This is a genomic window from Streptomyces sp. A0592, from assembly GCF_004795115.1.
Taxonomy (GTDB): domain Bacteria; phylum Actinomycetota; class Actinomycetes; order Streptomycetales; family Streptomycetaceae; genus Streptomyces; species Streptomyces erythrochromogenes.
This window is the reverse complement of the sequence record NZ_SSBM01000014.1, coordinates 1-188,492: the sequence shown is the minus strand read 5'-3', so window position 1 is coordinate 188,492 and position 188,492 is coordinate 1. Positions and strand designations below refer to the sequence as shown.

Annotated in this window: 133 protein-coding genes, 2 tRNA genes and 1 pseudogene; 82 read left to right on the top strand and 54 right to left on the bottom strand. The window is 74.1% G+C overall.

Translation table 11 applies throughout. The features are described from left to right. A pseudogene (locus E6U81_RS21520) lies at nucleotides 1-106 on the top strand (IS5/IS1182 family transposase); the annotation flags it as partial. A 17-nt stretch (nucleotides 107-123) separates the two neighbouring features. Here the strand turns inward: E6U81_RS21520 and E6U81_RS21515 are convergent. Further along, complete coding sequence (locus tag E6U81_RS21515; protein WP_136231720.1) at nucleotides 124-927, bottom strand: helix-turn-helix domain-containing protein; 804 nt, start codon at nucleotides 925-927, stop codon at nucleotides 124-126. Nucleotides 928-1,326: 399 nt separating this feature from the next. On the opposite strand from E6U81_RS21515, the gene E6U81_RS21510 reads away from it, so the two are divergent. Continuing rightward, a complete protein-coding gene (locus E6U81_RS21510; protein WP_136231719.1) occupies nucleotides 1,327-2,739 on the top strand; it encodes an AMP-binding protein in 1,413 nt (470 codons plus the stop codon). Then, the gene (locus E6U81_RS21505) at nucleotides 2,736-3,647 is read left to right on the top strand and encodes a hypothetical protein (protein WP_136231718.1); all 912 of its coding nucleotides are present in this window, start codon (nucleotides 2,736-2,738) and stop codon (nucleotides 3,645-3,647) included. Before E6U81_RS21510 ends, E6U81_RS21505 begins: the two co-directional genes overlap by 4 nt. A 30-nt stretch (nucleotides 3,648-3,677) precedes the next feature. Here the strand turns inward: E6U81_RS21505 and E6U81_RS21500 are convergent, their stop codons facing one another. The 5 genes from E6U81_RS21500 to E6U81_RS21480 all read right to left on the bottom strand — a co-directional run bounded on the left by E6U81_RS21500 (nucleotide 3,678) and on the right by E6U81_RS21480 (nucleotide 11,477). Further along, on the bottom strand, nucleotides 3,678-4,814 hold the full coding sequence (locus E6U81_RS21500) for a substrate-binding domain-containing protein (RefSeq protein ID WP_136231717.1): 1,137 nt from the start codon (nucleotides 4,812-4,814) through the stop codon (nucleotides 3,678-3,680). A gap of 35 nt (nucleotides 4,815-4,849) precedes the next feature. Beyond that, a complete protein-coding gene (locus E6U81_RS21495; protein WP_136231716.1) occupies nucleotides 4,850-5,872 on the bottom strand; it encodes an ABC transporter permease in 1,023 nt (340 codons plus the stop codon). Further along, entirely contained in the window at nucleotides 5,869-7,434 is a 1,566-nt protein-coding gene (locus E6U81_RS21490; RefSeq protein WP_136231743.1) for a sugar ABC transporter ATP-binding protein, read from the bottom strand. Before E6U81_RS21490 ends, E6U81_RS21495 begins: the two co-directional genes overlap by 4 nt. 118 nt (nucleotides 7,435-7,552) lie before the next feature. Then, on the bottom strand, nucleotides 7,553-10,396 hold the full coding sequence (locus tag E6U81_RS21485; protein ID WP_136231715.1) for a SpoIIE family protein phosphatase: 2,844 nt from the start codon (nucleotides 10,394-10,396) through the stop codon (nucleotides 7,553-7,555). Between the two features lie 109 nt (nucleotides 10,397-10,505). Beyond that, the gene (locus E6U81_RS21480) at nucleotides 10,506-11,477 is read right to left on the bottom strand and encodes a cyclase family protein (RefSeq protein ID WP_136231714.1); all 972 of its coding nucleotides are present in this window, start codon (nucleotides 11,475-11,477) and stop codon (nucleotides 10,506-10,508) included. Nucleotides 11,478-11,694: 217 nt separating this feature from the next. Between E6U81_RS21480 and E6U81_RS21475 the strand changes: the two genes are divergently transcribed. The 3 genes from E6U81_RS21475 to E6U81_RS21465 all read left to right on the top strand — a co-directional run bounded on the left by E6U81_RS21475 (nucleotide 11,695) and on the right by E6U81_RS21465 (nucleotide 16,107). Continuing rightward, on the top strand, nucleotides 11,695-12,840 hold the full coding sequence (locus tag E6U81_RS21475) for a PP2C family protein-serine/threonine phosphatase (protein ID WP_136231713.1): 1,146 nt from the start codon (nucleotides 11,695-11,697) through the stop codon (nucleotides 12,838-12,840). Beyond that, nucleotides 12,837-14,534 carry a phospholipase D-like domain-containing protein gene (locus E6U81_RS21470; RefSeq protein WP_136231712.1) on the top strand — a complete coding sequence of 566 codons (1,698 nt, stop codon included), beginning with the start codon at nucleotides 12,837-12,839 and terminating at the stop codon, nucleotides 14,532-14,534. Before E6U81_RS21475 ends, E6U81_RS21470 begins: the two co-directional genes overlap by 4 nt. Nucleotides 14,535-14,661: 127 nt before the next feature. After that, nucleotides 14,662-16,107 (top strand): glyceraldehyde-3-phosphate dehydrogenase, encoded by a 1,446-nt coding sequence (locus tag E6U81_RS21465; protein ID WP_136231711.1) that lies wholly within the window; start codon nucleotides 14,662-14,664, stop codon nucleotides 16,105-16,107. Between the two features lie 115 nt (nucleotides 16,108-16,222). Here the strand turns inward: E6U81_RS21465 and E6U81_RS21460 are convergent, their stop codons facing one another. The 3 genes from E6U81_RS21460 to E6U81_RS21450 all read right to left on the bottom strand — a co-directional run bounded on the left by E6U81_RS21460 (nucleotide 16,223) and on the right by E6U81_RS21450 (nucleotide 19,244). Further along, entirely contained in the window at nucleotides 16,223-17,413 is a 1,191-nt protein-coding gene (locus E6U81_RS21460) for an MFS transporter (protein ID WP_136231710.1), read from the bottom strand. 41 nt (nucleotides 17,414-17,454) lie between these two features. Next, nucleotides 17,455-18,468: an NUDIX hydrolase gene (locus E6U81_RS41955; RefSeq protein WP_136231709.1), complete on the bottom strand. Its 1,014-nt coding sequence runs from the start codon at nucleotides 18,466-18,468 to the stop codon at nucleotides 17,455-17,457. Between the two features lie 152 nt (nucleotides 18,469-18,620). After that, nucleotides 18,621-19,244 (bottom strand): LysE/ArgO family amino acid transporter, encoded by a 624-nt coding sequence (locus E6U81_RS21450; protein WP_136231708.1) that lies wholly within the window; start codon nucleotides 19,242-19,244, stop codon nucleotides 18,621-18,623. A gap of 69 nt (nucleotides 19,245-19,313) precedes the next feature. Between E6U81_RS21450 and E6U81_RS21445 the strand changes: the two genes are divergently transcribed. The 9 genes from E6U81_RS21445 (at nucleotide 19,314) to E6U81_RS21410 (ending at nucleotide 27,394) form a co-directional block, all read left to right on the top strand. Further along, nucleotides 19,314-20,222, top strand: a complete 909-nt coding sequence (locus E6U81_RS21445; protein ID WP_136231707.1) for a LysR family transcriptional regulator ArgP — start codon at nucleotides 19,314-19,316, stop codon at nucleotides 20,220-20,222. 31 nt (nucleotides 20,223-20,253) lie between these two features. After that, nucleotides 20,254-20,646 carry a TOBE domain-containing protein gene (locus E6U81_RS21440; protein WP_031157723.1) on the top strand — a complete coding sequence of 131 codons (393 nt, stop codon included), beginning with the start codon at nucleotides 20,254-20,256 and terminating at the stop codon, nucleotides 20,644-20,646. Between the two features lie 127 nt (nucleotides 20,647-20,773). Continuing rightward, on the top strand, nucleotides 20,774-21,856 hold the full coding sequence (corA, locus tag E6U81_RS21435; protein WP_136231706.1) for a magnesium/cobalt transporter CorA: 1,083 nt from the start codon (nucleotides 20,774-20,776) through the stop codon (nucleotides 21,854-21,856). Between the two features lies 1 nt (nucleotide 21,857). Next, nucleotides 21,858-22,445: a hypothetical protein gene (locus tag E6U81_RS21430; protein WP_136231705.1), complete on the top strand. Its 588-nt coding sequence runs from the start codon at nucleotides 21,858-21,860 to the stop codon at nucleotides 22,443-22,445. 58 nt (nucleotides 22,446-22,503) lie between these two features. Then, nucleotides 22,504-22,671 (top strand): hypothetical protein, encoded by a 168-nt coding sequence (locus tag E6U81_RS39945; RefSeq protein ID WP_168714699.1) that lies wholly within the window; start codon nucleotides 22,504-22,506, stop codon nucleotides 22,669-22,671. Nucleotides 22,672-22,800: 129 nt separating this feature from the next. Next, on the top strand, nucleotides 22,801-23,625 hold the full coding sequence (locus E6U81_RS21425; RefSeq protein ID WP_136231742.1) for a chitosanase: 825 nt from the start codon (nucleotides 22,801-22,803) through the stop codon (nucleotides 23,623-23,625). 312 nt (nucleotides 23,626-23,937) lie between these two features. Continuing rightward, complete coding sequence (locus E6U81_RS21420; RefSeq protein WP_136231704.1) at nucleotides 23,938-24,291, top strand: DUF805 domain-containing protein; 354 nt, start codon at nucleotides 23,938-23,940, stop codon at nucleotides 24,289-24,291. Nucleotides 24,292-24,513: 222 nt separating this feature from the next. Beyond that, a complete protein-coding gene (locus E6U81_RS21415) occupies nucleotides 24,514-26,733 on the top strand; it encodes an NADP-dependent isocitrate dehydrogenase (protein WP_136231703.1) in 2,220 nt (739 codons plus the stop codon). A gap of 124 nt (nucleotides 26,734-26,857) precedes the next feature. Further along, the gene (locus E6U81_RS21410) at nucleotides 26,858-27,394 is read left to right on the top strand and encodes a GNAT family protein (RefSeq protein ID WP_136231702.1); all 537 of its coding nucleotides are present in this window, start codon (nucleotides 26,858-26,860) and stop codon (nucleotides 27,392-27,394) included. Between the two features lie 26 nt (nucleotides 27,395-27,420). On the opposite strand, the gene E6U81_RS21405 is transcribed toward E6U81_RS21410, so the two are convergent. Beyond that, the gene (locus E6U81_RS21405) at nucleotides 27,421-27,837 is read right to left on the bottom strand and encodes a hypothetical protein (protein ID WP_206309987.1); all 417 of its coding nucleotides are present in this window, start codon (nucleotides 27,835-27,837) and stop codon (nucleotides 27,421-27,423) included. A 280-nt stretch (nucleotides 27,838-28,117) separates the two neighbouring features. Here E6U81_RS21405 and E6U81_RS21400 point away from each other — a divergent pair, with 280 nt between their 5' ends. From E6U81_RS21400 to E6U81_RS21390, 3 genes are all read left to right on the top strand, one after another. Next, a complete protein-coding gene (locus E6U81_RS21400; RefSeq protein ID WP_136231700.1) occupies nucleotides 28,118-28,672 on the top strand; it encodes a hypothetical protein in 555 nt (184 codons plus the stop codon). 334 nt (nucleotides 28,673-29,006) lie between these two features. Continuing rightward, complete coding sequence (locus E6U81_RS21395) at nucleotides 29,007-30,674, top strand: endo-1,3-alpha-glucanase family glycosylhydrolase (protein WP_240803944.1); 1,668 nt, start codon at nucleotides 29,007-29,009, stop codon at nucleotides 30,672-30,674. Between the two features lie 122 nt (nucleotides 30,675-30,796). Then, a complete protein-coding gene (locus E6U81_RS21390) occupies nucleotides 30,797-31,987 on the top strand; it encodes an aminotransferase class V-fold PLP-dependent enzyme (protein ID WP_240803943.1) in 1,191 nt (396 codons plus the stop codon). Here E6U81_RS21390 and cobF read toward each other — a convergent pair. After that, entirely contained in the window at nucleotides 31,974-32,726 is a 753-nt protein-coding gene (gene cobF / locus E6U81_RS21385) for a precorrin-6A synthase (deacetylating) (RefSeq protein ID WP_136231697.1), read from the bottom strand. The genes E6U81_RS21390 and cobF overlap by 14 nt on opposite strands. An 18-nt stretch (nucleotides 32,727-32,744) precedes the next feature. Here cobF and E6U81_RS21380 point away from each other — a divergent pair, with 18 nt between their 5' ends. Genes E6U81_RS21380 through E6U81_RS21365 form a run of 4 tightly spaced genes read left to right on the top strand, consistent with a single transcriptional unit; the run spans nucleotide 32,745 to nucleotide 36,082 of the window. Continuing rightward, nucleotides 32,745-33,500 carry a (Fe-S)-binding protein gene (locus tag E6U81_RS21380; RefSeq protein ID WP_136231696.1) on the top strand — a complete coding sequence of 252 codons (756 nt, stop codon included), beginning with the start codon at nucleotides 32,745-32,747 and terminating at the stop codon, nucleotides 33,498-33,500. After that, complete coding sequence (locus E6U81_RS21375) at nucleotides 33,497-34,981, top strand: lactate utilization protein B (RefSeq protein WP_136231695.1); 1,485 nt, start codon at nucleotides 33,497-33,499, stop codon at nucleotides 34,979-34,981. The genes E6U81_RS21380 and E6U81_RS21375 overlap by 4 nt, the downstream gene beginning before the upstream one ends. After that, the gene (locus E6U81_RS21370; RefSeq protein ID WP_136231694.1) at nucleotides 34,978-35,682 is read left to right on the top strand and encodes an LUD domain-containing protein; all 705 of its coding nucleotides are present in this window, start codon (nucleotides 34,978-34,980) and stop codon (nucleotides 35,680-35,682) included. The genes E6U81_RS21375 and E6U81_RS21370 overlap by 4 nt, the downstream gene beginning before the upstream one ends. 4 nt (nucleotides 35,683-35,686) lie before the next feature. Continuing rightward, the gene (locus E6U81_RS21365; protein WP_136231693.1) at nucleotides 35,687-36,082 is read left to right on the top strand and encodes a VOC family protein; all 396 of its coding nucleotides are present in this window, start codon (nucleotides 35,687-35,689) and stop codon (nucleotides 36,080-36,082) included. Here E6U81_RS21365 and E6U81_RS21360 read toward each other — a convergent pair. Next, entirely contained in the window at nucleotides 36,079-36,561 is a 483-nt protein-coding gene (locus E6U81_RS21360) for a DUF309 domain-containing protein (RefSeq protein ID WP_136231692.1), read from the bottom strand. The two genes, E6U81_RS21365 and E6U81_RS21360, sit on opposite strands and share 4 nt — an antisense overlap. A gap of 109 nt (nucleotides 36,562-36,670) precedes the next feature. Here E6U81_RS21360 and E6U81_RS21355 point away from each other — a divergent pair. The 10 genes from E6U81_RS21355 to E6U81_RS21310 all read left to right on the top strand — a co-directional run bounded on the left by E6U81_RS21355 (nucleotide 36,671) and on the right by E6U81_RS21310 (nucleotide 47,808). Beyond that, nucleotides 36,671-36,744: transfer RNA gene (locus E6U81_RS21355), tRNA-Pro, on the top strand. A gap of 416 nt (nucleotides 36,745-37,160) precedes the next feature. Further along, a complete protein-coding gene (locus E6U81_RS21350; RefSeq protein ID WP_168714698.1) occupies nucleotides 37,161-38,105 on the top strand; it encodes a LamG domain-containing protein in 945 nt (314 codons plus the stop codon). Nucleotides 38,106-38,360: 255 nt separating this feature from the next. Further along, nucleotides 38,361-39,074 (top strand): glycosyltransferase family 2 protein, encoded by a 714-nt coding sequence (locus tag E6U81_RS21345; RefSeq protein WP_240803942.1) that lies wholly within the window; start codon nucleotides 38,361-38,363, stop codon nucleotides 39,072-39,074. Continuing rightward, a complete protein-coding gene (locus E6U81_RS21340; RefSeq protein ID WP_136231689.1) occupies nucleotides 39,071-39,496 on the top strand; it encodes a hypothetical protein in 426 nt (141 codons plus the stop codon). The genes E6U81_RS21345 and E6U81_RS21340 overlap by 4 nt, the downstream gene beginning before the upstream one ends. After that, entirely contained in the window at nucleotides 39,496-40,623 is a 1,128-nt protein-coding gene (locus tag E6U81_RS21335; protein ID WP_136231688.1) for a glycosyltransferase family 4 protein, read from the top strand. Before E6U81_RS21340 ends, E6U81_RS21335 begins: the two co-directional genes overlap by 1 nt. Then, nucleotides 40,620-42,911: a DUF2206 domain-containing protein gene (locus E6U81_RS21330; protein WP_136231687.1), complete on the top strand. Its 2,292-nt coding sequence runs from the start codon at nucleotides 40,620-40,622 to the stop codon at nucleotides 42,909-42,911. The genes E6U81_RS21335 and E6U81_RS21330 overlap by 4 nt, the downstream gene beginning before the upstream one ends. Continuing rightward, nucleotides 42,908-44,059: a glycosyltransferase family 4 protein gene (locus E6U81_RS21325; RefSeq protein ID WP_136231686.1), complete on the top strand. Its 1,152-nt coding sequence runs from the start codon at nucleotides 42,908-42,910 to the stop codon at nucleotides 44,057-44,059. The genes E6U81_RS21330 and E6U81_RS21325 overlap by 4 nt, the downstream gene beginning before the upstream one ends. After that, nucleotides 44,052-45,452 carry a lipopolysaccharide biosynthesis protein gene (locus E6U81_RS21320; RefSeq protein WP_136231685.1) on the top strand — a complete coding sequence of 467 codons (1,401 nt, stop codon included), beginning with the start codon at nucleotides 44,052-44,054 and terminating at the stop codon, nucleotides 45,450-45,452. Before E6U81_RS21325 ends, E6U81_RS21320 begins: the two co-directional genes overlap by 8 nt. Beyond that, nucleotides 45,449-46,693 (top strand): polysaccharide pyruvyl transferase family protein, encoded by a 1,245-nt coding sequence (locus tag E6U81_RS21315; RefSeq protein ID WP_168714697.1) that lies wholly within the window; start codon nucleotides 45,449-45,451, stop codon nucleotides 46,691-46,693. The genes E6U81_RS21320 and E6U81_RS21315 overlap by 4 nt, the downstream gene beginning before the upstream one ends. Continuing rightward, the gene (locus tag E6U81_RS21310; protein ID WP_136231683.1) at nucleotides 46,690-47,808 is read left to right on the top strand and encodes a glycosyltransferase family 4 protein; all 1,119 of its coding nucleotides are present in this window, start codon (nucleotides 46,690-46,692) and stop codon (nucleotides 47,806-47,808) included. Before E6U81_RS21315 ends, E6U81_RS21310 begins: the two co-directional genes overlap by 4 nt. Nucleotides 47,809-47,852: 44 nt before the next feature. Here E6U81_RS21310 and E6U81_RS21305 read toward each other — a convergent pair whose 3' ends face one another. Further along, nucleotides 47,853-49,058 carry a cellulase family glycosylhydrolase gene (locus tag E6U81_RS21305; protein ID WP_136231682.1) on the bottom strand — a complete coding sequence of 402 codons (1,206 nt, stop codon included), beginning with the start codon at nucleotides 49,056-49,058 and terminating at the stop codon, nucleotides 47,853-47,855. Nucleotides 49,059-49,243: 185 nt separating this feature from the next. Here E6U81_RS21305 and E6U81_RS21300 point away from each other — a divergent pair, with 185 nt between their 5' ends. From E6U81_RS21300 to E6U81_RS21215, 17 genes are all read left to right on the top strand, one after another. Further along, a complete protein-coding gene (locus E6U81_RS21300; RefSeq protein WP_136231681.1) occupies nucleotides 49,244-50,752 on the top strand; it encodes a DUF4246 domain-containing protein in 1,509 nt (502 codons plus the stop codon). Between the two features lie 253 nt (nucleotides 50,753-51,005). Beyond that, nucleotides 51,006-52,244, top strand: a complete 1,239-nt coding sequence (locus E6U81_RS21295) for a helix-turn-helix domain-containing protein (RefSeq protein ID WP_136231680.1) — start codon at nucleotides 51,006-51,008, stop codon at nucleotides 52,242-52,244. Nucleotides 52,245-52,408: 164 nt separating this feature from the next. Continuing rightward, nucleotides 52,409-52,924 (top strand): cobalamin B12-binding domain-containing protein, encoded by a 516-nt coding sequence (locus E6U81_RS21290; RefSeq protein WP_240803941.1) that lies wholly within the window; start codon nucleotides 52,409-52,411, stop codon nucleotides 52,922-52,924. Nucleotides 52,925-53,040: 116 nt separating this feature from the next. Next, the gene (locus E6U81_RS21285) at nucleotides 53,041-54,429 is read left to right on the top strand and encodes a methylaspartate mutase (RefSeq protein ID WP_240803945.1); all 1,389 of its coding nucleotides are present in this window, start codon (nucleotides 53,041-53,043) and stop codon (nucleotides 54,427-54,429) included. Beyond that, nucleotides 54,426-55,433, top strand: a complete 1,008-nt coding sequence (locus tag E6U81_RS21280; protein WP_136231678.1) for an asparagine synthetase A — start codon at nucleotides 54,426-54,428, stop codon at nucleotides 55,431-55,433. Before E6U81_RS21285 ends, E6U81_RS21280 begins: the two co-directional genes overlap by 4 nt. Further along, a complete protein-coding gene (locus E6U81_RS21275; RefSeq protein ID WP_136231677.1) occupies nucleotides 55,430-56,704 on the top strand; it encodes a glutamate synthase-related protein in 1,275 nt (424 codons plus the stop codon). The genes E6U81_RS21280 and E6U81_RS21275 overlap by 4 nt, the downstream gene beginning before the upstream one ends. A 207-nt stretch (nucleotides 56,705-56,911) precedes the next feature. Further along, the gene (locus tag E6U81_RS21270) at nucleotides 56,912-61,708 is read left to right on the top strand and encodes a non-ribosomal peptide synthetase (protein ID WP_240803940.1); all 4,797 of its coding nucleotides are present in this window, start codon (nucleotides 56,912-56,914) and stop codon (nucleotides 61,706-61,708) included. 142 nt (nucleotides 61,709-61,850) lie between these two features. Beyond that, the gene (locus E6U81_RS21265) at nucleotides 61,851-66,386 is read left to right on the top strand and encodes a non-ribosomal peptide synthetase (RefSeq protein WP_136231676.1); all 4,536 of its coding nucleotides are present in this window, start codon (nucleotides 61,851-61,853) and stop codon (nucleotides 66,384-66,386) included. A gap of 862 nt (nucleotides 66,387-67,248) precedes the next feature. Continuing rightward, nucleotides 67,249-69,036: a non-ribosomal peptide synthetase gene (locus tag E6U81_RS21260; RefSeq protein ID WP_136231675.1), complete on the top strand. Its 1,788-nt coding sequence runs from the start codon at nucleotides 67,249-67,251 to the stop codon at nucleotides 69,034-69,036. Then, complete coding sequence (locus E6U81_RS21255; RefSeq protein ID WP_240803939.1) at nucleotides 69,033-69,860, top strand: thioesterase domain-containing protein; 828 nt, start codon at nucleotides 69,033-69,035, stop codon at nucleotides 69,858-69,860. The genes E6U81_RS21260 and E6U81_RS21255 overlap by 4 nt, the downstream gene beginning before the upstream one ends. Further along, nucleotides 69,860-71,125: a cytochrome P450 gene (locus tag E6U81_RS21245; RefSeq protein ID WP_276615816.1), complete on the top strand. Its 1,266-nt coding sequence runs from the start codon at nucleotides 69,860-69,862 to the stop codon at nucleotides 71,123-71,125. The genes E6U81_RS21255 and E6U81_RS21245 overlap by 1 nt, the downstream gene beginning before the upstream one ends. Before the next feature lie 124 nt (nucleotides 71,126-71,249). Then, nucleotides 71,250-71,462: an MbtH family protein gene (locus E6U81_RS21240; protein WP_031146736.1), complete on the top strand. Its 213-nt coding sequence runs from the start codon at nucleotides 71,250-71,252 to the stop codon at nucleotides 71,460-71,462. 8 nt (nucleotides 71,463-71,470) lie between these two features. Further along, on the top strand, nucleotides 71,471-72,469 hold the full coding sequence (locus tag E6U81_RS21235) for a TauD/TfdA family dioxygenase (protein ID WP_136231737.1): 999 nt from the start codon (nucleotides 71,471-71,473) through the stop codon (nucleotides 72,467-72,469). Nucleotides 72,470-72,518: 49 nt separating this feature from the next. Then, a complete protein-coding gene (locus E6U81_RS21230) occupies nucleotides 72,519-85,976 on the top strand; it encodes a non-ribosomal peptide synthetase (protein ID WP_168714696.1) in 13,458 nt (4,485 codons plus the stop codon). A 6-nt stretch (nucleotides 85,977-85,982) separates the two neighbouring features. Next, on the top strand, nucleotides 85,983-87,278 hold the full coding sequence (locus tag E6U81_RS21225; protein ID WP_136231673.1) for an MFS transporter: 1,296 nt from the start codon (nucleotides 85,983-85,985) through the stop codon (nucleotides 87,276-87,278). Between the two features lie 86 nt (nucleotides 87,279-87,364). Continuing rightward, nucleotides 87,365-88,177: a dimethylargininase gene (ddaH, locus tag E6U81_RS21220; protein WP_136231672.1), complete on the top strand. Its 813-nt coding sequence runs from the start codon at nucleotides 87,365-87,367 to the stop codon at nucleotides 88,175-88,177. A 180-nt stretch (nucleotides 88,178-88,357) separates the two neighbouring features. Further along, entirely contained in the window at nucleotides 88,358-88,582 is a 225-nt protein-coding gene (locus tag E6U81_RS21215; RefSeq protein WP_136231671.1) for a hypothetical protein, read from the top strand. A gap of 30 nt (nucleotides 88,583-88,612) precedes the next feature. Here E6U81_RS21215 and E6U81_RS21210 read toward each other — a convergent pair whose 3' ends face one another. Next, on the bottom strand, nucleotides 88,613-91,795 hold the full coding sequence (locus tag E6U81_RS21210; protein WP_136231670.1) for a BTAD domain-containing putative transcriptional regulator: 3,183 nt from the start codon (nucleotides 91,793-91,795) through the stop codon (nucleotides 88,613-88,615). Nucleotides 91,796-92,080: 285 nt separating this feature from the next. Between E6U81_RS21210 and E6U81_RS21205 the strand changes: the two genes are divergently transcribed. Then, nucleotides 92,081-93,124 (top strand): hypothetical protein, encoded by a 1,044-nt coding sequence (locus tag E6U81_RS21205; RefSeq protein ID WP_136231669.1) that lies wholly within the window; start codon nucleotides 92,081-92,083, stop codon nucleotides 93,122-93,124. A gap of 230 nt (nucleotides 93,125-93,354) precedes the next feature. Next, nucleotides 93,355-94,644: a phosphatase PAP2 family protein gene (locus E6U81_RS21200; RefSeq protein WP_136231736.1), complete on the top strand. Its 1,290-nt coding sequence runs from the start codon at nucleotides 93,355-93,357 to the stop codon at nucleotides 94,642-94,644. A gap of 58 nt (nucleotides 94,645-94,702) precedes the next feature. On the opposite strand, the gene E6U81_RS21195 is transcribed toward E6U81_RS21200, so the two are convergent. Then, entirely contained in the window at nucleotides 94,703-96,235 is a 1,533-nt protein-coding gene (locus tag E6U81_RS21195) for an amino acid permease (protein ID WP_136231668.1), read from the bottom strand. An 89-nt stretch (nucleotides 96,236-96,324) separates the two neighbouring features. Further along, a complete protein-coding gene (locus E6U81_RS21190; RefSeq protein ID WP_136231667.1) occupies nucleotides 96,325-97,305 on the bottom strand; it encodes a hypothetical protein in 981 nt (326 codons plus the stop codon). Between the two features lie 289 nt (nucleotides 97,306-97,594). On the opposite strand from E6U81_RS21190, the gene E6U81_RS21185 reads away from it, so the two are divergent. From E6U81_RS21185 to E6U81_RS21170, 4 genes are all read left to right on the top strand, one after another. Next, entirely contained in the window at nucleotides 97,595-99,031 is a 1,437-nt protein-coding gene (locus E6U81_RS21185; protein WP_136231666.1) for an FGGY family carbohydrate kinase, read from the top strand. Beyond that, entirely contained in the window at nucleotides 99,028-100,428 is a 1,401-nt protein-coding gene (locus E6U81_RS21180; RefSeq protein WP_136231665.1) for an FAD-dependent oxidoreductase, read from the top strand. Before E6U81_RS21185 ends, E6U81_RS21180 begins: the two co-directional genes overlap by 4 nt. Continuing rightward, on the top strand, nucleotides 100,425-101,642 hold the full coding sequence (locus tag E6U81_RS21175; protein WP_206309985.1) for an FAD-dependent oxidoreductase: 1,218 nt from the start codon (nucleotides 100,425-100,427) through the stop codon (nucleotides 101,640-101,642). The genes E6U81_RS21180 and E6U81_RS21175 overlap by 4 nt, the downstream gene beginning before the upstream one ends. A gap of 146 nt (nucleotides 101,643-101,788) precedes the next feature. After that, on the top strand, nucleotides 101,789-102,265 hold the full coding sequence (locus E6U81_RS21170) for a hypothetical protein (RefSeq protein ID WP_136231664.1): 477 nt from the start codon (nucleotides 101,789-101,791) through the stop codon (nucleotides 102,263-102,265). Nucleotides 102,266-102,366: 101 nt separating this feature from the next. Here the strand turns inward: E6U81_RS21170 and E6U81_RS21165 are convergent, their stop codons facing one another. Continuing rightward, complete coding sequence (locus E6U81_RS21165; protein WP_078959083.1) at nucleotides 102,367-102,540, bottom strand: CsbD family protein; 174 nt, start codon at nucleotides 102,538-102,540, stop codon at nucleotides 102,367-102,369. A 185-nt stretch (nucleotides 102,541-102,725) separates the two neighbouring features. Between E6U81_RS21165 and E6U81_RS21160 the strand changes: the two genes are divergently transcribed. The 3 genes from E6U81_RS21160 to E6U81_RS21150 all read left to right on the top strand — a co-directional run bounded on the left by E6U81_RS21160 (nucleotide 102,726) and on the right by E6U81_RS21150 (nucleotide 105,977). Continuing rightward, nucleotides 102,726-103,214 (top strand): flavin reductase family protein, encoded by a 489-nt coding sequence (locus E6U81_RS21160; RefSeq protein WP_206309988.1) that lies wholly within the window; start codon nucleotides 102,726-102,728, stop codon nucleotides 103,212-103,214. Between the two features lie 92 nt (nucleotides 103,215-103,306). After that, nucleotides 103,307-103,642: a hypothetical protein gene (locus E6U81_RS21155; protein ID WP_136231663.1), complete on the top strand. Its 336-nt coding sequence runs from the start codon at nucleotides 103,307-103,309 to the stop codon at nucleotides 103,640-103,642. 157 nt (nucleotides 103,643-103,799) lie between these two features. Next, nucleotides 103,800-105,977, top strand: a complete 2,178-nt coding sequence (locus E6U81_RS21150) for a tetratricopeptide repeat protein (RefSeq protein ID WP_136231662.1) — start codon at nucleotides 103,800-103,802, stop codon at nucleotides 105,975-105,977. A 36-nt stretch (nucleotides 105,978-106,013) separates the two neighbouring features. Here E6U81_RS21150 and E6U81_RS21145 read toward each other — a convergent pair whose 3' ends face one another. The 4 genes from E6U81_RS21145 to E6U81_RS21130 all read right to left on the bottom strand — a co-directional run bounded on the left by E6U81_RS21145 (nucleotide 106,014) and on the right by E6U81_RS21130 (nucleotide 109,642). Then, nucleotides 106,014-107,321 (bottom strand): MFS transporter, encoded by a 1,308-nt coding sequence (locus tag E6U81_RS21145; protein WP_136231661.1) that lies wholly within the window; start codon nucleotides 107,319-107,321, stop codon nucleotides 106,014-106,016. Continuing rightward, entirely contained in the window at nucleotides 107,318-108,442 is a 1,125-nt protein-coding gene (locus E6U81_RS21140) for a PLP-dependent cysteine synthase family protein (RefSeq protein WP_136231660.1), read from the bottom strand. Before E6U81_RS21140 ends, E6U81_RS21145 begins: the two co-directional genes overlap by 4 nt. 127 nt (nucleotides 108,443-108,569) lie before the next feature. Next, nucleotides 108,570-108,998: a hypothetical protein gene (locus tag E6U81_RS21135; RefSeq protein WP_136231659.1), complete on the bottom strand. Its 429-nt coding sequence runs from the start codon at nucleotides 108,996-108,998 to the stop codon at nucleotides 108,570-108,572. Between the two features lie 233 nt (nucleotides 108,999-109,231). Continuing rightward, nucleotides 109,232-109,642, bottom strand: coding sequence for a hypothetical protein (locus E6U81_RS21130; RefSeq protein ID WP_136231658.1), 411 nt, complete (start codon nucleotides 109,640-109,642; stop codon nucleotides 109,232-109,234). A 105-nt stretch (nucleotides 109,643-109,747) separates the two neighbouring features. On the opposite strand from E6U81_RS21130, the gene E6U81_RS21125 reads away from it, so the two are divergent. The 3 genes from E6U81_RS21125 to E6U81_RS21115 all read left to right on the top strand — a co-directional run bounded on the left by E6U81_RS21125 (nucleotide 109,748) and on the right by E6U81_RS21115 (nucleotide 112,454). Then, a complete protein-coding gene (locus tag E6U81_RS21125) occupies nucleotides 109,748-110,170 on the top strand; it encodes a DUF6153 family protein (RefSeq protein WP_136231657.1) in 423 nt (140 codons plus the stop codon). A gap of 124 nt (nucleotides 110,171-110,294) precedes the next feature. Beyond that, nucleotides 110,295-110,948 carry a DUF305 domain-containing protein gene (locus E6U81_RS21120; RefSeq protein WP_136231656.1) on the top strand — a complete coding sequence of 218 codons (654 nt, stop codon included), beginning with the start codon at nucleotides 110,295-110,297 and terminating at the stop codon, nucleotides 110,946-110,948. Nucleotides 110,949-111,119: 171 nt separating this feature from the next. After that, complete coding sequence (locus E6U81_RS21115; RefSeq protein ID WP_240803938.1) at nucleotides 111,120-112,454, top strand: cytochrome P450; 1,335 nt, start codon at nucleotides 111,120-111,122, stop codon at nucleotides 112,452-112,454. Between the two features lie 5 nt (nucleotides 112,455-112,459). Here the strand turns inward: E6U81_RS21115 and E6U81_RS21110 are convergent, their stop codons facing one another. Then, nucleotides 112,460-113,497, bottom strand: coding sequence for an AraC family transcriptional regulator (locus E6U81_RS21110; RefSeq protein WP_136231654.1), 1,038 nt, complete (start codon nucleotides 113,495-113,497; stop codon nucleotides 112,460-112,462). A 126-nt stretch (nucleotides 113,498-113,623) separates the two neighbouring features. On the opposite strand from E6U81_RS21110, the gene E6U81_RS21105 reads away from it, so the two are divergent. From E6U81_RS21105 to E6U81_RS21095, 3 genes are all read left to right on the top strand, one after another. Then, nucleotides 113,624-115,465, top strand: coding sequence for an ABC transporter ATP-binding protein (locus E6U81_RS21105; RefSeq protein ID WP_136231653.1), 1,842 nt, complete (start codon nucleotides 113,624-113,626; stop codon nucleotides 115,463-115,465). Nucleotides 115,466-115,476: 11 nt separating this feature from the next. Then, nucleotides 115,477-116,214, top strand: coding sequence for a carbonic anhydrase (locus tag E6U81_RS21100; protein ID WP_240803937.1), 738 nt, complete (start codon nucleotides 115,477-115,479; stop codon nucleotides 116,212-116,214). A 126-nt stretch (nucleotides 116,215-116,340) separates the two neighbouring features. Further along, a complete protein-coding gene (locus tag E6U81_RS21095; protein WP_136231652.1) occupies nucleotides 116,341-118,311 on the top strand; it encodes an NAD(P)/FAD-dependent oxidoreductase in 1,971 nt (656 codons plus the stop codon). A 31-nt stretch (nucleotides 118,312-118,342) separates the two neighbouring features. On the opposite strand, the gene E6U81_RS21090 is transcribed toward E6U81_RS21095, so the two are convergent. The 4 genes from E6U81_RS21090 to E6U81_RS21075 all read right to left on the bottom strand — a co-directional run bounded on the left by E6U81_RS21090 (nucleotide 118,343) and on the right by E6U81_RS21075 (nucleotide 122,807). After that, entirely contained in the window at nucleotides 118,343-120,343 is a 2,001-nt protein-coding gene (locus tag E6U81_RS21090; protein ID WP_136231651.1) for an NAD-binding lipoprotein, read from the bottom strand. Nucleotides 120,344-120,408: 65 nt separating this feature from the next. Next, entirely contained in the window at nucleotides 120,409-121,065 is a 657-nt protein-coding gene (locus tag E6U81_RS21085; protein WP_136231650.1) for a TetR/AcrR family transcriptional regulator, read from the bottom strand. Next, nucleotides 121,062-122,174, bottom strand: a complete 1,113-nt coding sequence (locus tag E6U81_RS21080) for a saccharopine dehydrogenase (protein ID WP_136231649.1) — start codon at nucleotides 122,172-122,174, stop codon at nucleotides 121,062-121,064. The genes E6U81_RS21085 and E6U81_RS21080 overlap by 4 nt, the downstream gene beginning before the upstream one ends. 51 nt (nucleotides 122,175-122,225) lie before the next feature. Beyond that, nucleotides 122,226-122,807: a hydrolase gene (locus tag E6U81_RS21075; protein WP_136231648.1), complete on the bottom strand. Its 582-nt coding sequence runs from the start codon at nucleotides 122,805-122,807 to the stop codon at nucleotides 122,226-122,228. A gap of 138 nt (nucleotides 122,808-122,945) precedes the next feature. Between E6U81_RS21075 and E6U81_RS21070 the strand changes: the two genes are divergently transcribed. Together E6U81_RS21070 and E6U81_RS21065 are read left to right on the top strand one after the other, a co-directional pair. Next, entirely contained in the window at nucleotides 122,946-123,506 is a 561-nt protein-coding gene (locus E6U81_RS21070; RefSeq protein WP_136231647.1) for a DUF6434 domain-containing protein, read from the top strand. Nucleotides 123,507-123,555: 49 nt separating this feature from the next. Continuing rightward, the gene (locus tag E6U81_RS21065; protein ID WP_136231646.1) at nucleotides 123,556-124,638 is read left to right on the top strand and encodes an enoyl-CoA hydratase/isomerase family protein; all 1,083 of its coding nucleotides are present in this window, start codon (nucleotides 123,556-123,558) and stop codon (nucleotides 124,636-124,638) included. Nucleotides 124,639-124,937: 299 nt separating this feature from the next. Here E6U81_RS21065 and E6U81_RS21060 read toward each other — a convergent pair whose 3' ends face one another. After that, nucleotides 124,938-127,205 (bottom strand): excinuclease ABC subunit UvrA, encoded by a 2,268-nt coding sequence (locus E6U81_RS21060; protein WP_136231645.1) that lies wholly within the window; start codon nucleotides 127,203-127,205, stop codon nucleotides 124,938-124,940. A gap of 106 nt (nucleotides 127,206-127,311) precedes the next feature. Between E6U81_RS21060 and E6U81_RS21055 the strand changes: the two genes are divergently transcribed. Beyond that, entirely contained in the window at nucleotides 127,312-128,085 is a 774-nt protein-coding gene (locus tag E6U81_RS21055) for a TetR/AcrR family transcriptional regulator (RefSeq protein ID WP_136231644.1), read from the top strand. A gap of 20 nt (nucleotides 128,086-128,105) precedes the next feature. Here E6U81_RS21055 and E6U81_RS21050 read toward each other — a convergent pair whose 3' ends face one another. The 11 genes from E6U81_RS21050 to E6U81_RS21000 all read right to left on the bottom strand — a co-directional run bounded on the left by E6U81_RS21050 (nucleotide 128,106) and on the right by E6U81_RS21000 (nucleotide 149,461). Next, complete coding sequence (locus tag E6U81_RS21050) at nucleotides 128,106-128,657, bottom strand: hypothetical protein (RefSeq protein ID WP_136231643.1); 552 nt, start codon at nucleotides 128,655-128,657, stop codon at nucleotides 128,106-128,108. Nucleotides 128,658-128,761: 104 nt separating this feature from the next. Further along, the gene (locus E6U81_RS21045) at nucleotides 128,762-129,688 is read right to left on the bottom strand and encodes an SDR family oxidoreductase (protein WP_136231642.1); all 927 of its coding nucleotides are present in this window, start codon (nucleotides 129,686-129,688) and stop codon (nucleotides 128,762-128,764) included. A 9-nt stretch (nucleotides 129,689-129,697) separates the two neighbouring features. Then, complete coding sequence (locus E6U81_RS21040) at nucleotides 129,698-130,945, bottom strand: MFS transporter (RefSeq protein ID WP_136231641.1); 1,248 nt, start codon at nucleotides 130,943-130,945, stop codon at nucleotides 129,698-129,700. A gap of 19 nt (nucleotides 130,946-130,964) precedes the next feature. Then, on the bottom strand, nucleotides 130,965-132,209 hold the full coding sequence (locus tag E6U81_RS21035) for an alkaline phosphatase family protein (RefSeq protein WP_136231640.1): 1,245 nt from the start codon (nucleotides 132,207-132,209) through the stop codon (nucleotides 130,965-130,967). Between the two features lie 29 nt (nucleotides 132,210-132,238). Next, nucleotides 132,239-133,654 (bottom strand): hypothetical protein, encoded by a 1,416-nt coding sequence (locus E6U81_RS41125; protein ID WP_240803936.1) that lies wholly within the window; start codon nucleotides 133,652-133,654, stop codon nucleotides 132,239-132,241. Next, the gene (locus E6U81_RS21025; RefSeq protein ID WP_168714695.1) at nucleotides 133,651-135,504 is read right to left on the bottom strand and encodes a class I SAM-dependent methyltransferase; all 1,854 of its coding nucleotides are present in this window, start codon (nucleotides 135,502-135,504) and stop codon (nucleotides 133,651-133,653) included. The genes E6U81_RS41125 and E6U81_RS21025 overlap by 4 nt, the downstream gene beginning before the upstream one ends. Then, entirely contained in the window at nucleotides 135,501-136,679 is a 1,179-nt protein-coding gene (locus E6U81_RS21020) for a glycosyltransferase (protein WP_136231730.1), read from the bottom strand. Before E6U81_RS21020 ends, E6U81_RS21025 begins: the two co-directional genes overlap by 4 nt. Nucleotides 136,680-136,681: 2 nt before the next feature. Beyond that, the gene (locus tag E6U81_RS21015) at nucleotides 136,682-137,539 is read right to left on the bottom strand and encodes an alpha/beta hydrolase (protein ID WP_136231639.1); all 858 of its coding nucleotides are present in this window, start codon (nucleotides 137,537-137,539) and stop codon (nucleotides 136,682-136,684) included. A gap of 7 nt (nucleotides 137,540-137,546) precedes the next feature. Continuing rightward, a complete protein-coding gene (locus tag E6U81_RS21010) occupies nucleotides 137,547-137,873 on the bottom strand; it encodes an acyl carrier protein (protein ID WP_136231638.1) in 327 nt (108 codons plus the stop codon). Beyond that, a complete protein-coding gene (locus E6U81_RS21005; protein WP_136231637.1) occupies nucleotides 137,863-142,467 on the bottom strand; it encodes a type I polyketide synthase in 4,605 nt (1,534 codons plus the stop codon). Before E6U81_RS21005 ends, E6U81_RS21010 begins: the two co-directional genes overlap by 11 nt. Then, entirely contained in the window at nucleotides 142,460-149,461 is a 7,002-nt protein-coding gene (locus tag E6U81_RS21000) for a type I polyketide synthase (RefSeq protein WP_240803935.1), read from the bottom strand. Before E6U81_RS21000 ends, E6U81_RS21005 begins: the two co-directional genes overlap by 8 nt. Nucleotides 149,462-149,927: 466 nt before the next feature. On the opposite strand from E6U81_RS21000, the gene E6U81_RS20995 reads away from it, so the two are divergent. From E6U81_RS20995 to E6U81_RS20985, 3 genes are all read left to right on the top strand, one after another. Then, nucleotides 149,928-150,821, top strand: coding sequence for a LysR family transcriptional regulator (locus tag E6U81_RS20995; protein ID WP_168714694.1), 894 nt, complete (start codon nucleotides 149,928-149,930; stop codon nucleotides 150,819-150,821). Between the two features lie 132 nt (nucleotides 150,822-150,953). Beyond that, nucleotides 150,954-152,192 carry an Ig domain-containing protein gene (locus tag E6U81_RS20990; protein WP_136231634.1) on the top strand — a complete coding sequence of 413 codons (1,239 nt, stop codon included), beginning with the start codon at nucleotides 150,954-150,956 and terminating at the stop codon, nucleotides 152,190-152,192. An 85-nt stretch (nucleotides 152,193-152,277) separates the two neighbouring features. Continuing rightward, nucleotides 152,278-153,555, top strand: a complete 1,278-nt coding sequence (locus E6U81_RS20985; protein WP_136231633.1) for a cytochrome P450 — start codon at nucleotides 152,278-152,280, stop codon at nucleotides 153,553-153,555. A gap of 30 nt (nucleotides 153,556-153,585) precedes the next feature. Here E6U81_RS20985 and E6U81_RS20980 read toward each other — a convergent pair whose 3' ends face one another. The 7 genes from E6U81_RS20980 to E6U81_RS20950 form a co-directional block, all read right to left on the bottom strand. Continuing rightward, on the bottom strand, nucleotides 153,586-154,764 hold the full coding sequence (locus tag E6U81_RS20980; RefSeq protein ID WP_168714693.1) for a serine hydrolase domain-containing protein: 1,179 nt from the start codon (nucleotides 154,762-154,764) through the stop codon (nucleotides 153,586-153,588). 164 nt (nucleotides 154,765-154,928) lie between these two features. Beyond that, on the bottom strand, nucleotides 154,929-156,518 hold the full coding sequence (locus E6U81_RS20975) for a molybdopterin-dependent oxidoreductase (RefSeq protein ID WP_240803934.1): 1,590 nt from the start codon (nucleotides 156,516-156,518) through the stop codon (nucleotides 154,929-154,931). A gap of 75 nt (nucleotides 156,519-156,593) precedes the next feature. Further along, the gene (locus tag E6U81_RS20970; protein WP_240803933.1) at nucleotides 156,594-157,781 is read right to left on the bottom strand and encodes an oxygenase MpaB family protein; all 1,188 of its coding nucleotides are present in this window, start codon (nucleotides 157,779-157,781) and stop codon (nucleotides 156,594-156,596) included. 64 nt (nucleotides 157,782-157,845) lie between these two features. Next, complete coding sequence (locus E6U81_RS20965; protein WP_136231631.1) at nucleotides 157,846-158,880, bottom strand: polyprenyl synthetase family protein; 1,035 nt, start codon at nucleotides 158,878-158,880, stop codon at nucleotides 157,846-157,848. Beyond that, nucleotides 158,873-159,220: a hypothetical protein gene (locus tag E6U81_RS20960; protein ID WP_206309983.1), complete on the bottom strand. Its 348-nt coding sequence runs from the start codon at nucleotides 159,218-159,220 to the stop codon at nucleotides 158,873-158,875. The genes E6U81_RS20965 and E6U81_RS20960 overlap by 8 nt, the downstream gene beginning before the upstream one ends. 233 nt (nucleotides 159,221-159,453) lie before the next feature. Continuing rightward, nucleotides 159,454-161,733 carry an alpha-N-acetylglucosaminidase gene (locus E6U81_RS20955; protein ID WP_136231630.1) on the bottom strand — a complete coding sequence of 760 codons (2,280 nt, stop codon included), beginning with the start codon at nucleotides 161,731-161,733 and terminating at the stop codon, nucleotides 159,454-159,456. Nucleotides 161,734-161,790: 57 nt separating this feature from the next. Then, nucleotides 161,791-163,479, bottom strand: a complete 1,689-nt coding sequence (locus E6U81_RS20950; RefSeq protein ID WP_240803932.1) for a ricin-type beta-trefoil lectin domain protein — start codon at nucleotides 163,477-163,479, stop codon at nucleotides 161,791-161,793. Nucleotides 163,480-163,634: 155 nt separating this feature from the next. Here E6U81_RS20950 and E6U81_RS40530 point away from each other — a divergent pair, with 155 nt between their 5' ends. Together E6U81_RS40530 and E6U81_RS20945 are read left to right on the top strand one after the other, a co-directional pair. Beyond that, nucleotides 163,635-164,276 carry a TetR/AcrR family transcriptional regulator gene (locus E6U81_RS40530; protein WP_206309982.1) on the top strand — a complete coding sequence of 214 codons (642 nt, stop codon included), beginning with the start codon at nucleotides 163,635-163,637 and terminating at the stop codon, nucleotides 164,274-164,276. A gap of 14 nt (nucleotides 164,277-164,290) precedes the next feature. Then, the gene (locus E6U81_RS20945; RefSeq protein ID WP_206309981.1) at nucleotides 164,291-165,232 is read left to right on the top strand and encodes a serine/threonine dehydratase; all 942 of its coding nucleotides are present in this window, start codon (nucleotides 164,291-164,293) and stop codon (nucleotides 165,230-165,232) included. Nucleotides 165,233-165,248: 16 nt separating this feature from the next. On the opposite strand, the gene E6U81_RS20940 is transcribed toward E6U81_RS20945, so the two are convergent. Next, nucleotides 165,249-165,722 (bottom strand): universal stress protein, encoded by a 474-nt coding sequence (locus E6U81_RS20940; RefSeq protein WP_240803931.1) that lies wholly within the window; start codon nucleotides 165,720-165,722, stop codon nucleotides 165,249-165,251. A 190-nt stretch (nucleotides 165,723-165,912) separates the two neighbouring features. Between E6U81_RS20940 and E6U81_RS20935 the strand changes: the two genes are divergently transcribed. Further along, the gene (locus E6U81_RS20935) at nucleotides 165,913-166,278 is read left to right on the top strand and encodes a hypothetical protein (protein ID WP_136231629.1); all 366 of its coding nucleotides are present in this window, start codon (nucleotides 165,913-165,915) and stop codon (nucleotides 166,276-166,278) included. Between the two features lie 40 nt (nucleotides 166,279-166,318). Here the strand turns inward: E6U81_RS20935 and E6U81_RS20930 are convergent, their stop codons facing one another. Continuing rightward, nucleotides 166,319-167,374, bottom strand: coding sequence for an AraC family transcriptional regulator (locus E6U81_RS20930; protein ID WP_136231628.1), 1,056 nt, complete (start codon nucleotides 167,372-167,374; stop codon nucleotides 166,319-166,321). Between the two features lie 269 nt (nucleotides 167,375-167,643). On the opposite strand from E6U81_RS20930, the gene E6U81_RS20925 reads away from it, so the two are divergent. Next, nucleotides 167,644-169,029, top strand: coding sequence for a serine hydrolase domain-containing protein (locus E6U81_RS20925; RefSeq protein WP_136231627.1), 1,386 nt, complete (start codon nucleotides 167,644-167,646; stop codon nucleotides 169,027-169,029). A 102-nt stretch (nucleotides 169,030-169,131) separates the two neighbouring features. Here E6U81_RS20925 and E6U81_RS20920 read toward each other — a convergent pair. After that, nucleotides 169,132-169,207: transfer RNA gene (locus E6U81_RS20920), tRNA-Cys, on the bottom strand. A 378-nt stretch (nucleotides 169,208-169,585) separates the two neighbouring features. Between E6U81_RS20920 and E6U81_RS20915 the strand changes: the two genes are divergently transcribed. From E6U81_RS20915 to E6U81_RS20900, 4 genes are all read left to right on the top strand, one after another. Further along, a complete protein-coding gene (locus E6U81_RS20915) occupies nucleotides 169,586-170,923 on the top strand; it encodes a sugar ABC transporter substrate-binding protein (protein ID WP_136231626.1) in 1,338 nt (445 codons plus the stop codon). Nucleotides 170,924-170,985: 62 nt separating this feature from the next. Then, nucleotides 170,986-171,879: a sugar ABC transporter permease gene (locus E6U81_RS20910; protein WP_168714700.1), complete on the top strand. Its 894-nt coding sequence runs from the start codon at nucleotides 170,986-170,988 to the stop codon at nucleotides 171,877-171,879. Further along, nucleotides 171,876-172,718 carry a carbohydrate ABC transporter permease gene (locus E6U81_RS20905; RefSeq protein ID WP_136231625.1) on the top strand — a complete coding sequence of 281 codons (843 nt, stop codon included), beginning with the start codon at nucleotides 171,876-171,878 and terminating at the stop codon, nucleotides 172,716-172,718. The genes E6U81_RS20910 and E6U81_RS20905 overlap by 4 nt, the downstream gene beginning before the upstream one ends. A 66-nt stretch (nucleotides 172,719-172,784) precedes the next feature. Beyond that, entirely contained in the window at nucleotides 172,785-175,808 is a 3,024-nt protein-coding gene (locus E6U81_RS20900) for a glycoside hydrolase family 38 C-terminal domain-containing protein (RefSeq protein WP_136231624.1), read from the top strand. Nucleotides 175,809-175,848: 40 nt separating this feature from the next. Here E6U81_RS20900 and E6U81_RS41120 read toward each other — a convergent pair whose 3' ends face one another. After that, nucleotides 175,849-177,147 (bottom strand): alpha/beta fold hydrolase, encoded by a 1,299-nt coding sequence (locus tag E6U81_RS41120; RefSeq protein ID WP_240803930.1) that lies wholly within the window; start codon nucleotides 177,145-177,147, stop codon nucleotides 175,849-175,851. 165 nt (nucleotides 177,148-177,312) lie between these two features. Here E6U81_RS41120 and E6U81_RS20885 point away from each other — a divergent pair, with 165 nt between their 5' ends. The 3 genes from E6U81_RS20885 to E6U81_RS20875 all read left to right on the top strand — a co-directional run bounded on the left by E6U81_RS20885 (nucleotide 177,313) and on the right by E6U81_RS20875 (nucleotide 180,344). Further along, on the top strand, nucleotides 177,313-179,346 hold the full coding sequence (locus E6U81_RS20885; protein WP_136231623.1) for an NADPH-dependent 2,4-dienoyl-CoA reductase: 2,034 nt from the start codon (nucleotides 177,313-177,315) through the stop codon (nucleotides 179,344-179,346). 46 nt (nucleotides 179,347-179,392) lie between these two features. Continuing rightward, the gene (locus E6U81_RS20880) at nucleotides 179,393-179,806 is read left to right on the top strand and encodes a PaaI family thioesterase (protein ID WP_136231622.1); all 414 of its coding nucleotides are present in this window, start codon (nucleotides 179,393-179,395) and stop codon (nucleotides 179,804-179,806) included. A gap of 85 nt (nucleotides 179,807-179,891) precedes the next feature. Then, nucleotides 179,892-180,344 (top strand): SRPBCC family protein, encoded by a 453-nt coding sequence (locus E6U81_RS20875; RefSeq protein WP_136231621.1) that lies wholly within the window; start codon nucleotides 179,892-179,894, stop codon nucleotides 180,342-180,344. A 14-nt stretch (nucleotides 180,345-180,358) separates the two neighbouring features. Here E6U81_RS20875 and E6U81_RS20870 read toward each other — a convergent pair whose 3' ends face one another. The 5 genes from E6U81_RS20870 to E6U81_RS40525 all read right to left on the bottom strand — a co-directional run bounded on the left by E6U81_RS20870 (nucleotide 180,359) and on the right by E6U81_RS40525 (nucleotide 186,256). Continuing rightward, a complete protein-coding gene (locus tag E6U81_RS20870) occupies nucleotides 180,359-181,933 on the bottom strand; it encodes an alpha/beta hydrolase (protein ID WP_136231620.1) in 1,575 nt (524 codons plus the stop codon). Between the two features lie 155 nt (nucleotides 181,934-182,088). Continuing rightward, on the bottom strand, nucleotides 182,089-182,601 hold the full coding sequence (locus tag E6U81_RS20865) for a hypothetical protein (RefSeq protein WP_136231619.1): 513 nt from the start codon (nucleotides 182,599-182,601) through the stop codon (nucleotides 182,089-182,091). Nucleotides 182,602-182,739: 138 nt separating this feature from the next. Beyond that, nucleotides 182,740-183,756, bottom strand: a complete 1,017-nt coding sequence (locus E6U81_RS20860) for an SCO0930 family lipoprotein (RefSeq protein ID WP_136231721.1) — start codon at nucleotides 183,754-183,756, stop codon at nucleotides 182,740-182,742. Nucleotides 183,757-183,893: 137 nt separating this feature from the next. Next, nucleotides 183,894-185,312, bottom strand: coding sequence for an NADH-quinone oxidoreductase subunit NuoF family protein (locus E6U81_RS20855; RefSeq protein WP_240803929.1), 1,419 nt, complete (start codon nucleotides 185,310-185,312; stop codon nucleotides 183,894-183,896). A gap of 29 nt (nucleotides 185,313-185,341) precedes the next feature. Then, nucleotides 185,342-186,256 (bottom strand): hypothetical protein, encoded by a 915-nt coding sequence (locus tag E6U81_RS40525; RefSeq protein WP_206309980.1) that lies wholly within the window; start codon nucleotides 186,254-186,256, stop codon nucleotides 185,342-185,344. Nucleotides 186,257-186,839: 583 nt separating this feature from the next. On the opposite strand from E6U81_RS40525, the gene E6U81_RS20845 reads away from it, so the two are divergent. Next, complete coding sequence (locus E6U81_RS20845; RefSeq protein ID WP_136231617.1) at nucleotides 186,840-188,162, top strand: helix-turn-helix domain-containing protein; 1,323 nt, start codon at nucleotides 186,840-186,842, stop codon at nucleotides 188,160-188,162. Nucleotides 188,163-188,492: the final 330 nt, after the last annotated feature.

The window sequence follows — 188,492 nt, the reverse complement described above, 5'->3', positions numbered from 1 at the left end:
CTTCAACCGGCTCAAGCAGTGGCGCGGCATCGCGACCAGGTACGACAAGACCGCCCAGTCCTACCAAGCAGCCGTCACCCTCGCGTCGCTCCTGATGTGGGCGTGACACTTTGACGACAACTCCTAGTGCCGCCGCGCCATCACGGCGTGCGGGGCGGCCCGGCCGGCCGGGCCCCGCGCGGGCTCCCACTCGCGGCGCGGCCGCGCCGCGGGTGCCGGCAGCCGGGACAGGTTGGCGCTGACCATCGCCGCCGTACGCACCGCGGCCTCACCCAGCAGGGCGACCTGCCTGCCGTCCAGCGAGGTCGCCGCCACGGCGGCCACCACCTGCCCCGCCTCGGAGAACACCGGCGCCGCCACGCACGACAGCGCGCTCACGCAACTTCCGTACTGGAAGGCCATGCCCTGCTCCCTCGCCCGCGCCGCCTCCCGCGACCACGCGGCCCGCGACCACCCCTGTGGCGGGCCCGCCTCGGGAGCCGACGCCGTCAGGATCAGCTCGGCCGCGCTCCCGGGCGGCAGGACCACACCGGGATACAGCGCGAACACGTCGTCCACCTCGCTGCGCGTGCTCCCGACCACGAGGGCGTGCCCCGCCTCGGGCACCGACAGACTGACACTCGACCTGCCACCCCCGACAGCCGCGAGTTCACGCAACGGCCGCGCCGAAGCGGCCCGCAGCGCCCGCGCCGGATGCCACGCCTGCCCCAGCCGGAACGTCCTCGGGCCCAGCCGGTAGCGGCCCGAAACGCTCTGTACCGCGCCGAGCGCGACCAGCTGCCCGAGCAGCCGGTGCGCCGTGGCCTTCGGCAGTTCGGCGTCCGCAGCCAGCCTGGTCAGGCCGACCTCGTCGCCCTGCGCGAGCACCTCCATCAGTGCGAACGCGCCCTCCAGTACTCCCCGCCCCTCAGTGCCGGATCTGGCCATGAGCGGATCCCCCTTTCGTACGGGCGCCATCGGTCGGATGGTGCCCGTAACTCCCCGTTCGTCCCGGCTCATCAGCAAGAACGGTGGTGCCGCCTTCCGCTTCCGCCGGTCCGTTGAACGGACCCGATCATTGCCCGCAACACCGCTATCGCGCCAGGGTGTTGTCACCCAGGGACGAGCGGACCGGCCCCTCACGGGGCAGGGAACACCCGTCCGCCAGGAGCGACAAAAGGAGGATCCGATGAGCGCGATCAAGACCAGCGCCAAGCAGTTCAAGTACGTCATGGGCGCCATGACGGCCGTCTTCTTCGGTTCTTGTTCTGCCAGCTGACGCAGATTCGGGGGGTGGGGGCGGCATGCCGCCCCCACCCCTTTTCCTGACGCCTTAGGGAGGCACGAGTGCTGGAGACCGGTGTCCGGCAGGTCCGGGTGGCGATGGCCATGGTGTTCGGCCGGAAGCTGAACGTACGGGCCGTGGAGCGGCTGGTCGCCGACGCCCTCGCCACGCTCGAGGAGTTCGGCTCGCTCGGCGACGACGTCGACGAACTGGCCGACGGACCGTTCGCCGACCCGGACGAGCGGCGCGACCTGCAGAACCGCGCGCTCCAGCGGACCGTGCGCAGACTCGCCGAGCGCTCGCCCTTCTACCGGGAGCGGCTCGCCGGCATCGACCTCGGCGGGCTGACCACCGAGACGCTCACCCGGATCCCGGTGACCCGCAAGGCCGACCTGATCGCGCGGCCCGCCGACTTCCTGTGCAGCACCCCCTACCTCGCGACCCAGACGACCGGCACCACCGGCCGTCCCGTGCAGATGTGGCTCTCCCGCTACGAGATGGAGCTGTGGCCGGCGCTGATCGCCCTCTCCGTGGTGCTGCGCGGCGACATCCGCCCCGGCGACCGGATGCAGATCAACCTCAGCTCCCGGGCGACGGCCGCCGTACAGGAGGACGTCGAGGTCTGCCGACTGGTCAACGCCTCCTGCCACGTGGTCGGCCAGGTCCCGCCCGAGGAGTCCGTCGAGCACCTGCTCGGCGGCAACGGCACCCGCCCCACCCTGCTCACCGGCAACCCCAGCTACCTGGCCCGGATGCTCACCGCGGCCCGCCGGCGCGGATACGGGCCGGACGACTTCGGCCTCCGGGCGATCTACGCGGGCGGCGAGATCGTGTCGCCGGCCTTCGTCCGGGCGCTGCGCGAGACCTTCGGCGCCGAGACCATCGGCGACAACTTCGGTATGACCGAACTGCTGCCGGTCGGCGGCCGCACCTGCAGCCGCCACCACCTCCACATCGACCCCAACATGGGCTACACCGAGGTGCTCGACCTGGACACGGGCGAGCCCGTGTCCCCCGGACAGCTCGGGGAACTGACCGTCACGCCGTACTACCCCTACCGGGAGTGCATGCCGGTGCTGCGCTACAACACCGGCGACGTGGTGCGCACCCTGGAGGGCGAGCCGGACTGCGAACTGGCCGCCGTACCCGCCGTATCGCAGATCCTCGGCAAGGCGGGCACCCTGCTGCGCACCGCCGCTTCGGTCGTCACGCCGCGCGACCTCGTGGAGGCCCTCGACGGCACCCCGGGCATGCCGTGGCCGCTGCGCCACCGGGCCGAGGTGGGCGCCGACGGCCGCCTCCACGTGGAGGTCGCCTCGCGGACCGCGACCCCGGCCGAGGTGACGGATCGGCTGCTGGCCCGCGGCATCGACGCGCGCGTCACCGTCCTGCCGCTGGACGACGAGGACGCCGCGCGCCGCTTCCCCCTCCGCTGTGACCTGTTGGAGCACACCTTCACCCGGAGCCACGCATGACGGTCTTCTTCCAGCTCGCGGTCACCGCGGCCCTCGCACTCGCGGTCGTCGGCGGCACCATCGCGTACTTCCGCGCCGTCCGCACCGCGAGGCCGCCCGTCGGCGTCTTCAACGGCCGCGACATCTTCATGATGATGGGCTTCGTCCTCGCGCTGCCGTACGTCTACCTGGCGCTGCCGGGCGTCGTCCTCCCGTGCATGCTCGCCCTGGTCTTCGCAGGCGGGCTGTCCGTGGGCTACCAGCCCCTCGTCGGCAACGGCCGGCTGCGCTGGGCGCTGATCACCGCGCTGATCGCGAGCGTGCTCGTCGCACACCTGGCCTTCGGCGAGACCGCCCCGCCGTACTGGGTGGCGAACAGCTGCGTCGTCGGCCTGGTCGTCGTCTCCGCCACGAACCTCAACGTCCAGGGCGGCATGCGGCTGAAGAACGTGGCGTGGTTCCTGCTCGCCCTCGCCGCCTACGACGCCTTCTTCGCCTGGGTCGTCCCGCTGACCCAGGAGCTCGCCGACGCCGTCCAGGGCTACCCGTACGCCCCGGCCGCGGGCCTGCGCATCGGCGAGGACCTCGGCGCCGTCGTCGGCATGGGCGACCTGCTGGCCTACGCCCTCTTCACGACCACCGCCTACAAGGCGTACGGGAAGCCGGGGCTGCGGACCGGGATCGCGCTGGTGGTGCTCTTCGGGGCGGTCACGCCCGTGGCGGCGCTGCACCTGATCGCGGCGGCCACCGGCGACGCCCCCGGGATCATCCCCGCCCAGGTGTTCTTCGGCCCGGCGGCCTTCGTCGCCTACCAGGTCCTGCGGCGCCGCGGGCCGGAGCGCCGGATGGCCGACATCGTCTTCCGCCGGGACCACGCGGACGTCGCGCGGCAGTCCCCGGTACGCGCCGAGGCCCGCCCGGTGGCCTGAGCGGGCACGACCGGGCGCGGGAGCGGGACGCTACCCGCGCCAGATCTTCTCGTACGCCTCCTGGTAGCCCCGGGGGTCCCAGGACGTGGCCCCGCCGCTGTTGTCGGCCGTGACGACGTGCACGGGGGCGACGTAGCCGCTGGCGGGCCGGCCGGCGAAGGCGCGGTTGAACTCGTCGGCGATCTGCCAGCCCTGCTGGGAGAGCGGCTCCGGAACGGTGGCGGCCTGGTACTGCCTGCTGTTGATGCGCTGGAAGGCGGACGGATCGCCGTCGCCGGCACCGATGTTGGCGGGCGGTCCGCCACCGGGCCTCCCCGCGGCCCGCAGGGCCGGGGCGGCGTCGGCGAAGTAGAGGTCGTTGATGGCGACCGAGTGGGTCCACTTCCTGCCGAAGCGGGACAGCAGCGAGGAGACCTCCTGCGGGGTGCGCCGGCTGGCGTCCGGGATCGGGATGTTCTCGTACGCCAGGAGCCGCACGCCGGGGCAGGCGGCGAGCCGCTGCTTGATCAGGTCGGCCTTCGTCCGGGCGAAGGGGATCGAGTCGTCGGTGAAGAGGACGACGCCGGCTCCGCCGCCGGACCGGGCGATGACCCAGTCCGCACTGATCCTCGCCACGTCCTGCACCTTCGTGGTGATGTTGGTGAAGAGCGGAGGGTTCGTGCTGGGCCCGGGGGAGTCGACCGCGTGCCAGCCGACGAGCGGGATGTCCGCGGCCCTGGCCCGGGCCACCTGCTGCGAGGTCAGCCGCGGGTCGAACCCGCCGATGACGATGCCCGAGGGCCTGAGGGTGACGGCCTGGCTCAGTGCCGCCTGGATCCCGGCCGGGCTGCCCTCCCCGTCGATCACCCGGACCTGCCAGCCGATGGCCTTGGCGGCCTGCTGGAGACCCTGCGCGACTCCCGCGACACCCGGATTGGTCATGGTCTGCGCGACGTAGACGATGCTCTTGCCGGGGACCGCGGCGGGGCCGGTGGTCGGGCCGGTCCACGAGCTGTCGGTGCTCTCGGCCTTCCGAACGTCGGCCCGGGCCTGTTCGAGAACGGCCGGGCAGCCGGCCGCCGACGGCCCGGTGGGGCCGGCTGTACCGCCGCCGCATCCGGCGACGGCAGCGGCGGCCGCCGAGAGCAGGGCTGCGGCCGCGAGGGCGGTCTTGCGGTGGGGGTACACGGTGCTCCTGACGCTCTGTGCGCTGCGAGGTGGTCTCAGGGGGCGTCCTGCCGGCCGTGCCGGGCCCGATCGGGCCCTCCGGTCACGCCGGCGCCGGCGCGCAGCCGGCGGCGGGCGGAGTAGCCGGCCAGGCCGACCGCGATGAGCAGGGTGGCGCCGTTGAACAGGGGGGTCGCCCAGAACTGCGCGCCGAGCTGGCCGATCCCGGCGAGTCCCACGGCGAGGACGGTCACGGCGACGAGGGTGCCCAGGGCGTTGGCGCGGCCCGGTCTGATCGCGGTGGAACCGAGGAGGGCGCCGACGAAGGCGGGCAGCAGGTAGTCCAGGCCGACGCTCGGGTTGCCGATCTGCTGCTGGGCCGCGAGGAGGACCCCGGCGAAACCGACGATCATGCCCGATGCGGCGAAGGCGGCGACGGAGCAGTGGTGGGTGGGGATGCCGAGGATCGCGGCGGCCCGGGGGTTGGAGCCGATGACGTACAGGTACCGGCCGAGCGGCAGCCGTTCCAGCAGCACCCAGAGGGCGGCGACGAGAGCGAGCACGTAGAAGGCGGGCAGCGGCAGGCCGAGGAACGTGGAGTCGTACAGGGCGGTGAAGGCGCCCGGGAGGCCTTCGGGTCCCGGCACGATGCGGCTGCCGCCGGTGATCCAGCCGGTGGCCGCGTACATGATGCTGCCGGTGCCGAGCGTCGCGATGAGCGAGTCGATGCGCGCGAACTCGACGATGATCCCGTTCACGACGCCGGCCAGCGCCCCGCCGACGACGACCGTGACGCAGGCGAGCTGCCAGGGCCAGAGTTCGTCGACGATCAGGTGCATCACCATGACGTGCGCCAGCCCCAGGCCGTAGCCGATGGACAGGTCGAACCGGCCGGCCGCGATGGGGACCGTCACGCCGAGCGCGAGGATGGCGGGGATCGACTGGTTGGACAGGATCGAGGAGACGTTGTCCATCGTCGGGAAGGTGTCCGGCAGGACGAGGGAGAAGACCAGGAAGAGCAGGACCGTGAGGGTCAGCAGGCCGTAGGTGCCGATGAAGTGGGCGCGCCGGCCGGTCACCGGCCCGCACCGTTTCCGGTGATCGCGGGCAGGGCCGAGGCGGTGCGCGTGAGCTCGGTGACGTTCAGGGCGCCGCCCGCCAGCTCGGCCGCCACCGTCCCCCGGCCGAAGACCAGCGCGCGGTGGCAGAGGTCCGCGACCTCCTCGAAATCGGTGGAGATGAGGAGGACCGCGAGGCCGGCCCCGACCGCTTCGTCGAGGATCCGGTGGATCGCCGCCTTGGCTCCGACGTCCACGCTGGCGGTCGGCTCCTCCAGGATCAGCAGGCGCAGGTTCCCCCGCAGCCACCGGCCGACGACCACCTTCTGCTGGTTGCCGCCGGACAGGGTGGCGATGGGCACCTCGCTGTCGCGGGGGTGCACCGAGAACCGCTCGATCAGGGCGCGGGCCTCGGCGCGTTCGCGCCGGGGGCCGGTCCAGCGCCACCCGGGCACACCGGCGGCCCGCGGGTTGGCCAGGAAGTTCTCCCGGACGCTCAGATCGGCGGCGCAGCCCTCCTCCTGACGGTTGCCGGCCACGAGGCCGACGCCGGAGCGGAGGGCCGCGGCGACCGTGTGCGGCCGGTACGGGCGGCCGTCCAGCAGTGCCCGGCCGCCGGTGAGCGGCAGTGCGCCGGCGAGGGCGCGGCCCAGGTGCATGTGGCCGGCGCCGGTCAGGCCCACCATGCCGAGGATCTCGCCCTCGCGCAGGTCCAGGGTGACGGGCCGGGTGCGGGCGGTCGACACGCCGTCGAGGCTCAGGACGGCCGGACGGCCGTCCGCGGAAGCCGCCTCGGCCGGGGGTGCGGACGTGGCGGCGGCCGCGGGGACGGGCCTGCGGCGGGCCGGTTCGTGGCCCACGATGTCGCGCACCAGGCGGTCGGGGGCGTACGGGGCGAGGGGGCCGTGGCTGACGAGGCGGCCGTCGCGCAGGACGGCGAAGGTGTCCGCGACCTCGTACACCTCGTCGAGCCGGTGGCTGACGTAGAGGATGCCGTGCCCGCGGTCGCGCAGGGCGTGCAGCACGTCGAAGAGCCGGGCGCAGTCGGCGGCGGGGAGGGTGGCGGTCGGCTCGTCCAGGACGAACAGCCCGGCCCGTTTCGCCAGCGCGCGGGCGATGGCCACGAGGGACCGCTCGGCGGGGGCGAGGTCGGCGATCCGGGCGTCGGCGTCGAGGTGCCCGGCGACGATCCGCAGGGCCTCGTCGCAGCGCTCCCGGGTCCGCCGCCACGAGATCAGGCCGCGGTGCAGGGGGTAGCCGGTGCCCAGGGCGATGTTCTCGGCGACCGTCATCCACTCGACGAGGCCGAGGTCCTGGTGGATGAAGGACATGTGGCGCAGGGCGGCCTCGGAGGGGAAGGGGTGTCCGGCCACCGTCACCTCGCCCGCGTCGGCGTGGTGGACCCCGGCGAGCACTTTGATGAGGGTGGACTTGCCGGCCCCGTTCGGCCCCAGGAGCGCGAGGACGCTGCCGCCGTGGATGTCCAGTCCGACCGAGTCCAGGGCGAGGGTGCCGCCGAACCGTTTGCAGAGGCCGCGGATCCGGACGAGGGGTTCTCCGTCGGGGCGCGGTGGCGGGCTCATCGAGGTGACGGGAGTGTCATGCACGGACTTCTCCGGGGCCGCCTGGGGGAGGTGCTGCTGCGATGCGGAACAGTCTGGATGCTACTTGGACTTATCTCTCAATGTCTGACATTCCGGGTCACGCCGCGTCCAGGGCGCACTCGGCCCAGATGACCTTCCCGTGAGCGGTGTACCGGGCGCCCCAGGCCTGGGAGAGCTGCGCGACGAGGAACAGGCCGCGTCCTCCCTCGTCCGTGGTGGCGGCCCGCCGCAGGTGCGGGGCGGTGTTGCTGCCGTCGGAGACCTCGCAGATCAGGGCGCGGTGGTGGTCGTGGATCAGTCGTACCTGAATGGGCTCGCTGCCGTACCGGACCGCGTTCGTGACGAGTTCGCTGAGCATCAGCTCGGCGGCGAAGGCGAGTTCGTCCAGCCCCCACTCGGCGAGCTGCCGGGTGGCGGCGCCCCGGATGTCGGAGACGAGGGACGGGTCCGGGGGGAGGTCCCACGTGGCGATCCGGTCGGCGGGCACGGTACGGGTGCGGGCGACGAGCAGCGCGATGTCGTCATCGGGGTGCTCGGGCGCCACGGCCTCGATGACGGCCCGGCAGGTGTCCTGAGGTTCCCGGTCCGGGTGGGCGAGCGCGTGGCGCAGCTGGTCGAGCGAGACGTCGATGTCGCGGTGGCGGCCGTCGACGAGGCCGTCGGTGTAGAGGACCAGCGTGCTGTGCTCGGGGAGCCGGACCTCGGCGGTCTCGAAGGGCAGGCCGCCCAGGCCCAGGGGCGGTCCGGCGGGCAGGTCGGGGAAGGACACGCTGCCGTCGGGGTGGACCAGCGCGGGCGGGGGGTGGCCGGCGCGGGCCATCGTGCACACCTGCGACGTGGGGTCGTAGACGGCGTACAGGCAGGTCGCGCCGACGATGCCGTCGCTGCCGGTGGCGCTCGCGTCCTCCTCCTCCCGGTCCAGGCGCACCAGCAGGTTGTCCAGGTGGGTGAGCAGCTCGTCCGGGGCCAGTTCCAGCTCGGCGAAGTTGCGTGCGGCGATGCGCAGCCGGCCCATCGTGGCGGCCGCGTGCAGCCCGTGCCCGACGACGTCTCCCACCAGCAGGGCGACGCGGGTGCCCGAGAGGGGGATGACGTCGAACCAGTCGCCGCCCACCCCGGACTCGGCGGGCTGGTAGTGGTGGGCGACCTCCACGGCGCCCTGCTCCGGGAGGCCGCGCGGGAGCAGGCTGCGCTGCAGGGCCAGGGCCAGGGTGTGCTCGCGGGTGTAGCGGCGGGCGTTGTCGATGCAGAGCGCGGCGCGGGCCGCGAGTTCCTGGGCCAGCCGGCTGTCGTCCTCCCCGAAGGGGGCGGGGTCCTGCGCGCGGTAGAAGGTGGCGATGCCGAGCAGTACGCCGCGGGCGAGCAGGGGGACGCAGATCATGGAGTGCACGTCGTGGGCCAGGATTCCCCGGGCGTGTTCGAGGCCCGGGAGCATCCAGGCCGGGGTGGTGGCCTGGAGGTCGGTCTCCAGCACGGCGGGCTCGCCCTCGAGGCAGCGCATGTGGGGGGTGCCGGGGTCCAGTCGCACCTGGTGGCCGACCGGGTAGAAGGGGCAGTCGTCGCGGATGCCGTGGACGGCCGTGCGGTGCAGGTCGGCCTGCGGGTCGGCGGCCTCCTCGCCCCGCAGCACGGCCCCGGGCAGGTCGACGGTGACGTAGTCGGCCAGGCGCGGCACGGCCGTCTCGGCGAGTTCCCAGGCGGTGCGGCTCACGTCCAGGGTGGTGCCGATCCGGGTGCTCGCCTCGGCGAGCAGCTCCAGGCGGCGTCGCGCGGCGACGGCGTACTTGCCCACCTCGGGCTCGCCCACCAGTACCAGGCCCCGGACCGTGTCGGGGGCTCCGGCCCCGGCGTCGCGCGGGGAGCCGCCGCCCGGACCGGACGCTGCCGCAGGGCCGGTGGCAGCTCGGCCCGCGGCGGAGGTGTCGGCGAGGTGCCAGGGCAGTGATTCGGCGCGCTCCGTGGCGGCGAGGGCCAGGGCGCCGAGGGCGGAGGCGGTGGGCTTCGAGGCGGCGAGGTGGTGAGCGGGCGGGGAGTCCCCGGTGAGCACGGCCTCGACGACCACGCCCTCCACGCCCGAGAGGCTCGTGACCGGGCTGCTCAGGAGGGTGACCCCCCGGCCGTGGGACAGCGACACCTCGACCGCGGCCCGCTGCGGGTTGCAGATCAGCTCGGTCGCCTTCGCCTTGAGGACCATCTGGTCCTGCAGGTCGAGTCCGCCGTCGGTGAGCTCGTCCAGGCCGATCAGCTGACCGTCGTCGGCGGACTCCCCGGCGCGGGCGCGGAGCCTGGCGTCCAGGTAGGTCCGCAGCAGGGCGCGCTCGCGCTCCGAGCTCTGCTCCATGAGCCGCCGCTCGATGGACTCGGCCGCCCGGCGGACCAGGACGGGCAGGGCCGGGTCCTCGTAGCTGCGCGGATAGCCGAAGCAGAGGACGCCGATGACGTGGCCGCTGAACTGGTCGCGGATCGGGGTCGCGGAGCAGGCGTTCGACTGGGACCGCTCGGCGAAGTGCTCGGCGCCGTAGACCTGGCACAGCCGCCGCTCGGCGAGCGCGAGCCCGATGCCGTTGGTGCCCGCGTAGCGCTCGGCGAAGACGAATCCGGGGACGCTCTGGATGGGCGCCAGCCGGCCGGCCAGGGCGGGCTCGCCGAACCGGCGCTGCAGCACCGTGCCGTTGCCGTCGGCGAGGGAGATGTTCATCTGGCTGCCCGAGAACCTGCTCTGGAGCTGGTCGAGGACGGGCACGGCCGCCCGGACGAGCCTGCTGTCGGGATCGAAGTCCTCCGTGTAGGGGAGGTCCGTCTGCTCCGGCGAGAGCCCCAGCATCCGGCTGCGCATCCACGAGTTCAGGATGGGGCCGCGGACGCTGCCCTCGACCGACTCGCCCAGCAGGAACCGCTCACGGGAGCGTACGGGGCTGATCTGGCCTCCCGTGACCCCCATCTGCACCACTTCCCCTTGCCGTGCTGCCTGCGAGCGCCTTCCGAGTATATTCCTCCGCTTTTGAATCAATATGGCCGAAAGAGGCAGTTCTTGCAGTGTTGCCCCTGCATCACAGGATCGCGACCGGGTTGACCGGCGAGCCCGTCCCGCCGGGCACCCTGAGGGGCGATACGACGATCATGAACTCGTGGCGCCGTGCCTCGGCGCAGGCGGCGGAGAGGGCCTCCAGGTCCAGGTTGTCCAGCAGCGGCACCCCCATCGCGGCGACGGCCAGCGCGTGGACGGGGGAGTGCACTCCCTCGACCGGCGAGGGGCGTACGTCGCTGTCCCCGTCGCCGCCGAGCAGCGCGATCGCCCGCTCGGCCAGCAGCGGCACGGCATCGACGTGGAGGCCAGCGCACGCCGCGTCGGCGTCCCACGGACCCAGCTCCCGGCGCCTGCGGAAGCGGCCGGAGCGCAGCAGCACCGCGCAGCCCTCGTCGATCGTCACCCCGAGCGCACGCTCCGCATCGAGGACGTCCCGCGCGCGGACCGCGTGGCCGGGCTCCAGCCAGTCCCTCCCGAGGACGGCCGGCAGGTCGAGGAGCACGCCCTTGGTGACGAGGGGGCCGAGGGCCTCCACCGATCCGAAGCGCGCGCCCCCGGCGTCGACGGACTCCCGTGCCGGGCGGCCGTCGTAGAGCCGGCCCCGGTAAGCGACGTGGGACAGCGCGTCGAGGTGGCTCACGCCCTTGCCGTGGTAGTCGGCCGCGAGGAAGTCCTTGTGCGTGGCGGGCTCCGGGGCCTCCACGTCACCGAGGTCGGACATGTAGTGCAGGGCCGGCCTGCTGTTGTCCGGTCCGGCACGGGTGTTCCACGGCAGGCCCAGCTGCACCGTCGTGCCGGACCGCACCAGGGCGGCGGCCCGCCGGACGTGGTCCCCGGTGACCCGGTTCCAGGCGCCGCGGTCGGCCTCGGGCCAACGGCCCCAGGTGCTCACCGCGGCGAAGACGGAGTCGAACTCCGCACGCGACACCGCGGGCCCGCCGCCGGCCGCGTCCGCCGGGCCGGCGGGGTCCTCGTCCCCGGGGCTGCCGCTCACCGGCTGCTCACCTGTCGCTCACCTGTCGCTCACCTCTCGCTCCTCGTGCCGCTCGTGCTCCTGCTCCCCGTGTGCGCACGCAAGCACATGCCCGCAGGGTGGCCGGGCCACGCCGACGATGCCCCAGACGTCGGCCGTACGGAGGCGCGGCCGGCCGCGGACGGCTGCGGCCGGCGGCGAGTGGCGGTGACGAGCCCCGGCGGCGCAGTCTGTAAGCATGCGGGTGCTCAACCGCGCTCCTCCTGGACCGGGAAGCGGCGGCCACCACCAGGTCCTCTTCGTCCTCGCGAAATGCGTGCCCTTCGCGATCGCGCTCCTGGTGCTGGCCATCGAGTTCACGCCCGCACACGTCCTCTACACCGGGCCCTTCCTGGTCGCCACGCCGGCACTGGCCGCCGTGACGATGGGCCCCGTGGGCACCCTCGCCGCGGCGGGCCTGGCCGTGGCCGTGAGCGTGACCACGGCCACCTACAACCAGGCGTGGGGCAGTCAGCAGGTCTACAGCAACTTCCTCGCCCTCTTCCTGGTGTCGCTGGCCAGCGTGATGACCAGCCGCATGGCCCGCGCCCGCAGCGCGAGCGAGCTGAGCCAGGTCCGGCGGATCGCCTCCGCCGCGCAGAAGGTCCTGCTGCGGCCCGTTCCCGAGCGGCTGGGCCCGCTGCGCGCGGCCAGCCTGTACGTGGCGGCCGAGAAGGGCGCGCAGATCGGCGGGGACCTCTACGAGGCCATGGAGACCCGGTACGGGATCCGGATGATCGTGGGGGACGTCCGGGGCAAGGGCCTGCCCGCCGTACGCACGGCCGCGGCCGTGCTCGGCGCCTTCCGCGAGGCCGTGTACTACGAGGAGGACCTCGTGGACGTCATCAGGCACTGCGAGGCGGCCATGCGCCGGGACGCCGCCGTGCCGGGCGCCGTCGACGAGGAGGCGCTCGTGGAGGGATTCGTCACCGCGGTGGTGGCCCAGGTGCCCGACGGGCACGTGGTCGAGGTGGTCAACCGCGGCCACCCGCCGCCGCTGCTGCTGCGCGACGGCAAGGTCCAGCCCCTGATGCCCAGCAGTCCGCTGCCGCCGCTCGGCCTGGGCGAGTTCATCGTCGGCCCGCCCGGCACCAGGGACAGCTACCCCTTCCTGCCCGGAGACCGCCTGCTGCTCCACACCGACGGCGTCAACGAGGCCCGCGACAGCGCGAACGCCTTCTTCGCCCTGCCGGAGGCCATGGAGGCGATGCCCGACCGCGGGCCCCGGGAGTTCCTGGACCGGCTGTGCCAGGCGCTGGTCCGCCACACCGGTGACCGGCTGGCGGACGACGTCGCGATGATCCTGGCCGACCGGCGCGACGAGACGGGGGGGCCGGTCCGATGACCCGCGTGCAGTGGCTCCTGGTCCGCGGCGAACGCGGCAACCCCGCGACGCGCCTGGACGACCGGCGCCCGGACGGCGCGACCTGGTCCTGGGGCAACGAGGCACGGCCGCTGGTCCACGGGGCCACGTACTTCGCCGAGCTGCTGGAGGCCGCCGACGCGATGCGCGCGGGCGACCTGCTGCTGTTCACCGACTGGCGCGGGGACCCCGACGAGCGGCTCGACGGGCCCGGCACCGAGATCGGCACGGTCCTGTGCCGGGCGGCCGAGCGGGGCGTCGTGGTCAAGGGCCTGCTGTGGCGCTCCCACCTGGACAGCCTCCACTTCAGCCAGGAGGAGAACCTCCGCTTCGGCGAGGAGCTCGCCCGGGCCGGCGGCGAATGCCTGCTCGACATGCGGGTCCGGCCCGGCGGCTCCCACCACCAGAAGCTGGTGGTGCTGCGCCACCCGGGCCGCCCCGAGCGCGACGTCGCGTACGTCGGCGGCATCGACCTCTGCCACAACCGCAACGACGACGCCCGCCACCGGGGCGACCGCCAGTCCCTGCCCCTGGCCGCCGCCTACGGGCCGCACCCGCCGTGGCACGACGTCCAGCTCGCCCTGCGCGGACCGGTCGTCGGCGATGTCGAGGCCGTCTTCCGCGAGCGCTGGGAGGACCCGGCGCCGCTCAGCCGCAGCCCCCGCACCCGGCTGCGCGAGCTGATGCACCGCGAGGACGTCAGCGCGGACCCGCTGCCGCCGCAGACCCCCGATCCGGCGCCCTGCGGCACCCACACCGTCCAGCTGCTGCGGACCTACCCGAACCGCCTGCTGCTCGGCTACCCCTTCGCCCCCGACGGTGAGCGCAGCATCGCCCGCGGCTACCTCAAGTCGCTGCGGCGGGCCCGGGCGCTGATCTACCTGGAGGACCAGTACCTGTGGTCGCCGCGGGTGGTGGCCGGCTTCGCCGAGGCGCTGCGCAGGCAGCCGGGGCTGCGGATGATCGGCGTCGTCCCCACCTTCCCGGACCAGGACGGACGGCTCACGCTGCCGATGAACCTGATCGGGCGGATCAACGCCCTGGCCGAGCTGCGCCGGGCCGGCGGCGACCGGGTCGCCGTGTACGGCCTGGAGAACCACGCCGGAACCCCCGTCTACGTCCATGCCAAGGTGTGCGTGATCGACGACGTGTGGGCGTCCATCGGATCGGACAACATCAACCTCCGCTCGTGGACCCACGACTCCGAACTCGGCTGCGCCGTCCACGACGAGAGCCCGGACCCGCGCGCTCCGCGCGACCCGGGAGGCCTGGGGGACGGTGCCCGCGTCTTCGCCCGGGAGCTGCGCCTGGAGCTCATGCGCGAGCACCTGGACCTCGCGGACCCGGCCCCGGACCCGGACCCGGCCCCGGACCCGGACGCGGACACCGGCACGGGAACGGGCACGGAAACGCTCGCGGACGGTGCCGGCGCGCGGTCCGCGGAGCTGGCCCTGTGCGACCCCGTGGAGGCCTTCGAGGCCTTCCGGGCGGCCGCCGCCGCGCTCGACGCCTGGCACGAGGGCGGCTGCCGGGGCCCCCGCCCGCCGGGGCGGCTGCGCGGCTACGCCCCTCCGGACCTGCCCGCCCGGCAGCGGCTGCCGGCCCGGCTGCTGGCCCGCGTCCTGGTCGACCCCGACGGCCGCCCGATGGGGCTGAGGATGCGCAGGAGGTTCTGAGCAGGGCCGCGTACCGGGGTGAACCGGGCTGAACCTGGGCGACGTGCCCGTGGGCGGGTACCCCTTAAGCGGTCAATGAGTAGTGGGGTTAGCATATGAGCGCCGCCTAGCTCGAAAGATAAAGCCTGTGACTGTCAACGAGGACTCGTTCACCAACTGGAACCACCGCGAGGAGATCGCGGAGGCGATGATCCCGATCATCGGGAAGCTGCACCGGGAGCGGGATGTCAACATCCTGCTCCACAGCCGCTCCCTGGTGAACAAATCGGTGGTCAGCATCCTCAAGACCCACCGCTTCGCCCGGCAGATCGACGGCGAGGAGCTGTCGGTCACCGAGACCATGCCGTTCCTGCAGGCGCTCACCGCGCTCGACCTCGGTCCCTCGCAGATCGACCTCGGCATGCTCGCCGCCACCTACAAGGCCGACGCGCACGGCCTGTCGGTCGAGGAGTTCACCGCCCAGGCCGTCGCCGGTGCCACGGGCGAGAACAAGCTGGAGCGCAGCGAGGGCCGCGACGTCGTCCTGTACGGCTTCGGCCGCATCGGCCGCCTGGTCGCCCGCCTGCTCATCGAGAAGGCCGGCTCCGGCAAGGGCCTGCGCCTGCGGGCCGTCGTCGTCCGCGGCGGCGGCGACCAGGACCTGGTCAAGCGTGCCTCGCTGCTGCGCCGCGACTCGATCCACGGCCAGTTCCAGGGCACGATCACCGTGGACGAGGCCAACAGCACCATCGTGGCCAACGGCAACGCGATCAAGGTGATCTACGCCAACGACCCCTCCGAGGTCGACTACACGGCGTACGGCATCAAGGACGCCATCCTCATCGACAACACGGGCAAGTGGCGCGACCGCGAGGGCCTGTCCAAGCACCTGCGCCCCGGCATCGACAAGGTCGTCCTGACCGCCCCGGGCAAGGGCGACGTCCCGAACATCGTGCACGGCGTCAACCATGACACCGTAAAGCCGGACGAGCGGATCCTGTCCTGCGCGTCCTGCACCACCAACGCCATCGTCCCGCCGCTGAAGGCCATGGACGACGAGTACGGTGTCCTGCGCGGCCACGTCGAGACCGTCCACTCGTTCACGAACGACCAGAACCTGCTGGACAACTACCACAAGGCCGACCGCCGCGGCCGCAGCGCGCCGCTGAACATGGTCATCACCGAGACCGGCGCCGCCTCCGCCGTCGCGAAGGCGCTGCCCGACCTCAAGGCGCCCATCACCGGCAGCTCGATCCGCGTCCCCGTCCCGGACGTCTCGATCGCCATCCTCAGCCTGCGCCTGGGCCGTGAGACCACTCGTGAGGAAGTCCTCGACCACCTGCGCGAGGTCTCGCTGAACTCGCCGCTGAAGCGCCAGATCGACTTCACCACGGCCCCCGACGCCGTCTCCATGGACTTCGTCGGCTCGCGCCACGCGTCCATCGTCGACGCCGGCGCCACCAAGGTCGACGGCGACAACGCGATCCTCTACCTCTGGTACGACAACGAGTTCGGCTACTCGTGCCAGGTCATCCGCGTCGTCCAGCACGTCTCCGGCGTGGAGTACCCGACCTACCCGGTTCCGGCGGTCTGATCCCGCCAGACCCGCGTCGACACCGCCGCCCCGCCGCTCCGCGCCGCGGGGCGGCGGTGTTCGCGCCCCCCGTGTGAGCCGGCGCGTGTGAGCCCGCGCGTGTGAGAGCCCGCGTTCACGCGTCCGCGCGCACCGGCCGCCGCAGCAGGTAGACGGCCGCGGCCCCGACCAGGGCGGCCATGCACGCGATGAACACGAGCCCCGCGCCCTCCAGGCCGACCGGTTCCACGAGCAGTCCCACGCCGATCACGGGTACGGAGATGCCCGCGTAGGCGACGACGAACAGCGTCGAGACCACGGCCGCGCGCCGGTCCGGCGGGGAGGCCCCGGCCACCGCCGACAGCGCCCCGCGGAACGCCAGCCCCTGTCCGACCCCGCCGACCAGCGCGCTCGCCACCACCAGCGCCAGCAGGTCCCACACCAGGGCGCCCGCGAGCAGGGCCAGCCCGGCCAGCAGCCCCGCGCAGCCCAGTGGCAGCGACCGCTCCACCCCGACCCGGCCCACCGCGAGCTGCCCGGCCGTCGAGGCGAAGAAGGCGAGCGCGACGACCAGCCCGCTCACGGCCCGGTTGTGCACGTCGAGGGAGTCTGCGAGGAAGGCCGGGCTGACCGAGGTGAACACCCCGAACAGCGCGAACCCCACGAACGCGGCGATCGCCGCGGGCCCGAACACCGACCGCACCTGCGGGGGTACGCCGGGCCGCTGCGGCCGTACGGTGCTCAGCGGCCGCCGCTCCCGCACCGTCTCGTCCAGGCCCAGCAGGACGGCGGCCGAGACGGCCACGAGGAACAGGTGCACGGCGAACGGCAGGTACAGCGGCCAGGGGGCGTACTGCGCGAGCACACCGGCGAGCAGTGGCCCGCAGCCGAGCCCGCCCATGTTTGCGGCCGTCGCCACGAACGTGGCCCGGGAGGCCCCGCCGGGCGGCGCCAGTTCCATCACGTAGACCGTCGCGGCCCCGGTGAACAGCCCGGCGGACAGCCCCGACAGCAGCCGCCCCGCGTACAGCCAGCCCATCGCGGTGGCGCACAGGAAGCAGACGGCGCTGGCCGCGGAGAAGCCCAGGCCGGCCAGCAGCACCGGCCGTCGGCCCACGGCGTCCGAGGCGTTGCCCGCCAGCAGCAGCACGCCGATGACCCCGAAGGCGTACACGGCGTACACGACGGTCACCACCAGCTCGGAGAACCCGAACTTCTCCTGGTACAGGCCGTAGAGCGGGGTCGGCAGCGTGGTGCCGGCCATGCACACGGCGAACACCGCCCCGCTGAGCAAGCACTGGCGCCACCCTCGGCGATCACCGTCCATGCCGCCGACGGTAACCCGGGCGCCGCGGCCCCGCAGGACGGTCAGGGGCGGCCCGCGTGGAGTTCCAGCGGGCCGGCGCCACTGGCCCGGGCTTCGAGGCATGCGGTGATCTGGCGCCGCAGGGCTCCCTTGACCAGGGTGGGGAGTTCGCCGGAAGGGACGGTGCGCCATTGGAGGAGCTCGGCCGGGTCCAGCCGGATCCGGGCCAGGGTCGGGGCGTCGAGGACGCCGCCGTCGTAGAGGAAGCGGATGCGGGCCGGACGGCCGGGCTTGTGCGACCAGTTCACGGCGAGCAGGCGGCCCGGGGCCAGGTCGAGGCCGAGCTCCTCGTGGACCTCCCGGCGGGCGGCGGCGCGCGGGATCTCGCCGAGGTCGCTGTCGATGCCGCCGCCCGGCAGGTTCCAGCGGTCGGTGCGGCCGTACGCGGGCTGCACCAGCAGGATCCGGCCGCCGGCGTCGGTGAACAGCACGCTCGCCGCGGTCAGGGCCTTCGGCCGGCTGGCCCGGTGACTGGCGGCGTCGAGGGCGCCCGCGTGCTCCAGGGCCGCGCGCCGGGCCGGATCCAGGCCGGCCGGCGAGCCGGGCTGGGGGACGCCGTCGACCAGGTGGGCGAAGGAGGCGGTGTGCAGGGCGGCCAGCCCGGCGCGCAGCCGGGGCGCGACACGGGCGGGCAGGACCGCGCAGGCCTCCTCCGGCCGCAGCCAGCGCGCCCCGCGGAGTGCCGCGGCCCGCTCGGGCGGGAGCGGTCCGACGAGGTGGACGTGCACGATCAGGGAGCGGCCGGGCGGGCCGGGCGGCCGCGAGTCCACGGCCAGCAGCCGGCCGACCGGCACGCCGAGGTCCAGCTCCTCGCGCAGCGCGCGGGCCAGCCCCTGCTCCGGCGTCTCGGTGTCCTCGACCGTGCCGCCCGGCAGCTCCGGATCGGCCTGGTACGAGGTGGTCAGTACGAGGACCCGCCCGCGGGTGTCCAGGACGATCCCGGTGGCGGCCACGAGCGGCGCCGGCCGGCCGGCATCGTACGCACGCACCGCGTCGGGGGAGGAACGGTCGGGCACGGTTGGGCTCCTGGGGCTCGGGTCGTCGGCAGGAGCACTATGCCGGGCGTGCGGCGGCCGCCCGCCACCGACATGCGGCGGCCCCGGCCGGCGGGACCCGGCCCGGGGCCGGTTGCCCCCGCGGGTTGGGGGCTCTGGCGCGTCGGGCGGGGTTAGGCGCGGGCCAGGAGGAGGCCGCCCATCGTGACCATGGTCGCCGCCACCAGTCCGTCCATGACCCGCCAGGCCGAGGGGCGGGCCAGTAGGCCGCTGAGCAGCCGGGCCCCGTAGCCCAGGCTGGTGAACCAGGTGAGGCTGGCCAGGCCCGCACCGATGCCGAAGGCCCAGCGCAGGTCGCCGCGGTCCGCGGCCAGCGAGCCGACGAGCAGCACGGTGTCCAGGTAGACGTGCGGGTTGAGCCAGGTCATGGCCAGGCAGGTCAGCACGGCCCGGCGGGCGGACCCGGAGGCGGATCCCTCCGCGGTGAGGGCCGCGCCGGGGGTGGGCCGCAGCACCCGGCGGGCGGCGAGGACTCCGTAGCAGACGAGGAAGGCGCCCCCGGCCAGTCCCACCGCGGTCAGCGCGGCCGGCCAGGCGGTGACGAAGGCTCCGACGCCGGCGACGCCGAGGGCGATGAGGAGCGCGTCCGAGAGCGCGCAGATGGCGACCACGGCGAGGACCGCGTGGCGGCGCGCGCCCTGACGGAGGACGAAGGCGTTCTGCGCGCCGATGGCGACGATGAGGGAGAGTCCGGTGCCGAAGCCGGCCAGGGCCGCGGTGATGGTGCCGTGTGTCATGGCTCCGACCGTAGGCAGCGGACAGCTTTCAGTACAGCTAAAGATTTTTACGTACCATTAGCACTCGTGATGGATGAGCTTCCCCTGGACCAGGTGCGCACGCTGCTCGCCGTGGTGGACGAGGGCACCTTCGACGCGGCGGCCGCCGCCCTGCACGTGACGCCCTCGGCGGTCAGCCAGCGGGTCAAGGCCCTCGAACAGCGCACCGGGCGGGTGCTCCTGATGCGGACGAAGCCGGTGCGGGCCACGGAGTCCGGGGAAGTGGTGGTCCGCTTCGCCCGGCAGCTGGCCCGGCTGGAGCGGGACGCGCGGGCCGAGCTCGGGATGGCCGACGGGAGGGGCCCGGTCCGGCTGCCGATCGCGGTGAACGCGGACTCCCTCGCGACGTGGTTCCTGCCCGCGCTCACCCGGGTGCCCCAGGATCCGCCGGTCTGCATCGAGCTGCGCCGTGAGGACGAGGCGCACACGACGGCGCTGCTGCGCGAGGGGCAGGTGATGGCCGCGGTGACCTCCTCCCCGGACCCGGTGGCCGGGTGCAGCGTACGGATGCTGGGCCTGGCCCGGTACCTGCCGACGGCGAGCCCCGCGTTCGCCGCCCGGCATCTGACGGGCACCCCCGAGCGGGACCTGCGGGAGGCGCCGACGATCGTCTTCGACCGCAAGGACGACCTCCAGGACGTCTTCGTCCGGTCGCTGACCGGGGACGCGGCGGCCGGCGCGGGGCGGGTGCGGCACCACGTGCCCACGTCGGAGGGGTTCCGCGACGCGGTCGTCGCCGGGCTGGGGTGGGGGCTCGTCCCCGAGCAGCAGGCGGGCCCGCTCGTGCGCAGGGGGGAGTTGGTGCTGGTGGTGCCCCGGCGGCCGCTGGACGTACCGCTGTACTGGCAGCAGTGGAAGCTGGACTCGCCGGCCCTGTCGATGGTGGCGGACGTGGTCGCGGCGGCGGCCGCGGAGGCGCTGCGCAGCCCTTCGGCGTGAGCGCCGGGCACACCGCATAGGCTTGCCGACCATGGAGTCCTACACGATCGGCCAGGCGGCCCGGCTGCTCGGCGTCAGCGTCGACACGGCCCGCCGCTGGGCGGACGCCGAACGTTTCCCCACCCGCCGCGAGGGCACCCGCAGGATGGTGGACGGGCCGGACCTGGCCGCGTTCTGCGTGGAGGCCGCACAGGAGGGTGCCGAGGGCGAGGAGGCCGCGTACACCTCGGCGCGCAACGCCTTCCCGGGCATCGTCACCGGGGTCAAGCTCGGTACCGTCGACGCGCAGGTGGAGATCCAGGCAGGCCCGCACCGCATCGTGTCGCTGCTGACGCGGGAGGCGGTGGAGGAACTCGGCCTGGAGGTGGGCGCGCGGGCCACGGCACGCGTGAAGTCGACCAGCGTGTTCATCGACCGGGTCTGAACCGCCGCCCGAGGAGGCGGCGGGCGGGGCGGCGGGCGCCGGCCGGGTGGTGCGCCCGGGCGGGGGCCGACCGGCAGCGATGGCAGACTGGCCGCTGATCCGCCGAAGGGGAGTCACACCGTTGTCCATGTTCAGCAACCTGCGCCGGGCCGTGCGCCGCGGCTACCGGCGGGCCGTCGACCTCAGTCACCCCGCCCGCTCCCCGCTCGGCAGCTCCGTGGTCAACTGCCTCATCTACCGGGACGGCGTCCGGCAGGAGGACTGCGCGGAGGTCGAGGAGGCGCTGCGGCGGGTCCGCAAGACGGGCGGCGGCTTCGTCTGGATCGGCCTGCACGAGCCGGCGCAGTCCGAGCTCGCCGGGCTCGCGGAGCTGTTCGGCCTGCACCCGCTGGCCGTCGAGGACGCCGTGAACGCGCACCAGCGGCCCAAGGTGGAGCGCTACGGCGACACGCTGTTCTCGGTCTTCAAGACAGTGCGCTACGTGGAGCACGAGGAGCTGACCGCGACCAGCGAGGTGGTGGAGACCGGCGAGCTGATGGCCTTCACCGGCCAGGACTTCGTCATCACCATCCGCCACGGCGGCCGCGGCACCCTCGGGCCGGTGCGCGAGGAGCTGGAGGCCGCCCCCGACCAGCTGCTCAGGGGGCCCGCGGCGGTCCTGCACGCGATGGCCGACCACGTGGTCGACGACTACGTGGCCGTCACGGACGCCGTGCAGAACGACATCGACGCCGTGGAGACCGCGGTGTTCAGTGAGAACGGCGGGCGCGGCGACGCCGGCCGGATCTACCAGCTCAAGCGCGAACTCCTGGAGCTGCGGCGGGCGGTGGCCCCGCTGAGCCGGCCGCTGCAGCAGCTGGCCACGCAGCCGATACCGTTCATCCCGCCGGAGATCCGCGCGTACTTCAGGGACGTGGCCGACCACGTGACCCGGGCCACCGAGCAGATCGGCGCCTACGACAACCTCCTGGACTCCATCCTCCAGGCCCACCTCGCGCAGGTGACGGTCGCCCAGAACGAGGACATGCGCAAGATCACGGCGTGGGCGGCCATCGTGGCCGTCCCCACGATGGTCTGCGGTGTCTACGGCATGAACTTCGACCACATGCCGGAACTGCACTGGACGTACGGCTACCCCCTCGTCCTCGGCGTCATGGCCCTCGCCTGCTTCGTCATCCACCGCGGCTTCCGCCGCAACGGCTGGCTCTGAGGTGCCCCGAGGCTTACGTCCCGCGGCCGCCGCGGCCGTTGTCATCGCCCTGTCGCTCGTGGGATGCGGGTGCGACAGGGCCGCCCCAGACAAGGGAACCGCTGCCGACGGTGCCTCCTTCACCCCGCTGACGCGGCTGGCAGGGATCCATGTCGACGGCGGCCTCCCGGCCGACGTCGCCGGCCCCGCCACGATCCTTTCCGAGGTCCGGTACGGGCGCAGCCGCCTGATCGCCTACGTGACCGGCGACTCGTGCGGAATCCTGGCCACGCCCGCGGCGGACCCGGAGGCGGGTCCGATCCGGCTGGTCTCGAAGTGGCCCGCCGGCAGCGAGGGGAGCAGCCGCCATCCGGCGGGCCCCTACAACAGCGCCTCCGCCGCAGGTCCGCACGGCTGGGCCTCCCTCCTCTGCGGCCGCAACGCCATGGTGATCGAGTACGACCCGGGTGGAGACGGCGGCGTCCCCGTCCAGGCCAGGGGCGAGACGGGCGTCACGCCGGTCGGCGACCGCCCCGCCGTCTCGCGGGTCGTCGTCGGCGGCACCGAGGCGCGCAGGAGGATCGGGGACCGCGTGGGGTCCGGTCCGTGACGGGTGATCAACCGGCGGCGGACGGGGCGGGCAGCGGGCCGCAGGAGGTGCTCGGTCTGTGCGCGGCCTGGCTGATGGCGATCAACTGCTCATGCTCGCGCACGCCTTCGAGGCGATGGGGATGAACCGGGTCTGGATCCACGGCACCGCCGTGGACAGCGTCACGCGGCCCGAATGGACGGACGTGAAGCGGCAGCTGATGGGCCGTCGTGCCGCACGGGGCTGACCGGTCGGAGGGATTCCCGGGTGGTGCGCGGGTCTTGAGGCGCCCTCAAATCTGGTAGTAAAGTTTCCTAACGAAGCCAGGACGCCTCAACCCCCCCATGGAGGCCTTGTGTTCGCCCCCCACCGCACGATGCTGGCCGCCGGAGCACTGCTCGGCAGCGCGCTCCTCGCCGTACCCGTCGCCGCCCACGCGACCGCCGCCCCCGATCCCGCGGCGCAGTCCGCGGCGACGGTGGCGGCGGCCGCCGTAGGGCTTGACGACCCGGCGAAGAAGGAGATCGCCATGAAGATCGTCTCCAGCGCGGAGAACTCCTCGCTGGACTGGAAGGCGCAGTACAAGTACATAGAGGACATAGGTGATGGCCGCGGCTACACCGCCGGCATCATCGGATTCTGTTCCGGCACCGGCGACATGCTCGACCTCGTCGAGTACTACACACAGGTCAAGCCGGGCAATGTCCTCGCCAAGTACCTGCCGGCCCTGCGCAGCGTCGACGGCAGCGACTCGCACGCCGGACTCGACCCGAACTTCACCAGGGACTGGGCGAAGGCCGCCCAGGACGCCGAGTTCCGCAAGGCCCAGGACCACGAGCGCGACCGGGTCTACTTCAACCCGTCCGTCAAGCAGGGCAAGTCGGACGGGGTCGGCGTACTCGGCCAGTTCATCTACTACGACGCCATCGTCATGCACGGTGACGGCACCGACTCCACCAGCTTCCGCAATATTCGCAAGCGCGCCCTGTCGAAGGCCAAGCCCCCGTCCCAGGGCGGCAACGAGACGACCTGGCTCAACGCCTTCCTCGACGCCCGGGTCTGGGCCATGAAGCAGGAGGAGGCCCACAGCGACACCAGCCGCGTCGACACCGCCCAGCGGGTCTTCCTCCGGAAGGGCAACCTGAACCTCGACCCCCCGCTCGACTGGAAGGTCTACGGCGACTCCTTCCACATCGGCTGACGGCCTCCGCGGCCCCGGGCATCCGCCCCTTCCCGGCGCCCGGGGCCCGGTGTCGCAGTGCGGTAACGATGTGGGTAACGATCGAGGCGAGTGCCGGGGCGTCAAGTAGGCCTGCGAGTGGGACGTTTCGGACGTCACCGGACACGACGCCACTCCTGTGTCGCCCGGTCGCACGTTCGGTGCCGGAAATCCTGCGATCCGGCCGATTTGGCACCGCGACAACTGGCTTGACCGCGACGTAAGGGGGGCATAAGTTCTGCCCCGGCTTGCTCCAGCAGGACGGGCCGAACCAACCGTCCTCTGGGGGGACCCGTGAACTACTACCTCGACGTTCTGAAGAAGTACGCCGACTTCTCCGGCCGCGCGCGCCGCCAGGAGTACTGGATGTACACCCTCTTCCAGATCATCGCGATCGTCATCGTCTCGATCCTGGACGCGGTCATCGGCACGTCCCCGTGGCTGTACGCGCTCTACGCGCTCGGCACCTTCCTCCCGAGCCTGGCCGTGGGCGTGCGCCGTCTGCACGACCTGGGCAAGTCCGGCTGGTGGCTGCTCATCTCCCTCGTGCCGCTCGTCGGCGGCATCTGGCTGCTGGTCCTGCTGGCCTCGGCCGGTCAGCAGCAGCCGAACCAGTACGGCCCGGACCCGAAGGTCCTCGCCGCCTGATCAGGCGTGCAGGCCTGATCGAGGCCTGACTGCCAGAGCGTCGCCCCGGCCGGGAACGGCCGTGGGCGGCGCTCTTGCCGTTTTACGGGGCCGCCGGAGCCCGAGTGACGTGCGTCTCGCGGACTGGCGGCCGGGGGCTGTGCTGGCCGGCCCGATCACGAGATATCTTGATGTCGAGCAATGTTGCAGACGAGAGACGCAGACTGTGGAGCGGAGCATCCGGTGACTGACTCGACCATCATCTACACGCACACTGACGAGGCCCCGGCCCTCGCGACGTATTCCTTCCTGCCTGTGATCCAGGCGTACGCGTCGACGGCCGGTGTGAATGTCGAGACCCGTGACATCTCCCTGGCCGGTCGGATCATCGCCGTGTTCCCCGAGTACCTGGAGGAGGGCCAGCGGATCGCGGACGCCCTCGCCGAGCTCGGTGAGCTGGCGAAGACCCCGGAAGCCAACATCATCAAGCTTCCGAACATCTCGGCCTCGATCCCGCAGCTGAAGGCCGCGGTCGCCGAGCTCCAGGGCCAGGGCTACGCCCTCCCGGACTACCCGGACGACCCGAAGACCGACGAGGAGCGCGACATCCGCGCCCGCTACGACAAGGTCAAGGGCAGCGCCGTCAACCCGGTCCTGCGCGAGGGCAACTCCGACCGCCGCGCCCCCGGCTCGGTCAAGAACTACGCCAAGACGCACCCGCACCGCATGGGCGCCTGGACCACCGAGTCGAAGACGAACGTCGCCACCATGGGCGAGAACGACTTCCGCTCCACCGAGAAGTCCGCCGTCATCGCCGAGGCCGGCACCCTGCGCATCGAGCACGTCGCCGCCGACGGCGCCACCACCGTGCTGCGCGAGTCCGTACCGGTCCTCGCCGGCGAGGTCGTCGACGCGTCCGTCCTGCACGTCGACGCGCTGCGCACCTTCCTCAACGACCAGATCGAGCGTGCCAAGGCCGAGGACGTCCTGTTCTCCGTGCACCTCAAGGCCACGATGATGAAGGTCTCCGACCCGATCATCTTCGGCCACGTGGTCCGCGCCTTCCTGCCGAAGACCTTCGCCCGCTACGGCGAGACCCTCGCCGCCGCCGGCCTGTCGCCCAACGACGGCCTCGGCGCCATCCTGAACGGCCTGGGCAACCTGCCCGACGGCGACGCGATCAAGGCCTCCATCGACGCCGAGATCGCCGAGGGCCCGGCCCTCGCCATGGTCGACTCCGACAAGGGCATCACCAACCTGCACGTGCCGTCCGACGTCATCGTCGACGCCTCGATGCCGGCCATGATCCGCACCTCGGGCCACATGTGGGGCCCCGACGGCAACGAGGCCGACACCCTCGCCGTCCTCCCGGACAGCAGCTACGCCGGTGTCTACCAGGTCGTCGTCGACGACTGCCGCGCCCACGGCGCCTTCGACCCGGCCACCATGGGCTCGGTGCCGAACGTCGGCCTGATGGCCCAGAAGGCCGAGGAGTACGGCAGCCACGACAAGACCTTCGAGATCGCCGCCGCGGGCACCGTCCGCGTCGTCGACGCCGCGGGCAACGCGATCATCGAGCAGGAGGTCGCCGCCGGCGACATCTTCCGCGCCTGCCAGACCAAGGACCTGCCGATCCAGGACTGGGTCAAGCTGGCCGTCACCCGCGCCCGCGCCACCGGCGTCCCGGCCGTCTTCTGGCTCGACGAGACCCGCGCCCACGACGCTCAACTGATCGCCAAGGTCAAGACGTACCTCGCGGAGCACGACACCGAGGGCCTGACCATCAAGATCCTCTCCCCGGTCGAGGCCACCGCCTTCTCCCTGGAGCGCATCCGCCGCGGCGAGGACACCATCTCGGTGACCGGCAACGTGCTGCGTGACTACCTGACCGACCTCTTCCCCATCCTGGAGCTGGGCACCAGCGCCAAGATGCTGTCGGTCGTCCCGCTCATGAACGGCGGCGGTCTCTTCGAGACGGGCGCCGGCGGCTCCGCCCCGAAGCACGTCCAGCAGCTGGTGAAGGAGAACTACCTGCGCTGGGACAGCCTGGGTGAGTTCTTCGCGCTGGCGGCCAGCTTCGAGCACCTCGCCACCACCACCGGCAACGCCCGCGCCCAGGTGCTGGCCGACACGCTGGACCGCGCGACCGGCACCTTCCTCAACGAGGACAAGTCGCCGAGCCGCAAGCTGGGCGGCATCGACAACCGCGGCAGCCACTTCTACCTCGCCCTGTACTGGGCGCAGGAGCTGTCCCGCCAGATCGACGACCCGAAGCTGGCCGCGGCGTTCGAGCCGCTCGCCAAGACCCTCGCCGAGCGCGAGGAGGCCATCGTCGCCGAGCTCATCGCGGTGCAGGGCTCCCCGGCGGAGATCGGCGGGTACTACCGGCCCGACGCCACGAAGGCCGCGGCGATCATGCGCCCGTCCGCGACCCTCAACGAGGCGCTCGGCCTCCTCGGCTGACACCCGTTGACTCGCTCCGCCCCGGCCAGGCCCCGTGCCCGGCCGGGGCGGACCCGTCTGCGGGCCGTACAGGAGAGGGGAAATCCGATTGCGGCCCGCCCCCGGCAGCGGTTAGGAAGGGCCCGTGATCAGCGGACAGCTGGCCGGCCTGCGCGCCCGCCTCCCCGAGGACGTACCCGTCCTGCACGCCGAGCTCCACGACGACGTCGCCACCCGCTCCGCCGCGGACTCCAGGCCGTGGAGTCCGCGCCCGCCCGCGGGCGGCCACTCCCCGTACGAACCCGGGCCGCCCTCCGCGGACGCGGCGGTGTTCTCCGTGGTCGAGCTCGCCACCGGCGAGCTGGCCGGCGAGGCCCTCCTCTGGGGCATCGACACCCACAACCGCTGCGCCCACCTCGGCATCTCGCTGCGGCCGGGCCTGCGCGGGCGTGGGCTGGGCCGGGAGGTCGTCGGGCTGCTGTGCCGCTACGGCTTCACCGTGCGCGGCCTGGCCCGCCTCCAGGTCGAGACGCTCGCCGGCAACACGGCGATGATCGGCGCGGCGACCGCCGCCGGGTTCGTCCGCGAGGGCGTTCTGCGGCGTTCGGCCTGGGTGTACGGCCGGTTCGAGGACGAGGTGGTCCTCGGACTGCTCGCCGACGAGTGGGCCGAGGCCCCCTGAAGGCGTCCGGCGGCCGCCGGTGCCGGTCAGAGCCGGTGGATGCGTTCCTGGTCGAACGCCAGCGGGGACCGTCCGGCCGCCAGGATCCGCAGCCCCGGGGCCACGGCCAGCAGCTTGCGCAGCCAGGCCAGGGCGTCCTGGCCGAGCTGCTCGGTGCCGTCCAGGACCAGCAGCATGTCCCGCTCGGCCAGCCAGGACGCGGCGTACGTCGTCGTCCCGCAGGGCGGTGCGGCCACGCCGGGTACGGAGCCCAGTTCGGCCGTGAGTTCGCGGACGCCGTAGCCGCCCTCGAGCGGGTCGAGGTCGACGACCGCCACCCCGTCGTAGAAGTTGGACGCCAGCCGGCGCGCGATCTCCCGTACGAGCAGGCTCCGCGGCTCGCGGAACCCGCCCGCCACGGTCAGCACCCGCCCCCGCCGGACGGCGGTGAGCAGCCTGGACATCTCGGCGGACGTCGCCGGGAGCCTTCCGGTCGCCCCTGATTCCCTCATCGGCACGATGCCCCCCATCGCATGCGTGACCAGGACGGCCGCGCCCACAGGGATCTTTCGGCCGTGTGACGTCGATTATGCGCCACTTGCGCCGTATCGCTAGGGGAATGTCGCATTCCGATCTGTGGGTCCGCTGCCTCCCAGGTCAGGCCCGCCCCACCCCGCGCCCCGGCGGGTCGGCCCGGATGAGTAGGGTCTCCGACCGACGGTACGAAGGGGGAGGGGGAGCGCGGTGGGGACCTACCGGCAGACCGTGGTGGACCTGGAGGCCTCCGGGGAGGAGGCGGCCGCACTGGGCGAGCGCGGCAGGGCATGGCTGGAGGCCGAGGGCGTCATCCGCCCGGTGCCCTGGCGGGGCGAAGTGGTGCACCTGGCCGGTCCGCGCTGGCGGGAGGCCGTCGAACTGGTCGCCTGGGACTGGCGTGCCCGGATCAAGGAGCTGGAGGAGGAGCCCTGCGGGGAGGCGGGAGTCGTCGCGCGCCCCACGGTCTTCCACTCCGGCCCGAGCGGGGCCCCCGCCGCGATCTGCCCGCACTGCCGGCACACCGACCCCACCTGGCCGGGCGGCGCCGTCGACACCTGGCACGCCACGGGCGCCGCCGATCTCGACTGCCCGGCCTGCGCCCGCCGCTCGCCGCTCCCGCACTGGGACTGGACCGACGACAGCCTCGCCTTCGCCCACCTCGGCTTCGAGTTCGACGACTGGCCGCCCCTGCTCCCGGAGTTCGCCGCCGCCTTCGGCCGGCAACTCGGCCACCGGGTCCGGCAGTTCGCCTACAAGATCTGACGGGCACGCGGACGGGCGGGCACGCGGGCGGGCGGATGCGGACGGAGGGCCGGCGGCGCCCGTGCGGCAGACACGCCGCCGGGGCCGGCGGACGCCGCCATCGCCGCCCCCGCTCCGACTGACCCGGCGGTCTGCGTAGTTCCCGTCGCCCGTGTGACGTACGTGCCCGGGCCGCGGCCAGGGGAACGGTTGTCCGGAAGCCGGTAATGGGCTCTACTGCTGTCCAGCCCCCACCGAGGGCGTATTCGCGGGAGGGACCACGATGACAGCGGACCGGCGCACGGACCGGCGAGCACGACGAAGAACGCGCGGCGCGGACCGGGCGGCACGACCCGTGTCGCACCGGCGCCGGCCGGCCGTCCGGGGCGGCAGGCCGCTCCTGGCCCTGCTGCTCTCCGGCTTCCTCCTCGTCGGCGTCTGCGCGGCCACCGGCATCGCCTGGGACCCGCTCAGCGGGACCCCCGCGCAGAACGCCGCGGCCCGGGGCGCCTCCGCCCCGCAGCCCACAGGGCCCGGCTCCACCCCCGGCGCCGACGGCCCGACCGCCCCGCAGCCGGAGCCGAGCCCGGCGCCCACCAAGGGCGCGGCGGCCAAGGGCAATCCCGAGGGAGCGGTGGACTCCGGAGCCGCGCGCCCCGCCGGCGCCCTGCCCTTCGACATGCCCCAGCCGGCCGCCCTGCGCTCCGGCGAAGCGGGCAGGAAGCTGGTGTTCGCCCACTACTTCACCCCGTACCCGCTCTCCCTCGACAACGCGGACGCGGACCGGGACTACTACACGCGCAACTACCTGAACCCCGACGGGGAGAGCGGCAAGCACGGCAGGTACGGCGGCCTGCTCCGCGACCGCCCGCTGCCCGTCGCGCCCAAGGGCGGCGACTGGGAGTACGCCAACCTCCAGCAGGAGGTGCGCACGGCCCGGGCCGCCGGCATCGACGGCTTCACCCTCGACCTGCTCTCCCTCTCCGGCAAGAACTGGGACCGCTCGAACCTGCTGATGGCCGCGGCCCGTTCGGTGGACCGCGACTTCAAGATCATGCTGATGCCGGACATGACCTCGCTGAAGACCGACGACCCCCGCGTGCTCGCCGAGGCGCTCGCCACGCTCGCCGACGCCTCCGCCGCGCACCGGCTCCCCGACGGCCGGCTCGTCGTCTCCCCCTTCAAGGCCGAGGCGAAGAACGTGGCCTGGTGGACGGAGGTCATCCGGATCCTCCGGGCCGACCACGGCATCCGCACCGCCTTCGTCCCGCTCTTCCTCGACTTCGGCGCCCACAGCGGCGATTTCGCCCCGATCAGCCACGGCTTCTCCGAGTGGGGCAGCCGCAGCTACGTCGGCCAGGAGAGCTCCACGCGCGACGTCCAGCGGGCCCACGGCATGGGCAAGATCTGGATGCAGCCCGTGTCGGTCCAGGACGCCCGCCCCAACCAGGGCATCTACGACGAGGCCGGCAACACGGCGACCCTGCGCGCCACGTGGACGCGCGCCATCGAGGACGGCGCCGACTGGGTCCAGCTCACCACCTGGAACGACTACTCCGAGGGCAGCCAGTTCGCGCCGTCCCTGCACAACGGCCACGCCTACCTCGACCTGACCTCGTACTACCTGACCCGGTTCAAGACGGGCGGCTGGCCGAAGATCGTCCGGGACACCCTGTACCTCACCGCGCGCACGCAGTTCGCGACCGCCGACCCGACCGGCGACCAGTCGCTGGTGATGTCGCTGCGCAAGGGGAGCGCACCGGCCCGCGACACCGTGGAGGTGCTCAGCTTCCTCACCGGACCCGCGGCCGTGCGCACGACCGTCGGCACGGCCCGGGGCAGCCACGACGCCCCCGCCGGGATCCACTCCGAGCTGCTGCCGCTGAAGACGGGCACCAGTGAGGCCCTCGTCGTCCGGGACGGGAAGGCGACGGCCGAGGTCGACCTGCCGTACCGCGTGGACCACACGGTGGACGTGCAGGACCTCCAGTACTACGCGGCCACCAGCGGCCGCGAACCGTAGGACACGGTTCGGCCCCCGGCGGAGCCGTACGGTTCCGGCCGGGGCGGCGGTGCGGGTGTTCCCAGCACCGGGGGCGGCGGGGGATGATCCGGGCGACAGCCGCGCCGTACCCCGGAGGCCCCGTGACCGAGACGACACGCCCCGCCGACCGCCCCGCCGAGCCGACCGCAGGGCACCCGCAGCCGGGCGAGTTCCCCGGCGGGCCCGCCCTCTTCCGCCTCGACCCGCGCGTCAGCCACCTCAACCACGGTTCCTTCGGCGCGGTCCCCGTGCCCGTCCAGGAGATCCAGGCCGCGCTCCGCGCCGAGGTCCACGCCGACCCCGACGCCTTCTTCATCGCCCTGCCGGACCGCCTCGAACAGGCCCGCACCCGGATCGCCGCACACCTCGCCGCCGACCCCGGCGGGCTCGCCCTCATCGCCAACGCCACCGAAGGCGCCAACCTCGCGCTCGACGCCGTCCCGCTCTCCGACGGCGACGAGATCCTGGTGACCGACCACGGCTACGGCACCGTCACCGCGGCCGCCGCCCGCCGCGCCCCGGTCATCACCGTGGCCCTGGACCCCGCCCTGGCCGACGAGGACGCCGTACGGGAGACCGTGCTGGCCGCGCTGACGCCCCGCACCCGGGTCGCCGTACTCGACCACGTCAGCTCGCCCACCGCCCGGATCATCGCCTCGCCCCGGCTGATCGCCGAGCTGCGCGAGCGCGGCGTCACCACCGTCGTCGACGGCGCCCACGCCCCGGGCATGCTCGCGGACCCCCTCGCCGGAGGCGCCGACTTCTGGTTCGGCAACCTCCACAAATGGGGCTACGCCCCTTCCGGCACGGCCCTGCTCGCCGTCGCCCCGCAGCACCGCCACCGGGTCCGGGCGCTCGTACCGTCCTGGGAGGACGGGCACGGCTTCCCGCGCTCCGTGGAGAACCGCGCCACCGCCGACTACACCGGCTGGCTCGCCGCCCCCGACGGGCTCGACCTCATCGAGGCCCTCGACGCGGCCAAGGTCCGGGCCCACAACAGCACCCTGGCCGCCCACGGCGCGGCGCTGCTCACCGAGATCCCGGGGCTCACACGGCTCCCGCACACCGACGGCCTCGCCATGCGCACCCTGCGCCTGCCGCCCGGCGTCGCCGAGACCCCGGACGCCGCCCGCGCGCTGCGCGAGGAGATCGCGGCGCGCGAGCGCATCCGGGTGCTGATCTGGCCCTGGCCGCGCGGGGGCGGCATCCGGATCTGCGGACAGATCTACAACCGGCCCGAGGAGTACGAACGCCTCGCCGCCGCCCTCCCGGCGTACCTCAGGCGCGCCTGAGCAGGTAGGTGTCCATGATCCAGCCCTTGCGGGCGCGGGCCTCGGTCCGCAGTTCCTCGATCCGCCCCGCGACCTCCGCCAGCTTGCCCTGCACCAGGATCTCGTCCGGGGTGCCCACGTAGGCCCCCCAGTAGATGTACAGGTCCTGGTCCAGGTGGGCGGTGAAGGCGTGCCGCGCGTCCAGCATCACCACCACGTCGTCCACATCGGCCGGCCAGCCCTCGGCCAGCCGCCGCCCGGTGGTGATCTGGACCGGCCTGCCGACCCGGTTCAGATTGGTCCGGTGCCGCGCCAGCAGCGCGGAGATGCTGCTGATGCCCGGCACGACCTCGTGCTCGAAGGCCACCCGGCCGCGCTCCAGCACCTCGTCGAGGATGGCGAGCGTGGAATCGTAGAGCGACGGGTCGCCCCACACCAGGAACGCACCGGTCTCGCCGTCCGCCAGGTCCTCGGCGATGAAGCGCTCGAAGAGCTCGGCCCGCGCGCTGCGCCAGCCGTCCACCGTCGGGGTGTAGTCGGAGGGAGTGCGGTCCCGGTCCGGGTCGCGGCCCTCCACCAGCCGGTGGCCGGGGCGGGCGTGCGCGTCCAGCATCGCGCGCCGCAGCCCGGTCAGATCCGCCTTCTCCTCGCCCTTCTCCAGGATGAGGAATGCGTCCGCCGCGCCGATCGCCCTGACCGCCTGGAGGGTCAGATGGTCCGGGTCGCCCGCGCCTATGCCGATCACTGAGAACTTCTTCACCCGGCTATTGTGCCCACCATGCGTGTCGCCCTGTTCGTCACCTGCGTCAATGACGCGCTGTACCCGCAGACCGGCATCGCCGTCGTCCGCCTCCTGGAGCGGCTCGGCGTCGACGTGGACTTCCCCGCCGCCCAGAGCTGCTGCGGGCAGCCGCAGTACAACACGGGCTACCGGCACGAGAGCGAACCGCTGCTGCGGCGCACGGCCGCGGCCTTCGCCGGCCACGACCACGTGGTCACCCCGTCCGGCTCCTGCGCCGCGATGATCCGCGAGCACTACCCGCGGATCGGCCACAGGGCGGAGCGGGAGGGGCGCGGTACGGAGCTGACGGAAGCCGCCCGCTCGCTCGCCCCGCGCGTGTACGAGCTCACCGAGTTCCTGGTCGACGTGCTCGGGGTGACCGACGTCGGCGCATACTTCCCCCACACCGTCACCTACCACCCCTCCTGCCACGGCCTGCGCGGCCTGGGACTCGGGGACCGGCCCCGGCGACTGCTCGCCGCCGTCAGAGGCCTGCGGCTGGTCGAGCTGCCGGGGGCCGAGGAGTGCTGCGGGTTCGGGGGCACCTTCGCCGTCAAGAACCCGGACGTCTCCGCCGCCATGGGCACCGACAAGATCGCCTCCGCGGCCGGCACCGGAGCCGAAGTGCTGTGCGGCGCCGACAACTCCTGCCTCGCCCACCTGGGCGGCCTCCTGCGGCGCGCGGACAGCCCGCTGCGGACCCTGCACCTCGCCGAGATCCTGGCCGCGACCGAGGAGGAGCCCCCGACATGACGCGCACGGACCTCGGCATGCCCGCCTTCCCCGAGGCGGCCCGTGAAGCCGTACGGGACGGCGTGCTGCGCGCGAACCTCCGGCACGCCACGCACACCATTCGCGACAAGCGGGCGCGGGCCGTCGCCGAGCTGGCGGACTGGGACCGCCTGCGCGCCGCGGGCAAGGCCGTCAAGGACCACACCCTGCGCCATCTCGACCGCTACCTGCTCCAGTTGGAGGCGGCCGTGACCGCAGCGGGCGGCACCGTCCACTGGGCCGTCGACGCGGACGAGGCCAACCGGATCGTCACGGAACTCGTCCGCGCGACCGGCGAGCGCGAGGTCGTCAAGGTCAAGTCGATGGCCACCCAGGAGATCGGCCTCAACGAGGCCCTGGAAGCCGCCGGGATCACCGCCTGCGAGACCGACCTCGCCGAACTCATCGTGCAGCTCGGACACGACCGCCCCTCCCACATCCTGGTCCCCGCCATCCACCGCAACCGCGCGGAGATCCGCGACATCTTCCGCACCGAGATGGGCCGCTGGGGCCGCCCCGCGCCCGACCCGCTCGGCGACGACCCGCGGGAACTCGCCGAGGCGGCGCGCCTGCACCTGCGCGAGAAATTCCTGCGCGCCAGGGTCGCCGTCTCCGGAGCCAACTTCATGGTCGCCGAGACCGGCACCATGGTCGTCTTCGAGTCCGAGGGCAACGGCCGGATGTGCCTGACCCTCCCCGAGACCCTGATCTCGGTCGTGGGCATCGAGAAGGTCGTCCCCACCTTCCGCGACCTGGAGATCTTCCTCCAGACCCTGCCGCGCTCCTCGACGGCCGAGCGGATGAACCCGTACACGACGATGTGGACCGGGCTGGGCCCCTCGGGAGGGGCGGACGGCGACGGGCCCTCCGCCTTCCACCTCGTCCTCCTCGACAACGGCCGCACCGACACCCTCGCCGACGAGACCGGCCGCCAGGCCCTGCGCTGTATCCGCTGCTCCGCCTGCCTCAACGTCTGCCCGGTCTACGAGCGGGCCGGCGGCCACGCCTACGGCTCCGTCTACCCCGGCCCCATCGGCGCCGTCCTCAGCCCCCAACTGCGCGGCACCGGCAGCGAGATCGACGCCTCGCTGCCCTACGCCTCCACCCTGTGCGGGGCCTGCTACGACGTCTGCCCGGTCGCCATCGACATCCCCGAGATCCTCGTCCACCTGCGCGAACGGGTGGCCCAGGGCGGGCCGGTGACCCGGCACGGCATCCGCGTACGGATCCGCCCCGCGCACGGGCACACCGCCGAACGCGCCGCCGTGCGCGCCGCCCGGCTGCTCCTGGACCGCCCCGGGGCCCTGCGCGCGGGGGAGCGGCTGCTGGCCCGCGCCCGCAGGCTGGCGCCGCGCCGGCTGCCCGGCCCCGGCGCCGCCTGGACCGACACCCGCGAGCTGCCCTCCGTACCCGCCGAGTCGTTCCGCGACTGGTGGACCCGAGAACGGGGAACCCCGCAGTGACCAGCAAGGACCGCATCCTGGCCCGCATCCGCCGGGCCGCGGCGCAGCCGGGCCCGGGGCCCGGAGCCCCTGCCGACATCCCGCGGGACTACCTGCGCGTACACGGCACGCGCACCGCGCAGGAGCGCGTGGACCTGCTCGCGGCGCATCTCGCCGAGTACCGGGCGCGGGTCCACCGCACCGGTGAGGGCGGCCTGCGGGACCTGCTCGGCCGCCTGCTGGCGGGCGCGGCGACCGTGCAGCTACCGCCCGACCTCGGCTTCGGCCTGCCGTCCGACCCGGCGCTCGCCTTCGTGCCCGACCGCGCGGCGCAGACACCCCGGGAACTGGACCGGGTGGACGCCGTCGTGACCGGCTGCGCCCTCGCGATCGCCGAGACCGGCACGATCGTCCTCGACGGCGGCCCGGACCAGGGCCGCCGCCGCATCACCCTCGTCCCCGACCACCACATCTGCCTCGTGCGGGTCCCCGACCAAGTGGTGGACTCCGTCCCGCAGGCACTGCCGCTCCTGGACCCGCGCCGCACGCTGACCTGGATCTCCGGCCCCTCGGCGACCAGCGACATCGAACTGGACCGGGTGGAGGGCGTCCACGGCCCCCGCAGACTGGACGTGGTGCTCGTGGAGGGCCGCGGCACCGGACCCGGCACCGGACCCGGACCCGGCACCGGGAACCGGGCCCCGGCGCCCGGGTCACAATGAGGCCATGTCATCCCACATCGCCCTGACCGCCCTCGTGGTCCACGACTACGACGAGGCCATCGACTTCTACACCCGCGCCCTGGGCTTCGACCTGGCCGAGGACACGGCTCGCCCCGACGGCTCCCGCTGGGTGGTCGTCCGCCCGCCCGGCGCCACCGAGTCCGCCCTGCTGCTGGCCCGCGCCAAGGACGACGCCCAGCGCTCCCGCGTCGGCGACCAGACCGGCGGCCGCGTCGGCTTCTTCCTCCACACGGACGACTTCGCCCGCGACCACGCCCGGATGGCGGCCGAGGGCGTCCGCTTCCTGGAGGCCCCGCGCCACGAGCCGTACGGCTCCGTCGCCGTCTTCGAAGACCTGTACGGCAACCGCTGGGACCTCCTCCAGCCCGCCCTCCGCTAGCTGCCGCTGCCGCCGCTCAGCCGCGGAGCCTCCCGTGCGGCGTCGACGGCCGGGCCGGCCTCCACCCGGCCCGCGAGTTCCCGGGCCCACCGGACCAGGCCCGGCACGTCGATCCCGTACGGGTCCGCGTGCAGCCCCTCGATCCCGTCGGCCCCGCGCCGCAGCAGCCGGGCCCCGCCCACCGCGTTGCCGCGGGCGGCGTGCGTCAGCCCGACCGCGAGCTGCGCCAGCCCCCGCCACAGCGGGGCCGCGGCCTCGGGCCCGGACTTCCAGGCATCCTCGAAGACCTCGTGCGCGTGGAAGGGCATCCCCGCGTCCAGCAGCCGCTGCGCCTCCCGCACCGTCTGCGCGGGCGAGCGCACGACCCCCTCGGGCTGCCGCTCCACACCGGCCGCTCCGCGGGCCAGCGGCCGCCCCAGCCCGTCCCTCGGACGGGCGCTCCTCGCCCGCCCCTCACCGTCCCTGTCCCGTGTGTTCACCACCCCATCCTCCCCCTCGCCGATTACCCGTGCATGCACACCCCTCGGCGTGGGGTAATGTTCTGCATGTGCCGCCGAGCACGGGGAAACCCGCAGGTCGAAGGTGCATCGGGACGTGGCGCAGCTTGGTAGCGCACTTGACTGGGGGTCAAGGGGTCGCAGGTTCAAATCCTGTCGTCCCGACTTTTCGAAGTCGCAGATCAAAGGATCACTTCAGAGCTCTCTGAAGTGATCTTTTGCTCGTTTCAGGCGCCGTGGTGTCGGCTGCAGGCAGCACCGCGGAGCGGTCGGGGAGCCGTCCCCGGGCGATCCCGCGGTGCGGCCGGCGGCCCCGGTGCCCGCCCAAAACGGCCCCGCCGGAGTTCGTGCCGTACCGTCTGGTGGCGGTCCGCCGGTCATGTCTTACGATCCGTCCCATGAATGACGGTACGGATCGCCCGAGCACACCCCAGCCGGACCCCGCTGGAGGGCAGGCGGGCTATGGCTACCCGCAAGGGACGCCCGGCGGTTACGGATTTCCGCAGGCCTGGCAGCCCAATCCGTACCAACAGCCACAGTCCCAGCCGGGCTCTGCCGGCGAAGCGCCGCAGCACCCCCAGGTGCAGCAGCCGCCCCTGGAGCCCCAGCCGGAGCAGCAGTTGGCCGGGTTCACGCCCCCTCCTCAGCCCGACTGGCAGGCGATGGCGGACCGTTCCGAGTCGCAGCAGCGCAGACGCAAGCGGATGTGGATGGCCGCCATCACGGTTGTGGCCTGCACCCTCGGCGTCGGCGCCGGGCTCTTCATCCTGGACAGGGGCGACAAGGGGGGGAAGTCTCCGGGTCCCGGCGGCGCCTCGCAGTCGGCGAGCGGCGCGCCCGGCCAGGACTCCAACGAGCCCACCGTCCCCGGCGAGCCGAACCTGCTGCGCGACCGTTCCGGCCAGGTCAACATAGCGCTCAGCCCCGACGCCGTTCTCGGCAAGGTGGACAACGGCAACGTGCTGCGCTTGCGCAGCAACGGCAACTCGTACGCGCAGGCCGCCGAGCCGGTCGTCGACGCCTCCAAGAGCTTCACCGTCTCCGCCTGGGTCTACAACGAGGCCGACGGCGGTTCGCGGTTCGCCATCAGCCAGGGCGACGGCACCTCGTACTCCTTCGAGTTGGGCCGCGAGGACAGCAACGGCAAGAAGTCCTGGGTGTTCCGGATGCAGACCGACGAGAAGGGCGCCGCCTCCACCGCCGTGGCCGCCACCTCGGAGGGCCTCAACACGGTCCGCACGTGGGCCCTGCTGACCGGGGTGTACGACGCCCAGGGCAAGACGCTGACGCTGTACGTCGACGGCAAGGAGGCCGGCCGCGCCCCCGTGGCGGCCGCCTGGTCGGGCCAGGGGCCGCTGCAGCTGGGCCGCTCCCGCCACCACGGGATCTGGAGCGGGCCCTGGGCCGGCGTCATCGGACACGTACTGGTGTGGGACAAGCCGCTGACTGCGGATCAGGTGCTCGCGCTGAAGGGCGGCAAGCTCGACAAGGAGATCAAGCCTGTCGGTTCGTGGCTGGTCGGTTGACCCTTTTGGGCCGGATTCGCCGCGATTCGATCATTGCGGGCAGGTCACCCTGGTGGATCGGCGTCTCACGCGTCGGATAGGGTCACCGCTGGCCCGGATGCCGGGTTGACGTCCGCAGCAGAAAAACCCAGCAGACCGCCCGGCTCGACGTGTGCGGCCGAGACTCCACGATGTGAAGGTCCTCAGTTGCCGCGGCGCTTGCACGGCCGCCGTTCTGGTCCGGTACCGGGGGATGAATTGAATACGCTTTCCGTCGTGATTCCGGCGCTCAACGAGGCGCCCAACCTGCCATCCGTGGTCAACTCGGTGCCCACGAGCGCGCTCCGCGCCCTGGGCTGGGAGACCGAGGTCATCGTCGTCGACAACGCTTCCACCGACGACACCGCCGCAGTCGCCGCCGCGCTCGGCGCCACCGTCGTCTCCCAGCCGGAGCGGGGGTACGGCAACGCCTACCACGCAGGGTTCCGCGCGGCGAAGGGCGACGTCATAGCCACCGGCGACGCCGACTGCACCTACCCGTTCGACTCCCTGCCCGAGCTGCTGGGAACCCTGACGGAGGCCGACGTCGAGTTCATGACGACCAACCGGCTCCGCCGCGAGAACCGCTCGGCGATGAAGCGGTCCCACACCGTCGCCAACCACGTGCTGAGCGCCCTGAGCCGGGCCCTGTTCCGCAACGGACTGCGCGACTCGCAGTCCGGCATGTGGGTCTTCCGACGCTACGTCTGGGACGGCGTGGACGTGAAGTCGACCGGCATGGCCTTCTCCCAGGAGATCAAGAACGCCGCGACCCGGGCCGGCTACCGGTACCTCGAAGTGCCCATCGAGTACCGCAACCGCCGGGGCGAGGTGAAGCTCAACGCGCTGCCCGACGGGATGGCCAACCTGCGCCAGCTCTTCGAGCACCGCTTCCGCCGGTCCGGCGGAGAGCGCCCCGCGCGCTACGAACGGCGGCACACCCCGGCATGAGGAAGCGTCTGATCCGAGCGGCCCTGGTGTTCGCGGTGGCGGCCGGTCTGTGCGCGGGCGCGTGGTCGCTGCCGCCCGTGCGGACGGTGCTGCTGGACTCGTTCACCCGCCGGCAGGCCGCCTACATCGAGCTCTACTTCACCGAGAACCCGCGCTTCGACGGAGCGAGCGTCCTCGTGCCCTTCGCAGTGAACGACCACGGTTCCGGAGCCCGGTCGCTGGCCGCGACCCTCACCGTGGAGGCCGCGAACGGCAAGGTGCTGGCGACGGAGACCTACCCCGTCGAGCCCCACCAGGGCGCCGCGGTCCCGGTCACGGCCCGGATCCGCGTCAAGGGGACCGACGTCGCCCTGGTCCGGGTCTCGCTGACCGGGCATCCCCAGACCCTCCACTTCCGCTTCGGCCCGCCCCCGGAACTCTGATGCGCACCGTTCTCCAGATCACCCCGTACTACCCCCCGCACCTCGGCGGCCTCGAGCGCGTCGTGCTGCACCTCTCGCGCTGCCTCGCCCCACGCCACGACGTCCGCGTCGTCACCACCACGCTGGGTTCCGGCGGCGCGCCGCGGCGGGCCCGGGAGGACGGCGTCACCGTGCGCAGGCACCGTGCCGCCGAGTTCGCCCACACCGCGATCGCGCCCGGGCTCCTCGGCTCGCTCCTGGCCGCTCCGCGCGGCGCGGTGCTGCACGCGCACTGCGCGCACGCCCTGCTGCCGGAGACCGTGGCACTCGCCGCCCGGCTGCGCCGCCAGCCCTTCGTACTCCACTTCCACCTCGACGTGGACGCCAGCGGGCGCCTCGGCGGACTCCTGCCCGCCTACAAGAAGCACGTGTTCGGACGCGTCGCCCGCGCCGCCGCAGCGGTCATCGTGCTGACCGAGCAGCAGGCCCGCTTCGTCGAGGAGGCCTACCGGGTGCCGGCCGCGCGCGTGCACGTGGTGCCCAACGGAGTCGGCGCGGAGTTCTTCCGCCCCGCTCCCGTTCCCGGTCCTGCCTCCGCCCCGGTCGGCGCGGCCGCCACCCCGCGGCCCCTGCGGCTGCTCTACGTCGGCCGGCTCAGCGCCCAGAAGAACATCGCGCGCCTGCTCGACGCGATCAGCCTGGCCGAAGCCCCGCTCAGGCTCCGCGTCGTCGGCGGCGGCGAGCTCGACGCCGACCTGCGGGCCCGTGCGGCGGGACTCGGCCTCGGCGAGCGCGTCGAGTTCACCGGGCCGCTGTACGACGGGGACCTCCTCGCCGCCTACGCGGACGCCGACGTCTTCGTCCTGCCCTCCGACCGCGAGGGCATGCCCCTCGCCGCGCTGGAGGCCATGGCCGCCGCCCTGCCCGTCCTGGCCACCGATGTTCCCGGCAACGCGGAACTGCTGCGCGGCGTCGGCCTGCTGGCCGCACCGGACCCGGTCTCGCTCGCAGCCGCCGTGGACCGCCTCGCGTCCGACCCCGCACTGCGCGGCCGGCTGGCCGGCCGCAGCGCCGAGCGGGCCCGCCGCCACACCTGGGAGGAAGTCACCCGGCAGGTGGAGCTCGTGTACCGGAAGGCAGGGATATGAACCCGCCCACGTGGCTGCGCGGACGGCTCGGCGTCCTGCTGAGCCTCGGCCCCGCCTGCGCCGTCGAGACGCTGCCCGGCGTCCCCGCCCTCCTGCTCGCGCCGGTCGGCCTGTGGCTGCTCTTCGCCGCGCCCGTCCTGCTGCTGCGCGGCCTCACCGACAAAGTGGTCTCCACCCGCAGCGGCTCCCTCCTGCTGGCGGCCGGCCTCGCCGTGCTCCTGGACATCCTCGTGGCGCTGGGCGCCAACACCGTGCTTCCGCTGCTCGGCGTGGAACGGCCCCTGACCCGGCTGGTGCTGGCCTCGGCGACCACCCTCGTGCTGCTCGTCCTCGGAACCCTCGCCCCCCAGGCGCAACGCCCCCTCCTGCGCGGCGCCCCCCTGAGCGGCGCCCGCCCGGTGGCCTGGGCGGCCGCAGCCGCGCTGGTGCTGTCCGTGGCCGGTCCGATCAGGCTCAACAACGGCCTGGGCGGCGCCGTCAGCACGGCCGCCCTCGTCGTCGTCACGGCCCTGGTCGTCCTCCTGCTGCTTCGCCACGGACGCTGCTCCCCGCTCGTCCTGGAAATCGGCATCTACGCCGCCTCCGCCACCCTGCTGCTGCTCACCTCCCTGCGCGGCTGGTACATCACCGGGCACGACATCCAGCGCGAGTACCTCTACTTCCGGCTCACCCTCGGCGGCGGCTTCTGGGACATCTCCGCCTACACCGACCCCTACAACGCGTGCCTGAGCATCACCCTGCTCCCGGTGAGCATCTTCCGGCTCACGGGCATCGAGGACATCTACGTCTTCAAGGCCGTCCTGCCGCTGCTCTTCGCCCTGACCCCCGTGCTCGTCCACCGCGCGGTGCGCAATGTGGCGTCCCCGCTCGTGGCGCTGCTGTCCGCCGTGTTCTTCATGGCGTTCCCGACCTTCTTCACCGACATGCCGTTCCTGGGCCGGCAGGCCATCGCCTTCCTGCTCCTGGCCTGCGCGATGCTCGTCCTGACGGATTCCCGGCGCCCGCTGCCCCTGCGGCGCGCGGTGTTCACCGTGCTACTCGCCGGAGTGGTCCTCTCCCACTACTCGACGATCTACGTGATCGTCGGCACCCTGGCGACCGCGTTCGCCGTGGACAAGGTCTGGCGGGCGGCCTCCCGGCCGGGCCGCGCCCGTCCGCACCGCGCGTCCGGCCGAGGCCGGACGCGGACGTTCCTGACCTGGTGGACCGTGGCCGTACCGGCCGTCCTCGCCCTGCTGTGGGCCGGCCCCCTCACCCACACCGGCGGCCAGCTCGAAAGCACACTGCGTGTCGTCGCGAGCGACCTGTTCGGGGCCGGCGACGCCCGAGGAGGCTCCTCCGACACCCGCTACAGCCTCTTCGGCGGCGCCGGAGTCACCCCCGCGGAACGGCTCGCCGAATACCGCGAGGACACCATCGACTACACCACGGCCGACCGGGCCGACGGCAAGTACCTGCCGCTGGAGGCCCTCGCGAAGTACCCCACGCCCGTGGCCGAGAAGGAGAACCTGCCGCTCACCCCCGCCGGCCGGGCACTGGACGCCGTCGGCCTGAGCGTGCCCGCCCTCAACGGGGTGCTCCGGCAGGCCGCCGCCCTGCTGCTCCAGGTCCTGGTCCTGGTCGGGTTCGTGATCGCCCTGCGCGGCCGCAACAGCCCGTTCACGCCCGTCCGCGACCAGATCACCCTGACCGTGGGAGCCCTCGCCATGATGGGCCTGTTCACCCTGGTGCCGCAGCTGTCGGTCGACTACAGCGTGCTCCGCGCCTTCCAGCAGGGCCTGTTGTTCTTCGCCCCGTTCATCGCCGCCGGTGCCCTGTGGGCGGTGCGCCGGGCCGGCCGCCGCGCCGTCCCCGTGCTGTGCGTCCTCGTCGCCGGACTGCTGCTCGACCTGACCGGGGCCGTCCCCAAGGCGCTCGGCGGCTACCCCGCGCAGCTCGCGCTCAGCAATTCCGGGCCCGCCTACGACATCTACTACCCGCACGCCGAGGACCGCCGCGCCGCCATGTGGCTCAACCAGCGGGCCGCGGGCGACGACCTCGTCGTACAGACCGACCGGTACTCCTTCAGCCGCCTCCAGACCCTGTTGACCGTCCGCACGCAGGACAGCGTCCACCCCGCGCTGCTGCGGTCCCAGTCCTACGTACTGCTCGGGTCCACGCCGGCCCGCAAGGACGAGGTCACCGTATTCTTCCGGGGCGACCTCGTGACGTACCGGTATCCGCGCGACCTCCTCGACACCACACGCAACCTGATCTACAGCAACGAAGGGGCGGTGGTCTACCGATGAACCACGTCCGGCGCCGGCCCCGGGTCCTGCTCGTCAGCCACTACTACCCGCCGCACCTGGGCGGCATCGAGAACGTCGTCCGCAACGAAGCGCTCCACCTCGCCCGGCACGGCGCCGAGGTCACCGTCCTCACCAGTGGCGACCGCTCCGGGATCCACCACGAGGACGGCGTCCGCGTCGTCCGCGTCGCCGCGTCCAACGCGGTGGAGCGCCGGTCGGGCGTCCCCTTCCCGCTGTTCTCGCCGGCCCTGCTGCCCGCAGCCCTGCGCTGGGCCCGCCGCGCCGACGTCGTCCACGTCCACGACTGCCTCTACGCCTCCTCCTGGGCGGCCGGACTCGCCGCGGCCGCCACCCGCACCCCCACCGTGGTGACCCAGCACGTCGGCCTGGTGGCGCACCCCTCGGCCCTCGTACGCGCCGTCCAGCGGGCCGTCTACGCCGTTGCGGGCCGGCCCCAGCTCCGCCGCGCCCGCCGGGTGCTCACCGTCAACGCCGACGTCGCCGCGTTCGTCCGCAGGCTCGGCGCCCGCGCCGAGGCCCGCCACCACCTCGCCAACGGCGTGGACACCGGCCTGTTCCGGCCGCCCGCCGACCCCGCGGAGCGCGCCGCCGCCAGGGCGCGGCTCGGCCTGCCGCCCGGACGCACCCTGGTGCTCTTCGCGGGCCGGCTCGTCCCCAAGAAGGGGTACGGCCTCCTCCTCGACGCCCATGCCGGCGACGCCGCATACGACCTCGTGTTCGCCGGTGACGGGGACGCCGCGGCCCTCGCCGGACGCTCCGGCGTGCACCACCTCGGCACCCTGTCCGCCGAGGACCTCGCCGACGCCTACCGCGCGTGCGACGTGTTCGCCCTGCCCTCCACCGCCGAGGGCTTCCCGCTGACCGTCCAGGAGGCCATGGCCTCGGGCCTGCCCGTCGTCACGACCGACGACCCCGGATACGCCCCGTACGGACTGGACGGCGACGTCGCCCTGCTCGTGCCCCGTACCGTCCCCGCGCTGCGCGCCGCGCTCGACGGCCTGGTCGCGGACGCCGCCGGGCGGGCGGCGACGGGAGCCGCCGCCCGCGCGTTCGCCGAGGCGTCCTTCGGCTGGGACCGGCACGTGAAGGAGCTGCTCGGGCACTACGCGGACGTCGGCCGTGGGTAGGCACGCCCGGCCCGCGGACCAGATGTTCCGGAGCTCGTTCTTCCTCCTGGCGTCCACGGTCACGACCGCCGGGCTCAGCTTCCTCTTCTGGGTGGTCGTGGCCCGCTTCTACCCGCCCGAGCAGGTCGGGCTGGCCACCTCGCTGATCTCCGCGACCTCCCTGCTCTCCTACCTCAGCATGTTCGGCCTCAACAGCACCCTGATCCGCTTCCCCGCCGAGGGCGCGGCCCGCAACGGCCAGATCACCCAGTCCACCGCCCTGGTGCTGCTGGTCTCCTGCGTCGCCGCCGGGATCTATCTCCTGGGGCTGCCCTGGTACGGGCACAAGCTGCTGTTCGTCCGCGACCACGCGCACCTCGCCGCCCTCTTCGTCCTGTCCTGCGCCTGTGCCTCGCTGAACCTCCTGGTCAAGTCGGTCTTCATCAGCGCCCGCATGGCCCAGTACAACGTGCTGTCCGACGGGATCCTCCAAGGCCTCGCCAAACTCGCCGCGCCCGTCGCCCTGGTCGGGTTCGGCGCGGCCGGAATCCTCGGCTCGGCGGGCATCGGCTACGCGGTCGCCGGCGCCGCTGCCCTGCTGCTGCTCCGGCGCCGGCTCGGCTTCCGCTTCGACTTCCGCACCCGGGGCACCCGGCTGCGCGAGCAACTGCGCTTCTCCGCCGCCAGCTACGTCTCCAGCCTGATCAACCTGGCGCCCGTCCTGGTCACCCCGCTGATCGTGCTCCAGAAGCTGGGCGCCGCCGAAGCCGGCTACTACTTCGTCGCCTTCCAGATCGCCGCCCTGCTGAACTCCGTCTCCACCGCCGTGGGCGAGGCCGTCTTCGCCGAGGTCTCCTCCGACCCGTCCCGGTTCGGTGAACTCCTGCGCCGCTCCGCGAAGATCATCGCCGCGGTGCAGGTCCCCGCCGTCGCCGTCGTCGCGGCCGGCAGCGGGCTGCTCCTGCTGGTGTTCGGCGGCGGCTACACCGCGGCCGCGAGCGGGCTGCTCAGGGTGCTCGCCCTCGCCGCCCTCGCCGTCGCCCTCAACACCTGGGCGTGTTTCGGGCTGAAGCTCGCCCAGCGGATGAAGCAGCTCATCACCGCCAACGCCGTCCTCGCGTGCACCACCATCGGCCTGTCCGCGTGGTGGGCACCGCACGGCCTGGTCTGGGTCGGCTGCGCCTGGGGCATCGGCAACCTGGCAGCCGGACTGTTCGCCACCGCCGCCCTGCTGCGCGGTCGGCCCTCCGCCCCCCGCCCGCCGGAGCCGGACCTCGACCCCGGACCGGGCTGGTCCCCCGTCGACACCCTCCAACTGCGCGCCGTGCGCCTGCCCGGGCCGACGTTCCCGGACCCGCCGTCCGCCGCCACCGCGTCGTCCGCCCCCACACCTGCCGAGAGGTACCGCCCGTGAAGATCGTGGTGATCAACGCCTACGTCCGGGAGAACGCGGGCGACGCCGCGCTGCTCTCCGTCTGCCTGCGACAGGTCCGCGAGGCGTTCCCCGGCGCCGACGTCCGCGTCGCCGGCATGGAGGACCCCGCCGTCCACCCCGCCTTCGAGGGCGCCCCGAACCTCGGCTCGATCCGCCGCCACGTCGCCGACGGCACCGCTTCGCGTTCCCGCCGGATCCTGCGGAAGGTGTACGTCGGCGCGGCCTCCGCGGGCCTCCTCCTGCTGCCCCGGTCCGCTGCCGCTGTCCTGCGCAGGGCCCTGCCCGCCGAAGCCCGGCGCGAGGCGGAGGCCCTGGCCGGCGCCGACCTGGTGGTGTCCACCGGAGGCGGGTACGTCCTGGCCCGCAAGGGGCTGGACGGCCACCAGAACGTCTTCTTCGTCCTTCTGCCGGTGCTGCTCGCCCAGCGTGCCGGCGTGCCCGTCGTCTTCGCCCCGCAGTCCTACGGCCCGTTCCCCTCGTCCCTCCAGCGGCGCCTGGTCGCCCGGGCCCTCGGCCGGTCACCGCTGGTCCTGGCCCGCGAGGACGTCAGCGTGGCCCAATTGCGCGGCTGCGGCCTGCCCGAGGCGGCCGTCACCCGGGGCGTCGACTCGGGCTTCGCGTTCGATCCGCCCCCGTCCTGCGACTGGCGGGACCGGCTCGGCGTCGCACCGCAGCAGCGGCTGGTCGGGGTCACGGCCAGGCGCTGGCTGGCCCCGGCCGCCCAGGACGCCTACGAACGGGCCCTCGCCGCCACGATCGACGCCGTCCAGGCCACCGGAGCGCGTGTCGTGCTGATCCCGCAGGTCAGCACCGACTACCTGAGCGACGACGACCGCATCGTGGAACGCCGGATCGCCGCCCACTGCACCGCGGCGCCCCTGCTGATCGAGGACCGGGTCGACTACCGCGACCTCAAGGGCGTCTACCGCGAGTGCGCCCTCCTGATCGGCACCCGCTTCCATTCGGTGATCTTCTCCCTGACCAGCGGTGTGCCCTGCGTGGCCATCGAGTACGAGCACAAGACCCGCGGCATCATGGCCGACCTCGGCCTCGGCGCCCACGTGCTGGCGATCGAGGACGTCACCCATCCCCGGCTGTGGGCGCTGGTCGCACCGCTGCTCCAGGACGACTCCGGCTACCGCGAGCAGCTGCGACGCCGCCTGCCCGGTTACGTCGCCGAGGCAGAAGGCTTCCCCGGCCTGCTGCGGGCCGCCCTGTGAACCCCCGTACCGTGGCCGTCGTCACCCCCTACTACCCGCCGCACCTCGGGGGCGTCGAGCAGTACGCGGCCCGGGTCGCGCGGGCCGTGCACGAAGCACCCGGCCTCGACGCCGTCGTCCTCACCAGCGGGCCCGGCCTGCGCACCCGCACCAGCGTGGAGGACGGCGTGCGGGTCGTCCGGCTCGGCTCCTGGTTCAGGCTCTCCAACACGCCCATGAGCCCCTTGTGGCCGCTCCAGCTGCGGTACTGGCTGCGCCGTACGGGCGCCGACGTGGTCCACGCACACGCCCCCGTACCGGGACTCGGCGACATCGCCGTGGCCGTGGCGGGCCGCCGCCCGGCCGTGCTCACCTACCACGCCGGCTCGATGCTCAAGGGCGGCCCCGGCACCGGCGCCGCGGACCGCCTCATCGGCCTCTACGAACGCCGCTTCCTGCCCCGGGTGTTCGGCCGGGCCCGCGCCCTCGTCGCCGTGTCCCCGGTCTCCCTGGCCGCCGGGCGGCCCGGCGCCCTGGAGATCAGCCCCGGTGTCGACACCGGCCGCTTCACCCCGGGCCCGCCGCCCTCCACCCGCCCGCCGACCCTCCTCTACGTCGGCCGCATCGACCGGTCCTCGGCGTGGAAGGGGGTCGATGTCCTCGTCCGCTCCCTGGCCGGGGTACCCGGCGCCCGGCTGCGCCTGGTCGGTGGCGGCGACGCGGTCGCGGACCAGCTCGCCCTGGCCGCCTCCCTCGGCCTCGCGGACCGGGTGACGGCGTCCGGCGAACTGACCGGGCCCGCCCTCGTGCGGGCGGTCCGCGAGGCGGCGGTACTGGTCCTGCCCTCCGTCACCGAGGCGGAGTCGTTCGGCATGGTCCTCGTCGAGGCGATGGCCTGCGGCACCCCGGTGGTGGGCTCGCGGGTCGGCGGCATCCCGTACGTCGTCGAGGACGGGCGGACCGGTCTGCTGGTACCGCCCGGCGACCCCGGCGCCCTGGCGGGCGCCTGCCGGCGGCTCCTGGAGGACGGTGCGCTGGCGGACCGGCTGGGCGAGGCGGGGCTGCGTACCGTGCGTGAGCGGTTCGCCTGGGACGGCCTCCTGGCCCGGTACGTGGAGCTGTTCCGCTCGCTGTGACCGCCGGCCGGCTTCCGGGCCCGGCAAGATCCGAAAGAGACGGCCTAGCGGGGCTGCTTCTTCGCGTACTCCTCGATGGCGGCCCGGAGCGCGGCGAACGCGGGCTTCGCGGAACCGTCGTAGCGGCGCAGCCCGTAGTACTTGGAGTGGCTCTTGTCGTTGCCGGTGGCCGTGTCCTGATGGGCGAACCAGAAGGCGGCGGCCACGTACTTGTCCTTCGCGGCGGTCGGCACGGTGTCGGTGGCGATCCGCGCCTGGAACTCCTCGCTGACGTGCGTGATGTTCTCCGCCCGGGACTTCTCGTCGGCGGCGGGGTTGCCCGGGCCGTTGGTCGGAGCGCCCGTCTCCGTCAGCCACACCGGCATGCCGGGTGTCCCGTGCCGCTCGGCGACGCCGACCAGGTTCTCCCCGGCGCTGCTGATCTCCGTGAACACCTTGCCGTCGTGCGGGAGCTGCGGCCAGGCGTAGGGGTGGTAGCTGAGCGCGTCCACCACCTTGTTGCCGCCGAGCCGGCAGACCTGCTCCAGGAAGTCCAGGTGGGAGACGTACTTGATGGACTCCCAGGTGCCGACGGCGGCCAGGCCGCCCATCAGCACGTACGCCGTCGGGTCCGCTTCGCGCAGCGAGGCGGCGGTGGAGTTGAGCAGGGTGGTGTACGCCTTCGCATCGGGCTTCGGGTACCAGAACTGGGGGAGGTTGGGCTCGTTCCAGACCTCCCACGTGTGCACGCCCTGGGGCGCGTAGCGCAGGGCGGCGAGCTTCGCGAACGCGGCGAACTTCTTGGGGTCGGCCGGCGGACACGTGGGACGGTGCCCTGTGCAGGACGCGGCCCGCGCCCAGGAGGGGGTGTAGGCGACCGTGGCGAGGACGTCGAGGTTGCGTTCGCGGGCTGCCTTCACGATCCGGTCGAAGCGCTGCCACTGGTAGGTGCGCGGGCTGTCCGGCTGGATGTTGTTCCAGGACAGGTCCACCCGGATCCAGGTCGTGCCCAGACCGACGGCGTCGTTGAGGGCGGCGGCCAGGCCGTCGTCGGACTTCCAGGTGAGGGTGTCACCGTAGGAGACGCCCAGTCGCAGATCGTGCTCCTTGGGCGGCTCGGGCGGCCGCTGGAACCCGCCGGCCGGCCGCGCGCCGGCGTCCGACGCCGGACCTGTCGACGAAGCCGCCGCCACGACCGTCGCGGCGGTCGCCAGGACGAAGGAGACGAAGGCGACGACGAGCCGCTGCCGTGTACTCGAATGCCCCACCATGGGGCCACCCTAAGGCAAGCGTGCGGCGGCTCCTGCCCCCGCCCGAGCCTGGCGGGGGCGTTCCGGAACGGTCGGCTCCTGCACCTTGGGGGCCCCTGCCGGCGACAACGGGGACAACGGCTGCGGTGTCAGAGCGCCGGGCTATCCTTCCGGCCACCGCACACCGACTGTAGGGATCCGAAGAATTGACCGGCCTGTCTGCTTTCCCGCTGCCCTTCCACGCCGCCCGTTCCATAGCGTTCGCGAAACCCCGGACGCTCCGGGAACTGGAGATCATGCAGTGCAGCGCGCACCTTCGGGCGAAGCCGGGGTGGTTCGAGAAGATGCGCGACGCCGACATCGTCGCCCGGTGGACGCGGGAGGCACTCGAACAGGGCCTCTCCGAGGCGCAGGTCCGCTTCGTCCTCGCCGAACTCGAGCACTACGCCGCGCTGCGCGACGGACGGACGGGCATCGAGGTGTCCGCCGTCGACGGGGTGTGGCAGTCGGACGCACTCGTCGACGACGAGCTCAGGTCCCGGCTGCGCGAGGCGGTCCGGGTCCTGGAACAGGTCCCCGAGGCCCAACAGGACTGGCACCCCGGATCGGACGGCCAGGTGCTGGACCTGGTCCACCCCTCGATGTTCTGCCTGGTGCGAGAGGCGAGCGGCGCACCGGAGCGGGCCTGGGAGAATCCGACGACCCGCTACTCGAAGTACGAATTCTCGGAGAAGTTCCAGTGGCTGCCCACGGACGTGGACGTGCACGAGAACGGCGAGGTCGCCTTCCGCTCGTACGTCAACAACGTCCACCCCGAGACCCATCACGAACTGGCCTCCGTCCTGCCGGACCTGTTCGCGCGGATGCTCCCGCTGTGGGAGAACGTCCTCACGGACCTGCGCCATCCGCGGCCCCTGCGGATCGAGGCCGATCCCTACGGGTGGTACGACTCGGAACCGGAGTACCCGAACAAGTCCTCCTACAGCGATCCCGCGGCCCACAAGGAAGCCCTCCGTGTGTGGGAGTCCGCCCACGGGGAATGGTGGGAGAACCGCCGCCCGGTCGTCCCGGAGGCACCGGAGTTCACCGCGCCCGAGGCACCCGACGCATCCGCCCGGGTCGACCTGCGCGGCCGCCGCCTCCAGGTCATCGTCAAGCTCGCCACCATCCATCTCACCCCGGACAAGCCCGAGTACGCGGGCGGTTCCTGGCACGTCGAGGGCATGCTGAACGAGCGGATCGTCTCGACCGGCATCTACTACTGGGACAGCGAGAACATCACCGAGAGCCGGCTGAGCTTCCGGGCGGCGCTCGACGACCCCGACTACGAGCAGAACGACGACAACGGCCTGCGCGAGGTCTACGGCCTGGAGGACGAGGACGAGCTGAACCAGATGCTGGGCTCGGCATCGACGCCGGCGGGCCGCTGCCTGGCGTTCCCGAACATCCTGCAGCACCGCGTCGGCGACTTCCGCCTCGCGGACCCCACCCGCCCGGGACACCGCAAGATCCTCGCGTTCTTCCTGGTCGACCCGTCGGAAACGATCGTCTCGACCTCCGACGTGCCGCCGCAGCAGCCGTGGTCCGCGACCTCGACCATGACGCTCGAACAGGCCGTCGCCTACCGCGAACAGCTCATGCACGAACGCAAGTTCTTCGTCGACGAGCACAACAAGGAGCTCTACGAGCGGGAATTCTCCCTCTGCGAGCACTGAGCCCGTCCACCTCCCGTGCCGAGGGGCCGTTCCGGAGCGATCCGGAACGGCCCCTCGGCCGTGTCCGGGCCGGCCGCGCGGGTGGGTGGTGATCCGCCGTTGATCGGCCGTAGAGCCGGGGCGGCGACCATCGGCGGCAAGGGGAACAACGGCTCGAAGGTCACCACCGGTCGCAGCCGCCCTCGGTGGGCCGTACGGCCTCCGGGCCCCTCGGTCCCCGGTACTTGGCCAACCCACGGAAGGTGGACTAGGCATGCACGGTGTTACGTCGCTGCAGTCGACGACGGGCTTCGGAGAGCTGCTCAGGGTCCGGCGCGAGCGCGTCGGACTGACCCAGCAGGTGCTCGCCGATCACGCGACCCTGAGTGTCCGGGCGATCCGGGACATGGAGAGCGGCCGGGTGCAGCGTCCCCGGCAGGAGACGGTCCGGCTGCTGGCCGACGCGCTGCGGCTGGAGGGCCAGCACCGGACGAGTTTCGAGGCGGCCGCGCGACGGCAGGCCCTGGTGGAGGAGGTGCGGGACGAGCCGACCGCGCCGCCGGTCGCCCGTGGCGCGATCGTCGGCCGGGAGCTGGAGGTCGAGGTGCTGACCGACGCCCTCGCCGTGCACGGCGACCGGCTGGTGACCGTGGCCGGTCTCGGCGGGGTCGGCAAGACCCGGCTGGTCCTGGAGGTCGCGAGACGGCTGCACCTCGCCCCGCGGTGGTCGGTGCGCTGGATCGACTGCGGGCGCCAGTCGGTCGCCGGACTGGCCCGGACGATGGGGGAGCGGCCCACCCTGCTGGTACTGGACGGGGCCGACGCCGGCGTGGACACGGCCCTGTTGGACGAGCTGTTCCACCGCTGCCCCGGCCTGCGGGTGCTGATCACCGCCCGGGTGCCGCAGCCGCTGCCCGGCGGGCAGGTGATCCCCCTCGCGCCCCTGCCCACCCCCGGACCGGAACTCGACCACGACCCGGTGGCGCTGGCCGAGGTGGGCGCCGTACGGCTGCTGCTCTCGCACCTGCGCCGGCTGCGGCCCGGGTTCCGCCTGGAGCCCGAGGAGGCGCCGGCCGTGGCCTCGATCTGCCGCCAGCTCGACGGCCTGCCCGGGGCGCTGGAGCTCGTGGCCGGCTGGTCCACGGTGCTCTCCCCGCGCCAGCTGGTGGCGCGCCTGGCGGACGGGCCGTTCCACCTGGCGCCGCCCCCGGCGGGGTTCGGCGGCCGGGCCGACGTGGGGGCGGCGCTCGGGGCGGCGCTGGGCCGGCTGACGCTCGGCCAGCGGGACCTGCTGGAGCGCCTCGCGGCCACCCCCGGGGACTGGTCGGGCGAGGACGCCGTCGAACTGAGCGGCCGGCCGCCGCAGGAGTGCCTGGCGGCGGTGCACGAGCTGCTGGCGAGCGGACTGATCCGCAGCGTCCCGGCCCGCGACGGCGTCCGGTTCACCGTGCTGAACCTCTGCCGGCGCCTGTGCGGGACCGGTGTGTACGCGGAGCTCGCGGCCGCGGGCTGAGGCCTCTCGACGGCCCCGTCCCGGGCCTCCGGCCTGGGCCGATACTGCCCGCATCCTGCCGGACGAGCTGCCGGTCCGGTGCCCGGAACGTCCCTAGCGTTCTGTCCACGGCCGGGCGGGCCCGCCCCCCGGACATCCACCCACCGACACAGAGGGTTTGCGCCGTGGAGCAGCATGCCGTGGAGCAGCACGGAAAGGCCGAGCCGACCGGTCTGGACGTCGTCGTGACGACCATGGCCTCGGACTCGCACACCTGGAACCTGGTCTTCCTCCAGCTGCTGCTGGAAGAGCTCGGACACCGGGTCACCAACCTGGGCGCGTGCGTGCCGGACGAGCTGCTGGTCGCCGAGTGCCGCCGGATCGAGCCGGACCTCATCGTCCTGAGCAGTGTCAACGGGCACGGCTTCAACGACGGACTGCGGGTGATCGAGGCGCTGCGCGCCTGCCCCGAACTGGTCCGCACGCCGACCGTCATCGGCGGGAAGCTCGGTATCTCAGGCTCCGGAACCCCGGCCCGGCAGCGGGCGCTGCTGACGGCCGGCTTCGACGGCGTCTTCGAAGAGGGCGGCTCGGTGCTGGACTTCCAGTCCTTCGTCGGCTCGCTGCCCGCCGGGTCCCGCACGCTGCCCACCGCAGCCGTGGCGCGGGCGCTGCCCGCCGGGTCGGGGGTGCTGCTGTGACCGGCTCGCGGGGCGGTGCGGGCGAGGCTCCCGCCGTACGTCCGGGCACCGCCCCCGCCGCGTCGTCCACCGGCTTCGGCGCCTTCGTCGCCCGGGCCCGGGCGGCCGGCACCCTGGTGGTCCAGCCCCGGATGGGCATGGCCGATCCGCTGCGGATGCGCGACGGCCTGCGTGCCACCCGGGACGCGGAAGCCGTCACCGTCGGCACCATCACCCTCGACAGCTACACCCGCACCGGCGACCTGAACGCCGCCCGGCGCGCGCTCGCCGAGGACGTCGGCCTGAACGGCTATCCGATCGCCACGCACCCCGCCGACACCACCCGCGCCGTCCTGCGGGGCGTCACGGACGCGCGCTTCCCGGTACAGGTCCGGCACGGTTCGGCGATGCCCGAGCACATCGTCCGCGCGCTGCTGGCCGTCGGTCTGGACGCCACCGAGGGCGGCCCGGTCTCGTACTGCCTGCCGTACAGCCGTACGCCGCTGCGCGAAGCGGTCGCCGCCTGGCAGCGCAGCTGCGAACTGCTGGCCTCGACCCGGGAGTACGGGGCCGAACCGCACCTGGAGACCTTCGGCGGCTGCCTGATGGGCCAGCTCTGCCCGCCGAGCCTGCTGATCGCGGTCAGTGTGCTGGAGGCGCTCTTCTTCCGGCAGCACGGGCTGACCTCCGTCTCGCTGAGCTACGCCCAGCAGGCCGACCCGCGCCAGGACGAGGAGGCGCTCACCGTCCTCGGGAGGCTGGCCGGGGAACTGCTGCCGGACGTCGACCACCACGTCGTGCTCTACGCCTACATGGGGGTCTTCCCGCGCTCGCCCGGCGGGGCCCGGCTGCTGCTGGAGGACTCCGCCCGGCTGGCGGTGCGGGCCGGCGCCGCCCGGCTGATCGTCAAGACCACCGCCGAGGCGCACCGGATACCGACGGTGGGGGAGAACGTCCGGGCGCTGGAGACCGCCGCCGCGGCAGCCGCCGCCGAGCGCTCCCGCCCGGCGCCGGTCGCCCTGCCCCGCCCGCACGCAGCCGGCCGCCCCGACGGCCCGGACGTCGCCGACACCGGTATCGAGGCGGAGGCGCGGGCGCTGATCGGCGCCGTGCTGGAGCTGGACGCGGACGTCGGCCGGGCGCTGGTCCGCGCCTTCGCCGCCGGCTACCTGGACGTCCCCTACTGCCTGCACCCCGACAACGCCGGCCGGGCCCGCACCTCGCTGGCGCCCGACGGCCGCCTGCTCTGGTCGAGCGTCGGCTCGATGCCGATCGCCGGCCTCGCGGACGACGGCCCGCGTCCGCCGATCCTCGGCTCGGCCGGACTGATCTCGGCGCTCTCCCACGTCCAACGGACCTACGACGACCGCGCCGCCGACCCGTCCGCGCTCGCCGCGTCCGCGGTTGCCCCGTCCGCGGTCGCCCCGGCCTCCGGTGCCGCCCCCGGCCCGCCCCGTACGCCCGTACCGCCGCCCACGACGCCCACGACGCCCACGCCACGACGAGAGTTGGGACTGACCACATGACCACCGACGGGCACACGGCCCCCGCCGCCGCACCGATCCCGGACCCCGGGCGCCACCTGACCGCCCCGGCCACCCGCAGCGCGCTCCGGATCCAGCACCAGCTCCTCTTCGCCGCCCGCGAGTTCCTGCGCGGCCGGGGCTTCACCGAGCTGCTGCCGCCGATCATCGGGCCGGTCACCGACCCCGGCTCGCGCGGATCCAAGCAGGTCGACGTCGACTTCTACGGCCACCGCTACAAGCTGATGACGAGCGCCATCCTCTACAAGCAGGCCTCCCTGCTGGCCTTCGACAAGATCTTCTGCATCGCCCCCAACGTCCGGCTGGAGCCGCTGGAGACCGCCGGCACCAGCCGCCACCTGGCCGAGTTCCACCAGCTCGACGTGGAGATGGCGGGCGCGAGCAGGGACGATGCCGTACGGCTCGTCGAGGAGCTCGTGGTGCACATGGTCGACAGCACGGTCCGCGAGCTCCCCAAGGAGTTCGCCGAACTCGGGCGTGACACCGCCGCGTTCACCGAGCTGCTGAAGGGCTCCTTCGGCCGGATGGGGCACGCCGAGGCCGTCGCGGAGCTCCGGGGTCTCGGCCACCCGCAGAGCCCCGACGCCGAACTCGACTGGGACGGCGAGGCGTTGCTCTCCGCCCAGCGGGACCGGCCGTTCTTCGTCACCGACTACCCCAAGGGCTCGCGCGGCTTCTACGACCGGGAGGACCCCGAACGGCCCGGCCTGCTGAAGAACTTCGACCTGATCGCCGCCGAGGGCTACGGCGAGCTGTGCAGCGGCAGCCAGCGCACCAACGACTACGCGGAGATCGTCACCCGGATGCGGGAGACCGGCGAGAACCCGCAGAAGTACCGCTGGTACCTCGACCTGGTCCGCGAGGGCGTGCCCGGCAGCGCCGGCTTCGGTATCGGCGTCGAGCGGCTGACCCGCTACGTCGCCGGGCTGGACGCGGTCTGGCAGGCCAGCGCCTTCCCGAAGCTGGCCGGGGTGGTGTCGCCGTGAGCGACCTGTCCGCGCCCGGCTTCCCCGAGGAGGAGGTCCGCCGCCGCGCCCGGGCCGGTGCGGCCGCTGCCTTCCCGCCGCCCGGCGAGTACGGCCGGGTCCTGTTCGGCGCGGAGCGCGGCGGTGACCTGCGGTCCGACGGTGAGCGCGATCCGCTCGACGCCCTGCGGATCACCCCGCCGGTCCTCATGCCGCAGCGGCTCGCCCGGCTGATCGACCTCGGCCGCGAGCCCGACTACCGCGACGTCGAACTGGTCACCGCCATAGGCGGTTTCACCTCGTCCCTGCCGGTGTACGTGTCGGCGCTCGGCTCCACCCGGGCGGCCGGCGGCGACCTCGGCCTCGCGCTCAGCCGGCAGGCCGGTGTGCTCGGCCTCCCCATGGTGATCGGCGAGAACATCGTCCCCGTGAACGGCTACGGCAGGCAGGGCGAGGCAGCGGACCGGGCACTCCTCGGCCGCCTGCGCGCCTACGCCGGGCAGCTGCCCGACGGGCGGGGCGGGGTCGCCGTCCAGCAGTCCACCGAGGACGCCGACGCCGAGGTGTGGAACCTCGTCTACAGCGACCCGGCGGCGCTGCCGCTGCTCGAATCCGGTCGGCTGGCCTTCGAGTTGAAACTCGGCCAGGGGGCCAAGCCGGGCCTCGGCGGGATGACCGTCCTGGACGCCGACGCGGCCGCCCGGGTCGGCGACCGGTACGGGCTGGACGACGTCTTCGGCGACGGCCGCGTGCTGCGCTCCAGTACCCCCGGCACCTTCACGGCCGAGATCCTGCGCCAGCAGATCCGGCTCATGCGCAACAACTTCCCCCGGGCCCGGGTCTGGGTGAAGCTGCCCCCCGGCCGGGACGTCGCCGAGGCGGCCCGGGTGGCCGCCGAGGCGGGCGCGGACGCCGTCACCGTCGACGGCGCCGAGGGCGGCACCGGCTGGGCCCCGGAGGCCTTCCCGGCCCAGGTCGGCCTGCCGCTCGCGGAGTGCCTGCGCCGGCTGGCCGCCGCCGGGCCGCCGCCGTGCCTGCTGGTCTCAGGACGGATGTGGGAGGGCGGCCGGGCGGTGAAGAGCCTGGCCCTCGGCGCCCGCGCGGTGGGACTGGGCCGGGCGGCGCTGCTCGCCGCGGCCGAGGACCCGCAGGCCGGGCTGATCCGTTTCACGGAATGCCTCGCGCTCGAACTCCGACTGCTGATCAGTGCGCTCGGAAAATACGCTCCGGACGCGCTCGACCGGGACGACGTCTGGTCCCCGGAATTCCCTGTGATTCCCGCCGCCGGATAACCGGAAAGGCATTCTTCCCCAGCCCGCCGAGGCGCCCGTGCGCGCCTCGGCGGGCTGTCCTGTCTGCGGCTTCGAGGCCCGCCATGCCTTTCGCCGAGCGGCAGTTGAAACTGCCGATCGCCTTCCGGGGAATCTGCCGATCGGCCCGGAAGTGCAGCCCTATCGTCGAGACGACTACCCGCAGCGTCGTTAATTCATCGGGGTTGGATGATGGAATCTCGCGGTTTTCCCTTCATATCCGTCGCACGCCGGTTCCCGGACCGCCCGGCCCTGAGGCTCGGCGCCCGGACCGTTGCCTACCGGGAGCTGGACGAGCTGAGCGGCGCCCTCGCCGCCCGGATCGCCGCCCGGACCGGGCCCGGCGCGACGGTGGCCGTCACCGGCCGGGACCGGCTCGACCACGTGGTCGGCCTGCTCGCCGCGCTCCGCGCCGGTGCCACCTACCTGCCGCTGGACCGGGAGGCGCCCGAGGAGCGCAACCGCTGGATCCGTGAGGACGCCGGCGCCGCCCTCGCCTGCACCGACGGTGAACTGGTCGGCGCCGACGGCCCCACGGGACCGGCGGACGGCCCCGAGGGGCGCCCCGCGGACGGCCCGGACGGCGGCCCCTGGCCGGACAGCGGAGCGGGCTCCGCCGCGGGTTACCTCATCTACACCTCCGGCACCACCGGCCGCCCCAAGGGCGTGCACGTCCCCCTCGCCGCGCTGACCGGTCACCTGGCCGCCGCGGTCGAGTGCTTCGGCCTCACCGAGGACGACGTGGTGCTGCACTTCGCCCGCCCCACCGTCGACGTGGCCGTCGAGCAGGTGCTCACGGCCCTGTCGGCCGGCGCCTGCATCGTCGTACCGGAGGAGCAACTCCTGGCCCCTGCTGCCCTGCTGGAGCTGCTGGACGCCGAGGGGGTCACCGTCGCCAACCTCGCCGCCGGCTACTTCCAGGAAGTGGTCGCCGCACTGCGCGAGGACGCCCGTCCGCCGCGCACCCTCCGCCTGATGATCTCCGGCAGCGACCGGCTCCACCCGGACGCCGCCGACCGCTGGCGGGCCGCCACCGGTGTCCCGCTGCTCAACGCCTACGGGCCCACCGAGACCGTCGTCACCGCCACCGTCCACGAGCCGGCCGGCGCGGCCGACGGTGAGGCCGACACCGTCCCGATCGGCCGCCCGCTCGGCGGCCGCCGCGCCTACGTGCTGGACGAGCGGCTGCGGCCGGTGCCGCCCGGCAAGCCCGGCGAGCTGTACCTCGGCGGGCCGGTGCTGGCCTCCGGCTACCACGGCCGCCCGGCCCTGACCTCGGGCCGGTTCGTGGCGGACCCCTTCGCACCGGAGCCGGGCGCCCGGATGTACCGCACCGGCGACGTCGTCCGCCGGTCCGGCACCCACGCCCCGCTGGAGTTCGTCGGCCGTACGGACCACCAGGTGAAGGTCCGCGGCTACCGGGTCGAGCCCGGCGAGATCGAGCAGGCGCTGGCCGGCCACCCGGACGTCGCCGCGGCGGTCGTCGTGGCGTACGAGGGCCGGCTCGCCGCCTACGTGACCGCCGCCGCCGGCGCCACCGGCGGCAGTGCCCCCGACCCGGCCGGGCTGCGCGCCCACCTTGCCGAGCGGCTCCCCGAGCACATGGTCCCCGCGACCGTCACCCCGTTGGACGCCTTCCCGCTGACCGCCGGCGGCAAGGTGGACCGGGCGGCACTGCCCGAGCCCCGGGCCGAGGCCGCCGCGCCGTCCACCGTCCACCGCCCGCCCCGCACTCCGGCCGAGCAGCTGATCGCCGCGGTCTGGGCCGACGTACTCGGTGTGTCCGAGGTCGGCGCCGACGACAACTTCTTCCACCTGGGCGGGGATTCCCTCACCGCCGTGCGCGTGGTCGGCCGCGTCTTCGACGTGTTCGGCTTGATCTCCCCCTACACCATCTTCGACGCGCCCACCCTCGCCGAGTTCGCCGCCGCGGTCACCGCAGCCCCGGACGACGGCGAGCGCCCGGCGCTGGAGCGCACCGGTGCCACCGAGGCGCCGCTGGCGAACTTCCAGCGCGGGCTGTGGTTCCTGGACCAGTGGAACCCGGGCGCGCCCACCTACATCGTGCCCTGGGTGTTCCGCTTCGACGGGCCGGTCGACCCGGAGCTGCTCCGCCGCGCCCTGGCCGGCGTCGTCGACCGGCACGCAGCGCTGCGCACCACCTTCGAGCTGGGCGAGGACGGCCCCCGGCAGGTGGTCCACCCCTCCGCGGAGCTGCCGTTCACCGTCGAGGAGACCACCGCCGCGGCGCTGGACGGCCGGCTCGCCGAAGCCGCGCTGGTGCCCTTCGACCTGGAGGCCGGCCCGCTGGTCCGCGCCCACCTCTACCGCACCGGCGACACCTCCACCCTGCTGCTGCTCTGCCACCACATCGTCTGGGACGAGGGGTCCCTGCCCGTCCTGGAGGCCGAACTGGCCGCCCTGTACGAGTCCCTGGCCTGCGGCCGGCCCGCCGCCCTGCCCGAACTCGCCGTCCAGTACGCCGACTACAGCACCTGGCAGCACAGGGACGGCACCGCCGAGCGGCAACTCGACCACTGGCGCGAGCACCTGCGCGGCGCGCCCACCGAGGCCGTCCTCCCCACCGACCGGCCCCGCCCCGAGCTCCAGGCCTTCCGCGGCGCCTGCCACCGCTTCGCGATGCCCCGGCCGGTCGCCGAGTCCGTCCGGGCACTGGCCCGCAGCGAGGACGCGACCCCGTTCATGGTGCTGCTCGCCGGGCTCGCCCTCACCCTCCACCGCCGGACCGGCCGGCGCGACCTGGTGCTCGGCTCCCCGGTGAGCGTCCGCGGCCGCGCCGAACTCGACGCGCTGATCGGCTACTTCGTCAACCTGCTGCCGCTGCGCGTCCGGATCGACGAGGGCACGGACTTCCGCGACCTGGTCCGGCACGTCCGCGAGGTGGCCATCGACGGCTACCGCCACCAGGAGGCGCCGTTCGACGCCATCGCGGCCGCCGCCATGGAGGAGCGTCCCGACGACCGGACCGACGACCGCAACCCGCTCTGCCAGGTGCTGCTGGAACTGCACCCCTTGGACGACCGCCCGCTGACCATCGGCGGCACCCCGGTCACCCGCGAGCTGCACTCCAACCCCGTCTCCCGCTTCGACCTGTCGATCTCCGTCGACGACCGCGGCACCGACTTCACCGGCCGCTTCGAATACGACTCCGACCTGTTCGACCCGGCCACCATGGCCGAACTGTGCGAGGCCTGGCTCGGCACCCTCGCCACCGCCGTCGAGGCCCCCGTGCACACGCTGTTCGAGGACCGGGCCGCCCGCGCCCCGCACGCCCCCGCCCTGGTCTGCGGCGAGGAACGCCTCGACTACGGCGCGCTGAACGAGCGCGCCAACCGCCTCGCCCACCACCTCGGTGCCCTGGGCATCGGCCGCGGCGACACCGTGGCCGTCCTCGTCGAGCGAGGACCGGACCTGGTGGTCGCCCTGCTCGCCGCGCTGAAGGCCGGCGCCGCCTACACCCTCCTCGACCCGGACTTCCCGGCCGAGCGGCTGGCCGGCGCGGTCGCCGACAGCGCCGCCGCCCTGCTGATCACCCACCGCGACACGAGCCCGCCCTTCCCCGTCGCCCGCCACCTCGACCTGGACGCCGAGGCCGCCTCCGTCGCGGCCCGCCCCGGCCATGACCCTGGCCTGCCGGTCACCGGCACCGACCTCGCCTGCGTGATGTTCACCTCCGGCTCCACCGGCCGCCCCAAGGGCGTCGCCGTCCCGCACCGCGCGCTCACCGCCACCTACCTCGGCCAGGACTACGCCCGCTTCGGCCCCGACGAGGTGTGGCTCCAGTGCTCCCCGGTCTCCTGGGACGCCTTCGCCCTGGAGCTGTACGGCGCGCTCGCCTTCGGCGGGGTGTGCGTGCTCCAGCCCGGCCAGCGGCCCGACCCGCAGGCCGTCACCGCACTCACCCGCCGTCACGGCGTCACCCAACTCCAGCTCTCCGCGAGCCTGTTCAACTTCCTGCTGGAGGAGTTCCCGGAGACCTACGACGACCTCAAGGTGGCCTTCACCGCCGGCGAGCGGGCCTCCGTCACCCACGTCGGTAAGGCCCTCGACCAGTACCCGGACCTGGTCGTCGCCAACGGCTACGGCCCCGTCGAGAGCCTCGGTCTCACCACCTGCCACCGCGCCACCCCCGAGGATGCCGCCGGCGCCTCCATCCCGATCGGCCGGCCGCTGCACGGCAAGGCCGTCCACGTCCTCGACGAGCGGCTGCGACCCGTCCCCGACGGCACCACCGGCGAGCTGTACGCGGCCGGCGGCGGGCTCGCCCTCGGATACGTCGGCCGGCCCGGGCTGACCGCCGAGCGCTTCGTCGCCTCCCCGTTCGGCGCACCCGGCGAACGCCTCTACCGCACCGGAGACCTCGGCCACCGGACCGCGGAAGGGATCCTGGAGATCACCGGCCGGATCGACGACCAGGTGAAGATCCGCGGCTTCCGCGTCGAGCCCGGTGAGATCGAGGACGCGCTCACCCGCCACCCGGCCGTGGCCGAGGCCGCCGTCACCGTCCACGAGCCCGCTCCGGGCGACCGCCGTCTCGCCGCGTACGTCACCGCCGCCACCGGAGCGCAGGCGCCCGACCCGGACGCGCTGCTCGACCACCTGGCGGGGCTGCTGCCCGAGCACATGGTGCCCGCCACGCTCGACGTACTGGACGCGCTGCCGCTCAACCAGAACGGCAAGGTCGACCGGCGTGCCCTGCCCGCCCCGGCCGAGCGCCGCGCCGCCGCCCCGGCCGACCCGCTCGACCGGGACCAGCGGCTCGTCGCCGACGCCGTGCGCGAGGTCCTGAAACTGGCCGACGACCTCGGCCCGGACGCCGACTTCTTCCGGATCGGCGGCAACTCGCTGGCCGCCGTACGGGTCGCCATGCGGCTCTCCCGGGAGACCGGCACCCGGGTCCCGCCGCAGGTGGTCTTCCGCGCCCGGACCGTCGCAGCCATCGCCGAACGGCTGGCCGCGCGATGACGCGCCACCCGGCCCGCCGGTCCGCCGACGGGTCGGCCGACGAGTCCGTCGGCCGACCCGTGACCCGACCCGTGACCCGGTCCGTGACCCGGTCCGTGACCCGGTCCGTCAGCCCGCCCGTCCGACCGAAGGGAACGAGGCCGTGAGCCCGTCCGCCGACCTGCCCGCCGCGCCGCCGACCCGCCCGTCGGCCGGGCCCGCCGCCCTCCCCGCCGACGCGGCCTCCGGGCCGCCCGCCGGCCCGGTCCGTACCGCCCCGGTCACGGGCCTCCAACGCGGCCTCTGGTTCCTCGACCGGTGGAACCCGCAGGCCGCCACCTACACCACCCCCTGGACCTACGACGTCACCGGCCCGCTCGACCTCGTACGGCTCCGCCGGGCGCTGGACGCGGTCAGCGCCCGGCACGAGGCGCTGCGCACCACCTTCACCCTGCACACCGACGGCCCGCGCCAGCACATTCACGCCGCCCTCCCCGTGCCCCTGGCCGTCACCGACCTGCTCGAACTGCCGGAGCACCAACGAGCCGAACGTGCGGCGCAGTTGATCGCCGAGCGGGCGGCCGAGCCCTTCGACCTGGCCACCGGACCACTGCTGCGCGCCGAGGCCTTCCGGCTCGCGGAGGACCGCACCACGCTCCTGTTCACCGTCCACCACATCGTCTGGGACGGCTGGTCCGCCGAGCTCTTCGACCACGAACTCGCCGAGCTGTACCGCGCGTCCGCCGAGCACCGGACCCCCGTCCTGCCGGCGCTCACCACCCAGTACGCCGACTGGGCCGAGGAGGAGCAGCACACCTCCTACGAGGAGCACCTCGCCCACTGGAAGCAGAGCCTCGACGGCGCCCCCACCCTGCTGGAACTGCCCGGCGACCGGCCCCGGCCCGCCGAGCGCAGCCAGCGCGGCGCCACCGAGCCGTTCGACCTCGCCCCCGGCACCGCAGCCCGGGTACGGGAACTCGCCGAACAGGAGGGCGTCACCCCGTACACCGTTCAACTCGCCGCCTTCGCCCTGCTGATGGGCCGCTGGACCGGCCGCGACGACCTGCTCGTCGGCACCCCCGTCACCACCCGGAGCCGCCCCGAACTCGCCGACCTGCTGGGCTACTTCGTCAACCTGCTACCGCTGCGCGTCCGGCTCGCACCCGACGCCACCTTCCGCGGGCTGCTCGCCGACCTCCAGGACACCGCCTTCGACGCCTTCGGCTACCTCGACGTCCCCTTCGACCAGCTCGTCGACCTGCTCGGCACCACCCGGACCCCGCAGCACCCGCCCCTGGTCCAGGTCGTGTTCGGCGCCCACACCGAGGACCCCGCCCCGCTCGACCTCGGCGCCGCGGTCACCGCCCGCCGCACCGTCCGCTCCAACGGCACAGCCAAGTTCGACCTCACCTGGTCCGTCTTCGAGGACACCGGCGGCGGGACCCTGCGCGGCGAAGCCGAGTACAGCACCGACCTGTTCGACGCCGGCACCGTACGCCGCCTCGCCGCCGACTACGCCGACCTGCTGGGCGCCGCCCTCGCCGACCCCGACGCCACCGTGTTGCGGCTCACCTCCGCCGGGCAGCCGCACCGCCCCGCACGGCTCGACCCCGGCCACTGCCTGCACCACCTCTTCGAGCGCGCCGCCGACGCCCACGGGGACCGGCCCGCCGTGAGCGACCCGGGCGGCACCCTCGACTACGCCGAACTCGACCGCCGCGCCAACCGGCTGGCCCACACCCTGCTCGCCCGCGGCGTCCGCCCCGGCGACCGGGTCGGCCTGCTGCTGGAACGCACCGCCGCCGTGCCGACCGCCATCCTGGCCGTCCTCAAGACCGGCGCCGCCTACGTACCGGTCGACCTGGCCGCCCCGGCCGACCGGGCGGCCCTGGTCTTCGGCGACACCGCCGTCTCCCTGGTCCTCACCGACCGGCCCGACCGCGCCCCGGACGGCCCGTGGCAGACCCTCGACCTCGACGCCGACGCGGCGGAGGTCGCCGCCCACCCGGCCGTCCGGCCCCCCGTCGCCGGCCGCCCCGGCGACATCGCCTACCTCATCTTCACCTCGGGCTCCACCGGCCGCCCCAAGGGGGTTGCCGTGGCGCACGAGCACGTCAGCCGCCTCCTCGACTCCGGCCGGACCCACTTCGGCTTCGGCCCGGACACGGTCTGGACGCTCTTCCACAGCTACGCCTTCGACTGGACGGTCTGGGAGCTGTGGGGCGCGCTGCTGCACGGCGGCAGCCTGGTCGTCGTACCCCACCTCACCAGCCGCTCGCCCGACGATTTCGCCGGCCTGCTCGACGAGGAACGGGTCACCCACCTGTGCCTGACCCCCTCGGCGCTGCGCCAGCTCGAACCGGCCCTGCGCCGCCACCCCCGCGCCCTGCCCGACCTGCGGTGGATCATGCTCGGCGGCGAGGCGCTCGACCCCGGCGTGGTCCAGCGCTGGCACGGCCTCGACCCGCTGCCGCCCGCCCGGCTCTGCAACCTCTACGGCATCACCGAGACCACCGTCCACGTCACCCTCCACGACGTCGCCGAGGGCGGTGCGGGCTTCGAACGCAGCCTCGTCGGCGCACCCATGCCGCACCTCACCGCATTCGTCCTGGACGACTGGCTGCGCCCCAGCCCGCCCGGGGTGCCCGGCGAGCTGTACATCGGCGGCGGCAGCCTCGCGCACGGCTACTGGGGCCGCCCCGGCCTCACCGCCGGCCGCTTCGTCGCCGACCCGTACGGCCCGCCCGGAGCCCGGCTCTACCGGACCGGCGACGTCGCCCGGAGACTGCCCGACGGCGGGCTGGAGTACGTCGGCCGGGCGGACTTCCAGGTGAAGCTGCGTGGCTTCCGCATCGAGCTCGGCGAGATCGAGAACGCCGTCGCCGCGCACCCCGAGGTGGACGCCTGCGTCGTCACCGTGCACGACGACCGGCTCGCCGCGTACGTCACCGGGCGCTCCCCGGACGGACCCGCGGAGCTGCGGGCCTTCCTGGGCCGCTCGCTGCCCGAGTACATGGTCCCGGCCAGTGTCACCGTCCTGGACGCGCTGCCGCTCACCGTCAACGGCAAGGTCGACCGGGCCGCGCTGCCCGACCCCGACCGGGCCGCGCCCGGGGCGGCCGGCCGGCACGTCGAGCCGCGCACACCGGAGGAGGAGCTGTTCGCCGGGGTCTGGACGGAGGTCCTCGGTGTCGGCGGGATCGGCGTCCACGACGACTTCTTCCACCTCGGCGGGGACTCCATCCGCGCCGTCCAGCTCGCCGGCGCCCTGCACGACCGCGGCTGGCAGGTCACCCTGCGGGACGTCTTCAACGCGCCGACCGTCGCCGAACTCCTGCCGCTGGCCCGCCCGGTGGCCGCCGACCCCGCCGGCGACCGGCCGTTCGCACTGATCGCCGAGGAGGACCGGGCCGAGCTGCCGCCCGGGATCGTCGACGCCTACCCGATGGTCTCGATGCAGCTCTCCATGGTCTTCCACATGGAAGTCGCCGGCGGCACCGACAGCTACCACAACGTCAACTCCTACCGGATCGCCGGCGACCTCGACGAGAGCGCGCTGCGCCGCTCGGTCGAGGAGGCCATGGCCCGCCACGCCGTCCTGCGCACCGGCCTCGACCTCTCCGGCTACGGCGAACCGCTCCAGCTCGTGCACGGCTCGCTGCCCGTGCCCGTCGAGTTCGCGGACCTGCGGGGAGCGGACGCGGCCGAGCAGGACGAAACGGTCCGCGCGGTCTTCGAGCACCACCGCGACCGGCCCTTCGACCTCGCCGAACCGCCGCTCTTCCGGGTCACCGTCCAGCGGCTGGCCGACGACGCCTTCCAGCTCACCATCTCCGAGCACCATGCCATCCTCGACGGCTGGAGCTTCACCTCCCTGCTCACCGAGATCCTCGAACGGCACACCGCGCTCGCCGCCGACCCGGCCTCCGAGCCGACCCCGCCGCCGCGCACCGCGTTCCGGGACTTCGTCGCCGTGGAACGCGAGGCCGCCGCAGACCCGGACTCCCTGGCGTACTGGCGGAGCCGGCTCGACGGCGCCACCGGCCAGCTGTGGCCCGGCAGCGAGGACGTCCACGAACTGCCGCGCACGGTGGAGCGGGTGCTGCCCGACGCCCCCGGGCAGCTGCGCAGGGTCGCGGACGCGCTCGCCGTCCCGGTCAAGTCGGTCGCGCTCGCCGCGCACCTGTACGCGCTGGCCGAGATCACCGGGCGCCGGCGGGTCACCACCGGGCTGGCGATGAACGGCCGGCTGGAACGGCTCGGCGGGACCGAGGTGTACGGGCTGTTCCTCAACACGGTCCCGCTGGTCGCGGAGCCGGACGGGGACGACCTGGCCGCGCTGGTACGGCACGTGCACCGGGAGGAGCTGGACATGATGCCGCACCGCCGGGTGCCGTTCGCCCGGCTGGCGCGGTTGATGGCCGACACCGCGCTGGACAGCCAGTTCGGCTACCTGCGGTTCCATGCGCTGGGACGGCTGAGCGCGGCCCGGATCGAGGACGGCCGGATCGGCTGCGAGCCGACGCTGCGGCACGAGCCCAACAGCTTCGCCTTCGGCGCCTCGCTGATCCAGGACCCGGTGTCGCAGCGCGTACTGCTCGCCGTGGACCACCAGCGGGCGGTGGTGGACGACGCCGCGGCGGAGCGCTTCATCGACGCCTACACGGAAGCCCTGACCCGCCTGTCGGCCCGGGCCTGATCCGCCGGCGGCGGCACGGCCGGGCCGGACACGGCGCAAGCCGTGTGCCACCGGCCGGGTCCCGCCGCTCCGACTCCGGGCGGGGCCCGGAAGCCGCGCACCCGTCCGGCAGACCCGGCCGGCTCCGCCCTGCGGAGGGTGATGCGGCCGGGGCGCGGTGCCCCGCCCGTGATCGGACCCGGAACCGTCGGCGGTGCCCCGTCGACCCGGCCGAGCCGGACCGGCCCCCGCCGACCGCCTGTGCGGAGGGTGGCCCCGGCCCGACCGGCCGTTGGCCGCACGGTTGGACCGGGGCGGGGAACCCCCTCCGGGGCAAAGCCCGTCGGCTTCGCCGGGTGGCGGATCCGGTACCCCGGCCGCGCGGGCTGCGCGTGGGGCCGGTCCGGTCCTCGTCGCCGGGGCAGGCGGAGCCGGTAGTCCGGCCGCCTGTGCCGTCGGTGGCGCCGGCCCCTCGGGGCGCTGGCCGCACGGCCGGGCCGGAGAGCGGAACCCCGACCGGGGCAGCGTCCCGTCGGCTCCGCCGGGGCAGGCGGAGTCGGTAGTCCGGCCGCGCGGGCTGTGCGCGGTGCCGGTCCGGTCCTCGGCGGGGCGACGGCCCGAAGGGCCGGCCCGGGGTACGGGGGCCGGTCAACGGCCTCCGGGCCGAGGCCACCCGCCGCACGAGCGGTCGCGGTACCGGCTCCTGCGGGGTGCCGCCCCGGCGGGCAGGACCGGCTCCGGCTGGGCGCCGGACCCGACCCGGGCCCGGAGCCGTTGGCCGAAACCGTCCGCACCACGGCCGGGCCCGAGGCCGTTGGCCGAACGGCCCGCACCACAGCGTGACCCATCCACCTCGCAGCACCCGACCAACGAGGAGTTCCGCATGACCACCTTCGCCGAGCCGTCCACCCTCACCGCCGACCTGTCGGCCCGGCTGCGCGGTGTCGTCGCCGCGCACCCCGGGCGGGTCGCCGTGCACGCCGTGGACGGGAGTCTCGACTTCGCCGAGCTGGACCGCCGTACCGCCGCACTGGCCCGCGCCCTCCGGGCGGCCGGGGTGCGGCGGGGGGACCGGGTCGGGGTGCACCTCGCCCGTACCGCCGACCTGCCGGTCGCGCTGCTCGCGACCTGGCGGGCCGGCGCCGCGTACGTCCCGCTCGACCCGGCCTACCCGGCCGAGCGGATCGCGTTCATGGCCGCCGACGCCCGCCTCGCCGCCGTGGTGAGCGCCGACGCCGAGCCTCCCGTACCGGCCGGCGTGCCGGTGCTCCGCCCGACCGCCGACGCCGGCGCCCGCGACACCGGCGCCCCGTTCACCCCGCACCCGCTCGACTCCGCCTACGTCATCTACACCTCCGGCTCCACCGGCCGCCCCAAGGGCGTCGAGGTCCCGCACGGCGCCGTCGCCGACCTCGTCGCCGCCCTGGAACTCAGCGGTGCCTACCGCCCGGAGCCGGGCGTCGTCGCCTGGAACGCCAGCGTCTCCTTCGACGCCTCCGTCCAGCAGTGGATCCGGATCTGCCGCGGCGACACCCTGGTGGTGGTCGACGACGCGCAGCGGGCCGAACCGGCCCGCCTCGTACGGCTGCTCGCCGAGCACGGTGTCACCGACCTGGACCTGACCCCCTCGCACTGGCAGCTGCTGCGCGAGCCGCTGGCCGGCGCCCGCGTCCCCCGCCTGTTCATGGGCGGCGAGCCCGTACCGGCCCGGACCTGGCGCGAACTGGCCGACGCCCGTATCGACGCCCTCAACCTCTACGGCCCCACCGAGTGCACCGTCGACGCGATCACCACCCCGATCACCGGCCCCGGCCCGCACCTGGGCGAACCGCTCCCCGGCGTGCGCGCCTACCTGCTGGACCGCCGTCTCGCCCCGGTGACGGGCGCCGGCGCCGTCGGCGAGCTGTACCTGGCCGGGCCCGGCCTCGCGCACGGCTACCCGGGCCACCCGGGCCTGACCGCGGGCCGGTTCACCGCGGACCCGTTCGCCACCGAGCCCGGCGCCCGGATGTACCGCACCGGCGATCAGGCGCGCCGCTCCGCCGACGGCCTGCTGGAGTACGTCGGCCGCGTGGACCGCCAGGTCAAGCTGCGCGGCTTCCGCGTCGAGCTCGGGGAGGTCGAGCACGCGCTGGGCGCCCTTCCCGCTGTCACCGCGGCCGCCGTCACCCTGCACGAGGCCGCCCCCGGGGACCACCGCCTGGCCGGCTTCGTGACCGGCGCGGACCTCCGCCCGGCCGACCTGCTCGCCGAGCTTCGCCGGACCCTGCCCGCCCACCTGGTGCCGTCGACCGTGACCGTGCTGGACGCCCTGCCGCTCACCCCGAACGGCAAGGTCGACCACGCCGCCCTGCCCGCCCCGACGGCGCCGACCGCCGCGCAGGCCGCGCAGGGCGGGGTGGACGAGCAGGTCGCCGAGGTCTGGCGCACCGTGCTCGGGGTCCCCGACATCGAGCAGACGGACGACTTCCTCTCCCTCGGCGGCCACTCGCTCGCCGCCCTGCGCGTCGTCCACCTGCTGCGCCGCAGGCTCAACGTCGAGCTCCAGCTCCGCGACCTGCTGGACGCGGCCGACCTGGCCGGCTTCACCGCCGCGGTCCGGCGCGCCGCCTCGGCCGGCCCGGCCGCCGCCCGCCCCGCCCTCACCGCCCGCCGCGAGGCCGTCCGATGAGCACCGTCACTCCTCCCGCGCGCACCGCCCGCCCCCGGGTCGAGGGCGACTGGCTGTTCGTCCCCGTGCCCCAACCCCACCGTCCCGTGCGGCTGTTCTGCTTCCCGCACGCCGGCGGCGACGCCACCGCCTACACGCCGCTCGCCCGTGCCCTGGCCCCCGTGGCCGAGGTCTGGGCGCTGCGCCCGCCGGCCCGGGGCGGCCGCAGCCGGCACCCGATGCCGCCCGACTTCGACACCCTCGTCGGCGCCGTCTCCGAGGCCCTTGCCCCGCACCTGACCGGCGGCGAGGGCGGCCGGTTCGCCTTCTACGGCCAGAGCTTCGGCGCGCTGCTCGCCTACGAGGTCGCCCGCGCGCTCCCTGCCGACCGCCGACCCGAGCTGGTGGTCGCGGTGGGGGCGCCCAGCCCCGCCGAGTGGACCGCACGCGAGACCCGGGACCTGGACGCGTCCGAACTCCTCCGGCTCACCGGCCTGGACGAGTCCGTCCGGGCCCATCCGGACCTGGCCGAACTCGCCCTCGGTGCCATCCGCGCCGACCTTGCCGTCAGCGCCACCTACCGCCACCGTCCGCACGCGCCGATCGGCTCCGCCATCCACGCACTGGCCGGTGCGCAGGACCCGATGCTCGCCACCACCGGCCTCACCGGCTGGGCCGCGCACACCCGCGGCGCCTTCGGCCACCGCGTCGTCCCCGGCGGGCACCTGCTCGCCACCGTCGACCGGTCCGGCCCGGCCGACCTCCTGGCCTCTCTCCTCACCCCTCTCCCGGCGGCGGACCGCCGGGTGCCCGCCGCGCCCCACCACGCCCCCAGGGAGCAGTGATGCTGACCACCGCCACCGCCACCGCCACCGCCACCGCCGCCAGCGCGCACGCCGACACCGCCGCCCGCACGGCGACCGCCACCGTCGCAGGCAGTGCCGTCGACCTCACCGACCCCGACCTGTGGGCCCGCCCCGACACCCCGGCCCTGATCGCCGAACTGCGCCGCGAAGCCCCCGTCCACCGCACCGAGACCGCCGACGACGGCCCCGTCTGGTCCGTGCTCACCTACCGGGAGTCGGCGGACGTACTGCGCAACGCGGCCGTGTTCAGCTCGGAGTCCGGCTCGCTCCTCGGCTCGGGGGAGGGCAACGTACCGGTCGGCTCGGGCCGGATGATGGCCCTCACCGACCCGCCCCGCCACCGCGAACTGCGCGCGCCCGCCAACCCGTTCTTCTCCAAGGGCGGGGTGCGCGGCGCCGCCCGCTCGATCACCGAACGCGCCGGCGAGCTGTTCGACCGGGCGGTCGAGCAGGGCGACGTGGACCTCGTCGACGTGGTGTCCGCCCTCCCGCTCGCCGTCATGTGCGACCTGCTGGACGTTCCCGAGCAGGACCGCGACATGGTGGTCCGGGTCTGCGACGTGGCCTTCCTCGGCCGCACGCCGGAGGAACGCCGGGCCGGCCACCAGAAGTTGATCCCCTACCTGATGCACCAGGTCATGCTGCGCCGCGCCGACCCGCGCGACGACCTGATCTCCATGATGGCCACGTACAAGGTCGGCGGGCGGCTGCTCCCGATCGAGGACGTGGTGCTCAACCTGGACAACATCGTGGTCGGCGGCGTCCAGACCGTCCGCCACACGGCCGCCATGGGCCTGCACACCCTCGTCCGGCGCCCCGACCTGTGGCGCTCGCTGCAACGCGGCGAGGTGTCCATGGACTCCGCCGTGGACGAGCTCCTGCGCTGGACCTCGGTGGGGCTGCACACGCTGCGCACCGCCACCCGGGACATCGAGCTGGGCGGCCGGCGGATCCGCCGCGGCGACCGCGTCGCGGTCTGGGTGTGGTCCGCCGACCGGGACCCGGAGGCCTTCGAGCAGCCCGAGGAGATCCGGCTCGACCGCTCGCCGAACAAGCACCTCTCGCTGGGCCTGGGCGCCCACTACTGCATCGGCGCCCCGCTGGCCAAGGCCGAGCTGAGCGCCCTGTACACGGCCGCGCTGGAGAAGGCCGCCGTCATCGAGCCGACCGGGCCCGTCACCTACAACCGCTCCATCATCAACTTCGGCCTGGACCACTTCCCCGTCCGCCTCACCCCCCGCTGAGCGTGGAGGACCCGGCAGCGCGGCAACTGCCTCTCACCTGCCGGAGCTTGTGCCGCTCCGGCCCGACCGGCGCCCATACCTTCGAATCGCACCCCAGAGCACCTCTCACTCTACGGAGACCACCATGAGCAACCCGTTCGAGGACGACAACTCCGGCTACCTGGTCCTGGTCAACGACGAGAACCAGCACTCGCTCTGGCCGGTCTGGATCGACGTGCCGGCCGGCTGGACCACCGTCCACGGCGAGGCCGCCCGCCAGGAGTGCCTCGACTGGATCGAGGCCAACTGGACCGACATCCGCCCGGCGAGCCTGCTCGCCTCCATCGACCAGCGGTGAGCGCCGCCATGCCGAACTGGGAGCTGAACCCCGGCCGCCCGGCCCTCGCCCACGTGCCGGCCACCGCCGGCCTCGCCGAGGCCTGCGAGTGGCTGCGCGAGAACGAGACCGCGCTGACCGCCGCCCTGCACGAGCACGGCACGATCTTCCTGCGCGGACTGCCGGTGGCGCAGCCCGCCGACGTCGCCGCCGTCCGCGACGTCCTCATCCCCGAGCCCACCCCGTACCGGGAGAAGGCGACACCGCGCAGCGACTTCGGCGACGGCGTCTTCTCCTCCACGGACCTGCCGCCCGCCCAGTCCATCCGGATGCACAACGAGAACAGCTACACCCTGACCTTCCCCGGCCGGCTGCTCTTCGCCTGCCTGACCGCCCCCGCGACCGGCGGCGCCACCCCGACCGCCGACGTCCGCAAGGTTCTGGCCGCCCTCCCCGACCACCTGGTCGAGCGGGGCCGGACCTCCGGCTGGACGCTCACCCGCACCTACTCGGACTACATCTCCCTCGGCTGGCGCACCGCCTTCGCCACCGAGGACCGCGCCGACGTCGAGCGGTACTGCCGGGAGAACGGCATCGCCTGGGAGTGGCAGCCGGACGGCAACCTGCGCACCAGCCAGCTGCGTTCGGCCACGATCCACCACCCGCAGACCGGCGAGGAGGTCTGGTTCAACCACCTGGCCTTCTGGAACGAGTGGTCCCTCGACCCGGACATCCGGGAGGCCATGGTCGAGGAGTTCGGACCCGAAGGCCTGCCGTTCAACACCGGATTCGGCGACGGCGAACCCCTCTCCCGCGAGGACGTGGACGCCCTCAACGCGGCCTACGACGCCGCCACCGTCCGCGAGACCTGGCAGGTCGGCGACGTGATGCTGGTCGACAACGTGCTCTGCACCCACGGCCGCGACCCGTTCGGCGGAGACCGCAAGATCGCCGTGGCGATGGGTCGCCCCGTAGACCTCTTCGACTGCCGGCCCACGGTGCGCCCGACGACCGCAGTCCCCGCCTGAGGCCCACCCCGCACACCATCCACGCCGTGACGTGAGCAGAGGAAGCACCGTGATCCCGGTTTCGTACGCACAACAGCGTCTCTGGCTGATCGACCAGATCGAAGGGCCGACCGCGCTCTACAACCTGCCCTTCGCGGTCCGCCTGCGCGGCACGCTCGACACCGAAGCGCTGCGCGCCGCGACGGCGGACGTGGTCGCCCGCCACGAGGCCCTGCGCACGGTGTTCCCGGTGGCCGGGGGAGTCCCGGTGCAGCACGTCCTGCCGTCGGCGCAGGCGCCGGTCGCCTTCGACACCGTGGACTGCGCACCGGACGAGTACCCCGCCCTGCGGGACCGGGCCGCCGCCCGCACCTTCGACCTGAGTTCCGAACTGCCCATCCGGGTCACGGTCTTCTCGCTCACACCTCCCGTCCGGCCCGCCACCGGCGAGCCGTCCACCGAGCACGTGCTGCTCGTCGTGCTCCACCACATCGCCGGCGACGGCTGGTCGCTCGGACCGCTGCTGCGCGACCTCGCCACCGCCTACGCCGCCCGCCTCGGCGGCGACGCCCCCGACTGGGAGCCGCTGCCGGTCCAGTACGCCGACTACACGCTCTGGCAGCGCGAACTGCTCGGCGACGAGAGCGACCCCGGCAGCGTGCTGAGCCGCCAACTCGACTACTGGAGAGGGGCCCTGGCCGGCCTGCCCGAGGAGCTGGAGCTGCCGACGGACCGCCCCCGGCCGCCCGCGCCGACCGGGGCCGCCGACGCCGTGCCGTTCAGCTACGGCCCCGACCTGCACGCCGCCTTGGCGGGCCTGGCCCGCAAGCACCGCGCCACCCTGTTCTCCGTCCTCCAGGCCGGACTCGCCGCGCTGTTCACCCGGCTCGGCGCCGGCCCCGACATCCCCCTCGGCACCGGGGTCGCCGGCCGTTCCGACGAGGCCCTGAACGACCTGGTCGGCTTCTTCGTCAACACCCTCGTCCTGCGCACCGACACCTCCGGGGACCCGTCCTTCGCCGAACTCCTCCGCCGGGCCCGGGAAGCCCAGCTCGACGCGTTCGCCCACCAGGACGTGCCGTTCGAGCGGCTGGTCGAGGAGGTCAACCCGGCCCGCTCCCTCGGCCGCCACCCGCTCTTCCAGACCCTCCTCGTGCTCCAGAACCACCAGGAGGGCGAACTCGGCGGCCTGCCCGGCCTGCAGACGCAGCCCGAGGAGCTCGGCCTGCGCGTGGCCAAGTTCGACCTCAACATCGGCATCACCGAGCGGCACACCCCCGACGGCGCCCCCGCAGGCCTGACCGGCTCGGTCGAATACGCCGCCGACCTCTACGACCGCGTCACCGTCACCACCCTGTTCGAGCGCCTGGGCCGGCTGCTGACCGCCGCGGCCGCCGACCCCGAGGCGCCGATCGGCACCCTCGACATCCTCACCCCCGAGGAGTGCCTCCGGCTGCGTGACGAGTGGAACGCCACCGCCGCGCCCGTCCCCGCCGGCTCGCTCCCCGAACTGTTCGAGGCCCAGGCGGCCCGCACCCCCGGCGCGGTCGCGCTCGCCCACGACGGCGGCACCGTCTCCTACGCCGAGCTCGACAGCCGCGCCAACCGGCTCGCCCACCACCTGACCGCCTGCGGCGTCGGCCCGGAGTCCCCGGTCGCGCTGCTGATGGAACGCTCGGTGGACCTGGTCGTCGCCACCCTGGCCGTGCTCAAGGCCGGCGGTTGCTACGTCCCCATGCACGCGAGCCTGCCCCCGGAGCGGATGGCCGCCCTCCTCGCCGACACCGCCGCGCCCGTCCTGCTCACCGACCGCGCCGACCCCGGATTCCCGCACGAAGCCGTCGTGGTCCGCCCCGGCGACGGCAACACCGCCCCGGCGCACGCCCCCGGCGTCCGCGTCCACCCAGACCGGCTCGCCTACGTGATGTTCACCTCGGGCTCCACCGGCACCCCCAAGGGCGTCGCCGTCCGCCACCGCGACGTCGTCGACCTCGCCGCCGACCGCCGCTGGCAGGACGGCCGGCACCGGCGGATCCTGCTGCACTCCCCGCACGCCTTCGACGCCGCCACCTACGAGCTGTGGACACCCCTGCTGTCCGGCGGCACCGTCGTCGTCGCCCCGCCCGGCACCCTGGACGCCGCCGCACTGCACGCCGTCGCCACGCGGCACGAGGTCACCGCCGTCTTCCTCACCAAGGCCCTCTTCGACCTCGTCGCCGAGCAGGCCCCCGAGACCTTCCGCGCCCTGCGGACCGTGTGCACCGGAGGCGAAGCCGCCTCCGGCACCCTCATGCAGCGCGTCCTCGACCACTGCCCCGACCTGCTGCTCGCCCACGTCTACGGCCCGACCGAAGCCACCACCTTCGCCACCCACCACCCTCTCGCCCCCGCCGACCTGACCGGCCCCCGGCCACCCATCGGCGCCCCCCTCGACAACATGCGCGCCCACGTCCTCGACTCCCGGCTCCGGCCCGTCCCGCCCGGCGTCCCCGGCGAGCTGTACGTCGCCGGAGCCGGCCTGGCCCGCGGCTACTGGCGCCGGCCCGCGCTGACCGCCGAGCGCTTCGTCGCCGACCCGTACGCGCCGGGTGAGCGGATGTACCGCACCGGCGACCTGGTCCGCCGCCGCACCGACGGCGCGATCGAGTTCCTCGGCAGGATCGACGGCCAGGTCAAGCTGCGCGGCTTCCGCATCGAGCCGGGCGAGATCGAGGCCGTGCTCTCCGGCCACCCCGCCGTCCGCCAGGTCATCGTGATCCCCCGGGAGGACCGCCCCGGCGACACCCGCCTCGTCGGCTACTGCGCGGTGCCCGGCCACGCCCTCGACGCACAGCACGAACTGGCCGCCGAACTCAAGCAGTTCGCCGCCGCCACCCTCCCCGGCTACATGGTCCCCTCGGTCGTCGTCGTCCTGCCCGCCCTGCCCCTCAACGCCAACGGCAAGGTCGACCGGCGCGCCCTGCCCGCCCCCGAACTCGGCGCCGACACCACCGGCCGCGCCCCCCGCGACGAGCGCGAGCGCGCCCTGTGCACCCTCTTCGGCGAGATCCTCGGCATCGACGACATCACCATCGACGACGACTTCTTCGAACTCGGCGGCCACTCCCTGCTGGCGACCCGCCTGGTCGGCCGGGCCCGCACCGAACTGGGCACCGAGCTCGCCATCGGCGACCTCTTCCAGGCCCCCACCGTCGCCGCCCTCGCCGACCGGCTCGCCGCCGACCCGGCCCGGCCCGCGCTGCGCCCCGAACCCCGGCCCGAGCACCTGCCCGTCTCCTTCGCCCAACGCCGGCTGTGGTTCACGGGCCAGGCCGAAGGCCCCGCCGCCACCTACAACGTCACCCTGGCCCTCCGCCTCACCGGACCGCTCGACGCGAACGCCCTCGAAGGCGCCCTCCGCGACGTCGTCGCCCGCCACGAGAGCCTCCGTACCGTCTTCGGCGAACACGACGGCGTCCCGTACCAGAAGGTCCTGCCCGCGCCCCCGGCCCCGCTGCTCACCGTCACCGACCGCCCCGTCCAGGAGCTGACCGGCCACACCTTCGACCTCGCCGGCGACATCCCCCTGCACGCCTACCTGCGCCCCGAGGCCCCCGACGAGCACGTACTGCTCCTCGTGATGCACCACATCGCCAGCGACGGATGGTCCCTGCGGCCCCTCTTCCGCGACCTCGCCGACGCCTACACCGCCCGGCTCGGCGGCCGGACGCCGGTGTGGGAGCCGCTGCCGGTCCAGTACGCCGACTACACCCTGTGGCAGCACCGGCTGCTCGGCGCCGACACCGACCCGCAGTCCCCGCTCTCCCGCCAGCTCGACCACTGGAGGCAGGCACTGGCCGGCCTCCCGGACGAGCTGCCGCTCCCGCTGGACCGGCCCCGCCCGGCGGTCGCGAGCCACCGCGGAGACGTCGTCCCGCTGGAGATCGACGCCGACCTGCACACACGCCTCGCCGCCCTCGCCGCCGGCCACGGCGCCACCCTCTTCATGGTCCTGCAAGCCGCCTACGCCACCCTGCTGCACCGCTTCGGCGCCGGTGAGGACCTGCCGATCGGCACCCCGCTGGCCGGGCGCCTCGACCCGGCCCTCGACGACCTGATCGGCTTCTTCGCCAACACCCTGGTGCTGCGCACCGACCTCAGCGGCCGGCCCACCTTCGCCGAGCTGCTCGCCCGGGTCCGGGAAGCCGACCTGGCCGCCTACGCGCACCAGGAGGTGCCCTTCGAGCGCATCGTCGAGGAGCTCAACCCGGCCCGCACCCTGGCCCGGCACCCGCTCTTCCAGGTGATGATCGCCTTCGACAACACCGCCGGCGGCGGCCCCGAGTTCCCCGGCACCCGCACCGCCCACGAGCCGCTCGGCCTGCCCACGACCGCCTTCGACCTCACCCTCAACCTCTCCGAACGCCACCATGGCGACGGCACCCCCGGCGGTGTCGAGGGCGGCCTGGAGTTCGCCACCGACCTGTTCGACCGAGCCACCGCCGAACGCCTCGCCGACGCCCTGCTGCGCCTGCTCGCCCAGGCCGCCGAGGACCCGCACCGCCCCGTCGCCGCACTGGACGTCCTGGGCGAGGCCGGCCGGACCGCCCTGGCCGACTGGCACGACACCGCCCGGCCGGGCGCGGCCGACGTCCTCGTACCGGCGGCCTTCGCCGCCCAGGCCGCCGAGACCCCCGGCGACACCGCCCTCGTCTTCGGGCAGACCCGGCTGACGTACGCCGAGCTGGACGCCCGCGCCAACCGCCTCGCCCACGGCCTGGCCGCCGCCGGCGCCGGCCCGGAGGACGTGGTCGCGCTCGCCCTGCCCCGATCCGCCGACTCCCTGGTCGCCGTACTCGCCGTGCTCAAGGCCGGCGCGGCCTTTCTCCCGCTCGACGCCGACCACCCCCGCGAGCGGATCGCCCACATGCTGGCCGACGCCCGCCCCGCGGCCGTCCTCACCCATGCCGCATGGCCGCTGCCGGAGGCCTTGGAGGGCCTGTCCGGCGCCACCGTCCTGGACGCCGGCGAAGAGCACTGGGCCGAGCTGCCCGCCGACGCCCCGCCCGTCCGGGTCACCGGCTCGCACGCCGCGTACGTGATCTACACCTCCGGCTCCACCGGCCGCCCCAAGGGCGTCGTGGTCCGCCACGCAGGCCTGGCCAACCTGCTCGCCTTCCACCGCGACGAGACCATCGCCGCCGCCCGGCAGGCCCACCCGGGCCGCCGGTTCCGGTTCGCCCAGGCCGCCTCGCTCTCCTTCGACACCGCCCTTGAGGCGCTGCTGTGGATGGTCGCCGGCCACGAACTCCACCTGCTCGACGACGACCTGCGCCGCGACGCCGCCGCGATCGTCCGCCATGTCGAACTCACCGGCGGCGACGTCCTCGACGTCACCCCCGGCCAGGCCGAGCGGCTGGTCGAGGAGGGCCTGCTCGACCGCTGCCCGCCGGCCCTGCTGATGGTCGGCGGCGAGGCCCTCGGCCAGACCCTCTCCGCAGCCCTCACCGCCGCCTCCGACACCGTCGTCCTCAACATGTACGGCCCCACCGAGTGCACCGTCGATGCGCTGTACCACCGGCTGTCCGGCGACCCGCGCCCGCTCATCGGCCGCCCGCTGCCCAACCTCCGCGCCCACGTCCTGGACGCCGGCCTGCGGCCCGTACCGCCGGGCGTCCCCGGCGAGCTGTACCTGAGCGGCGCCGGCCTCGCCCGCGGCTACCTGGGCCGGCCCGCCCTGACCGCCGAGCGCTTCGTCGCCGACCCGTTCGCACCGGGGGAGCGGATGTACCGCACCGGCGACCTCGCCCGGCGCCGCCCCGACGGCCGCGTCGAGTACCTGGGCCGCACCGACCACCAGGTCAAGGTCCGCGGCTTCCGCATCGAACCCGGCGAGATCGAGACCGTGCTGGCCGCCCACCCCGACGTCCTCCAGGTCGCGGTCCTGCCCCACCAGGACGGCGCGGCGGGCACCCGGCTGGTCGCCCACGTCGTGGCGCGCACCCCGCTCGACGCGGCCGCGCTGCGCGCCCACGCGGCCGCCGCCCTGCCCGACTACATGGTCCCGGCGGCCTTCACCGCGCTCGACGAGCTGCCGCTCAACGTCAACGGCAAGCTCGACCGGTCCGCGCTGCCCGCCCCCGACTTCGCGGCGGCCGCGGGCGGCCGGGCCGCCCGCACGGCGCACGAGGAGATCCTCTGCGGCCTGTTCGGCGAAGTCCTCGGCCTCACCGGACCGGTCTCGGCCGACGACGACTTCTTCGCCCTCGGCGGGCACTCCCTGCTCGCCACCAGGCTGCTCAGCCGCGTCCGCTCCGTCCTCGGAGCCGAACTCGGCATCCGGGACGTCTTCGAGGCGCCCACGGTGGCGGGCCTGGCCCAGCGCCTCGACGGCGCCACCGCCCGCCTCGCGCTGACGGCCGGCGAGCGCCCGGACGACCTGCCGCTCTCCTTCGCCCAGCAGCGGCTCTGGCTGATCGACCGGATGGAGGGACCGAGCGCGCTGTACAACATGCCGCTCGCCCTGCGCCTCACCGGACCGCTCGACCCGGCCGCGCTCGAACTCGCCCTCGGCGACCTCGTCGCCCGCCACGAGATCCTGCGCACGCTGATCGCCGAGCACGACGGCGAACCCCACCAGATCGTCCTCCCCCCGGCCGGCACCCTCCCTGTCGAACTGCTCGACTGCGCGCCGGAGTCGGTGGACTCCGAGGTGGACCGGGTCGCCCGCCGCCCCTTCGACCTGGCCGCCGAACCGCCCGTACGCGTCACCCTCCTGCGGGTCGGCCCCGAGGAGCACGTGCTGGTCGTCGCCCTCCACCACATCGTCGGCGACGGCTGGTCGATGGGCCCGCTGCTGCGCGACCTGGCGGACGCCTACGCCGCCCGCCGCGACGGCTCGGTGCCCGGATGGCAGCCGCTGCCGGTGCAGTACGCCGACTACGCGCTCTGGCAGCGCGAGCTGCTCGGCGAGGAGAGCGACCCCGCCAGTCAGGTCTCCCGCCAGCTCGCCTACTGGCGCGACACCCTCGCCGGCCTCCCCGAGGAACTCGCCCTCCCCGTCGACCGGCCGCGCGGAGCCCGCGCCGGCCACCGGGGGGACCGGGTCGCCCTGCCCATCGACGCCGCACTGCACCGGGCGCTGGCCGGGCTGGCCCGCGAGCACCGCGTCACCATGTTCATGACCTTCCAGGCCGCCCTGGCGGCGCTGCTGACGCGGCTCGGGGCCGGTACCGACGTACCGATCGGATCGGTGGTGGCCGGCCGCTCGGACGAGGCCCTGGACGACCTCGTCGGCTTCTTCGTCAACACCCTGGTCCTGCGCACCGACACCTCCGGCGACCCCACCTTCACCGAACTCCTCGGCCGCGTCCGGGAGACCGGGCTCGGCGCCTACGCCCACCAGGACGTGCCTTTCGAACGCCTCGTCGAGGAGCTCAACCCGGCCCGCTCCCTGGCCCGCCACCCGCTCTTCCAGGTGGCGATGGTCCTCCAGTCCAACACCGGCGGCGAGCCGGAGCTGGCCGGGCTGCGCGCCGAGGCGCTGCCCGCGGACACCGGGGTCGCCAAGTTCGACCTCAACATCACGCTGGAGGAGTTCTTCGGCCCGGACGGGGAGCCCGCCGGACTCGACTGCGCCATCGACTTCGCCACCGACCTCTTCGACCGGGAGACCGCCGAGTCCGTCGCCGCCCGCTTCGGCCGGCTGCTGACGGAGATGACGGCCCGGCCGGACGTGCGGATCGGCCGCGCCGATCTGCTGGCCGAGGGCGAACGCGCCGAACTCCTCACCGGACACCGGCCGCTGCCGGCCGATCCGCCCCTCGTACCGGCCGCCTTCGCCGACCGGGCGGCGGCCACGCCCGACCTGACGGCCCTCGTCTTCGAGGAGACCCGGCTGACGTACGCCGAGCTGGAGGCCCGCGCGAACCGCCTCGCCCACGGCCTGACCGCCGCAGGCATCGGACCCGAGGACGTGGTCGCGCTCGCCCTGCCCCGCTCGGCGCAGACGGTGGTCTCCCAACTCGCCGTACTCAAGGCCGGTGCGGCCTTCCTCCCGCTGGACGCCGAGTACCCGCTGGAGCGCACCGCCCACATGCTGGCCGACGCCCGCCCCGCGGCCGTCCTCACCCATGCCGCGTGGCCGCTGCCGGAGGCCTTGGAGGGCCTGTCCGGCGCCACCGTCCTGGACGCCGGCGAAGAGCACTGGGCCGAGCTGCCCGCCGACGCCCCGCCCGTCCGGGTCACCGGCTCGCACGCCGCGTACGTGATCTACACCTCCGGATCCACCGGCCGCCCCAAGGGCGTCGTGGTGAGCCACGGCGCGATCGCCGGCCTGCTGGCCGCCCACCGGGCCGAGACCTTCGCCGGGCCCGAGCGGACCCACGGCCGGCTGCGCGCCGCGCTGACCGCCTCGCTCTGCTTCGACGCCTCCTGGAACAGCCTCCTGTGGATGGTCGCCGGCCACGAACTGCACCTGATCGGCGAGGACCTGCGCCGCGACCCCGCCGCACTGGTCCGCCACATCCGTGACCAGGGCCTCGACGCCCTCCAGTTCACCCCCACCTACGCCGAACAGCTCATCGCCGAAGGCCTGCTGGATACACCCGCCCCGCGCGTGGTGCTGCTTGGCGGCGAACCGATCGGGCAGACCCTGTGGACCCGCCTGCGCGAGGCCCCGGCCACCACCGGCCACAACCTCTACGGGCCCACCGAGTGCACCGTCGACACCCTGCTCCAGCCGTACGCCGGCTCGGAGCGCCCCACCATGGGACACACCGTCCTCGGCACCCGCGCCCACGTCCTCGACGCCTACCTCAATCCCGTCCCCGTCGGAGTCCCCGGCGAGCTGTACCTGGCCGGGGACAGCCTGGCCCGCGGCTACCTGGGCCGCCCCGCGCTCACCGCCGAGCGCTTCGTCGCCGACCCGTTCGCACCGGGGGAGCGGATGTACCGCACCGGCGACCTCGTCCGCCGCACCCGCGACGGCCGGATCGACTACCTGGGCCGCACCGACCACCAGGTGAAGATCCGCGGCTTCCGCATCGAGCCCGGCGAGATCGAGCAGGAGCTGACCCGGCACCCGGCCGTCCGCCAGGCCGTCGTCACCCCGCACGAGAGCGCCGACGGCGACCGGCGCCTGGTCGCGCACTGCGCGGTCGCCGCACCCAGCCCCGAACTCTCGCTCGAACTGCGCCGGTTCGCCGCCCAGGCGCTGCCCGCCCACATGGTCCCGGCGGCAGTCGTCACCCTTGACGCGCTGCCCCTGACCGGCAGCGGCAAGGTCGACCGGCGCGCGCTCCCCGCCCCCGACTTCCAGCTCTTCGCCGGCGGCCGGGCCGCCCGTACGGCACGCGAGGAACTCCTCTGCGGCCTGTTCGGCGAAGTCCTCGGCGCGACCGGACCGGTCTCGATCGACGACGACTTCTTCGCCCTCGGCGGGCACTCCCTGCTCGCCATGCAGCTCGTCAGCCGGGTCCGCACGGTCTTCGCCGCCGAGATCGGCGTCCGGGACGTCTTCGAGGCGCCCACGGTGGCGGGCCTGGCCCCGCGGCTCGACGGCGCCACCGCCCGCCTCGCGCTGACGGCCGGTGAGCGCCCTGAGGACCTGCCGCTCTCCTTCGCCCAGCAGCGGCTCTGGCTGATCGACCGGATGGAGGGCCCCAGCGCCCTCTACAACCTCCCGCTCGCCCTGCGCCTCACCGGCCCGCTCGACCCGGACGCGCTCGAACTCGCCCTCGGCGACCTCGTCGCCCGCCACGAGATCCTGCGCACGCTGATCGGCGACCGGGACGGCGAACCCCGGCAGCGGATCGTCCCGCCCGCCGAGGCCCGGATCCCCTTCGACCGCCGCACCGGCGCGCCCGCCGACCCGGCCGCCGCCCTGGCCGAGTGCTCCGCGATCCCCTTCGACCTCGCCGCCGAACTCCCCATCCGCGCACACCTGTTCCCGCTCTCCGCCGACGAGCACCTCTTCGTCCTCGTCCTGCACCACATCGCCGGCGACGGCTGGTCCATGGACCCGCTGCTGCGCGACCTCGCCGCCGCCTACGCCGCCCGCCGCGACGGCTCGGTGCCCGGATGGCAGCCGCTGCCGGTGCAGTACGCCGACTACGCGCTCTGGCAGCGCGAGCTGCTCGGCGACGAGGACGACCACGAGAGCCTGCTGTCCCGCCAGCTCGCCCACTGGCGCGAAGCCCTGGCCGGGCTCCCCGAGGAGCTCTCCCTCCCCGCGGACCGCCCCCGGCGCGCGGACAGCGGCCACCACGGCGACCGCGTCGTCCTCCCGCTCGGCGGTGAACTGCACCGGGCGCTGGCCGGGCTGGCCCGCGAGCACCGCGTCACCATGTTCATGACCCTGCAGGCCGCCCTGGCGGCGCTGCTGACCCGGCTCGGGGCCGGCACCGACGTACCGATCGGATCGGTGGTCGCCGGCCGCTCGGACGAGGCCCTGGACGACCTCGTCGGCTTCTTCGTCAACACCCTCGTCCTGCGCACCGACACCTCCGGCGACCCCACCTTCACCGAACTCCTCCACCGCGTCCGGGACACCCAGCTCGACGCCCACGCCCACCAGGACGTGCCCTTCGAACGCATCGTCGAGGAGCTCAACCCGGCCCGCTCCCTCGCCCGCCACCCGCTCTTCCAGGTCATGCTGCTGCTCCAGGGCACGGGCCGGGCCGGCGGCCCCGGAGAGGCCCCGCTCGACCTCGCCGGCCTGCCGGCCGCCGTCGAACCGGTCGGCGGCTACGCGGCCAAGTTCGACCTCTCCGTCGCCATGGGCGAGTCCTTCGACGCCGACGGCGCACCCGCCGGGCTGGAATGCGCGATCGACTTCGCCACCGACCTGTTCGACCGGGAGACCGTGGAGTCCATCGCCGCCCGCTTCGGCCGGCTGCTCACGGCGGTCGCGGCGCGTCCCGGCCACCCCATCGGCCGGGCTGACCTGCTCAGCGCCGAAGAACGCGCGGAACTCCTCGATGCGGGAGCGGAGTTGCCGTCGGCCGTGCCGCTGCTGCCCGCCGCCTTCGAGGCCCGGGCGGCCCGCACCCCCGACGCCACCGCCCTGGTCGCCGGTGACACCCGGCTCAGCCGGGCCGAACTGAACGCCCGCGCCAACCACCTCGCCCACCGCCTGACGGCCGCGGGCGCCGGCCCGGACACGGTCGTCGCCCTCGCCCTGCCGCGCTCCGCGGAGAGCGTGATCGCCCTGCTCGCCGTACTCAAGACCGGCGCGGCCTCGCTCCCGCTGGACGCCGCATACCCGGCCGACCGGACCGCGGCCATGCTCGCCGACGCCGCACCCGCACTGGCCGTGACCGGCGACGGCTGGCCCCTGCCCGAACTCCTCACCGGCCTGCCCGTCCTGGCGGCCTCCCCGGCGGACGAGAACGGCCGCCCCGCCCCGCAGAACCCGCCGCCCCGCGCGACCGCCGCCGACGCCGCGTACGTCATCCACACCTCCGGCTCCACCGGCCGCCCCAAGGGCGTCGTGGTGAGCCACGGTGCGATCGCCGCGCTCCTCGCCTCGCACCGCTCCGCGACCGGCCCGATCGGCGCCACCGAGCGCGAGCACGGCCACAGCCGCGTCGCGCTCACCGCCTCCCTCTGCTTCGACGCCTCCTGGGACGGCCTGCTCTGGCTGATCGCCGGCCACGAACTCCACCTGATCGGCGACGAGGTCCGCCGCGACGCCGCCGCCCTCGTCCGGTACATCGCGGAGGAGTCCGTCGACGTCGTCGAAGTCACCCCCTCCTACGCCGAACAGCTCCTCGACGAAGGCCTGCTGGACGCATCCGCCCCGCGCGTGGTGCTGCTCGGGGGCGAGGCCGTCGGCCAGTCCCTCTGGGACCGCCTGCGCGAGGCCCCGGCCACCACCGCCCACAACCTCTACGGCCCCACCGAGTCCACCGTCGACGCGCTCACCCAGCCGTTCACGGCCACCGGCCGCCCGACGCTGGGCCGCAGCGTCCTCGGCACCCGCGCCCACGTGCTGGACGAGCACCTGAACCCGGTCCCCGCCGGCGTCCCCGGCGAGCTGTACCTGGCCGGCGCCGGCCTCGCCCGCGGCTACCTCGGCCGCCCGGCGCTCACCGCCGAGCGCTTCGTCGCCGACCCGTTCGCACCGGGGGAGCGGATGTACCGCACCGGCGATCTGGTCCGCCGCACCCGCGACGGCGACCTCGAATACCTCGGCCGCACCGACCAGCAGGTCAAGATCCGCGGCTTCCGCATCGAACCGGGCGAGATCGAGCACGTGCTCACCCGCCACCCCCGTATCCTCGCCGCCACCGTGACCGTCCACGACGACGGCACCGCCGGCCCCCGGCTGGTCGCCCACGTCGTGCCGGACGGCCCGTTCGACCGGGCCGAACTGCGCGCCTTCGCCGCCGAGTCGCTGCCCGGCCACATGCTCCCGGCCGCCGTCGTCGCACTCGACGCGCTCCCGCTGACCGCGAGCGGCAAGGTCGACCGGCGCGCCCTCCCCGCCCCCGACTTCCGGACCCCGGCCACCGGGCGGGCGCCCAGGACGCCGTACGAGGAACAGCTCTGCGACCTCTTCCGCGAGGTCCTGGGCCTGCCCGGACCGATCTCCATCGACGACGGCTTCTTCGACCTCGGCGGCCACTCCCTCCTCGCGATGAAGCTGCTCGGCCGGATCCGCACCGCACTCGGCGCAGACCTCGGCATCCGGGCCCTCTTCGAAGCCCCCACCGTGGCCGCCCTCGGACGGCGCCTCCTCCGGGAGCCGGACCCGGGGAGCCCGGCGGGCACCGGCGCCCACGGCGCTCACGGCGCTCACAGTGCTCTCGACGTGTTGCTCCCGCTGCGCGCGGGCGGCACCGGCGCCCCGCTGTTCTGCGTCCACCCCGCAGCGGGCATCAGCTGGGTCTACTCCGGGCTGCTGCGCCACCTCGACCCCGACCGGCCGGTTCACGGCCTCCAGGCACGCGGGCTGCGCGGCGGCTCCCCGTCCTCCGTCACCGAGATCGCCGAGGACTACGTACGGCAGATCCGGGCCGTCCAGCCGGACGGGCCGTACCACCTGCTCGGCTGGTCCTTCGGCGCGGTCGTCGCCCAGGCCATGGCCGTCGCCCTCCAGACGGCCGGCCAGGAGGTCGCCCTGCTCGCCCTCCTCGACGGCCTGCCCGCCGACCCCGCCCGGTACGCCGACGCCGCCCCGCCCGCCGGCGACCCGGTCGACACCCTCGCCGCACTGCTCGTCTCGCTCGGCCACGACCCGGCCGACGGCCGCGGCCAGGCCGAGCTCACCGCCCTGCTCGGCGAGGCCGCAGCCGTCCTGCCCGACGTCTTCGAGCAGAACGCCAAGCTGATGGCCGAGCACGTCCCCGGCCGCTACCGGGGCGATGCCGTCTTCTTCGGCGCCACCCTCGACAAGCCCGCCGACTGGCCCTACGGGGACGCCTGGCGCCCGTACGTCGACGGCCGCATCGAGCAGCACCGCATCACCAGCACGCACGGCGCCATGACGCAGCCGGAGCCCGTCGCACGGATCGCCGCCGTGCTCGCCGAGAAGCTTGGAGAGTGACCCGCCATGACCACAGCCTCCGTGAAACCGCCGTCGCCCCCCGAAGGGGACGCGCCGCGGAAGAGCCGCTGGGGCCTCTGGGCGCAGGGCAACTTCCGCAAGCTCTGGATCGGTGAGACCACCAGCGGCCTCGGCACCGCCGTCGGCAACGTCGCGCTCGCCCTGGTGGCCGTCGTCACCCTGGAGGCCTCGCCGTTCATGGTCGGCCTGCTCACCGCCTCCGCCTGGGTGCCGTGGCTCTTCCTCGGCCTGCTGGCCGGCGCCTGGGTGGACCGCTGGCCCCGGCTGAAGGTGATGCTGGTCTGCGACCTCCTGCTGCTGGTGCTGTTCGCCAGCGTGCCGGTGGCCGGCTGGCTGGACCTGCTGACCATGGCCCAGCTGGTGGTGGTCGCCCTGCTGGCCGGCGCGGTCAAGGTGTTCCTGTCCACCGCGAACAGCGCCGTGCTGCCCGTCCTCGTCGCCAAGCCCGACCTGCTTGAGGCCAACGTCAAACTGCGCTCCGGGGACGCGGCCGCGGAGATCGCCGGCCCCGGCCTCGCCGGCCTGATCTCCCAGGCGTTCGGTGCCGTCACCGGCCTGCTCGCCGACGCGCTCACCTACCTGGTGGCAGCGCTGTGCGTGGGGTCCATCAAGGCCGAGGAGAAGCCCCCGCCGGTCTCCGCACGGCGCGGGATCCTCCGCGAGATCAAAGAGGGCGTCCGCTTCCTGGTGCACGACCCCTACCTGCGCTCGCTGGCGAGCTTCGCCGCCGTGGGCAACCTCGGCCTCAACGGCATCCAGGCCGTGCAGACCATCTTCCTGGTCCGCACGGTGGGTGTGACACCCGGCGGCGTCGGCGCCGTCTTCGCGGTGGTCTCCATCGGCGGCCTCGCCGGCGCCGCGCTCGCCGGGCGGATCGCCCGCCGGTTCGGGACGGCCCGCGGACTGCTGCTCTGCGAGCTGGTCGGAGCGCCGTTCATCCTCCTGCTGCCGATGGCCGGGGAGCGGCTGCCGCTGGCCGTGAGCGCGGTGGCCTGGTCGGTCGCGGTCTGCGGGGTGATCGCCGGAAACGTCATCGCCGCCAGCTTCTACCAGGCCTACTGCCCGCCCGCGATGATCGGCCGGATCCGGGCCAGCGCCTCCACCGTCAACTTCAGCGCCATCCCGGTGGGCGCCCTGCTCGGCGGCTGGCTGGGCGAACTGCTCGGTGCCCGCACCACCCTCTGGATCATGGCGAGCGTGCTGCTCTCGGCCGGCCTGGTGCTGCTCGCCGGCCCGCTCCGCGGCCTGCGCAGCTTCCCCGAGCGTCCCGCGTCCTCCTGACCGGCCGGGCCCTGCCTCCCGGATCCTCCCGCCTCGCCACCGCCCCCGCCCGCACCCCGCCCGTCCGTACCCTCCCGGAGCCCGCCATGACCCGCACCGCCCGCCCCCGCCGCTTCCTGATGTGCCGTCCGACCCATTTCGAGGTCAGCTATGCGATCAACCCGTGGATGGACCCGGCCAAGCCGGTCGACACCGGCCTCGCCGTCGCCCAGTGGGAGCGGCTGTACGAGCTGTACGTCGAACTCGGCCACCGCGTCGACCTGATCGACCCGCTGCCCGGCCTGCCCGACATGGTCTACGCGGCGAACGGCGCCACCGTCGTCGACGGCCGGGTGCTCGGCGCCCGCTTCCGCAACGCCGAGCGGGCGGCCGAGGGCCCCGCCCACCTCGAGTGGTTCCGGGCCAACGGATTCACCGTCCACGACCCGGTCCACGTCAACGAGGGCGAGGGCGACCTGCTGCTGGCGGGCTCCCACCTGCTCGCCGGGCGCGGCTTCCGCAGCGTCACCGCGGGGCACGCGGAGGCACAGGAGTTCCTCGGCCGCCCGGTGGTCGGCCTGGACCTCGTCGACCCGCGCTTCTACCACCTCGACACCGCGCTCGCCGTTCTCGACGACGACGAGGTCATGTACTACCCGGGCGCGTTCTCGCCGGGCAGCCGGGAGGTACTGCGCCGGCTCTTCCCGGACGCGGTGCTCGTGGGGGAGGCGGACGCGGCGGTGTTCGGGCTCAACCTGATGAGCGACGGCCTGAACGTGGTGCTGCCGGAGGCGGCGACCGGCGTCGCGGCCGGGCTGCGCGAGCGGGGCTTCCGGCCCATCGGGGTGGACCTCTCCGAACTGTTCAAGGGCGGCGGCAGCGTCAAGTGCTGCACCCTGCACATCCGCGAGGCCGACTGACCGGCGTCCGGTCGACGAGCCGATCGACACCCCGATCAACGAAGCCGATCGACGCACGGTGCTCGTGCGTCGATCGGCTGTTGAACGTGCCTTGCGATGCTCTTCCCATCAGCCCGGAACACTCCGGGAAGAACCGGAAAACCCCCTTCCCACCAGGGAAGACGTCCCCCAGGAGCAGTCATGGCGAACCGCGCGAACAACACCGTTGCCACCCGGGTCCGCCTGGCCGTCGCGGGCCTCGGCCTCGGCACGCTGATCGCCCTGGCCGCGGCCGGCGCGGCGATGGCCGACGACGCCACCGGCACGGGCACCGGGCAGGGCGGCGGGACCGTCAGCACCCACCAGGCCCCGGCGCCGTCCCCCTCCCCGTCCGACGACAAGGACTGGAACAGCACCGGCTCCTGACCCGCACCGGCGGCCCCGACACCGCCCCTGCTAGGCCTCCAGCACGCAGGGTTCGACCAGGGCCAGCGCCGGCTGCTCCAGCAGGCAGGCCACCTCGGCCGCCTCCGGGAGCCCCAGCCGGCAGAAGATCTCGTAGGCCTGCCGCAACCGCGCCCCCGCCTCGGCCCCGCGCCCCAGGTCCGCCAACGAGCGGCCGAGCACCAGGAGCGCCTGAGCCTGGTCCCGCTCCGCCCCCAGTTCCTCGCAGAGCACCAGCGCCTGCCCGGCGTGATCGAGTGCCTCGTCGGCCCGGCCGAGCGAGCGCAGACCGTCCGCCAGCCGGTAGCGCGCGTGCGCGGCCCGGTCCCGCAGCCCCGCTCCCGTCGCCACCGCCAGGCACTCCCGGAACCAGGTCACCCCCTCCTCGTGCCGCCCGAGCCCGTGCAGCGCCAGGCCCAGCACGTACAGGGTGTACGCCCGCCCGGGATCGTCCTGCCGGGTCCGCAGCTCGGTGAGCACCTCGTGACAGATCTCCACCGCCTCGTCCGCGCGCCCGCTGCGCACCCGTGCCAGCGCGGCGTTCACGGTCGTCACCAGGGCGCCGGAACGGTGCCCCAGCTCGTTGGCCAGCACCAGCGCCTCGTCGTAGTGGTCCACCGCCTCGTCGTAGCGGCTCAGGAACTGGCAGATCAGGCCCAGGTCGTTGAGCGCCTGGCGGAGGATCACCGTGTCACCGGCGGTCCGCGCCGCGTCCACCGCCCGGCGCGCGGCCGCCTCGGCGGCGTCCAGCCGGGTCGCCGCCAGGGCGACGTTCCCGCGCAGGAAGTGCGCACGTCCGGCGGCCCGCACGTCGCCGTGCCGGGCCGCTGCCTCGGCCAGCGCGTCGGCGGTGGCGGCGAGTTGCCGGCTCGGAGGGGTGAGCACGAACGGGGTGAGCGCGATCAGCAGGTCGATCGCGGCCCGCAGCGCCGTCGCCTGAGAGCCGTCCGCCCCCGGGCCCGCCGGGCCGGCTGCCGGGCCGCCCGCGGGGCCGGCCGCAGGGACCGCCGCCGCGTCCGCGGCGACCTGGGCCGCCAGTGCCACCGCACCGGCGCGCTCCGCCGCCGTCCACTCCCGGGCCGCGTCCCACCCGGCCAGCGGCACCCCCGGGGACCGGGCCGGCCCCAGGGCGCCCGCCGCGGGATCGCCCGGAACCGCGTGCTGGAACGCGGTGCAGGCCGTGGCCAGCAGGTGGTCCAGCAGCCGGTCCCGGGCAGCCACGGCCTCCCCGCCGTCCCTCGCCGCGCCGCCCGCGCCGACGGGGTCCCCCTCCTGCACCGGACGCCGCCGGGCGAAGGAGCGCAGCAGGTCGTGGTAGCGATAGCGGCCGGGGAAGGACGACTCCACCATCGCGACGTCCACCAGGGCCTCCAGCAGGTCCTCGGCGTCGTACTCGTCGAGGTCGAGGAGGGCGGCGGCGGCCGGCAGTCCGATGTCCGGCCCGTCCACCGAGGCGACCAGCCGGAAGGCCCGGGCCTGGTCGGCGGTGAGCTGCCGGTAGCCCAGTTCGAAGGCCGCCGCCACCGCGAGGTCGCCTATCCGCAGTTCGTCGATCCGCCGCCGCTCCACCTGGAGCCGGCGGCTGAGCGTCTCCACCGTCCAGCCGGGCCGGGCCGCCAGCCGGGCGGCCACGATCCGGACCGCCAGCGGCAGGTACCCGCAGGCCACCACCAGCTCCAGCGCCGCGTCCCGTTCGGCTGCGAGCCGGTCCGCGCCGATGGTGCGGCCGAGCAGGTCCAGCGCCTCGGACGGGTGGAACACGTCGAGGTCGACGTGGACGGTGGCCGGCAGCCCGGCCGGCCGCGTGCGCCCGGTGGTGAGGACCGCGCAGCCGACCGCCCCCGGCAGCAGCGGCCGGATCTGCGCCGTGTCCTTGGCGTTGTCGAGCACCAGCAGCAGCCGTCTCCCGTCGACGACGGACCGGAAGAGCGCCGAGCGGGCGTCCAGCCCGTCGGGCACCGCGTCGCCGGACACCCCGAGCGCCACGAGGAAGCTGCTGAGCACCGCTTCGGGGTCGGCGGGCACCGGGTCGGAGCCGCGCAGGTCCACGTACAGCTGGCCGTCCGGGTAGGACTCGCGGACGCGGTGCGCCACGTGCAGGGCCAGCGCCGTCTTGCCGACGCCGCCCATGCCGACGACGGTGGCGATCACGAGCGCCTGCGCCGACGGGGTGCCGAGTGCCTCGTCCAGCACCCGGACCGGTGCCGTGCGCCCGGTGAAGTCGGCGGCGTCCGGCGGGAGCTGGGCCGGTCTGGGGGGCGCGGCCGCCGGTCTGAGGGCCGCCTCCTGTCCCTTCTTCCCCTCGTGCCGGTCCGGTTCTGCCGGCCGGGGCCCGGATCCGTGTCCGGAGTCGTCGGCGCCGTCGGCCTCCCGCGCCGGCTCCCGCCGTCGCTCGGGCTCCCGCGCGGGCGTTGCCGGCGGGACCGGTTCGGGGGCGGCCAGCGCCGGATCGCCCTCCAGGATCCTGCGGTGCAGCTGCTCCAGGTCGGCCCCCGGCGCGACGCCCAGTTCCGCGAGGAACAGCTGCCGCACCCCGCGGTAGACCGCCAGCGCGTCCGCCTGCCGCCCGGCCTGGTACAGGGCCCGCATCAGCAGCTCGTACGCCCGCTCGTGCAGCGGGTGCTCGGTGGTGAGGGAGGTCAGCTCGGGGATGCAGCGGGAGTAGCGGCCGAGCGCCAGGTCCAGCCCGATCCGTTCCTCCAGCAGCGTCAGCCGCAGTTCCTCCAGCCGCTGCCGGTGCCGTTCCGCGAACGGACCCGGTACGCCGGCCAGCGGTTCGCCCTGCCACAGTTCCAGGGCCTGGTTGAGCAGGTCCCGGGCGCGCAGCGGATCGGTCCGTGCGGTGCGCTCCGCCTCGGCCGCCAGTGACTCGGCCTCCGCGGCGTCGACGGCGAGCTTCGGCAGGACCAGCCGGTAGCCGTCCCCCATCGACACCAGCACGCTCGCCGCGGGCCGGTCGCCACCGGACCCGTCCGCTTCGCCGTCCTTGCCGACGGCGTCCAGCACCTTGCGCCATCGCCACGCGTACGTGCGCACCGTGGTCATCGCCGCGCTCGGCGGCTCCTCCCCCCACAGCGCCGTGATGAGGTCGGTGGCGCTCGCCGAGTGCCCCGGCCGCAGCAGGAGGACGGCCAGCATCGCCTGCTGCTGTGGGCTACCGATCTTGAGCGCGGTAGCGCCCCGGTGAGCCCGCATCAGACCGAGTAATGAGAAACGGAGATCGCCCAAGTCCTGCCCCCAGCCCCAGAACACGGTGCCCGCCCCCGCTCGGCGCCCATGTCTCGATTTGTGTCACCTTTTTAACCACAGCGTCGTACTCGGTGTCGAGAGTCCGTTGAGCCTGTGGTGATCAGGTGTTGAACCTTGCGGTACAGAATCGCTCCGTGCCGCGGGCACGCCGGAGACCGTCCGGGCACCGCGCCCGCCCCCCTCGGCCGCCGGTGGCGCCGGGCCCGACCATACATTCGGAGGCGGACGTCCGTGAACACCCCATTGCTGTACAGATTGCTCGACACCGACCCCGCAGCCGGGCCGGCGGAACTGCTGCACCGCGCCCGGGCCGGCCGCCATCTGCCCCATCTGGTGCTCTCCGCCCTGGAAGGCGACGGGGTCAGGATGGGCGGGCCGGCCCGGGCCGAGCTCGGCCGGGCCCGCGGCCGGGTCGACCGGTACGCCCGCCTGGCCGCCGACCTCGCCTGCTCCACGGGCGTGCGGGCCATCGGCGGCCTCCCGCTCGCCGGGTACTACCCGGCCGGTCTGCTCCGTCCGCTGGAGACCCTCGACCTGGTCGCCCCCGACGAGGCCGCCCTGTGGCAGGCCGTCATCCGCCTGGTCACCGACCACCCGGTGGAGCACATCGACGTCTCCCTGCTCGGTGAGCGTCCCCATCACACCGCCGTCACGCTCCACTGGCCCGCGGAGGACCCCCTCGTCGACCCCTGGTACCGCGTCCACCTCTCCACCGCCGCCCTGCCGGGCGACGGCGGGGGCGTGCCCGTGCGGCCGTACCTGGTCGCCGACGACCACGTGGAGTGCCTCATCGCCCTGGCCGAGGCCCGCCTCGGGAGGCCCGCCCTGCCGCCCGGCCCCCTCGACGTACTCGACGTCGCCGGGCTCACCGGCCGGCCCTTCGAGGCCCCCGAGGCCGCCGCCGTCCTCGCCGCCTACCGGCTGGCGCCCGAGGCCGCGGGCCTCCTCGACCACGCCGCCGGGTACGTCCCGCTGGGTCCGCTCGCCGCCGTCCGCGCCGCCCTCGCCCCCCACCTGGCCGCCGAGCACCGCCGCCGCCGCGGGGCCCCGCCCGGTGCCCGCCGGGCCGCGGTGCGGCACGGCGCCCTGCTCCGCCGGACCGTCATCCGCCACACCTGGGGCGAGGCCCGTCTCCTCACCCCCAGCCCCGGGACCTCCCTCCTGCTCACCCCCGTCGCGGACTACCTGCTCACCCCGGCGCGCGAGGCCGTCGCCGGGCCGGCCACCCGCACCGCCGCCCTGGACGCCCTCCACTCCTGGGACACCCTCTGTTGAGGGTGGGGAATTCGGCATTCCGCCCGGTGCGCCTCGCATCCCCCGGGTGCGCCGCTGTGGCCTTCGCTACATTTCCGAACCGGCCCATCAGCTCCGCTAACATGTTCGAGCGAACAAATGGTCAGGTTGAAATATGAACATCGGCTGAAAAATTGATATCTGAGGTAAAGCGAGCGATTTCGCAAAAGGGCGGCGGAGCCGAGTCCGCTGCATGGCGTCGCCCGAGCGTGTTGCTGTGGGTCGCGGTGAGTGCGGTGGCCCTCGGATTCCTCGTCGCACTGGAGATCGCCGCGCGCGGTTACGGCGTGCGGGGGCCGATCACCGACCAGGCACGGGAGGTGGTGTTCGCCCCCAAGTCGGGCACCGTGCTCTACGCCAGCATGGCCCTGATGCTGGTGGTGCTCACCTGGCGGCAGCGGTTCATCGCGATCGGCGCCGCGGTCGGCATCGACCTGGTCTTCTGGCTCGTGCGCTGGGCGGTCGGCGCCGAGATGATGTACGGCAACGGTGCCCTGCTGGTCACCCTGGCCTGCGCCGTCATCGCGCTCACGCGCCGCACCGGCCGTGAACGGATGCTCCTGCTGCAGGGCGTCGGACTGGCCCTGCTCCTGGTCACCGGCCGCAAGACCGGCTACACCTGGCTGCTGATCACGTCGAAGACCCGACCGACGGTGCTCGACCAGTACGTGGCGACCGCCGACCAGGCCCTGGGCAACCCGTCGTGGGTGGCGGGCCGGATCGTCGAGGCCACCGGGGTCGCCGGCTTCCGCGTCCTCGAATTCGTCTACATCCAGCTCGCGGTGATGGCGGTCGTCGTCGCGCTGTACCAGCTGCGCAAGGTGGCGGTCGAGCGCCGCTTCCCGCGCCACCACCTGGTGCGCACCTTCCTGGCCATCGGTCTGCTCGGTCCGGGCATTTACATGATCTTCCCGGTGGTCGGGCCGATCTTCGCGTACGGCGCCGACGGCGGCCAGTGGGCGCTGGCCGAGCTGTGGCCGAACACGCCGCCGCCGGTCACCACCCCGCAGCCGATGCCGTTCGACGAGTTCACGCCGCGCAATTGCATGCCCAGCCTGCACACGGCGTGGGCCACCGCGATCTTCATCCATTCCCGCAAGGCCCCGCGGGCCCTGCGCTGGGCAGGAACGTTCTGGCTGATCGCGACGCTCGGCGCGACGCTCGGATTCGGCTACCACTACGGCGCGGACATCGTCGCCGGTGTCGTGTTCACCCTCACGATCGATGCCGGTCTGCGCACCCTCGACCACGGCCGGGACCGCAGGGGAATCCAGCTGGTCGCCTACGGCACCGCGGTCTTCGTCGGGCTCCTGCTGTCCTACCGCTACCTGTCCATGGAGATGGCGGCGTACCCGTGGGTGTTCGGGCCGCTCGTCGTCCTGTCGATGGTCTCGGTGATCTACGGCTACGTCCGGATCACCAAGCGGTGGGAACGCCTGGCCGCGGCGGCGTCGGTGCACGTGCCGCAGCAGCGCCGCGAACAGCAGCCCGAACTGGTCTGAGACGACACCGCGCGCGCCCCGGTGCGGCGGGGCGCGCGCGGACGGCCGGACGGCCGGGTCAGACGATGCCCTCGGCGATCTCGGCCTGCTCCCGGGCGTTGCCGTACGCCGACGGGGTCCCGTACGAGCGCCGGGCGGCGTACCACCACGCGCTGGCCAGGACCAGGACCACGGCCAGGGCGATCACCGCGTAGTTCATCGAGTCGATGGTCACCGGCGACTTCTGCGGCAGGCAGAACAGCACGGTGACGACGGCCACCCACACGACGGCGATCCAGCCGATCGGCTTGCTCCAGCGCCCCAGGCTCCACGGGCCCGGCTGGAACCGGTTCCCGGCGCGCAGCCGCAGGTAGATCGGGATCGCGTAGGCCGGGGTGATGCCGATGACGTTGATGGCGGTCACGGCCCCGTAGGCGGTGGCGGAGTAGAGCGACGGGAGCGCCAGCACGGCCGCGACGGCGACGGAGAGCCACACGGCCGGGACCGGCGTCTGCGTACGGCTGCTCACCTTGCGCCACAGGGCGGAGCCGGGGAGAGCGTTGTCGCGGCTGAAGGCGAAGACCATCCGGCTGGCGGCGGCGACCTCGGCGTTGCCGCAGAAGAGCTGCGCGACGATGACGACGAGGAGCAGGGCCGTGGCGCCGCCGGAGCCCAGCGCGTCGATGAAGATCTGCGCCGGCGGGACACCGGTGGCGGTGCCCTGGACGGCCGCGTAGTCCTGGATGGCGAAGGTCAGGCCCGCGAGCAGCGCGAAGCCGGCGATCCAGGAGACCCAGATGGCCCGGACGATGCCCTTGGCGGCGGAGACGGAGGCGTTGGAGGTCTCCTCCGAGAGGTGCGCGGAGGCGTCGTACCCGGAGAAGGTGTACTGCGCGAGCAGCAGGCCGACCGCCGCCACGTAGAACGGGTTGGCCCAGCCGGTGTCGTTGACGAACTCGGTGAAGACGAACGAGGGCGACTGGTGCGTGTCGGGTATGAAGGCCAGGGCGCCCACGATCAGGGCGACGCCGCCCAGGTGCCACCACACGCTGACCGAGTTCAGCACGCTGACGAGGCGGACGCCGAAGAGGTTGAGTGTGGCGTGCAGCAGCAGGATGCACAGGAAGATCACGAACGTCAGGCCCGGGGTGGGCACGACGCCGTACTGGAGGTTGAGGAAGGCGCCGGTGAACAGGGCGGCGCCGTAGTCGATGCCGGCGATGGCACCGAGCAGGCCGAGCAGGTTCAGCCAGCCGGTGTACCAGCCCCAGCGGCGCCCGCCGAGCCGGTCGGCCATGTAGTAGAGCGCTCCCGAGGTGGGGTAGGCGCTGGTCACCTCGGCCAGGGCGAGTCCCACGCACAGCACGAACAGGCCGACGCCGGCCCAGCCCCACAGCATCACGGCCGGACCGCCGGTGCCCAGGCCGAAGCCGTAGAGGGTCATGCAGCCGGACAGGACCGAGATGACCGAGAAGCTGATGGCGAAGTTGCCGAAGCCGCCCATCCGGCGGGCGAGGACGGGCTGGTAGCCGAGCTCCCTGAGCCGTTCCTCCTCGTCCCGCCGGGGCGGGGCCTTGCTGTCCTGGCGGACGGTCGGCGCGGTGCGGGACATGGGGGAGTACCTCCGGGGGTCGTGAGGGGCGGGGGGTGGGGCAAGGGGCGAGCGGGAACCGGTGGGGCGCGCGGCAAGGGTCCGCGCGGTCAGCTCCGGGCCGTCAGGCTGCGGGCGCGGGCCCGCAGGAAGACCTCCATGGCCAGTTCCTGGTCGGCGGGGTCGCGGGTGCGGTAGGCCCACGGCAGGGTGGTCCAGTACCGGTCGATCGCGTCGAAGACCTGCGTCGCCGCGCCGAAAAGGTGGGCTCCCCACAGTGCGTGCGCGAGGTGGTTCAGGTCGAGCTGGGAGGCGCGGCGCAGGTCGCTGTAGCGGAACCAGGTGTCCAGGGCGTGCCCGGCGTCGCGGACGGCGTCCTCGGCGACCCAGTGGAGGTCGAGCGCCTTCTCCTGGCCGCGTTCGCGGCGGTAGCGCTCGATGCTCAGGTAGAGCGGCAGGAGGTGGACGGCGGACTCGGGCGGGGCCGAACCGGACGCCCAGTGCACGAAGTTGGCGGCCTCGGTCAGCGGCCCGGGCGTGCCCGCGCACACGAACTGGAGCATCCGGTGGTACGCCTCGCGGTTGTGCGGGTCGCGCTTGTCGACCTGGGCGAGGATGCCCCAGGGGCCGCGGGGCAGCATCAGGGCGGGCGGCGCCTGGCGGTGCTCGTCCATCGAACGGTGCTCGTCGAGGAGGGCCAGCGCGAGCAGGCAGACCCAGGGCACGGGGTCGGCGGGGCTGAGCTCGGCGGCGTCGCGGCAGGCGGCCCACGCCTCCTGCCACAGCTCGCGCGTACGGGGGTGGCGCGCGCGGTGGGCGCGGACGGCGCGCTCGACGACGACACGGGTGTGCATGACGGACGCGGCGACGCTGCGCGGTTCCTCGGACCGCCACGCCTGGACCACGTCGGATCCGGCGGCGACCGCGGCGAGCACCTGGGTGCGCTGGGTCCACAGCCCCCAGCCGTCCGTCCGGTCCAGTAAGTGCGCCATCGCCAGCCAGCGTCCGGTGCGCAGGTCCTGCACGGCCACCCGCAGGTCGTTGTCGTGGCCGGCGGGGTGGTAGACGGGCCGGAAGTCGCCGCCCGCCATCACCTCGCCCCGGTCGACGGGTAGTCGGGACGGGCGCGTCTTGCGGTGGTCGTGGTCATCGGTCCTCGCATCGCATGGCCTTCGCGCCTGGTGATCGGCGATCACTATAGAGTGACTATGAGCGTTCGAGTCATGAAACTTTTTCGAATGCAACTATCAAGCCACATACAAGATGTGAATTCGCGTCAGGAGGCTGTCGCCCGCGCGGATCGATCTTGACGGGGCGGCGTCCGCTGGTGAAGGCTTCCCGGAGACGATCGCGCATGCCGACACCAGGGACGGAGTGGTGATGACGGGCCCGGTGCTCGCTGTGGACCAGGGCACCTCGGGAACCAAGGCCCTCGTCGTCTGCCCCGTACGAGGAGTCATCGGCTCCGCATCCGCCCCCGTACGGCCCCGGTACCTGCCGGGCGGCCGTGTGGAGGTGGACCCCCGCGAGCTGCTGGATTCCGTCGTCGACGCGGGGCGCGCCGCCCTGGCCGCGGCCGGCGCACCGGTCGCCGCGGTGGGCCTGGCCAACCAGGGCGAGACCGTCCTCGCCTGGGACCCGGCGACCGGTGAGCCGCTGACCGCAGCGATCGTCTGGCAGGACCGCCGAGCCGAACAGCTCTGCGCCGAACTGGCCCCGCACGCCGAGGCGTTGCAGGACCGGACGGGACTGCCCCTCGATCCGTATTTCGCCGCGCCCAAGATGGCCTGGATACGTCGCCACCTCACCCGGCAGGGCGTCGTGACGACCAGCGACGCCTGGCTGGTCCACCGGCTCACCGGCGCCTTCGTCACCGACGCGGCGACCGCCGGCCGCACCCAGCTCCTCGACCTCGACACCGTCGACTGGTCGCCGGCGGCGCTCGACGCCTTCGGCCTCACCGGCGAACCCCTGCCCGAGGTCGTCGACGCGGACACCCGCGTCGGCACCACCACCGCCTTCGGGCCCCCGCTGCCGCTGACCGGGCTGCTCGTCGACCAGCAGGCCGCGCTCCTCGCCCAACGCGTCACCGCACCCGGTACCGCCAAGTGCACCTACGGAACAGGGGCGTTCCTCCTCGCCCAGAGCGGGCCGCGCCCGCGCCGCAGCACCACCGGACTCGTCGGCTGCGTCGCCTGGCGGCTCGCCGGACAGACCAGCTACTGCCTGGACGGCCAGGTCTACACGGCCGCGTCCGCCGTCCGCTGGCTCACCGACCTCGGCGTCATCTCCGGTGCCCAGGACCTCGACACCGTGGGCGGGACCGCACCCGACGCCGGCGGCGTCACCTTCGTCCCCGCGCTCGCCGGCCTCGCCGCCCCGTGGTGGCGGGGCGACCTGCGCGGCTCGGTCACCGGACTCGGCCTCGACACCACCGCCGGGCACCTCGTGCACGCGCTGTGCGACGGCATAGCCGCACAGGTCGCCGAGCTCGCCGACGCCGTCGCCGCCGATCTCGGCGAGCCGCTGGCCACCCTGCGGGTCGACGGCGGACTCACCCGCTCCGCCCTCCTCATGCAGGCGCAGGCGGACCTGCTGCAGATCCCCGTCGAGGTGTCCGCGCTCCCGGACGCCACCGCCCTCGGCGTCGGCGCCGTCGCCCGGCTCGGCCTCGACCCCTCCCTCGCCGTGCACGAGGCCGTACCGGAGTGGAAACCGTCCGCCGTCTACGAACCGAGGGCCGGCGCCGGGCATGCCGCCGAGCGGCGCGCACGGTTCCGGACGGCGGTGTCCGCCCTGCTCGACGGCCCCGCATGACCCTGACCCGGCGCGGCCCGCTCCCGGGCGGCGCCCCCTACGACGTGACCGTCGTCGGCGCCGGCCTCGTCGGCTCGGCCATCGCCCGCGAACTGGCCCGCCTCCCCCTGCGGACCGCCCTGATCGACGCGTCCGACGATGTCGGAAACGGCACCTCCAAGGCCAGTACCGCCATCCTGCACACCGGTTTCGACGCCGTGCCCGGCTCCCTGGAGGCCCGGCTCGTCCGCGACGGGCAGCGGCTGCTCGCCGCGTACGCCGCCGACAGCGGCATCCCCGTGGAACCGGTCGGAGCCCTGCTCGTGGCCTGGAACGAGGAGCAGCTCGCGGCCCTGCCGGGCCTCGCCGACAAAGCCGTGCGCAACGGCTACCACGCGGCCCGCATCCTCCCGGCGGGCGAGGTCCGGGCCCGCGAACCGGAGCTCGGCCCCGGCGTGCTGGGCGCCCTCCACGTACCGGACGAGTCCCTGATCTGCCCCTGGACGACCACCCTCGCCTACGCCACCCAGGCCGTGCGCGCCGGCGTCGACCTCCACCTCAACTGCCCCGTGCGCGGAATCGCTTCGGGCGACCCGCACACCCTGGACACCGACCGGGGCCCGCTGCGCACCCGGTACCTGGTCAACGCGGCCGGCCTGTATGCCGACGAGATCGACCGGCTCCTCGGCCACGCGGACTTCACCGTCACGCCCCGCCGCGGCCAGCTGATCGTCTTCGACGAGCTCGCCCGCGGCCTCGTACGGCACATCCTGCTGCCGGTGCCCGACGCCCGCGGCAAGGGAGTGCTCGTCACGCCGACCGTGTACGGGAACGTGATGCTCGGGCCGACCGCCGAGGACCTGGACGACAAGACGGCCACCGGCTCGACCGCCGAAGGGCTCGCGCTGCTGCGGGAGAAGGGCCGGCGGATCCTGCCGGCGCTCCTCGACGAGGAGGTCACCGCCGTGTACGCCGGGCTGCGCGCGGCCACCGGTCAGGAGGACTACGCGATCCGCGCCCATCCCGCCCAGCGGTACGTGACCGCGGGCGGGATCCGCTCCACGGGCCTGACCGCCTCGCTGGCGATCGCCGCCCATGTGGTGGAACTGCTCGCCGAAGGCGGCCTGCCCGTGACCGGCGCCCGCGAACCGGAACCCGTGCGGATGCCGAACCTCGGCGAGGCCTTCCCCCGCCCGTACCGCGACGCGGCGATGATCGCGGCGGACCCGGAGTACGGACGGATCGTCTGCCACTGCGAGCGCGTCACCCGCGGGGAGATCCGCGACGCGCTCGCCGCGACCGTACCGCCCGTCTCGCCGGACGGCCTGCGGCGGCGCACCCGGGCCCGCGGCGGCCGCTGCCAGGGCTTCCACTGCGGGGCCGCCGTCCGCGCCCTGTTCGAGGAGGCCCGACCGTGAACGGCACGGACGGCGGCGATCGGACCGAGGTGCGGGTCGACGTCCTGGTGGTCGGCGCCGGCCCCGCCGGACTGGCGCTGGCCGCCCGCCTCGCCCGAGCGGGAGCCGGCCGGGTCGAGGTGCTGGAACGCGAGCAGGACCCGGGAGGGATGCCGCGCCACCTCCGACACGGCGGCTTCGGCCGGCCGCCGCTGCTCTGGCTGCGGGGCCCCGAGTACGCGCGGCGCTCGGTACGGGAGGCGCTCGCCGCCGGGGCCGCGCTCCGTACCGAAGTCACCGCCACCGGCTGGGCCGGCCCGCTCTGCCTGGAGACCACCGGCCCGGCGGGCCTGGAACGGATCACGGCCCGGGCCGTCGTACTCGCCACCGGCGCCCGGGAACGCCCGCGCAGCGCCCGGCTGGTTCCCGGCTCACGCCCGCAGGGGGTGCTGACCACCGGGGAGCTGTTCCAGGCGGTCCACACGTACGGACTGCCCGTCGGCCGCCGGGCCGTGGTGGTGGGCGCCGAGCCCGTGGCCCGCCACGCGGCGGCCACGCTCCGGCAGGCGGGCACGGACGTGGTGGCGATGGTCACCGAGCAGGCGCGCGCCACCGCCGTACCGGGGATCCCGCTGCTCACGGCGACGACCGTCGGCGAACTGCGCGGCCGGGGCCGGCCGACCGGCGTGGTGATCCACCACAGGGACGGCCGCACGGGCCTCCTCGCCTGCGACACGGTGGTCTTCACCGGCGACTGGATCCCCGACCACGAACTGGCCCGCCGCGGCGGAATCCCCCTGGACCCCGGCACCCGGGGCCCCGGCGTGGACTCCTCCTTCCGCACGGCGGTGCCCGGCGTCTTCGCGGTCGGCAACGCCCTCCACGGCATCGAACGCGCGGCCACCGCGGCCGCGGAGGGCGCCGCCGCGGCCGCCCCCGTGCTCGCCCACCTCGCGGGCGCCCCCTGGCCGGAGCCCGGCCCGCCCCTGCAGGTCCGCGCCCCGCTCGTATGGGTGACGCCCCACCGGATCACGGGCATCGCCCGGCGGCCGCTGCTGCTGCGCTCCGCGGAAGCAGTGACCGCCCCCGTGGTGACGGTGACCCAGGACGGCCGCCCGCTGTGGCGGCGACGGTTCCCCCTCTCAGCCTCCCCGTCCCGCTCCCTGCACCTCCCGCCCCACTGGACCGCCCGCGTGGACCCCGCGGGCGGCCCGGTCGTGGTGACCCTGGCCTGACCGGCCTCCGTTGCCGTGGCCTGTGCAAAGCATTGGCGAACCCGGCTTCGAAGCTCAACGGTCTCTGGAGTCCATGGCAATTGACTTGCCCTGATATTCGGTCACCCATAGGGTCTTCGCAGTAGCGATTCACTTGAGGGGGACCTGTGGTATCACGCCTACGTCTTGTAGGGGCATCGGCCGCCGCGCTGACCGTCGTCATCGGCCTGGCCGGCCCGGCATCCGCATCCGACGAGTACCGCTGTACCGCCTACCAGCACATCGAACTCCCGACCAGCGGGTTCAACACCGACATCACCAGTCGCGTGTGTGTCTGGCGGAACTTCAGCGGCAAGGTCCGGGCTTCCGCGAGCTTCAGCTGGCAGGAAGGGGGCAGCGGCAAGTTCAACAAGCTGCTGCTCAGCACGCGGCTGGAGAAGAACGACGTCATGAAGGCCAGCGCCGTCTGCAACTACAAGAGCGCCGTCAACTCCAATGAGGCAGGAGGCGGTTACGTCTGCTGGACGCCGTGGACCTCCGTACCGGCGGGCGGCATCACGGGCGACGCCGGGCTCGTCTACGACCTCGCCGACGACGGCAAGGGCGACTTCCTCTGGAACCTCGGCGGCAGCCCGTCCCTCTGAGGCCGCGTGCCGGTCGGCAGGGGACGCCATGCCGCCGGCCGCCGACCGGTCACGACCGGTCGGCGGCCGGCGCGGCATCGCGGTGCCGTCCGTTCCGGGGGTCAGCCCTTGAAGACGTCCTTCATCTTCTCCTTGGCCTGCCGGGCATTGCCCTTGGTCTTCTCGGCGCGGCCCTCGGCGGTCAGGCGCTCGTTGCCCACCGCGCGGCCTGCGGTCTCCTTGAGCTTGCCCTTGGCCTGCTCGGCCTTGGCCCGGCTCTTCTCCTTGTCGGACACGACTGATCACTCCCTGGAGATCGGGGTACGGATGCGTCGTACACCCCGCTTCTGACCACGATCCCCGGCGTCAAACGCGACCCCGCCGATCCCCCCCCGGGGGCCGACGTGACCACCTGGACGCGCGGTGGGACGATGGGGAGCCGGAAGCGGGCCCGAGAGAGGCCGAGAGGGTGAGTGCCACCGTGGCGGAGCTGGACGCGTTCACCGACGTGCTCGACCACCCGATGTACGTGGTGACGGCGGCGGCCGGGGACCGGCGCGCCGGGTGCCTGGTGGGCTTCGCCTCCCAGTGCTCCATCGATCCGCCCCGGTTCGTGGTGTGGCTCTCCAAGGCCAATCACACGTACACGGTCGCCCGGACGGCCTCCCACCTCGCGGTGCACGCCCTGCGGGACGACCAGAAGGGCACGGCCGCGCTCTTCGGCGGCCGGACCGGCGACGACACCGACAAGTTCGAGCACCTCGCCTGGCGGTGCTCGCCCCACGCCCCCGCGCCGATCCTGGAGGACGCCGCCGCCTGGTTCCTCGGCCGGATCGAAGGGCACACCGACGGCGGAGACCACGTCGGATTCCTGCTCGCGCCCGTCGAGACGAGCAGCCCCGGCCCCCGGCGGCCGCCGCTGCTGCTCCTGAGCGACGTCCTGGACCTCACACCCGGCCATCCGGCCTGACGGCCCCGCCTCTGTTTGCGGCCCACACCGACCGCGCAGAGACTGGATCCGCGTGTGATCAGCCAACCATCGAACGGACGACGGGAGAAGGCATGTCTGGATACGGGAACGGATTCGCCTGCGCAGCCGGTGCCGAGGACTTCACCGCCACGGCCCACCGGGCGGGCAAGGGCGGGCGCACGGTCACGGTGAAGGGCACGTGCCAGTGCCGCACCCCCGGCTTCGACCTCGAACTGGTACTCGCGTCCCCACCGTTCGTCCCGGTGCCCGAGGAACTCCACCTGGAGCTGACCGAGGTCCCGCCGAAGGGGGTCGTCGCCCAGGTGATCACGCCCACCGATGTGGAAGGCGAGTTCGAGATCGGCGACGAGGTGGAACGGGTCCTCATCCGCAACCGGAACATCACCGTACTCGTCAAGGAAGGCTGACCCCGGACCACCGCTCGCAGGGGAGTCCTGCCGGGTGACTCGGCCCCGCCCGACCGCTGACATCCGGTCAGGCGGGGCCGTCACCTTGACGCCCCGGGTTCCGAATTCACCCGCACGGGTGAAAATGGGGGCCGGCCACGGACGTGTGGGGGGCGGCATGCCGGTGTTGCTCGTACGGGAGAACAGCCGCGTGCGCGGCTGGCCGGCCTACGTGGGGGCGGTCGGCCTGGGCGCGGCGGCCCTGGCCCTGGCCTCGCTGTGGACCAGCGGGGCATGGGCCACCGGAATCGGCGCCGCCGTCACCACCTTCTCCGGCCTGGTCGCCGAGCGGCTCCAGCCGCGGCGCGGCACGGCGGCGGGCGGGGACGACGCCCCCGCAACCGGAGCGGACGCGCTGCTGCGCACCGCGACGGGCCGGATCCCGACACTGCGGCAGGTGGACCGCCCCGAGCCCGCCGGCGCCCACCACGCGGACGGACATCCCGCCGACGGGAGCCGGACCCCGGCCGCGCCCCCCGCGTACATCCGCCGCGACGTGGAGCCGCAGCTCCGCGAGGCCCTGGGGCGGGCCGGATTCGTCCTGCTGGTGGGGGAGTCCACCGCCGGCAAGTCCCGGCTGGCGCACGAGATGGCCCGCACGCTCTTCCCCGGTCACGCCTTCGTCCGCCCCCTGGGCAGGGCCGCCCTCCCGCAGGCGCTGCGCGTGGCCGGTACGCGGCGGCGCGCGGTGCTGTGGCTGGACGACCTGGAGGAGTTCCTCGGCGCGGGCGGGCTCACGACCGCCATGCTGGCCGCCCTGTCGGCGCCGGCGCCGGGGCGCCGGGTGGTGCTGGCGACCATGCGCACCCAGGAGTTCCGGCGCTTCGACGCCCGCGAGGAGGGCCGGCTGACGGGCTCCGACCGCGACGCCTGGCGCACCCAGCGGGACGTGCTCCGGCAGGCTGAGGTGGTCCGGCTGGCCCGGCACTGGTCGCCCGAGGAACGCGGGCGGGCCGCCGCCCACGGACACGACCCGCGGATCAGGGCGGCCCTGCGGGCGGGGGAGCGTTTCGGCATCGCGGAAGTCCTCGCCGCCGGACCCGAGTTGCTCGCGGCCTGGCACAACGCCTGGGCGCCCGGCGCCAATCCGCGCGGCGCGGCCCTGGTCGCCGCCGCCGTGGACTGCCGGCGGGCCGGACTGCGGAGCCCGGTGAGCCGGGACCGGCTGCGCGAACTGCACCGGCCCTACCTGGAGGAGCGCGGCGGCGGCGACCTCCAGCCGGAACCCTTCGACGACGCGATGAACTGGGCCTGCAAGGCCGTGTACGCCACCAGCGGCCTGCTCATCGGCAACTACACCCAGGGGTACACGGCCTTCGACTACCTCCTGGGCGCGCCCGGCCTGACCCCGGTGCCGGAGCACCTGTGGCAGGCCCTCGTGGCGAGGGTCACCCCCGCCGAGGCCTACGACATGGGCCTGCTGGCCCACCAGGAAGGGCGCCCCAGGCGGGCCGCCGAAGCGCTGTCGCGGGCCCGGCTGGGCGGGGCGCCCGGCGCCGACTTCCTGTTCGCCATCACGGTCGGGGACGCGGGGCGCCCGCGCCGGGCCGCAGCCGACCTCGCCGGGATCACCCGGCGGCGCGAGGACCGGCTGGGCCCCGCCCACCCCGACACCCTGGCCGCCCGCCACCAGCTGGCCTTCTTCACCGGTGAGGCCGGTAACCCGCACGCCGCGGCCGGCCGGTTCGCCGCCCTGGCCGCCCACACCGCGTCCGTCCTCGGCGCCGACCACCCGGACACCCTGGCCGCCCGGCACGAACTGGCCTACTTCACCGGCGAGTCGGGCGCCCCTGCCGAGGCGGCCAGGCAGCTGGCCCGGCTGCTCGCCGACCGGCTGCGGGTCCAGGGCCCGGAGGACCCGCAGGTGCTGGCCACCCGGCGCAGCCTGATCTGGTACCGGACCGGCGAACCGGCCCGGACCGAGGAGCAGTTGGCCGAGCTGCTGGCCGACGCCGAACGCTGCCTCGGCCCCGACGACCCGCACACCCTCGCCGTCCGCAGCAGCCTCGCGGCCTTCGCCGCACGTGCCGGCCGGACCGCCGAAGCGGCGGCCGCCTGGGAGTCGCTGGTGGCCGACCGCACCCGGGTCATGGGCCCCGACCACCCGCACACGATCTACGCCCGCCTGGAATGGGCCCGCGCACTGGCCTCCTCGGACCGCCCCGAGGAGGCCCGCGCCCTGCTCACCCGGACCCTCGACGACGCCCGGACCCTGCTGGAGCCGGGCCACCGCCATCTGCGCCTGGCCCGGGAGCTGCTGGCCGCACTCCCGCCGGCGGGGCGGCACCGGGCGTGACCGGCGTACCACCCGCGCCGGGGGAGGAGGGGCCGGTCAGGCGGCGGCCGGCTCCGTCCGTCCGGCGAGGCCGGGATCCGCGAGCCGCCCGCTGCGGTGCAGCCACCGGACCGCGGCGGCGCACAGGGCTCCCAGGGCGGCCAGCGACAGCCACGGCAGCGCCGGCGCCCCCGAGGCCCGGGCCGCGTCGAGGGCCGCCCCGGTGAGCAGGTTGCCCACGGTGATGCCGATCCCGCAGACCGTGTTGTAGAGCCCGTAGTGCGTCGCGACGAGCCGGTCCCCGGAGAGCCGGACGATCGTGTCCATCTCGAACGGATAGGCGATCATCGTGCCGACGGCGAGCAGCAGCGCCGCCAGCGCCGGCGGTCCGGCGGCGAGCAGCCACCGCCCGGGACCCCCGTCCGGCACCGGTACGGCCGCGGCCAGGAGCAGCGGTACGAACGCGCCGCCCATCACCAGCAGCCCCCAGGTCAACGCCCGGCCCGGCACCGTGCGCGCCGTGCACCAGGCGGTCACCCGCGTCTGGAACAGGACGGTGCTCAGCCCCGAGACGGCGAACAGCGCGGCCGTCGCCGCCCCCGGGAAGGCCCCGTCACCGCCGAGGCGCCGGACCTCCAGCGGCAGCGCCAGGTACACCTGGAAGGTCAGCACGTACGAGCCGGTCATCGCCGCCGCGAAAAGCAGGAACGGCCGGTTGGCGAGGATCCCCCGCCACTGGGCCCACGCCGTCTCCCGCGCGCCGTCCGGGTCCGTGCCCGCCCCGTCCACCGCCCGGCGTGCGGGCAGGCTGCGGATCTGTACGAGGCTCAGTACGGCGAAGATCCCGGCCGCCGTCAGGCAGGTGACGCGGAACCCGGCCCCGGTGAGGACCATCCCCACCAGCGGCCCGAGCAGGATGCCGGCCTGGTAGAAGACGTTGAACAGGGCGAACGCCTCCACCCGGCGGTCGCCCGCGTCCGCGGCCAGGTACGCCCGGGTCGCCGGGTTGAACAGGGCCCCCGCCAGCCCGGTGGCCGCTGACGCCGCCAGCAGGGCGGGCACGGAGTCGACGAGTCCGAGGGCGGCGAAGCCGGCGACGCGCAGCACCAGCCCCGCGATGATCAGGGGCTTGTAGCCGAGCCGGTCGGCCAGGGTGCCGCCGACCAGGAACATGCCCTGCTGGCTGAAGTTGCGTACGCCGAGGACCAGGCCGACGAGCCAGCCGGCCAGTCCCAGCGAGCCGGACAGGTGCGCGGCGAGGTACGGCATCAGCATGTAGAAGCCGAGGTTGATGGTGAACTGGTTCACCATCAACAACTGGACGCTGCGGTCGTAGGAGCGGACCTGCGCGAGGGTGCCCTTCACCGGCCGGAGCCCTCCGCCTGTTCCGGGGATCCGGCGGCCCGCTCCTGGAGGGACAGCGGATCGACGACGGCGGCGCACCGGGTCCAGCGGGTGACCTCCTTCTCGTCGACGCGCCCGACGACCTCCGGTTCGGCGGCCGGCGGGTCGTCGAGGAGCCCGTGGGCCGCGCAGTAGTCGTCGTCGTAGACGGTGCCGAGGTACCGCTGGGGTCCGTCGGGGAAGACCGCGGCGATACGGGTGTCCGCCGGCCGGGTCCGGGCCAGCCAGCCGGCGACCAGGGCGACGGCGCCGACGCTCCAGCCGCCCGTGGCGTAGTGCGAGCCGGCCAGCTGCCGGCAGGCCCAGACCGCTTCGGACGGCGCCACCCAGTGCACCTCGCCGAAGTTTCCGTAGGCGACGTTGCGGGGGTAGATGCTCGATCCGAGCCCGCGCATCAGGCGGGGCCGGGCCGGCTGGCCGAAGATCGTCGAGCCGATGGTGTCCACACCGACCAGCTCCAGCTGCGGGTAGAGCTGCCGCAGCACGCGGGAGACGCCCGCTGAGTGCCCGCCGGTGCCGACGCTGCACACCAGGACGTCGATGTGCCGCAGCTCGGTGGCCAGTTCCAGGGCGAGCGGCGTGTACGCGCCGGTGTTGTCGGGGTTGTTGTACTGGTCGGGGCACCAGGATCCGGGGCTGCGGGCCATCAGCTGCCGCACCCGCTCGCGGCGGGCCTCCTGCCACCCGCCGGCGGGGTGGGGTTCGGCCACGACGTTGACCCGGGCTCCGTAGGCGGTCAGCAGTTTCGTCATGGACGGTTCCAGGCCCGGATCGGTGACCAGGGTGACCGGATGCCCGTGGACCATGCCGGCCAGGGCGAGCCCCAGGCCGAGGGTGCCGCTGGTGGACTCGATGATCCGGGCGCCCGGCAGCAGGTCGCCGCGGGCGCGGGCCCGCTCGACCATATGCAGGCCCGGCCGGTCCTTGATGCCACCGGGGTTGAAGCCCTCCAGCTTGGCCCAGAAGCCGTGTCCTTCCGGAGCGAAGGGCTCGGACACGCGCAGGAGCGGGGTGTTGCCGACGAGCCCGGACAGGGCGGCGCCGCGGGCGGGCGGGGTGGTGCGTGTGGACGGTGAGGACATCTTCCTCTGCTCTCGTTCGTAGACGGACGGTTCCGTGCACGTCTCGTCCGGCGCCGTCGCGGGAGGGGCGTTCGCCCGTGCGCGGCGGAGGGGACGGCGGCCTTCGGGAAGGCCGTACGAACGGCTGCTAGATCCGCCAGCAGCAGACGCGTGTCCTGGTTCTGCGTCCCGCGAGCGCTATCTCGGGAGCGGTGGAGGCGCGGCGCCGTACCGGGCGGGGCGACGCGGCGGTGAGCAGCGCGAGGAGCACCACGAAGAGCACCGGGAAGGCGGCCGGGCGCTGCGCCGCGAGTTCCTGCATGCCCCGTGGTGCGAGGTGGAGGACGCAGGGGTCGTCGGGGTGGGGTACCCCCGGGGAGTCCTGGGCGGCGGGCTGGTGGTGATGGGCCGGGGCGGACCGCGCGAGGGCCTGCCGCGGGGGCGGCTGACCGTCATGGACCAGGCAGCCGATGAGGGCCGCGGTGAAGGCGGACAGCGCGAGGAACGCGGACAGCGCGAGCAGCGGCCGCACGAGGACGCCCGCGCGGCGCGCGGCGGCGCAAGGGTGGAACGACACGGCTCCTCCGTGGAGGTGCTTCGGACCGTGGGCGGGGACGGGGGGCCCGGTAGGGGCAGGTGGATGGTGCCGCGGGTCATGCGGAGTGTTCCGCCGATGCCCGGGGGCCCGGTCGGCGCGGCGCCTGAACGCCCGGGAAGGGTGAACCGCATGCGCCGCGTGGCCCACTGGACCGCCGGGTGCGGGCGGGCGGCGCGGGCCCGGGCTCGGCCGACAGGATCCGAAGAGACGCCCTAGATGCGCAGGACTGCGTGCGCGGGCCGGGCCGGGGTGCCGCATGCCTGCGGCGACGTGCCCGGCGTCGGTGACCCGTCCGTCCGCAGGGCGGGCGTGGCCGGACCGGCGACCGTCTGCGGGTGGTTCGTGGGAGCGGTGCCGCGGTCGGAGCGGTCGGGCATGCACTGCTCGGCCGGATGTGTGGAGCCGTCCGTGCCGGCCACGAGTGCCTGCGGGGAGACGGTGACGGCAGCGGCGGAGGAGACGGAGGAGGCGGAGGCGGGAGGGGTGCGGTGCACGCCGCCGCGGTCGCCGATCCCGTGCGCGTCGAGCAGGCCGATGAGGAGCAGGGCCAGCCAGAGGAGCACCGGCGGACTCCGGTGTCCCCGGATCCGCGGCACGCCGGAGGACGACCGAGCCGTGATCATGTCGTGATCCTAGCCACCGGTTCGCGGCCGACGGCAGGCCCGCCCGGGCGAATGGCTCGAAAGGGGTAGGGCCTTGCCGGCCCGCGGGGGCCGTACGATGATCCGGTGACCCGCACCTGCCACCCGACGAACCGACGCCCCTCGGCGCGCGGTGCGGCGCTGCTCGTGCTGGTACTGGCGGTGCTGACCGGGATCCTCGGCATGCACGCCCTGGGTCCGGCCCCGGCCCCGGTGTCCGCTGCCGTGTCCGCGGGCGGCCACCACGCCATGGCCGGGGACCACGCAACTCCCGTCGTCGAACAGTCGGGCGAGGACTGCTCGCACCCCGCCGGCGGTTCGGGCCATGCAGAGCACGCCGACGCCACCTGCGCCGCTGCCGGCGTCGCCTCCGCGTACGCGCCCCCCGCGCTCGCCAAGGCCCTCGTGGGCCTCCCCGGGGTGTCCTCGTGGGACGCCGCCGAACCGGTGGCCGCGGCCGGCGCCCGGGCTCCACCCGATCTGGCCGAACTGCAGCTGCTGCGGATCTAGAGCGGCCGCGCGGCCCGTCCCACCCGGCACCCGCCGGGCGCACGGCCGTGCTCCGGGCCTTCCCTCTCCATCCGTTCTTCCCGCACGCCCCGGACCGGGCTGCGGATCAAGGAGCAGCACCACCATGACCAGTAAGCGTTCCCTCTTCCGCCGCGCCGCCGCCGTCGTCTCGGCGGGCGCTGCCGCCGTCGTGCTCGCCGCCTGCGGTGGCGGCGACAGCACGGGCGGACACGACGGCCACGGCTCCGCGGCCGCCTCGGCGTCCCCGTCGGCCACCGCATCGGCCCAGGCCCGGACCCCGGCCGCCCAGGGGCAGCACAACGCGGCGGACGCCGCCTTCGCCAAGGGGATGATCCCCCACCACCGCCAGGCCGTGGAGATGGCCGATCTGGCCCCCTCCCGCGCCCGCTCCGCGGAGGTGAAGAAGCTCGCCGAGGACATCAGGAAGGCACAGGACCCCGAGATCAAGACCCTGTCCGGATGGCTGGCCTCCTGGGGCGAGCAGGTGCCCGCCGAGGGCGCCATGGACCACTCGGCGCACGGCACGTCCGGGATGATGACCCCGGACCAGATGGACGGGCTGAAGAACGCCTCGGGCGCGGCGTTCGACACCGCCTTCATGGAGCTGATGGTCCTGCACCACGAGGGCGCGGTGGCGATGGCGAGGACGGAGCAGGCACAGGGCGCCTTCCCCGCGGCCAAGGCGATGGCCGGGGCGATCGTCACCTCCCAGTCCGCCGAGATCGCGCAGATGAACAAGCTCCTCGGCAAGGGCTGACCTTCCCCGGCGCCGCGACGGCGCCGCCCGGCACCTGACCGTGCGCACCGCCTCCGGTCTCCGCGCGCGGAGACCGGAGGCGGGCTGTCGCGCGCCGCGCCCGCTCCCCTACAGTGCGTGATGCCCAAACCGGTCCGTGACGACGCACAGCCGCCGAACAGGAGCAGACCAGTGGCCACCCACGCCCGCCCCGGCCCCCTCCCGGTCCCGTCCCCGGCCGGCCGCCCGGTCCCCGAGCTGGACGCCGCCGCCGTACGGGACTGGCAGGCCGGGGGAGGGGAGCTCGTCGACCTGTTCGCCCAGGCCCGCGCGCGGCTCGGCGGCGTCGCCGCGTTCCGGCTCGGCCCGCGCCCCACCGTCCTGGTCACCGCGCCCGAAGCCGTCCAGCACGTCCTCGCGCTGCGCCCCGACCTGTACGTGAAGCGCTCGCACCGGGCCCGGCTGCTGATCGGCGACGGGCTCCTGGCCGCGACCGGCGAAGCCTGGCAAAGCCAACGCAGGCTCCTCCAGTCCCAGTTCACCGGGCGCGGGATGCGCCGCTACGAGCATCGGATCTCCGAGGCCGCGCGGACCACCGCGGCCCGCTGGGCCGCGTACGCCCGCGACGGGCAGGTACTCGACGTCGGCGAGGAGATGCGCCGCTTCGCCCTGGACACCATCTGGCGGTCGCTGACCGGGCATCCCCTGGACCCCGGCACCGAACGTGAACTGGCCGCCGTGCCGGCCGTGGTGGCCGCCCTGCCCGGCCTGCCCGCCGACGGCGTCGCCGCCCAGGGGGTGGTGGCCGCCGAACTCGCCCGGATCGACGCCCTGTCGAGCCGTGCCATCGCAGCCGCCCGCACCGCCGGCGCGGGCCCCCACGGCCCGGGGCTGCTGCACGTCCTGCTGGAGGCGGCGGAAACCTCCCCCCAGTACACCGACCGGCTGATCCGGGACGAGCTCGTCACCCTGCTGGTCGCCGGCCACGAGACCACCGCGACCACCCTGACCTGGCTCCACCTCCTGCTCGACCGCAACCCGACGGCGCGGGAGCGGGCCCTGGCCGCGGGCGCGGAAGGCTCCCCGGAACGGCGCCGGGCGGTGCAGGCCCTGGTCCACGAGACACTGCGCTTCTACCCGTCGGCCTGGATCCTGCCCCGCCACGCGGTGGGCGACGACGTTCTCACCGGATACGCGATCGAGGCCGGCACCGACGTCCTGGTCTGCCCCTACCTCACCCACCGGGACCCCGGGACCTGGGAGGAACCCGGCCGCTTCGACCCGGACCGCTTCCTCACCCCGGGCCGGCGGCCCACCCGCCCCGGCAGCTACGCGCCCTTCGGCCTGGGCCCCCGGGCCTGCCTGGGCCTGCAGTTCGCCCTCCGGGAGTCGACCGTCCTCCTCGAACACCTGCTGCCCGCCCACGTCCCGCACTTCCACTCCGTCCCCGCCAAGGCCGCCTACGGCCTCATCGTCCGCCCCGACGGCCCCACCCCCGCGACCCTCGGCGCCGCCGCGCCCCTCTAGACCCTTCACCCCGTCAGGTCGGCCGGGGCGGCTCTGCGGAGTTCGGCCGGGGTCTGTCCCGACCAGCGGCGGACCGCGCGGCGCAGGACGCGGACGTCGCTGTAGCCGACCCGGCCGGCCACGGCCTGCAGCGGCAGGTCGGTCGTGTGCAGCAGGTCCACGGTGAGCTCGTGCCGTACGAGCTCGGTCTGCTCCCGCCACGTCGTGTCGTGCTCGGCGAGCCGCCGTTGGAGCGTGCGAGGGCTCACCGCCAGACGGCGGGCCACCTCCTCCAGACTGACGGCGCCGTCCCGGAAGGCCGCGCGGAGCACGGCCCGGAAGCGGTCGAGCCAGCCGAGCACCGGCTGGGAAGCCGCCAGGACCAGCTCCGCGTGCTGCACCAGGATCCTGTCCACCCCCGGCTGCGCCCTGGGCAACGGCACCCGTACGTCGTCCTCGGTGAAGGAGATCGAGTTGTACGGTGCACCGAAGTGGATCCGGTCGGTGCCGAACAGCCGGGCCAGCTGCCGGGACCGGCGGGGCGCCCGATGGGTGACCGTGACCCGGGACGGCACGATGGCGCGGCCGGTCGCCGACCTGGCGCGGGTCAGGAACAGCGACAGGGCGAAGAGGTCGACGGCCTCGACCACGTCCGGTCCCCAACTGCCCGTCGCATGGCGGACGGTGAAACGATTGCCGTCCTCCTCGACGATCAGCTTCTCCGCCGCCGGATCACCGAGCACGGCGATCAGGTCCACGGCCTGCGCCAGTGATTCCCGCAGGGTCGGGCCGCTGGTGATCAAGTAGTCCCAGAGCCCGAATGTGCCGATCGGGGCCTCTTCGAGGATCAACGGCCCGATGAGGGTGTGGGGTTCTGCCAGGACCAGGTTCTCCCACACGGCCAGGAGGGACGCGGTCGAGACCCGGGCCCTGTCGTCGCCGAGCACCTCGGCGCCGAGGTCGGGCAGCCGGGAGAGCCCACCGGCGCGGGGGTCGGCCAGGGCGGCGACGAGGGAACGGGTGAGGTGGGCCGAAACGGTGCCGTTGATCGCGGACGGGTGCATGGCAGCAGCGAGGCTATCAAGCGGCCTCGAACAGCTCTTCGGCGGCCGGAAAACGCGTGGACCGCCCCGGCGTCCGTACGGGACACTCCGACTCCTGCCTGCTGGTCCGACAACACAGGGTTTGGGATGGGTTCACCAAAATCGCCCGAAAGCATGCCGAGCAGGGGCTCGGTCCTCCTCGCACTTCGCTACTACGGACGGGAGTTGGCGCGCCTGCGCCGGCTGACCGCTCCGGCCATGCTGCTCCCGGCGCTGGGCAACATCGGCATCTTCTACGTCGCGCCGCTGATCGTCGCCAAGCTCGTCGGCCAGGTCGCCGACGGCGGCGCCGCCGGAATCGACGCGATGCTGCCCTACGTCCTCGGCTTCGCCGGGGTCCTGCTGCTCGCGGAGACGCTGTGGCGGATCGGGCTGCACTGCCTCAACCGGCTCGACGCCCGCGGCATCGAGCACCTCTACGTCATCGGCATGGACGAACTGTTCGCGAAGGACGCGGCGTTCTTCCACGACAACTTCGCCGGCTCGCTGACCAAGCGGGTCCTGAGCTTCGCCTCCCGCTTCGAGGAGTTCGTCGACACGCTCACGTTCTCCGTCATGGGCAGCTTCGTGCCGCTGCTCTTCGCGTCCGTGGTGCTGTGGCAGTACGAACCGATGCTCGTCGTCGGACTCCTCGCGCTGATCACCCTGACGGCCGTCTGCGTCACCCCCCTCATCCGGCGCCGCCAGACCCTCGTGGCCCAGCGCGAGGAAGCCATCGCCAGGGTCTCGGGCCACGTCGCGGACAGCCTGATGAACATGGACACGGTCCGGGCGTTCGCCGCCGAGGACCGGGAGGCCGCCGAGCACCAGTCCCGCGTCGCGCAGTCGCGGCGCCTGACGCTCCGTTCGTGGGACTACGGCAACCTGCGCATCGACACCCTGGTCGCACCCCTGTCCGTACTGACCAACGTGCTGGGCCTGCTGCTCGCCGTCGCCCTCGGCGCGGGGGAGCACGGCGTGGAGGCGATCATCGTCACCTTCACCTACTACGCCAACGCGACCCGCATCATGTTCGAGTTCAACCAGATCTACCGCCGCCTGGAGAGCTCGATGACGGAGGCCGCGCAGTTCACCGAACTGCTGCTGCAGCCGCCCACGGTGCTCGACCCGGAGACCCCGGAGCCGTTGCGGTCCGAGAGCGCCGACGTCCGGTTCGAGCGGGTGAACTTCTCCCACGGCGGTGCGAAGCCGCTCTTCGAGGGCCTGGACCTGGACGTCCCCAGCGGGTCGAAGATCGGTCTCGTCGGCCGCTCCGGCGGCGGCAAGACCACGCTCACCCGGCTGCTGCTGCGGATGACGGACGTGGACGGCGGCCGGATCATGATCGGGGGCCAGGACATCAGCCGGCTGCGGCAGGCGGACCTGCGCAGCCGGCTCGCCTACGTTCCGCAGGACCCGGCGATGTTCCACCGCACGCTGCGGGAGAACATCGCGTTCGCCCGGCCGGGTGCCACCGAGGCCGAGATCCGCCGTGCGGCCGAGGCGGCGCACGTCGCGGAGTTCGCCGACGCGCTGCCGGACGGTTTCGACACCATGGTCGGCGAACGCGGCGTCAAACTGTCCGGCGGACAGCGCCAGCGGGTCGCCCTCGCCCGGGCGATCCTGCGCGACGCGCCGATCCTGCTGCTCGACGAGGCGACCAGTGCCCTGGACTCGGAGAGCGAGATCCTCGTCCAGGAGGCGCTGTGGCGGCTCATGGAGGGCCGCACGGCCCTCGTGGTCGCGCACCGGCTGAGCACGGTGGCCACCATGGACCAGCTCGTCGTCCTCGACCGCGGCCGGATCGTGGAGCAGGGCTCGCACCGGGAGCTCCTGGCCTCCGAAGGGGCCTACGCGAAGCTGTGGAAGCACCAGTCGGGCGGATTCCTGCACGACACCCAACGGAACCGAGGCCGTGTCCTGCGGAGCAGGATGGTCGAAAGTGAATAGTTTGTCCCGATGTGAGCGTCGAAGCTGAAGGTCAAGAGGTCCCGGGACGGCGTCGGCTGGCCCGGGCGGTGCTGACGGGCGTGGCCGCCGTGGGGGCCGGGCTGGTGGCCGGTTCCGCCCACGTGCCCATGGCCGCCCCGCCCGGGGGAGGAGCCGGATCGCGGCCCACCACACCGGAGTCGGCGCTCCGCGAACTGGTGTCGGGGAACGGACGCTGGCGGACCTACCACGAGCGCCACCCCGACCAGACGCGCACCGTGCGGCGCACGCTGGTCGCCGGCCAGCACCCGTTCGCCGTCGTCCTCGGCTGCGTCGACTCCCGCGTCCCGCCGGAACTGGTCTTCGACCAGGGGCTCGGCGACCTGCTGACCGTGCGCTCGGCGGGCGAGGTCCTGGACGAGGCGGTCCTCGGCAGCATCGCCTACGGGGTCCTGGAGCTGCGCATCCCGCTCGTCGTCATCCTGGGGCACCAGTCGTGCGGGGCCGTCGCCGCGGCCGTGCGGGCCGCCGAGGGCGGACCGCCGCTCCCGGGCCACATGCAGTACCTGGTCGACCAGATCCGCCCCGCCATCGACCGCGGGCTCCGGGGAGCCGCGCGGATCGACGCCGCGATCACCGCGAACGTACGGCTGGTGCGGGGGAGGCTGGCCGCGGAGCCCGAGATGGCCGCCAGGACCGCCGCCGGGGCGCTGGCCGTCGTGGGCGCCCGGTACGAACTCACCAGCCAGCGCGTGCGGCTGGTGCACTGAGCGCACGCAGGCGTACGAAACCCCGTTCGTCAACCCCGTGCGGGCGAGGCCGCACGTCCGGGTGGTTGTTTCCCGCCGGGGCGCCTTTCGGCGATCAAGGTTCCCGGGGGCCGGGAGAGTTGACTCATGATCACCGACTCCTCCCCGACGCCCGGCTCCGACCCCGAGCCCGACCCTGCCCCCCAGCCCGCGGCGGACACCGCACGACGCCCCTCCCGCCGCACGCTCATCGCCGGCGCCGCCGCGGTCGCGGGAGCCGGCGCCCTGACGGCCGCCACCGCGTCCGCCGGGACCCCGCAGGCGCCGGCCGGTTCCGCGCGCCCGGACTGGGAGACCTGCCTCACGATCGCCCGGGCCGTCCTCGTACGGGGCGACGACGACGAGCCCCTGGTGCCGCGTTACACGGACATCCTCCTCACGAACGGCCTGCCGCGCTCGCGCATGCCCCGCAGGAAGGTGCTCGTCGTAGGCGCCGGACCGGCCGGTCTGACCGCCGCCCACCTGTTGCGCGAGGCCGGCCACGAGGTCACCGTCATCGAGGCCAACGGCAACCGCGTCGGCGGCCGGATCAAGACCTTCCGCACCGGCGGACACGAGAAGTCCCCCGCCGCCTTCGCCGACCCCAAGCAGTACGCCGAAGCCGGCGCCATGCGGATCCCCGACAGCCACCCGCTGGTGACCGGACTGATCGACAGCCTCGGCCTCAAGCGCCGGCGCTTCCACCTGGTCGACGTCGACGGCTCCGGCCGCCCCGCCCACCGCACCTGGATCTTCGTCAACGGCGTCCGCGTCCGCCGCGCCGACTACGCGCGCAGCCCGCAGACCCTCAACCGCTCCTTCGGGGTGCCTGCGGCCTACGAGTCGATCCCCGCCGCACAGATCGTCCGCAACGCCTTCGCCCCCGTACGCAAGGAGATCGAGGGCAAGAAGGACAAGGCGCTCGTCGAAGGCTGGGCCCGCATCATCCAGCGCTACGGCCACATGTCGATGTACCGGTACCTGACGGAGGAGGCGAAGCTCGACGAGCGCACCATCGACCTCATCGGCACCGTCGAGAACCTCACCTCCCGCCTCCACCTCGCCTTCGTGCACAGCTTCATCGGGGCCTCCCTCATCAGCCCCGACACCGCCTTCTTCGAACTGCCCGGCGGCACCGCCACCCTGGCCGACGCCCTCTACGCCCGGGTCGAGGACATCGTGCGGCTCGACCGGCGCGCCACCCGGATCACCCACGGGGAGGGCAGGGTCACCGTCGACACCGTCTCCGAGGGCCGCGGCGGCCGCCCCGTGCAGCGCGAGACCTTCACCGGCGAGACCGCCATCATCACCGTCCCCTTCTCCGGCCTGCGACACATCCCCGTCACCCCCGCCCTCTCCTACGGCAAGCGGCGCGCGATCACCGAGCTGCACTACGACGCGGCCACCAAGGTGCTGCTGGAGTTCAGCCGCCGCTGGTGGGAGTTCGACGAGGCCGACTGGAAGCGCGAACTGGAAGCCGTGCAGCCGGGTCTGTACCGCAAGTACCAGCTCGGGCAGACCCCCGAGGACGGCACGCTGCTGGGTGCCCACTCCTCCGTGGCGCGCAGCGGCATCTCCGGTGCCCAGCGGGCCCACTACGCGGCCTGCCGCAGCCTCACCCGCGACCAGCCCGAGGCCGCCGGGGTCATCGGCGGCGGCTCGGCCACCGACAACCCCAACCGCTTCATGTTCCAGCCGTCCTACCCCGTCGAGGGCAGCCGGGGCGGGGTCGTGCTCGCTTCCTACAGCTGGTCGGACGACGCCCTGAAGTGGGACTCCCTGGACGACGACGAGCGCTACCCCCGCGCCCTGGCCGGCGTCCAGGAGGTGTTCGGGCAGCGGATCGAGGTGTTCTACACCGGCGTCGGACGGACCCAGTCCTGGATGCGCGACCCGTACGCCTACGGCGAGGCCTCCGTACTGCTGCCCGGCCAGCACACCGAGCTCTTCCCGCACGTACGCAGGCCGGAGGGGAACCTGCACTTCGCGGGCTGCCACACCTCCATCAAGCCGGCGTGGATCGAAGGAGCCCTGGAATCCGCGGTGCGCACCGCCCTGGAGGTCCACACCTCGGCGTGAGACCGGCGGCCGGCGGCCGGTGGCCACCGGCTCAGCTCTCGGCGAGCACGACCACCCAGTCGTGCTCGCCGAAGCGCACCCGCTGCCGCTTGTCGGGATTGAGCCGCACACCGTACGAGGGAGCCGTGGCGGACTGCGCGCGCAGCCGGTAGCCGACCGCGCACTCGCGGCGGCGGCGCGCCGACTCGACCACTGTCGCGAACGCCACCTCACGGTCGGTGCGGACGTAGTCCGCCACCGGCCTCAGATAGAACTCGCTGCCCTCCGCCTTGAACAACTCCTCGAACACGTCGGCGAGATGCGCGCTCTCCGAGATCTGCGTCATCAGGAGGCTGATCAGCCGGCCGCTGACGATGAAGTCGGCGCCGGCCCGGGCAGGAGCCAGCAGGCGGTTGCCGTCGTCGGACATCTCGGTGGTGAGCGGGAGTTCGCAGCCCGCGGCCTCCCCGATCGCCCGCAGGTGCAGCAGCGTCACCAGGGTCCGGTCGTCCGTGGCGCTTGCGGGCTCCGGGGCGAAGGCGGGCGTTGCCGCGCCGGGCGCCGCGGCCGCGGTCGGGACCGCGGGCACGGCCACGGCGGCGCTCTCGCGGTCCGCCTCGCCGATCACGATCACGCTGTCGTAGGACGGCACGTCCAGTTTGGCCAGGACGTCAGGGTCGGTGATGTCCCCGCTGTGGAAGGCCACTTCGAGACGGACGCGCGCGGCGGCGACCTCGGCTGCGGCCCGCAGCGTCGCCCCGTCGCCAAGGGCCACGACGTCCAGGGTGGTGCCGGGGCTCACGAACTCGTCGAGCTGCTCGACGACGAGCGGTGCGCGACGGTTCCAGCCGAGAAGGAGCAGTCGTTCGGCGAAACGGCACCGGGGGCGGGCGGTGACGATCGCGTCCTCTTCGACCCAGGGGCCCGCCGGCTCCGGCACGGCCGTGTCGTCGTCCTCGGAGACCAGGATGATCCGGTCGTCCGCGGCGATATGCGTGCCCTGATCCGGATTGAGCACGACACGGCCGTCGGCGTGCAGAAGTCCGACCACCGAGGACGTGGTGAACGCCAGGAGGGCCTCGCCGAAGGTGCGTCCGGCGAGAGCCTGCGCGGCGGCGGTGTAGAACTCGTCGCCGTCGAAGTCCAGCAGGTCCTGGTAGACGAGGGAGAGCCCGGGCTGGCGGGCGGTCTGGACGAGGAGCCGGGCGATGATCTCGTCGGCGCACAGCACGTGCCCGCCGGGCCCGGCCGCCAGCCTGGCGGTGAGGTGGTTGCGGGAGTCGCGGACCGCGGCGACCACCACCGTGTCGCGCGGGCGCGGGAGCGCGGCGTCGAGGGCGAGCAGGGTCTTCACCACGTGGGCGTCGCCCGAGTCCCCGTCGGGAGGCAGCACGAGGACCGCCTTGGACGTCTGCGGGCTGACCCGGGCCAGCGCCGTCGGATCGGTGGTGGGGCCGCTGCGGCAGATGATCCGGGTGCCGCCCGTGCCGCCCGTGCCGCCCGTGCGGCGTCCCGTGCCGCCGAGGCCCGTGGCGACCTCGTCCTCCATGTCCACCTTGTCCTTCGGGGCGAGGACGGCGATGGCGGACCGGCGCTGGTTGGCGTTGGCCGCGACGAGCTCCGAGACCACCGGGAAGATCTGGTCGGACCAGCCCAGGACGACGGTGTGCCCTGCCTCCAGCACCGTGGAGTGCCCGCGGCGCAGCGACAGGATGCGCCCGTTGATGCCGGTGGTGATCAGACCGACCAGCGTCGACACGAACAGCAGGGCCACCAGGGCCAGCGTCACCGAGGCGAGCACGTAGAGCGGCGAGCCGACCGCGCCCCCGAGCTTGAGGGTCTGCCCAACGCTGACCCATACGGCCGTGAGCCGCCCCGGGACGGTGGGCGGCGCCGCCCGGTCGGCCCAGACGAGCACCGCGCTCGCCGGGACCACTACGGCCAGGCAGGCCAGCGCCAGCCACCCGATGAGCGGGGTGGTTCCCCCCGCCACCAGGTTGTCGAACCGGTACCGCAGGCGCAGCCGCAGGGACGTCGTGTGCTGCTGTGCCATGGGTGCTCCCTCGTCTTCCGAGCTGCTAACCGGTGGGAGCCCGCCCGGTTACGGCTCGAACCGGCCTATGCGGGCCCGCCCTCGGGGCCGGGAAGTCCGAGCAGGTCGAGCAGGGTACGGCGGAGCGCGGCATCGGTGGCCGGGGCGGCGCGCCCGGCGATGCCCGAACGGAACAGGCTCGCGCCCTCCATGAGCATCACGAAGACCTCGGCGCGGGAGTGCGCCGCGACCGGGTCCAGGCCGGGGGAGCGGTCGCGGACGAAGCGGGACACATGCCCGGCGTACGCGGCGTAGAAGGCGCGGACGGCCCCGGCCGCGGCCTCGTCGTGCGCGGCCATGGCCCACACCTCGGTGAACAGCCGTACCAGGGACGGGTCGTCGTGGTCACCGAGGAGGGTGTCCAGGACGGCCGCCGGGTCGCCCGCCGCGTCGCCGGCCCCCGCGAGGGCGGCGACGCGTGCCAGCGAGGACGCGAGGACGCGGTCGAGCAGGGCGGTCAGAAGATCGGAACGGGCCGGGAAGTAGTACTGGAGGTGGCCCAGCCGCACGCCCGCCGCGTCGGCGACCGCCCGCATCGTCAGTTCGGCGCCGCCCGCCGAGCCGAGGACGTGCTCCGCCGCGTCCAGCAGGGCCGCACGCCGCTGGTGCCCCTTCGGGGTCGGCGCCGGCGGGTGGACGGGACCCTCGGTGCTCTCGGGGCTGACGGGCTTCTCGGGGTTCATGCCGCGGCCCCCGCCCCAGCCCCCGCCCCAGCCCCCGCCCCAGCCCCCGCCCGGTCGAGCTCGACGCGTACGCCGTGGTCCGCGAGCCGGGCGGCCGCTGCGACCGGGTCGGGGTGCTGCTCGGGGAAGACCACTCCCCGCGGCGGTGGCGCCCCGTCGGTGCCCAGCACGCGCTGCAGGCCCAGGAACGCCCCGACGGCGGTCAGATGGCCCTGGCCGCGCGCGTCGGTGACGGTCGCGGTGCGGCTGCGCCCGCCGTGTGACACGTCGACGCGCAGCTGCGCCGTACCGCCGTCCCCGGGCGAGTGGAGCAGAGCGCGGCGCGCGGGCGCCCAGCGCTCCCCGCCGGCCCAGTGGAAGAAGCCGGTGCCCCGCAGGGCGAGGAGCGCGCGGGTGGCGGCCGGGGAGCTGAAGCCGATGCGGGTGGCCGCGGTGGAGGTGGCGAGGGTCAGCGGGAGGGTGAACTGCTCCGGGGTGTCGATGCGCGCGACCCGTACGGGAGTTCCGCCGATGATGACCGTACGGGCTTCCGTGAGCGGGTCGGCGAACCGGCGGCGCCCGCCGTCGACCACTTCGAAGCCCACACCGAGCCGGTCCATGAACTCCACCGAGTCCGCGCCGGACCGGTCGGCCATGTCCCAGCGGACGGCGATCTCCACCTGCTCGGCGCCGCCCAGACCGGCGGCGAGCGACGCGGCGACGAGGCTGCTCACCCCGCCCATCCAGGCCGAGGACAGCAGGACGGGTGCGGCCGGTCCCAGCAGGGTCGCCACGGTGACCGCCCGCTGCATCCGGGCCGTCCAGCGGGTGATGTCGACGTACGGGACGCCGCCTTCGACAGCGGCGCGCAGGACGCGGTCCTCCGGGTCGTTGACCGCGTTGACCACGGCCCTCACGTCAGCGCGGAAGGGCGCGGCGGAGCCGAGGTCCCACGCGCGCACGTCGGCACCCGTCTCGTCGGCCAGGGCCCGCCCGCGCTCGGGCGAGCGGCCGGTGAGCAGGATCGGGGAGCCGGGGGCGACCATACGGGCGATCTCGGCGCCGACGGTTCCGTACCCCCCGGTGATCAGGACGGGGGCGGACGGGTCGTGCCGCAGGGCATCAGTCATGACGCAGATTCTAGGTCGATTGACCTAGAAATGTGAAACGGGCGTCCGCGGTCAGGGGCGCAGGGCGGCGACGACCTCGTCGGTGGTGCTCACCTTGCCGATGCGCGGGAAGATCTTGCCGAAGGTGTGCGCGTGGGAGTCGGCGTCGGTGTCGGCGGTGGCGTCCTCCGGGAAGACCAGGTCGTAGCTGAGCTCCCACGCCGTGCGGGCGGTGGACTCGACGCCGACGCTGGTGGAGATCCCGGCCAGGACGATGCGGTGGATGCCGCGGCGGCGGAGCTGGAGGTCCAGCTCGGTACCTGTGAAGGCGCCCCAGTGGCGCTTGGTGACGACCACGTCCCCGAGGGCGGCGAGTTCGGCGGGGATCTCGGAGAACGCGGCGGGCGGGGCGGCGGCCGGACCCGGGCGGTCCACGTTGGCGGTGGGAAGGTCCCCGCCGTCCGGCGACCAGGCCACCTTGACCAGGACCACGGGCAGCCGGCGGGCGCGGAACGCCGCGGCGAGCGCGACGCCCCGCTCCAGGAGCTCGGCGGCGGGCCTGGTCGTGGGCAGGGCCAGGATGCCCGTCTGCAGGTCGATGAGGACCAGGGCGGTGTCCTCGCCGAGGGCGAGGCCGTTCGGGTCGGCGGGCATGCGCGCTCCTTCGAATCCGGGTGCGGCCGGTTCGCCGCGGGCGCTCGGCCCGAGGGGAAAGCCTGTCAGAAGCGGCCGCGCCGCCCCGCCGATCGCCACGGCATGTCGCGCGACGGGAGAACCGCCTAGAATGCGAACATGAGTACGAATGCGGGGGAGGTGCGCCCCCTCCTGTCGACGGCGCTGACCGGGGCGGAACTGCTGCGCTGGTATTGGACCCTCGCCGAACTGACCGGACTGGCCCGGCAGATGGGCGTGACCGCCCGGGGCGGGAAGGCCGCCGTCACTGCCCGGCTCGCCGCCGCGCTCGACGGCCTGCCCGAGCCCGCGGCCACGGGACCCGCCGCGCCCCGCCGTGCGGGGCGGCAACTCGCCGCCCCCGTCGACGGGACGACGGTGATCCCGCAGGGGCAGCGCTGCAGCCAGGTGCTGCGCGAGTACTTCGTTCGGGAGATCGGACCCGGCTTCCACTTCGACGCCTTCATGCGGGACTACGTCGCCGGGCACGCGGGGCACACCCTCGCCGAGGCCGTCGGGCACTGGCACGCGACCCGGGAGCGGGCGGCCGGACCCCAGGAGGTCGGCGCCCAGTTCGAGTTCAACCGCTTCCTGCGCGACTGGCACGCCCGCCACCCCGACGGCGCCCGCGCGGACGCCCTGGCGGCCTGGCAGGCCCACCGGGCCCGCCCCCGCGACTGACCTCGGGCGGCCGGCAGCCCCGGCCGCGGTCACGGAGATACTGATCGGCGTGAAGAGCGAACCCGAGGCCGAGACCAAGGCCCCCTCCGACGACACCGTCCTGATCCACGTCGAGGGGCGGACCGGTGTGGTCACCCTCAACCGCCCCAGAGCCCTCAACGCCCTCACCCACCCCATGGTGCTGCGGATCGCCGAGGCCCTCGACGCCTGGGCGGACGACCCCGCCGTGGGGCAGGTCCTGATCCGCGGGGCCGGCGAGCGCGGGCTGTGCGCGGGCGGCGACATCCGGGCCATCCACGACGACGCCAAGGCCGGGAACACCGCCTCCGCCGGCTTCTGGCGCGACGAGTACCGGCTCAACGCCCGCATCGCCCGCTACCCCAAGCCGTACGTCGCCCTCATGGACGGCATCGTCATGGGCGGCGGCGTCGGCGTCTCCTCCCACGGCAGCGTCCGGGTCGTCACCGAACGCTCCCGCGTGGCCATGCCTGAGACCGGCATCGGCTTCGTCCCGGACGTCGGCGGGACCTGGCTGCTGGGCCGCGCCCCCGGCCGCCTCGGCACCCATCTCGCCCTCACCGGCACCGCCGTGGGCGCAGCGGACGCGCTGCTCTGCGGGTTGGCGGACCACTTCGTACCCGCCGCACGCCTCCCGGAGCTCACCGCCGCGCTCGCCACGGCACCCGCCGACGAGGTCCTGCCGCGCTACGCCGCCACGCCCGAGCCCGGGGTGCTCGCCGGCGCGCGGTCCTGGATCGACCGGTGCTACGCGGCCGACACGGTCGAGGAGATCCTGGACAGGCTGCTCGCCCAGGACGGCCCGGGCGGCCCGGCGGCGAAGGAGGCCGCCGAGACGATCCTGGCCAAGTCCCCGACCGCGCTGAAGGTCACCCTCGCCGCGGTGCGCCGGGCCGCGGTCCTCGGTACGCCGGAGGAGGCGCTGGCCCAGGAGTACCGGGTCTCCTGCAACGCGCTGACCTCGCCCGACCTGGTGGAGGGCATCCGGGCGCAGGTCGTGGACAAGGACCGCAACCCGCGCTGGTCCCCGCCGACCCTGGCCGATGTCGGCGATGCCGACGTCGAGCGGTTCTTCGCCCCGCTGGGCGAGGACCGCGAGCTGCGCCTGCCGTAGCCCTCCGGGGGTGCGGGGGTGAGGGGCTCGGATCGAGGGGGCCGGTCCCGCGCAGCGCGCACGTGCCACGGCCCCCCGGCACGGGCCTCGCGGCGGGCAGTCAAGGCCCGGCCGGGGGCGACCGGCGGCCGGACGCAGGCAGGTGGCATGTCGTCGTTGCCGGTTCCGCCTCGCGACCAGGGTTCGGGCCGAGCCGGACCTGCCCGCCTGCCCGAGTACCGCCAGGCGTGCGGGCGGCTGCGGGACCGTCGCACGCAGGCCGTGGCCGCCGCGCGCGACGGCCACCGCCCCGCACCGGCCTACGCGTCCGCGCCGACGTACTCCCGCAGGTGGCGGGCGGTCAGCGTGTCGCCCTCGGCCACCAGCGAGGCCGGAGTGCCCTCGAAGACGACCTGGCCGCCGGAGTGCCCGCCGCCGGGGCCGATGTCGATCAGCCAGTCGGCGTGCGCCATCACGGCCTGGTGGTGCTCGATGACGATCACCGAGTTGCCGTCGTCGACCAGCCGGTCCAGCAGGGCCAGCAGTTTGTCGACATCGGCCATGTGCAGTCCGGTCGTCGGCTCGTCCAGGATGTACGTCGAGGACTTCTCCGCCATGCTGATCGCGAGCTTCAGCCGCTGCCGCTCGCCCCCCGACAGGGTGTTGAGCGGCTGGCCGAGCCGCACGTAGGAGAGGCCCACGTCGGACAGGCGGCCCAGGACGGCCCGCGCCTGCCCGGTGGAGAAGAACTCGTGCGCCTCCGAGACCGGCATGTTCAGCACCTCGCTGATGTTCTTGCCGCGCAGCCGGTACGTGAGCACCTCGGGCGTGAACCGCTTGCCCTCGCACTCCTCGCACACCGTGGCCACCCCGGCCATCATCGCCAGGTCCGTGTAGACGAGCCCCAGGCCGTTGCACTTCGGGCAGGCGCCCTCCGAATTCGCGCTGAACAGCGCCGCCTTCACGCCGTTGGCCTTGGCGAAGGCCGTCCGGATCGGCCCCAGCAGCCCGGTGTAGGTGGCCGGGTTGGACCGGCGCGAACCGCGGATCGGCGACTGGTCGGCCACCACCACCCCCTCGCGCCCGGAAAGGTAGCCGTGGATCAGCGAGCTCTTCCCGGATCCCGCGACACCGGTCACCACCGTGAGCACGCCGAGCGGCACGTCCACGCTGACGTCCTTCAGGTTGTGCAGGTCGGCGCCCTTCACCGACAGGTGGCCGCGCGGGGTGCGCACGGACTCCCGCAGCCCCGCCCGGTGCCCGAGGTGGCGGCCGGTGAGGGTGCCGGAGGTGCGCAGCCCGGCCACGTCCCCGCTGTAGCAGAGCTGTCCGCCGGCCGTGCCGGCGCCCGGGCCGAGGTCGACGACGTGGTCGGCGATCGCGATGACCTCGGGCTTGTGCTCCACGACCAGCACGGTGTTGCCCTTGTCGCGCAGCCGCAGCAGCAGGTCGTTCATGCGCTGGATGTCGTGCGGGTGCAGGCCGGTGGTGGGCTCGTCGAAGACGTACGTGACGTCCGTGAGGGAGGAGCCCAGGTGCCGGACCATCTTCACGCGCTGGGCCTCGCCGCCGGAGAGCGTGCCAGAGGGGCGGTCCAGGCTGAGGTAGCCCAGGCCGATCTCGACGAGGGAGTCGAGCAGGCCCCGCAGGTTGGCCAGCATCGGGGCCACGGCGGGATCGTCGATCCGGCGCACGAAGGCGGCCAGCTCGCTGATCTGCATCGACGCGCACTCGGCGATGTTCACGCCCTGGATGAGCGAGGACAGTGCGGCCGCCGAGAGGCGGGTGCCCCCGCAGTCCGGGCAGGCCGTGAAGATCACCGCGCGGTCCACGAAGGCGCGGATGTGGGGCTGCATGGACTCGCGGTCCTTGGCCAGGTAGAGGCGGGTGATCTTGGTGATCAGGCCCTCGTAGGTGAAGCCGTTGGAACCGGCTTTCACCTTCACCGCGCTCTTGTGCAGGAAGTCGGCCCACTCCTGCTCGGTGAAGTCCTTCAGCTTGGTGTCGGGGGAGTAGAAGCCGGAGTTGGCCATGTTCTGCCAGTACCAGGACTCCACGGCGAAGCCGGGGACGGTGATCGCGCCCTCGTTGAGCGTGAGTTCGCGGTCGACCAGCTGGTCCACGTCGATGTCGTTGATCTCGCCGACGCCCTCGCAGCGCGGGCACATGCCGTCGGGGTTGTTGAAGCTGAACGCGCTGGACGTGCCGATGTGGGGCGTGCCGACGCGGGAGTAGATGATCCGCAGCATGGTGTAGGCGTCGGTGGCGGTGCCCACGGTGGAGCGGGAGCCCGCGCCCATCCGCTCCTGGTCGACCACGATGGCGGCGCTCAGATTGTGCAGTCCGTCCACGTCCGGCCGGCCGAGGCTCGGCATGAAGGACTGGAGGAACGCGGTGTACGTCTCGTTGATCATCCGCTGCGACTCGGCGGCGATGGTGCCGAACACGAGGGAGGACTTACCGGAGCCGGAGACACCGGTGAAGACCGTCAGGCGGCGCTTGGGGATGTCCAGAGAGATGTCGGCGAGGTTGTTCTCCCGGGCTCCCCGGACCTGGATGACCTGGTGGTTGTCGGCGGCGATGTGCACGGAACTCCTCGAGGTGCGGCGTCTCGGCTTACTCTCTGCGCTTTACTCTATACGTTGTACTCTATACGGTGTAGTCAATTAATGGCGAAGGTTCGGAGGCCGGGACATGGAGAAGGACCGGAGCGGGGCGGGAGACCCCGTCCGCACGCTGGAGCTGCTGTGGCGCGAGCCCGGACAGCCGGCGCAGCCCGGCCGGCGCGGCCCGCGCCAGGGCCTCAGCGTGGACGCCGTCGTCCGCGCCGCGACCCTGCTCGCCGACGAGGAGGGACTGCCCGCACTGACGATGCGGGCGCTGGCGCAGCGGCTCGGCGTGACGCCGATGACCGTCTACACCTACGTACCCGGCAAGGCCGAGCTGCTCGACCTGATGCTCGACGACGCGTACCTGCACATGGAGCGCCGGCCGGCGGACCCGAAGGAGCCCTGGCAGGTCCACGTGACCCGGGTGGCCGAGGACAACCGGGACCTGATGGTCCGCCACCCCTGGATCGCCGACCTGGCCGTCACCCGCCCGCCGCTGGGCCCCGGGGTGATCGGGAAGTACGAGTACGAGCTGGCGGCCTTCGAGGGGATCGGGCTCACCGACACCGAGATGGACGCGGCCCTGACGCACCTGCTGGGCTTCGTGCACGCCAACGCGCTGGCCGCCGCCGACGACGCCGACCACAACAGCCGCCAGAGCCAGGAGGACTGGTGGGCCGTCAGCGCCCCGCTGCTGGAGCGCGCCCTGGACCCCGACCGCTACCCGCTCGCCGGCCGCGTCGGCACCGCGGTCGCCGGCTACCACCCCGGGACGATCTGGACCTTCGGCCTCCAGTGCGTCCTGGACGGCCTGTCCCACCGCCTGGCCGACCGTCCGGCCTCCCGCGCCACCCCGTAGCCCGTTGCCGGATGCCGTGCTCAGGGCTGCCAGCGGGGGGCATCGTCGTCCGGTGTGTCCGGGCTCGAGAAGTGGAAGGGGACGCAGAGGTGGGCCGCGAGGTCCCCGCCGGCCCTCTCGGCCGCCACAGCCACGGGATGGCGGCCATCGAGCTTCGCGCCTTCTCCGAGGTGGCGTTCGGCCAGGGACCGGTGGATGAAGGCCAGTGCGTACTCCTCTGCCGGTTCGGCTGTGATGGCCAGCAGCCGCACGAACCAGTCGTGGACGGTGTCGCCGTCCCAGACCGCCTCGATCGCCACGACGCTGCCGAGGATCCCTCCGACGCGCCGAACCAACGACTCATGGTCCAGGGGAGTGTCGGGCTCTCGGGCGATCCGGTCACCGTGGTGCGCGTACCGGTCGCCGACGATGAGCTGCGCGGTGGCGGCCCCGATTCCGTCGGGGGCCAATCCGATCTCGGTGACGACACGGATCGCCGCCATCAGCGAGTCCTGGAGGACGTACCCGTCAATCTGGTTGCGGATCCCGGCGGGCAGCCCCTCCCACCATTGCGTTCGAGCCTGCTTGTTCATCACGTCCGGTTGCCCCCGCGTCCCGTACGGACCGCGCGACGCGGGTCCCCGCCCCACCCTACGTGGACGGAATCACGCGCCGTCCGGGATCCGGAAGAGACGGCCTAGCGGTAGCCGGTGGTGTTCGCCGGGCGGCCGGGGTCCTGGACTTCGACCAGGTAGCGCCAGGCGTCCGGGCGGCTGCCGTCCAGGTCCGTGAAGCCGTAGACCTGGGCCAGGCGGCCGCTGGAGAGGGACTGGCCGTTCCAGCGGGAGACTTCCGGGTCCGCGGCGAGCGCCGCGACCGCGCGGCCCACGTACGCGGGGGTCTCGGAGATCGCGAAGTGCGGGGACTTGGCCAGCGCGTCCCGCCAGGTCTCCTCGGTCACGCCGTAGGCGTCGAGCATCATCTCCGAGCGCAGCCAGCCCGGCGTCAGCGCCACCGCCGTCGCCCCGCGCCGGCCCAGCTCGTGCCCGAGCGCGAACGCCATCCGCAGCACCGAGGACTTGGCGATGTCGTAGAAGAAGGAGACCCGGTAGTGGGTCGCGTTGTAATCGGTGGTGCCGTCCGTCATCTCCACCACCAGGCCGCCGGGCTCGCGCAGCAGCAACGGCACCGCGAAGTGGCTGGTGATGGCATGCGTCTCCACCGCCAGCCGCAAGAGCCGCAGCCCCTTGTCCAGGTCGTGCTCCCAGACCGTGCTGTCCCACTCGAAGAGCAGCTCCCCGCCCCAGATGTCGTTGACCAGCACGTCGAGGCGGCCCTGTTCGGCGTCGATCCGCCGCACCAGCGCCTCCACCTCGCCCGGCACCAGATGGTCGGCGACCACCGCGATCCCCCGGCCGCCCGCCGCGGTGACCAGCTCCGCGGTCTCCTCGATCGTCTCGGGCCGGTCGTACTCCGAACGGCGGCCCCGGGTGCTGCGCCCCGACACGTACACGGTCGCGCCCCGCGCCCCCAACTGGACCGCGATGCCCCGGCCCGCGCCCCGCGTCGCTCCCGCGACGAGGGCCACCCTGCCTTCGAGACCTTCGGCACCTTCGAGAGTCATGGCACGACCCTACGACGGGCCGCCCGCCCGGAGCCCGCCCAACACGGAGACCGCCGAAAGGGACAGCAGCAGCCCGCCCGCCGCTCCGGCCAGCGCCGCGCCCGGCCCCCACACCGTCCAGGCCGCCCCGAACAGCACGGACCCGCCGAACCGGGCCAGCGCCTGCGCCGTCTGCAGCACCGCCAGCCCCGTCGTACGCAGCCCGGCCGGGAGCAGCGGCCCGGCGGCGGCCATCAGGACTCCGTCGGTGGCCGCGTAGAACAGGCCGAGCAGCGCCGGCACGCCGACGGCCACCGCCGCCCCGGCCGGCAGCGGGGCCAGGAGCAGCAGGCAGGCGCCGAGCAGGGCTGCGTGCCCGCCGAGGAAGACCCGGCCGCGCCCCACCCGGTCGGCGAGCCGGCCCACGGGCACCGCGGCCAGCAGGAAGACGGCCGCCGTACCGACGGGCAGCAGCGGGAAGTACGCGGCCGACAGGTCCAGGCGGCGCTGGAGCAGCAGGTAGAGGAAGGCATCGCCGACGGTGAACAGGCCCAGCACGGCGGCCGTCAGGCACAGCCGCCGCAGGCCCGTGATCCGCAGGAGGGAGCGTACGGGCGGTTGCGCGCTGGCGCGGGGAGCCGCGGGAGCCGGGGCCTCCCGTACGAAGAGCGCCAGCATCACGACGCCCAGGACGGCGACGCAAGCGCTCACGGTGAAGACCGCCGCGTACCCGTCCACCGCCACCCACAGCACCCCGAAGGCGGCCAGCGGCCCCAGCAGCGCGCCCGTCGTGTCGAGCGCCCGGTGCACCCCGAAGGCGCGGCCCTGCATCCCGGGCGGTACCGACAGCGAGATCAGCGCGTCGCGCGGGGCGGTGCGCAGCCCCTTCCCGGTCCGGTCCGCGGCGAGCACCGCCGCCACCGACCAGGGGGTGGTGACGGCGAGCAGTGCCGCCTTGCACGCCGCGGACAGCGCGTACCCGGTGCCGGCGACGAGCTTGTGGCGGCGGGTCCGGTCGCAGATCCGGCCGCCGGCGAGGCGCAGCAGCGCGGTGGCGCCCTGGTGGAGACCGTCCAGGGCGCCGAACGCGAGCGGGGACATGCCGAGTCCGGCCATCAGGTACAGCGGCAGGACGGCGGTGACCATCTCCGCGGAGACGTCCGTGACCAGGCTGACCAGTCCGAGCGCGAACACCGTGCCGGGCACGGCCCGTAGGGGGCCCTTCGGGACCGGGGTGTCCGCGGAGGCGTCCGCTGCCCGGCCGGTCGACAGGTACACGGATGCCTCCGGGGCGGGGTCAGAACCAGTTGACGGTGAGCGGGAAGGCGGCCGTGACGGTCGTGCCCGTGGTGTCGGTCGCGGTCGCGGTGACCTGGATCGTGCCGACGGACCACGGCCTGCCGCCGATCCGGCCGGTGGCGGCGTCGACGGTCAGACCCCAGGGCAGGCCGGTGGCCGCGTAACGGACCGGCGGACTGCCGCCGGTGGCGCTGAGCAGGACGGTGCAGGACTGGTTGAACTTGCAGGTCTGCGGGCCCGGGTCGGCCAGTTTCAGACCGCCCGGGGTCGGGGTCGGGGTGGGGGTCGGCGTCGGTGTGGGCTGCGTCGAGGTGTCGAACACCTCGCTGATCGGCTGGACGTTGGCCGCGTTGCCCGCGTGCGTCGCCGTGCCGAAGAGGTCCTCGAAGGTCCGCAGCAGGTGGTGGTGGTTGAAGGCCGTGGCGTACTTGCCCGTCTTGACCTTCGCGCCGTGGAAGACGGTGGCGATCTGGTTCGAGCCCAGGTAGTTGTCCTCGTCCCAGGTGAGCACCAGCAGGCTGTTGTTGGCCTTCGCCCACTGCGCGTAGGCGTCGATGTTGTTCCTCGTCCAGGTGTCACCGGTGCCGACGGAGCACGAGTGCATGTCGTTGCACTGGTTGGGGACCACGAAGGACAGGTCGGGCAGCGCCGCGAAGTCGTTCTGCGGGAACTGCGTCCACGTCTTCCCGGTGTTCAGCGGCACGTTCTTGAAGGCGAACCACGGATTGTGCTTCTGCGCGTACTGGCCGTTCGTGCAGACCGTGGAACCCTCGCCCGGCAGGTCCTCGTTGTACGTCGCGAAGGTCTTGCCGGCCGCGATCAGCTCCTGGCCGAGGTTGGGCGCCGTCATCGACTGCGGCGTGTAGCAGCCGTCCCCGGTGATGCCCTGCGTGGATCCGGAGAAGAGGTTGAAGTAGTTCGGCTGGCTGGGGTGGGTGAGCGCCTTCATGCCGGTCAGGCTCGCGCCGCCGTTCGCCAGCTGGTTGATGTACGGGGCGTTCGCGCTCCCGATGATCTCCCCGTACTGCTTGTTCTCGTACACGACCACCACGACGTGGTCGTAGGCGGGCAGGGCCGCCGCCGCGGCGGCGTGAGCGGACGCACCGGGCTCGGCCGCCTGTGAGTTGGCGACCGTGAGGGCGCCGAGCAGGCCGAGCGTGCCGATCCCGGCGACGACCGCGGACCACAGGTCGCGGCGTCTCGTGCGCGCCGTCGGTGCAGGTGGGGGTGGGGGCGTGGGCATGGGCGGTTCTCCTCAAGAGGGTGGGCGGGTCATTCCTCGCGCCGGGCCGCACCGGCCACGGCGATGTTCAGGAAGCGCGGTACGGGCCGGTCCCGGCCGCGGAAGTCCTCCGCGACCGCGGACCGCACCGCCGCCAGACGCGTCTCGGGCAGCATCATCAGCAGGCTCGGCCCCGGCCCCTGCCCGGGCGGCCAGGCGCTCAGCGCCCCGGACCGGCGGGCGCAGGACACGGCACGGGCCAGGTCCCGGGGGCGGTCCGCGGCCTCGCCCCGTACGGCCATCAGCACCAGCCGTGTCCCCGAGGCCGCCGGGTCGAAGGCGACGTACCGCCGTCGTCGCGGCCGTCCGCCCAGCAGCAGGGCCCTGCCGGGCCGGGCGTGGAACACCGCCCGGCGCAGCCCGTCGTCCCCCTCCGGCAGGGCAGCGGCCAGCAGCCGGGCCAGGAACGCACGGTCGGGCCGCTCTCCGGCCGCCGCGTGCACGTCGGCCACCGCCAGCGCCACCGCGCAGTCGGCGGGCTCGGCCGTGGCCAGCCCGGCGGCGCCCGTGAGTGAGCCCTGCACGTGCAGGTCCGTCCCGCCGCGGCCGTATCCGGCGCGCGCCAGGGCCCGCAGCACGGTGTACGGCCGTACGGCCCAGGCGGGGGCGTCGGGCAGCGGCCCGGACAGGGCCAGCGGCAGATCGCAGCTGTCCGCCGGATGACCGAGGGAACTGAGCCGCACCAGGCCGTCGTCGCGGGGCGCCGCGGCGGCGGCCGTCGGCCAGCCCGCGGCGGCGACGAGCCCGGGGGAACCCAGGTGGAAGGCGTACGGGGCGCTCCACACGGCGGCCGCGGGCCGACCGTGCGCGGCCTCCAGGGCGTAGGCGACGAGCCGGAACAGCGGATCGGCGGTGGCCCGACGGGCCAGGCCGCCTCCGGCGAGGTCCGCGGTATCGGGTCCTCCGACGCGGGCTCCGGTGCGAGCGGCCGTCCCGGGCACCCGCCCCGACGGGCCCGGGTCCGCCGATGCCCGGCCGCGGGCCCCGCCCCGGCGGGCCGCGGCGGTCGGGGCACCCGTGGCGGGGCCGACCTGGTCGCCGCCGGTGCGGGCGGCCCGGTGGGTCGGGGGACGGGCCCCGGACCGGTCCGGGGCAGCACCCCGGTCACGAACCGTGGGCGGTGCGCCCGTGGTGGGGGCGTCGGGTTCCGCCGCGACCGGGCTGCCGTCGGCGCGGACACCGAAGGGTTCCGTCCGGGCGGCGGCCCCCGCGGCTTCCACGGCTCCCACGGCAGGGTCGGCCCCCTCGGCCCACACCGCCGGGTCGGCCGGAGCGGGAGCCCGGCCCGGGTGTACCGGCCCGGCTGCCGAGGGGCCGGTGGGCAGGGGGCCGGCAGCCCGAGCGGCCGGATCCGTGGACGGGCCGGTGGCGGCGGCGGGACGGCCGGAGCCGGCCGGGCCGGTCACCGGGCGTCCTTGCGGGCCAGGATCCGGTAGGCGTTGCCGCCGTCCGTGCGCCGGGCCGCCGCCGTGCGCAGCGTGTCGAGCACCGCCGCGCCGGCGAAGCACGGCAGCGCCGCCAGCCGTACGGCGTGGGCGCGGGCCCGGGTCCGGCGCGTGGCCGGCGGGCCCCACGGCCGGTCCGGGTCGGGAGCCAGGCGCGCCGCCGTGAGCGCCACCGCGCCGAAGAAGTCATTGCCCTGGTGGGCCGGTCCGTGCTCCTCGGCGACGACCGTGAACCCGCGGTCGGCCAGCGCCTCGCGCAGGTTCGCGGCCGGGGCCAGGTGCTGGTGCTGCGGCTGGAACCACGGCAGCCAGGCCGGGCCGAGGAGCCGCGCCATCCGCGACTCCGGGTCGGGCAGCTCGATCGCCAGGAATCCGCCGGGGGCCAGGACGACGGCCGCCGCGTCCAGCTCGGCGAGCGGATCCCGGGTGTGCTCCAGGTAGTGGTACATGCTGACCACCTCGTACTGGCCCGCCAGCTTCGGGGCGAACTCCGGGAACTGGCCCTGGTATCCGGTGTCCACCCAGCCGCGGCGTTCGGCCCCCCGGACCCCGTCGCCCATGTCGAGCCCGTCGAACCGGGTCCGCGGCCACACGGCCCGCGCCGCGTTGCAGAAGTGCCCGTGCCCGGTGCCGACGTCCAGCCAGGACGCCGGGTCCGCGTGGGGGAGGAGCATCTCGGCTCGCCCCCGGTAGGCGGCGCCCAGCCGGCCGAAGACCGTGCCGGCGCCCTCGCCGCCGCGCCCGTCGTAGAAGTCCCGGTAGTAGAAGTCCAGCCCCTCCGGGGTCAGCCGGGGGTTCTGGAAGACGTGCCCGCAGTCCCCGCACCGCTCCAGGGTGAACCGGCCGGGCTTGCCCTGCAGCAGGTCGGGCACCCGCACGCGCACCGAGATCCGGCCGGAGCCGCACCACGGGCAGTCCGGACGGCGCGCCTCCAAAAAGCGGTCGGTGCCCGCCGCCAGATCGTCCCGGTAGGCGGCCGCCCGCGCGGTGTCGGGAGCACGGTCGCCGCCGGCCGCCCGGGCCGTACGCACGGCGGAGACGAGGGAGCGCACCGGGCGGGCGGCGGTGGCCCGGGCCAGATCGGCCGGCCGCAGCGGCGAGCCGGAGCCGCCCAGCACCAGGTAGGGCTGGAGCCAGTACAGCCCGGCCGCGGCCGCACCCCAGCGGCCCTGGCGTCCGGCGGCACCCGCGAGCAGCGCCAGCCCGCACAGCTGCGCGGCGGCCAGCGCGCCCGGCGGCAGCCCCTGGGCCCGCAGCTCCGCGGCGCGCGCCGGGCCCCCGGTGTCCCCGGGCCCTCCGCAGCTCAGGCCCGGGGCGACGGCCAGCCCCGTCGCGTCGGCGGCGTACTCCTTCAAACGGCGGGTCAGCGCGAGCAGTTCCGCCGGGTCCGGGCGCGGACCGCCCGGATCCACCCCGGCCCGCTCCAGCACCTCCTCGGTGGCGAGGACGGCGAAGCCGGCGCCGCGCCCCTCGGCCAGCCGGTCCCACCGGTAGCGGGCGGGGTCGACCAGGCGCAGCAGCCCCAGAGCCCGTTCGGCGGCGAGGTCCGCGGGCAGCAGGTCCAGCACCCGCAGCCCCTCGCCCTCCGCGTACGCGCAGGCGGTGAGGAAGGTGGCCGCGTCGGGCTCGACCCCGTCGGCGGTCAGCAGCCGCCACCCGGCGGGCCGCGGCACCCCCGCCGACGTGGGCGGCACCACCGCAAGCACCGGCAGGGCCCGCAGCCGCTGCGCGGCGCGTACGGTGCCCGCGCCGAGGGCGGCCAGCAACACCGCGGAGGTCCAGCGGACCCGGGAGAGCGGAGGGTGCGTCATATCAGCTTCTCCAACCGGTCGGCCGCGGCGGCGGCCCCGCCCGCCGCGGCGAATGAGGCCTGAATCCGCCGGGCCGCCCGGCGGTGGCCGGGGTCGTCCAGTACGGCGGTGAGCGCGTCGCGCAGTTCCTCGGCCCGCGTCCGGCCGAACCGCACCCGGACTCCGGCGCCGGCCTCGACCACCTGACGGGCCACGATCGGCTGGTCGTCCCGGATGGGCGCGACGACCAGCGGCAGCCCGTGCGCGAGGGTCTCGCAGACGGTGTTGTGCCCGGCGTGGCAGACCACCGCGTCCAGGTGCGGCAGCAGATCCAGCTGCGGGACGCTCTCCTGGAGCAGTACGCGGTCCGGTACCTCCCCGACCGTGGCGGCGGGTGCCGCCAGGACCAACTGGACCTCCTCGGCGAGTCGTTCGGCCGCTCCCAGCACGGCGTCGTAGAAGCGGCCCCCCGCCTCCTGGTTGAGGGTGCCGAGGGAGACCAGTACGCGCCGTCGACCGGGATCCAGCCGCTGCCAGGGGAACCCGGGCGAGGCCGGACGGGCTCCGAACGCCGGGCCGACGTACGCGTGGTGGGCGGGGAAATCACCTGCGGTTCCCACCAGTTCGGGAGTGGAGAACACCAGCACCAGCCGCTCCGAGAACCGCGGGTCCCACCCCTGCGCCTCCCCCGCGCGCGGCTCCCGGCCCGCGCCGAACTCCGCGAGCAGGCCGGAGATCTGCCCGGCCACCCACTCCCCGACCTTCGGGAAGTCCGCGAAGGGCCGGGTCAGTTCGGCCGAGGTGCTGGCGGACGTCGCCCAGGGCACGCCGAGCCGCCGGGCCACCAGTGGTCCGGCCAGGGCCTGCTGGTCGGCGACCACCACGTCCGGTCCGAAGGTGCGCACGGCCCGCTCCACGCCCGGCACCATCGCCCGGGCCAGCGGCACCAGCGCCTCCTCCCACAGGAACCGCAGCGCACCCACCCCGCGCAGGTTCCGCCAGCGCTCGTGGAGCCCGGTGTACGCACCGCCCGCCTCCTCGCCGGCGGGCAGGATCCGGGCCTGTGCGGGAAGCAGCCGGGTGAGCGCGCCGACCGGGCCGGTCCAGGCGATCTCATGGCCCCGCGCGGCGAGTTCGGCTCCGACGGCCACGGTCGGATTGACGTGCCCGGCCAGCGGCGGCACGGTGAAGAGCACCCTCACGGGACCAGAGCTCCCGCCCGCGGCCGGGCCGCCGTCGCCGCGGAGGGGAGCGGTGCGGCCGTCGGGTCCGTCGCCGCGATGTGGGCGAGCACGGCTTCCCGCAGGACCCCGCTGCTCTCCTTGAGGACGTCGTGTCCCAGGCCCGGCATGATCCGCAGCTCGCAGCGTGGTGCGTGGCGGGCCAGCTCGCGGGCTCCGTGCACCAGCTCGGAGTGCTCCCCGCAGACGATCAGGGCCGGGCAGGCCAGCCGGGCGTAGTCGGCCCGGGTGAAGGGCCGGCTCGCGGCGATGTCGTCGATGAGCGACGTGCGGTTGAGGAGGTCGTCGGCGATGGCCGTGAGGTTGGCGGCCTTGCGCAGGCGCAGGGTGCGCAGCTCGGCGGGTACCGGGCTGTCCTCCAGGCTGAGGGCGGCGGCCGACAGCGTGTCCACCATGTTCTCCACCCAGGCTCCGCCGAGCGGGGGTTCGAGGAGGGTGAGCCCGCTGACCCGGCCGGGCCGGGCCAGGGCGGCGTGCAGCGCGAGGGTCCCGCCGTAGCTGTTGCCGACCAGGTGCACGGGCCGGTGCGCCAGGTCGAGGGCGGCCAGGAGCGTGAACAGGTCGCGCACGGCGGTGCGGCTGTCGTAGCCGGTGGCCGGGCGTTCGGTGCGGCCGTGGCCGCGCAGGTCGTAGAGGACGGCCTCGTGCCCGGACCGGGCCACCGGCACGGCCAGCGGGCAGTAGAAGGAGGACAGGTTGTCGACGACCAGGCCGTGCAGGAACACCACGACGGGGCGGCCGGGGGCGTCGGCGCCGGCAGCGGCAGGGAGCTGCTGGACGTGGAAGCGGAGGGAGTCGGCGAGTACGACGGCCATGGCGGGCTCAGCCGGCCGACGCGGGCGAGCCGCCCGCCGGGACCCGGGCCCGGGCCAGGGACGACCGGGTGATCCGGCCGATGTGGGTGACGAGTTCGCCGACGGACATGGCCAGGATGGCGTCCATGTCCTTCTCCGCGAGGAAGCCCATCAGGTCCACGTCCGCGCCGTAGCGATGGTGCAGGAGTTCGGCGAGGGCGACGAACTCGACGCTCTCCAGGGCGAGGTCCTCGTTGAACGTCGTCTTCATCGTGACCTCCTCCGCGAGCAGGTACTCGTCGCCGACGATCTCCACGAGCATGCCGGTGATCTCGGCGAGGATGTCAGGTGCCATGACGGGTCTCCGTGAGGTGGAAGGGGACGGCGGGCGCCGCCGCGGGGTGCGGGGTCCAGGCGACGACGTGGTCGGGCGGTGGGGCGGTGGCCGGCGGGCCGGAGACCGCCGGGTCGATGAGCGGAGTGCCGGTGGGCGGAGTGCCGGTGAGCAGGGTGGTGCGGACCGGGTACGGGGTGCCGTCGGGGGAGGTCACGAGCAGCTCGCCGGAAGCCCGGTCGCCGGTCACCCGCCAGTCCCGGGGCCGGCCGCCCAGCCCGCCGCCGTCCGCCTTGGCGGCGGCCTCCTTGGCGCACCACAGCGCGGTGAGCGCGCCCGGGAGGCCGCGGTCCCCGTGGGCCGCCAGCCCTTCGGCGAGCCGGAGTTCATCCGGTCCGAGGGCGATCCGGACCAGAGCGTCCGGGTCGGCCGTCACCGCCTCGACGTCGATGCCGACCGGCCGGGCGGGGTGGGCGAGGGCGACCGCGATCCGGTCCTTGTGGGCGATCGACAGCCGGAAGCCGCGGGTGAGCGGACCCTCGGCCACCGGCCGGCCGGCGGGGTCGTTGCCGACCGGCACCTCGGCCGGGAACACCGGCCCGGCCCCGCCGTCCCACAGCAGCCCGCGCAGCGCGTCCTTGGCCGCGATCCGGCCCAGCAGCCACGGCGCCCGGGCCCGCGGCGCCAGCCGCTCGTAGGCCTCCCGCTCGGCGGCCCCGAGGTAGCGGCGCATGACCAGCTCCTGCGAGGCGGGATCGCTCCAGCGGCGCCGGGCCAGGCACCAGCCCTCCGGCCGGGGCTCGCCGATGCCGCAGACCTCCGGGGTGAACTTCATCGGCCAGACCCGCTCGTCGGCGCCGAAGCGGCGGTACGTCCACCCCTCGATCCGGGCCCACACCTGGCCGCCGGGCCGGCGCAGCTCGACGTCCCCGCGTACGGTGACGTCCTGCACGGCGCGGATCCGGGCGGTGGCGGCGATCAGCTCCAGCGGGGCGGGCGGCGGACCGTAGAGGCGGATGCGGTCCACGGTGGCCGGGAACACCAGCCGGTCCACCGGGAGCCGGAGCTGCATCCAGTGCCCGAAGAGCTGCCCGGCGGCGTCGAGGAGCGCACCCGGGTCGGGCAGGGCCCGCAGCACGCCGTGGATGCCGTCCCGGCCGACCGACCGGACCTCGTGGACCCCGGCGAAACGCGGCCCGTGGAACATCCACCGGTCCCGGTAGAGGGCCGCGGCGCTGACGGGGGCCGGCCCGGCGTCGCGCAGCGGTGTGCCGTCGGGTGCGGGCGGCCCTTCGTACCGCTCGCCGAACAGCACGACCACCGAGGCGTATGCGCCGAGTGTGACGCGCATCCGCCCGGGCCCGTCCGGGCGGACGGAGACCTCGACGTCGACGGCCGGCTCGACGGCGAGCCACCGCAGGGCCCGCACGTCCTCGTAGCCGATGACGGCGAGGCCGGGCCGGGCGTGCCGCCGGGCGGCGTCCGCGGCCAGCTCCAGCATGGTGGTCATGGGCACGACGGGGAACCGGTCGGAGTCCTCGGACCAGCCGTCGGGCTGGAGGTAGACGCAGTGGTCCCGTACGTAGGGCAGCGTGGCGAGGGACAGCCGGAGGGTGCCGCCCCCGTCCGCCAGTGCCCCCGGACCGGCCGCTGCCGGGGCTCCTGCCCCGGGCCCCGTCCCGGCCGCCGCCCAGGCTTCGGTGACCGCCCGGGCGGCCGAGCCGGTGTCGGCCAGTACGGCGTCCAGTGCGCACAGCAGCACCGGCCGGTCCGCGGGCGGCTCGGCCGGGGCCGGAGTCGGGGCTTGGGCCTGGGCCTGGGCCGGGACGAGGATCCCGGCCAGCGAGGCCCGGGCCGCCTCGCCGAGCCGCACCAGCGGCGACCCGAGGTCCAGCGGCACGGCCCGGCCCGGCGCGGCCCCGGCCGTCCCCGTCCTGGCGGTGGGCCCGGGCCGTGCCCCGGCTCCGGACCCGAAGTCCGTCGGGCCTCCCGCGGGGAACACCCCGAGGCCCTCGGACCAGAGGGCGGCGCAGGTGCGGTCGAGGGCGGCGAGGCCGCCGAGCCGGGGCGAGGAGGTGGACACCGAGAGGTGTGGGCGGCCTCGCAGGGTGTCCTCGACGAAGCCCGGCAGGCTGCCCGGCCCCAGGGTGACAAAGGTGCGCACGCCCTGCTCGTAGAGCCCCAGGGCCAACTCGCGGAAGCGGACCGGCTCCAGCAGGTGGCGGACCACCAGGTCCCGCACCTCCTGCGCGCCGGACGGGAACGGCGCGCACGTCGTGGCCGACCAGACCGGGAGGGAGCCGCGCCGCAGCGGCAGCCGGTCGAAGGCCGCGCGGACCTGACCGAGGTACGGCTCCCACATCGGGGTGTGGAAGCCCGAACGGAACGGCAGCTCCTGGCCGAGGACGCCTTCGGCGCGCAGGCGGGCGACCACGGCCGCCACCTGGTCCGGTTCGCCGCAGATCACCGACTGGTGCGGGCAGTTGTCGTGGCTGACCACCACCCGGTCCATGCCGAGCAGCGCGGCCTGCGCCCGGGGCGCGCCGCAGCCCAGCGCCGCGTACACGAGGTCCGGGACCTTCAGGTCGCCCGGACTCAGCGAGTCCAGGAAGGTGTCCGCCGCCTCCTGCGGGTACATGCCGGCCGCCACCATCGCCGCCCACTCGCCCAGGCTGTGGCCCGCCAGTACGTCGGCCTCGACACCGAGGGCCGGCAGGACCCGGGCGAAGAACCGGCCGGTCGCGATGGCGTCCAGGGCCCGTTCCACGAGCGACGCACCCCGGGTGAGGCGGGGCGGCGTCAGCGCGAACCGCTCCGCGACGTCGTCGACCACGGGAGCGAACTCCGGCTCCAGGCCCGGGAACAGGAACGCCACCCGCCCGCCGAGCGGCCGCGGCGCGAACCACACGTCGCCGCGGCCCCGCCACGGCCGGCCGCGCGCCACCACCTTCGCCGCCAGCGCGAGCCGCTGGGGCGTCGGCCCGACCACCGCGACCCGGCAGGGTCCCTCGCCCCCGGACGCGGGGGAAGCGGCCGCCAGCCGCGCCGACAGCCCGGCCGGGGTGTCCGCACCGATCAGGAGTACGTCGCCGCGCGCACCCGGGCCCACGGGCGCGGCGGCGCCGCCCAGCGGCAGGAACCGCCGTACCGGTGGCCGGGGGCGGGCGGCCGCCGGGGCCTCCTCCAGCACCACGTGCGCGTTGATCCCGCCGAAGCCGAAGGCGTTGACCCCGGCCCGGCGGGGCGCCGGACCGCGCTCCCACGGCTGCGCCGCTGCCACCGGCCGCATCCGGGTCCGGGCCAGGTCCGGGTGCGGTTCCTCCAGGTGCAGCGTCGGCGGCAGCACCCCCTCGTGCACGGAGAGGGCGGCCTTGATGAGCCCGGCCATGCCCGAGGCCTGCATGGTGTGCCCGAGCATCGACTTCACCGAACCGAAGCCGATTCCGGGCCCGTCCGGTTCCGGCGGGCCGAACACCTGCGCCAGGGTGTCCAGTTCGGCGGCGTCACCGACCGGGGTGCCGGTGCCGTGCGCCTCCAGCAGCCCCAGCGCGCCCGGCGCTCGCGGGTCCAGGCCGGCCTCGCGCCAGGCCCGCTCCAGGGCCCGTACCTGGCCCGCGACCAGGGGGCTCATCAGGCTCGCCGCGCGGCCGTCCCCGGCCACGCCCGTCCCGCGGATCACCGCGTACACGCGGTCGCCGTCCCGTTCCGCGTCCGCCAGCCGCTTGAGGACCACCACCCCGGTGCCCTCGGACAGCAGGGTCCCGTCGGCCCTGCGGTCGAAGGGGCGGATGGACCCGCTCGGGCTGAGCGCCCGCAGCTGGGTGAAGACGCTCCACAGCGTCGCGATGTGGCAGTGGTGCACCGCCCCCGCCACCACCGCGTCGCAGCGCCCGCCCGCCAGCAGTGCCACGGCCTGGTCCACCGCCAGCAGGGAGGAGGCGCAGGCCGCGTCGAGGGTGTAGGCGGGCCCGCGCAGGTCCAGCCGGTTCGCGGTCCGGGCCGCGGTGAAGCTCGGGACCAGCCCGATCGAGGCGTCGGGCCGTTCCGGCCCCAGCGCGTCCTGGAAGGCCGACCGCACCGCGGCGATCCGCCGCTCGCCCAGCTCCGGCGCCAGCTCGCGCAGGGTCTGCGCCAACTGGTGTGCCGTACGCACCCGTTGGTCCAGCCGTGCGGTGGCCACGCCCATGAACCCGCCGCGGCCCAGCACCACCCCGATCCGCGAGCGGTCGGCCGGCAGCCGGTCCTCCCCGCCGGCGTCGGCGATGGCCTCGGCCGTCGCGTGCAGGGCCAGCATCTGGTCCGGTTCGGCGCCCTCCACGGCGGCCGGCATGATCCCGAACCGGGTCGGGTCGAAGGCGGCGAGGCCGTCGACGAAGCCGCCGCGCCGGCAGTAGAAGCGGTCGCCGGCCGCGGGACCGGTGGCCGCCTCCGGGTCGAAGTACACCTCCGGGTCCCAGCGTTCGGGCGGGACCTCGCCGATGGAGTCCGTACCGGCGAGGAGGTTGCGGCGGTAGGCGGCCAGATCGGCGGCTCCGGGGAACACCGCGCCCATCCCGACGATCGCCGCGTCGGTGGGGCGGGGGCCGCCGCCCGGTCGCGGCCGTCGGTCACTCATCGCCGGCCGCCTCGGGCGCCGTGGGCGCCGGCGGTGCCATCAGGACCACCTGGACGTCGCTCCCGCGGGCCAGTTCGTCGAGGAGGGCGGAGGTTCCGGCGTCCGGTGCGAGGAGCGGGACGCCGCGCCGGGCGTAGGCACGCTCCAGCTCGGGAGTGACCATCCCGCCGGCCTCGGCCGCCCAGGGACCCCAGTCGACGGACAGCACCCGCCCGGGGAAGGACTCCGCCCAGGTGTGCGCGAGAGCGTCGAGGGCGTCGTTGGCCGCTGCGTAGTCGCTCTGCCCGCGGTTCCCGTACACCCCGGCGACGCTGCCGAACAGGGCCAGGAAGCGGGGGGCGGGCCACGTCCCGTGCTCGGCGGCCGCGGCGGCCAGGTGCCGGGCACCGGCCACCTTGGTGGTGAACACCTCGGTGAAGTCCTCCGGCCGCTTGTCGCGCAGCAGCCCGTCGCGCAGGACTCCGGCGCCGTGCACGATGCCGTCCAGCCGTCCGTGGCGCTTGCGTACGTCGGCCACGACCGCCCGTACGGCCCGCTCGTCGGCGACGTCCGCGCAGTGGTAGCGGACGGAGGCCGCCACCGCGGCGAGGGCGGTGAGGGTGGCCGCCACCTCGCGCTCGGCGAGGATCCGCGAGGCCGCCGCCTCGATCTCCGCGGGCTTGCGCAGTCCGGAGGCGATCAGGGCGGCGCGCAGCGCGACGCGGTCCTGGGCGTGCGGGAACGCGTCCGCCGCGGGGCTCGCCGAGGAGCTCGGTGAGGGGTGCGGCTCGGGGGTGCGGCCGACCAGTTCGATGTGGCATCCGGTCGCGCGGGCCAGGGCGAGCGCCGTGCGGGCGGTGATCCCGCGGGCCCCGCCGGTGAGGAGGACCACCGAGCCCGGGTCGAGGAGGGCGGGCCGGGGCCCGTCCGGGACGGGCAGGGCAGCGGGCACCGGCAGGCGGGCGACGCGCGTCCCCTCGGGGGTGTAGCCGACGGAGGCGAGGGCCGGGAGGGAGGAGCTCAGTTCGCGGACGAGTTGCGCGGCGACGCGCTCCGGGTCCTCCTTCGGGTGGACGTCCACGGCGCGTACGAGCGCGGCGGGGAATTCGAGCGCGGCGGAGCGGGCGAAGCCGTGCAGTCCGGCTCCGCCGGGACCGCCGGGGCCGCCGGAGGCGGCGACGATCAGCAGGCGTGGGACTCCGCCGGTCAGGGCGTTGCGCAGGCCGGGGAAGGCCGCGGGCAGTACGGGTTCGGCTCCCGCCCGCAGTGCGGACAGGTCGACGATGCCGTCGAGCCCGGCCTCGGGCGTTCGTAGGATCCGCGGCTCGGCGCCCAGGGCGTCCAGGGCGGCGCCCAGGGCGGGCGCGAGGCCCTGGCCGTCCTCGACGATTCCGATCCGCAGGCCGTGGAGGGACACCGGGTCGCCGTCGGCCGGGGGCAGGGGGGAGAGGTCCACGCGGAGCCGGGAGACCGCTGGTGCGGCGGGTTCCGGTTCGCCGGTCGGGCCGCCGGGGGTGTGGGAGGTGACCCAGTCCACGATGCCGCGCAGGGTCTTCAGCCGGGACAGCTCCTCGATCGCGGACCCGGCGGAGCCGTCCTCCTCGTGGGCCGAGCCCGGGTCACGGGGGAGGCCGATCCGGTCGGCGAGGGCGCCGATGATCTCCACGCGCTTGATGGAGTCGATGGAGAGGTCCGCCTCCAGGTCCAGTTCGGGGTCGAGCATGTCCAAGGGGTAGCCGGTCCGGGTGTGGACGATGTCCAGGACCACGTCCATGACGTCCTGGGCGGACCGGGGTCCCGGGCCGGGGGCTTCGCGGGGTGCTTCGCCGGGGTCGGTTCCGGCGGGGCCGGGCGCGCGCCGGGGCGCCTCCTCGGGCGCCGAACGGCCCTCGGGGTCGTAAGGCGCGGTGGCGGTGCGTTCGGCGCCCTGCGGGGATCGTCCCGGCACACTCCCGACCCCACCGGCGCCGACTTGGCGGTCGGGCGGGCGCGGGGTGCCCAAGTAGGCGAGCAGGATGTCTCGTTGGGCCTCCACCAGGGCTCGGGCGCCGCGCAGGTACTCCAGTACCGCCTCCTCGCGCACGTCCGCGGCCGGGGCGGGGGCGGGTATCGCGGCGGCCCGGCCGCCCGCCGCGCCGCTGCCGTTGAGCGCCGACCGCGCGCCTTCGTCGGACATCGCCGTATTCCTCTCCGTGCGGGCCGTCGCGCTGCCCGTCTCCATGCCGTGCGGCGTCGGTACGCGTCGGGCCGGCTGCAGGCCGCCCCGGACCGGGGTGCCGTCCGCCGTGCGGACCAGGTGGCCGTCCACCAGCCAGCCCGGGCGGCGCGGGGCGCGGGCCGGGAGGCGGGAGGTCCGGCCTCGGAAGAGGCCCTCCGGGGCCACCGGAACCCCCGCCGCCGCCAGTTCGGCCAGCGCCGTGGCCAGGCGGACCAGGCCGTCTTCGCCCGGTACGTCCAGCGGGACCGCCGTGTGCGGGCGCTCGCCGAGGATCCGGCCGACGAGTCCCGACAGGACCCGCCCGGGCCCCGCCTCCACGAAGGTCCGGACGCCGGCCGCGTACATGGCCTCCACCTGCTCCACGAACCGGACCGGCTCCGCGACCTGGCGTGCGGCAAGGCTCCGTACGCCTTCGGCCGTCGCCGGGTACGGCTCGGCCGTCGTGTTCGACCAGACCGGGACGGCCGGCGCGGTCACCGGCGTCCGCGCCAGCTCCCGGGCCAGGGAGGCCGCGGCCCCCGCCACCACGTCGCTGTGGAACGCACAGGCCACCGGGATCGGCTCGGCCGACAGGCCCGCCTCGCGCAGTGCCGCCACCGCCGTGGCGACCGCCGGCGACGGGCCCGAGATCACGCACTGGCGCGGCGCGTTGTGGTTCGCCACCGCACACCCCGCACGGGCGGCGAGCTCCCGGACCTCTTCCGGCGGGGCCGACACCGCCGCCATCGTCCCCGGGTCCGCGCCGGCCGCCGTCAGGATCGCCCCGGCGCGGTGTGCGCTCAGCCGGAGCAGGCTCTGCGCGTCGTAGGCCCCCGCCGCCCACAGCGCGGTGAGCTCCCCGTACGAGTGCCCGGCCACGCAGTCGGGCCGTACGCCGAGCTCGCCGAGCAGCAGGTGCGCCGCGGCTCCCGCCAGGCCGAGGGCCGGCTGGGCGACCCGGGTGTCGGTGACCGCCGCCCGCTGTGCGGCCCGCCCCTCGGCGGTGAACGCCGCCGGCGGGAACATCGCCGACACCACCTCCGGGGGAGCGGTGTCCAGCAGGCCGCGCAGGCCGGGGAAGGCGGTGAACAACCGGTCCAGCATGCGCGGGCGTTGGCTGCCCTGGCCGGGGAACAGGAACGCCACCCGGCCCGGGTCGGCGGACTCCTCCCGTACGTGGACCCCCGGGCCCGGGGTGAAGGACCGGGCCTGCTCCAGGCGGACCGCCAGTTCGTCGAGGTCCGAGGCCACCACGGCCACCGCGACGGGCGCGTCGCCCGGGGCCGTCTCGGCCGCGAGGTCCCGCAGGGCCCACGGGCGTCCGGCCGTGTCGTTCTCCTCCAGGCGCGCCGCGAGCCGTGCCATCGCTCGGCCCGCCGCCCGGCGGTCCGTCCCGCGGAAGCAGAACAGCTCGGCCGGCCATTCCTCCAGGCCGTGCCGGGGCTCGTCCGCGCCGCCGTGACCGGCCAGAACGGCGTGGTAGTTGGTGCCGCCGAAGCCGAAGGCGCTCACCCCCGCGAAGCGCCGGTGCGCGGGCACGGGCCAGGGCCGGGGCCCGGTGTCGAAGGAGAAGGGGCTGGTCTCGGCCCGCCAGGCCGGGTTCGGGGTGTCGATGTGGAGGGTGGGCGGCCGGACCCCCGTGTGGACGGCGCGGGCGGCCTTGATGAGTCCGGCCAGCCCGGCCGCGCACTTGGTGTGGCCGAGCTGGGATTTCACGGAACCCAGCGCACAGGCTCCGGCGGTGGCGCCGGATGCGGTGAACAGGTCGCTCAGCACGGCCAGTTCGGTACTGTCGCCCACCACCGTGCCGGTGCCGTGCGCCTCGATCAGGCCCACCTCCGCAGGGGCGACGCCCGCGCGCGCGTAGGCCCGCTCCAGGGCCCGTCGCTGGCCCTCCGGCCGCGGGGCCGTCAGGCCGAGGGACCGGCCGTCGCTGGCCGCGCCCACCGCCTTGACCACGGCGTACACCCGGTCGCCGTCGCGTTCCGCGTCCGCCAGCCGCTTCAGTACGACCGCGCCGACGCCCTCGCCGAGGGCGATCCCGTCGGCGGCGGCGTCGAAGGGCCGGCAGCGGCCGCCGGGGGACAGGGCGTGGACGGACGCGAACATCAGGTAGTCGTTGATGCCGTTGTGCACGTCGGCGCCGCCGCACAGCACCATGTCGCTGTCGCCGTCGCGCAGTTGCCGGCAGGCGAGGTCGAGCGCGGCGAGGGAGGAGGCGCAGGCGGCGTCGACCGTGCAGTTCGCGCCGCCCAGGTCGAGGCGGTTGGCCACCCGGCCGGCGATGACGTTGGCGAGGATCCCGGGGAAGGAGTCCTCGGTGAGCCTCGGCAGCTGCTCGTCCAGGGCGGGCGGGAGCTCGCCGAGGTAGGCCGGGTGCAGGGCGCGCAGCCCGTAGGCGCCGGCCAGTTCGGTGCCGGCCTCCGCGCCGAAGACCACCGACGTCCGGGCGCGGTCGAAGGCACGGTCTCTGCCGTAGCCGGCGTCGGCGAGGGCCCGCGCCGAGATCTCCAGGGCCAGGAGCTGCACCGGCTCGATAGCGGAGAGGGAGGCGGGCGGAATGCCGTGCGCGAGCGCGTCGAAGGGCACCGGGCCGAGGAAGCCGCCCCAGCGGGAGGGCGTGCGCTCCCCGGCCCGGGCCGGATCGGCGTCGTAGTAGAGCGCCGGGTCCCAGCGCTCGGCCGGCACCTCGGTGACCGCGTCCGTCCCGGCGAGGACCATCGCCCAGTAGGCGGCGAGGTCGGGCGCACCCGGGTAGGCGCAGGCCATGCCCACGATGGCGATGTCCAGCGGGTCGGCCGCCCGGGGCGGCTGTTCGGCGGCCGCCAGCTCCTCGGCCCGCTGCTCCAGCCGTGCCGTGGCTCCTTCGGTGACCTGGGTGTGCAGGGCCGCGACGGTGGTGGTCCGCGTACGCAGGCTCGCCGCCTGGCCGAGCATGAACAGCCCGTCGGCCGCCTGCCGTTCCTCCGAGACGGGTTCCGGCGCACCCCCGCCGGGAGGCCGCCGCAGGCCCTTGCTGGCGATCCGCAGCCGCCCCAGGTTCAGCCGCTCCAGCTCCTCCCACATCTCACGCGGTTCGACGCCGCTCTCCGCGAGCCGCCGCCGGGTCGCCTCGAAGGTGGCGGCGTACGGGGTGGACGCGCAGCGGGTGGCGTGCCCGGGCGCGGTGTGCAGCAGCACGGTGTCCGCGCACTCCAGTGCCGCCCGCTGGAACCCCGGCACCACCGCCCCCGCCGCCACGGCCTCCTCCGTGAACAGGTACGCGGTGCCCATCAGCACCCCGATCCGCGCGCCCCGACCGGCCAGCGGTGCGGCGGCCGCCACGGCCATCGCGGCGGACCGCTCGTCGTGGATCCCGCCCGCGAGCAGCACGTCGAGGGAGGCGGGGTCGGGGCAGGAGCGCAGCAGCAGGTCGATCTGCTCCTCCCAGAGGGGGAAGGAGGCGCGCGGCCCGACGTGCCCGCCGCATTCCAGCCCTTCGAAGACGAACCGCCGCGCCCCTTCCGCGAGATACCGCTCCAGCAGGCCGGGGGAGGGTACGTGCAGGTGCGTGCGGATCCCGGCCGCCTCCAGCGGGGCGGCCTGCGCGGGGGTGCCGCCGGCGATGATCGCGCGGGGCGGGCGGGCCGCGGTCACCGCCGCCAGTTGCTCGCGCCGCAGCTCGGGCGGGGCGAAACCGAGCAGGCCGACGCCCCACGGGAGGTCCCCGAGCCGCTCGGCGGTCTCGGCGAGGAGCCGGCGTACGTCCGGGCCCTCCATGACGGCCAGCGCGAGGTGGGGGACGCCGCCCGCGGCGGCCACCGCCCCGGCGAAGGCCGCCTGGTCGCTCACCCGGGTCATCGGTCCCTGAGCCACGGACAGCGGCGCGCGGAGCGGCTCGGACCGTACGGCGTCCGCCAGGTGCCCGGTGACGGCCTCGCGTACGGCCCGGAGCACACCGCCGGTGGTCCGGTGGCGGGCGGCCAGCCGGGCCGCGCACGCCCCGTCCTGCCCGACGGGCAGGAGCTGGGTGCGCAGGTCCCGTGCGCCGAGCAGGGTGGACGCCGGACCTGCGGGAGGGGTCAGGTCGGGCCGGGTGAACACCCGGTGCCCGTCCACGATCCGGGTCTCCGATCCGTCCATCGCCCGCAGCGCGGCCGACACGTCGTACGGCAGGTCGGCCTCTGCCTCGACGGTCAGGGCCAGTTGCACGTCGAGCAGCACTCCGGCGGCCCCGCCCGCGACGGCCGCGGCCGCCGTGTGCGGCCCGATCCCGCCGCAGGCCAGGACGGGCACGGCGATCGCGGGGTCCGCGAGGAGCTGCTGGATCAGCACGAAGGTGGTGCTCCCGCCCACCCGGCCGCCGGCCTCGTGTCCCTTGGCGACGAGGGAGTGCGCGCCGGCGGCCACGGCGGCGCCGGCCTCGGAGCGGTCGGTGACCTCGGCCCAGATCCGGGGCCGCCCGGCCGCCGCGGCCCAGCCGGCCACCCGGCCGGGGGTGAGGGACGCGGGGTCGGCGAGCAGCACCGTGTCCACCTCGGGCGGGAGGTCCCCGGGCCCGAGCGGGCAGCCTGAGGGCACCCGCACGCCGTACCTGCCTGTGCCTGCGGCCGCACCGGCGGCGGTGTCGGTGTCGGTGTCGGAGGAAGAGACGCCGAGCCGGCGGCCCAGCTCCGCGAGCGCGCGGCGGGCGGCGCTCGCGTCCCGCCCGAGGTCGAGCAGCCCGAGGGCCCCGGCGCGCGCGGCGGCGGTCACGATCCGCGGACGGGGCTCCTCGAAGGGGCTGAGTGCGACGACCAGGTCGCGGACGGCGGGAGACTGTGGGGGATGGGGGATCACGAGCGCTCCTCTTCCAGTGCTGTGTGACATGACGCGAGGCAGGACGGAAGAACGGGAGGACGGGCGAACCGGCGGACGGCGGGCGGGCGGAGAGCGGCGCAGCCGGGAGGCGCGGCGGGCTTGAACGACGGTCAAACACCCGGACGCCGCGTTGCATCGTGCGGGGGTCGCTCTGCACTGTCAACAGCCATGCGGAGTAGGGGGCTTCGCATTATCGGTACCGCGGACCCGCCCGTCGCGCCCCGCAGGCGGCCCCGCCGTCCGCCCTCACCGAGCCTGTGACCTGCGGCGATCCCTGTCGGCCGGCGGGCCGGGCCGGCCGGGCGGGCCGGAGCGCCGCGGAGGCGCGGGCATGCCGCACCGGTATGCCTGGCGGCCGACCGGGCATGAACGTCACGCCGGCCCGGGGAAGTTGTTCACCGGACGAGCCCTTACAGGTACAGCCCCGCGCGGTTACCGTCCGGTCATGACCCCCACCCTCGCGCAGCTCCGGTATCTCGTCGCCGTCGCGGACTGCCGGTCCATCACCGGCGCGGCGGCCTCGGTCTTCGTCGCCCAGTCCGCGCTGTCCCGTGCCGTCCAGGCCATGGAACGGGACCTGGGCGTCGAGCTCCTCGCCCGCCGGGGAAGGGGGGTGGACCTCACACCGGAGGGGGCCCGGGTCGTCCGGTTGGCCCGTACGGTGCTCAACGCGGTGGAGGCCATCGACGACATCGGGATCTCGCACGGCAAGGACACCCGGGCGGTGCTCACCCTCGTCAGCACCCCCACCCTCGCCCTGGACCTGGCCGCCGACCTGATCGTCGCCTTCACCGAGCGCCATCCGAACGTCGACGTGCGGCTCCAGCAGCACAGCAGCCGGGAAGCACTGGTCGAGGCGCTGAACCACGGGCGGTCGGAGCTGGCCCTGGTCGACCTGCCCGTCGACAAGGAGCTCTCCACCCACTTCATCCAGGAACGCGAGGTGGTGCTGATCTCCCCGGTCGGCTCTCGGCTGCCCGACCCGGTGCCGTTCCGCATGCTCGACGGACTGCCGATGGTGCTGCCCACGCCGGGCACCGGCCGGCGTACCGAGATGGAGGCCATGTTCAGCTGCCTGGGGGTGCGGCCCGTGCCCTCCCTCGAAGTCGACGAACGGCTCGCCTGGGTGACGGGTGTGACGGACGGCCGCGGCTCCCTCATCTGGTACCGGGACGTGGTGCTGAGGGCGTTCGGGAACCGGGCGGAGATCCGCTCCTTCACCCCGCCCCTGCTGCGCCCGGTGGGCATCGCCCACGCCCGGCGGCCGCTGAGCCGCGCGGCCCGCGCGTTCATCGCACAGGCCGGACACAAGGCCCCGGTCCGGGAGCCCGTGCGCTGACGGGACATGCTCGGCCCTTACCGGACATGTCCCGACGGAAACGCGCCACATGCACCCGCGGCATTGAACGATGCTCGAACGGGGAGGGGTTGGGCCTGGCGCCGGCGCCGTTCGTCCCCTCACATGGTGCGCATGTCCCCACTCCTGACAGCTCCCCGGGCCGCCGCCCTCGCGACCGCCGCCCTCGCCGCGATCCTGCCCGCGGCCGCCTGGATGACCGGTGCCACCGCCTCCGCGGCCCCCTCCGGCACCGCGGTGGCGGCCCCGTCGCAGGCGCCGGAGAGGAAGTGCACCCTGCCCGGCGGACTGGCCGAGCTCAGCGGCCTCGCCGTGAGCCGCAGGCACCCCGGCGTCTTCTACGCCGTCAACGACAGTGGCAACACCAACCAGGTGTTCGCCGTCGACTGCAGCACCCCGACCGGCCGCCTGGCGGCCACCCTCACCGTCTCCGGCGCCGCCAACACCGACTGGGAGGGCCTGGCGCTCGGCAAGGACGCCGCCGGCGGCCCGGCGATCCTGGTCGGCGACATCGGGGACAACCTCGGCGGGCGCGCCGAGATCACCGTCCACGCCTTCCCCGAGCCGGAGCGGCTCGCCGACGCCACGGTCACGCCGGTGACCCACCGCTTCGCCTACGCCGACGGCAGGCACGACGCCGAGTCCCTGCTCGCCGACCCGGTGACCGGCCGGATGTACGTGGCGAGCAAGCTCATCGGAGCCGCCGGCCGGCTGTACCGGGCTCCGCTGCCGCCGATTCCCGGGCAGGTCAACACCCTCACGGCGGTCGGTCCCGCCCCGGTGTTCGCCACCGACGGCGCCTACTCCCCGTCCGGGGCCTCCTACGCCCTGCGCAGCGGCGGACCGCTGGGCGCCAACACGGCCTCCGTCTACGACACGGCCGGGGCCAAGCTCGCGGACGTCGCCCTCCCGGCCCAGTCGCAGGGCGAGACGGTCGCGTACGCGGACTGCGCCAACCTGCTCGTCGGGTCGGAGAACGACACCCAGATCTGGCGGGTGCCGCTGCCGCCGGAGGCCGCGCCGGGCTGCGGATCCACCCCAACGCCCACTCCAACGCCCACTCCCACTCCCACGCCCACTCCCACCCCCGGCGACCTGAGGCTCGCCGACCCCGGGCCGCAGAAGTGCACGTTCAACCAGCCCTGCACCATCCGGCTCACCGCCACCGGCGGCAAGCCCCCGGTCCGGTACGCCGCCGGAGGCCTGCCCTGGGGGCTGACCCTCGACAGCGCCTCCGGGCGGATCACCGGCCGGCCCTGGGGGAGCGGCACGGTCCGGATCACCGTCACCGCGACGGACTCCACCGGGGCCACCGCGGGCGCGGCCTTCCCCCTCACCCTCACCTGGTTCTGAGCCGGGCCGAGGCGCGGACTTGTCCAACCGGCCGCCTGAGACGCACTGTTGACCGAGTCTCGCCCACCAGGTCAGGAGATCCGGCTTGTCGTCGCCCACCGCACCCGTCCCGCAGACCCCGCCCGGCCGGGACACCCCGTACGTGATCGACCCCGCCGGCGGCTGCCCCCACGCCCTCAACGCCCGGCTGCGCGCCGAGCACGGCGCGGTCGCACAGGTGGTGCTCCCCGGCGGGGTGCCCGGAGCCGTCGTCCTGGGACACGACGCGCTGAAGGAGTTCCTCGCCCACCCCGAAGTGGCCAAGGACAGCCGGCACTTCCCCGGCCTGCACGACGGCAGCATCCCCCGCGACTGGCCCCTGCGGGCCTTCGCCAACGCCCAGGGCATGCACACCGCCGACGAGGACGACCACCGCCGGCTCCGCGCCCTGGTCGGCCGGGCCTTCACCGCCCGCCGGGTGGAACGCCTGCGCCCGCGCGTCGAGGAACTCACCGTCGAGCTCCTCGACGACCTGGACCGGGCAGCCGCGGAATCCCCCGACGGCGTCGCCGACCTGCGCGAACACTTCGCGCTCCCGCTCCCGATGAGCGTCATCTGCGAGCTGCTCGGCGTGAACCCCGAGCACCGCGGACGCCTGCACCACCTGTCCCACAAGGTGATCATCGCGACCGACACCACCCCGGCCGAGGCGATGGCCGCCGTACGGGAGCTCGTCGAGCTCATGGGAACGATCGCCGCGACCCGCCGGGCGGAGCCGGGCGAGGACCTCACCAGCGCCCTGATCGCCGCCCGCGAGGACGGCGGCGACCGGCTCAGCGAGGCCGAACTCATCGGAACCATGAGGCTGATGCTCGTCGCGGGCCACGAGACCACCCTCAACCTCATCAGCAACGCCGTGCGGGCCCTGTGCACCCACCGCGACCAGCTCTCCCTCGTCCTGGAGGGCAGGGCGACCTGGTCGGACGTCGTGGACGAGACGCTGCGCTGGGACGGCCCCGTCAGCTGGTTTCCCTTCCGCTACCCCACCCGCGACCTGACCGTCGGCGGGACCCTCGTCCGGCAGGGCACCCCGGTCCTCGCCGGCTACACCGCGGCCGGCCGCGACGAGGACTTCCACGGCTCGGACGCCGACCGCTTCGACCTCACGCGTCCCACGGCCGCCCGCAGCCTCTCCTTCGGGCACGGCGCGCACTACTGCGTGGGCGCCCCGCTCGCCCGGCTGGAGGCCACCACCGCCCTCGAACGGCTCTTCACCCGCTTCCCGGACCTCGACCTCGCCGCCCCCGAGGCCGAACTCCCGCACCAGCGCAGCTTCATCGGCAACAGCGTCGAGACGCTGCCCGTCCGCCTGCGCCGCGCCTGAAGCCCCCGCGCCCCGCACCCCCGCGCTCCCTCAGCCCAGGCTGAGGGGGCGCTCCGGGGCCAGGTGGGCCGCGATCTCCTGGAGCACGTTCGTGCTGGCGTTCTGGACGGTGCTGCCGAGGCCCTGCGTCGCCACCGTCGCGATCGCGAGCTTCCTGGACGGCAGATAGGCGACCGTGCCCGCGTAACCCGCGAAGGACGGGTTCTGCAGGATCCAGGTGTTCACCACCGGCAGCCCGAGGGCGAACGAGGCGTCCCCCTTGACCTTGACGACGGGCGTGAGCTGGAGCTCGTGCGACGCGGGCGTCAGCAGCCTCCCCTCGCCGATCGCGGCGAAGGACTTCGCCATGTCCTCCAGGGTCCCGGTCATCACCGCGCCCTCCGCGAGCGTCCACGAGGGATCCCAGTAGGTGGAGTCCTCGAACACGCCCCGTTCGTTGTCGAAGCCGTGCAGCACCGGGGCGGGGATCTCGGCCCTGGAGGAGATGGCGGTCTGCTCCAGTCCCATCGGTTCGAGGACGTTCTCGCGCAACACCTCGCCCAGGGGCCGCTGCTCCACCCTGGAGATGATGTCGCCCAGGAGCACCCAGTTGGCGTGGGAGTAGGCGAAGCCCGTGCCGGGCGGCCGGGCCATGGGCCGGGACATCGCGATCCGTACGAGCTCCTCCCCGGTCCAGTGCCGGAACGGGTTCTCGTACAGCTCGGCGATGAAGGCCTTGTCCGTGACGTAGTCCGCGTACCCGGAGGAGGCGGACGCCAGCATCTTCAGCGTGATCCCGTCCGCGTGCGGGAGGTCCGGGCGCCAGCGGGAGAGCTTGTCGTCGAGGCTGACCCTGCCCTCGTCGACGAGTCTGAGCAGCTCGGTCGTCATATAGGGGATGGCGACCGAACCGATGCGGAAGCGCATCTCCGTCGTCGCGGGGAAGCCCGTCGTCGTCTCCCCGGCCGCGGCCGTCGAGACGCGTTGCCCGTCGACCCACACCCCGGCCATCGCAGCGGTCAGCTTGTACTTCTTCAGCGCGTCGGCGACCTGCCGGGCGGTGAACTCCTCGGTGTCGCCCGGCAGGCACGTGCCGCCCCGGGAGATCAGGCCCGCCGGACACTGCGCGGCGGCGCTCTCGGCGCGGCCCGCGGTCCAGCCGCCCGCCAGTGAGGCGCCCAGCAGCAGACTGCCCAGACAGGCTGCGGTGAAGGTCCGGTAGCGTCGCACGGCGTGCCTCCATTGCGGGTCGAAGCCGATGGTCCCCCCCAGCGATCGCAGGCCTCGTCCCGGCAGGCTAACCGGCGCCCCCACCCGGTGCATGCGGGAGCCGTTCCACGGGTGACGCGGCAGGCGGCCCCTTCCGGGCCCCCATCGGGCGTACGAGCGCTGACTCAGCCCGGGGCCCGGACGTGCACCTCCACCGCGTGCCACCCGGTCGCCCCGTCCGGCACGGTCGCGGCCCGTACCCCCGTCTGGACGGCGCCCGTCCCGTCCGTCGCCCGGACCTCCAGCGTGTGCGGCCCGGCCGTCGCCTCCCACGGCCACACCCACTGCCGCCACGTGTCCACGCCGTCCGCCGCCCCGAGCCGTGCCTCCTGCCAGGGGCCGCCGTCCACCCGTACCTCGACCCGCCGGATCCCCCGGTGCTGCGCCCACGCGACCCCCGCCACCGCCACCCGGCCGGGCCGCACGGCGGCGTACGGGCGCGGGGTGTCGATCCTCGACTGCGTCTTGACCGGGGCCTGCTGCGCCCAGTCCCGGCGGACCCAGTAGGCGTCGTACGCGGCGAAGGTCGTCAGCCGCAGCTCGGTCAGCCATTTGCAGGCCGAGACGTAGCCGTACAGGCCCGGTACGACCATCCGGACGGGGAAGCCGTGCGCGAAGGGCAGCGGTTCGCCGTTCATCCCCACGGCCAGCAGCGCCGCCCGGCCGTCCATGACGGTCTCGACGGGCGTGCCCAGCGTCATGCCGTCGACGGAACGGGCCACGAGCTGGTCGGCCGGGCCGCCGCCGGACGGAGGCCGCACCCCGGCCTCGCGGAGCAGGTCCGCGAGGCGTACGCCGAGCCAGCGGGCGTTGCCCGCGTACGGCCCGCCGACCTCGTTCGACACGCAGCACAGGGTGATGTCGTGTTCGACCAGGGACCGGGCGAGCAGCTCGCGCAGGCCGAGGGTGAGGGGGCGCGGGACCCCCTCCCCGTGGATGCGGAGCCGCCAGGTGTCGGCGTCCACGCGGGGCACGACCAGGGCGGTGTCCACCCGGTAGAAGTCCTTGGCCGGGGTGATGAAGGGGGAGAGCCCGGGCACGCGCAGGTTGGCACCGGCCGGCACCGGCGGGGCGGGCACGGTGGGCGGCGGGAGGACCAGGCTCGCTCGGGAGGCCGTGGCTCCGGCCGAGCCGCGGGCGCCGAGGCGCCGTCCGGCGATACCGGCGGCGGACGACACCGCCAGCACGCCGACGACCAGCCGGCCGAAGCCGCGCCGGTCCATCGTCCAGGCGCCGCCGGGCGGTGCCCGGTCCGGCCGGGGCCGGGTGGCCGCCGTGACCAGCAGCGCCAGCGCACCGGCCGCCGCGAGGCCGCCGGCGAGCGAGGGCAGCGCGTCCTGCCACCCGGCCTCGGGCCTGCTGAGCGCGGCCGCCGCACCCAGCAGCCCGAAGCCGCCCGCGACCGCGACGCCGACGGGCAGGCTGCGTACGGCGAGCAGTCCGGCCCCCGCGGCCACCGCGGCGAGGACGGCGACGACGCCGATCGTCAGCACCGTCTTGTCTGCGGCGCCGAACACGGCGATGGCCCACTCCCGGACCGCCTGAGGCGTCAGGTCGACCACCACCGCGCCGACGGCGGTCACCGGGGAGGCCTCGGGCCGGACCGCCGCCGCGACCAGCTCCGCCACCGCCAGGCCGGCGAACGCGGCGACGATCCCGCAGGCGGCACCCACCGCTCGCCGCGGTCCACCGGAACCGGCTCGGTCTGCCTTCACACCGCCAGTCTGCCCCGGGCCCCGGCGCGGTGCGTCCTCGCCACGGGGAGCGGAGCCCGTCCGTGCGTCAGTGCATCAGTGCACGGGCGCCGGCGGCACCCAGCGCCCGGTGCGCGGCGCCTTCACCCCGTAGTCGCCCTTCAGCTCCGCGGGGATGGCGTGGTGCATGACCCTGCCCCGGGTCAGGGAGGCCAGCTCGAAGCCGGAGAGCAGCGAGCCGGCCTTGTCGAGCGCCCACTCCGCGTACGGGCTGCTGTCCTCGATGGTCTCCAGCAGCCCGAGGAACACCGGCACCGCCTTCGCCGCCGTGTCCCAGGCGGTGCGCGGGATCTCCAGCCAGTCGCCGATGGTGTCGCCGACGAGGAACCGGACGGTGGCGGGGACCATCGGGTCGAAGAAGGTGCCCGGGACCACGTCCTCGTACATGCGCATCAGCTGGGCGTTGAGGCGGACGCCCTCGGGCGACGGGCCGAGGTTGCGCAGGAGGTAGAGGTCGCAGTAGTCGCGGGCCTCGGCGAGGCTCTCCGGCACCGCCGACATGTCGCAGCCGAGCATGGCGCCCACGACCCGCCAGGCGTAGAAGTAGGCCTCGGCGCCGTCCTCGCTCATGTGGATGCCGAGCCGGTGCATGGCATCGAGGACCAGCAGCGAGAAGCAGATCTGCCCGCCGATCATGTCCTCCTGGCAGATGGGCACGCCGTCCTTCTCGACGTCCCAGTGGCCGCCCTGGCGCAGGTGGTGGCGGACCGCCGCGTGCAGCAGCCGCACCTTCTGCGCGGCGGGGATGAACTTGCTGCCCTCCGCGAAGGAGTTCGTCTGCATGAGGTAGGTGACGAACTGGCCGGTGTTGGCCATCCGGCGCGAGGGGTACGCCATCGAGTGGGTCGAGGCCAGCAGCCGGGAGAGCCGGGGAACGGCGTAGGTCGCGGGCATGGCCGCGAAGGACAGGCCGGTGTTGATGTGGGCCGCGTTGTCCATGAAGAACAGCCTGGCCTGCTCCATCACGTCCCAGTCCACCCAGCTCGGGGGCATGGCGGTCGCCTCGAAGTAGGCGCGCGCGGACTGCGGGAGCTGCTCGGGGAGCTTGTCGCCGGCGGTGGTGAAGAACCGCATCAGGGTGTTGAGGTCGCCGACCTCCTCGCGGCGGAACATCTCGGCGACGGTCTCGTCGGCGAGCGGATCGCCCTGCGTGCTCAGGGCGTCGAGGGCGGCGTGGTCGTAACGGGGGCGCGCCGGTGCGGCCTTGGTTGCGTTGGCGTTCACGTGGGTCGTCCTTGTCGTCTTCTTCGGGTGCGGGGCGGCAGGAAGGGGCGTCTTCACCGGTCCGCTACAGGGAGCGGTCGGCGGCGGTCGCGGCCAGCCCGTTCAGCGCGGACCGGGCCTCCGCGGGCATCGGGGCGAGGTCCAGCGCGGCCTCGGCCCGGCCGATGCGCTCGCGGATCATGTCCTCCACCCGCTGTCTGGCCCCGCACCGCTCCATCAGCTCGCGGACCGACGAGGCCTCTTCCTCGCACAGCTCGGGGTTGCCGACCAGCTTGGCGAGCAGCCGGCGGTCGTCGGGGCCGGCCGCCGCCACGGTCAGGGCGAGCAGGGCCGTGGGTTTGGCGTCCCGCAGGTCGTCCAGGTTCGACTTGCCGGTCCGTGCCGGGTCGCCGAACGTTCCCAGCAGGTCGTCCCGCAGCTGGAAGGCCTCGCCGAGCGGGAGGCCGTAGCCGGTGAAGGCGTCCAGCAGGGCGCCGGAGCCGCCGCCGAGGGTGGCGCCGAGGTGCAGGGGCCGCTCCACCGTGTACTTGGCCGTCTTGAAGCGGGCGACCTCCAGCGACTCCGCCACCAGCGGTTCCCGGTCCGCTCCCGCCTCGGTGCGCAGCACCTCCAGGAACTCGCCCGCCATCGTCTCGCGGAGCAGCGTGGACCAGAGGGGGACGGTCCGGGCCAGGTACGCGCCGGGGAGCCCGCAGGAGGTGAAGACGTGCCCGGCGTACCCCATCAGCAGGTCGCCGAGGATCATCGCGAGGGCGGTGGAGCGCTGCCCGTTGGCGGCGAAGGCGGCGTGCGCGGTGAGCTGCCCGTGCCGCATCCGGCTGTCGTCGATGATGTCGTCGTGGGTGCAGGCCGCCGCGTGGACGAGCTCCATGGCGGCCGCGGCACGGATCACCCCTTCGCAGTCCGGCTGGCCCGCCGCCCGCCACCCCCAGTACAGGAACGCGGCCCGGATGCGCTTGCCCTGCGCCAGTGACCGGCGTAACTGCTCCGAGAGCGGGCTGAGTTCGGCATGCAGGCCGAGCAGGGCCCGCTCCTCGTCGTCGGCCAGCCGGACCAGCACCTCGTCGATGCGCTCCTTGAAGCCGGTGTGGTCATGCACAGGGGCGGCCCTCGGAGGTGGTCCGCTCCGCGGCGCGCCGGGCCATGGTCTCCAGGTAGTTCTCGTCGCCCATGCCTGCCCGGCGGGTGGCCAGTTCGCCGCGCTTGCGCAGCTCCACCACCCCGTCGGTGAGCAGCTCGCGCAGGTCGGCGCGGCGCAGCGCGTCCTGCGCCCGGTCGGCGGTCTGCCGCAGCTGGTCGAGGGCCAGGTCGGCCACCCCTGCGGCGAGCAGCGTCAGCAGTTCCAGGGACGCGGCGGCGGAGCCGGCGCCCGCGGGCCGCTCCTGCTGCTGGTCCTGTTCCCGCCGGTAGGCGGACTGGTCGTGTTCGGTCTGGGACATGCTCGGGTGCACTCCTGGTCGCGTCGCGCCTCGTGGCATCGGAAGGGGCGGCCACCGGATCGCTCCGGTGGCCGCCCCTGGTCTTCTCCGGGCCAGTCAATCGAGTGCCGTCCCCGCGCGGCGAACCGCAGCCCGCCATCTCCCCCGCACGAGCGCGGACTTTCCCCCTGGCGGGTGATCATCCGGTGATCGGGCGATCACCGCCCCTGCAGGTGGTGTAGGCCGTGTCATGGTCAGCCGGTGGCCGCCGCCGGCGGGAGGGCAGCCGCGACCGCTGCGGCCAGCCGGTACGGATCCCCGCTCGGCCGGTCCGGATGCCGGGTGGTCCGCGTGGCCCACTCCTGCTCGAAGGCGTGCCAGTCGATCTCCCGCGGCGCGGCCCCGGCGGCGAGCGCCTCGTCCAGCGTCGCGAAGTAGGCCGCCCAGCGCGGGGCGTACAACTCCGAGATCAGGCCGCTCCATTCGCGGTTGGCGTAGTCGTGCAGGAACCCGCCCTCGCTGGTGCCGCGCCGGCCCCAGACGCTCAGCAGCGAGCGGACGTCGTACTCGTACCGGTCCTGCTCGGCCCGGTCGGCGCCCCAGGAGCGGGCCCGGGAGAGCCACGTTCCGAGGAGCAGGTTCGGGTCGGATCCGGTCACCTGGTCCAACAGCCGCATCCCGTCCTGCCATTCGGCCGTCAGGGTGCGCAAACGGGTCCGGTCCTTGGCCTCGTAGGCCGCCTTGATCTTCGGAAGCAGTACCCGCGAGTGGTTGGCGAGGGCCTGCCGGGCGGTGTCCACGAGGTCGAAGCGGTAGGCGCTGGAGCCGCGCAGCGCGGGATCCACCTTCAGCAGGTGGTCCAGCGCCCGGCGCACCGAACCGGCGGGATAGCGCATCGACTTGGGGCTCCAGTGGGCCGCCCCCACCGAGGACAGGCTCGGGCGGGCGCTGAACAGGCTGTCCTGCGACTCCGACCACAGCCCCGAGGAGGTGCTGTACGGGCCCTTGCGGAGCTCCTCCCAGGCGGCGGCGGCCTCGGCGTCGGCCCGGCCGTAGCGGCGGGCCGCGAAACCGGCGAACCACGCGCGCTGGTCGACCGGCCCGGGATCCCAGGCGAGGTCGGTGAAGAGGTCGAAGGCCGCCGGGTTGGTCCCGGTGGCCTCCGGCAGGTAGGCGATGCCCGTCAGGGCGCTGTTGCTCTTCGCGCGCCAGGGGCCGAAGCGTTCCAGCCACACCGAGGTGTTGGCGCCGATCGTGGTGTGTCCGCCGAAGTTGTAGATGGTGCCCATCGCGTACGGGGCGCCGCCCCAGCGCTGCTCGCGGTCCAGCCGGTTGTACCGGTCGGACAGCCCGTCCAGGATCAGCAGCTTCGAGGTGTCCACCCCGGCCAGCAGCTCCGCGGTCGGATCGTCCTGCCAGCCCAGTACGGCCCACAGCGCGCCGGGGTGGGCGGCGTGCAGGGCGTCCTGGATGGCCCTCGCGGCCGCGCCGACGTCGACGGAGCCGGTCTGCCCGCCCTCGTGCAGCGGGCTCATCCGGTACATCGCGCTGTCCCCGAACACCGCGCGCTGTTCCGCGTAGTAGGCGGCGGCCAGCTTCGCGAAGACGGGCGACGCGGGATCCAGCCAGTCAGGGCGGTCGAAGCCGGCCCAGTCGCCCTGCGCGACGGTGGCCGCACCGGCGTTGCGTGCGGCGAAGCCGGGCGGCACGGTGCCGAAGTAGCCGGGCAGTACCGGGGTCATGCCGAGCCCGCGCAACTGCTCGGCGATCCGGCCGCCGAGCTCCGCGCGTTCGCGCATCAGCCGTTCCGAGACGGGGCCGCCGAAGCCGCTCAGGTTCTGCAGCAGCCACCAGCTCTGGTGCCCGGGGCCGGGGATCCACTGCCGCAGCTCCTCGGCCGAATACCCGAACCCCTGGAGCGCCCGGTAGTACGGGTACTCCGCCCCGACCTGCACGAACACCTCGTTGATGCCGTGCAGGGCGAGCAGGTCGATCTGCCGCTGGTGCTCCTCGAAGGTGCGGTACGGGCCCGAGTAGCCGTCGTCGGTGTCGTTGAGGGCGTACCGGTGGGGGACCTGTGCGGCGCGGGTGACCGGTGCCGGTACGGCCGGCAGCCGGGCGGGCAGCATCCCGATGCTCTCGCCGGGCCAGCCGATGTCGGCCCCGGCGACGTGCTGGAGGTACCAGCCGACGCCCGTGAGCAGGGTGGCACCGGTGCTGCCGCGCACGGTGATCGCCCCGGCGGTCCCGGACACGGTGAAGGTGTCGGGCCCGGCGGCCGGGTCGGGCACCAGGGTGAACTGCCGCGCGTGCCGCGGGAGCAGCCGCTGCAGGGCCGCCCGGGCGGGCGCGGTGTCGAAGGTCGCGGCCCGTCGCGCCGGCACGGGTGCGGCGGCCCGTGCCGGGGGCCGCGGGTCCGCCCGTACGTCGGCACGTGCGGGCACCCCCGCGCAGATCACGGCCAGCAGTGCCGCGGGGAGCGCGGCGAGGGCGACCGGGCGGGGGGCGGGCAGCCGGCGTCCGCGTCGTGGCATCGGGTCCGGCTCCGGTTTCGGTTTCGGTTTCGTGTTGCTCATGCGTTCACCCGCGCCTCAGACCGGCAGGGACCAGGCCTGGTCGACCCGGTGGTCGCCGCAGGGGGTCAGCCGCAGCCGCTCGGCGGGGGCGTCGGGCGTGGCGGCCGCGGCGGGCGCGGTCAGGCACAGCCCGCTGACCTCCTCCACCAGGGCCCCGTCCCGGCGGTGGGACCAGCTCTGGCCGGGCTGCCCGTTCTGCCGGGGCCCGCAGTCGGCCAGCTCCACCGAGCCGCCCTCGCCCGCCGACAGGCATTCGCCGGCGAGCCGCAGGCGGGTGTCGTCGCCCAGGAACCACCGCTGGTCGGGGGCTCCGGTGCAGGCCGCCATCACGACCGCGCCGACACCGCTGGTGTTCGCCCCGTCCGCGCAGCGGGCGCCGTCACCGACGATCTGCCCGGTCGGGACGGCCTCGGCGCAGCCGCGCGGGCTGAGCCGCCACACGGCGGTGTCGTGGCCGGCCAGCTTCCCGGTCAGCGCGTCGGAGACCTCGGCGCGCGCACCGCTCCACAGGTCCTGGGCGTCGGCCGTGCACTCGGCCAGGCCGATCTCGTCGAGCGGGACCCGGATGTCGCGGGTGTTCGCCGAGCGGTTGAGCACGGCCACCGCCCGGTCGCCGTTCGCGAGGGGGCGGACCAGGATCTCGAAGGTGGCGTTGGAGGAGACCACGGAGCCCTGACGGCCCATCGGGTCCTGGTCCAGTGCGATCATCCGGGTGTTGCCGAGGGCGGCGAGCCCCGCCGGGGTCAGCTTGGAGACCTCGGAGGACAGGATGAAGGGAGCCGCCATCATGGCCCACAGGGCGACCTGGCTGCGGCTCTCGGCGGCCGTGAGGCCGGGGGCCCCCGCGAGGAGGAAGTCGGGGTCGTTCCAGTTGCCGGGGCCGGCGTAGCGGCCGAGCCAGCGGTTGTATCCGTAGTTGCCCAGGACCGAGCTCCACCGGGAGGTGGCGGGCGCGGCCGGGTTGTAGACCTTGATGTCCTTGCCCTCGCGCCACAGCTGGCCGGTCTCGCCGACCCAGCCGAGCACCCGGTGCCAGTCGGAGCCGCCCCATTCGCCCTGCTGGAAGTAGGCGGGCGCGGAGGCGGACAGGATCATGTCCCGGCCGCTCTCGCGCAGGGCCTTCGCGACGGCGTTGTAGGCGTCCCGGTAGGCCTGCTCCTTCGTGCGGCCCTCCGGAACCCACAGGTTGCAGCCGTCCATCTTGACGTAGTCCACCTTCCAGGAGGCGAACTGCCGTGCGTCCCGGGCGTAGTGGTCGGCCCCTCCGCCCTGGGGAGCGCCGCTGCCCGGGTACTTCTCGCAGGTGAGGGAGCCGGCGTCCTGGTAGATGCCGAACTTCAGGCCCTTGGCGTGCAGGTACTCGCCGAGCCAGGCCATGCCGTGCGGGAACCTGGCCGTGTCGACCACCAGGTTCCCCTGCGCGTCGCGGCTCTTGGTCATCCAGCAGTCGTCGACGGTCACCGTGTCGTAGCCCTTGGCCGCGAGTCCCGTGGAGACGAGCGCATCGGCGTTGGCGACCACCTTGGCCTCGTCGATGTCGCACATGTAGTGCGCCCAGTTGTTCCAGCCCATGGGAGGGGTGAGCGCGAGCGGGGTGTCCGAGGTCGCCCGGGGCTCCGCCGCCACCGGGGCGGGGGAGAGCGCGAGGGCAAACAGGGCGGCCGCGGTCAGACAGGGGAGCGTTGCGCGCAGGCGAGGCGGCACTGGGTCTCCTTGACGTGGGGGCAGTCGTGGGCCCAGTGCACCGAGGCGACTACTCAGTGTCAACGCAAGTCGCTGGTTGTCGGCTGATGACCAGCAATATGGCTGCAATTGATGTCACACGAAAGAGGAGATACGGCGTATGATACGTTGTATCCATGCCGAGGAGATCCGACGCCCTGGACCGTGCGACACCCGGAGCCATCGCCGTGGCCGCCCTGCGGATCCTCGACGAGGAGGGGCCGCAGCGCCTCAGCTTCCGCACCCTCGCCGACCGCCTCGACGTCTCGCACGCCACCGTCCAGCGCCGCTGCACGGACCTCGCCGGACTGCTCGACCTGTGCACCGAGCACCTGGCCGCCCAGCTGCCCGAGATCCCCGCCGGCACCGACTGGGCACAGGCCACCGAGCAGCGGTTCCGGGCGCTGTACCTGCTGCTCACCACCCACCCCGGACTGCTCGTGCTGCGCGGCGGCCGGCCCTGGCTCGGCCGGCAGCTGCTGGCGCGGCTGGTCGAGCCGGCCCTCGCCGACAGCGTCGCCGCCGGCATGACCGTCACCGAGGCGATCACCGCATACCGCCGCATGTACCTGCTCACCCTGGGCAGCGCGGCCTTCGTGGACCACCGGGATCCGGCCACGGTCACCTCCGCCTCGCGCGCGGCTCTGGCCGCACTCGATCCCGAGGAGTTCCCCGTGCTCTCCGGCGGACTGGCCGACGTACTGCCGGTCCTGACGGACCACGAGGTGTACTACGGCGCCCTGCGCCAGCTGATCGAGGCCGTCCGGCCCGCCACCTGATGGGGAGACCGACCATGGAACGTCCGCAGCAGCTCGACTACGCCGCCGTGCGCGCCGCCGCCGCACGGATCGAGGGCGGGGTGCGGCCCGTCACCGTGGCCCCCGCGGCCGACGGCGTCTGGTACGCGCTGGAGTACCTCCAGCACACCGGCAGCTTCAAGGCGCGCGGCGCCCGCAACTTCCTCGCCGCCCACCACGACGCCGCCACCCTCCCGGCCGCGGGCGTCACCATCGCCTCCGGCGGCAACGCCGGCCTGGCCTGCGCCTGGGCCGCCCGCGCGCTGGCCGTGCCCGCGACGGTCTTCCTGCCCGCCAACGCCCCGCGCGTGAAGGTGGAACGGCTGCGCGGCTACGGGGCCGACGTCCGGCTCGTCGGCGACCGGTACGCCGAAGCGCTCGCCGCCTGCCGGGAGTTCGCCGCCGCGAGCGGGGCGCTGAGCAGCCACGCCTACGACCATCCGCTCATCGCGGCCGGCGCCGGGACCCTGCTCGACGAGATCCGCGACGCCCTGCCCGGGCTGGACACCGTGGTCGTCGCCGTGGGCGGCGGCGGACTGTTCGCGGGGGTGGCCACCGCCGCGCGCGAACACGGCGTACACGTCGTCGCGGCCGAACCGGAGAACTGCCGGGCCCTGAACGCGGCCCTGGAGGCGGGCCGGCCCGTCGACGTCGCCGTGGACTCCGTGGCGGCCGACTCCCTCGGAGCCACCCGCGTCTCGGCCGACGCGCTGGCGGCCGCACAGGCGAAGAACGTGACGTCGGTCCTCGTCCCCGACGAGGCGATCACGGCGGCCCGGCGTGCCGTCTGGGAGGAGCACCGGATCGTGGTCGAGGCCGGCGCGGCCACCGCCCTGGCGGCCCTGCGCGAGGCGCCGGAGCCGCTGGGGGAGCGGGTCGCCGTCATCCTGTGCGGGGCCAACACGGACCCGCGGGACCTGGCGGGACCGGCGGCCTGAGGCCGTCCGCCGGCGGTCAGGCCCCGCCGCCGTCCTCGCTCCCGCGCACGACCACCACCGTGCCGGCGGAGTACTGCACGACCTGCTGGCTCACCGAACCCAGCAACGCGCCCTTGAAGCCGCCGTACCCGCGGGTCCCGACGACCGTCAGGTGCGCCTCCTTCGAGGCGTCCACCAGGACCTGCGCCGGCGAGCCCTGCTCGACGCGGCGGAAGACCGGTACGCCGGGGGAGGCGCCGACGGCCGCGGCGACGGTGTCCGCCAGCTTCCGGCGGGCCGCCTCCTCGGCCGTCTCCGCCTCCTGCTCGGCGAGCTGGGCCTCCGCCATGCCGATGGCGAAGGGATTGCGGTTCCACTCCCAGGCCATGACGGCGTGTACCCGGCCGCCCATCAGCCGGGCCTGCTCCACGGCCCAGCGCACGGCCTCCTTGGAATGGTCGGAACCGTCCACGCCGACGACGATCAGCGGTTCGATGGTGGGCTCGCTCACGATGGGTTCCTCTCGTTCCGCCCGGAAGGTCGATCTTCTCCCTGTATACACGCAACGCCGGGCCGACCTCGAAAGACGATCGTTGCGGCGGGTGACGACTTTCGAGGACAGCCCGCGGCCCGCGTCCCTTGCGAGGGTGTGAGCGTCCAGGCGATCGACGCCGGACGCGAAGCGACTTGGAGGAACGGGCGTGGCTCAGCGCAAGGGTTGTCTGATCGGCTGCGGTGTGGCGCTGGTGCTGGGCATCGGTGTCGTCGCCGCGGTGGTCTTCGGCATGGGGAAGCTCGTCGACGTGGCGGACAAGAGCATGGTCGACCCCGCGGTCTACGAGGGCGTGAAGACCGGTGACGCGGAGAGCGACGTCCGCGCGAAGCTCCCGTCGGGCGAGAGCTTCGTCAAGAGCGCCCTCAAGGAGGGCGGACCGGTCGAGCCCGACGGCAGCACCTGCGCCTGGTACATCTCCACCGGCGACGCCGACATGGGCAGCGAGACGGTGCTCCGCTTCTGCTTCAAGGACGGCAAGCTCGCGGAGAAGACCAAGTACCCGATGAAGTAGCCGCGTCGGCTGCCGCCCGGGACGCCGGCCGCCCGGGTCGTCAGCCGGCCGGGGCGGCGGGCGCCGCGAGCACGGCCGCGTTGCGGATGTCGCGGGGCGCCCGCCCGTCCCAGCGCCGCACCGCCCGGCGCAGCGCCCGCATGTCGCTGTACCCGACCCGGGCGGCGATCACCTGCAGCGGCAGATCGGTGCTGCGCAGCAGCTCCATCGTCCGCTCCTGGCGCACGGATTCGACCTCCTCGCGCCAGGTCGTACCGAGCTCCCGCAGCCGCCGTTGCAGCGTGCGCGGGCTCATCGCCAGCCGTCCCGCCACGTGCTCCAGGTTCACGGCGTCCTCCCGGAAGGCGCCGGCGAGCACCATCCGGAAGCTGTCCTGCCAGAGCATGACCGGCTGGGCGGCCGCCAGGGTCAGCCGGGCCTGCTGCACCAGGAGCCGGTCCAGCCCCGGCTGCGCCTTGGGCAACGGCGCGCGTACGTCGTCGTCGTGGAAGGTGATCGAGTTGTACGGCGCCCCGAAGTCGATGCGGGTGGTGCCGAAGAACTCCGCCAGCCGCCGGTATCCGCCGGGCGCGCCGTGCGTGACGCCGACGCGCAGCGGCACGAGGGCCCGCCCGGTGGCGGCCCGCGCCCGGGTCAGGAACATGGCCAGCGCGAACCAGTCGATCGCCTCCACCACGTCGGGGCCCCAACTGCCCGTCGCATGACGGATGGTGAGGCTGCGCCCGTCCTCCTCGACGAGGAGCTTCTCGTGCGCCGGGTCGCCGATGACCGCGTTGTACTCCACCACCTGCTTCAGGGACTCCCGCAGGCTGGGCCCGCTGGTGACCAGGTAGTCCCAGAGCCCGAACGTACCGATCGGCGCCTCGTCGGTGAGGAGGGCGCCGACCACTGTTCCGGGCTCGGTGAGCGTCAGCTCCTCCCACACGGCCAGCGCCGACGGGGTCGAGACCCGGGCCAGTTCGTTGCCCAGCACCTCGGGGCCGAGGTCGTGGAACCGGGCGAACCTGCCCATGTCCCCGCCCGACCGGTGCAGGGCGTCGACGATGAACCGCGCGAGGTGCACGGATATGGTGCCGTGGGCGTGGTGAGGCTGCATAGGGCGGGTGACGCTACCAGCCGCCCGGGCCGACTTCCCCGTGCGACGCGCGGCTTGGCGCCCGGACGCCCCCGCACGGCGTGAAACGCGCGCTCCCGGCACGCCGCGGTTCCCCGGTGGCGCCGGGGGTTCCCTCGCTGACGCGTGCAGGTCCTTACGGGCACCCGAGGGAGCTGCCTACCGTGGCGGCGATCACGGGGACGCGGATCGCCGACCCCCCTGCGCACGTGCCGTGATCGTGACGAGACCACCGAGTCGAAGGATCCGACGTGACGTTCTCACCTGCCTACTGGCAGAGCCGCCTCGACGCGTTGCGCGCCGCCCACCACGTCCCGGGAGCCACCCTCGCGGTGTTCGCCGACGGCCGGATCCACGAACTGGCGAGCGGCCTGCTGCACCGCGGAACAGGGGTGGAGGCCACCACCGACTCGGTGTTCCAGCTCGGCTCGATAGCCAAGATCTACACCGCCACGCTGGTCATGCAGCTCGTCGACGCCGGCCGCCTGGACCTGGACACGCCCGTCGCCGAGATCCTCCCGGAGTTCACCCCGGCCGCCGCCCCCGGGACGGACAAGGAGATCACCGTACGCCGGCTGCTCAGCCACACCGCCGGGCTCACCTGCGACTTCACCTACGACAGCGGGCGCGGCGACGACTGCCTGGCCGTCTACGTGCGGGCCGCCCGGAACGTGGCGCTCGACTGCCCGCCCGGCACCGCCGTCTCCTACAGCAGCGTCGGCTACAACGTCCTCGGCCGCATCGTCGAGGTCGTCACCGGACGCACCTGGGACCAGGCCCTGAAGGAGCGGATCGTCGCCCCGCTGGGACTGACCCACACCATGACCCTGCCCGAGGAGGCGCTGGCCTTCCGCACGGCGATGGGCCACCTCCCGGGCGAAGGCCCGGACCCCGAACCGGCACCGGCCTGGGACATGATGCCCCGTTCGGCCGGACCGTACGGCCGGGTCCTGGCGAGCGCCGCCGACGTGCTGCGCCTGGCCAAGATGCACCTCGACGGCGGCGCCACCGCGGACGGCACCCAGGTCCTCGGCGCCCGGGCCGTCGCGGCGATGCAGCGGTGGGAGGTCGACGTCCCCGACCGGTGGACGGTCAGCGCGGACGGCTGGGGGCTGGGATGGTCGCTCTACGACTGGAACGGAGTCCCCGGCTACGGGCACGACGGCGCCTCCATCGGCCAGTACGCCTACCTCCGCGTCGTCCCCGGAGCCGACGTCATCGTCGTCCTGCTCACCAACGGCGGCGGCGCACGCCGTCTCCACGCCGACCTGTTCCGCGAACTCCTCGCGGACCTCGCCGAAGTCCGCATGCCGCCGCCCTTCGCACCGCCCGCGCACCCGCCGACCGTCGACATGACCCCGCTGCTCGGCACCTACCGGCGCGAGGGCGTCGCCATCACGGTCGCCGTCGCCCCCGACGGCACCCCGCAGCTGCGCTACGAGTTCGTCGACGGCATGCGGGACTTCTCGCCGCCCCTGGAGATGGACCTCGTCCCGCTCAGCGCGACGGTGTTCGCAGCGACCGGCGCCGGCCCGTCCTTCAGCGAGGACTGGATGCCCGTCGTCTTCGCCGCCCTCGTCGACGGCACCCCCTGCTGCTACATCGGCATGCGCTGCGCCCCCCGGACGACCGCCTAGGCGTCTCGCTCGGGGAGGCCGACGGGGCGAAGAGGTCCGCGTCGGAGAGCCCTGGGGCGGGGAGGCCGACGGCGGGCGGCTGCTGTGCGGTGTTCTGGTCCATGGCCGGCGTGGCAGGTCCTGCCCCTGCGCCCTCCGACTGTGCAGGCCGGTGATCTGGCTGCTGAGCCACACGCCGTTCGTGACGAACCCGGACGTTCGAACTCGGTTCGCACAAGCGCGGCCCGGGCTCCGGCGGCAATGGGGTTCCGGGGGTGGAGGTAAAGCGCATTAGTGCGAGCCCGGGGGAAAGGAGCGACAAAGAGTCAACATTGCCGTGCGCGGTGCTTCGTTATCGAATCGATACCGGGTTCGGCGGTCTTTGCGCTAAAGCGCATTAGTCCAGCTCCGGAGTGCGGGATCGCAGCCCTTCCGGGCTCGCTCCGGCCCGCCCCCGGATTCGGTACCCGTCATCACCGGCCAGTCCCAACTCGGCCTCATTGACGAGGTCTTGCTTTCCCGCGACCGTGGGCACCGCCTCCGGCGACGAGGCCGGACTTCTGCGAAGGCGGCGACGATGACCCGTTCGAACCCGACCCGTACGGCTGTTGCCGCACTGGTGGCAGGCGCCCTCCTCTCCACCACCGCGTGCGGTCTCGGCGGCGCCGGCGCCGGGGATGCCAAGGAGGCGGCGAGAACGGGCAGGGTGGCCGGTGGGATCACCTTCCGGACCCTCCAGTTGAAGCCCGCCTTCACCGGCTACGTACAGGCCGTCATCGACGCCTTCGAGAAGGAGCACCCCGAAGTCGAGGTCACGTGGGAGGACGTGCCGGGCGACGGCTACAACGAGAAGCTCGTCGCGGACGCCCAGGCCGGCGCCCTCCCGGACGTGGTCAACCTCTCCACCGACTCCTTCCAGCTCCTCGGCGACCGGGGCATGCTCGCCGACGTCGCGAAACTCGACGGGGACTCGGCCGGGGAATACGTACCGGGCGCCTGGGAGCAGTTCAAACTGCCCGGAAAGGGCGACAGCGTCTACGCCTACCCCTGGTACGTGACCCCGGAGATCCTCACCTACAACAGGGAGCTCTTCGAGAGGTCCGGCCTGGACCCGGCCGCACCGCCCACCAGCGTGGAGCAGTTCTTCGACCAGGCCGAACAGATCGCCGCCAGGTCCGGCGGCCGGTACGCGGCCTTCATGGCCGACCCCAAGGGCCGACTGCCGGGCGACTGGCAGAAGATGGGCATCCCCCTCCTCAGCCCCCAGAAGGACCGGTTCACCTTCGACACCGACAAGGCCGTCGCATGGGTGGAGCGGATGAAGGACCTGTACGCCAAGGGTGCGATGCCCAAGGAGTCCCTGCTCAAGTCGGACGACATCAACCAGCTCTACGGCGCGGGCAAACTCGTCTTCGGCCCCGGCTCCCCGGGGTTCGTCAAGGACATCAAGCAGAACGCCCCTCAGGTCTACGCCAAGACGCACGTCGCGGGAGCCGTCACCGGCCGGCTCGGCCACATCGGCATCTACGCCCAGTCGCTCGGCATCAGGAAGGACACCAAGCACCCCGACGCGGCCGCCGCGTTCGCACGATGGGTCACCAACGGCCCCAACCAGGTGGAGTTCTCGAGGAAGGCCACCATCTACCCCTCCAACGCCCAGGGCCTCGCCGACCCGTTCTTCTCCGACCGGGGCGACGGCAAGGACGCCGAGACCCTCGCCCGGGCCGTCGGCGCCGACCAGCTGAAGACCGCCGCCCTCGACGCCAACACCCCCGTCCAGTGGACCAACCAGGTCGGGGACGCCGTCGTACGCGAGGTGCAGAAGGCCATCACGGGCGAGCAGGACGCCCGGACGGCGGTGAAGAAGGCCGAGGAAGCGGCGAACAGGCTCCTCGCCGACGCGGCCCGCAGGTGACGGTCCTCGGCACCCGCCCGCCCGCGGCGGACCGCCGCCGCCGCAGAGCGGCGCTGCGGTCCATGGAGGCCGGTACCGGGCTGCCCCACCGCACCTGGTGGACCCCCTACCTCTTCCTCGCCCCCGGCCTGGCGATGGTGCTGCTGTTCAGCCTCTGGCCGTTCGTCAACACCGTCATCCTCTCCTTCACCGACGCCCGGATCCTGCGCGGCGGCGGCTTCGTCGGCCTCGACAACTACCGGCGGGCCTTCGCCGACCCCGACTTCTGGGTCGCGACCGGCAACAGCGTCCTCTACCTCCTGGTCGTCGTCCCCTGCCTGGTGCTCCTGCCGCTGGCCCTCGCCGTCCTCGTCCAGGCGAAGGTCCCCGGCATCGGCTTCTTCCGGTCCGCCTTCTACACACCGGTGATCGCCTCCGCCGTGGTCGTCGGACTGATCTGGCAGTGGGTCCTGCGCAGCGACGGACTCGTCAACACCGTCTTCCAGCGGCTCCGCCTGGTCTCCGAGCCCGTCCCCTTCCTGACGGACAGCACGATGCTGCTGGTCTCCGCGATGATCGTGACCGTGTGGAAGGGCCTCGGCTACTACATGGTCTTCTACCTGGCCGCCCTCGGGAACGTCCCCGCCTCCCTCCACGAGGCCGCCGCGATCGACGGCGCCGGCTCCGTCCGCCGCTTCTTCAGCATCACCGTCCCCCAGGTGAAGCCGATGATGCTGCTGGTCGGAACCCTCTCTGCCATCTCGGCCCTGCGCGTCTTCACCGAGATCTACATCCTCGGCGGCGAGAGCGGCGGGCCCGGCGGCGGAGCCCGCACCCTGCCCTTCCTCATCCGCCAGGTGGGCCTGGGCTTCTCCGGCGAGACCGGCTACGCCAGCGCCATATCCATCCTGCTGTTCCTCCTCACGCTGGTCTTCAGCCTGCTGGGCCGCCGCCTGACGAAAGGAGACGAGGGATGAGCACGGCATCCCCCGGCCGCGTGCGCCGCCGGCTCGGCCCGGCCGCCCGCTACGCCACCCTGCTGCTCATGCTGGTGGTCATGCTGGGCCCGATCGTCTGGCAGTTTCTGACCTCGATCCGCGGCCGCACCGAGAACGTGTACGACGGCGTGCTGCCGACCCGGCCCACCCTCGACAACTACGTCCGCGTCGCCGAGTCCTTTCCGCTGCTCCAGTACGTCGGCAACACCCTCGTCGTCGCGGTCCTCGCGATCACCTCGAACATGCTCTTCGCCGCGATGGGCGGCTACGCCCTCTCCCGGGCCGCCTGGAAGGGCCGCGAGGTCGTCTTCACCGTCCTCGTCGCGACCCTGATGTTCCCCTTCGAGTCCGTGATGATCTCGATGTTCCTCACGGTCCGCGAGATGGGCCTGGTCGACACCCTCATCGGCGTCTGGCTGCCCGGTGCGGTCTCCGTGCTCAACATCATGATCATGCGGGCGGCCTTCCTCGCCGTGCCCAAGGAGGTCGAGGAGGCCGCCGTCCTGGACGGAGCGGGCGAGTGGACCCGCTTCACCCGGGTCTTCGTCCCCTCCGCCAAGGGAGCCCTGGCCGTCGTCTGCATCACCAGCTTCATGGGCGCCTGGGACGACTTCCTGTGGCCGCTGCTGGTCCTCACCGACAGCGACCACTACACCCTCCAACTCGGCCTGAAGACCCTGGCCGGCGCCACCACCGTCAACGACCAGCGGCTCATCGCCGCCGGCGCGATGGCCGCACTCCTGCCGATGATGCTCCTCTTCTTCGCCCTCCAGCGTTTCTTCTTCAAGGGCGTGGGCGAGGGAGCCGTCAAGCTCTGAGCCGGACCGAACGACGACCCGCAGGCCCTCCGTACCGACCGACCACCACCTCCGGGAGCAGCTGTCATGCATGACGACCGCAGCATCACCGAACACCGCCTCCGCCGGGTGCTCCACGAGCGCATCAAGCCCGCCGTCCATTCCAGCCCGCTCCCGCTGACCGTCGAGCGCTGGGACGCCCCGGGCGAGCCCGTCCCCGTCGCCGAGGGCCTGTCGGCGCCCTACACGCCCTGCGCGCCCGGTGAGGCGTGGGGCCCGGCCTGGGGCACCACCTGGTTCAAGGTCACCGGAACCGTCCCCGCCGGCTGGGCGGGCCGGACCGTGGAGGCCGTCCTCGACCTCGGCTTCGACCGGATGATGCCCGGCTTCCAGTGCGAGGGCCTGGTCCACCGGGCCGACGGCGGCGAGATCAAGGCCCTCAACCCGTACAACGACTGGGTGCGCGTGGCCGACCGGGCCGAAGGGGGCGAGCGGATCGAATGGTACGTCGAGGCCGCCGCCAACCCCGTCCTCGTCGACCACCGCCCCTCCTACGAGGGCGACGCGCGCACCAGCGGCGACCAGCCCCTCTACCGCCTCGCCCGGATGGACCTCACCCTCTTCGAGACCGAGGTCTGGGAACTGGTCCAGGACCTCGACGTGCTCTACGAGCTGATGATGCAGCTCGGTTCGCAGGACGCCCGCCGCCACGAGATCCTGCACGCCCTCGGCGCCGCCCTGGACGCGGTCGACCTCACCGACGTGCCCGGCACGGCCGCCGCCGCCCGCGCCCGCCTCGCCGGGGTCCTCGCCGCCCCCGCCAACGCCTCCGCGCACCGCATCAGCGCGGTCGGCCACGCCCACATCGACTCCGCGTGGCTGTGGCCGCTGCGCGAGACGGTGCGCAAGGTCGCCCGTACCGCGTCCAACATGGTCAACCTGATGGACGAACACCCGGAGTTCGTCTTCGCGATGTCCCAGGCGCAGCAGCTCGACTGGATCAAGACCCATCGGCCCGAGCTGTTCGAGCGGGTCAAGAAGAAGGTCGCGGACGGGCAGTTCGTGCCGGTCGGCGGCATGTGGGTGGAGTCCGACACCAACATGGTCGGCGGCGAGGCGATGGCCCGCCAGTTCCTCTACGGCAAGAAGTTCTTCCTCGACGAGTTCGGCATCGACACGCACAACGTCTGGCTGCCCGACTCATTCGGCTACACCGCCGCCATGCCCCAGATCGTCAAGCTCTCCGGCTCCCGGTGGTTCCTGACCCAGAAGATCTGCTGGTCCCAGGTGAACAAGTTCCCCCACCACACCTTCTGGTGGGAGGGCATCGACGGCAGCCGCGTCTTCACGCACTTCCCGCCCGTCGACACCTACAACTCCGACCTCGGCGGCGCCCAGATGGCGCACGCCGCCCGCAACTACCGGGAGAAGGGCCGCGGCTCCCGCTCCCTGACCCCCTTCGGCTGGGGCGACGGCGGCGGCGGACCCACCCGCGAGCACCTCGCCCGCGCCCGGCGCCAGCGCGACCTCGAAGGCTCCCCGCGCGTCGAGATCGAGCGGCCCGACGCCTTCTTCGAGAAGGCCCGCGCCGAGTACGAGGACGCGCCCGTCTGGGCCGGCGAGCTCTACCTGGAGCTGCACCGCGGCACCTACACCTCCCAGGCCAAGACCAAGCAGGGCAACCGGCGCAGCGAATCGCTGCTGCGCGAGGCCGAGCTGTGGGCCGCGACCGCCGCCGTGCGGGTGGCGGGGTACGCCTACCCGTACGAGGACCTGGAGCGGATCTGGAAGACGGTGCTGCTCCACCAGTTCCACGACATCCTGCCGGGATCCTCCATCGCCTGGGTGCACCGCGAGGCCCGCGAGACGTACGGACAGGTGGCCGAGGAGCTCCGGGGGATCACCCTCGCCGCGCAGCAGGCGCTGGCGGGAGAGGGCGCCGAGGAGCTCGTCTTCAACTGCGCCCCGCACACCCGCCGCGGTGTCCCGGCGGGCGGGGCGGGCCGCCCGGCGCAGCCGGTGGAGCCGGTCACCGTGGAGGAGCGGCACGGCGGCGGGTACGTCCTGGCCAACGGCGGGCTGCTGGTGGAGATCGACGGCCGCGGCCTGATCGTCTCCGTCTACGACCTTCAGGCGCGCCGCGAGTCCGTCGCCCCGGGTGCCGCCGCGAACCTGCTCCAGATCCACCCCGACTTCCCCAACATGTGGGACGCCTGGGACGTCGACGCGTTCTACCGCAACAACGTCACCGACCTCGTCGGGCTGGACGGCCTGGAGGTCGTGGAGAGCGGACCGCGGTCGGCGACCGTACGGGTGACCCGCTCCTTCGGGCGGTCCCGGGCGGTCCAGCAGATCACCCTGCGGGCCGGGGCCAGGACGGTCGACATCGTCACGGACGTCGACTGGCACGAGACGGAGAAGTTCCTGAAGGCGGCCTTCCCCCTGGACGTGAAGGCCGAGCGGACGGCCTCGGAGACCCAGTTCGGGCACGTGTACCGGGCCACCCACACCAACACCTCGTGGGAGGCGGCCAAGTTCGAGATCTGCGCCCACCGCTGGATCCACGCCGAGGAGCCCGGCTGGGGGGTCGCCCTGCTCAACGACTCCACGTACGGGCACGACGTGACCCGCGACGTGCGGGCCGACGGCGGCCAGACCACCACCGTACGGCTCTCCCTGCTGCGGGCCCCGCGCTACCCGGACCCGGAGACCGACCAGGGCGCCCACACGCTGCGGTTCTCCCTCGCGCCCGGCGCGGGGATCGGCGACGCGGTCCGTGAGGGCCACGCGCTGAACCTGCCCGAGCGCACCGTGCACGGCTCCGGCCCGGTCGCCCCGCTGCTGGCGGTGGACGAGGACGCGGTGGTGGTCGAGGCGGTCAAACTCGCCGAGGACCGCGGCGGCGACGTGATCGTCCGCCTGTACGAGTCCCGCGGCGGCCGCGCCACGGCCACCCTCACGGCCGGCTTCCCGATCACGGAGGCGGTCGAGAGCGACCTGCTGGAACGGCCCCTCGCGGGCACGGCCGTCGCACCCCCGGCGGCGGACGGCACGGTCGCCCTGACCCTGCGCCCCTTCCAGATCCTCACGATCCGCCTCAGCCGCCCCTGACCGGCGCCCGTGGAACCGCGCCGCCCCGGACCGGCCGCCGTCACCGGTCCGGGGCCGCGTCCCACGCCTGCGGTGAGGCGTAGTGGTGGCGGTGGCCGTCCGCGAGCACCCGGCGCAGCGCAGCCAGGTGCTCGGTGTCCGGCGGGAGGTCCAGCCCGTCCAGCAGGGCGAGCCCTTGTCCGGGGTCGAGGTCGCCGTACAGGTCGTGGTAGCTGCGCAGGACCGCACGGAACACCGCGTGGTGGAGGGCCGGCACCCGGGCCGCGGCCCGACAGGTCTGCGCCTTCACGTCCCATCCCACGGGTCCCGAGTGCTCCAGCACCCGGCGCGCCCTGCGGACCAGCGGCTCGGGGACCCCGGGCAGCAGGAGGTGGCGGTCGCTGCCGAGGACCGCCGCGAAGGCCGGTGCGGCGGTCCTGGGGTCCTCGAACCAGTCGAGCCACAGCGAGCTGGGGCAGGCCTCGTGGTCACGGACGGCTTCCAGACGCCGGCGGTAGCCGTCCCACAGGACGTCCAGGGGGAGCGGTCCTTGCGGCCCGAGGTGGGCCATGTGGATCTGACCTGCCAGCAGGGGGTGGGCGCCGAGCAGGTCCATCAGTCCGAGGGCCACGCGCACCCGGTCGGCGGGGTCGAGGTCCTCGTCGTCGAAGACCAGCCAGCCCATCGTGTCGCTGACGTCGCCGGCGGTGAGGGGGCCGGCCGGTGGGTCGGCGTCCCACCACGCCGACTCCCCGGTCTGGGTGATCCCGGACCGGGCCAGCCAGCGGCGGGCGAGTTCGCTGTCGGGCACCTCGTCGAGGAAGGCCTCGACCGCCCGCGCGAACTCCGCCGGCGCGGCCTCGTGGACCGGCCGCCCGTCCGCCGGGATCGTCAGCACGCGTGCGTCCGGGACCGGGCCGGCCGGATCCGCGGCGCCGTTCACCACCAGGGTGGGGGCGGTGATCCGCCCGGGCGCGGCCGGCGGCTCGCGGGGGAGGGCGGGCGGCAGGTCCGCCAGTACGAGCCGGACCACGCGGTGCGGGGCGGCCTGTGCGACCAGGAGGGCCGGGAGGGCGCCCTCCGAGTGCCCGATCAGGTCAACCCGGTCGAGCCCCAGGGCGTCCAGGAAGTCGAGCAGGCCGTCGCGCATCAGCGGCGCCGGCCGGTCGCCCCCGGTGGGCCCGCCCGGGTCCGGGGCGTAGATCCGCCGCCCGCGCGCCAGAGCCTCCCGTACCGGCGCCCAGTCGCCGGCCGTGTCCCGGGGCGCGGTCAGCAGGACCAGCGGGGCCCCGTCGTCGGGGCCGGCCGTACGGTACGTCGGCCCGGAGCCGTCCGGAGTCGGGGTGAGGTGGTCCGCCATCCGGCCGAGCCTACGGCGTGAACTCCGCCACAGGCGTGTGAGGGCCGGGCCCGAGGGGCCGGGGAACGCGGGCCGGCGGCCCCCGCCCCGGTTATGCACCTAGTTGCAAAACCTGGCCCGTCTCGCTAGAACAGGTTCATCACCCCGCGCGAGGAGGCACACCCGATGAGTCCGCAGAGTTCCCAGAGCCGGTACCCGCACCTGCTGAGCCCCCTGGACCTCGGTTTCACCACCCTGCCGAACCGCGTGATCATGGGGTCGATGCACACCGGCCTCGAGGAGCACGAGGGCGGCTTCGAGCGGCTCGCCGCCTTCTACGCCGAGCGCGCCCGCGGCGGCGCCGGCCTCATCGTCACCGGCGGCATAGCCCCCAACGACGCCGGCCGCCCCTTCGAGGGCGGCTCCCGCCTCACCACCGAGGAGGAGGCCGCCGAGCACCGCGTGATCACCGACGCCGTGCACGCCGAGGGCGGGAAGATCGCGATGCAGATCCTCCACTTCGGCCGCTACGCCTACCACAAGGACCTGGTCGCACCCAGCGCCATCCAGGCGCCCATCAGCCCCTTCGTCCCGAACGAGCTCTCCGGCGCCGAGGTCGAGCAGACGGTGGAGGACTTCGTCCGCGCCGCGCGCCTCGCCCGGCTCGCCGGCTATGACGGCGTCGAGATCATGGGCTCCGAGGGCTACCTGATCAACGAGTTCATCGCCGCCGCGACGAACAAGCGCACCGACTGCTGGGGCGGCTCCTACGAGAACCGCGTCCGCTTCCCGCTGGAGATCGTCCGCCGCACCCGCGAGGCCGTCGGCGAGGACTTCATCCTGGTCTACCGCCTCTCCATGCTCGACCTGATCCCCGGCGGCTCCACCCTCGACGAGGTGGTCCACCTGGCCAAGGAGATCGAGGCGGCCGGCGCCACCATCATCAACACCGGCATCGGCTGGCACGAGGCCCGCATCCCCACCATCGCGACCTCCGTCCCGCGCGGCGCCTACACCTGGGTCACCAAGCGGCTGATGGGCGCGGTCTCCGTCCCGCTCGTCACCAGCAACCGCATCAACACCCCGGAGATCGCCGAGGAGATCCTCGCCGACGGCCGCGCCGACCTCGTCTCCCTGGCCCGCCCCTTCCTCGCCGACGCCGACTTCGTCGCCAAGGCCGCGGCCGGCCGCCCCGAGACCATCAACACCTGCATCGGCTGCAACCAGGCCTGCCTCGACCACACCTTCAGCGGCAAGATCACCACCTGCCTGGTCAACCCGCGCGCCTGCCACGAGACCGAGCTCGTGCTCTCGCCCACCCGGCTGAAGAAGCGCGTCGCCGTCGTCGGCGCCGGCCCGGCCGGCCTCGCCTGCGCGGTCTCCGCCGCCGAACGCGGCCACGCCGTCACCCTCTTCGAGGCCTCCGGCCACATCGGCGGCCAGCTCGACATCGCCCGCCGCATCCCGGGCAAGGAGGAGTTCGAGGAGACCATTCGCTACTTCGGCACCCAGCTCACCGCCCACGACATCGACGTCCGCCTGGACACCCGCGCCGACGTGGAGACCCTCCGGGGCTACGACGAGGTCGTCGTCGCCACCGGTGTCACCCCCCGCACCCCCGACATCGAGGGCGTGGACCACGCAGGCGTCGTCACCTACCTCGACGTACTGCGCGACGGCGCCCCCGTCGGCGAGCGCGTCGCCGTCGTCGGCGCCGGCGGCATCGGCTTCGACGTCGCCGAGTACCTCACCGACAGCGGCGAGGGCGCCTCCCAGGACCCGGAGGTCTACTTCCGCCACTGGGGCGTCGACACCGCGTACGCCGGGCCCGGCGGGCTCACCGCCCCCGAGCGCCCCGCGCCGCCGCGCCAGGTCCACCTCCTCCAGCGCAAGGAGACCAAGGTCGGCGCCGGACTCGGGACCACCACCGGCTGGATCCACCGCGCGGAGCTCAAGCACCGCGGGGTCGTCTCCGTCGCCGGGGCCTCCTACGACCGCATCGACCACGAGGGGCTGCACATCACCGTCGGCGGCGAGCAGCGCCTCGTACCCGCCGACACGGTGGTCCTGTGCACCGGCCAGGAGCCGCGCCGCGACCTGTACGAGGCCCTGCGCGCGGCCGGAGTCGAGGCGCACCTGATCGGCGGCGCCGACGTCGCGGCCGAGCTCGACGCCAAGCGGGCCATCCGCCAGGGCACCGAACTGGCCGCGAAGCTCTGACCGAAAGGGGATTGTGGCGGTCCGGGCGGGCCGCCACAATCTCCCGGTGACGTTCTCTCCCGCAGAAGCAGACAAGATCCTCACCGACAACTTCGCCCCCTGGGTGCTCGCCCTCGGACTGACCGTCCAGGAAACCGGCGAGCGCCACGCCGTCCTGCGGCTTCCGTGGTCCGCCGACCTCGCGCGGGACGGCGGCGGCCTCTCCGGGCAGGCCATGATGGCCGCCGCCGACACCGCCACCGTCATCGCGATCTCCGCCGCGCGCGGCGGGTACGGCCCGATGACCACCGTCCAGCAGTCGACGAGTTTCCAGCGGCCGGTGGTCGACGCCGACGTGCTGGTTCACGTGCGGGTCACCAAGCTCGGCAAGAGGATGGCCTTCGCCGACATCACCCTGACCCCCGAGGGCGCCGACGAACCGGCCGCCACCGCCTCCACGGTCTACGCCCTGCTCGGCTGACCATCCCGCCAGGGCCGGATCTCCGGCGCGCGCGTCGGCCGGGCGTCTGGGAGCATGGCACGGGTAGTCGCACCGAGGAGCGGACATGTCCGGACAGTTCGAGGCGAGCATCGAGATCGACCGGCCGGTCGAGCAGGTCTTCGCCTACCTCGCAGACGGACGCAACGACCCCGACTTCAGCCCGCGCGTTCAGCAGATCACCAAGACACCCGACGGCCCCACCGCGCTCGGCACCGTCTTCCGCAGCACGGTCAAGGACGCCGGGATGAAGACCGCCCGCGAGTTCCGCATCGTCGGCTTCGACCCGCCGCACCTGATCCGCTGGACCGAGCAGAGCCGCAACCTGGTCACCGCGGAGGGCGGCTACGACCTGGCGCCCCTCCCCGGAGGGCGCACCCGGGTCCGTATCTTCAACAAGCTCGAGGGCCACGGCCTCGGCAAGCTCCTCGTCGGCATCGCGGCGGGCGCGGCACGCAAGGACGCCCCCGACTTCGGCCGCCGTATCAAGGCGGCCGCGGAGGCGTCCCTCACGAGCTGAAGTTCAGAGCCGGGTCAGAACCGCCCGGGCACCCCGGGGAAGGGCAGCGGCTTCGCCGGCGCCGGTCCCCGCTTCTCCGCGGCGGCCGCCGGCGGGTTCTGGCAGGTCACGTCCTGGGCCGGCAGCCTGCCCGTGGCCAGGTACGTGTTGACCGGGGCGTTGGCGCAGGAGGCGGGGTCGACCAGGTACACGCCGTGGCCCTCGCTCCCGGCCGCCAGCACCATCCGCGAGCCCTTGAGCGCGCGGTGCAGGCCCTGGCCGCTGGTGAGCGGGGTCTGCGAGTCCCACTCGTTCTGCACCGTCAGCACGTTCGCCTTCTTGTTCATCGGCGTGGCCGACTCCACCGGCCGGTCCCAGAAGGCGCACGGCTTGATGTTGGACGCGAAGTCGCCGTACAGCGGGTACTTCACCTTGTCCTTCGCCGCGTCCCGCTCGTACTGCTCCGTGTACCGGGGCCAGCTGCCGGTGTCCCCGCAGACCACGGCCCAGAAGGCGGCCGTGCCGTTGTCCGTGGAGGGCTCCTCGGCCGTCCGGCCGAGCAGCTGCAGCTTCAGCGCCTTCACGTCCGCGCCCGCCGCCTGAGGCCTGCCCTCGGCAGCGGCCTTCAGGGATGCGATCACCGGCGAGGCCTGCGCCGGGTAGAAGAACATCCCGCGCGCGGAGCGGATCATGTCTCCGGTGACCTTCAAGCCCTCGAAGTCGATGGGCTCCCGGTCGGCGCGCTCCACCAGACCCCAGAACGTGGCGGAGACCGCCTTCGCGTCCTCGCCCAGCCCGAACTCGGCCGAGCGCTCCGCCGCCCACTGCGTCCACCGCGCGAAGGCAGGTTCGGCCTCGGTGGCCCACACCTGGATCATTCCGCGCCAGATCCGCTGCGGGTCCACTCCGCTGTCGAGCACGAAGCGGTCGGTGCGCTCCGGGTACATCTGCGAGTACACCGCGCCGAGGTAGGTCCCGTACGAGTAGCCCACGTACGAGATCTTCTTCTCGCCCAGCACCGCGCGGATGGTGTCCATGTCGCGGGCGGTGTTGCGGGTGGTGATGTGCGGCAGCACCGGACCGGCCTTCTCGCGGCACTTGTCGGCGACGGTGCGGGCCCACGTCACGTCGGAGCCGAAGGTCTCCGGACGGTAGGCGCGGTCGAAGACCTGCTCGGTGTCGTTCAGCCCGCAGGTGATGGGGCTGCTGGCGCCGACCCCGCGCGGGTCGAAGCCGATGAGGTCGTAACCCTCCCGCACCTCCTTGGGCATCATCGCGTCCATCATCAGCGGCAGGTCGAGCCCCGGGCCGCCGGGGCCGCCGGGATTCAGCAGCAGGACGCCGTGGCGCTTGGCGGGGTTCTCGCTCTTCATCCTGGATATCGCGATGTCGATCGTGCGTCCGTCGGGGCTCCTGTGGTCGAGCGGGACCTTCAGCGTGGCGCACTCGTACGAGGCGGGCTGCTCGGGGCTGCACCGCTGCCAGGCCGGCTTCTGCCGGAGGTGGTCGGCCGAGGGAGCCGCGGCGGCCTGCGTCGCGGTCAGCAGGGGCACGGTGGTCGCGATGAGGCCGGCGGTGGCGAGGAGCGGTGCGAGGTGTTTCAGGCGCACAGAGCCGTTCCTTTCGGTGAAGTCGCTTACGAGTCCACCTTGTTGGACGCGACACCCCGGCCGAATCATCCCGGAGGGCAGTGCCGTGTGCTCCTCACGAGTGAGCTGATATCAGGACGCTGGCCGACACGCCGCGCTCGCGTCGGCCCCGAGGCTCAACCGCCTGCGGCGGGAGTCGGGTGGCCTGAATGCTCGGAGGATCCCGTGTGCTCGGAGGGCCCCGTGTGCCCGGAGGAGGGGGCGTTGTGCGAGGTGCCGGTCTCGACGGATCCGCCGAGCCGTTCGCGGAGCGCGTTCAGGGCGTCCGCCGACTGGGTGGTGACCACCCACCGGTCGCCCACCAGGTAGATGCCGCCGTACGCGCGGGCCTCGTCCAGCCAGGCGCGCAGTCCCTTCTGGGCGGCGAAGGTGGCCATGCGGTAGGCGCCCTGGCCGGTCTCGCAGCCCCCCTGCCGCAACTCATCCGCCTCCACGCTCACTTCGGGCGTACAGCCGATGGTCGTCGCGATCTGCTCGATCGAGGTCCCGGGTGTGGCCGCCGCCTCCGCGGCGACGGGTGTGGCCGCGTGCCCGGCGCACCCTCCGCTCAGCAGGACGGTGACGCACACCGCGGCGACGGCCGCGAGGGACGGGCGGATCCGGGGGGCGGGGCGGTCGGTGGTCGGCATGCGGACCTCACGGGCTGATCGGGGAAAAGGGGTCGTGGTGCCCGGGAGGGGAGGGCCCGGGCACCACGCGTCAAGGGGGAGTCGTGCTATTCGGTGCTGGGTGGTGCGGAAAAGCCCTTGGGGGTGGGCTGCACGGACTCAGCCGGTGGCCGTCACCTTCTTGCCCTTGTCGGAGACCGCGAACCAGGTGCCCTGCTTGCCCTGTCCGTTGATGTCGCCCGCTTCCTTGTCACCGGCGAAGGTGTACATCGGCCAGCAGTCGATCGTCAGCTGTTCGGTGCCGTCAGGCCGCTTGAAAGTTCCCACCAATTCCGCGGGAATTCCCTTCACGAGTTCCTTGTCGACGGCCTTGGCGGGCTTCCACGTGTTCAGGCAGGCGCCGAGGCAGTTGGTCTTCATCGGCCAGGCGCTGTCCTTGTCGAAGCGGTACAGCGTGCGGCCCTCCGCGTCCGTGAGGATGGCGCCGAGCTTCGTGTTCCGGTTGACGCCGACCGGGTCCGCCTGCGCCTTCTCCTGCCCGCCGCCGGCCTCACCCGCAGGGGCGTCCTCGCCGGCACCGCCGCCCGCACTCGGGTCGGCACCCGAGCCGGAGCCCGCGCCGCCGGCCTTGGCCGGCTTGCCGTCCGGTGCCAGGACGTGCCAGGTCCCGCCGACGCCCTCGCCGAGCGTGTCGCCCGCCTTGGTGTCCTTCGCGTAGCGGTACACCGGCCAGCCCGCCAGGGTCAGCTGCTTGGTGCCGTCCGCCCGGTCGACCGATCCGAGCAGGCTCTTGTCGATGCCCTCGCCGGCCGAGGCGTCGTCGGCGGAGACCGCCGGCCAGGCCGTGGCGCAGTCCCCCTCACAGTTGGACTTCGGGGGCTTGGGCGTGTCCTTGTCGAACCGGTAGAGCGTGAAGCCCGCGCTGTCGGTGACCGTAGCTCCCAGCTCCGTGGTGGCCTTCACCTTGAGCTCGCCGGCCGGGCCGTTCTTGATGGCGTCGGCCGCCGGGACGGCGCCCGAACCGCCCCCGTAACCGTCGTAACCGGACCCCGCCTGTTTGCTGTCGCCCACCGGCTGGACGGAATCTCCCTTTCCCGCGGAATTATCGCCGCTGCCACATGCGGCGGTCAGCATCAATACCGCGACGGCCGACCCGGCGAATACTCCACGACGCATTTTCTTCACGATCTCTCCTTCAGGTCAGGATTCGCGTTCTCGTGCCCTGGGTAATTTCTACGGGGCCTCTGACGGAGAATGTCAATCTCCCTGAGAATTTGTCAGATCGCGCCAACATTGAACCCGGGGTAGTTGGTTCAGTCCTGGATGCGCAGCGCGAGCGCGGGGCAGCGCCGCACCGCGCGCTGGGCCTTCTGCCGCAACTGCGCGGGTACGGGCATGGACGCCTGGGACGGGTAGCCGTCCGCGTCGAGCCGTACGACGTCGGGGAGGATGTCCACGCACAGCCCGTGCCCCCGGCACAGGGTCCAGTCGACCACCAGCCGTTCCTCGGGGGTCTCGTCCGCCGGCAGGGGCAGCGCCCCCACCACGCGCCGGCCGCAGCCGCTGCCGAGGGCGTGGTCGCGGAACTCGTCCGGGAACGCCGCGAGCGCCGAGTCCACGAAGGCCGCGGTGCCGTCCGGATGGCTGCACGCGCCGCGGCGCCGCACGACCTTCATCCGGGCCTCGATGGTTTCCAGTGCGGTTCTGCCCCCGCCCCGGACCGCGTCCTCCACCACGTCGGCCAGCGCGGGCAGCCCCCGGAAGCAGGGTCCGCACTGACCGGCCGTCTCGTCCGCCATCCAGCGGGTCACCCGGGCCACCTCACCGGCCGGGCAGGTGTCCTCGGGCAGGGGCAGCACCGCCCCGGCCCCCAGCACCGCGTCGAAGGCCGCGAGGGATCCCCGGGACAGGTCGGCGATGCGCGCGGAGCCCGGGTCCAGCCACTTGCCGTGGTAGCCGCCCACCAGTACGCCCTGGCCGGGGTCCAGGCCGCACAGCTCCAGCACGTAGGCCAGCGAGGTCCCCAGCGGCGCCTCCACGACCGTGGAACCCGCGATCGTCAGCATCACGGTGCCGGGCTCGGACGGCAGGCCGACCGCCCGGTAGTCCAGCGCACCGAGGCGTGCCGCCACGGCGAGCTGGGCGTAGGTCTCGGTGTTCGAGAACAGGGTGGGCATGCCGCCCAGGCCCCGTTCGCTGGTCCGTATCTTCTGTCCCGAAGGCAGCGTCGGCCCACCGTTCAGGCCGTTGATCATCGAGGTGCTCTCTCCGGTCACGAAGCGTTCCGGAAGGGCCTGCACCCGTACCTGGCGGCCGGCCGGGCCGCGTTCCGCGACGGCCGCGCGCAGCGACTGCTCCACATCGGGCCGGGTGACACCGATGACGACGTCGTCGGCGCCGACCGCGGCGGCGGCCAGCAGGGCTCCGTCGAGCACCAGGTGCGGGACGTGCAGCAGCAGAGCCTTGTCCTTGAGGCAACTGGGCTCGCCCTCACTGGCGTTGACTACCACCGCGGTCCCCATGTCGCGGCCCTCGGCCGCCCGCATGACGGCGCGGAGCTTGCGTGCGAAAGGGAACCCGGCTCCGCCGCGGCCCCGCAGGTCGATGTTCTCCGCGAGGTCGACGAGCTCGTCCGGGCGGTAGCGGGGCAGTTGGCCGTGCGTCGTCAGATGGGCGACGCGGTCGAGCCGGGGGGCCTGGTCGAGCCCGGCCAGCAGTCTGGGAGCGCCCACGCAGCCGAGGCTGGGGCGCGGGTAGCCGCTCACAGCCGCCACTCACGGGTGGCGAACTGGTCCCCGTCCACACCGGTGCCGGTACCCATGCCGAGGCCGGCGTCCATGTAGGCGCCGGTCGGGTCGGTCGCGTACACCGCCGTGAGTGCGGGTCGGTCGTCCGTGGGTGGAGCGGCGGGCCCGGTGAACTTCTCCCGTGAGCCGGCTGCCCGTGAGCCGGCCGCGCGTGAGCCTGCCGCGCGTGAGCCTGCCGCCCGCGCCCGGGGCTCCCGCCGCTGCCGGGGGACGGCGGCCACGACGGGCAGCTGTTGGGTGCTCGCCGTGCCGAGGGGCCTGGTCGGCGACTCGCTCATCCTGGCCTTGAGCCGGAACGCGAGCATGCCCGCGACTCCGAGCAGGCACAGGGCGTACGCCACCGTGACATAGAGGTCGGCGGCCCGGCCCGCCTTCAGCCCGTGCACCAGGGAGGCACCCCAGGCCGGATAGGCGGCGAAGTGCAGCGCCCGCCACCACAGGGAGCGGCCCTTGGCGGCGAACACGCTGCGCACCGCGCCGGAGACCGCGACCGCGACGAAGAGGTACCCGGCGAGGCTGCCGAGCCCGATCAGCACGGGCTGGTTGATGTCCGTGAACGGCACCATCGCAGCGGACGCGGTCGTCCGCTGCTCCGCGATCTTGACCCAGATGTGCAGGGCCAGGAAGCCGAGTCCGGACACCGCCAGGCCGCGGTGCACGCCCTGGGCGAGCAGCCGGTGACCCGATTTCAGCACCATCCGGTCGGTCGAGATCAGCCCCCACAGGACGGTGGACGTGAGCGAGACGAGCGAGAGCACGCCCGCACCGAAGTCGAGGAAGTCCCAGAACTGGGAGAAGGCGCCCGCGCGGGCGGCCACGGTGATGGAGACGACGGCCGCGCCGACGGCGACGACGGCGCCCGGACTCATCCGTCCGGGCGTCGGCAGGAGGGAGGGCCGCCGGGCGGCCCTCCGTCCTGCTGCCGGAGCCGATGCCGCGTGTCGGCTTTTACGGCGGGCCCTGTGTGGGCGAGGCATGTGCGGCTGGGGCAAGGGCATCCAGGTCTCCTGTGCGCCTGGGCTCCGAGCACTCCACCTGGCGCTCGGAACCCGGGGGTCGTTGTCGTTCTCTGCCCGGCCGCGCTCTGAAACTCCGCGCCGGCCGAGGGAACTTGGGGCCGGAGTGCAGCAGCATCGTGGAGCGTCACATCAGCTCCACAGGATTTATCGAAACGTGATAATTTCTCGCAGCGCGTCTCCGGCGCATCGAACAACACCGGAAGATTCCCCTCCAGCGGAGGTTGCGACAGGCCACCGCGCCGCCCGCCGCCTACGCGTCCCGGACAGTAAAAAGAGCGCAAAGTCCCGGGACTGTAGGTGGTCGGACCTCTCCAGGAGGGAGTACGAGGGCCGCAACTCCCGCGTCAGGCAACGATGTTGACGCGGGGGCAACCTCGGCCGGCTTGCCGCTCTTCCCCGGGCAAGCCTCACCCCGGCACGAACGAGGAAAACGATGTGCGAACTTCTGAACCGCATCTGGTCCCGCCCCCGAGGCGAGTGGACGCGCGTCCTGCGCAGGGAACTTCCCGCACTGGCCGCCGAGATAGTGGAGGAGCTTCTGCATGGAATTCCGGAATTTTCCGCACTTATCGATGACAACGATGCCATTGATGCAGAGTTGCTCCGGCAGCGGGTGGAAGAGGCACTCCTCACCACCCTCGGCTACCAGGAGCGAAACCGGGAACAGACACCGGACGAGTGCCAGGACCAGGCAGAGAACCAGGTCGAAACCGAGGCCGAAACCGAGGCCGAAACCCGGGCCGCAACCGAGCTCGCAACCGTGGGCCGCGGCAAGGCCCGCAGCGGGGAGGCGACTTACACGAACGAGTGCGAGATCACGCACGAGGGCCGGCGCGACTGCATCCGCGAGGAGGTCCGCCCCGGGTCCCGTGACGGGATCCGCGAACCGGCCCTCAAACGGGTCCGGGTGAGCACCCGAGAGGAAACCGAGGAGGAGACAGGTGATGGCATCCGCCCGGGCGAACGGGCCCGCCAGGAGCTGTTCAGGACCCTCACCGACGACCGCGTCGCGTCCGACAGCTCCCTCACCGAACTCGCCGAGGCGGCCGGATGGCCCCTCCCGCTGGCCGTACGGGCCATTGTGCCGGCCACGCCCGGCGAGGCGCAGCAGCTGGCGGGAGTCCTGGACGACGCGCTCGTCGGGTTGTTCGCGGGCCGGCCGTGCCTGCTCGTCCCCAGCCCCGACCCGGAAATCCGCGGACCCCTGGAGCACCTGCTGCGCGGCCGGTTCGCGGCTGTGGGACACGCCGTCCCGATCCGGGACACGGCCTCTTCCCTGCGCTGGGCACTGCGCCTGGCCGGTCTGACCCCCAGCCGGCCGGGTGTCGAGCCCAGGCCCGTCTTCGTCGACGACCACCTCTCGACGCTTCTCCTGCTCCAGGACGAACCCCTGGCCCACGCACTGGCCGCCCGCTGGCTGAGGCCCCTTGCGGACCTGACCCCGCGGCAGAGCGAGCGGCTGGAGGTGACCCTGCTCGCCTGGCTCGAGGGCGGCGGGGCCCCCGAGGCGGCCAAGGCCCTCAGCGTGCACCCGCAGACCGTGCGGTACCGCATGCGCCAGCTGGAGAAGCTCTTCGGTACCGGACTGCGTGACCCGCGGACCCGGTTCGAGCTGGAGATGGCCCTGCGCAGCCGCCGCCTGATGGCCCAGGTGCGGCGCCAGCACTCGCGCGTGACCCGGAGGACGGCCCGGGTGATCCAGGCCGACTTCACCCCCGTCGTCGTCGGCCGCATGGCCCGCGTCAACGGCCTCTGACCCCTGAACCCCCTGTACCCCCTGTACCCCTGAACCACCGACCCCTGGAAGTCCGAACACCCCCGACCCCTCCCTCAACCCCTCCGAGCCACTGAACCCCAGCTGAAAACACCCCAGAACGACACCCCCGAACGACACCCCGAACCACACCGGCCCGGCCCGGCCCCGTCCTCACGGGGCCGGGCCGGGCCTTCGTGTGCCCTGCCCGCGCATGCAGCCCGGGGGCGACGTCGTCGGCCCGCACCCGTACGAGCGTCCGCCGGCCGGACGTACGACCCGCCGCGGGCCGCAGGGGCCACGGCACGGGGGACAGGACGCACGACAGCGTCC

Bases quoted from the DNA above. Each gene is read 5' to 3' on its own strand.
- E6U81_RS21515 (WP_136231720.1), bottom strand. From the start codon at position 927: ATGGCCAGATCCGGCACTGAGGGGCGGGGAGTACTGGAGGGCGCGTTC.
- E6U81_RS21505 (WP_136231718.1), top strand. From the start codon at position 2,736: ATGACGGTCTTCTTCCAGCTCGCGGTCACCGCGGCCCTCGCACTCGCG.
- E6U81_RS21490 (WP_136231743.1), bottom strand. From the start codon at position 7,434: ATGAGCCCGCCACCGCGCCCCGACGGAGAACCCCTCGTCCGGATCCGC.
- E6U81_RS21485 (WP_136231715.1), bottom strand. From the start codon at position 10,396: ATGGGGGTCACGGGAGGCCAGATCAGCCCCGTACGCTCCCGTGAGCGG.
- E6U81_RS21475 (WP_136231713.1), top strand. From the start codon at position 11,695: ATGCGGGTGCTCAACCGCGCTCCTCCTGGACCGGGAAGCGGCGGCCAC.
- E6U81_RS21470 (WP_136231712.1), top strand. From the start codon at position 12,837: ATGACCCGCGTGCAGTGGCTCCTGGTCCGCGGCGAACGCGGCAACCCC.
- E6U81_RS21460 (WP_136231710.1), bottom strand. From the start codon at position 17,413: ATGGACGGTGATCGCCGAGGGTGGCGCCAGTGCTTGCTCAGCGGGGCG.
- E6U81_RS21450 (WP_136231708.1), bottom strand. From the start codon at position 19,244: ATGACACACGGCACCATCACCGCGGCCCTGGCCGGCTTCGGCACCGGA.
- E6U81_RS21445 (WP_136231707.1), top strand. From the start codon at position 19,314: ATGGATGAGCTTCCCCTGGACCAGGTGCGCACGCTGCTCGCCGTGGTG.
- E6U81_RS21440 (WP_031157723.1), top strand. From the start codon at position 20,254: ATGGAGTCCTACACGATCGGCCAGGCGGCCCGGCTGCTCGGCGTCAGC.
- corA (WP_136231706.1), top strand. From the start codon at position 20,774: ATGTTCAGCAACCTGCGCCGGGCCGTGCGCCGCGGCTACCGGCGGGCC.
- E6U81_RS21425 (WP_136231742.1), top strand. From the start codon at position 22,801: ATGCTGGCCGCCGGAGCACTGCTCGGCAGCGCGCTCCTCGCCGTACCC.
- E6U81_RS21405 (WP_206309987.1), bottom strand. From the start codon at position 27,837: ATGTCCAGGCTGCTCACCGCCGTCCGGCGGGGGCGGGTGCTGACCGTG.
- E6U81_RS21380 (WP_136231696.1), top strand. From the start codon at position 32,745: ATGCGTGTCGCCCTGTTCGTCACCTGCGTCAATGACGCGCTGTACCCG.
- E6U81_RS21375 (WP_136231695.1), top strand. From the start codon at position 33,497: ATGACGCGCACGGACCTCGGCATGCCCGCCTTCCCCGAGGCGGCCCGT.
- E6U81_RS21365 (WP_136231693.1), top strand. From the start codon at position 35,687: ATGTCATCCCACATCGCCCTGACCGCCCTCGTGGTCCACGACTACGAC.
- E6U81_RS21340 (WP_136231689.1), top strand. From the start codon at position 39,071: ATGAGGAAGCGTCTGATCCGAGCGGCCCTGGTGTTCGCGGTGGCGGCC.
- E6U81_RS21335 (WP_136231688.1), top strand. From the start codon at position 39,496: ATGCGCACCGTTCTCCAGATCACCCCGTACTACCCCCCGCACCTCGGC.
- E6U81_RS21330 (WP_136231687.1), top strand. From the start codon at position 40,620: ATGAACCCGCCCACGTGGCTGCGCGGACGGCTCGGCGTCCTGCTGAGC.
- E6U81_RS21325 (WP_136231686.1), top strand. From the start codon at position 42,908: ATGAACCACGTCCGGCGCCGGCCCCGGGTCCTGCTCGTCAGCCACTAC.
- E6U81_RS21305 (WP_136231682.1), bottom strand. From the start codon at position 49,058: ATGGTGGGGCATTCGAGTACACGGCAGCGGCTCGTCGTCGCCTTCGTC.
- E6U81_RS21295 (WP_136231680.1), top strand. From the start codon at position 51,006: ATGCACGGTGTTACGTCGCTGCAGTCGACGACGGGCTTCGGAGAGCTG.
- E6U81_RS21280 (WP_136231678.1), top strand. From the start codon at position 54,426: ATGACCACCGACGGGCACACGGCCCCCGCCGCCGCACCGATCCCGGAC.
- E6U81_RS21270 (WP_240803940.1), top strand. From the start codon at position 56,912: ATGATGGAATCTCGCGGTTTTCCCTTCATATCCGTCGCACGCCGGTTC.
- E6U81_RS21260 (WP_136231675.1), top strand. From the start codon at position 67,249: ATGACCACCTTCGCCGAGCCGTCCACCCTCACCGCCGACCTGTCGGCC.
- E6U81_RS21255 (WP_240803939.1), top strand. From the start codon at position 69,033: ATGAGCACCGTCACTCCTCCCGCGCGCACCGCCCGCCCCCGGGTCGAG.
- E6U81_RS21245 (WP_276615816.1), top strand. From the start codon at position 69,860: ATGCTGACCACCGCCACCGCCACCGCCACCGCCACCGCCGCCAGCGCG.
- E6U81_RS21240 (WP_031146736.1), top strand. From the start codon at position 71,250: ATGAGCAACCCGTTCGAGGACGACAACTCCGGCTACCTGGTCCTGGTC.
- E6U81_RS21235 (WP_136231737.1), top strand. From the start codon at position 71,471: ATGCCGAACTGGGAGCTGAACCCCGGCCGCCCGGCCCTCGCCCACGTG.
- E6U81_RS21225 (WP_136231673.1), top strand. From the start codon at position 85,983: ATGACCACAGCCTCCGTGAAACCGCCGTCGCCCCCCGAAGGGGACGCG.
- ddaH (WP_136231672.1), top strand. From the start codon at position 87,365: ATGACCCGCACCGCCCGCCCCCGCCGCTTCCTGATGTGCCGTCCGACC.
- E6U81_RS21215 (WP_136231671.1), top strand. From the start codon at position 88,358: ATGGCGAACCGCGCGAACAACACCGTTGCCACCCGGGTCCGCCTGGCC.
- E6U81_RS21210 (WP_136231670.1), bottom strand. From the start codon at position 91,795: ATGCGGGCTCACCGGGGCGCTACCGCGCTCAAGATCGGTAGCCCACAG.
- E6U81_RS21195 (WP_136231668.1), bottom strand. From the start codon at position 96,235: ATGTCCCGCACCGCGCCGACCGTCCGCCAGGACAGCAAGGCCCCGCCC.
- E6U81_RS21190 (WP_136231667.1), bottom strand. From the start codon at position 97,305: ATGGCGGGCGGCGACTTCCGGCCCGTCTACCACCCCGCCGGCCACGAC.
- E6U81_RS21185 (WP_136231666.1), top strand. From the start codon at position 97,595: ATGACGGGCCCGGTGCTCGCTGTGGACCAGGGCACCTCGGGAACCAAG.
- E6U81_RS21180 (WP_136231665.1), top strand. From the start codon at position 99,028: ATGACCCTGACCCGGCGCGGCCCGCTCCCGGGCGGCGCCCCCTACGAC.
- E6U81_RS21155 (WP_136231663.1), top strand. From the start codon at position 103,307: ATGTCTGGATACGGGAACGGATTCGCCTGCGCAGCCGGTGCCGAGGAC.
- E6U81_RS21150 (WP_136231662.1), top strand. From the start codon at position 103,800: ATGCCGGTGTTGCTCGTACGGGAGAACAGCCGCGTGCGCGGCTGGCCG.
- E6U81_RS21140 (WP_136231660.1), bottom strand. From the start codon at position 108,442: ATGTCCTCACCGTCCACACGCACCACCCCGCCCGCCCGCGGCGCCGCC.
- E6U81_RS21130 (WP_136231658.1), bottom strand. From the start codon at position 109,642: ATGATCACGGCTCGGTCGTCCTCCGGCGTGCCGCGGATCCGGGGACAC.
- E6U81_RS21120 (WP_136231656.1), top strand. From the start codon at position 110,295: ATGACCAGTAAGCGTTCCCTCTTCCGCCGCGCCGCCGCCGTCGTCTCG.
- E6U81_RS21110 (WP_136231654.1), bottom strand. From the start codon at position 113,497: ATGCACCCGTCCGCGATCAACGGCACCGTTTCGGCCCACCTCACCCGT.
- E6U81_RS21105 (WP_136231653.1), top strand. From the start codon at position 113,624: ATGGGTTCACCAAAATCGCCCGAAAGCATGCCGAGCAGGGGCTCGGTC.
- E6U81_RS21095 (WP_136231652.1), top strand. From the start codon at position 116,341: ATGATCACCGACTCCTCCCCGACGCCCGGCTCCGACCCCGAGCCCGAC.
- E6U81_RS21090 (WP_136231651.1), bottom strand. From the start codon at position 120,343: ATGGCACAGCAGCACACGACGTCCCTGCGGCTGCGCCTGCGGTACCGG.
- E6U81_RS21085 (WP_136231650.1), bottom strand. From the start codon at position 121,065: ATGAACCCCGAGAAGCCCGTCAGCCCCGAGAGCACCGAGGGTCCCGTC.
- E6U81_RS21080 (WP_136231649.1), bottom strand. From the start codon at position 122,174: ATGACTGATGCCCTGCGGCACGACCCGTCCGCCCCCGTCCTGATCACC.
- E6U81_RS21075 (WP_136231648.1), bottom strand. From the start codon at position 122,807: ATGCCCGCCGACCCGAACGGCCTCGCCCTCGGCGAGGACACCGCCCTG.
- E6U81_RS21070 (WP_136231647.1), top strand. From the start codon at position 122,946: ATGAGTACGAATGCGGGGGAGGTGCGCCCCCTCCTGTCGACGGCGCTG.
- E6U81_RS21055 (WP_136231644.1), top strand. From the start codon at position 127,312: ATGGAGAAGGACCGGAGCGGGGCGGGAGACCCCGTCCGCACGCTGGAG.
- E6U81_RS21050 (WP_136231643.1), bottom strand. From the start codon at position 128,657: ATGAACAAGCAGGCTCGAACGCAATGGTGGGAGGGGCTGCCCGCCGGG.
- E6U81_RS21045 (WP_136231642.1), bottom strand. From the start codon at position 129,688: ATGACTCTCGAAGGTGCCGAAGGTCTCGAAGGCAGGGTGGCCCTCGTC.
- E6U81_RS21035 (WP_136231640.1), bottom strand. From the start codon at position 132,209: ATGCCCACGCCCCCACCCCCACCTGCACCGACGGCGCGCACGAGACGC.
- E6U81_RS21025 (WP_168714695.1), bottom strand. From the start codon at position 135,504: ATGACGCACCCTCCGCTCTCCCGGGTCCGCTGGACCTCCGCGGTGTTG.
- E6U81_RS21015 (WP_136231639.1), bottom strand. From the start codon at position 137,539: ATGGCCGTCGTACTCGCCGACTCCCTCCGCTTCCACGTCCAGCAGCTC.
- E6U81_RS21010 (WP_136231638.1), bottom strand. From the start codon at position 137,873: ATGGCACCTGACATCCTCGCCGAGATCACCGGCATGCTCGTGGAGATC.
- E6U81_RS21005 (WP_136231637.1), bottom strand. From the start codon at position 142,467: ATGAGTGACCGACGGCCGCGACCGGGCGGCGGCCCCCGCCCCACCGAC.
- E6U81_RS20995 (WP_168714694.1), top strand. From the start codon at position 149,928: ATGACCCCCACCCTCGCGCAGCTCCGGTATCTCGTCGCCGTCGCGGAC.
- E6U81_RS20990 (WP_136231634.1), top strand. From the start codon at position 150,954: ATGTCCCCACTCCTGACAGCTCCCCGGGCCGCCGCCCTCGCGACCGCC.
- E6U81_RS20960 (WP_206309983.1), bottom strand. From the start codon at position 159,220: ATGTCCCAGACCGAACACGACCAGTCCGCCTACCGGCGGGAACAGGAC.
- E6U81_RS20955 (WP_136231630.1), bottom strand. From the start codon at position 161,733: ATGCCACGACGCGGACGCCGGCTGCCCGCCCCCCGCCCGGTCGCCCTC.
- E6U81_RS40530 (WP_206309982.1), top strand. From the start codon at position 163,635: ATGCCGAGGAGATCCGACGCCCTGGACCGTGCGACACCCGGAGCCATC.
- E6U81_RS20945 (WP_206309981.1), top strand. From the start codon at position 164,291: ATGGAACGTCCGCAGCAGCTCGACTACGCCGCCGTGCGCGCCGCCGCC.
- E6U81_RS20930 (WP_136231628.1), bottom strand. From the start codon at position 167,374: ATGCAGCCTCACCACGCCCACGGCACCATATCCGTGCACCTCGCGCGG.
- E6U81_RS20915 (WP_136231626.1), top strand. From the start codon at position 169,586: ATGACCCGTTCGAACCCGACCCGTACGGCTGTTGCCGCACTGGTGGCA.
- E6U81_RS20910 (WP_168714700.1), top strand. From the start codon at position 170,986: ATGGAGGCCGGTACCGGGCTGCCCCACCGCACCTGGTGGACCCCCTAC.
- E6U81_RS20905 (WP_136231625.1), top strand. From the start codon at position 171,876: ATGAGCACGGCATCCCCCGGCCGCGTGCGCCGCCGGCTCGGCCCGGCC.
- E6U81_RS20900 (WP_136231624.1), top strand. From the start codon at position 172,785: ATGCATGACGACCGCAGCATCACCGAACACCGCCTCCGCCGGGTGCTC.
- E6U81_RS41120 (WP_240803930.1), bottom strand. From the start codon at position 177,147: ATGGCGGACCACCTCACCCCGACTCCGGACGGCTCCGGGCCGACGTAC.
- E6U81_RS20885 (WP_136231623.1), top strand. From the start codon at position 177,313: ATGAGTCCGCAGAGTTCCCAGAGCCGGTACCCGCACCTGCTGAGCCCC.
- E6U81_RS20875 (WP_136231621.1), top strand. From the start codon at position 179,892: ATGTCCGGACAGTTCGAGGCGAGCATCGAGATCGACCGGCCGGTCGAG.
- E6U81_RS20865 (WP_136231619.1), bottom strand. From the start codon at position 182,601: ATGCCGACCACCGACCGCCCCGCCCCCCGGATCCGCCCGTCCCTCGCG.
- E6U81_RS20860 (WP_136231721.1), bottom strand. From the start codon at position 183,756: ATGCGTCGTGGAGTATTCGCCGGGTCGGCCGTCGCGGTATTGATGCTG.
- E6U81_RS40525 (WP_206309980.1), bottom strand. From the start codon at position 186,256: ATGAGTCCGGGCGCCGTCGTCGCCGTCGGCGCGGCCGTCGTCTCCATC.
- E6U81_RS20845 (WP_136231617.1), top strand. From the start codon at position 186,840: ATGTGCGAACTTCTGAACCGCATCTGGTCCCGCCCCCGAGGCGAGTGG.